Source organism: Deltaproteobacteria bacterium (genome assembly GCA_019912665.1).
Taxonomy (GTDB): domain Bacteria; phylum Desulfobacterota; class GWC2-55-46; order GWC2-55-46; family GWC2-55-46; genus UBA5799.
The window spans coordinates 1-225,843 of sequence record JAIOIE010000008.1; the positions used below are offsets into that span (position 1 = coordinate 1).

Annotated in this window: 218 protein-coding genes, 10 tRNA genes, 3 rRNA genes and 1 other RNA gene (1 of these 232 only partly in view); 49 read left to right on the forward strand and 183 right to left on the reverse strand. The window is 57.7% G+C overall.

Annotation, left to right across the window (positions count from 1 at the left end; translation table 11 throughout):
• The 63 genes from tuf to K8I01_02940 form a co-directional block, all read right to left on the reverse strand.
• Window positions 1–131 (reverse strand): elongation factor Tu (gene tuf / locus K8I01_02630; protein MBZ0219321.1); only part of this gene is annotated, 131 nt, incomplete at its 3' end.
• Window positions 132–166: 35 nt separating this feature from the next.
• Window positions 167–242, reverse strand: a tRNA-Thr gene (locus tag K8I01_02635).
• A gap of 54 nt (window positions 243–296) precedes the next feature.
• Window positions 297–370 (reverse strand) — tRNA-Gly (locus K8I01_02640).
• A gap of 17 nt (window positions 371–387) precedes the next feature.
• A tRNA-Tyr gene (locus K8I01_02645) sits at window positions 388–472 on the reverse strand.
• A 253-nt stretch (window positions 473–725) separates the two neighbouring features.
• Window positions 726–800, reverse strand: a tRNA-Thr gene (locus tag K8I01_02650).
• A 301-nt stretch (window positions 801–1,101) separates the two neighbouring features.
• A protein-coding gene (gene prfB, locus K8I01_02655) for a peptide chain release factor 2 (GenBank protein MBZ0219322.1) occupies window positions 1,102–2,215 on the reverse strand; the annotation gives its coding sequence in 2 pieces (ribosomal slippage) (window positions 1,102–2,145 and window positions 2,147–2,215; 1,113 coding nt in all).
• A gap of 3 nt (window positions 2,216–2,218) precedes the next feature.
• Window positions 2,219–3,745 (reverse strand): apolipoprotein N-acyltransferase, encoded by a 1,527-nt coding sequence (gene lnt, locus K8I01_02660; protein MBZ0219323.1) that lies wholly within the window; start codon window positions 3,743–3,745, stop codon window positions 2,219–2,221.
• On the reverse strand, window positions 3,742–4,470 hold the full coding sequence (locus tag K8I01_02665; protein ID MBZ0219324.1) for a diacylglycerol kinase: 729 nt from the start codon (window positions 4,468–4,470) through the stop codon (window positions 3,742–3,744). Before K8I01_02665 ends, lnt begins: the two co-directional genes overlap by 4 nt.
• 9 nt (window positions 4,471–4,479) lie before the next feature.
• The gene (locus K8I01_02670; protein ID MBZ0219325.1) at window positions 4,480–4,995 is read right to left on the reverse strand and encodes a YIP1 family protein; all 516 of its coding nucleotides are present in this window, start codon (window positions 4,993–4,995) and stop codon (window positions 4,480–4,482) included.
• Between the two features lie 5 nt (window positions 4,996–5,000).
• Window positions 5,001–5,366, reverse strand: a complete 366-nt coding sequence (gene ybeY / locus K8I01_02675; GenBank protein MBZ0219326.1) for an rRNA maturation RNase YbeY — start codon at window positions 5,364–5,366, stop codon at window positions 5,001–5,003.
• Complete coding sequence (locus K8I01_02680; protein ID MBZ0219327.1) at window positions 5,332–7,044, reverse strand: HDIG domain-containing protein; 1,713 nt, start codon at window positions 7,042–7,044, stop codon at window positions 5,332–5,334. The genes ybeY and K8I01_02680 overlap by 35 nt, the downstream gene beginning before the upstream one ends.
• On the reverse strand, window positions 7,044–8,039 hold the full coding sequence (locus tag K8I01_02685; protein MBZ0219328.1) for a PhoH family protein: 996 nt from the start codon (window positions 8,037–8,039) through the stop codon (window positions 7,044–7,046). The genes K8I01_02680 and K8I01_02685 overlap by 1 nt, the downstream gene beginning before the upstream one ends.
• 195 nt (window positions 8,040–8,234) lie before the next feature.
• Window positions 8,235–9,188: a UDP-3-O-acyl-N-acetylglucosamine deacetylase gene (gene lpxC / locus K8I01_02690; protein MBZ0219329.1), complete on the reverse strand. Its 954-nt coding sequence runs from the start codon at window positions 9,186–9,188 to the stop codon at window positions 8,235–8,237.
• Between the two features lie 100 nt (window positions 9,189–9,288).
• Complete coding sequence (locus K8I01_02695; protein MBZ0219330.1) at window positions 9,289–9,504, reverse strand: DUF2905 domain-containing protein; 216 nt, start codon at window positions 9,502–9,504, stop codon at window positions 9,289–9,291.
• Between the two features lie 157 nt (window positions 9,505–9,661).
• On the reverse strand, window positions 9,662–10,015 hold the full coding sequence (locus K8I01_02700) for a M15 family metallopeptidase (GenBank protein MBZ0219331.1): 354 nt from the start codon (window positions 10,013–10,015) through the stop codon (window positions 9,662–9,664).
• A 13-nt stretch (window positions 10,016–10,028) separates the two neighbouring features.
• Window positions 10,029–10,229 (reverse strand): hypothetical protein, encoded by a 201-nt coding sequence (locus tag K8I01_02705; GenBank protein ID MBZ0219332.1) that lies wholly within the window; start codon window positions 10,227–10,229, stop codon window positions 10,029–10,031.
• 38 nt (window positions 10,230–10,267) lie between these two features.
• Window positions 10,268–10,594 carry a hypothetical protein gene (locus K8I01_02710; GenBank protein ID MBZ0219333.1) on the reverse strand — a complete coding sequence of 109 codons (327 nt, stop codon included), beginning with the start codon at window positions 10,592–10,594 and terminating at the stop codon, window positions 10,268–10,270.
• 9 nt (window positions 10,595–10,603) lie between these two features.
• Window positions 10,604–11,053, reverse strand: a complete 450-nt coding sequence (locus K8I01_02715) for a hypothetical protein (GenBank protein MBZ0219334.1) — start codon at window positions 11,051–11,053, stop codon at window positions 10,604–10,606.
• A gap of 8 nt (window positions 11,054–11,061) precedes the next feature.
• The gene (locus K8I01_02720; GenBank protein ID MBZ0219335.1) at window positions 11,062–12,780 is read right to left on the reverse strand and encodes a hypothetical protein; all 1,719 of its coding nucleotides are present in this window, start codon (window positions 12,778–12,780) and stop codon (window positions 11,062–11,064) included.
• Window positions 12,781–12,852: 72 nt separating this feature from the next.
• Window positions 12,853–14,667, reverse strand: a complete 1,815-nt coding sequence (locus tag K8I01_02725) for a glycoside hydrolase family 55 protein (protein ID MBZ0219336.1) — start codon at window positions 14,665–14,667, stop codon at window positions 12,853–12,855.
• 8 nt (window positions 14,668–14,675) lie between these two features.
• The gene (locus K8I01_02730) at window positions 14,676–15,449 is read right to left on the reverse strand and encodes a discoidin domain-containing protein (protein MBZ0219337.1); all 774 of its coding nucleotides are present in this window, start codon (window positions 15,447–15,449) and stop codon (window positions 14,676–14,678) included.
• Between the two features lie 13 nt (window positions 15,450–15,462).
• The gene (locus tag K8I01_02735; GenBank protein ID MBZ0219338.1) at window positions 15,463–16,377 is read right to left on the reverse strand and encodes a hypothetical protein; all 915 of its coding nucleotides are present in this window, start codon (window positions 16,375–16,377) and stop codon (window positions 15,463–15,465) included.
• Window positions 16,370–16,639 (reverse strand): hypothetical protein, encoded by a 270-nt coding sequence (locus tag K8I01_02740; GenBank protein MBZ0219339.1) that lies wholly within the window; start codon window positions 16,637–16,639, stop codon window positions 16,370–16,372. The genes K8I01_02735 and K8I01_02740 overlap by 8 nt, the downstream gene beginning before the upstream one ends.
• A 128-nt stretch (window positions 16,640–16,767) precedes the next feature.
• Entirely contained in the window at window positions 16,768–17,142 is a 375-nt protein-coding gene (locus tag K8I01_02745; GenBank protein ID MBZ0219340.1) for a hypothetical protein, read from the reverse strand.
• A 49-nt stretch (window positions 17,143–17,191) separates the two neighbouring features.
• On the reverse strand, window positions 17,192–18,283 hold the full coding sequence (locus K8I01_02750) for a hypothetical protein (GenBank protein MBZ0219341.1): 1,092 nt from the start codon (window positions 18,281–18,283) through the stop codon (window positions 17,192–17,194).
• A 94-nt stretch (window positions 18,284–18,377) separates the two neighbouring features.
• The gene (locus K8I01_02755) at window positions 18,378–18,809 is read right to left on the reverse strand and encodes a hypothetical protein (GenBank protein MBZ0219342.1); all 432 of its coding nucleotides are present in this window, start codon (window positions 18,807–18,809) and stop codon (window positions 18,378–18,380) included.
• Window positions 18,806–19,690, reverse strand: coding sequence for a hypothetical protein (locus tag K8I01_02760; GenBank protein ID MBZ0219343.1), 885 nt, complete (start codon window positions 19,688–19,690; stop codon window positions 18,806–18,808). The genes K8I01_02755 and K8I01_02760 overlap by 4 nt, the downstream gene beginning before the upstream one ends.
• A 165-nt stretch (window positions 19,691–19,855) precedes the next feature.
• Complete coding sequence (locus tag K8I01_02765; protein MBZ0219344.1) at window positions 19,856–20,011, reverse strand: hypothetical protein; 156 nt, start codon at window positions 20,009–20,011, stop codon at window positions 19,856–19,858.
• A gap of 7 nt (window positions 20,012–20,018) precedes the next feature.
• Window positions 20,019–20,399: a hypothetical protein gene (locus tag K8I01_02770; GenBank protein ID MBZ0219345.1), complete on the reverse strand. Its 381-nt coding sequence runs from the start codon at window positions 20,397–20,399 to the stop codon at window positions 20,019–20,021.
• 47 nt (window positions 20,400–20,446) lie between these two features.
• Entirely contained in the window at window positions 20,447–21,310 is an 864-nt protein-coding gene (locus K8I01_02775) for a phage major capsid protein (protein ID MBZ0219346.1), read from the reverse strand.
• A gap of 30 nt (window positions 21,311–21,340) precedes the next feature.
• Window positions 21,341–22,003: a hypothetical protein gene (locus tag K8I01_02780; protein ID MBZ0219347.1), complete on the reverse strand. Its 663-nt coding sequence runs from the start codon at window positions 22,001–22,003 to the stop codon at window positions 21,341–21,343.
• A gap of 76 nt (window positions 22,004–22,079) precedes the next feature.
• Window positions 22,080–23,441, reverse strand: coding sequence for a DUF4055 domain-containing protein (locus tag K8I01_02785; protein ID MBZ0219348.1), 1,362 nt, complete (start codon window positions 23,439–23,441; stop codon window positions 22,080–22,082).
• A 40-nt stretch (window positions 23,442–23,481) separates the two neighbouring features.
• Window positions 23,482–24,741, reverse strand: coding sequence for a hypothetical protein (locus K8I01_02790; protein MBZ0219349.1), 1,260 nt, complete (start codon window positions 24,739–24,741; stop codon window positions 23,482–23,484).
• A complete protein-coding gene (locus K8I01_02795) occupies window positions 24,671–25,111 on the reverse strand; it encodes a hypothetical protein (protein MBZ0219350.1) in 441 nt (146 codons plus the stop codon). Before K8I01_02795 ends, K8I01_02790 begins: the two co-directional genes overlap by 71 nt.
• Before the next feature lie 23 nt (window positions 25,112–25,134).
• On the reverse strand, window positions 25,135–25,305 hold the full coding sequence (locus K8I01_02800; protein ID MBZ0219351.1) for a hypothetical protein: 171 nt from the start codon (window positions 25,303–25,305) through the stop codon (window positions 25,135–25,137).
• 175 nt (window positions 25,306–25,480) lie between these two features.
• Window positions 25,481–25,717: a hypothetical protein gene (locus K8I01_02805; protein ID MBZ0219352.1), complete on the reverse strand. Its 237-nt coding sequence runs from the start codon at window positions 25,715–25,717 to the stop codon at window positions 25,481–25,483.
• On the reverse strand, window positions 25,695–25,961 hold the full coding sequence (locus K8I01_02810; GenBank protein MBZ0219353.1) for a hypothetical protein: 267 nt from the start codon (window positions 25,959–25,961) through the stop codon (window positions 25,695–25,697). Before K8I01_02810 ends, K8I01_02805 begins: the two co-directional genes overlap by 23 nt.
• A gap of 216 nt (window positions 25,962–26,177) precedes the next feature.
• Entirely contained in the window at window positions 26,178–27,269 is a 1,092-nt protein-coding gene (ychF, locus tag K8I01_02815) for a redox-regulated ATPase YchF (protein ID MBZ0219354.1), read from the reverse strand.
• Between the two features lie 79 nt (window positions 27,270–27,348).
• Entirely contained in the window at window positions 27,349–29,367 is a 2,019-nt protein-coding gene (locus tag K8I01_02820; GenBank protein ID MBZ0219355.1) for a sodium-translocating pyrophosphatase, read from the reverse strand.
• Between the two features lie 64 nt (window positions 29,368–29,431).
• On the reverse strand, window positions 29,432–29,986 hold the full coding sequence (pth, locus tag K8I01_02825) for an aminoacyl-tRNA hydrolase (protein MBZ0219356.1): 555 nt from the start codon (window positions 29,984–29,986) through the stop codon (window positions 29,432–29,434).
• A 158-nt stretch (window positions 29,987–30,144) separates the two neighbouring features.
• Window positions 30,145–30,789: a 50S ribosomal protein L25 gene (locus K8I01_02830; protein MBZ0219357.1), complete on the reverse strand. Its 645-nt coding sequence runs from the start codon at window positions 30,787–30,789 to the stop codon at window positions 30,145–30,147.
• A gap of 44 nt (window positions 30,790–30,833) precedes the next feature.
• Entirely contained in the window at window positions 30,834–31,769 is a 936-nt protein-coding gene (locus K8I01_02835; protein MBZ0219358.1) for a ribose-phosphate pyrophosphokinase, read from the reverse strand.
• 36 nt (window positions 31,770–31,805) lie between these two features.
• A tRNA-Gln gene (locus tag K8I01_02840) sits at window positions 31,806–31,880 on the reverse strand.
• Between the two features lie 34 nt (window positions 31,881–31,914).
• A complete protein-coding gene (gene ispE, locus K8I01_02845) occupies window positions 31,915–32,766 on the reverse strand; it encodes a 4-(cytidine 5'-diphospho)-2-C-methyl-D-erythritol kinase (protein MBZ0219359.1) in 852 nt (283 codons plus the stop codon).
• Window positions 32,767–32,771: 5 nt separating this feature from the next.
• Window positions 32,772–34,523 carry a Na(+)/H(+) antiporter subunit D gene (locus K8I01_02850; protein MBZ0219360.1) on the reverse strand — a complete coding sequence of 584 codons (1,752 nt, stop codon included), beginning with the start codon at window positions 34,521–34,523 and terminating at the stop codon, window positions 32,772–32,774.
• 20 nt (window positions 34,524–34,543) lie between these two features.
• Window positions 34,544–34,792, reverse strand: coding sequence for a hypothetical protein (locus tag K8I01_02855; GenBank protein ID MBZ0219361.1), 249 nt, complete (start codon window positions 34,790–34,792; stop codon window positions 34,544–34,546).
• Window positions 34,789–36,255 (reverse strand): monovalent cation/H+ antiporter subunit D family protein, encoded by a 1,467-nt coding sequence (locus tag K8I01_02860; GenBank protein ID MBZ0219362.1) that lies wholly within the window; start codon window positions 36,253–36,255, stop codon window positions 34,789–34,791. The genes K8I01_02855 and K8I01_02860 overlap by 4 nt, the downstream gene beginning before the upstream one ends.
• 18 nt (window positions 36,256–36,273) lie before the next feature.
• Window positions 36,274–37,734, reverse strand: coding sequence for an NADH-quinone oxidoreductase subunit N (locus tag K8I01_02865; GenBank protein MBZ0219363.1), 1,461 nt, complete (start codon window positions 37,732–37,734; stop codon window positions 36,274–36,276).
• Window positions 37,731–39,248 carry an NADH-quinone oxidoreductase subunit M gene (locus tag K8I01_02870; protein ID MBZ0219364.1) on the reverse strand — a complete coding sequence of 506 codons (1,518 nt, stop codon included), beginning with the start codon at window positions 39,246–39,248 and terminating at the stop codon, window positions 37,731–37,733. The genes K8I01_02865 and K8I01_02870 overlap by 4 nt, the downstream gene beginning before the upstream one ends.
• Window positions 39,249–39,250: 2 nt before the next feature.
• Window positions 39,251–39,553: an NADH-quinone oxidoreductase subunit NuoK gene (gene nuoK / locus K8I01_02875; GenBank protein ID MBZ0219365.1), complete on the reverse strand. Its 303-nt coding sequence runs from the start codon at window positions 39,551–39,553 to the stop codon at window positions 39,251–39,253.
• A gap of 2 nt (window positions 39,554–39,555) precedes the next feature.
• Complete coding sequence (locus tag K8I01_02880) at window positions 39,556–40,044, reverse strand: NADH-quinone oxidoreductase subunit J (GenBank protein ID MBZ0219366.1); 489 nt, start codon at window positions 40,042–40,044, stop codon at window positions 39,556–39,558.
• 63 nt (window positions 40,045–40,107) lie between these two features.
• Complete coding sequence (locus tag K8I01_02885; GenBank protein ID MBZ0219367.1) at window positions 40,108–40,680, reverse strand: NADH-quinone oxidoreductase subunit I; 573 nt, start codon at window positions 40,678–40,680, stop codon at window positions 40,108–40,110.
• Window positions 40,677–41,711, reverse strand: coding sequence for an NADH-quinone oxidoreductase subunit NuoH (nuoH, locus tag K8I01_02890; protein ID MBZ0219368.1), 1,035 nt, complete (start codon window positions 41,709–41,711; stop codon window positions 40,677–40,679). Before nuoH ends, K8I01_02885 begins: the two co-directional genes overlap by 4 nt.
• Before the next feature lie 25 nt (window positions 41,712–41,736).
• Window positions 41,737–42,210 (reverse strand): cyclic nucleotide-binding domain-containing protein, encoded by a 474-nt coding sequence (locus tag K8I01_02895; GenBank protein ID MBZ0219369.1) that lies wholly within the window; start codon window positions 42,208–42,210, stop codon window positions 41,737–41,739.
• Between the two features lie 48 nt (window positions 42,211–42,258).
• Window positions 42,259–44,730, reverse strand: coding sequence for an NADH-quinone oxidoreductase subunit NuoG (gene nuoG / locus K8I01_02900; GenBank protein MBZ0219370.1), 2,472 nt, complete (start codon window positions 44,728–44,730; stop codon window positions 42,259–42,261).
• Window positions 44,731–44,746: 16 nt separating this feature from the next.
• Window positions 44,747–46,009, reverse strand: a complete 1,263-nt coding sequence (gene nuoF, locus K8I01_02905; protein ID MBZ0219371.1) for an NADH-quinone oxidoreductase subunit NuoF — start codon at window positions 46,007–46,009, stop codon at window positions 44,747–44,749.
• A gap of 97 nt (window positions 46,010–46,106) precedes the next feature.
• The gene (gene nuoE / locus K8I01_02910; GenBank protein MBZ0219372.1) at window positions 46,107–46,577 is read right to left on the reverse strand and encodes an NADH-quinone oxidoreductase subunit NuoE; all 471 of its coding nucleotides are present in this window, start codon (window positions 46,575–46,577) and stop codon (window positions 46,107–46,109) included.
• A gap of 12 nt (window positions 46,578–46,589) precedes the next feature.
• Window positions 46,590–47,789 carry an NADH dehydrogenase (quinone) subunit D gene (gene nuoD / locus K8I01_02915; GenBank protein MBZ0219373.1) on the reverse strand — a complete coding sequence of 400 codons (1,200 nt, stop codon included), beginning with the start codon at window positions 47,787–47,789 and terminating at the stop codon, window positions 46,590–46,592.
• A gap of 88 nt (window positions 47,790–47,877) precedes the next feature.
• Window positions 47,878–48,381, reverse strand: coding sequence for an NADH-quinone oxidoreductase subunit C (locus K8I01_02920; protein ID MBZ0219374.1), 504 nt, complete (start codon window positions 48,379–48,381; stop codon window positions 47,878–47,880).
• A gap of 7 nt (window positions 48,382–48,388) precedes the next feature.
• Entirely contained in the window at window positions 48,389–48,982 is a 594-nt protein-coding gene (locus K8I01_02925) for an NADH-quinone oxidoreductase subunit B (GenBank protein MBZ0219375.1), read from the reverse strand.
• A gap of 29 nt (window positions 48,983–49,011) precedes the next feature.
• Window positions 49,012–49,377 (reverse strand): NADH-quinone oxidoreductase subunit A, encoded by a 366-nt coding sequence (locus tag K8I01_02930; GenBank protein ID MBZ0219376.1) that lies wholly within the window; start codon window positions 49,375–49,377, stop codon window positions 49,012–49,014.
• Window positions 49,378–49,654: 277 nt separating this feature from the next.
• Window positions 49,655–50,446: an acyltransferase gene (locus K8I01_02935; GenBank protein MBZ0219377.1), complete on the reverse strand. Its 792-nt coding sequence runs from the start codon at window positions 50,444–50,446 to the stop codon at window positions 49,655–49,657.
• A gap of 167 nt (window positions 50,447–50,613) precedes the next feature.
• The gene (locus tag K8I01_02940; GenBank protein ID MBZ0219378.1) at window positions 50,614–50,886 is read right to left on the reverse strand and encodes a hypothetical protein; all 273 of its coding nucleotides are present in this window, start codon (window positions 50,884–50,886) and stop codon (window positions 50,614–50,616) included.
• A gap of 23 nt (window positions 50,887–50,909) precedes the next feature.
• Between K8I01_02940 and gatC the strand changes: the two genes are divergently transcribed.
• The 3 genes from gatC to gatB all read left to right on the forward strand — a co-directional run bounded on the left by gatC (window position 50,910) and on the right by gatB (window position 54,265).
• Window positions 50,910–51,197, forward strand: coding sequence for an Asp-tRNA(Asn)/Glu-tRNA(Gln) amidotransferase subunit GatC (gatC, locus tag K8I01_02945; GenBank protein ID MBZ0219379.1), 288 nt, complete (start codon window positions 50,910–50,912; stop codon window positions 51,195–51,197).
• A gap of 27 nt (window positions 51,198–51,224) precedes the next feature.
• A complete protein-coding gene (gene gatA / locus K8I01_02950; GenBank protein ID MBZ0219380.1) occupies window positions 51,225–52,685 on the forward strand; it encodes an Asp-tRNA(Asn)/Glu-tRNA(Gln) amidotransferase subunit GatA in 1,461 nt (486 codons plus the stop codon).
• Between the two features lie 140 nt (window positions 52,686–52,825).
• Window positions 52,826–54,265, forward strand: a complete 1,440-nt coding sequence (gatB, locus tag K8I01_02955) for an Asp-tRNA(Asn)/Glu-tRNA(Gln) amidotransferase subunit GatB (protein ID MBZ0219381.1) — start codon at window positions 52,826–52,828, stop codon at window positions 54,263–54,265.
• Between the two features lie 76 nt (window positions 54,266–54,341).
• Here gatB and K8I01_02960 read toward each other — a convergent pair whose 3' ends face one another.
• Both K8I01_02960 and K8I01_02965 read right to left on the reverse strand, forming a co-directional pair.
• The gene (locus K8I01_02960; GenBank protein MBZ0219382.1) at window positions 54,342–54,815 is read right to left on the reverse strand and encodes a hypothetical protein; all 474 of its coding nucleotides are present in this window, start codon (window positions 54,813–54,815) and stop codon (window positions 54,342–54,344) included.
• A gap of 192 nt (window positions 54,816–55,007) precedes the next feature.
• A complete protein-coding gene (locus K8I01_02965) occupies window positions 55,008–55,364 on the reverse strand; it encodes a hypothetical protein (protein MBZ0219383.1) in 357 nt (118 codons plus the stop codon).
• Between the two features lie 267 nt (window positions 55,365–55,631).
• Between K8I01_02965 and K8I01_02970 the strand changes: the two genes are divergently transcribed.
• Window positions 55,632–56,270, forward strand: a complete 639-nt coding sequence (locus K8I01_02970; GenBank protein ID MBZ0219384.1) for an outer membrane beta-barrel protein — start codon at window positions 55,632–55,634, stop codon at window positions 56,268–56,270.
• 63 nt (window positions 56,271–56,333) lie between these two features.
• Here the strand turns inward: K8I01_02970 and K8I01_02975 are convergent, their stop codons facing one another.
• The 3 genes from K8I01_02975 to K8I01_02985 all read right to left on the reverse strand — a co-directional run bounded on the left by K8I01_02975 (window position 56,334) and on the right by K8I01_02985 (window position 58,399).
• Window positions 56,334–56,756 carry an NUDIX hydrolase gene (locus tag K8I01_02975; protein MBZ0219385.1) on the reverse strand — a complete coding sequence of 141 codons (423 nt, stop codon included), beginning with the start codon at window positions 56,754–56,756 and terminating at the stop codon, window positions 56,334–56,336.
• Window positions 56,757–56,780: 24 nt separating this feature from the next.
• Window positions 56,781–57,776 (reverse strand): galactose-1-phosphate uridylyltransferase, encoded by a 996-nt coding sequence (gene galT / locus K8I01_02980; protein ID MBZ0219386.1) that lies wholly within the window; start codon window positions 57,774–57,776, stop codon window positions 56,781–56,783.
• 131 nt (window positions 57,777–57,907) lie between these two features.
• On the reverse strand, window positions 57,908–58,399 hold the full coding sequence (locus K8I01_02985) for a ferritin family protein (GenBank protein ID MBZ0219387.1): 492 nt from the start codon (window positions 58,397–58,399) through the stop codon (window positions 57,908–57,910).
• A 169-nt stretch (window positions 58,400–58,568) separates the two neighbouring features.
• On the opposite strand from K8I01_02985, the gene K8I01_02990 reads away from it, so the two are divergent.
• The 7 genes from K8I01_02990 (at window position 58,569) to K8I01_03020 (ending at window position 64,707) form a co-directional block, all read left to right on the forward strand.
• Complete coding sequence (locus K8I01_02990) at window positions 58,569–59,339, forward strand: enoyl-ACP reductase (GenBank protein MBZ0219388.1); 771 nt, start codon at window positions 58,569–58,571, stop codon at window positions 59,337–59,339.
• A gap of 198 nt (window positions 59,340–59,537) precedes the next feature.
• Entirely contained in the window at window positions 59,538–60,794 is a 1,257-nt protein-coding gene (locus tag K8I01_02995) for an endonuclease Q family protein (protein MBZ0219389.1), read from the forward strand.
• 74 nt (window positions 60,795–60,868) lie between these two features.
• Window positions 60,869–61,552: a carbonic anhydrase gene (locus tag K8I01_03000; protein MBZ0219390.1), complete on the forward strand. Its 684-nt coding sequence runs from the start codon at window positions 60,869–60,871 to the stop codon at window positions 61,550–61,552.
• A gap of 251 nt (window positions 61,553–61,803) precedes the next feature.
• Window positions 61,804–62,046, forward strand: a complete 243-nt coding sequence (locus K8I01_03005; protein MBZ0219391.1) for a hypothetical protein — start codon at window positions 61,804–61,806, stop codon at window positions 62,044–62,046.
• A gap of 80 nt (window positions 62,047–62,126) precedes the next feature.
• A complete protein-coding gene (locus tag K8I01_03010; protein MBZ0219392.1) occupies window positions 62,127–63,302 on the forward strand; it encodes a universal stress protein in 1,176 nt (391 codons plus the stop codon).
• Window positions 63,299–64,510, forward strand: coding sequence for a radical SAM protein (locus K8I01_03015; GenBank protein MBZ0219393.1), 1,212 nt, complete (start codon window positions 63,299–63,301; stop codon window positions 64,508–64,510). Before K8I01_03010 ends, K8I01_03015 begins: the two co-directional genes overlap by 4 nt.
• The gene (locus tag K8I01_03020) at window positions 64,507–64,707 is read left to right on the forward strand and encodes a hypothetical protein (protein MBZ0219394.1); all 201 of its coding nucleotides are present in this window, start codon (window positions 64,507–64,509) and stop codon (window positions 64,705–64,707) included. The genes K8I01_03015 and K8I01_03020 overlap by 4 nt, the downstream gene beginning before the upstream one ends.
• A gap of 190 nt (window positions 64,708–64,897) precedes the next feature.
• Here K8I01_03020 and K8I01_03025 read toward each other — a convergent pair whose 3' ends face one another.
• The 4 genes from K8I01_03025 to K8I01_03040 are packed head-to-tail and all read right to left on the reverse strand — an operon-like array spanning window position 64,898 to window position 69,503.
• Window positions 64,898–66,460, reverse strand: a complete 1,563-nt coding sequence (locus K8I01_03025) for a c-type cytochrome (protein ID MBZ0219395.1) — start codon at window positions 66,458–66,460, stop codon at window positions 64,898–64,900.
• Window position 66,461: 1 nt separating this feature from the next.
• The gene (locus K8I01_03030) at window positions 66,462–67,211 is read right to left on the reverse strand and encodes a cytochrome c (GenBank protein ID MBZ0219396.1); all 750 of its coding nucleotides are present in this window, start codon (window positions 67,209–67,211) and stop codon (window positions 66,462–66,464) included.
• Window positions 67,208–67,729, reverse strand: coding sequence for a hypothetical protein (locus K8I01_03035; protein MBZ0219397.1), 522 nt, complete (start codon window positions 67,727–67,729; stop codon window positions 67,208–67,210). The genes K8I01_03030 and K8I01_03035 overlap by 4 nt, the downstream gene beginning before the upstream one ends.
• Window positions 67,722–69,503, reverse strand: coding sequence for a cytochrome ubiquinol oxidase subunit I (locus K8I01_03040; GenBank protein MBZ0219398.1), 1,782 nt, complete (start codon window positions 69,501–69,503; stop codon window positions 67,722–67,724). The genes K8I01_03035 and K8I01_03040 overlap by 8 nt, the downstream gene beginning before the upstream one ends.
• Before the next feature lie 403 nt (window positions 69,504–69,906).
• Between K8I01_03040 and K8I01_03045 the strand changes: the two genes are divergently transcribed.
• The 7 genes from K8I01_03045 (at window position 69,907) to hypE (ending at window position 76,313) form a co-directional block, all read left to right on the forward strand.
• Window positions 69,907–70,404, forward strand: coding sequence for a HyaD/HybD family hydrogenase maturation endopeptidase (locus tag K8I01_03045; GenBank protein ID MBZ0219399.1), 498 nt, complete (start codon window positions 69,907–69,909; stop codon window positions 70,402–70,404).
• A gap of 12 nt (window positions 70,405–70,416) precedes the next feature.
• A complete protein-coding gene (locus K8I01_03050) occupies window positions 70,417–70,749 on the forward strand; it encodes a hydrogenase maturation nickel metallochaperone HypA (GenBank protein ID MBZ0219400.1) in 333 nt (110 codons plus the stop codon).
• Between the two features lie 136 nt (window positions 70,750–70,885).
• Window positions 70,886–71,548, forward strand: a complete 663-nt coding sequence (hypB, locus tag K8I01_03055) for a hydrogenase nickel incorporation protein HypB (protein MBZ0219401.1) — start codon at window positions 70,886–70,888, stop codon at window positions 71,546–71,548.
• Between the two features lies 1 nt (window position 71,549).
• Window positions 71,550–73,820, forward strand: coding sequence for a carbamoyltransferase HypF (gene hypF / locus K8I01_03060; protein ID MBZ0219402.1), 2,271 nt, complete (start codon window positions 71,550–71,552; stop codon window positions 73,818–73,820).
• 7 nt (window positions 73,821–73,827) lie between these two features.
• A complete protein-coding gene (locus K8I01_03065) occupies window positions 73,828–74,043 on the forward strand; it encodes a HypC/HybG/HupF family hydrogenase formation chaperone (GenBank protein MBZ0219403.1) in 216 nt (71 codons plus the stop codon).
• 162 nt (window positions 74,044–74,205) lie between these two features.
• Window positions 74,206–75,297, forward strand: coding sequence for a hydrogenase formation protein HypD (hypD, locus tag K8I01_03070; GenBank protein ID MBZ0219404.1), 1,092 nt, complete (start codon window positions 74,206–74,208; stop codon window positions 75,295–75,297).
• Window positions 75,294–76,313, forward strand: coding sequence for a hydrogenase expression/formation protein HypE (gene hypE / locus K8I01_03075; protein ID MBZ0219405.1), 1,020 nt, complete (start codon window positions 75,294–75,296; stop codon window positions 76,311–76,313). Before hypD ends, hypE begins: the two co-directional genes overlap by 4 nt.
• An 80-nt stretch (window positions 76,314–76,393) precedes the next feature.
• Here the strand turns inward: hypE and K8I01_03080 are convergent, their stop codons facing one another.
• The 4 genes from K8I01_03080 to K8I01_03095 form a co-directional block, all read right to left on the reverse strand.
• Complete coding sequence (locus K8I01_03080) at window positions 76,394–77,389, reverse strand: conjugal transfer protein TraF (GenBank protein ID MBZ0219406.1); 996 nt, start codon at window positions 77,387–77,389, stop codon at window positions 76,394–76,396.
• Window positions 77,367–77,906 (reverse strand): hypothetical protein, encoded by a 540-nt coding sequence (locus K8I01_03085; protein ID MBZ0219407.1) that lies wholly within the window; start codon window positions 77,904–77,906, stop codon window positions 77,367–77,369. Before K8I01_03085 ends, K8I01_03080 begins: the two co-directional genes overlap by 23 nt.
• 32 nt (window positions 77,907–77,938) lie before the next feature.
• Window positions 77,939–78,520, reverse strand: coding sequence for a hypothetical protein (locus tag K8I01_03090; protein ID MBZ0219408.1), 582 nt, complete (start codon window positions 78,518–78,520; stop codon window positions 77,939–77,941).
• Between the two features lie 500 nt (window positions 78,521–79,020).
• Window positions 79,021–79,998, reverse strand: coding sequence for an alcohol dehydrogenase catalytic domain-containing protein (locus K8I01_03095; GenBank protein MBZ0219409.1), 978 nt, complete (start codon window positions 79,996–79,998; stop codon window positions 79,021–79,023).
• Window positions 79,999–80,172: 174 nt separating this feature from the next.
• On the opposite strand from K8I01_03095, the gene K8I01_03100 reads away from it, so the two are divergent.
• Window positions 80,173–81,942, forward strand: a complete 1,770-nt coding sequence (locus K8I01_03100; protein MBZ0219410.1) for an ABC transporter ATP-binding protein/permease — start codon at window positions 80,173–80,175, stop codon at window positions 81,940–81,942.
• Window positions 81,943–81,955: 13 nt separating this feature from the next.
• Here the strand turns inward: K8I01_03100 and nth are convergent, their stop codons facing one another.
• The 3 genes from nth to K8I01_03115 all read right to left on the reverse strand — a co-directional run bounded on the left by nth (window position 81,956) and on the right by K8I01_03115 (window position 84,652).
• Window positions 81,956–82,624, reverse strand: a complete 669-nt coding sequence (nth, locus tag K8I01_03105; GenBank protein MBZ0219411.1) for an endonuclease III — start codon at window positions 82,622–82,624, stop codon at window positions 81,956–81,958.
• 4 nt (window positions 82,625–82,628) lie between these two features.
• A complete protein-coding gene (locus tag K8I01_03110; GenBank protein ID MBZ0219412.1) occupies window positions 82,629–83,603 on the reverse strand; it encodes a polyprenyl synthetase family protein in 975 nt (324 codons plus the stop codon).
• Between the two features lie 188 nt (window positions 83,604–83,791).
• Window positions 83,792–84,652, reverse strand: a complete 861-nt coding sequence (locus K8I01_03115; GenBank protein MBZ0219413.1) for a TIGR02757 family protein — start codon at window positions 84,650–84,652, stop codon at window positions 83,792–83,794.
• Between the two features lie 139 nt (window positions 84,653–84,791).
• Here K8I01_03115 and K8I01_03120 point away from each other — a divergent pair, with 139 nt between their 5' ends.
• A complete protein-coding gene (locus K8I01_03120; protein ID MBZ0219414.1) occupies window positions 84,792–85,430 on the forward strand; it encodes a hypothetical protein in 639 nt (212 codons plus the stop codon).
• 56 nt (window positions 85,431–85,486) lie between these two features.
• Here K8I01_03120 and K8I01_03125 read toward each other — a convergent pair whose 3' ends face one another.
• The 5 genes from K8I01_03125 to K8I01_03145 all read right to left on the reverse strand — a co-directional run bounded on the left by K8I01_03125 (window position 85,487) and on the right by K8I01_03145 (window position 92,847).
• The gene (locus K8I01_03125) at window positions 85,487–87,706 is read right to left on the reverse strand and encodes an MtrB/PioB family decaheme-associated outer membrane protein (protein ID MBZ0219415.1); all 2,220 of its coding nucleotides are present in this window, start codon (window positions 87,704–87,706) and stop codon (window positions 85,487–85,489) included.
• 70 nt (window positions 87,707–87,776) lie between these two features.
• Window positions 87,777–88,715: a DmsE family decaheme c-type cytochrome gene (locus K8I01_03130; protein ID MBZ0219416.1), complete on the reverse strand. Its 939-nt coding sequence runs from the start codon at window positions 88,713–88,715 to the stop codon at window positions 87,777–87,779.
• 245 nt (window positions 88,716–88,960) lie between these two features.
• Window positions 88,961–89,314 carry a pyrimidine dimer DNA glycosylase/endonuclease V gene (locus K8I01_03135; protein MBZ0219417.1) on the reverse strand — a complete coding sequence of 118 codons (354 nt, stop codon included), beginning with the start codon at window positions 89,312–89,314 and terminating at the stop codon, window positions 88,961–88,963.
• Window positions 89,315–89,392: 78 nt separating this feature from the next.
• Window positions 89,393–91,051, reverse strand: a complete 1,659-nt coding sequence (locus tag K8I01_03140) for a glycosyltransferase family 39 protein (GenBank protein MBZ0219418.1) — start codon at window positions 91,049–91,051, stop codon at window positions 89,393–89,395.
• Window positions 91,052–91,146: 95 nt separating this feature from the next.
• On the reverse strand, window positions 91,147–92,847 hold the full coding sequence (locus K8I01_03145; protein ID MBZ0219419.1) for a glycosyltransferase family 39 protein: 1,701 nt from the start codon (window positions 92,845–92,847) through the stop codon (window positions 91,147–91,149).
• A 242-nt stretch (window positions 92,848–93,089) separates the two neighbouring features.
• On the opposite strand from K8I01_03145, the gene K8I01_03150 reads away from it, so the two are divergent.
• Both K8I01_03150 and K8I01_03155 read left to right on the forward strand, forming a co-directional pair.
• Window positions 93,090–93,344: a hypothetical protein gene (locus K8I01_03150; protein MBZ0219420.1), complete on the forward strand. Its 255-nt coding sequence runs from the start codon at window positions 93,090–93,092 to the stop codon at window positions 93,342–93,344.
• Between the two features lie 60 nt (window positions 93,345–93,404).
• A complete protein-coding gene (locus tag K8I01_03155) occupies window positions 93,405–93,725 on the forward strand; it encodes a hypothetical protein (GenBank protein ID MBZ0219421.1) in 321 nt (106 codons plus the stop codon).
• A 72-nt stretch (window positions 93,726–93,797) separates the two neighbouring features.
• Here the strand turns inward: K8I01_03155 and rrf are convergent.
• The 19 genes from rrf to K8I01_03250 all read right to left on the reverse strand — a co-directional run bounded on the left by rrf (window position 93,798) and on the right by K8I01_03250 (window position 112,561).
• Window positions 93,798–93,914 (reverse strand): 5S ribosomal RNA (gene rrf, locus K8I01_03160).
• 82 nt (window positions 93,915–93,996) lie between these two features.
• Window positions 93,997–96,971, reverse strand: a 23S ribosomal RNA gene (locus K8I01_03165).
• A 125-nt stretch (window positions 96,972–97,096) separates the two neighbouring features.
• Window positions 97,097–97,172: transfer RNA gene (locus K8I01_03170), tRNA-Ala, on the reverse strand.
• Between the two features lie 48 nt (window positions 97,173–97,220).
• Window positions 97,221–97,297, reverse strand: a tRNA-Ile gene (locus K8I01_03175).
• A gap of 186 nt (window positions 97,298–97,483) precedes the next feature.
• Window positions 97,484–99,041: ribosomal RNA gene (locus K8I01_03180) — 16S ribosomal RNA — on the reverse strand.
• Together the 16S, 23S and 5S rRNA genes with 2 tRNA genes alongside form the textbook arrangement of a ribosomal RNA operon.
• Window positions 99,042–99,506: 465 nt before the next feature.
• A complete protein-coding gene (gene tyrS / locus K8I01_03185) occupies window positions 99,507–100,703 on the reverse strand; it encodes a tyrosine--tRNA ligase (protein MBZ0219422.1) in 1,197 nt (398 codons plus the stop codon).
• Between the two features lie 6 nt (window positions 100,704–100,709).
• On the reverse strand, window positions 100,710–101,510 hold the full coding sequence (locus K8I01_03190; GenBank protein ID MBZ0219423.1) for a TIGR00282 family metallophosphoesterase: 801 nt from the start codon (window positions 101,508–101,510) through the stop codon (window positions 100,710–100,712).
• A 342-nt stretch (window positions 101,511–101,852) separates the two neighbouring features.
• Window positions 101,853–103,421, reverse strand: coding sequence for a ribonuclease Y (gene rny / locus K8I01_03195; protein MBZ0219424.1), 1,569 nt, complete (start codon window positions 103,419–103,421; stop codon window positions 101,853–101,855).
• A gap of 50 nt (window positions 103,422–103,471) precedes the next feature.
• Complete coding sequence (locus K8I01_03200; protein MBZ0219425.1) at window positions 103,472–104,113, reverse strand: 5-formyltetrahydrofolate cyclo-ligase; 642 nt, start codon at window positions 104,111–104,113, stop codon at window positions 103,472–103,474.
• A gap of 226 nt (window positions 104,114–104,339) precedes the next feature.
• Window positions 104,340–104,517, reverse strand: a non-coding RNA gene (ssrS, locus tag K8I01_03205) — 6S RNA.
• A gap of 4 nt (window positions 104,518–104,521) precedes the next feature.
• Window positions 104,522–104,794, reverse strand: a complete 273-nt coding sequence (locus tag K8I01_03210) for a cell division protein ZapA (protein ID MBZ0219426.1) — start codon at window positions 104,792–104,794, stop codon at window positions 104,522–104,524.
• A 7-nt stretch (window positions 104,795–104,801) separates the two neighbouring features.
• Window positions 104,802–105,032 carry a hypothetical protein gene (locus tag K8I01_03215; protein MBZ0219427.1) on the reverse strand — a complete coding sequence of 77 codons (231 nt, stop codon included), beginning with the start codon at window positions 105,030–105,032 and terminating at the stop codon, window positions 104,802–104,804.
• Between the two features lie 389 nt (window positions 105,033–105,421).
• A complete protein-coding gene (locus K8I01_03220) occupies window positions 105,422–106,153 on the reverse strand; it encodes a hypothetical protein (protein MBZ0219428.1) in 732 nt (243 codons plus the stop codon).
• 189 nt (window positions 106,154–106,342) lie between these two features.
• The gene (locus tag K8I01_03225; protein ID MBZ0219429.1) at window positions 106,343–107,851 is read right to left on the reverse strand and encodes an alpha-hydroxy-acid oxidizing protein; all 1,509 of its coding nucleotides are present in this window, start codon (window positions 107,849–107,851) and stop codon (window positions 106,343–106,345) included.
• A 55-nt stretch (window positions 107,852–107,906) separates the two neighbouring features.
• Entirely contained in the window at window positions 107,907–108,875 is a 969-nt protein-coding gene (locus K8I01_03230) for a glutamine amidotransferase family protein (protein MBZ0219430.1), read from the reverse strand.
• Window positions 108,876–109,026: 151 nt separating this feature from the next.
• Window positions 109,027–109,506 (reverse strand): 4Fe-4S dicluster domain-containing protein, encoded by a 480-nt coding sequence (locus tag K8I01_03235; protein ID MBZ0219431.1) that lies wholly within the window; start codon window positions 109,504–109,506, stop codon window positions 109,027–109,029.
• 14 nt (window positions 109,507–109,520) lie between these two features.
• Window positions 109,521–110,468: a CoB--CoM heterodisulfide reductase iron-sulfur subunit B family protein gene (locus K8I01_03240; GenBank protein MBZ0219432.1), complete on the reverse strand. Its 948-nt coding sequence runs from the start codon at window positions 110,466–110,468 to the stop codon at window positions 109,521–109,523.
• 237 nt (window positions 110,469–110,705) lie between these two features.
• Window positions 110,706–110,891, reverse strand: a complete 186-nt coding sequence (locus tag K8I01_03245; GenBank protein MBZ0219433.1) for a 4Fe-4S binding protein — start codon at window positions 110,889–110,891, stop codon at window positions 110,706–110,708.
• Between the two features lie 251 nt (window positions 110,892–111,142).
• Window positions 111,143–112,561 (reverse strand): aldehyde dehydrogenase family protein, encoded by a 1,419-nt coding sequence (locus K8I01_03250; GenBank protein MBZ0219434.1) that lies wholly within the window; start codon window positions 112,559–112,561, stop codon window positions 111,143–111,145.
• A gap of 589 nt (window positions 112,562–113,150) precedes the next feature.
• On the opposite strand from K8I01_03250, the gene hflX reads away from it, so the two are divergent.
• The gene (gene hflX / locus K8I01_03255; GenBank protein MBZ0219435.1) at window positions 113,151–114,770 is read left to right on the forward strand and encodes a GTPase HflX; all 1,620 of its coding nucleotides are present in this window, start codon (window positions 113,151–113,153) and stop codon (window positions 114,768–114,770) included.
• Window positions 114,771–114,855: 85 nt separating this feature from the next.
• Here hflX and K8I01_03260 read toward each other — a convergent pair whose 3' ends face one another.
• The 4 genes from K8I01_03260 to K8I01_03275 all read right to left on the reverse strand — a co-directional run bounded on the left by K8I01_03260 (window position 114,856) and on the right by K8I01_03275 (window position 117,943).
• The gene (locus K8I01_03260; GenBank protein MBZ0219436.1) at window positions 114,856–115,476 is read right to left on the reverse strand and encodes a porin family protein; all 621 of its coding nucleotides are present in this window, start codon (window positions 115,474–115,476) and stop codon (window positions 114,856–114,858) included.
• A gap of 125 nt (window positions 115,477–115,601) precedes the next feature.
• A complete protein-coding gene (locus K8I01_03265) occupies window positions 115,602–116,645 on the reverse strand; it encodes a DNA polymerase IV (GenBank protein MBZ0219437.1) in 1,044 nt (347 codons plus the stop codon).
• Between the two features lie 228 nt (window positions 116,646–116,873).
• Complete coding sequence (locus K8I01_03270; GenBank protein MBZ0219438.1) at window positions 116,874–117,341, reverse strand: response regulator; 468 nt, start codon at window positions 117,339–117,341, stop codon at window positions 116,874–116,876.
• Window positions 117,342–117,484: 143 nt separating this feature from the next.
• A complete protein-coding gene (locus K8I01_03275) occupies window positions 117,485–117,943 on the reverse strand; it encodes a YqhA family protein (GenBank protein ID MBZ0219439.1) in 459 nt (152 codons plus the stop codon).
• A gap of 239 nt (window positions 117,944–118,182) precedes the next feature.
• Here K8I01_03275 and K8I01_03280 point away from each other — a divergent pair, with 239 nt between their 5' ends.
• A complete protein-coding gene (locus K8I01_03280; protein MBZ0219440.1) occupies window positions 118,183–118,890 on the forward strand; it encodes a thioredoxin fold domain-containing protein in 708 nt (235 codons plus the stop codon).
• A 189-nt stretch (window positions 118,891–119,079) separates the two neighbouring features.
• Here the strand turns inward: K8I01_03280 and K8I01_03285 are convergent, their stop codons facing one another.
• From K8I01_03285 to K8I01_03345, 13 genes are all read right to left on the reverse strand, one after another.
• Window positions 119,080–120,768 carry a GspE/PulE family protein gene (locus K8I01_03285; GenBank protein MBZ0219441.1) on the reverse strand — a complete coding sequence of 563 codons (1,689 nt, stop codon included), beginning with the start codon at window positions 120,766–120,768 and terminating at the stop codon, window positions 119,080–119,082.
• 125 nt (window positions 120,769–120,893) lie between these two features.
• A tRNA-Ala gene (locus K8I01_03290) sits at window positions 120,894–120,969 on the reverse strand.
• A 145-nt stretch (window positions 120,970–121,114) separates the two neighbouring features.
• Window positions 121,115–122,002 (reverse strand): complex I NDUFA9 subunit family protein, encoded by an 888-nt coding sequence (locus tag K8I01_03295; protein ID MBZ0219442.1) that lies wholly within the window; start codon window positions 122,000–122,002, stop codon window positions 121,115–121,117.
• Window positions 121,999–122,361, reverse strand: coding sequence for a response regulator (locus tag K8I01_03300; protein ID MBZ0219443.1), 363 nt, complete (start codon window positions 122,359–122,361; stop codon window positions 121,999–122,001). The genes K8I01_03295 and K8I01_03300 overlap by 4 nt, the downstream gene beginning before the upstream one ends.
• A gap of 32 nt (window positions 122,362–122,393) precedes the next feature.
• The gene (locus tag K8I01_03305) at window positions 122,394–123,638 is read right to left on the reverse strand and encodes a hypothetical protein (GenBank protein MBZ0219444.1); all 1,245 of its coding nucleotides are present in this window, start codon (window positions 123,636–123,638) and stop codon (window positions 122,394–122,396) included.
• A 38-nt stretch (window positions 123,639–123,676) separates the two neighbouring features.
• Window positions 123,677–124,675, reverse strand: a complete 999-nt coding sequence (gene galT / locus K8I01_03310; protein MBZ0219445.1) for a galactose-1-phosphate uridylyltransferase — start codon at window positions 124,673–124,675, stop codon at window positions 123,677–123,679.
• A gap of 85 nt (window positions 124,676–124,760) precedes the next feature.
• A complete protein-coding gene (dksA, locus tag K8I01_03315) occupies window positions 124,761–125,123 on the reverse strand; it encodes an RNA polymerase-binding protein DksA (protein ID MBZ0219446.1) in 363 nt (120 codons plus the stop codon).
• Between the two features lie 115 nt (window positions 125,124–125,238).
• Complete coding sequence (moaC, locus tag K8I01_03320; protein MBZ0219447.1) at window positions 125,239–125,721, reverse strand: cyclic pyranopterin monophosphate synthase MoaC; 483 nt, start codon at window positions 125,719–125,721, stop codon at window positions 125,239–125,241.
• Between the two features lie 52 nt (window positions 125,722–125,773).
• On the reverse strand, window positions 125,774–127,348 hold the full coding sequence (locus K8I01_03325; protein ID MBZ0219448.1) for a penicillin-binding protein activator: 1,575 nt from the start codon (window positions 127,346–127,348) through the stop codon (window positions 125,774–125,776).
• Window positions 127,345–128,454 carry a molecular chaperone DnaJ gene (dnaJ, locus tag K8I01_03330; protein ID MBZ0219449.1) on the reverse strand — a complete coding sequence of 370 codons (1,110 nt, stop codon included), beginning with the start codon at window positions 128,452–128,454 and terminating at the stop codon, window positions 127,345–127,347. Before dnaJ ends, K8I01_03325 begins: the two co-directional genes overlap by 4 nt.
• Before the next feature lie 6 nt (window positions 128,455–128,460).
• Window positions 128,461–129,030 (reverse strand): nucleotide exchange factor GrpE, encoded by a 570-nt coding sequence (gene grpE, locus K8I01_03335; GenBank protein MBZ0219450.1) that lies wholly within the window; start codon window positions 129,028–129,030, stop codon window positions 128,461–128,463.
• Window positions 129,031–129,203: 173 nt separating this feature from the next.
• Window positions 129,204–130,229 (reverse strand): heat-inducible transcriptional repressor HrcA, encoded by a 1,026-nt coding sequence (hrcA, locus tag K8I01_03340; GenBank protein ID MBZ0219451.1) that lies wholly within the window; start codon window positions 130,227–130,229, stop codon window positions 129,204–129,206.
• A 385-nt stretch (window positions 130,230–130,614) separates the two neighbouring features.
• A complete protein-coding gene (locus K8I01_03345) occupies window positions 130,615–131,052 on the reverse strand; it encodes a hypothetical protein (protein ID MBZ0219452.1) in 438 nt (145 codons plus the stop codon).
• A gap of 338 nt (window positions 131,053–131,390) precedes the next feature.
• Between K8I01_03345 and K8I01_03350 the strand changes: the two genes are divergently transcribed.
• The 4 genes from K8I01_03350 to hemW all read left to right on the forward strand — a co-directional run bounded on the left by K8I01_03350 (window position 131,391) and on the right by hemW (window position 135,245).
• Window positions 131,391–132,197, forward strand: a complete 807-nt coding sequence (locus K8I01_03350) for a DUF2156 domain-containing protein (protein MBZ0219453.1) — start codon at window positions 131,391–131,393, stop codon at window positions 132,195–132,197.
• Between the two features lie 123 nt (window positions 132,198–132,320).
• Window positions 132,321–133,601, forward strand: a complete 1,281-nt coding sequence (locus tag K8I01_03355) for an ArsB/NhaD family transporter (GenBank protein MBZ0219454.1) — start codon at window positions 132,321–132,323, stop codon at window positions 133,599–133,601.
• Window positions 133,602–133,623: 22 nt separating this feature from the next.
• Window positions 133,624–134,097 (forward strand): CBS domain-containing protein, encoded by a 474-nt coding sequence (locus tag K8I01_03360; GenBank protein MBZ0219455.1) that lies wholly within the window; start codon window positions 133,624–133,626, stop codon window positions 134,095–134,097.
• Window positions 134,064–135,245 carry a radical SAM family heme chaperone HemW gene (gene hemW, locus K8I01_03365; GenBank protein ID MBZ0219456.1) on the forward strand — a complete coding sequence of 394 codons (1,182 nt, stop codon included), beginning with the start codon at window positions 134,064–134,066 and terminating at the stop codon, window positions 135,243–135,245. Before K8I01_03360 ends, hemW begins: the two co-directional genes overlap by 34 nt.
• Before the next feature lie 65 nt (window positions 135,246–135,310).
• Here hemW and K8I01_03370 read toward each other — a convergent pair whose 3' ends face one another.
• The 7 genes from K8I01_03370 to K8I01_03400 form a co-directional block, all read right to left on the reverse strand.
• Window positions 135,311–135,742: a hypothetical protein gene (locus K8I01_03370; protein MBZ0219457.1), complete on the reverse strand. Its 432-nt coding sequence runs from the start codon at window positions 135,740–135,742 to the stop codon at window positions 135,311–135,313.
• A gap of 186 nt (window positions 135,743–135,928) precedes the next feature.
• Window positions 135,929–138,586 (reverse strand): Hsp70 family protein, encoded by a 2,658-nt coding sequence (locus K8I01_03375; protein ID MBZ0219458.1) that lies wholly within the window; start codon window positions 138,584–138,586, stop codon window positions 135,929–135,931.
• The gene (locus K8I01_03380) at window positions 138,583–139,152 is read right to left on the reverse strand and encodes a radical SAM protein (GenBank protein ID MBZ0219459.1); all 570 of its coding nucleotides are present in this window, start codon (window positions 139,150–139,152) and stop codon (window positions 138,583–138,585) included. The genes K8I01_03375 and K8I01_03380 overlap by 4 nt, the downstream gene beginning before the upstream one ends.
• A gap of 30 nt (window positions 139,153–139,182) precedes the next feature.
• Window positions 139,183–139,368: a hypothetical protein gene (locus K8I01_03385; GenBank protein MBZ0219460.1), complete on the reverse strand. Its 186-nt coding sequence runs from the start codon at window positions 139,366–139,368 to the stop codon at window positions 139,183–139,185.
• 161 nt (window positions 139,369–139,529) lie between these two features.
• Window positions 139,530–139,868, reverse strand: coding sequence for a hypothetical protein (locus K8I01_03390; protein ID MBZ0219461.1), 339 nt, complete (start codon window positions 139,866–139,868; stop codon window positions 139,530–139,532).
• 10 nt (window positions 139,869–139,878) lie between these two features.
• A complete protein-coding gene (locus tag K8I01_03395) occupies window positions 139,879–142,014 on the reverse strand; it encodes an AAA family ATPase (protein ID MBZ0219462.1) in 2,136 nt (711 codons plus the stop codon).
• Window positions 142,015–142,353: 339 nt separating this feature from the next.
• Complete coding sequence (locus K8I01_03400) at window positions 142,354–142,521, reverse strand: DUF1328 domain-containing protein (protein ID MBZ0219463.1); 168 nt, start codon at window positions 142,519–142,521, stop codon at window positions 142,354–142,356.
• 221 nt (window positions 142,522–142,742) lie between these two features.
• Between K8I01_03400 and K8I01_03405 the strand changes: the two genes are divergently transcribed.
• Window positions 142,743–143,384 (forward strand): DedA family protein, encoded by a 642-nt coding sequence (locus tag K8I01_03405; protein MBZ0219464.1) that lies wholly within the window; start codon window positions 142,743–142,745, stop codon window positions 143,382–143,384.
• A gap of 542 nt (window positions 143,385–143,926) precedes the next feature.
• Here the strand turns inward: K8I01_03405 and K8I01_03410 are convergent.
• A complete protein-coding gene (locus K8I01_03410; GenBank protein ID MBZ0219465.1) occupies window positions 143,927–145,957 on the reverse strand; it encodes a sodium-translocating pyrophosphatase in 2,031 nt (676 codons plus the stop codon).
• A 525-nt stretch (window positions 145,958–146,482) separates the two neighbouring features.
• Here K8I01_03410 and K8I01_03415 point away from each other — a divergent pair.
• The 4 genes from K8I01_03415 to treY all read left to right on the forward strand — a co-directional run bounded on the left by K8I01_03415 (window position 146,483) and on the right by treY (window position 156,066).
• Window positions 146,483–148,891: a phosphoketolase family protein gene (locus K8I01_03415; protein ID MBZ0219466.1), complete on the forward strand. Its 2,409-nt coding sequence runs from the start codon at window positions 146,483–146,485 to the stop codon at window positions 148,889–148,891.
• A 126-nt stretch (window positions 148,892–149,017) separates the two neighbouring features.
• The gene (gene treZ, locus K8I01_03420) at window positions 149,018–150,850 is read left to right on the forward strand and encodes a malto-oligosyltrehalose trehalohydrolase (protein MBZ0219467.1); all 1,833 of its coding nucleotides are present in this window, start codon (window positions 149,018–149,020) and stop codon (window positions 150,848–150,850) included.
• Window positions 150,851–153,277 carry a DUF3536 domain-containing protein gene (locus K8I01_03425; protein ID MBZ0219468.1) on the forward strand — a complete coding sequence of 809 codons (2,427 nt, stop codon included), beginning with the start codon at window positions 150,851–150,853 and terminating at the stop codon, window positions 153,275–153,277.
• Between the two features lie 2 nt (window positions 153,278–153,279).
• A complete protein-coding gene (treY, locus tag K8I01_03430) occupies window positions 153,280–156,066 on the forward strand; it encodes a malto-oligosyltrehalose synthase (GenBank protein ID MBZ0219469.1) in 2,787 nt (928 codons plus the stop codon).
• Here treY and K8I01_03435 read toward each other — a convergent pair.
• From K8I01_03435 to K8I01_03460, 6 genes are all read right to left on the reverse strand, one after another.
• A complete protein-coding gene (locus tag K8I01_03435) occupies window positions 156,053–157,474 on the reverse strand; it encodes an oligosaccharide flippase family protein (protein MBZ0219470.1) in 1,422 nt (473 codons plus the stop codon). The genes treY and K8I01_03435 overlap by 14 nt on opposite strands.
• Before the next feature lie 15 nt (window positions 157,475–157,489).
• Entirely contained in the window at window positions 157,490–158,527 is a 1,038-nt protein-coding gene (locus K8I01_03440) for a glycosyltransferase family 2 protein (GenBank protein ID MBZ0219471.1), read from the reverse strand.
• Between the two features lie 210 nt (window positions 158,528–158,737).
• Window positions 158,738–160,246: a radical SAM protein gene (locus K8I01_03445; protein ID MBZ0219472.1), complete on the reverse strand. Its 1,509-nt coding sequence runs from the start codon at window positions 160,244–160,246 to the stop codon at window positions 158,738–158,740.
• Window positions 160,243–161,211: a glycosyltransferase gene (locus tag K8I01_03450; GenBank protein MBZ0219473.1), complete on the reverse strand. Its 969-nt coding sequence runs from the start codon at window positions 161,209–161,211 to the stop codon at window positions 160,243–160,245. The genes K8I01_03445 and K8I01_03450 overlap by 4 nt, the downstream gene beginning before the upstream one ends.
• Window positions 161,208–162,461 (reverse strand): hypothetical protein, encoded by a 1,254-nt coding sequence (locus tag K8I01_03455; GenBank protein ID MBZ0219474.1) that lies wholly within the window; start codon window positions 162,459–162,461, stop codon window positions 161,208–161,210. The genes K8I01_03450 and K8I01_03455 overlap by 4 nt, the downstream gene beginning before the upstream one ends.
• Window positions 162,461–163,243: a glycosyltransferase family 2 protein gene (locus K8I01_03460; protein MBZ0219475.1), complete on the reverse strand. Its 783-nt coding sequence runs from the start codon at window positions 163,241–163,243 to the stop codon at window positions 162,461–162,463. Before K8I01_03460 ends, K8I01_03455 begins: the two co-directional genes overlap by 1 nt.
• A 511-nt stretch (window positions 163,244–163,754) precedes the next feature.
• On the opposite strand from K8I01_03460, the gene K8I01_03465 reads away from it, so the two are divergent.
• Window positions 163,755–164,534, forward strand: a complete 780-nt coding sequence (locus K8I01_03465) for an ion transporter (protein MBZ0219476.1) — start codon at window positions 163,755–163,757, stop codon at window positions 164,532–164,534.
• Window positions 164,535–164,573: 39 nt separating this feature from the next.
• Here the strand turns inward: K8I01_03465 and K8I01_03470 are convergent, their stop codons facing one another.
• The 6 genes from K8I01_03470 to K8I01_03495 form a co-directional block, all read right to left on the reverse strand.
• Window positions 164,574–165,467 (reverse strand): PIG-L family deacetylase, encoded by an 894-nt coding sequence (locus tag K8I01_03470; GenBank protein ID MBZ0219477.1) that lies wholly within the window; start codon window positions 165,465–165,467, stop codon window positions 164,574–164,576.
• An 80-nt stretch (window positions 165,468–165,547) separates the two neighbouring features.
• On the reverse strand, window positions 165,548–166,762 hold the full coding sequence (locus K8I01_03475) for a hypothetical protein (GenBank protein MBZ0219478.1): 1,215 nt from the start codon (window positions 166,760–166,762) through the stop codon (window positions 165,548–165,550).
• 187 nt (window positions 166,763–166,949) lie between these two features.
• Complete coding sequence (locus tag K8I01_03480; protein MBZ0219479.1) at window positions 166,950–167,495, reverse strand: HAD family hydrolase; 546 nt, start codon at window positions 167,493–167,495, stop codon at window positions 166,950–166,952.
• A 33-nt stretch (window positions 167,496–167,528) separates the two neighbouring features.
• On the reverse strand, window positions 167,529–170,042 hold the full coding sequence (locus K8I01_03485) for a hypothetical protein (GenBank protein MBZ0219480.1): 2,514 nt from the start codon (window positions 170,040–170,042) through the stop codon (window positions 167,529–167,531).
• Between the two features lie 69 nt (window positions 170,043–170,111).
• On the reverse strand, window positions 170,112–170,786 hold the full coding sequence (locus K8I01_03490; protein ID MBZ0219481.1) for a hypothetical protein: 675 nt from the start codon (window positions 170,784–170,786) through the stop codon (window positions 170,112–170,114).
• Window positions 170,787–170,812: 26 nt separating this feature from the next.
• Window positions 170,813–172,072: an oligosaccharide flippase family protein gene (locus K8I01_03495; GenBank protein ID MBZ0219482.1), complete on the reverse strand. Its 1,260-nt coding sequence runs from the start codon at window positions 172,070–172,072 to the stop codon at window positions 170,813–170,815.
• A gap of 142 nt (window positions 172,073–172,214) precedes the next feature.
• Between K8I01_03495 and K8I01_03500 the strand changes: the two genes are divergently transcribed.
• Entirely contained in the window at window positions 172,215–172,829 is a 615-nt protein-coding gene (locus K8I01_03500; protein MBZ0219483.1) for a hypothetical protein, read from the forward strand.
• 12 nt (window positions 172,830–172,841) lie between these two features.
• Here the strand turns inward: K8I01_03500 and K8I01_03505 are convergent, their stop codons facing one another.
• Entirely contained in the window at window positions 172,842–173,090 is a 249-nt protein-coding gene (locus K8I01_03505) for a hypothetical protein (GenBank protein ID MBZ0219484.1), read from the reverse strand.
• Window positions 173,091–173,456: 366 nt separating this feature from the next.
• On the opposite strand from K8I01_03505, the gene K8I01_03510 reads away from it, so the two are divergent.
• Entirely contained in the window at window positions 173,457–174,041 is a 585-nt protein-coding gene (locus K8I01_03510; protein ID MBZ0219485.1) for a hypothetical protein, read from the forward strand.
• 274 nt (window positions 174,042–174,315) lie between these two features.
• Window positions 174,316–174,392, forward strand: a tRNA-Pro gene (locus K8I01_03515).
• Between the two features lie 83 nt (window positions 174,393–174,475).
• Here the strand turns inward: K8I01_03515 and K8I01_03520 are convergent.
• The 7 genes from K8I01_03520 to K8I01_03550 form a co-directional block, all read right to left on the reverse strand.
• Entirely contained in the window at window positions 174,476–174,718 is a 243-nt protein-coding gene (locus tag K8I01_03520) for a hypothetical protein (protein MBZ0219486.1), read from the reverse strand.
• A 102-nt stretch (window positions 174,719–174,820) separates the two neighbouring features.
• On the reverse strand, window positions 174,821–175,513 hold the full coding sequence (locus K8I01_03525) for a hypothetical protein (protein ID MBZ0219487.1): 693 nt from the start codon (window positions 175,511–175,513) through the stop codon (window positions 174,821–174,823).
• Complete coding sequence (locus K8I01_03530) at window positions 175,503–176,285, reverse strand: hypothetical protein (GenBank protein MBZ0219488.1); 783 nt, start codon at window positions 176,283–176,285, stop codon at window positions 175,503–175,505. The genes K8I01_03525 and K8I01_03530 overlap by 11 nt, the downstream gene beginning before the upstream one ends.
• 299 nt (window positions 176,286–176,584) lie before the next feature.
• The gene (locus tag K8I01_03535; protein MBZ0219489.1) at window positions 176,585–177,490 is read right to left on the reverse strand and encodes an RNA polymerase sigma factor RpoD/SigA; all 906 of its coding nucleotides are present in this window, start codon (window positions 177,488–177,490) and stop codon (window positions 176,585–176,587) included.
• A 138-nt stretch (window positions 177,491–177,628) separates the two neighbouring features.
• Window positions 177,629–178,228, reverse strand: a complete 600-nt coding sequence (locus tag K8I01_03540; GenBank protein MBZ0219490.1) for a peroxiredoxin — start codon at window positions 178,226–178,228, stop codon at window positions 177,629–177,631.
• Between the two features lie 20 nt (window positions 178,229–178,248).
• On the reverse strand, window positions 178,249–178,671 hold the full coding sequence (locus tag K8I01_03545; GenBank protein ID MBZ0219491.1) for a transcriptional repressor: 423 nt from the start codon (window positions 178,669–178,671) through the stop codon (window positions 178,249–178,251).
• 114 nt (window positions 178,672–178,785) lie between these two features.
• Window positions 178,786–179,283, reverse strand: a complete 498-nt coding sequence (locus K8I01_03550) for a hypothetical protein (protein ID MBZ0219492.1) — start codon at window positions 179,281–179,283, stop codon at window positions 178,786–178,788.
• A gap of 135 nt (window positions 179,284–179,418) precedes the next feature.
• Here K8I01_03550 and K8I01_03555 point away from each other — a divergent pair, with 135 nt between their 5' ends.
• Entirely contained in the window at window positions 179,419–179,892 is a 474-nt protein-coding gene (locus K8I01_03555; GenBank protein ID MBZ0219493.1) for a hypothetical protein, read from the forward strand.
• Between the two features lie 12 nt (window positions 179,893–179,904).
• Here the strand turns inward: K8I01_03555 and K8I01_03560 are convergent, their stop codons facing one another.
• Window positions 179,905–180,399, reverse strand: coding sequence for a methylated-DNA--[protein]-cysteine S-methyltransferase (locus K8I01_03560; protein ID MBZ0219494.1), 495 nt, complete (start codon window positions 180,397–180,399; stop codon window positions 179,905–179,907).
• Between the two features lie 182 nt (window positions 180,400–180,581).
• Here K8I01_03560 and K8I01_03565 point away from each other — a divergent pair, with 182 nt between their 5' ends.
• Entirely contained in the window at window positions 180,582–180,977 is a 396-nt protein-coding gene (locus K8I01_03565) for a hypothetical protein (protein ID MBZ0219495.1), read from the forward strand.
• Between the two features lie 159 nt (window positions 180,978–181,136).
• Window positions 181,137–182,300 (forward strand): acetate/propionate family kinase, encoded by a 1,164-nt coding sequence (locus tag K8I01_03570; protein MBZ0219496.1) that lies wholly within the window; start codon window positions 181,137–181,139, stop codon window positions 182,298–182,300.
• A gap of 157 nt (window positions 182,301–182,457) precedes the next feature.
• On the opposite strand, the gene K8I01_03575 is transcribed toward K8I01_03570, so the two are convergent.
• The gene (locus K8I01_03575; protein ID MBZ0219497.1) at window positions 182,458–183,747 is read right to left on the reverse strand and encodes a peptidoglycan DD-metalloendopeptidase family protein; all 1,290 of its coding nucleotides are present in this window, start codon (window positions 183,745–183,747) and stop codon (window positions 182,458–182,460) included.
• A 289-nt stretch (window positions 183,748–184,036) separates the two neighbouring features.
• On the opposite strand from K8I01_03575, the gene K8I01_03580 reads away from it, so the two are divergent.
• A complete protein-coding gene (locus K8I01_03580) occupies window positions 184,037–185,152 on the forward strand; it encodes a response regulator (protein ID MBZ0219498.1) in 1,116 nt (371 codons plus the stop codon).
• Here K8I01_03580 and K8I01_03585 read toward each other — a convergent pair.
• The 6 genes from K8I01_03585 to K8I01_03610 all read right to left on the reverse strand — a co-directional run bounded on the left by K8I01_03585 (window position 185,128) and on the right by K8I01_03610 (window position 189,806).
• Window positions 185,128–185,988, reverse strand: a complete 861-nt coding sequence (locus K8I01_03585; protein ID MBZ0219499.1) for a ChaN family lipoprotein — start codon at window positions 185,986–185,988, stop codon at window positions 185,128–185,130. The genes K8I01_03580 and K8I01_03585 overlap by 25 nt on opposite strands.
• Complete coding sequence (locus K8I01_03590; GenBank protein MBZ0219500.1) at window positions 185,988–187,121, reverse strand: citrate synthase; 1,134 nt, start codon at window positions 187,119–187,121, stop codon at window positions 185,988–185,990. The genes K8I01_03585 and K8I01_03590 overlap by 1 nt, the downstream gene beginning before the upstream one ends.
• Window positions 187,122–187,295: 174 nt before the next feature.
• On the reverse strand, window positions 187,296–187,505 hold the full coding sequence (locus K8I01_03595; protein MBZ0219501.1) for a cold-shock protein: 210 nt from the start codon (window positions 187,503–187,505) through the stop codon (window positions 187,296–187,298).
• A 177-nt stretch (window positions 187,506–187,682) separates the two neighbouring features.
• Window positions 187,683–188,282, reverse strand: a complete 600-nt coding sequence (locus K8I01_03600) for an XTP/dITP diphosphatase (protein MBZ0219502.1) — start codon at window positions 188,280–188,282, stop codon at window positions 187,683–187,685.
• On the reverse strand, window positions 188,279–189,022 hold the full coding sequence (gene rph / locus K8I01_03605; protein MBZ0219503.1) for a ribonuclease PH: 744 nt from the start codon (window positions 189,020–189,022) through the stop codon (window positions 188,279–188,281). The genes K8I01_03600 and rph overlap by 4 nt, the downstream gene beginning before the upstream one ends.
• A complete protein-coding gene (locus tag K8I01_03610; GenBank protein MBZ0219504.1) occupies window positions 189,000–189,806 on the reverse strand; it encodes an N-acetylmuramoyl-L-alanine amidase in 807 nt (268 codons plus the stop codon). The genes rph and K8I01_03610 overlap by 23 nt, the downstream gene beginning before the upstream one ends.
• A 162-nt stretch (window positions 189,807–189,968) precedes the next feature.
• Between K8I01_03610 and K8I01_03615 the strand changes: the two genes are divergently transcribed.
• The 4 genes from K8I01_03615 (at window position 189,969) to K8I01_03630 (ending at window position 194,310) form a co-directional block, all read left to right on the forward strand.
• Entirely contained in the window at window positions 189,969–190,790 is an 822-nt protein-coding gene (locus K8I01_03615; protein ID MBZ0219505.1) for an HAD-IIB family hydrolase, read from the forward strand.
• Between the two features lie 2 nt (window positions 190,791–190,792).
• Window positions 190,793–192,067, forward strand: a complete 1,275-nt coding sequence (locus tag K8I01_03620; GenBank protein MBZ0219506.1) for a glycosyl transferase family 2 — start codon at window positions 190,793–190,795, stop codon at window positions 192,065–192,067.
• Window positions 192,064–192,756 carry a hypothetical protein gene (locus K8I01_03625; GenBank protein MBZ0219507.1) on the forward strand — a complete coding sequence of 231 codons (693 nt, stop codon included), beginning with the start codon at window positions 192,064–192,066 and terminating at the stop codon, window positions 192,754–192,756. The genes K8I01_03620 and K8I01_03625 overlap by 4 nt, the downstream gene beginning before the upstream one ends.
• Window positions 192,757–193,050: 294 nt before the next feature.
• Window positions 193,051–194,310, forward strand: coding sequence for a glycosyl transferase (locus tag K8I01_03630; GenBank protein ID MBZ0219508.1), 1,260 nt, complete (start codon window positions 193,051–193,053; stop codon window positions 194,308–194,310).
• On the opposite strand, the gene K8I01_03635 is transcribed toward K8I01_03630, so the two are convergent.
• Window positions 194,264–196,060, reverse strand: coding sequence for a thioredoxin domain-containing protein (locus tag K8I01_03635; GenBank protein ID MBZ0219509.1), 1,797 nt, complete (start codon window positions 196,058–196,060; stop codon window positions 194,264–194,266). The two genes, K8I01_03630 and K8I01_03635, sit on opposite strands and share 47 nt — an antisense overlap.
• Window positions 196,061–196,212: 152 nt before the next feature.
• On the opposite strand from K8I01_03635, the gene K8I01_03640 reads away from it, so the two are divergent.
• Window positions 196,213–196,764 (forward strand): DJ-1/PfpI family protein, encoded by a 552-nt coding sequence (locus K8I01_03640; GenBank protein MBZ0219510.1) that lies wholly within the window; start codon window positions 196,213–196,215, stop codon window positions 196,762–196,764.
• Between the two features lie 28 nt (window positions 196,765–196,792).
• Here the strand turns inward: K8I01_03640 and K8I01_03645 are convergent, their stop codons facing one another.
• The 4 genes from K8I01_03645 to K8I01_03660 form a co-directional block, all read right to left on the reverse strand.
• Window positions 196,793–198,427 (reverse strand): ATP-dependent helicase, encoded by a 1,635-nt coding sequence (locus K8I01_03645; protein ID MBZ0219511.1) that lies wholly within the window; start codon window positions 198,425–198,427, stop codon window positions 196,793–196,795.
• 152 nt (window positions 198,428–198,579) lie between these two features.
• Window positions 198,580–199,431: a cation diffusion facilitator family transporter gene (locus K8I01_03650; protein MBZ0219512.1), complete on the reverse strand. Its 852-nt coding sequence runs from the start codon at window positions 199,429–199,431 to the stop codon at window positions 198,580–198,582.
• Window positions 199,432–199,473: 42 nt separating this feature from the next.
• Window positions 199,474–200,736 (reverse strand): hypothetical protein, encoded by a 1,263-nt coding sequence (locus K8I01_03655; GenBank protein ID MBZ0219513.1) that lies wholly within the window; start codon window positions 200,734–200,736, stop codon window positions 199,474–199,476.
• A gap of 83 nt (window positions 200,737–200,819) precedes the next feature.
• On the reverse strand, window positions 200,820–201,749 hold the full coding sequence (locus K8I01_03660; GenBank protein ID MBZ0219514.1) for a diacylglycerol kinase family lipid kinase: 930 nt from the start codon (window positions 201,747–201,749) through the stop codon (window positions 200,820–200,822).
• A gap of 308 nt (window positions 201,750–202,057) precedes the next feature.
• On the opposite strand from K8I01_03660, the gene K8I01_03665 reads away from it, so the two are divergent.
• Window positions 202,058–202,582: a YbhB/YbcL family Raf kinase inhibitor-like protein gene (locus K8I01_03665; GenBank protein MBZ0219515.1), complete on the forward strand. Its 525-nt coding sequence runs from the start codon at window positions 202,058–202,060 to the stop codon at window positions 202,580–202,582.
• A gap of 294 nt (window positions 202,583–202,876) precedes the next feature.
• Here K8I01_03665 and K8I01_03670 read toward each other — a convergent pair whose 3' ends face one another.
• From K8I01_03670 to mdh, 22 genes are all read right to left on the reverse strand, one after another.
• Window positions 202,877–203,752, reverse strand: coding sequence for a CoB--CoM heterodisulfide reductase iron-sulfur subunit B family protein (locus K8I01_03670; protein MBZ0219516.1), 876 nt, complete (start codon window positions 203,750–203,752; stop codon window positions 202,877–202,879).
• Between the two features lie 2 nt (window positions 203,753–203,754).
• The gene (locus tag K8I01_03675) at window positions 203,755–204,723 is read right to left on the reverse strand and encodes a succinate dehydrogenase/fumarate reductase iron-sulfur subunit (GenBank protein MBZ0219517.1); all 969 of its coding nucleotides are present in this window, start codon (window positions 204,721–204,723) and stop codon (window positions 203,755–203,757) included.
• A gap of 17 nt (window positions 204,724–204,740) precedes the next feature.
• Window positions 204,741–206,411 (reverse strand): FAD-dependent oxidoreductase, encoded by a 1,671-nt coding sequence (locus K8I01_03680; GenBank protein MBZ0219518.1) that lies wholly within the window; start codon window positions 206,409–206,411, stop codon window positions 204,741–204,743.
• Between the two features lie 246 nt (window positions 206,412–206,657).
• Window positions 206,658–207,203: a 2-oxoacid:acceptor oxidoreductase family protein gene (locus K8I01_03685; protein ID MBZ0219519.1), complete on the reverse strand. Its 546-nt coding sequence runs from the start codon at window positions 207,201–207,203 to the stop codon at window positions 206,658–206,660.
• Window positions 207,204–207,230: 27 nt separating this feature from the next.
• Window positions 207,231–208,091 carry a 2-oxoacid:ferredoxin oxidoreductase subunit beta gene (locus K8I01_03690; GenBank protein ID MBZ0219520.1) on the reverse strand — a complete coding sequence of 287 codons (861 nt, stop codon included), beginning with the start codon at window positions 208,089–208,091 and terminating at the stop codon, window positions 207,231–207,233.
• A 49-nt stretch (window positions 208,092–208,140) separates the two neighbouring features.
• Window positions 208,141–209,274: a 2-oxoacid:acceptor oxidoreductase subunit alpha gene (locus tag K8I01_03695; protein MBZ0219521.1), complete on the reverse strand. Its 1,134-nt coding sequence runs from the start codon at window positions 209,272–209,274 to the stop codon at window positions 208,141–208,143.
• Window positions 209,275–209,331: 57 nt separating this feature from the next.
• Window positions 209,332–209,535: a 4Fe-4S binding protein gene (locus K8I01_03700; protein MBZ0219522.1), complete on the reverse strand. Its 204-nt coding sequence runs from the start codon at window positions 209,533–209,535 to the stop codon at window positions 209,332–209,334.
• A 116-nt stretch (window positions 209,536–209,651) separates the two neighbouring features.
• Window positions 209,652–210,527, reverse strand: a complete 876-nt coding sequence (gene sucD / locus K8I01_03705) for a succinate--CoA ligase subunit alpha (GenBank protein MBZ0219523.1) — start codon at window positions 210,525–210,527, stop codon at window positions 209,652–209,654.
• Window positions 210,528–210,548: 21 nt separating this feature from the next.
• Window positions 210,549–211,721 carry an ADP-forming succinate--CoA ligase subunit beta gene (sucC, locus tag K8I01_03710; protein ID MBZ0219524.1) on the reverse strand — a complete coding sequence of 391 codons (1,173 nt, stop codon included), beginning with the start codon at window positions 211,719–211,721 and terminating at the stop codon, window positions 210,549–210,551.
• A 427-nt stretch (window positions 211,722–212,148) separates the two neighbouring features.
• Window positions 212,149–213,798: an FAD-binding protein gene (locus K8I01_03715; protein ID MBZ0219525.1), complete on the reverse strand. Its 1,650-nt coding sequence runs from the start codon at window positions 213,796–213,798 to the stop codon at window positions 212,149–212,151.
• A gap of 89 nt (window positions 213,799–213,887) precedes the next feature.
• A complete protein-coding gene (locus K8I01_03720; protein MBZ0219526.1) occupies window positions 213,888–214,676 on the reverse strand; it encodes a 4Fe-4S dicluster domain-containing protein in 789 nt (262 codons plus the stop codon).
• 37 nt (window positions 214,677–214,713) lie between these two features.
• Entirely contained in the window at window positions 214,714–215,547 is an 834-nt protein-coding gene (locus K8I01_03725) for an FAD/NAD(P)-binding protein (protein MBZ0219527.1), read from the reverse strand.
• A 171-nt stretch (window positions 215,548–215,718) separates the two neighbouring features.
• Entirely contained in the window at window positions 215,719–216,729 is a 1,011-nt protein-coding gene (locus tag K8I01_03730; protein MBZ0219528.1) for a 4Fe-4S dicluster domain-containing protein, read from the reverse strand.
• A gap of 36 nt (window positions 216,730–216,765) precedes the next feature.
• Window positions 216,766–217,659 carry a 4Fe-4S dicluster domain-containing protein gene (locus tag K8I01_03735; protein ID MBZ0219529.1) on the reverse strand — a complete coding sequence of 298 codons (894 nt, stop codon included), beginning with the start codon at window positions 217,657–217,659 and terminating at the stop codon, window positions 216,766–216,768.
• Window positions 217,660–217,731: 72 nt separating this feature from the next.
• Complete coding sequence (locus tag K8I01_03740) at window positions 217,732–217,947, reverse strand: hypothetical protein (GenBank protein ID MBZ0219530.1); 216 nt, start codon at window positions 217,945–217,947, stop codon at window positions 217,732–217,734.
• A gap of 13 nt (window positions 217,948–217,960) precedes the next feature.
• Window positions 217,961–218,434, reverse strand: a complete 474-nt coding sequence (locus K8I01_03745) for a hydrogenase iron-sulfur subunit (protein ID MBZ0219531.1) — start codon at window positions 218,432–218,434, stop codon at window positions 217,961–217,963.
• An 84-nt stretch (window positions 218,435–218,518) separates the two neighbouring features.
• Complete coding sequence (locus K8I01_03750; protein ID MBZ0219532.1) at window positions 218,519–220,492, reverse strand: CoB--CoM heterodisulfide reductase iron-sulfur subunit A family protein; 1,974 nt, start codon at window positions 220,490–220,492, stop codon at window positions 218,519–218,521.
• A gap of 122 nt (window positions 220,493–220,614) precedes the next feature.
• The gene (locus tag K8I01_03755; protein ID MBZ0219533.1) at window positions 220,615–221,469 is read right to left on the reverse strand and encodes a CoB--CoM heterodisulfide reductase iron-sulfur subunit B family protein; all 855 of its coding nucleotides are present in this window, start codon (window positions 221,467–221,469) and stop codon (window positions 220,615–220,617) included.
• A 161-nt stretch (window positions 221,470–221,630) separates the two neighbouring features.
• Entirely contained in the window at window positions 221,631–222,038 is a 408-nt protein-coding gene (locus K8I01_03760; GenBank protein ID MBZ0219534.1) for a 4Fe-4S dicluster domain-containing protein, read from the reverse strand.
• On the reverse strand, window positions 222,035–222,595 hold the full coding sequence (locus K8I01_03765; protein MBZ0219535.1) for a Fe-S-containing hydro-lyase: 561 nt from the start codon (window positions 222,593–222,595) through the stop codon (window positions 222,035–222,037). Before K8I01_03765 ends, K8I01_03760 begins: the two co-directional genes overlap by 4 nt.
• Complete coding sequence (locus tag K8I01_03770; GenBank protein MBZ0219536.1) at window positions 222,595–223,431, reverse strand: fumarate hydratase; 837 nt, start codon at window positions 223,429–223,431, stop codon at window positions 222,595–222,597. Before K8I01_03770 ends, K8I01_03765 begins: the two co-directional genes overlap by 1 nt.
• Window positions 223,432–223,486: 55 nt before the next feature.
• A complete protein-coding gene (gene mdh / locus K8I01_03775; GenBank protein ID MBZ0219537.1) occupies window positions 223,487–224,422 on the reverse strand; it encodes a malate dehydrogenase in 936 nt (311 codons plus the stop codon).
• A gap of 859 nt (window positions 224,423–225,281) precedes the next feature.
• Between mdh and K8I01_03780 the strand changes: the two genes are divergently transcribed.
• Together K8I01_03780 and K8I01_03785 are read left to right on the forward strand one after the other, a co-directional pair.
• Window positions 225,282–225,611, forward strand: coding sequence for a cytochrome c (locus K8I01_03780; protein ID MBZ0219538.1), 330 nt, complete (start codon window positions 225,282–225,284; stop codon window positions 225,609–225,611).
• Between the two features lie 188 nt (window positions 225,612–225,799).
• Window positions 225,800–225,843, forward strand: a tRNA-Pro gene (locus K8I01_03785); it runs 33 nt beyond the window's last position.

Consider the following 225,843-nt stretch of genomic DNA (forward strand, 5'->3'; position numbering starts at 1 on the left):
AACTCCGCGTACCCCTTCGAGCTAAGGACCTTGGTTATCGCCGCGGTAAGCGAGGTCTTCCCGTGGTCAACGTGGCCTATCGTGCCTACGTTAAGGTGCGCCTTGCCTCTCTCGAATTTAGCCTTGCTCATTTTTTCCTCCAGGCAGAATATATTTTGATGTCATTTGGAGCCCATGAGCGGGATTGAACCGCTGACCTCTTCCTTACCAAGGAAGTGCTCTACCAACTGAGCTACATGGGCGTATTGTTTTCCGGTTCCGGTTGCGCTCCGGCGTAAGCGCCGTTATATTTAATATGGAGCGGGTGATGGGAATCGAACCCACGCATCCAGCTTGGAAGGCTGGAGTTCTACCATTGAACTACACCCGCGCGAAATCCTGATATAATGGTGGAGAGGGGAGGATTCGAACCTCCGAAGGCTGAGCCAGCAGATTTACAGTCTGCCCCCTTTGGCCGCTCGGGAACCTCTCCATGCCAAGCTGTATGAAACTTCCTATACCGGCTCCGCTACATCCAGGAAGACGGGTTTCAAGCTCCGCCGCAGCTCAGCGCGCGTCGGCATCCAATCCTATCGCTTGACACCGGCAGGGCCGCGCCCCAATAAACCGGGTTCGCTTCAGTTCAATGGTCGGTTGCAATTCCGGGATAATGGGACCAGGCGAGAAGGTCAGCCACTTGAATCCTCCGGACATTGTGAAGCCGGCAAAGACCGCCGAATCTCAACTGGAGCTGGCGATGGGATTCGAACCCGCAACCTGCTGATTACAAATCAGCTGCTCTACCGTTGAGCTACGCCAGCGTAAAAACTGGAGAAAGCACAAAACCGGAAAAAAGGCGTACCACGCCTCTCCTGACGGCGAAAACAGAATTTTAATATATAAAACACAACCTCTGCCTTGTCAAGGGCTTTTTTCTGGCGGGCAAAGAGAAAAAACACAGGCCTATCAGAAACGCTACTGTCTCGGCGTGAGGGGGTCACGCAATATTACAGTATATCACGAACCGGCCGCAAATGCGCCACTATTTTCCATTGCCATAAAGGCCGGGCCGCCGCAAGGATACCGGGCATGGCAGCCGATCCCTGCAACAGCTCGAAAACACTACTTTTTTAAACCCTTGCCGGCAAAGGCCTGAAGGTACGCCTCTATGAACGGGTCAAGCGCGCCGTCTATTACCGGGTCTATGTTCCCTGTCTCAAAGCCGGTCCTGTGGTCCTTTATGAGCCTGTAAGGCTGCATTACATACGACCTTATCTGGCTTCCCCAGGCGATCTCGCGCTTTTCCTTCGTAAATTCCTGCATCTTCTCCTCCTGCTCCTTCTGCTTAAGCTCATAGAGCCTGGAGCGGAGTAGCTTCATGGCGACGGCCCTGTTCTTATGCTGGCTCCTCTCGTTCTGGCACTGGACGACTATCCCGGTCGGGATGTGGGTTATCCTCACGGCGGAGTCGGTCTTATTCACGTGCTGTCCGCCCGCGCCGCTTGCGCGGAAGGTGTCGACCTTCAAGTCCGCCTCGTTCACCTCGACCTCGACGTCCTCCTCGATCTCCGGGTACACGAAAACCGAGGCGAAAGACGTGTGCCTCCTCTTGTTTGCGTCGAACGGGGATATCCTCACGAGCCTGTGCACGCCGCCCTCTGCCTTCGCGTACCCGTAAGCGTACTCGCCGGAGACGGTGAATGTGACGCTCTTTATCCCTGCCTCATCGCCGGGCTGGTAATCGAGCACCTCGGTAGCGTAGCCCCTGAACTCGGCCCACCGGAGGTACATACGGAAGAGGATGGCCGCCCAATCCTGCGCCTCTGTGCCACCCGCGCCGGGATGTATGGAGATGATGGCATTCGAGCGGTCGTGCTCGCCGGCGAGCATCCTCCGGACCTCGGCCTTCCTTATGGCCTCGCTCGCTTCCTTCAGCTTCTCCCCGGATTCCCTGGCCACGGACTCATCATGCGCCTCGTCCGCAAGCTCGAGAAGGACCTCGGCCTCTTCCACCAAAGTGCCTATCTTCCCTATGGCGTCAAGCCCTGAGGTGAGCTGGGCCTTTCTCTTTGTGAGCTTCTGCGCCTCTTCGGGGTCGGCCCACACGGCAGGGTCCGAAAGCCTGGCCTCAAGTTCCTTCAGTTCATCAGCCCTGGAAGCCTGGTCAAAGATAACTCCTTAGCTCGTTATACCTCTCCCGCACTCCATGCAGGTCTTCCTTAAGCTCTTCGAACATTCTTCACTTCCTCCTTCTTATTCTTGTCCCGGTAAAGACACCGGCAATTATCGTGCAGCCCCACGCGAAAAGGTCGCCATAAGCGGTATAGAAGGTCGGTTCACCCGAGCGCATCCGCACTTCGTCAACAAGGACGGTCCTCTCGAAAAGGCCCGTTGCCTCCCTCACCCTGCCGTTAGGGTCTATAAACCCGCTTATTCCGGTGTTGGCCGAGCGGACGAGGAACGACCTGTTCTCCACGGCCCTCAAGACCGACATCTGGAAGTGTTGGTACGGGGCCGACGTATGCCCGAACCACGCGTCATTGGTCAGGTTGGCCAGCACGGTCGCCCCGGCCTTTACCTGTCCCCTGGCTATTTCGGGGAATATGGACTCGAAGCAGACGAGCACGCCTATGCCGCCCCCCTCGAAGGGTATCGGAACAGGGCCCGGCCCCTCGGTAAAATCACCGACTCCTGCCGTGAGTTTTTTTAGCGGGAGTATGCCCCTGAGCGGAACATATTCGCCGAATGGCACCAGATGCGACTTGTCGTATCTCCCGACGGTTTCGCCCGTTGAGTTAAGCAGAAAGGCGCTGTTAAAGTACCTTACCGAATTCGAGACCGGATTATAAGTGTAAGAGGGGCTTCCGGTCAATATGTACGACCCTGTATTCCTCGCAAGCTCCCCAACGGGCCCGCTCCTTATCTGGTCCGGCTCATAGTAAAAGGGGATGGCGGTCTCCGGCCATATCACAAGGCGCGCCAATTGGTCCGAGGCGAGCGAGGTAAGTCCCCTGTAAATGTCTATCGTGCTCTCCTGGTACCTGCCGTCCCATTTGACTGACTGGTCTATAGCGCCCTGCGCAATCCCGACCTTGATGCCGCTCCACCTACGCACTTCCTCGTCGACCGCCTTCATGCGGATAAAGCCATAAGAGGCAATAGAAAGGACGAGCGCTGCCGCAATGGCAGCCGGAAGCATAGGCGGCATACCCTCCTCTTTACGGAGGAGATGCCCGGCAACGGAAGCCAGGGCCGCGTTCACCGCGACCACCGCGAACGAGACCCCCCAGACCCCGGTAGTATCAGCCACCTGTATGAATGGCAGATACCCGGCCTGCGTATATCCCACAAGCACCCAGGGGAAACCGGTAAAGAGGTGCCCCCTCAGGAATTCGAGCGCTACCCAGGCGGAAGGGAGGATGAGGAGCTTTGCGATATTATCGAGCCTGGACGCGAGCGAGAAGACCCAGCCGAAGGCGCCCCAGAAAAGGCTCAGGTATATTACTAAAAGGAGCATGACCCCGATGCTTGCCGATATCGGCACGCCTCCGAAGTTGTTCATCGAGTGGACGACCCAGTACACGGAGCCGAGGTGGAATACGAAACCGGATGCGAACCCGAGCGAAAAGCCCCTTAGCCGCCCCTCTCCTTCGAGCGCTAACAAGAGCGGGATGAGCGCGAACCACGCAAGGCCCCACAGCCCGAAGGGCGGAAACGCGAGCACAAGTGTTATGCCCGAAACCGCTGCAAGGATTAGCTTTTTCATTGGAGCGTCATGAAGAATATCCTGAAGACGAGGAGCGTCAGGCCAAACCCCAGAAGGCCTCCCAGGAATATCTCGAGCTTGGAGTGTATGCCGCCAAGGAGCCTCGAATGGCTCACCATCAAGGCGAGCGCAAAGGCTAGTATCGCCACCGTAGGGTCGAGCGTAAGCACGGTTATGCTGGTGAAAATAGAGAACGCGACCGCCGCGTGCCCGCTCGGCATCCCGCCGTGGAGCGGCCTCCCCCTCCTCGTGAGCGCCTTCAGGCACACTACGGATATGAGGACAAGGAGGAGCGATATTACTGCTATGTGCACGGAGAAGGCCCGCGCCTCACGGATAGCCACGCCGATTGGCTCGTGAAGATACTTTGAGAAGATAGTGTAGACCATGACCGCTACCCCGACCGAGGCTATAAGCACCGCCCCGGCCGCAACGTCCTTGGCGTTCTTGGCCGTCATGTGGTGCTTCTCCTCGACCAGGTTCACTATCTCCTCCAGGGCGGTGTTGACCATCTCCGCGAAAAGGAGGAAGAGGACCGCCATGGTGAAGAGCACGAACTCGGTCATGGGGAGCTCGAGGAAAAGGCTTATAAAGAGCGCGGCGGCGGCGATGAGGTAATGGTACCTTATGTGCCTCTGGGTCTTGAAGGCGTAGATAACGCCCTCGATGGCGTAGTTCAGGCTCTCGAACCAGTTCTTCGGCCTTGTCACCTCTTTTTTGTCCATTGGATTATTTTAGCCCAAGAGGCCGGCAAAATAAAGGAGTCCCATGGCGGCCGCCATCATGAGGGAGACGACCGCGGCGGCCTCGAGGCGCCTCAGACCGTGCACGCCCTCCAGCACGATTACGTTCACAGGTATGCCCCATATGCCGATGAAGGAGCCGACGACCGGTATGGCCTGAGACCAGCTTACGATCGAAGCCAGGGCGGCGGCCCTGTAGTAGGACTGGAAATTTGCTTTGCCTCCGAAAAGCCTCGCAATGGCGTGGAAGACGGAGATGAAGAGCGAGAATACGAGTACATTGAGCACCGGCGCTAGGATGAGGAAAAACACCCCCTCGACCAGCGAGCTTGCGCCCCCCTGCGCTAGAGCCCCTATAGCGACCGCCAGGCCCCCTATGGCCAGGACCATTATCCCTGGGATTAGAGCCGCCTCGTCCGAACCGGCCTCCCTGGCCGCTTCCTTCCTCAGCTTTACTATATCTATAGCTTTTGGCAGGTACTTCCTGAAATCCCCCCAGACTTTCATTCCCCTCAATAAAGCCCCTTTTCCCTGAGGAGCCGCATGAGCATCTCCTCGTTCTCCTTCATCTTTCTCGCCTGCCTGCCGCCTTTTACATGGTCGTGGCCTGCAAGGTGCAATATACCATGGACAAGGAGCCTTGCAAGCTCCTCGTCCTCGCTTACCCCGAATTCGGCGGCCTGCGCCCAGGCCCGCTCCATTGATATCGCGATATCGCCAAGAAGCGAGGGGTCTTCCATCGGGAAGCTCAGGACGTCGGTGGGCTTGTCCTTCCCTCTGAACCTCAGGTTAAGCTCCCGTATCCCTGCGTCATCCGTCAAAAGGACCGAAAGCTCTCGGTCCTTATACCCCAAGCCTTCTAAGGCGGTCTCTGCCATCTTTTTTGCCGTCGTCCGCCCCTTTTTTCCCTGAACCAGGACCTTCAATCCCTTTCTCCTTAAGTATGTCAACCGGCTCCGGGTACTCGATCCTCTGGTGGTACATCCCGGCAAAGACCCTGTTGAAGCTCTTCGTTATGGCGTTCAGGTCCTTGAGCGTGAGCTCGCATTCATCAAGCTGCCCGTCGGAGAATATCCTGTTGACGATCTTCTGGGTAAGCCACTGTATCCTGTCCGGGCTCGGGTCGGGCAGGGTCTTGCTCGCAGCCTCTATAGCGTCGGCCAGCATTATGATGCCCGCCTCCTTGGTCTGCGGCTTGGGCCCCGGATAGCGGAAGTCGCCCTCCTTGACCTCCGAGTCCCCTTCCATGGACTTTGCCTTCTGGTAGAAATACGTTATCACGGCGCTACCGTGGTGCTGGCTTATGATGTCGGTTATCTCGGCGCCGAGCCTGTATTTACCGGCAAGGTCCGCCCCTTCCTTCACATGGCTTGAAAGTATAAGGGCGCTCATGGAGGGGCTGAGCTTGTCGTGCCTGCTCTCGCCCGAGGTGTTCTCTATAAAGTACTGCGGCATCCTGAGCTTCCCGATATCGTGGTAATAGGCGGCGACGCGGGCAAGGAGCGGGTTGGCGTTTATGGATTCTGCGGCGGCCTCGGCCAGGGTGCCGATCATAAGTGAGTGGTGATACGTGCCAGGGGCCTTCATGGCGAGTTCCTTAAGGAGCGGGTGCTCCATCCTGGAGAGCTCAAGGAGCCTTATGTTCGTCGTGTACTGGAAGACCGCTTCAAGGAGCGGTGCAATGCCGATGGCCAGAACAGAGGCCAGGAGGCCGTTAAGGAGCCCGGTGAATATGAGCTGCACCGGCCCGCCGAACGCTCCGCCCTTCAAGGCCGAGATGCAGAGGAGGACGGCGGCATTCACTATGCCCAGCACGAAACCGGCCTTAATGACTATAGACCTGTGCGTGCAGTGCCTTACGCCAGCGGCCCCGGCCACTCCGCCTGCAAAGGCGAAGGCTGCCATTTCAACCCCTCCCATAAAGAACCCGACGATTATCGAGCTTACGGCAGCGAAGACGTAGGCGGTCTCAGAATTGAGGAGAAGCCTCACGAGCATCGGGCCTATTGCGACCGGGACCACGTACCTGTAGGCCGAAGCTGAACCGGGGAGGAGGTCGGTCATGACCAGGGCGGCGGTATCGGAGAGGTTTATGATAACGAGAACGCCGGAAAGGACCGTCGCCTGGAGGAGGATGTCTTTCGCCGAGGAGGAGAACTTCCTTATGTTCCTCTTTGAGAAGTAGTAGCTTACGCCGAATAGGACCGCCGTCAATACGAAAAACCCGATGGCCGGAAGCCCGGACCTTTCCTTCCGAACGGATTTCTCGATAATGAGGAGCTTAATGAGATCGTCTTCGGTCAGGACCTGCCCTTCCCGGACGACCGTCTCTCCTTTCCTCACCACCAATCCATCGGCTTGAGCCTCGACCGGCGATTTAATATCCGTACGGGCGACTTCGCCAGCGGCATATTCATAGCCCCTGAAGGTGAGGTTCGGGAAAAAGAGCACCGTAGCCAGGAGGCTCAGGACCAGCATAAGCCCTATTACCTTGGCCGCGTCTCCAAACTGGCGTGGGTTCTTTTTCGAAGAGACCGGTTCCTGCCTGGACTGCATCAGGCGCCCTCCGCTGCCGCTGCTTTTCTCTTCTGCTCCATCCTCTCGAACGCCTTTACGATCTTCTGCACAATGGGGTGCCTTACAACGTCGGTCTCTGAGAAGGTTATGAACTCTATCCTCTCCACGCCCTCGAGTATCTTCTGCACCTCCACGAGCCCCGAGGGCTTTGCAAGGGGCAGGTCTATCTGGGTGATGTCGCCGGTTATCACGGCCTTGGAGCCGAAGCCAAGCCTCGTAAGGAACATCTTCATCTGCTCAATGGTGGTATTCTGGGCCTCGTCGAGTATTATGAAGGAGTCGTTCAGAGTCCTGCCCCTCATGAAGGCGAGCGGCGCGACCTCTATCGTGCCCCTTTCAAGGAGCTTCTGCGCCCTCTCGTAATCCATCATGTCATGGAGCGCGTCATAGAGCGGCCTTAGGTACGGGTCGACCTTGGCCGCGAGGTCGCCGGGCAGGAACCCGAGCTTCTCGCCCGCTTCCACTGCCGGCCTCGTAAGTATTATCCTGTCCACTTCCTTGCTCGTAAGGGCCGCGACAGCCATGGCCATCGCGAGATAGGTCTTACCTGTGCCGGCAGGCCCTATGCCGAATACGATGTCGTTCTCCCTGATCGCGTCTATGTACCTTTTCTGGGCAACGCTTTTGGGAGCTATCGACTTCTTCCGGTACGAGACGTAGACGGTATCCATGAAGACGTCGGCCAGCTTCACGTCCCTGTCGCCAAGGACCATCCTCAAGGCGTAGTCCAGGTCGTGCTGGTAAAGCGGATAGCCCTTTGCCAGAAGGTCATAGAGCTCTTTAAGGAGCCTTTCCGCGAGCTCCGCCTTCTCGGGGGTCCCGCTTATGGTGACGAGCGAGCCCCTGCTGTTGATCTCGACCCCTAGCTTCTTCTCGAATCGCCTGAGGCTCTCCCCACCCTCGCCGAAAAGACGCACGGCAAGGCTATTATCCTCAAATGCGAACTGTTTTTTTACGGTGCCGTTCTTTTCCAATTCAGTCTCGTTTGTACTTAATTCAAAACCCCTCCGTAGAGGGGTCGATACGGGATTACTCCCATCTTCTCATTAATCTTAAAAATATTAACATAATTCATGCATTTTTGCAATCAAAGCCTTTTATTACGGCCCCGGTCCATGAAGGCAAAAAAAAAGCCCCGCAAGGGGCTTTTCTGTATCTATTCTGGAGCGCTAAACGCTCGCCATCTTCTCCATGAGCACGGGAGCAGGGGCGTGTATGCCGTCGTCCCATGAATGAGAGTCCATGAACTCCCATTTCCCGGGCTTCCTCCATATCTCCTGGGCGAGCTTATGGTTCAGCGCGTGGCCCGACCTGTAGGCTACTATGTTGCCTATGAGGGGAGCTCCAACAAGTGCTATATCGCCCATGAGGTCGAGGACCTTGTGCCTTACGAACTCGTCGGGGTACCTTAGGCCGCCTTCGTTCAGTATCTCGGTATCGCTTATGACTATGGCGTTGTCCAGCGAGCCGCCCTTTGCAAGGCCGTTGGCCCTCATCGTCTCCACATCCTTGAGGAAGCCGAAGGTGCGCGCGCTTCCGAGCTCTTTCCTGAAGACGTCCTTAGAGAAAGGCCTTGAAAACGACTGCTTTGCAAGGAACGGGTGCGCGAAATCTATCGAGTAATTTATCGAGAGCCCGGACCCGTCGGAAGGGAGGAGGAAGATATATTTATCGTCCTCTACCACTTTTATTGGCTTCTTGACGACCATGTACCGCCTCGGGGACGAAAGCGTGACAAGCCCGGCGGACTCTATCATTCCAACGAAACCGGTAGCGCTTCCGTCGAGAATAGGCACCTCCGGACCGTCGAGCTCGACTATCGCGTTATCAACGCCCATGCCATAAAAAGCCGCCATAAGGTGCTCTATGGTGGAGACGGTCGCGCCCCGCGACCCTAGCGTGGTCGCGTATGACGTGGAGATTACGTTTGAGGAGACTGCCCTTATGGCAGGTGCGCCAGGTAGGTCGCGCCTGAAAAAGGTTATGCCGGAATCTCCGCAGGAAGGGATGATCCTGGCATTCACTTCCCAGCCTGTATGGAGCCCGACTCCCCTGAACTCTATTATGTTTTTCAAAGTCTGCTGCATCATCATTATCGCTGTATGTAGCAATAAGTATGCCATAAAAGAAACCTTTTGTTTTCGGGTATTTTTATAGTGAACCGATGGCGACAGTGTAGTTTTAATACCAAAAAATGGATTACTTTTCTCTTTTTTACAACAACTATCGCCTGAAGAAGAGATAGAGCAAGAGGGTCAGGACAATGCTCACTATAATGGACGTGGCAAGCGGAAAGTAAAAGACAAAATTATCCCTTTTTACATAGATGTCTCCAGGCAGCTTCCCAAGATACGGTATCCTCGGGCCCAGAGAAACGAAAAGCCCGATGACCACTATAATTATACCTATTATGATTAAGGTCTTACCGACTCCTGGCATAAACGGCCTTAACTGAATGGGCGGATCCCCTTGAACTATGGTAATTCCAGCCGGTAGATTCTGCCCCGTATTCCATGCCCTTTAGCCCTGGGCCCATAACCTAAGTATAGGTTCGCGCCTATTGCCTGTCAACAGAAAGGAAAATAAACTGCGGGCTTTAATACTCGAAATGGTTTGCATCCCAGCCGACCTTTGTCCCGTAATCCTCTGGCCTCACACCGAACCTGCCGCCCCATCTCCCCCCGAGCGACTCCCATTTTTCGCCGAGCGGCCTGTAGGCCTCCCCGTCCGCGACGTATTTGCCCCCGATAAATAGGTTAAGGTCCACCGCGAGCCTTTCCCTGTGGGGCGAAGCCATGGTCCTGCTCTTTCCGGACTTAAGATAGAGCTTCTGCTGCTCTTCTGTCCTGTATGCCTCTCCAAAGGTGAGCTCAAACCCGTTCGAGTAAGCGGACCTTATAAGCTCTGCCACACTGGCCGTAAACCGCCTCTGCTTCTCTGAAAGCTCCATCGGGTATTGTCTCCTACTTTAGCGTGAGATGCCCCGCGAGGTAAACGTATACGTCCTTGATTATCCAGAGCATGACCGCCCCGCATATCCAGAGGAAGGCACTTACCGCGTTCTTCTTGGTCCTGAGAAGGTCCTTTACCGCTTCCTGCTCCGAAGGCGTGAAGGCGCAGGCCCCGAAATTCGACGAGAGCTTCTCTGCTATCAATTCCGCCATCTCCTCCGCCGCCTTCCTTCCTTGAGCATCCATCATGTCTACTCTTTCCTCTTTATGCCCCGGAGGACCAGGCCTTCATGGGCGAGTTCCGTTTCGAGGTCCACGACGAAGTTCTCCATTATGTACCTGGTCCTGTCCACGGTAACAAGCACGGGGTTGCCGCTCCCGTCAAGTTCGGCCCTTGTCCCGCACCCGGCCTCTATCTCCATTGCCGTAAGCGTGTCTATATTGAGCCTCGCGTGGGTAAGCCCGTCGGGTATCCCCGAAAACCTGAACATAGGGGCGTTTGCCTCGACAGGCAGGGTGTCTGCGCAGTAGCATGCCTTGATATTGCCTGAATCGTCGTGGAGCACCTCTGAATACATATCGCCTCCTTAGCTTGCGTGATAGTCCCAGAATACGAAAAAGGTCTCGCCGTTACCGTACGGCGCACGGACGAGCACCTCGTTGATATCCGAAACAGTGGAATGAATATCCGTCTGGAGAAAGAGCTGCACATTGTACACCGAGCCGAGCTTGGTAAGGCTCGGGACATGGGAATACCTGCTGATAGTTACATAGAAATCACCGCCGCTCGCGGCTGAAAAGCTGCCTCGCATGAGATTGAGCTTGGCAACAGTCACGACCGAATCGGCGAGCAGAACGCTCTTGCTGTTTATTCCGTCATGGTCGTGGTCCCTTGCCGGGGTGAAGCTTTCACCCAGCCACTCCTTGAGATGCACAAGATTCCGCCTTATCCCCTCCATAAGGGCCGTGTCAATGGGACTGTCAGCGTCGGTCTGCGCCTCGGTTATCTCGTTCCAATTGTACGTCGGGTCTGCCATAAGACCTCCTACCAGATATAATATCCGTCCTCGCCGCCCGTTAAGTTGCCTGCCCCGCTCACAAAACCGTATGCCTTTTCTTTTTCCGAGGCTTCCCCGTAATCGGCCTGGCCGGACGCGGCTATGAAGGCGTATCTCCTGTGCATCTTAGTCTCTACGGCCTCGATAGAGACCTTGTGCGTCGAAAAATCGGGCCTTACGCTCGTAAGCATGAGCCGGTTCCTAACCCAGCCGTCCATGCCCATACCGCAGGCTTCGTTAGTGGTGCAGTCCTTCAAATCGGAGGGCTTTATGAACCGGTCCATGAACGCGATGCTGTTCATGTCTATCTCAAAGCTTGCAGCGGCAACCGGATCGCGGAACCTGTTGAGGAGCTTCTGGGCGAGTGCCGCCGCATGAGCATCCCCTTTTCCGCCGCTTATAAAGACCGGGCCGCTCGCGTAGGAATACGGGAGTTCCGAGATGACTACAATTACCCTTATGTACCTGTTCCTGTCAGTATCGAAGATCTGGTACTTGCCATCCTGCGATAGCCTGACCGGCTCACCTGGAAGCCCTCCCGGCGCCCTCCAGGCCAGGGTCATTGCCGTGCTGTCGTAAACAAGGGTCCCCTCTCCTGACCCGTTGCCCTTCGATACATGGTAGACCCTTACCCCGCTTATCCCTTCTGGCTGCATGAAGGCGAGCGAGCGCATCCACCTGCTCTTTATCACCCTGGTGCTTGCCTCATTCCACTCGGACCGATCCTGCGATGCCGCGTCCACCGCGATTATCGCAGACTCGAAGTTCTCCTCCCTGTCCCCGCCTGACTCGTCGTAGTCGAAATAAACCACGATTCGGTTATAGAAGCCGTCGCGCGAGCCGCTCTTCAGGGTGAAAGAGCTTTCGAGTATCGTCTTTTCCGTCCACTCCTCGACCTCCTCCCATGGCGCGGGCGGGGCGAAGACCTTGAATGAGACCTTCTCGCCGTCATGGACGATGAATGAGTTGGTCTCGGACTGCAGCTCGTTCAGGTACTGGTTAGCATCTTTGGTTTCCGTGAGCACCCTTTCGAAACGCCATCCGGCAAGCCACATATCCCGTTCCCGCACGAAGCCGTCGAGGTCTATGAAGGAAGGGTCTATCTTAATCCGGTTTATCAGGATATCGGTCATTATGTCGACCGGGTTCATCCCCGTGTAATCGATTACTTCGGTCCTCGACTCGCTCTCGACGGGTATCTTCGTTGACGCGTCTTTCAGGTCGTCGGCGATGACTATAGTAAGCTCGTCGCCCTTTCTGGACCAGTCTATAATCTTTCCCGAAAACGTCGCGGCGTAGTCGGGATAACTGAACCCGGGGGCCAGGAACCCGTCTTTCCGGACCGCGCGCCTGTTCTTGAGATACTTACCCGAAACGATGGGCGTGAAGTTCTCCCTTCCGGATATGACGGCGGTGAGCTGACCTCTTGTCGAGTACCCGGCCTTGGGGTCGAGCCTGTTCTGAAGTGACGAGACAGACTTGAGCGCCGGGACGACACCCGGGAGCTCGTCGCTTCCGGCCGCGAACGCGCTCCCGTCGGCAGCGTGTTCCCCTTCAGCCATGAACCGGACTATCGGGAGCCCGTTCCTCCCATGGTACCCGAAGCGCACTGTGCCGCCGTCAAGTTCGAGCTCCACGACTACATTGGGCGAATTGACTCCCCTCTCGAGCTCGCGCATGAATCTCTTGGTCAGGCTGATCGCCATCCGGTCTCCTCTGCCGGATATTTCAGCATCCGGCCCTGAGCTGCGTTCTTCAGCAATTGCAACTTCAGAAATTTATAGATCGATAGCTCCCCAGGTCTTCCATGTCCCTGGTGTACCTGCGCTAATGCATATCCTCCCGACCTTTCCGCCCCCTGATGGCGCGGCGGCGTAGATGATATCCGAGGTTTTCCAAGTCCCGGTAATCGGGTTAGAGGCAAGCCCTCTCATTTCAAGCAGCGGCCCGGCCCACTTCATCGAGACCGGGTCCGCAAACAGAGCATCAACTCCGCCTGCCGTGCGAGGCTGCCAGGGATAGCCGTTGACATAAAAACCGTCATCATAAAGCCGCTCTATGGCCAGGAGCGGGATATCAGCGTATTTATCGTAACTTCCCGCAGAGGTCCCCCTGTAGACCCTCAAGACGGCGTTCCGTTTCCGGCCTCCGAAAGTAACCACCATCAACGCGCCGCTCCCGTCCGTGGTAAGCGCAAGGTTCAATTCGCCGCTTGAATCGTTCATGCCTACCATCCGGACCGGGTCATATAGGAGCTGAAGCCGGTAGTAATATGTCCCGGTCGCCTCACCCCATGTAATTGTGGAGTTGGCCTGAAGCGTGCTTATTGCGTAAATACTGCCGCTCCCGCAATCGAGAGCGTGGTCAAGCTCAGGGGTCTCTCGATACCCAATGACCCCTCTCTTACTAAGAAGGTGGGAGTAACTGTTCCACGCCGATATGGCGGAGCCGGCACTGTCCTTGACGAGCATACCTCCTACGTCCGCAAGAGCTATCTGTCCTTTCTTGGTCGCCAGCTTCCCGCAGTTCTCGACCGTAACCAGATAATTCGGGTGAGTCTGCAAGTCGTACTGGTCATAAGACCCCGGCATGTCATCATGGTTGACGACGAAGTTCACGCCCCGCATGGAAATCATATGCTGGTGGTCTGAGGTAGCAAGGAGCTTAATCCTCGGCGCGCTCCCTGCCCAGAGGTACATTCCATCGAGGACGACGGAACTATTCTCAATGACCAGCTGCTCCATATCCTCTGCCTCGTCGTGCCAGCCAGAGCAGACGATACCCACGCTGTCCTGAATCTTGTGATATCCACCGATGATGTTCCGTATCTGCCCGCCGTTGCACCCGGTCACGTATATCCCGTATGCTTCCGGCTGCGTTCCCGATGAATCGATGAAAACGACTTGCGATATGTCGAGCCCGTCCCCCAGGTTCGCAATCTGAATCTGATAATCAGTCCCCCTTGCGTAAGCGCAAAAGATGCGCCTGATGGTCAGGAGATCGAGATATTGAGAGGTTGTCTTTATGGATTGATGGAGGTTATCGGTGCGAATATCGAATATCTCCGCGCTTGAAGCGACGAATATGCCCCTGCCAGTCACGGTGGCATGGTTATCGTTCTTTATCTTGAAATTACCGAGGCGGTTTGACGGCACATTGGGGTAGCTTGTAGTCCACCCCGAGGCATCGGTGCTGTTTACGAGGAAAACGAACCCGCCATTAAGAGAAGCCCCGGCGAGTATGGAAATGGTTGTGCCTCTGCCGTGCCCTACTACGTCCACTCCCACAGGAATGACTACAGAGCTTAAGACCCCGTGATTCCTTCCCAGGCGCACGAGTCCGCCGCCCAGGCTCTCCATATGATCAACTGCATCCTGAATGGCTTCGCTGTCGTCCGTCCCGTCGTCGGCGGCCCCGAAGGCCCGCACGTCAACCCAGGGACCTTTGGCCATGAGGTCGGCATAGACGTTCGTGCCCTTATGCGTCCCGTCCTCGCTGTGCTCGATGAGAACCAGCCTGTTGAGTGTATCGGCCTTTGCGGGGTGCTCCGCCCCCACCATCTCCTCGTTATACATTATGCGATGGTCTGCCATTCCGCTCCTTATTCCTTTCTCCCGGTAAGGTTCAGGCTTATGTCCCTGCTCTTCCCGCCATGCTTCAGAGGGTTTGAGAACCTCGGCTCAGGCCTCATAAGGAATACCTCCTCAGGATGACCGGAAGGCTCCCACATGACAAAAAAATTCTTCAGCCCGTTCAAAGACCGCCACTCGGCTATTTTTTCGTACAGTGCCGGGTCTGCGTCATCGAACCTCAGTGATATCGACCTTTCGATGTAATGCGCGTGCGTCCCGGCGAGGTATCCCCCCTGACTGAGATTAACGCTCGCCTTCGTCTCCTCCTCATGTGGGTCATACGAGGCAGTCGCGTAGTCAAGCTCGGTCCCCGTTCCCCAGGCTGCAATTGCAATGCAGGGGGCCGCGGTCGCGTCCTCGATTACGAGCCTCCAGTACCTGTATGCCCCTGGGTTTGTGAATTCCCTTACGAACGATCTGTCCGATGGAGGGGTGAAAGGGGCGAGGGCATCATCATAGACCTCGCCGTCGATCGAGTACTGAAGCGAAATGCGCGCCCCGGTTGTCGAGAGGTTATGCCCGGATACTGCCAGGTAATCGGCCTCTTCCGAATTTCCGGCGCCTGCGTCGAATGTTATGTAATGCGGCCCCGCGGCATCGGCTGCTATCCACATATTCGTCTCCATCATGTTCGATATGTATGCCACATCGAAACCGGAAAACGTGGAGCTCGCGCTCAATGTCGATCCCTCGCTGCCCAGCATGTTTTTCCAGAAGAACTTTATTTTCGCCCAGCCCGCCATTATGTTTTTGCTCCTACATGGTACTCATGCTGAGGGATATGTTCCTGTCGCCAGCATCCCGCATGGCAGGGATTATGTTGTCCTCGATTATCTTCTGCCAGTTCTGCTCCGATAGCGGGTTATATATCTGGATCGTTATGAACTGGGTCGGCCTTTCGTCCTCGAGCCTCGCTGGCACCGGGTAAGCGCCTGGGGAGCCACCTGAATACTGCGGGTTGGCCCTGCCCCCCGTGCTTATGGAAGAGGTCGCGCCCTTGGGGGTGGTGCTTCTTATCTGCTCGACCCTGGCCAGCCCTGCCGCGATCGCCGCAGCTGCGGCAGCCGCGCCGAGTGCCGGACCTACCACGGGGATAGGGGCCAGCGCGGCATACGCGCCCTGTGCCGCCCTGTAGGTCTGTATTACGGTCTCCGCTATGGCAAAGGCCTTCATAGCCTCGAACATGGCCCTGTTCTTGCTCCCGGTCGCTATGAAAAGGTTCTGGAGCGTATTCGAGAGCATGGAGGCCGCGGTCTGGGCGTACATGAGCCTTGTAGCCCACGACGCCCTTTCCATCTCCTCGGTCTCCCTGAGGTGCCCTCCCGTAAGAGCGGCCTCTTCGGATAAGAGCCTCTCCCTCTCTTCCATTTGAAACCGGCTCATGTCCTTGAGCCTTTTCATCCGTTCTTCCTCTCCGGCCAGGAAACCATCGCTTAGCGGCTCTATCCGGGGGAGGTCTGTAATACTCTTTTTAAGCCCGGAGAACGCCCTCTCGACCGCGAGCAGGTCTTTTTCCGCAGATGACGAGAACCTTCTAAAGCCTTTCGCGTTCAGCTTTTCAAGCTCCGAGGCAATCTCCTCGACCGCGGTCCTGGTCCTTTTCCTTAAACCGTCAAGGCCTGAAGGGCCTTCCCCGGATTTTGCCGATATTTCCATTTCGCTCTCAGCCATTCCCTTTCCCCTCGCGCGCGGACCTTTCTTTTTCGAATATCTCGATCGCTTCGATAAGCCAACAGGGCTGCTCTGAAAGCCCACCATCCAGGTAATGCTGCCCTGTCGCTTCGAGACGGAAGACAAGGCCTATCAGCTTCTGCGTCTCTTCGTCGAAGTAGCTCAAGGGGCATTCGTACAGCCGTTTGTCCCCGAGGCTCATTACTTTTTGGCAGCGCTTTTGCTTGAGCTCTCGCGTAATCCCGGGCGTATACTCGTCCACTGCCCGGGCCTCTTCGGAAAGGCCCTTGAAGTTACAGCAGTTCCTGGCCTCCCTGTCCCTCTCGGTGCAGTTTTCGCATTGAAAGGGGCTCCCGCCCGCGGTCTTGAAAGCCCAGCGGAAGCCCGCAGTCAGTTTTTTCTCTGTCCCTCGGAGAGCCTTGAAGTCGACTCCATGGCCCTTATTATCTCGAGCACAAGGTCTGTGTCTGCGGTGTCATAGAACTCGCCCGGGTCCGAGACCCTGGTTTCGCCGACATAGTACCCCTGTATGCATTCAACGTTCTCAACGAATTGCTTTCTCTGAACCGAGTGCGTAAGCTCCGCTATCCTTACCTGGTCGGCAAGGCCCCGCGTCCTTGCCGCGAGGAGGCGCGAGTATTCCTGCACCCTCGAATAGGGGACGAACTTCAGGCTCACTATGCACGGGTCCAGGCTCTCCCTGTTCCCTCCGTATTCGGGTATGTAGTCAATGATGCTCTCCCTGTCGAAACTCACTATGGCCATCTCTCCCCTCCTCGGTCGGCTTTAGAACGTTTTTTGCGGATGGCTCCTGTCAGACGGACGGCGCCGTGTTCATGAGCATGAGCCCCATCATGTACTTCGCTTCAGCGCCGTCGAAAAGGCCTTCGTATTTGAGGGTGACCGTGGGGTCCTTTTCATAAGAGTATTCAGGCTCCCCGCCGGTCCTGTGAAGCTTCGGGAGGTCTATAACGAGTCCGTGCGTCCCGCCCGAGCCTGCGTCCGTGCCGGTATCCCAGTGGAAAAGGAGGTTGGTCGTGCCTGCCCCGGAGACCCAGTCCCTGAACTCGGCTATTGAAGAAAAACCGTTCGCCGGGTCCTCCCAGTCTATTGCGAGCTCGATCGAAACCTTGAACTCCCCCATGCGGGTCCTGTCAGGGTAGGCGACTCCAGAAAGCCTGAGCGCGTCCTCCATCCCGTTCTCCATCTTTATGGAGACCTTGTCGGGCTTGATAGCAGTAGCGCCGGCAACCGAAAAACCGGTAAAGTCCGGCGCGGTACCGGTCCTGGCGACGACACCCGTGCTGATCCTGAGGTTATTGTAGTCGCACCTCAGGTTTTCAGCGGCGAATACGGGATTCCCGAGCTCCGCCGTGTCCGCGTCCCTTCTCTGGCCGAAGAGCTCCGCCGTGAGCTTAAGCGCCTGCCCGGCTTCCTGCTCGAAAGAGAGGGCCTTTACCCTGCCGCCTACAAATGGCCAGTTCCGCACATTTGCCCCTTCGTTTATATTGAAGTTGAGGGTGAGGGCTTTCTGGCCGAGCGAACCCTCCGAGAACGGGTCGGCAGCCGGATACATCATATGGTAATACTGCCCTGTCGAGCCGTTCTGCCCGGAGGCGCACTTTCCGAAAAAGTGCTTAAGAAGGGTGCCGACGAGGCCCTTGGCGGGGCTTGTCTCCGTAAAGAACGGCATCTCAAGAGACGCTCTCCACCTCTCGGAGAACCTCTCAACCGCGTGCGGGCCGAGGATAGCCTCCTCGCCCCTCCACTCTTTTCTTTTCCTGTCGTCGAACTCGGACTTGGGCACGCCGGGGGTTAAGAGTGGCAGGAATCCGACTGTCCCGGACTCCTTCACACCCCTTTCAGCCTCTTCGCCAAGCGCCGCGTATATCAAGTTCCTCGCCATCTCGCCTCCTGCCCCTTGTGAACGTTCAATTGAATGCGAATCTATTTCAAAATAACTCGGCATCGCTCATAGGCAGAGCGCCTCGTCCCGAAAACTATGGCACCCTGTACCTTACGGATGCTCTCACCCTCACTTCCGGCCTGCTGCTCCTGCCAGTGACCTCGGCCCTCTCTATCCTGACCCCGCTAACGCTCTTTGCCTCCGAAAGCGCCCTGGTGTTCAACGCATCCACCGTCAAGCCGTCCCTTATGGCGTGTATGATCTTCTGCTCCTCCCTGATAACTACCGAGGGCTCTCCCGGAGACATGATTACTTTGAGAAGGAAGCCCGCCTCGGCATACCCCGGCCCCTGCCCCAGACTCTGCTCGAACGACTCTCCCGCGTAGAAAATTTCTCCAAGGGGCAAAAGGCCCGCGGGTATGCCCTCCTGGAGCTCGAAGGACTTCCTGTTGAAATTGATTCCCAGCGCCCTCAGTGTTGCCTCGATATTGTCGGTGAGGGCCGCTACGATCTCGTAACCCGTCATCTCCTGCCCGCCTTGAGGGTGTTGAACTTATAGCTCCCCTCCGCCCCTGATATCAGGCCATCCCCGGTGCGGTCATATTTTAAAGTGACCTCCGAGATGGCCTCGTCAGCCTTCCTTTCATATTCTTTCCAGAAGTCCCACCAGAGCCCCTTGCTCTCAGCCGCAAGCCCCTTGCAGGCCTCGGCAACGGAGAGGAATATGTGCGCCTCCCTGAGGTCATACGAGTCGAGCACGAGATGGGGCCTTTTCCCGAGCCTCGTAAGCCTCTCCTCCAGCTTCTCAAATGCCCTCTGTATCTCCCTTCCGAAAGACCTCGACAATATATAGCTCTCTCCTGATAAGACCGGCGACGGGAAAGGCTCGACTGAAACGGTCCCGCTTGCGGCCGTAAAGCCAGTGACCTCCCTCCTCTCCCCCTTGGCAGGGAGATACGCGGTCCCGCCGGTGAAATAGTCGTCTCCGTATCTTTTCAGCCCGGTGTCGATGATCGCGGTCTCCGACCCGGACTCCGCTAGCCCCCTTACGCTCCAGTTGCTCTCCCTGAGCTGGGGAAGCTCCGCCGTAAGGTCGTCGTCCGTGACCACCTTGCCAAGCCTGGATTTCACTACGTCATAAAGAAGGGTCGCGTAATGGGTCTTGGACGCATGCGCGTATTCTATGACGGCCTTGTAATTAAGCGCCGCAACTGAATTTTCCGCTTGGCCCAGGTCGTATAAGAGGAGCCCGTCCCCCGCAATCGACATCTGTGCCCTCTCGACCAGAAGACGGCCTTCGGGCGTGTAAACGGTGATGAACGCGGCCTCCGGGACTAGCCTCCTGTTGCTCTCATATATGTATGTCTGGAACCTGTCCGGCGTATTCAGAAGAAATTGCTGCCTCATTTCGTCTCCGCCTTTAGTCAACATCTAAAAATTGCTATCTTCCCTGGACTTTGCGTCAGGGCGTGAATAAGATGCTCACATATCCCACATATATGCTCCGCTTTTTATTCCCGCCCTTCCTTAATTACAGGAAAATTTCAAATTTCCAGAGGTTGCTTTTAATGATTACTTCCTCGCCTTGTTGTCGGTCAGACTCGCTATTTTCGCCGCCTTCTTCTCCATCTCGCGCACCTCTTTCGATTCCGGCAGCTTTCCGGTGCGTTCGAGCCTGTCCTTATAAAGCCTTTCAACAAGCCTTTCGACCGCTCGCCTTTCGTTCATAATGCCTTCACGCCTCCTCTTCCGGAGCGTCTTTCCGGTCAAAATCCGGGATCTCGCTCGGCTCCGGAAGAAATCGTCCTTCCGGGAAGCTCACACCGGCGGCCTTGAGCCCCTTGTGTTGCCTCAGCGCGCCCTCCATCCTCAGAAGCAGCCCACTATCCAACTTGAGAGGGACCCACCCGTCCTTCCAGTACTTGAGCGCGGCCTCCTTCAGCTCCCTCACCCTGACCGTCTGAAGAGACCTCTTCCCGCCTGACCCGTTAACATACTGCCCGGTCCACATCCAGAGGTCCTTTATGTGTTCGCCCTGCCATGCGATGGAGGCATGGTTGCTGAACGCTATGGTAATATATCCTTTCTCTTTCAATGCGCCGGGATGAAGTGCCATATTCCCCCGAGAAGTGCGCGGAGGGGCGCTTGGCCCCTCCGCTCTTTTTATTCGTGCTTGCTTATTATCTTCACGCCGCCGCCTGATGCGGTATTTACGCACCCATGGCCGTAGAGCGCGGTCACGACTATTTCCGTTGCGCGAAGCGAAGCGTCCCTCTGGAACTCGGTCTTGGCCCCGGTCTTAAGCACATAGGCCAGGCCCGACTGGTTCCCCATGGGCATCATCACCCCGAGCCTGTCCGCGTCCAGGTTTATCGACGCGCAGTTCGTGGACTGCACTATATCCACCCCGTAGAGGGTGCCGAGCGAGCCGACCTCCTGAGCAGGCACCGAGGGGCCTCCCCAGACCGCGCCTGTCGAGGCCGCTATCGCAGTCCTGAGATTACTGACCTGGTAGGGGTGGAGCACCGCGACGAACGGGCCCTTCGCGTTCCCCAGCTCGAGCTTATAGACGGCCGAGAGGAAATGCGACTCGTCCATGTCAGCGCCCGAGGTCCCGACCGAGCTCGTGAAGCTGGCCGCGCTCGAAAGGAGATCCGCGTCTATCTTGTTCGCGAGCGCCTTTCCGAGCTCTTCAGCGAAGGGCTCGAGGCCGCCGAGACCGGCCCCGTTAAGGAGCATGTCGGAAACCGTAATGAGGATGCCGGCCTCGTCGGCGGTGATGAGCGTCGAGGTGGTGTTTACCGCCGTATTGCTCATATCCGTCGCTTCGGTCAAGTCGGCGGCCATGAGGAGCGGCCACTTCGGGAACTCGACCGAGAGCGTTGATTCCCCGCTTATGTCCGCGACCCTTACGAGCGGCGGCATCACCGCCTCGGCGTAAGCGGCGTCTATCACGAGTCTCGATACTATCTCTGCGGCCACCAGCTCGCCTGCTGACCCTGCGGCCGTTGTCACTTCATTTGCCATTCAGTTCTTCCTCCTTTGATGCCGCGGCCGTCAGACGGCCGCGGAGTTAAATTTCCTCCTCCGGGCCTCAATGAAGGGGTTTTTTACATCCCTGAACCTGTAGGTCTGCCCGGCTGAGCCTTGAACGCTCAATCCTTCCCTGAGGAGCCTGTCGAGTTCCTCCCTGGGCATCGCGCGCCAGGAAGCAGGGTCCGAGAGGTTATGTCGAATTGACCCGGCGCCGAACCTCGCTCCCTGCGAGCCTGCGCCGGAGCCGCCAAAAGGCCTCAGGTGATGAGGCCTCTCGCCGAGCCAGTCCGAGACGAACTCGTCGAGTGTCATAGGCTGGCCGGCCGTGTTTATCCTCACTGCCCCCGAGTCGCCGAGCACCTTTACGCTCCCGTCCTCTTCCATTCTAACCCGGTGCTTGACGAGCTCGACGACCTCCTCGGCGTCGACCACGTTGTGCCTGGATATGGCCCTCAAAAGCGCAGCCGACTTCCTCTCGTCCTGAAGCCTCTCGACCTCGCCCTTGAGCCTCTCCACCTCTTCGCTCCCGCCCTTTCCCTTCTGGGCCTTGGAGTAGGCCTTCCTGTACGCCTCGTCTATGAGCTCCTGCACCTTTGCCTGCTGCTCCGGGAGGAACATCACTTTTCTGGCTTCCTCACTTCCGTCGCGGCCGTCGCCTCCAACCGTTTTAAGTTCGTCAACCATGCCTGCCTCCTTTGAGCCCCCTTCTTAAAACCGCCCCCCGGGGTGCCGGGGCGGCCTGGCAGCCACGCCCGGCCTGTTAAGCTGTTGCAGGCGCGCCGCCTTTTTCGATCTCGTCGTATATCTTCGATAGCACCTCTTCGCCTGTCTTGGGGAGGACCGAATGCGCGATCCTCTTCTGCAGCTCCTTCCTGAAGGTCTCCGAGCCGACAAGGGCTGTCTGAGCCTTCAGGGCGTTCTGAAGCTCCCTGTCAAGGTCCCTAACCGAGAAATCATCCGGATAGTCTATGTGTCCATCGAACTTCCTTCCTTCCCACTTGGCCCATAGCTCCAGGACCCTCGTCTCGGCCTGCTCGATATTATCGGCCTTTTCGCTCAAGGTTGAATACAGCTGCTGGTATTCGAGCTCAAGGGCCACCCCAGAGCGCACGCTCCCGTAGTCCTCTGCGGATTTAACGCCCCCCAGCTTCGCGATCCTGTATATCTCGTCAATGTCGTGCCTGACCCATTCCCTTATCTCGGAAAGAGACGAATGCGGGGCCTCGAGCCAGTACGGCCTGGAGTTCGGCTCTGCAGGGTCGAACTGGAGTATGTTCCTGGGACCGAGCTCCCTCTCACCCGCTTCCCCGCGCGAATACGGGACGGCCAGCATGGGGAAGGCCGTGTTCTCGATAATCTCCCTCGCGTCGCTGCAGAGGTAATAGATGTTCCTGTTTATGTCGGCTATGTCCTGGATATCGGATATGCCCGCCATCCGCGTGCCGGACTGCTTGTTATAGAGGCTCACTAGCGGCACCTCACCGAGCCCGTGCCAGCCCGCATCCAGGAGCGCAGCCTCGCCTTCCCGTGCCTGCCAGAGCTCCCAGCCCTCCCTGTTCCAGACCCTGAAAGTATCCGCGGCCTCCCTTATCTTCACGCTGTCGAGGACCGGCCTCCCTGAGTACGGGAGCCTTATGTATGACCAGTCAAGGAGGTTTTCCGGCGTAACGAGCGCGAGATAGGGCCTTATGCCGAAGTCCTCGGCCTCGGCCCGGGTCACGGCCAGGGTCTGCGACTTGTCGACAATTATAGAAACCCTGCCGTACACGCTCGCGAACCTCTGCGCCTCTCTCATGAACGACTTGAAATTATTTCCTTCGAGGTCGGCGTCGGCCAGGAACATATGGAAAAGCCTGTCTCCGGCAAGCGAACCGAAATCCCTTACGGCGTCCTTCCTGAAGAGGTGGGAGACGAAGATATCGATTATCGGGCCGCAATAGTTGTAATAGTAGCTCGTCTCCTTCCGCCGGGCGTAATTTGCCGCGCTCTCGAAAGGATGCTGCAGGAGGTAGTCGCCCGTCTTGTACATCCTCCCCCCGAAGTAGGAACGGATATAGAAGAGCCACTCGTCTATGTGCCCGGCATAAAGCGGATGTGTCCTTTCAAGCTCCTCGTGGGTCATTCGCTCCCCTCCCTTGAATTACAGAATCGTATTCTTCACATTACTTATAAAACCTTCTCGCAGGGTCATGCCTGCTGAGCCTCAGCGGGAACTCGTATTCGACGAGATACCCGAGCGCGTCGGAGGCGTGGGTCCGTTCCGGATTCGACTTGTCTATCTCCATGCCCCCCGAGCGCCACTCTACGGTCTCGAAGTCCTTCCTCAAATGAGCGCACCTCGGGTGCAGTAAGAGCCTGACCTCGCCGCTCGAGCTCTCGAGCATCGCGTTCACGGCGTTCACCCTGTCGCGGACCGGCGGGTTCGACCTCTTTACCCTTTGCGTTTTCAGCCCCAGCCCGTCGAGTATGGCGTAATCGCTCATGCCCGCCGTCGATCTGCTCATTCCCGCCGCGTCCCCGTATACGACGAGCCCTGACTTGTGTCCTCCGTATCTTGCAAGGATAGCCCTCCCCATCTCAGCCGTGTTCGTGTTCCTCATGGCTATCTCGTCCAGCACCCGGACCGTCCTGCCGTCGGTCTGCGCCACTTCCCACACGCAAAGGTCCACGTTGAAATCGCAGCACACCGCGAGCTTCAGGTCCGTGTTTATCGACAGCCCCGGGTCCTCGTGCCTGGCCCGGTCGTAAGCGTAATAGGCCCGGCCTGAAGAACCCTCGAAGCTCGCTTCGTACTCCTGCCTGAAGGTCCTGGCGTCCAGGACCCTCCTTGCCGCCTCTACCTCTTCCGGCGGCAGGATTTCTGAGGACGGCCATGTATAAAGGCCCCAGTCCCGGTCGTTCCCGCTCGCGGCATACTCGGCTACTTCCTTGAAATGGTTCAGGCCCTCAGGCACGCCTATGAACCAGCACCACCCTCGCCTGTCCGAAAGGGCCGGCCTTATGTGCTCGGTCCAGGCCGTATCCCTCATGTTGGCGAACTCGTCCAGCACCCCGCCGTCCCACGGCACTCCCTCTACCCTTTCAGGCTTGTCGAGCCCCACTACCCATAGCTCGCTCCCGAAAACCGTCTTTATGCAGAGGTCGCTCTCGTATACCCTTTTGGTCCACTCGCGGGGCGTGAGCTCCTTCAGGTCCTTCCAGAATATCCGCTTCGCCTGCTCCCTCGTGGGGGCCGCAGCAAAATATTTCGGGTCGTGCCAATTCTTTCTCTCATTGAGGCTTATGACCAGCTTCCGCTTGGCGAGCTCTGTCTTTCCGCTCCTTCTTCCCGCCGGAACCACCGCAAACCTTTTATTCTCGTTCCAGAGCCTCTTCTGCTCCGGATGGGGCCGTAGCCTCTGCCATCTCGGAGGCAAGCGCATGGCCGTCCTCCATTTCCTTTTTCAATGTTCTACCGAGCCCCAGCGCCAGCTCCTCCTCTTTACGGTAGTCCGAAAGGACCTCCAGGGCGGTCTTCGCGACCTTTAGCTCCTCTAACCCCAGCTTGAGATCCGCGTTCTCAAGCCCCTTTACGAGCCTTCTCCTTACCCCGTTCAGGAGCGTCCTGTGGTCGGCTGCCGTGCTGTCCGGCGCGCCGGAGCCTGCATCAGGGAGTCCTCCTTTTTTCTGCCACTTTTCCTTCCGCGCCTTCCTACGCACTGTCTCGGCGCTGCACCCGTGCCTTTCCGCGAGGGCAAGCGCTCCGGTCCCGCTCTGGTAGCCACTCTTTACAGCCTTCCAGTCTATTTTCACCAATAAACCCCGTGCCGCTTTTTTCAGATCTCATCAAGTCCTTCGTGCTCCCCGCAGTTCCTTAAAGGATAGAGGCTGACAAAGACCCTGTTGCATTCCATGCAGACCTCCGGCTCCCTCAAGAGTACCCTTGAGGCGGACCTCCTGTAATAACCTGGCGAAGCCTTCCTCTGAGCATTGACCTCGGAACCCATACGGCACCTCCGCGCTCCGTTTATGCCATATGGTGTAACTCTTCTACCCGGCCATTGCTAACCGCAGGTAACGGCGCAGGAAATGCGGATAATTTATTCTGTACCGGGGGCTTGAAATGCAAAAAGGCCAGGCTGATTGCCTGGCCTTTTAACTATTCACGCCTCTACGCGCGCCTTATTTCCGGTTTTTCATGATTATATCGTTAACAGTCCAGTCCTGAAAACTCTCCTCATAAGGGTTCCATGATCTGTTCAGCAGCTCTTCTACACCTCCGCGATAACCGTATATGCGCATGCTGTCGAGGATATCCCCGAGCGGCTGGTACTGCTTCATTATCTTGAAGTCCACAAGGCTCACCGGCGGCTCTTCGTTGGGCTTCTCCGTCGGCTCAACCGGCTTTCTCCTTCTCATCCTGTGTCCTTGAAGCCGCGATTTTCTCCTCTGCCCTGTAGAGTATCTCATACGCCCTCCCGAGTGAAATTCTGTGGCTCTCAGCGATGACCTTCATGTGCGTCTTCCAGTAATGGTACTCGGTAAAGACCGCCCTTTCCCTTGCGCTCAGGCCGGACAGCGGCCAGAGCAGGTCCCGTATCTCCACCCCCGAATGCCTGAGCCCCTCGTAAAAAACCTCCGGATCGCAACTTTTTCTCGTCAATTCGCCCCTCCCTCTTTTGCAATTTTAGTGCACAATACGAACATGCATGGCCTAAAAAAAGGCTTCTCTCTCGCTTAGGCGCTTACCTTGAGGCCTGAAGCGGAGAGAAGCTATGCGCACGGTCGAATGCAGGGTAAAAAATTATACTTTTCGAGCCGGATACTGTCAAGCCATTACAGGCCGGACAGCATGTCAACTGTACTTGTGTGCAGATGCTCAGACGTTGAACCTGAAATGCATGAGGTCTCCGTCCTTGACGACGTATTCCTTCCCCTCTATCCTCAGCACGCCCTTCTCCCTGCACGACGCCTCTGAGCCGTATTTTATGAAGTCCTCGTAGGAGATCACCTCTGCCTTTATGAAGCCCCGCTCGAAATCGCTGTGTATCACGCCTGCGGCGGCTGGGGCCTTCGAGCCTTCCTCGACCGTCCACGCCCTAACCTCTTTTTTGCCGGCGGTAAAGAAGGTTATAAGGCCCAGGAGCCTGTATGCGGCAGCCGCAAGCCTGTCAAGGCCGGATTCCGAGAGGCCCAGGCCGGAGAGAAACCCGGCCCTCTCCTCTTCCGAAAGCTCGGCTATCTCGGATTCTATCTTTCCGCATATGATTACAAAGCCGGCGCCCTCCGCCTCCGCGACTTCCCTTACCTTCGTAGCTACCTGAGAAATGCCGGAAAGGTCGTCCTCCCCGACGTTTGCCACATAAATGACGGGCTTAGCCGTCAGGAGGTTCAAATCCTTCACAAGCAGGGCGGTCTCCCTGGTAAGGACGCTCCTTGCTGGCCTGCCCGCGTCGAAGGCCTTCTTAAGCTCCTGGTAGATCGGCAGCGCCTCGGCCACGGCCTTGTCGCCGCTCTTGGCGAGTTTCGAGGCCCTGTCGAGCCTCCTTTCGACCGAATCCATGTCGGCGAGTATGAGCTCGGTATTTATCGTCTCGATATCGCCACGGGGATCCACCTTCCCGTCCACGTGGACCACCTGCTCATCCTCGAAGCACCTCACGACATGAGCGACCATATCAACGCTCCTGATGTTCCCGAGGAACTGGTTTCCGAGCCCCTCACCCTTGCTCGCGCCCTTCACTATCCCGGCTATGTCCACGAACTCCACCGCGGTCGGGAGCGTCCTTTCAGGCTTCACAAGCGATGCTATCCTGTATATCCGCTCGTCACGGAGCGGCACCATCCCTATGTTGGGGTTTATCGTGCAGAACGGATAATTCGACGCCTCAGCGCCCGCGGCCGTCATCGCGTTGAATATGGTTGATTTCCCCACGTTCGGAAGCCCTACTATCCCGCAGTTGAAGCCCATTTGAACCTGCTCTCCTTTTTTCTTTAAAAAATAAAAACAGGGCACGAGTGCCCTGCCGACCCTCAAAGATGCGTAATGCTCAGACGATAAGAGGTGCTATCGTGAGCGATACTATGCTCATGAGCTTTATAAGTATGTTCATTGCAGGGCCCGAGGTGTCCTTGAACGGGTCTCCGACGGTGTCGCCGACCACGGCCGCCTTGTGCGCTGCAGAGCCCTTGCCGCCGAGCCTGCCCTTCTCAATATATTTTTTTGCATTATCCCATGCCCCGCCGGCATTTGCCATGAAAATCGCGAGCAATATGCCGGTGACGGTAGCCCCGGCAAGCATGCCGCCGAGCGCCTTAGCGCCGAAGAGGAAACCCACTGCGACCGGCGCCGAGGCGGCGAGGAGCCCCGGCAGTATCATTTCCCTCAAGGCGGCCCTGGTGCTTATATCCACGCACCTCTCGACGTCAGGTTTTACCCCTTCCCTTCCTTCGAGTAGCCCCGGGATCTCCCTGAACTGCCTTCTTATCTCCTCCACCATCTTCATCGCTGATTTTCCCACGCTCGTCATTGTAAGCGAGCCTATGAAGAACGGGATCGTCCCCCCGACAAGGAGTCCGATTACGACGAGCGGGTCCGAAAGGGATATCTCGAAAGGCGCCTTCGTGGCCGATGAAACCGCCTGCCCGAATGCCGTGAAGAGCGCTATCGCCGTAAGGGCGGCCGAACCGATAGCAAAGCCCTTCCCTATGGCGGCCGTGGTATTCCCGAGCGAATCGAGGGTGTCGGTTATCGCCCTCACGTCGTCCCCGAGCGCGCTCATCTCCGTTATCCCTCCGGCGTTGTCGGCTATGGGGCCGTATGCGTCGACGCTCATCGTAATGCCGGTTGTCGCGAGCATTCCGACCGCGGCTATGCCTATGCCGTATATGCCTGCGCCGTAGTTCGCGATGAATATCACGGCGCCGATCGCCACTACCGGCAGGACACAGCTCTCAAGCCCGACGGCTATGCCGGTTATTACGTTCGTGCCCGCCCCCGTAGTGGAAGATTTTGCAATCTTTTCGACCGGCCTTCCTCCCGTGTAGAATTCGCTTAAAAGGCCGATGAGGCTTCCTCCGAGCGACCCGGCGGCAACCGCCAGAAAACATCCGGCTCCGCACCCGGTCAATTCGGTCACCAGATAGGCGAGGACGAGGAATGCGCCTGCGGAGATTATTGTAGAGTACCTTAATGCCGATGCGGGCCCGAGCCTGCCGAGAGCTCGTATCGAAAAAAGCCCCAGAAAAGACGATACTAACCCGGCCATGATAAGTACCAGGGGATAGGACATGAGCGTCTCTCTTGCCCCAAGTCTTTCAAGCTCGGAAACGGGTATGGTCGCGGCCAGTGCGAACGAAGCAATGACCGCCCCCACGTAGGATTCGAAGATGTCCGCCCCCAGCCCTGCGACATCGCCCACGTTGTCGCCCACATTGTCGGCCACGACACCGGGGTTCCTGGGGTCGTCTTCGGGTATGCCCGCCTCAACCTTGCCGACGAGGTCGGCTCCGACGTCGGCCGTCTTGGTGAAAATGCCTCCGCCAACCCTGGCGAATAGCGCTATTGAGGATGCGCCCATGGCAAACCCGTTTATAACCTTCGCCTCTTCCGGCCTGCCGAACGCGAGGAAGAATATGCCGACCCCCACAAGCCCCAGGCTCGCCACGGAAAATCCCATTACCGAGCCGCCGTAAAATGCGGCCGCCAGGGCTTGCGAGATGCCGGGCTTATATATATGCGCCGCCTCGGCAGTCCTTACGTTCGCCTTTGTGGCCCCTTTCATGCCGATAAAGCCGGCGAGCATGGAAAGGGCACCTCCTGAAATATAGGCTATCGCCGTCGGGACGCCGAGGGAAAATGCCAGGGCAACCGAGACGCCCGCGAGGAAGATGATTATTATCGCATACTGACGTTTAAGATACGTCATCGACCCGGCGTGGATGAGGTCCGATATCTCCCTCATCCTCGCGTTCCCTGCTGGCAGGCTTTTGATGTGGCGGTATATCAAAAGGGCTGCGGCAAGTCCGATGATGCCGAAAATGGGCGCGTAATTTGCCAGAGTGGACATTGCTGATACCCTCTTTAAGTTAGAATCATTTGGCGGGGGATGCGGATTCTATGATGGGTGGCCTTCAGTTGTTGTGCCTGTTCATGGCCTGCCCTATTCCGCAGGCTATTATCGATTCAACCGCGTCCCGTGCCCTGCCGAGCATCTCGTCAAGGGCCGGCTGCTCATCAGGGTGAAACGGGCTCAGGACGAAATCGACTACGTCTCCATCGTGAGGTCTTCCTATACCGAGCCGAATACGAGGCATGTCTTTAGTGCCGAGAGTTTCCATGACGGATGCCAGGCCCTTGTGGCCGCCGCTTCCGCCGCCGCCCCTTATCCGGATCTTCCCGAGAGGCAGGTCGCAATCATCAAAAGCTACGATGATCTTCTCCGGTCCGACAGGATGGACCTGAAGAAATTCCGAAACAGCCTGCCCGCTCCGGTTCATGTAGGTAAGCGGCTTAAGGAGCGCCACCTCCTCACCGGCTATCCGACCCATGCCCCGGAGCCCCTTCCCCTTTACGGAAAGCACTATCCCGTACTCGGCTGAAAGCCTGTCCACGAGCATAAACCCGGCATTATGCCTGGTTTCCGCGTACTCGCTACCCGGGTTCCCCAGTCCTATTATCAGCATCATTTGGCGGCATCATAAAAGAGCCCCTTTGGCAGCGGCCAAAGGGGCTCTGATTTCCCAGGCTTATAAACCCTTAAGCCGCAAAAGACTCGTGTCCACGAAAAAAATCCGAAAAGACCGGGAGCGGCATCAAAAAGCTCAACATGGTGTTCCGGACGATGCTATTCCTTCTTCGCCCCTTCCTTCTCCTCGAAGCTCTTTGCCAGCTCGGCCTCGACCTCTTCGGCAGTCCTGGGCGCGGCCTCGGCGGTCGGGGCAACGATCGAGACAACAGTCAGCTCAGGTTCGTCAACGGCCTCGAGCCCTTCGCTCAGGGCTATGTCCCGGACATGAACCGAGTCGCCAACTGCGAGCGGGGTGATATCCACGTCTATGCTGTCCGGGATGTTGCCCGGAAAGCACTCTATCCTGATCTTCCTCGTCTCGTGCTGGACTATGCCGCCGAAGGCGAGTCCCGCCGCCTTGCCGGTAAGGTGCACCGGCACTTCGACCACGACCTTGTGGTCCATCTGCACCTCGAGGAGGTCCACATGCTGCACGGTCCCCTTGAGCGGGTGGCGGAGCACTTCCTTGAACATCACGGTGCGGACCTTGTCTCCGGCTATGGCCAGGTTCACAAGGACGTTGCCGCGGGCTCCGGTTCCGAGCGTCTTATCCAGCTCCTTTTTCTCGAGTGTCACGGAGAGCGCCTTGTCAAGGCCGGGCCCGTACAGCACGCCGGGCACCTTGCCGTTAGCACGGAGCCGCCGCGCCGGTCCGTTTCCCGTCTCGTTCCTCTGCTCTGCTGAAAGATTTATCTGTTCCATCTGTTTCCTCCGGTATTATTCCTTTAAGGGTTCGGGGCGCTCGATCAAACGAAAAGAGAGCTCACCGACTCGCCTAAATGTATCCTCTTTATGGCCTCGCCCAGGAGAGGGCCAATTGAAAGCCTCTTTATCTTGGGCGAATCCGCGCCCTGCGATTTGGGAATGGTGTTGGTGACGACGAGCTCCTTTATCGGCGACTCGTTTATCCTCTTTATCGCCGGCCCCGAAAGCACGGCATGTGTAGCGCAGGCATAGACCTGCTTCGCGCCCTTCTCATGCAGGGCCGCAGCGGCCTGCGTTATGGTCCCTGCGGTGTCTATCATGTCATCGAGTAGCACGGCGGTCTTGCCCTCGACCTCGCCTATTATGTTCATCACTTCCGAGACGTTGGGACTCGGACGCCTCTTGTCCACAATGGCCAGGGTCGCGCCGAGCCTCTTCGCGAAGGCCCTCGCCCTCTCGACGCCGCCGGCATCGGGCGATACCACCACCACGTCGTTCTGGAAGTTCTCCCTTATGTAATTGAGGAGAACGGGCGTTGCGTAGAGGTGGTCGACCGGTATGTTGAAAAAGCCCTGTATTTGCCCGGCATGAAGGTCTACGCAGACGGCCCTTTTTGCCCCGGCCACGGTTATGAGGTCGGCTACAAGCTTCGCGGATATCGGCGTCCTCGGCGCAACCTTCCTGTCCTGCCGGGCATAGCCGTAATAGGGTATCACGGCCGTTACCGAAGACGCCGATGCCCTCTTGAACGCATCGAGCATTATAAGGAGCTCCATCAGGTTGTCGTTCGTGGGAGTGCAGGTGGACTGGAGTACGTATACCTCGACACCCCTCACGCTCTCCTGTATGTCGACGTAGACCTCGCCGTCGCTGAAGCTCCTTACGTCCGACTTCCCGAGCTCTATCCCCAGGTGGTCGCAGATCTCAACCGCCAACGGCTTGTTCGAATTACCGGCAAATACCTTTATCCTCTCGATCATCCCTTGTCTCGACCTCTGGTTATTCTTTTTAACTGGATGGGGCGGGAGGATTCGAACCTCCGAATGCGGGGATCAAAACCCCGTGCCTTACCGCTTGGCGACGCCCCAGCCGGAGCATGCACCCGAAGTCCTTTTCAGCCGGTCAGAGGCCTTCCGCGAAAAAAATACGCGCCGGCAGGGCCAGCCTCGGCTCAAGCGTCCTGTAGGCCCGCATGGCATCCTCACGGGAATGGAAAACGCCGAAGACGGTAGGTCCGCTCCCGGACATGAGGGCCCCGGAAGCGCCGGCCTCGGCCAGCATCTCCTTCAAGGCGGATATCTCAGGATACCTTCCGATGGTCACCGCCTCCAGGTCGTTCGTAAGCGCTTTTTTAAGCCCTTCCCTGTCGGCGAAAACCTCGCAAGAATACAAAAGAATATTATTTTCACTCTTTTTTGTCAAGCGTAAACTCGAATAAACCCATGCGGTCGGGACATGGAAACCGGGGTTTATAAGGACGTAATACAGTGGCGGGAGGTTGGCCCTCTCAAGGACCTCGCCCCGACCCTTGGCCAGGGCAGGCCCTTTGAGGAAGAAAAAGGGCACATCCGAGCCGAGCCTTGCGCCGAGTTTCATAAGTTCCTGCAGAGAAAACCCGGTCCCGAAAAGCCCGTCAAGGGCCATGATGACGCTTGCGGCATCCGAGCTCCCGCCGCCGAGGCCGGCCCCTACCGGGATTCTCTTTTTTATGCTGATGGAAACCCTTTTCAGGACCCCGGCCGCCACCAGGAATAGCCCGGCCGCCTTGTAGGCGAGGTTCTCGCTCCCGCCAGGGGCCTCGGGCGAGTCGGTCGCCACATCTATGCCTTCGCCCTCGGAGACCGAAATCTCGATCTCGTCATAGAGCGAGACCGGCTGCATGAGCGAAAAAAGCTCGTGATACCCGTCCGGCCGCTTCCCAAGGACCTTGAGGAAAAGGTTCACCTTGGCCGGGGCAAGCACCCTGGCATACATGGCCGCTAAGAGAAGAAAAGAAGGAGGTTAATGAAAAAGAGGAGTCCGAGGAGTATCGTGACAGCATAGTGCTGAAGCTTCCCGGTCTGTATGCGGCGGAGGTCTCCGGAAACATACACTACGAGCCCGGCCACACCGTTCACCATCCCGTCTATCCACTTGAAATCAAAGCCCCAGCACCAGTTCGCCGCCTTCTTTACCCCCGAAAGTATCGGCTTGTAAAGGTTGCTTACGATATCGTCGACCGCTGCGAAGAGGCCGTAGGTGAGCTTCATGAACATTACGGAGCCCTTGCGGTAGAACCAGTCGGTATCGAGGCTCATCGTCTTTTCGCCGCCGAGCTTCTTTATGTAGAGCCAGAAACCGAGCGCGGTGAAAAGGAGTATCTGAGAGGTCCACACCACGTGCTCAGCCGTATACGGATGGTACTCCATCGCGTACGGCAGGAGGTTATAGAGGAACTGCGGGTATATGCCGACGAATACGCACATGAACGCGGCAAGGCCCATGCCGACGAGCATGTTAAGCGGCGGGTCCTTTGCCTGCACCCCGGAGTCCTTGCCGAGGAACGTGAAATACGGAAGCTTAAGCCCGGTATGCAGGAACGTACCAGCCGAAGCGAGCGTAAGGAGGAGCCATATTATGGCCATGTGCGACTCGCCCGCTGCCGTGAGGATTATGGACTTGCTCACGAAGCCGCTGAACAAAGGAACCGAAGATATGGCAAAGCCGCCTATCATGTACAGTATAAAGGTCCAGGGCATGGTCTTGTACACGCCGCCGAGCTCCGTTAGCTTGGACCTGCCGGTCATGTAAAGTACGGAGCCGGCGCCCATGAAGAGAAGGCCCTTGTAGAGTATGTGCGCGAAGGCGTGCGCGGCCGCGCCGTTTATCGCGAGCTCGGTGCCTATGCCGCAGGCGGCCACCATGTACCCGACCTGGCTTATGATGTGGTAGGCCAGAAGCCTCCGGATGTCGTTTTCAAGAACGGCGTAGACGACGCCGTATATGGCCATGACGGTCCCGAGGATTATGAGTATCTCGGTCCCGGCAAAACCCCTCGCGAGGGTGTAGATGGCGCTCTTGGTCGTAAAGGACGACATGAATACCGCGCCCGTAACCGTGGCCATGGGGTACGCGTCAGGAAGCCATGAGCCGAAGGGCGGGACAGCCGCGTTAGTGATGAAGCCTATAAGAAGGAGGGCGGAGGCCAGGCCGCCCGCCGTCACGAGGTCGAACGCGAAGCTACCGGTATGCGAATACTGGAGGAGCGCTCCCCCGAGCATGCATATGCCGCTGAAGATATGGACGAGTATGTAGCGGTATGCCGCCTTGGTCGACTCTGGCGTCCTCCTGAAGAGGATGAGGCACATTGAGGCGAAGGCCATGAACTCCGCGAAGACGAAAAGCGTCAGGTAGTCGCCGGCAAAGGCCAGGCCGACGGCGCCGCCCGCGTAGACGTAGGCCGCAATGTGCTGGCCGCTCTCCTTCACGTGCAGGCTGTAGACCCCGCTTATGAAGGCCATGAGCGTGAAGATGAAGGCGAATACGTAGCTGAGCTTATCGACCCTTCCGAAGACCAGCTCCTGGCCGAGGAGCGGCACCACGCCGTAGGTCCCGTAAGACATGGTGGCGACCGTTATGAACGCGAGCGCGGGCAGAAGGAGGATATAGGCCTGCCTTACCCTCCCCTGGAATACCGGGATAAGGACGGAGCCGAGTATGAGTATGAAGGCCGGGTGTATCCAGTTAAATATTCCCATTTGTTCCCCCGGGGCTATTTTTCATAATAGTCCTCTTTCCTCTGGAGCCATAGCTTCCCGAGGGCCTTGGAGACGATGATGATGAGGACGCAGGAGATGAAGCCGAATACGGCGCTAAAGCCCGGTATCTCGTCCCAGTAGAAGTGCAGGTGATGCCTGGGTATCACGAAATCCAGCCCGACAAAGATGATAACTGCCGCGTAAAAGGCCCACTTGAGGAGCCTCATGGTGTCCTTGTTCTCGTATATCCTGTCGAGCCTCATTGCAGCACCCTCTCAGCGAGCGACAGGAGGAAGTCGGGGTAGACGCCTATCGCAACGGTTATGACGGCGGTCACAAGGAGCGGGACCAGCACGAATTTCGGGGCCTCCTTCACGCCTTCCAGATGGACGTTCCCCTCAGGGCTCTCGAAATAGGCCTTGAAGACGATCGGCAGGAAGTATGCCGCGTTAAGCACCGTGCTCGCGAGAAGTACGATGAGCGGGACGGTGTCCATGGCTTCCATTGCGCCTATGCCCATGTACCATTTGCTCGTGAACCCGGCCATGGCCGGGACGCCTATCATGCTCAGGGCCCCTATCGTGAAGGCCGCCATGGTAAGCGGCATCTTGTACCCTATGCCGCTCAGGTTGCTTATCTTTTTTATGTGCGAAGCAACGAAAATCGATCCCGCGCAGAAGAAGAGCGTTATTTTCGAGAAGGCATGGTTCCCGATATGGAGTATCCCGCCCGATATGCCGTGTGGCGTAAGGAGCGCAACGCCGAGTATGACGTATGAGAGCTGGCTTACAGTCGAATAGGCGAGCCTGGCCTTCAGGTCGTCCTTGGTGAGCGCTATTACCGATGCCGCAAGTATTGTTATCGAGACGAAATAGACCGTGGGCATCCCCAGGTTGAAGGCGGACATCACGTCTATGCCGAAGGTGTGGAGCATGACCCTCACGACAGAGAAGACCCCGACCTTGACGACCGCGACCGCGTGCAGGAGTCCGCTCACCGGCGTCGGGGCGACCATCGCGGACGGCAGCCAGTTATGGAGCGGCATTATGCCAGCCTTCGCAAACCCGAGGAGGAAGCAGACATACGTGATGGTAACGAGCGTCTGCGACATCCCGGTATTGAATATGCCGCCCTGCTGGAAATCCAGCGTGCCGGTAATCATGTACGTGAGTATGAGCGCGCCGAGGAGGAAGGTCTTCGAGGCGCCCATGAGGTACACAATGTACTTCTTGCTTCCCTCCCAGGCCTCGTCGTCCTCGTGGTGCGCGACCAGCGGATAGGTCATTATGCTCAGCACCTCGTAGAAGAGGTAGAGCGTAAAGAGGTTCGCCGAGAAGGCCACTCCGAGCGCGGAGGAGAGAGCTATGGCGAAGCAGGCGTAATAGCGGGTCTGCGCGTGCTCGTTAAGGGAGCGCATGTAGCCGATGGAGTAGGTAGTCGCGATAATCCAGAGAAATGACGCGGTAGTGGCGAAAAACAGCCCGAGCGCGTCAACCCTGAACTTGAGCTCTATTCCGGGCAGCACCGTAAACAACGTGTACTCGATTATCTTCCCGGAGAATATGTCCGGGAACATCGAGACAACGAGCGCGAACTTGACGAGCGCCGCGAGGTAGGTCCACGATTCCCTCAGGTTTGGCCTGTTCCTCGACATGATTATCAGGGCCACGACCACTGCCGAGGCCAGAATCGCTATGAAGGGCCTTATGGATACTATCGTTTCCATCTCATTCCTTTCCCTGGCCTACAGCGGGAACGCCGCGTAGCGGGCGAGGTTTATGAAGTAAGCCGGATATACTCCCAGTGCGACGACCGCCGCCAGGGCGATTATAAGCACGCACAGGAGGCCCCGCGAGCTTGCAAGCGCGAATTCCTTTTCAGGCTCCCTCATGTACATGAGCATGACTATCCGTATGTAGTAGTACGCCGCGACCGCGCTCATGAGGGCGGCTATTACCGCAAGGCCTACCATGCCCTTGTGGATAAGGGCCATGAAGACGTAGAACTTGGCCACGAACCCCGCGGTCGGCGGTATTCCCGCGAGCGAGAAGAGGAATACCAGCATCGCAAGGGCCGTGAGCCTGTTAGACTTTGCAAGCCCGGCGTAGTGCGATATCTGGTCGCCGGACTGGCTGTCCTTCCTCATCAGTATGATTATCCCGAATATCCCGAGGTTCATGAACGCGTATACGAGGAGATAGAACATGACGCTCGCCATCCCCTCCTCGCTTCCGGCCACGATGCCCAGAAGCGCGTACCCCGCGTGGCCGACGCTCGAGAAGGCGAGCATCCGCTTTATGCTGGTCTGCATTATGGCGGTTATGTTGCCGACGACCATGCTTCCCACGGCTATCGCCGCTATGGCCATCTGCCAATTGTCGTATGCCGGGAAGAGGCCTTCGAGGAAGACCCTCATTATGACCGCGAACGCCGCGGCCTTTGGCCCTGCGGCCATGAATGCTGTTATGGGCGTGGGCGCGCCCTCGTAGGCGTCCGGCGCCCACATGTGGAACGGGAAGCCCGCCACCTTGAAGGCGAAGCCCGCAACGAGCATTATCACCGCCAGCGTGAAGAGCGGCCCGGTTACGGCTCCGGCCTCAAGCGCCGCCGATATGGCCGCGAGCTGTGTGGTCCCCGTAAGGCCGTATATGAGCGATATGCCGTAAAGGAGTATGGCCGACGAGAATGCGCCGAGGATGACGTACTTCATCGCGGCTTCGTTCGATTTCCTGCTCGTTTGCAGGAAACCGACGAGGGCGTAGACCGGAAGCGAGGCGAGCTCGAGCCCGAGATAGATGGTCAGGAGGTCGGAACCCGAGGCCATTATCATCATGCCCGAGAGGGAGAAGAGCATGAGGACGTAATACTCTCCGAGGTCTATCTCCTCGGTCTTTATGTAGCGTAACGATACAAGGACCGCGAAGACCGCGACTATGTAGAATATGAGCTTGAAAAAGGCCGAATAGCCGTCCAGCACGAACATTCCAGAGAAGGCTGAAATACCCGAGCCCGCGAGGTTCCAGGAGAACCAGGCAGCTACGGCCACCGACAGGACCGCAAGCGCAGGCACGACCCACCTCTTCGAGCGCGGGACAACAAGGTCCACCATGAGGATAATGCAGGCCATACCGGCTATGACCATCTCCGGCAGTATGGCCAGGAAATCCCCGGGTGAAAAGAACGCGGCTACATCAGGACCGTTCATAATCCAAAACCCTCAAATTTGCTGGCATTGGCCTGGTTTATCAGGTTGCCTACCGATTCGTGCATGTATCCGAGGAAATCCTCGGGATGGAAGCCCACCCAGAAAACGAAGACGACGAGGGCGAGAAGGGCTATTGCCTCCCTGAAATCCACATCCCATACCTTGTGCCCGTGCGAGTCGCCGTGGCCGTGTCCGTGGCCGCCGTGCCCGTGGCTGTCAGCGCCGAAGGCCATGCTCTTATACATGTAGAGCATGTAGGCTGCGCCGCCCACGATGCCTATAAGTAGCAGGATGAGATACGGCTTGTAGACCTCGTAGGCGCCGAAGGCGATAAGTATCTCGCCTATGAAGCCGTTCGTCCCCGGGAAGCCGAGCGAAGCGAGCGTGAATATGAAGAGGAACGTAGCGTAGACGGGCACGCGGGAAGCCGCCCAGCCGTAGTCGCCTATTTGCCTCGTGTGCGTCCTTTCGTAGATAAGACCTATGCAGAGGAATAGCGCGCTCGTGGTTATGCCGTGGTTGAACATCTGGAGTATCGCGCCCTCTATGCCGTTCTTGTTGAAAAGGAATATGCCCATGGTGATGAAGCCCATGTGGCTTATGCTCGAGTACGCGATGAGCTTCTTAAGGTCTTTCTGCGCAAGGGCCAGGAACGCCCCGTAGATTATGGCGACAATCGAGATTATGACTATAGGGGTAGCGAAGAACCTCGACGCGTCCGGAAACATCGTGAGGCAGAATCTAAGGAATCCGTAGGTGCCCATCTTGAGAAGCACTCCGGCTAGGATGATACTGCCTGCCGTCGGAGCCTCGACGTGCGCGTCCGGGAGCCATGTATGGAACGGGAACATCGGCACCTTCACCGCAAAGGCCACGAAGAACGCCATGAAGACCCATATCTGGAACGCGAAGCTGTACTTGTGCTCCATGAGGACCAGCATGTCGAAGGTCTTCCCGGCCGCGAAGTAGAGAGCTATCATGCCCACGAGCATGAGGATGCTCCCGGCTAGCGTGTAGAGGAAGAACTTTATAGCCGAGTAGACGCGGTTCGGCCCGCCCCAGACCCCTATTATGAGGTACATGGGTATGAGCATAGCCTCCCAGAAGAGGTAGAAGAGGAACATGTCGAGGGCCGAAAAGACCCCCAGCATGGCCGCCTGCATTATAAGGAGCGCTATCATGAACTCCTTGACCTTCTTCTCGATCGCCTTCCAGGACGCGAGCACGCATATTATGCCGAGGAACGCCGTTAGGAATACGAAAAGGACGCTTATGCCGTCAACGCCCAGGTAGTATGATATGTTCCAGGCCGGTATCCACTCGTGCCTTTCAACGAATTGCATGCTGTGGGTGGAGACGTCGAATGCGTTCATGAGCGGGATGGCCAGGGCGAAATCCGCGGCCAGCGTTACGAGCGCCACCCACCGTATCGCGCGCGCATCCTTAATGAACAGGATTACGAGCGCCCCGAGGACCGGCAGGAATACGATTGAGCTCAAGAGGTGTCCGGACATCATTACCCTTTCAGAGCGTCGATCTCGTCGACGTTGAACGTTTTGTTGCTCCTTACGAGCGCTATGAGTATGCCGAGCGCCACCGCCACCTCGGCCGCGGCCACGGTGATGGTGAAGATGGTGAATATCTGCCCGGTCATGTCGCCGAGCAGGTACGAGAACGCCATGAAGTTGATGTTCACGGAATTGAGCATGAGCTCAATGGACATGAGGATCACGATGACGTTCCGCCTCGTGAGGACCCCGGCCGCCCCTATCATGAAAAGGACGGCTGAAAGCGCTATGTACCAGGTAACCGGGACCATTGTCACCGACGCTCCTTTGCTATGACTATCGCCGCAACCAGCGCGGCCAGGAGGATCACCGAAACGACTTCAAACGGGAAGAGGTACTTAGTAAATAGCATCCTTCCGATCGACTCGACCGTCGGCTCCCACGCCACGGCCGGGCTGATCCCCATCGGGGTAAGGAAGACGAAGGCCAGCATCTGCGCCGCGAGCACCAGAATGACCCCTACGACGAACCTCTTCTTCACGGGCGGGAAGGCCTGAAGGACCGCCTTCCTCATGTCGAGTATGAGGACGACGAAGAGGAAAAGCACCATGACCGCGCCCACGTATATGAATATCTGCACCGCCGCCAGGAAGGGCGACCTCAAGAGCACGAAGAGCGCCGCGACCTGTATAAGGCACATTATGAGCGCAAGGGCGCTGTGCACCGGGTTTCTGACTGTCACCACCGCCAGGCCCGAAGCAACCGCGACCGCCGCGAACATCAAAAAAAATAGCTTTTCCATCAACCTTCCCTGTTGTTTTCCATCGGCGGCTGGCCGGCTCGACCCTGCCGCGTTATTCGCCCTTTAGAGGTTTCTCTTCTTCTGCATCCGGAGGTCCGGCACGACCCTTATGCCCTCCGGCGTCCTCTCGAACTTCGACCTTACGATAAAGCCGCCCTGGATGCTCTCGGGTATGGACTGGGGCTTCAAGAGCTCGTCCTTTTCCCTGGTCGTGCACGAGAGGTCCAGGCAGGCGAGCTCGTAGTCACGCCCGAGCCTTACCGCCCTCGTGGGACAGGCGTCCTCGCAGTAGCCGCAGAACATGCACCTGGCGAGCTCCACTTTCCAGACCTTTGCCACCCTGTCCGCAATGCCCCTGCCCGTATTGTCCTCCATAGGGATGACGGTTATGCATTTGGTCGGGCAGACCTTTGCGCAAAGCTCGCATGCTACGCAGAGCTCGCGGCCGTTCTCGTCCTTATTAAGGGTGTGCTGGCCGCGGAACCTCCTGTCCGGGACCCACTTCTCCTCATCCGGGTACTTGAGCGTAATGCTCCTCGAAACGTTGTACTTGAGCGTTATCGAGAGCCCCTTCACGAAATCGACGAAGAGGGCTTTTTTTATGAATTCTGCTATCCTGCTCGGCCCTTTGCTCATATCTTCATAAGTCCTGTCACAAGGATGTTTACGAGGGACAGCGGTATCAGCACCTTCCAGCCTATGGTCATGAGCTGGTCATACCTGTAGCGCGGGAGCGTGAACCTGAGCCACATGAAAAAGTATATGAAGAGGATGACTTTGCCCAGGAACCAGAATATCGACGGCACAAGGTGGAATATCGAGATGTCCAGGGGCGGGTTCCAGCCCCCGAAGAACATGATGACCGTCAGCACCGATACCGTGACCATGGCGATGTACTCGGCGAGCATGAAAAACGAAAACCTCATGCCGCTGTACTCGGTATGGAACCCTGAGGCCAGCGTGCCCTCGTCCTCCGGGAGGTCGAAGGGTATGCGGTTTATTTCGGCCAGGGCCGCGATTATGAATATCACGAACCACACCGGCCCGACCGGCAGGTAGAATATGTTCCAGTCGAGGAAGCTCCCGGATTGGCTCCTGACCATGTCGAGGAGGTTAAGCGAATTCGTGAGCATCACAACGCCTATGGCCGCGAAGCTCATGGATATCTCGTAGCTTATCATCTGGGCGGACGAACGAAGGCCTCCGAGGAGCGAGTATTTCGAGTTCGAGGCCCAGCCGCCGAGTATCATGCCGTATATGCCGAGGCCGCCTATCGCGAGAATGTAAAGTATCCCGACGTTCATGTCGGAGAGGTAGAGCGTTATCTCCTTCCCTACGAACGGGATGGCGAACTTCTCGCCGAACGGTATGGCGACGAAGACGAGGAACGCCGGTATCATGGACAGTATCGGAGCGAGCTTGAAAAGGAACTTATCGGCCCTGTCCGGGACTATGTCCTCCTTTATGAGGAGCTTCACCATATCGGCGAACGGCTGGAGCACTCCGTGCGGGCCCACCCTCCAGGGACCGAGCCGCACCTGTATGTGCCCAGCGACCTTCCTCTCGATCCAGGTAAGGGGCAACGGGAGGCTGAAAAGGATCCCGCTTATTACCGAGACCTTCACAACGATTATAAGAATTTCAAGCAATGTCGCTAAATCCGGCATTTTTCCGTCCAGGGCCCTTTAGGGGCTAACCCCTTTTCCTGCCCCACATGTAATTTATCATCTCGATGTACCTCGAGTTCATGCCGCGCACTATCGAGTGTATGGTGAAAACGATGTTCCTCAAAAGCTTGTATATTACCCTCGGGTTCCCGTCGACGAGGGTCTCGAAGTCGTTCTTGTCGATGTAATACGTCTCGAGGTCCGAGACAGCGACGATGGTAGCCGACCTGGGCCTGCCGTCCAGGAAGCTCATCTCTCCAAAGATGTCCCCGTCCTTCATGATGGTCAGGGTGAAAAGCTCGCCGTCCGGGGCCGTCTTGCAGGCCTTGACCTCGCCTTTTCTTATGATGTAGAGCGACTGGCCGTCCTCTGACTCCCTGAAGATGGTCTCCCCTGTCTTAAAGCTCTTCTTCTTTACTATCGGGGATATCGCTGCCACCTCCGGGTCCGTAAGGTCGGCGAAAAACTGCACCTCTCTCAGCAACTTCGGGTCGATCATCTCCTACCTCCTTCCGAGAGGCTCTTTCCTGGCCGTGGCCTCATGGCGTCACGACCTCTCAATCATGACCCTCTGGATACCTTCGCCCCTCTTGGAAAACATGTTGGCAGGGGCGCCCTCGAAATTCTCCGGTATGAAGGCCACGCCTTTTTTCGTGCCCTTTCTTACGCGGAGAAGCATCGTAGCCTCGTGGTTTTTCCCTCTCACGCGCACCCGCTCTCCGCCTGAGAGGCCGAGTTTTTTCGCGTCCTCCTCGCCTATCTCGACCAGGGGCTCCCTGGCAAGCCCGATAAGGGTCTCGGACCTCATCGATACCGTCCCTGAATGAAAGAAGTGGTTCCCTGTCACGAGCACAAAGGGATAGCTATCAGGCCCGGCCGGGGCTACGGATTTGAGGTCAGACTTGGCCTCAAGCCGTTCCGAGGCGGCCCTTACAAGGGCCTCCTTGTTGTCGAGGCCGTTCCCCTTGTTCTTTTTATTATTGAACGCCAGGTCAACCGCCTCGTAAATCCCGGCTTCCCGCCGTATCTCGTCAAATACCGATGCGCTTTTTATCTTCGAGGGAAAGCCCGGGTCTATCGCGTTCCCGAGCATGGTCATTATATCGAGATCGGCCATTGACTTGCCGGGGGGCCTGGTAAGCCTTTTTACGGCCTGCACCCTGCCTTCCTGGTTTGTGACGGTCCCGTCCTTTTCGCCGAGCGCCGCGCCGGGCAGCACCACATGGGCGAGCCTTGCCGTCTCGGTGAGGAACATATCCTGAACTACAAGGAGCTTGAGTTTCGTGAGGGCGTCCCTGGTTATCCCACGGTCCCCATTCAAGGCCAGGAGGTCGGTCCCGGCGAGATATAGCATTTTAAGCGACCCGGCCCTTGCGGCATCGAGCATGCTGTCGGTTCCGGCCCCGGCCGCCTCGCGCCGCGCGTATCCGGGCCCGAGCGCGGGGTGTACGCCCATCTCCCACGCGCCCCTCTGGTTGCACCTGTCGAGGAGCGGTAGCCTCAGCACCTTTTTCCCGAGCCCTTCAAGGGCCGCCGATATCTTTGCAAGAGAGCCTATACCGGCCGGATATCTCAGGAAATCGGTCCCGGCCAGTATGCTAATCGATTCCGAGCCCTTGAATTTCGCGGCTATCTTCTTGGCCTCGTCAGCCGAGATCCCGGCCTGGCCAAGAGCCTTCGGGTCAGGCTCCTGCCCGCTCATGGCGGCAGAGACCGCCTCGAGGAGCGCGCTCTCGCCCGCAGGCATGTGCCTAACGACGAGGTTTGCTGAGCTATCGAGCTTCATGCCCCTCGGCGAGGCAATTATGACGTTCATATTCCGGGAAGCCGAATAACGCCTTATGAGGTAATCGGTTACCGGGTTTTCCTCGGATACATTCGCGCCTATGACGAATACGGTATCGGTCTTCACGCAGTCGAGGACCGAGACGCCGCCCCTGTCCATCGCCATCGCGGAGATGAAGCCTTCTACCGCCTCATGGTCCCATCTCGCGCTCGAATCGATATTCGGGCTTCCGAGCGCCTCTCTCATGAGCTTCTGGAAGGTATAGAGCTCTTCATTCGTAAGCCTCGGGGAGGCTATGCCGCCTATAGAATCCGGCGGAATGGAAGTAACAGCGTCCTTTATGTATTCGAAGGCCTCTTCCCAGCTTGCCGGGACGAGCCCGCCGGATTTCCTTACAAGAGGGGTTGTGAGCCTGTCGGGGCTCGTCATATAATCGAACCCGAAGCGGCCCCTCGCGCAGAGCGTCTCTCCGTTTATTCCCACTCCGAGCTGGGCCTTGGACCTTACGGCGGCCCCGTCCCGCTCCTCGAGCACTATCCTGCACCCTGTCCCGCAATACGAGCATACTGAATCCGCGCCCTTAAGGTCCCAGGGCCGGGCCTTATACCTGTACGGGAGCCTCATGAAGCACCCGACCGGACAGACCTCTATGCAGTTCCCGCAGTGGTCGCAGTCGAGGAGGCCCCTTGCGAAGCTCGTGGCCTCCTGGTGGTCGCCCCTGCCGAGCGCGCCCAATACGTTAGCCCCGACGACCTCGCGGCAGACCCGGACGCACTTCATGCAGTTTACGCACCTGTTCGAGTTCTTAACGATTACGGGGCTTAAGATGTAGTCCTTCTCGTGGAACTTGAACTTGGGCTCGGCGTGCCTGCCCTTGTGGGGCCCGTGCCTGTAGACCATGTCCTGTAGCTCGCACTCCCCGGCCTTGTCGCAGACAGGGCAGTCGAGGGCATGGTTCGCGAGGAAGAACTCGAGGACCCCGGCCCTCGCGTCCTGCACGGCCTGGGTCTCGGTACTGATTGACATGCCGTGCAATACAGGCGTTACGCACGAGGGCTGGAGCTTCTTCTGCCCTTCGATCTCGACGATGCACATCCTGCAGGAGCCCACGCCCATGAGATCGGCCTGGTAGCAGAAGGTCGGGATGTCGATGCCCGCCTGCCTCGCCGCGTCCAGTATGAGGGTGTTGTCCTCAACCGTGACTTCTATGCCGTTTATCTTTACGGTTACCATCTGGCTTTTCCGCCCTTTATAACGCCGGGCACATCTTGTGGTCTATGTGGTACTGGAATTCCTGCCTGAAGTGCTTAAGCGCGCCCCTCAAGGCCATGACCGCGCCGTCCCCGAGCGGGCAGAAGGTGCGGCCGAATATGTTCGTACAGAGGCTTTCAAGGAGCTCTACGTCCCCTGGCCTGCCTTCGCCGTGCTCGAGCCTCCGGAGCACCTTGGTAAGCCAGGGCGTGCCGTCGCGGCACGGAGTGCATTTGCCGCAGGACTCGTGGCTGAAAAACCTGTTGATGATGTATGCCATTTTCACCATGCAGGTCGAGGTGTCCATCACTATGACCGCGCCGGAGCCGAGCATCGAGCCTTTGGCCGCGAGCGAGTCGAAATCGAGCGGGGTGTCGATATCCTGCGGGGTCAGCATGGGCGCGCTCACGCCTCCTGGGATGAAGGCCTTGAGGGGCCTCGTATCATGAAGCATCCCTCCGCAGTGCTCGTATATGAGCTCCCTTGCCGTGGTCCCCATCGGGAGCTCGTAAAGGCCGGGCTTCTTGACGTGACCGCTTACGCAATATATCTTGGGTCCGGGGCTCTTCTCCGGGCCGAGCTTCTTGAACCACTCCGCCCCCTTCTCGATTATCGCGGGGATGCATGAGAGGGTCTCGACGTTGTTGATGACGGTCGGCTTCCCGTAGAGGCCGGCGAGCGCCGGAAAAGGCGGCTTCTTCCTCGGCTGTGCCCTGTAGCCCTCTATCGATTCGAGGAGCGCCGTTTCCTCGCCGCATATATAGGCGCCGTAGCCCCGGTGCACGTACATCTCGTGCTCGAAACCGCTCCCGAGGATGTTCTTCCCGAGATACCCCTTTGCGTGCGCTTCCTTTATAGCCTCTTCAAGCCTCTTTGCCCCGAAGTCGAACTCGCCCCTTATGTAGATATAGGACCTGGTGGCGCCTATGGCGTAGCTCGTAATTATCATCCCCTCGACGAGGAGATGGGGGTCGTGGTCTATTATGCCCCTGTCCTTGAAGGTGCCCGGCTCTCCCTCGTCCGCGTTGCAGCAGAGGTACTTCTGGAGGGTCGGATCCTTGGGGATAAAGCTCCACTTGAGGCCCGTTGAGAAGCCCGCGCCGCCGCGCCCCCGGAGGCCCGAGTCCTTCACCATCTGGATGATGTTGTCGGACTTCATCCTGAGGGCGGCCTCGAGGGCCTTGTACCCGCCGGATGCCAGGTAGCCCGATATCCTGTGCGAGTCGGGCTTGCCGTGGTTTTTAAGCAGTACTCTTTCCATTTTCTCGCTAATTATCCTTCAAGGCTCTTTTGCAGTGCCTCGGCCCCATCGCTTCAACTTTGAGAGTTAACTTTCAGCTCCAGTCCAGCTTCCGCGTTCACTTCAGCGTCTTCAACAGCTCGTCTATCCGCGTTTCGGTCAGGTTCTCGTAGTAGTCGTCGTTTATCTGCATCATGGGGGCCGTTCCGCAAGAGCCGAGGCACTCAACGGTGGAAAGGGTGAAGCGCTTGTCGGGGGTCGTACCGCCTGTCTTTATCCCGAGCGTCCTTTCCATGTGCTTTATCAAGTGCTCAGCGCCCAGGAGCGAGCAGGAGATATTCCTGCACACCTGGATGTGGTACTTGCCTACGGGCTTTTCTATGTTATACATGGTGTAGAACGCGGCGGCGGCGTTCACCTCGACCGGCCGCATCTCGAGTATCGACGCGATCTCGTCCATGTCTTCTGTTGTAAGGTGCCCGCCGTTCCCCTTCTGCGCTATGCGGAGGGCGTCCATGACAGCGGACCTCTTGTTCGGGTACTTCCCGAGGGCCGCTTCCAGTTCCTTTTTAGACTCTTCTGAGAGCATAATCTTCCCTGTTTACTTGTCGCACTCACCGAAGACCGGGTCGAGGCTTGAAAGGACCGCTATGACGTCGGCGAGGTACAGGCCGTTGACGACGCGGCCGAGCGTCTGAAGGTTCATGAACGACGGGGCCCTTATCTTAAGCCTGTAGGGGCGCTCCGAGCCGTCGCTTACTATGAAGACGCCGAGCTCGCCCTTGGGGGCCTCTATCGAGGCGTAGGCCTCGCCCTCAGGCACCTTGAAGCCCTGGGAGACGTACTTGAAATGGTGTATGAGGTTCTCCATGTTCTTGTATACGTCCTGCTTGGGCGGCGGCACTATCTCGGGGATGTCGATGTTTATCGGCCCGTCCGGCATCTCCACGAGGCACTGCTCGATTATGCGGAGCGACTGCCGTATCTCGACCATCCTCACCATGTAGCGGTCGAAGCAGTCCCCGTTCTCTCCGAGAGCGACGTCGAAGGCAAGTCTGTCGTATACGAGATATGGCTCGTCCTTCCTTATGTCCCAATTGACCCCGCTTGCGCGGAGCGCAGGGCCGGATAGGCCCATGGATATCGCGAGCTCGGGGGGTATAAAGCCCACGCCCTTGTTCCTGTCGAGCCAGATCCTGTTCCCGGTAAGTATGGTCTCGTACTCGTCCACCCTGGCGGGCAGCACCCTCACGAGTTCCTCGCAGGCCTCCCTGCATACCTTGTTGAAGTCGTATCTTACGCCGCCGACCCTCATATACGAGTGCGTCATGCGGGCGCCGCAGAGCTTCTCGAATATGTCGAGCACCATCTCCCTCTCCCTTATGGCGTAGAGGAGGATGGACATGGCCCCGAGGTCTACCGCCCAGGCGCCTATGCCTATGAGGTGCCCGGCTATCCTCGAAAGCTCGGCCGCAATCACCCTTATGTACTTGGCCCTTTCCGGGACCTCGATGTCCAGAAGCTTCTCGACCGCGAGGACGTACGCCAGGTTGTTGCTCGACGAGCACATGTAGTCGAGCCTGTCCGTATAGGGGACGAACTGATGGTAAAGGAGGTTCTCGGCTATCTTCTCGGTGCCCCTGTGGAGATAGCCGATATCGGGCCTGCAGCTCGTGACCATCTCGCCCTGCAGCCCGATAACGAGATGCAGGACGCCGTGGCTGGACGGGTGCTGCGGCCCGAGGTGAAGGGTCAGCTCCTTAGTGGATAAAAGGTCGTTCTCGTTGTTGTCTTTTATCATGACCGCGTAATGGCGTTTTTATTTGAGGCCTGGGGCGTTTAGCCCGTTTGCGGACCTTGTAGCGAGCCGCCGGTCCGCCGCGCCCCTGTTATTCTTTTTCCTCGCCGTAGGGGTTGTATCTGTCCTTATAGCCCCTTAGCGGATAGTCCTTCCTGAGCGGAAAGCCCTCCCAGTCGTCCGGGAGGTAGATGCGGGAGAGGTCCGGGTGCCCTTCGAAGACGATCCCGAACATGTCGTACGCCTCCCTCTCCGGCCAGTCGGCCCCGGGCCAAATGCCGGTCACCGAGGGCGCGCTTTCGCCTTCGGCCACCATGGTCTTCACGCGTATCCTGTGCTTTTTGGGAATTGAATACAGGTTATAGATGACGTCGAACCTGGGCGAGCGCGGCATGTGGTCGACTGCCAGGACGTCAACGAGGTAGTTCATCCTGAACGAGGTGTCGTCCTTCAGGTAAATACAGACGTTCAGGACGGCCTTTTTCTCGACGAGGACAGTGACATCCCCCTTGAAAGCGGTAATATCGAGGATGTCCCGGCTGAACGAATCCTTCAGTTTCCTTAAGATATCCTGCTGTTTTTCGATACGGCTCATCGCGACCTTAGGCGAACTTATTTGGACTGATGTTCCTCTTTTCGAGGATGAACGGGCTCTCTTTGTTGATCTTTTCCATGAGGAGGAGGAACCCATACAAGAGGGCCTCGGGCCTTGGCGGGCAACCCGGTATGTACACGTCAACGGGAATGACCAGGTCCGTGCCCTGCACGACCGAATAGGTGTTGTAGGGTCCGCCCGCCGAGGCGCACCCGCCCTGGGCTATGACCCATCTCGGCTCGGCCATCTGGTCGTAGAGCCTCTTTACGAGCGGGGCCATCTTCTTGGTCATGGTCCCGGCGACTATCATGACGTCCGACTGGCGTGGCGAGGGCCTGAAGACTATGCCCAGCCTGTCGGTATCGTAGCGCGAGCAGGCGGTCGCTATCATCTCTATGGCGCAGCACGCGAGGCCGAATGTCATGGGCCATAGCGAGGACGCGCGCCCCCAGTTCGCAACGGTTTTTGCGACGTAGTTCTCCCTCACCTTGTCGAGCACCGGGTTATTCCGGAGGACCTCGGCCACGTTCTCCAGGGTGGTAAAGAGGAACGACTCCTGCAACTGGTTCTCGACCGGCGTCAAGGAGCCTTTGATATTCATATCCTTCTGCATCTTATCCATTCAGGCCCCTAAACCCAATCCAGGGCGCCTTTTGCCCACGCGTAGACAAGGCCTATGCCCAAGACCACTATGAAGACAATCATCTCGATGAATATGGGTGTAGCCAGGGCCTTGTCGGTCAGGTTAACGGCCCAGGGGAAAAGAAAAAGGGTTTCGACGTCGAATATCACGAAAAGGATGGCTATGAGAAAGAAGTGTATCCTGAAGTGACCGGTGCTCGCATCACCTATGGGCTCGAGGCCGCATTCCCAGGGAGAGAGCTTCTCCCTGTACGGGTTTTTCGGACGCAAAAGGAAACTGAAGAAAAGGGCCCCGACGGCCATGGCCGTTACGACCGCTATCATTATAAGAACTGGCAGATAGGAAAGAAGCATTCAAACCCCATTCTCTCACCGGAAAACGGACGGTTTGCCGGTGTTCCAATTTTTACAATAAACTCGCCAGGGTAGTCCGCAAGATAAAACAACTCGAAATTTTTGTCAAGCGCAAAATGTATACTGTATACAATTAAAGGCCTCGGAAACCCGCGGGAAGCGCCTCTGCGTGGCCGCCCCTGCCGACAGACTATTATTCCAAAGGCAATCTCTAAAAATTGGAGATTTTTCCCGCAATCAAGGAAGACCGGGGAAAAGATCAATTTTTAGAGATTGACTAGAGCCTGAAGAGGTCTTTCCTCCTATCGCCGAAGATGTCGTTTACCGGGGTTATCCGCTTCCGCCGGGCTTCAAAGGGATTTATTTCCACGACACCAGCCTCCTCTTTCCGGCCTCCCGCCCTTGCGAGCACCTCGCCAAAAGGGGATGTAACCTGGCTCGACCCTATGAAGCGGAGGCTTTTCCCCTTGACCCGCTCCTCGACTCCGACCCTGTTGGCGGTTACGGTAAAGACCCTGTTCTCTATTGAACGGGTTATCATGGCCTCAGGGCAGTACGGCAGCACCAGGTTCGAAGGGTGGCAGATTATGTCCGCCCCCATGAGGGCGAGCGTCCTAGCGGCCTCGGGAAAGACCCAGTCGAAGCAGACCATCATCCCGATCCTGGCCTTTCCGGCTTTATAAACCGTGAAAGGGGTATCGCCCTTCGTGAATATCTTCTTTTCGTCCCAGAAGAGGTGCGCTTTCCGGTATGTCCCGATATGTCCCCTGGGCCCCACTAGCACCGCCGAGTTGTACGCCTTTCTGCCTTCCCTCTCGGCAAGGCCGGCGACTATGTAGGCCCCTTTGGATTTAGCGGCATCGGCAAGCCTTCTTACGGCGTACCCTCCCGGCACCTCTTCCGCGAGGTCCAGGAGCTCCTTTTTGGACCTGAACTGGTATCCGGTCGAGAAGAGCTCCGGGAGTACGATAAGCTCCGCGTCGAGGCGTTCAATCCTCTTTACCGCCTTTTCGACGTTCGAGGCGATATCGCCGAAAAACGGGGACGTCTGCATGAAAGCTACTCTCATCTTTCCTCCATATGGAGTCAGAGCTATGGGACGGACCTCAAGGGGACGGTATGATAATCAACGGGGGCTTGTTTGTCAATCGGAAGAGAAACGGGAAGAGGAACGGGGCGTATCGGGCTTTGAGGCAGGAAGGGGAGAGGCGGTCCGCCTCCCCCCTTCCGTTCAGTTCATGCTCTTAGCGGCAGCAGCCAGATTTCTTTGCTGCGGTCTTCTTTGCCGGTTTCTTTGCAGCGGTCTTCTTCTTCGGGGCGGCTTTTTTTGCGGTAGCCATCAACTTCCTCCTTTTGGGTTTGGTGTTGAGAAGAAAGAACCTCACTCCTTTTAACATTACTATATTTCGCTGTCAACACGATTTTCTTTAAGTTTTTTTCAAAACGGCGCGGGGCTCCCGTCCGTCGGGCTTGCAACATCTCCGCTTGTGTGTTAAGTAACCATTTCAAGGAAACCTGAGGAGAATGCCTGCATGTCCATAACCGAAAAAGACGTGCTGCACGTGGCCGAGCTTGCGCGGCTCGCGCTCACCGAGAAAGAGAAGGAGCTTTACACAGTGCAGCTCAAGCGCATCCTGGGCTACGTAGAGAAGCTCTCCGAGCTCGATACCAAAGGCGTCGAGCCCACCACCCACACCGTGCCCCCCAGGACCGTATTCAGGGAGGACCGGGTGCTCCCGTCGCTTCCGAGAGAAGAGGCGTTGAGGAACGCGCCCTCATCCGAAAGGGGCTGCTTCAAGGTCCCTCAAATTATCGAATGACAATCAAACAGTAACGGAGAGAAGGAATTGGATATAACCTCATTGGATATACGCGCACTTTCGGAGAAACTCGGCAAAAAGGAGCTTTCCTCTACTGAAGCGACCCGGGCGTATCTCGAAAGGATTGAAAAAGTCGAGGGGCGGGTCTCCGCATTCGTTACCGTTACGCCTGAAGAGGCGCTCAAGGCCGCATCCGAGGCCGACTCGCGCATCTCCAAGGGCGAGGACGTCACCCCGCTAACCGGCGTCCCCATAGCCGTAAAGGACATATTCTGCACCAGGGGCGTCAGGACGACCTGCTCATCGAGGATACTCGAAAACTTCGCACCGCCCTATGACGCGGCCGTAGTAAAAAGGCTCAAGGGCGCGGGCGCCGTGATACTCGGGAAGAACAACATGGACGAGTTCGCCATGGGCTCCTCGACCGAGAACTCGGCCTTCAAGAAGACCCTCAACCCCTGGGCCCTGGACCGCGTGCCCGGCGGAAGCTCGGGCGGCTCCGCAGCGGCGGTCGCCGCCTCCGAGTGCGCGGCCTCGATCGGCACCGATACCGGCGGCTCGATAAGGCAGCCCGCGTCGTGCTGCGGCGTCGTGGGCTTGAAGCCCACTTACGGGAGGGTATCGAGGTTCGGCATGATAGCCTTCGCCTCGTCCCTCGACCAGGCCGGGCCGCTTACGAGGAGCGTTGAGGACGCGGCCATCATGCTCAATGCGATAGCGGGCCACGACCAGCTCGATTCTACGTCGATAGACGCGCCGGTGCCCGATTATACCGCGAGCCTCAAATCCGGCATAAAGGGGCTCAGGGTGGGCATACCGAGGGAATATTTCATCGAGGGCATGGACCCTGATGTCGAGGATTCGGTCAGGAAGGCGCTCGAAACAATCAAGGCGCTCGGGGCCGAGCTCGTGGAGATAAGCCTCCCTCACACTGAGTACGCGGTGGCGGTCTATTATCTCGTCGCTACCGCAGAGGCGTCAAGCAACCTCGCTCGCTATGACGGCGTGAAGTACGGCCTTCGGGTGGACGAGCCCGGCAGCCTCCTTGACATGTACAAGAGGACCAGGGACGAGGGCTTCGGCCCTGAGGTCAAGAGGAGGATAATGCTCGGCACCTACTCCCTTTCGGCCGGGTATTATGACGCTTATTACAAAAAGGCCTCTCAGGTGAGGACGCTCATAAAGGACGATTTCGAAAAGGCCTTCTCATCCTGCGACATCATCGCCACCCCGACTGCGCCCACCGCGGCCTTCAGGATAGGCGAGAAGCTCGAAGACCCTCTTACAATGTACCTTTCCGACATATTCACCATCTCGTGCAACCTCGCCGGAATCCCGGGCATATCCCTCCCGTGCGGGTTCACGAAAGAGGGACTTCCTGTTGGGCTTCAGCTCCTCGGAAGATACCTTGACGAGGAGACCGTCCTCAGGGCGGCATGGTCGTATGAGAACGCGACGGAGTGGAAGAAGAGAAGGCCTGAACTGTAAGCTGGGTGCGGCAAGCCTCGTGTTTTTAACCTCCCATCACTTGATGGGAGGGGTCGTGGGGAGGGTGAAAAAAACTTCACATCTTCCCGAGGGGACAACGCGCTACCCACGCATTTAAAAAAGCAAAAAGGACTATCCGGATGAAATACGAAACTGTAATAGGGCTTGAAGTCCACGCCCAGCTACTGACAGATTCCAAGCTCTTTTGCGGCTGCTCGACTAAGTTCGGAGCTGAGCCGAATACGCAGGTCGACCCCATATGCCTGGGGCTTCCCGGCGTGCTGCCGGTCCTCAACAGGAAGGCCGTCGAGTACGCGGTGAAGATGGCCCTTGCGACCAACTGCAAGGTGAATAACCGGAGCGTCTTCGCCCGGAAGAACTACTTTTACCCCGACCTCCCGAAGGGCTACCAGATATCGCAGTACACGGAGCCTCTTGCCGAGCACGGCTGGCTCGATATCGACCTCGACGGCGGAAGGAAGCGGATAGGCATAACCCGCATCCACATGGAGGAGGACGCCGGGAAGCTCCTGCACGGCGAGGGGCCGGAGGACGAGGCATATAGCTTCGTGGACCTTAACCGCACGGGCGTGCCGCTTATAGAGATAGTGAGCGAGCCGGACATGCGCGCCTCGGATGAAGCGCAGGCCTATCTCAAGGCCCTCCGTGACATACTCGTCTATCTCGAGATATGCAGCGGCAACATGGAGGAAGGGAGCTTCCGCTGCGACGCGAACGTCTCCATCCGCCCCGCGGGCTCATCCAAGCTCGGCACAAAGGCTGAGCTTAAGAACATGAACTCCTTCAAGTTCGTGAAGGAGGCGATAGACTACGAGATCGCGCGCCAGATAGACCTGGTGGAGTCCGGCGGCAAGGTCGTCCAGGAGACGCGCCTTTTCGATTCGGCAAAGGGCGTGACCGTCTCCATGCGCTCGAAGGAAGAGGCTCACGACTACAGGTATTTCCCCGAACCAGATCTCCTCCCCCTCATAGTCCAGGATGCCATGGTCGAGGAGATGCGTTCCATATTGCCGGAGCTGCCGCAGGCCAAGAGGGAGCGTTTCGTCTCCGAATACGGCATTCCGGCCTATGACGCGGGCGTCCTCACTTCCTCAAAAGACCTCGCCGCCTATTACGAAGAAGCAGTGAAGGAGACGAACGAGCCCAAGGCCTCCTCGAACTGGATAATGGGAGAGCTACTCCGGCTCTTGAAAGAAGACAACCGCGACGTAAGGGATCGCCCGGTAAGCCCAAAGGGCCTCGCGAGGGTCATGGGCATGGTCAAGGCCGGCGAGATAAGCGGGAAGATAGCAAAAGAGGTCTTCGAGGAGATGTACAGGTCCGGGAAGACCCCGGAGGAGATAGTCAAGTCAAAGGGACTTACGCAGATATCCGGCGAAGATGAGCTCGCCAGGATAGTCGACGGGATAATCGCGGCAAACCCGGAGAACGTCGAGCGCTACAGGTCCGGAAAGACCGCCCTCTTCGGCTTTTTCGTAGGCGAGGCCATGAAGGCCACCCGCGGCAAAGCCAACCCGCAGGTCATAAACAAGCTCCTTAAAGAGAAGCTCGGCATCTGAACTAATTCACAAGTAGCAGGATAGTTCAAAAAAGAGTGGCAGCATAATTTGCTGCCACTCTTTTTTTCTTTTAAATTTACCTCTCAGCCACCGGAACCATTTTACCGTAAAGTTCTTTCGGCACTTCGCCCTTCATTACAATAACCAAGCCATCACCTGTTTTTATTAAAGAAGACTTCGTGCCAAGATCAGCGTTGATGAACTCCGGGCTTAAAGTCCACATTGCTCCGGTAAGCGGATCAACGATGAGCCAACCGATAAGGCCACCGAATATAAGGTTCCCTCCTATATACCAGCCATTTGGGGATCCTTGGATAATAAATTGCCTGGTCTGGTACCCATCTTTCTCGAGAACGACATCGTATCTGGCGGATTTGAAATATCCAGCTCCTCTGTTAAGCGTTGCCGTATACGGAGTCTTGCCAACGTAAATTGTTGAACCGGTTCTGCTGTCCTCTATTCTCAAATTGACGTCAGATGGATTTGAATTGATTGTTATGACCTGCGGGGAGCCTTTACCTATAATTGAAGCGCACCCATAAGAAAGCATGATCACGAAGAACACAGTTGATAATTGTAGCGACAACTTCAGCATTGCCTTCATAAACATCTCCTGTTTGAAATTTAAAATAACACTCACATTAATGCCGGAAAATGAACCGCAAAGCGTATACAACCTACCATAAAACCGGAATTTAATTCAATACGAAAGTTAATAATCAAAATAATTGCTTTCATTAAATTACGACCTCCTCCCGTACACCAGGTCTCCCCTCAGTTCCGCCACCATATCCTGGGTATTCGCCGGGTCGCCGCCCGGGTGGGAGTAGACTTCTATATACCTCCAGCGCGACAACCGGTCGTCATAGGTCGTTGTGACGAACCTGCCCTTCCCGGCGGCATCGGTTTTGAAATGGCTCCTGTCCACCCCCGCAGGCGCCCTCTCCCCGCGCTCGTTCACGAGCCATACCGAGTAGACCGTATCGGGCTTCAACCTGAAAAAGTCGATCCCGATGCTCCTCAGCCCGGGCATGAACTTCATCCTTTCCGCCTCCAGCCTGCCGTAGCCTTCCCCGCCGCTTATGTTTTTCAACTCCATGAAAAACTTCGGTTGATACGTAAAAGTGTATGCGGCCAGAAAAAACTGAAGTACCGCTATGATGGCCAGGCTCTTTTTCATCGCCCGAATCCTTTCCCGCGGCTCACCCGGATTTTGCTCCGGCCGCGCCCTTGGTTTTCCACCCATATCAAATCATACAGCCTGTTCCCCGGCAGGTCAAAACCGCGCTCCAGACTGATTTGACAATGGAGGCTTCTCCTGTAAACTAACAACATACATAAAAGCTTATAAAGAAAGGAGACTGCGGTGAAAAGGATACTATCTTCTCTTATTCTGGCCGCGGCAGTATTGGGGATTTCGGCTGATTCCAGGGCTGAGAACTACATCCAGGCCTACCTGGGAGCCGCGATCCCGCACAAGGCTGACGTTGAGGGCGGCGGGCAGGCGGGCAGGATGGAATTCGAGGCAGGCCCGTCGGTCGGGATAAAAGGCGGGTGGTTCCGCGACCCGAGCTCCATCTTCGGGCTCCAAGTCGACCTTAATGCCCACTTCCCGGATACAGACGAGCTGGGCGCCGGCGGCGTCCGGGCGGCAATGGATGCGGACGTAAGGGTCCTTTCCGCCTCGGTTAACGTGATAGCGCGCTACACCGAGCCGGCCCTCCGTCCCTATGCAGGGTTCGGCGTCGGCTGGTATTTCGGGAGGATCTCGAACGGGACCCTTGCGACCCCCGTCTTCGGCGTCTCAAATACCTTTTCAGGGGATTCCGACCACACCTTCGGATGGCATCTCCTGGCGGGCGTTGATTTCCCGGTCATCACCAATTTTTCGATATTCGGGGAATACAAGTACGCCAGGGCCGACTTCTCATTCGGAGGCGACCTCAATTTCGACCTCGATTACGAGGCGAGCCAGATTTACGGCGGCGTCTCTTACAGCTTCTGATTTTCCGGGGAATGGAAGGGCGATTTAAAAAAAACGGGACGTTTGCATTGAGGGTGGAAGGCCTTAATACTCGAAGACCTTCCACCCCTCTTTTTTCCACCTGAAGTAGTCCGCGATTATCCTTGCGTGGTCGAATGCAAGCGGGCCGGGGAAACTTTTCTCGGTAAATACGCCCGCTCCCTTTGCGTCGTCGCGGGCTTCCAGCGTCCCCGTGCCTTCGGCCACGAAAACCACCGAGAGCGTATGCTTCCGAGGGTCCCTGGCCGGGTCAGAGTATGCGTGGAGCTGGCATTTCAAAGTAATTTCGAGCGAGGTCTCCTCCCTGGCTTCCCTAATTGCCGCGTCCTCGAGAGATTCCCCATAGTCCACGAATCCTCCGGGAAGGGCCCACCCCTCCGGAGGGTTTTTCCTCTCGATAAGCACGATGCCGCCCCCGGTCTCGATTATTACGTCGACCGTCGGGAGCGGGTTCCTGTACTCCGGCATAAGGCCCTCCTTTTCGGCTGGATTCTATTCGGGCCTGATCGACCTAAGGTACTCGGCGTTTCTTTCCGGCAGGCTCGTGTTGATGAACATGCCGCTTCCCATCTCGAAACCGGCTGCGGTATAGAGCCTCGGCACCAGGCTCAGGTACCAGTGGCAATACTCGTTTCCCGTGTCCTTGGGCCGCGACGACCTTATAACATAATTATAGTCCGGGTCCGAAAGCCCGTAATGGAACCTGGATAGGATGTTCTTAAGGTGCGCGGCAAGGTCACTCGCCTCCTCACCGGTAAGCGAGCTGAACGAGGCCGAATGCCTTTTGGGGAATATCCATGTGTGGAAGGGCGAGAGGGCCGCATAAGGTATGAACGTCAGGAAATGCGGGGTGTCGTAAATGGTCCTTGTCCCGTCCTGCAGGTCCTTTTTAAGGACAGAGCAGATAAGGCACTCGCCTGTGTCGTCGAAAAAATGGAGCGCCGCCTGGACCCTGTCCCTGAACTGGACCGGGACGACCGGGGTGGCTATGAGCTGCGAATGGGGATGGTCGAGGGACGTGCCTGCCCCCTCTCCGTGATTCTTGAATATGATGGCGTGCTCTACCCTGGGGTCCCTGTTCGCCTCCACGAAGCGGGCCATGTATACCCTTATGAGCTCCTCTATATTGCCGACGTCCTGCAGGCCCGTATGGAGGTTATGCACGGGAGTTTCGATTATGACCTCGTGGACTCCGACTCCGGTGACCGCGGTCCGGAGGCCGTTCCCGAGCCGCTTTTTCTCGCCTTCAGGATTAAGGGCCGGGAACTTGTTCGCGACCACGCGTATTTTCCAGCCGTCCCCTTCAGGGACCCTGAACCGCTCGGCTGGCGTCTTGTGCTCGTTTCCGGGGCAGAAAGGGCAGGTCGGCAGGCGCTCAGGCCTTAAGCGGGTCTCCTTATTGTTGCTGAAGTCCTTGGGGCGCTTGGCGCGCTCGGTGGCGATGATCACCCATTCCCTGGTGACGACATTGAATCTCAGCTCCGGCATGGACGCATTATATCAGAAAACGGGTTTTTTAGAACCGGTAGCTTACTTATTGGGATAACACGGAAAGGCCAAAACAGTTAAAAAAACTGCGCTATTCAGCCCGACATTGAAGAGAGATGCTTTCGGATTTTTTAATGTCCGGACCCGTCGGCGAGCATGGCCTCTATCTGGCTCACATGGGACCTCTCCTCGTCCGCGAGCTCGTTGTACATGCGCTTTCCCTCCTCGGTCTCTGAGAAGGCCGAGAGGCTCTCGAAATAGCGGACCGAGTGCTTTTCGGTTTCAAGGGCCAGGAGGAGCGCTTTCCTGGGGTCGTCTAGCGAGCGCACCAGCTCGTCGACGTTTATGCGCCTGGTGAACATGTCGGCCCTGCCCTCCTTCTCGATGTAATCCTCTATCTCTATCTCCTCTTCCGTTATCTGGTCCCTGAACCCGGCCTCCGGGAAGAACTTCGTCTCTATGATCTTCAGGTGCCTCTTTTCGTCATCGGCGAGCTTTTTTAATATCGCCTTCGCCTCCCTGTTCGCGGTCTTCTCGGCGAGGAGCTTGTAGAACATGTAGCCGTTTACCTCTATCAGGGCCGCCGTCTTTACCGCTTCCTTTTCCTCGATATGCTCGAACATTATGAGATACCTCCTTCGGGCGCTCTGTTATGAGTTTATCGTAATTGCCCCTTCCGGGCAAACGAAAACCTGTTGAAAGGACGGGCGGTTTAATGGTAAGAAGTAATGCTGCTTTTACAAGCCGCTTAACCCCGGCTTACGGCAGTCTACTTTCCAGGGGGTGGTTCATATGGGTTTGCTCGACGGCAGGAAAGGTGTAATCTTCGGGGTCGCGAACGACAGGAGCATAGCCTGGGCTATAGCCGAGGCCCTCAAAAGGGAGGGGATGGACCTGGCTTTTACGTATGCCGGGGAGGCGCTCGAGTCGAGGGTCAGGCCGCTCGCCGAATCGCTCGGCTCGAAGCTAATTCTCCCTTGCGACGTAACCGACGACGGGCAGATAGAGTCCGTATTCCAGACCATCCGTAACGAATGGGGCGGGCTTGACGCCCTGGTCCATTCGGTCGCATTCGCGAAAAAAGAGGAGCTCAAGGGCGAATTTCTCACCACGTCGAGGGACGGCTTCAGGCTCGCGCTCGACGTAAGCGCCTTCTCCCTCGTCGCGCTCGCCAGGGCCTCGGCCCCCCTCATGGAAGGCAGGCCCGGCTCCATCGTGAGCCTTAGCTACTACGGTAGCGAGAAAGTAGTCGCGAACTACAATGTCATGGGTGTGGCCAAAGCGGCGCTCGAGGCGAGCTCCCGCTACCTTGCCGCCGACCTCGGGCCGCGCGGCATAAGGGTGAACACCATATCCGCGGGCCCGATAAAGACCCTGGCCGCCGCAGGGATCTCGGGCTTCAAGCAGATACTCGACGTCGTCGAGGCCAAGGCCCCGATGAAGAGGAACGTAACGCAGGCGGACGTCGCCGGCACGGCCCTGTACCTTATCTCTGACCTGTCGAGCGGAGTGACCGGAGAGATAATCCACGTGGACTCGGGCTACAGCATAATGGGCATTTAGCAGCTTGCTGAAAAACTCAAAACCATGTACAGGCTGCTTAAAAAGTCCGAGATGCGAGGAGTCGAGAAATGAGGAATGAGGCGTACTTTTTTGTACGCCGGAGTGTCCAATTTTGAAGACGACAAAGCAGATTGGGCTTTTTAAGCAACTTGCTAGGGGCTTTGGGCCCGGAGACCGCACCCGACCGGACAAGAAGCCATGCGCATCATAGCCGACCTGCACATACACAGCAAATATTCGAGGGCCACGAGCAGGGATATGGCCCTCGAATCCGTCGCGTCCTGGGCGAAGCTCAAGGGCATCGGCCTTTTGGGCACCGGCGACTTCACCCACCCGGCCCATTTCGCCTCGATAGAGGAGAAGCTCGAACCGGCCGGGAGCGGTCTTTTCGCGCTCAAGGGAAAGCCGGGCGAGGACCAGGTCCATTTCATGCTTACGGCGGAAGTATCCAATATCTTCTCGCAGGGCGGCCGGACCAGGAAGGTCCACAGCCTTATATTCTCGCCGAGCATTGAGGCGGCCAGGAAGATGAACGCCGCATTCAAGTCCCTGGGTAACATAAGCTCAGACGGCAGGCCGATTTTCGGCTTTTCGGCAAAGGACCTGGCGAAGCTCGTTTTCGACGCCTCGCCCGAGGCGATGCTCGTACCCGCGCACGCGTGGACGCCCTGGTTCTCCATCTTCGGCTCGAAATCAGGCTTCGGCTCCATCGAGGAATGCTTCGGAGAGTATTCAAGGCACATACACGCCATAGAGACAGGGCTATCCTCCGACCCGGAGATGAACTGGAGGGTCTCGGCCCTCGATCGTATAGCCCTCATATCCAACTCGGACGCCCACTCCCCCTCCAAGCTCGGCAGGGAGGCGAACGTCTTCGACTGCCCTATGGACTATTTTGAAATAAGAGATATCCTTTTAAAAAAGGACAAATCGAGGTTCCTCTTCACCGTGGAGTTCTTCCCGGAGGAAGGCAAGTACCATTCGGATGGCCATCGGGCCTGCGGCGTGAGGCTTAAGCCCGCCGAAACAAAGGCCCTTTCAGGCATCTGCCCGTCCTGCGGGAAGCCCCTCACGGTAGGGGTGCTATCCAGGGTCGAGGAGCTTGCCGATAGGCCGGAGGGAGTGCGGCCGGAGAACGCTATCCCGGCAAGGCGCCTCGTGCCCCTGGAGGAGATCCTTTCAGAGGCCATGGGAGTAGGGGTCGGGAGCCAGAAAGTACAGCGCGAATACAGGAGGCTTACGGCGCTGGCGCCCGAGTTCAGCTACCTTTTGGACATGGAAGAGAGCGAGATAAGGGAGGCCGCCGGAGACAGGGTCGCCTCCGCCATAATGAAAGTAAGGGAGGGCGATATTTCCATAACCCCCGGCTTCGATGGGGAGTTCGGGCGCATCAGCATCTTCGGCCACGAGGCCACGGAAGAGAAGGACGCGGAGCACCATCCGTCCCTCTTCTGATCCCTTAGCGCGTCGAAAGAGGGCCGTTAACTAGAGCCCTGCGCTCAAACCAAATTCCAGGCAGGGAGGTTCACATGGACAGGCTCTACAAAGGCATACGCAAGTTTCAGCAGACCTTCTACAAGCAGGAACAGGACCTCTTCAAGAAAATAGGGAAGGGGCAGTCCCCTGACATCCTCTTCATCGCATGCTCGGACGCGCGCGTGGACCCGAACCTCCTCACGCAAAGCAAGCCCGGCGACCTCTTCGTCATCAAGAACGTGGGGAACATGGTCCCCACGAATGACGGCGCCGCTAAAAAGACCTGCACCGCGGCCGCAATAGAGTTCGCACTCATAAAACTGCAGATAACCGATATAGTCGTATGCGGCCACTCGGACTGCGGCGCCTTGAACGCCCTCTGGTGCGACGAGAAAGAACTTGCCTCCATGGACAACCTGCAGGAATGGATAAAGACCGCATCCGGCGTGAAGGACTACGTCCTGAAGCACAATAACGACCCTTCGTACGCCTCGAAGATGGAGATGACGGCCAAGAAGCACATTATCCAGCAGCTCGAAAATCTCAAGACCTATCCGCTCGTTGCCCGGGCCATGCAGGAAGGTAAATTAAGGCTCCACGGCTGGTACTATGGGATAGGCTCCGGGATCGTCCACGCCTATAACGAAGAGACCGGGGCCTACGAGAAGATCGAATGCAAGTGCGAGGAATACGGCGCGCCGTGCTCCGGCGAGGAGGAATGCAAGGATATGCCCTGACACCCGCCTCACTTTTGCATGATTTTTCAGGCCCCCTTTGCCGCCACGCCCTCCTTTCGGCTATACTCATCTAACAGATTGCTAAGAAACTCGAAATCTCATGCAGGCTGCTCAAAAAGCTCAAGATGCAAGGAGTCGAAAAATGAGGAATGAGGCGTACTTTACTTGTACGCCGGAGTGTCCAATTTTGAAGACGACGCAGCAGATTGGGCTTTTTGAGCAGCCTACTAAAAAGGCAAAGAGGCAGCTAGGTGAAAATATTAAGGCCGCTCCTTACAGCCGTAATAGCAGCCTGCATGGTCCTAATCGGGGCGGTTTCCTACCTCTCCCTTAAAGAGATAGATTATTTCAAGTCCTCCTACCCCGTTACCTTCACGGTCGAGGAAGCCTTCTACGCCTCCCTAGTGGAGTTCATAAAGATCCACATCATAAGCCTCCCCCTTATAGCGGCGATCCTGCTCTGCCTTTACGCCCTCTGGGTGATACGGGAATAGGGGCGCCAGGCCCTATCCCTGGCAGAGAGCTGGAATTAAAACCTTTTCACCGGAACGCGGTTGGGATAAAATATGGGCGTATGTACCGTAATATACTCGTCTGCCTTGATAATTCCGACCACTCCAATGCCGGGGCCGACCTCGCTATCGCGCTTGCGCGCTCATGGGATGCCCGCCTTACCGGATGCCACGTTTACGCGGCAAGGCTCCACAACTCCCGCTTTATCGAGATGGAAGACGGGCTGCCTGAGGCCTACCGGAAGGAGGACGACCTCAAGAAGACCCGCGAGGTCCATGATACCCTCATAACCAGGGGCCTCGAGATAATATCCGATTCGTACATGGCAGTCTTCCAGGCCAGGGCAAGATGCTCCGGGATTGATGCCGGAGGCGTAAGCAGGGAAGGAAAAAACTTCGAGGAAATTGTCAGGGAAGCCGACGAAACCGGCTACGACCTCGTGGTCATGGGACTTATGGGCCTCGGGAGGACCGGCACGAGCAGGATCGGGAGCGTTGCCGAGAGGGTCGTCCGGAGGGTCCGGAAAGACGTCCTCGTCTCGCAGGAACGCTTCGAGACGGGCCGGGGCATAATAGCAGCCGTAGACGGAAGTCCGGCCTCTTTCGGCGGTCTCCTTACCGCCCTCGAACTCTCCGATGTATTCGGCTTCGAGGTGGAGGCAGTAAGCGCTTTCGACCCCATGTTCCACCAGGCGGCGTTCCGTTCAATAGCAGGCGTCCTTACCGAAGAGGCCGGGCGGCTCTTCAGGTTCAGGGAGCAGGAAAGGCTCCATGACGAGATAATAGACAAGGGCCTGGCCCGTATCTACAGGGGCCACCTCGAGACCGCCGAAAGGCTGGCCGCCTCAAAAGGAAAAAAAATAAAAACGACACTCCTTTCCGGGAAGGCCTCGGACGAAATAATCAAATACGCGCGGAACGCAAGCCCATTCCTCCTCGTACTGGGGAGGACCGGCGCGCACGCAGTCGAAGGGCTGGACATAGGCTCGACTGCCGAGAACTGCCTGAGGGAAGTCCCCTGCCACGTGCTCGTCTCGGCGAGAGAGTTCGCGCCCGCGCCCGCAGCCCCGAAAACCGCCCCGGCCTGGACTGAAGACGCCCTCGAAATACTTTCCCGCATACCCAAATTCGCAAGCGGCATCGTGAAGGGCATGGTCGAGGACGCTGCGCGGAAAGAGGGTGTGGCGGAGATAACTCCTGAATTCATGCGCAGGGTGAGAAAGAATATCGAAGGATGAGCGCACCGGCACCTCCTTTCCTCATCTCCTGGAACGTAACCAAAAGATGCAACCTCCTTTGCGGCCACTGCTACCTTGATGCCTGCGAGCTCTCCGGGGCCGACGCCGTCCCTACAGATGAGGCCCTCTCCTATATCGGCCAGATAGGAAGCCTCTCGCCTGGCTGCATGCTCGTCCTCACGGGCGGCGAGCCGCTCTTGAGGGATGATATATTCCAGCTTGCAGGCCGCGCATCATCTTTGGGGCTCTCCCCGGTTGTCGGCACGAACGGGACCCTCCTCTCGGACGAAATTATAAAAAGGCTCCTCGGCTCGGGCGTGCAGGGCATTGGGGTAAGCCTCGACTCGCTTACGCCCGCTCTCCACGACCGCATCCGCGGGGTCGAAGGCGCATGGACAAAGACCGTCACGGGCATAGAGGCATTGACCAGGTCTACCCTTTCTTTCCAGCTCCAGTTCACGCTCACAAAAGAAAACATGAGTGAGATTCCGGCCTTTGTCGAGTTCGCCGAAGGCGCGGGAGCAAAGGCGGTCAATTTCTTTTTCCTCGTGTGCACCGGGCGCGGCCAGAAGGCAACCGACCTGTCCCCCGCGGAGTACGAATCCGCGCTCAGCTCCATTGCCGCCAAAGAGGAGGAATACAGGGGGAGGGTAATGGTCAGGGCGCGGTGCGCCCCGCACCTTGTACGGGTGGCCGGGGAGTCCGACCCGGATAGCGCGCTTTTTAAAGGCGGCACAAGCGGCTGCATAGCCGGAAGGGGGTATATCAGGATATCACCCGAGGGCTTCGTCACCCCCTGCCCCTATATACCCGTCCGCGAAGGCTCGCCCAGCCTCAGGGAAAAAACGCTCTCGGAGATCTGGGAAAACGATCCGGCATTCAAGATGCTGCGGAACCCCGCCTACAAGGGCAGGTGCGCGGAATGCGAATATTCGGACTCCTGCGGCGGCTGCAGGGCAAGGGCCCTCGCCGCTACCGGAGACCTCATGGCCGAAGACCCCTGGTGCATGCACGAGCCGAAGGGCATTAAAAAAGAGGCAACCGCCCCGCCCGCATGGAGCCCGGATGCCGAGGAAAGGCTTGAAAATATCCCGGCATTCATCAGGCCCATGATAAAAAAAGGGCTCGAGCGTTATGCCTCTAATAAAGGCATAAAGGTAATCACCCCTGAGCTGATGAAGGATCTCCGGGAAAAGGCAGGAAGATGACCGGGGATACAGAAAACCGCAGATATAAAAAGGGGGCAGCGCCCCGGTTCCTCGGAGCTGCCCTCGTCTCCCTGGGCCTCGTGAACATCCTCCTCAACGCAAGGGCCGCCTCGCCACTCGACCCCTTCTACATCCTAATGGCCGCCGCAGGCGCCGCCCTCATTGCCTTCGGCTCCCGAAAAGGACAAAAAGGCTGAAGGACTGCCGTATACTACTTGAGAGAACCTTTTTTGTAAAAAAGGTTCTCTCTGACTCTCTCCAAAAAACTTTCAGTTCTTCCTGGGAGAACCCCCGATTTGGGGCTTCTCCCAGGAACTAAAAGTCTTTGGAGGGGGTCTGGGGGAAACTTTCTACAGAAAGGTTCCCCCCCAGTCTTCCGCAGTCCCTTCAATCCTTTCTACCCCTTCCGAGGAAAAGCCAGAACATCTCGGCTGCGAGGACGAAGCCTCCGGCAGCAAGAGGCCACATGTATGACGGGCCGCTGGTTTCCTTTTCAAGCCTCACCCATTCCCAACCGGTCATTACGTGCTTTCCTTTGCTGTCGCCGTTGGAGCCGTCCCACAGGGCGAACGCTACCGGAGTGAACAAGCCTTCTTCGAAAAGGGGGCCGTTTTCATGATTGAGCAGGCCTTTCATGACGACCCGCCACCTGCCGTTGTCGTATGTGCCGCTGGCCACGAAGCCGTCGGCTTCGGATAACGTCTTCCGCTCAATGCGCTCAAAGCCCTTTGCCTCCATGACCTCGAAAGCCTCTTCTCCCGATTCACTTTCAGGGCTCCTCCAGTGCCATATCACGACGGGCTTCCTTCCGTCGCCCATGCCGAAGTACGGCCTTCCGCCCTTGACCTCGCCAGCGGGGAACTGGATAGCCGCGCCGTCCGGGAATAACGGACCGTCTGCGATCTCAATGGACTTGGTGTCCCACGGCCTCGAGTTGGTCGGGTCGTTCCATTCGAGGAGGAAGGCCGCTTCTTTCCCGTTATGGAGGGCCTTTACCGAAATCGAATTGAGCGAAGGCGTAAATGCCTTCTCCCCGGCTATTATCTGCGGAAATAGGAAGTAGTTGGCCTCGGGCGCGGAATCCCAGAGCTTGTGCGAGTGCGCAAGGGGCAGGCTCCCCTCCACCTTTACGGCCCTTATTATCATTTCAGGCACTGTCCTTCGCGAAGGCTCGTCAAGCGAGGCGGCATAGTTAGCCACATCCCACCTCTCCTCTTCGGTCATTGCCTTTTTTGAGGACGGGTCCGCGAAGCTCGGCATCTGGGTGCCCGGTATGCCGACCGTCACCCGCGTGTAGATGTCCTCGGGCCTCGTCCCTGCCCTGAAGGTCCAACCCTTTGTGAGGTCCCTAGGCCAGGTCCTTGCGCCCCAATCGTCCCGCAATTTCTTCGTCCCGTCGCCCCGCCCATTAAGGCCGTGGCACTCGGCACACCTGTCCTTGAAGAGCCCGCGGCCCCGCTCGATGCTCTCCGGGCCGGGCTGTATCCTTCCGGCAAGGCTTATCGCGGGCATTTCATTCCTCTCAAGCCCTGAAAGCGACCTCATGTAGGCTGCCATATCCCTTATACCTTCCGGGCCCATGACATCGCCCCACCCCGGCATCGAGGTCCCGCTCATGCCGTCCCAGCCTGGCAGGCCGCCGTGCTGGCGGCCCCCGGCCATCATCCTTTCAAAGTCCTCGTCCGAGGGGGAGTATTCGTCAAAGGGCGTGGACTTCCACTTGTACAGGCCGAACGTAAGGTCCCTGGGAAGCGGGTTCACGAATTCGGCTGCCGGTCCATCTCCAGCGCCCTCGATGCCGTGGCACCACCAGCACCGTCTCTCATAGAGCGCCTTTCCCTTTTCCGGGTCGCCGTCTGAGGCAAACGCGGACTGAAGAGAAACTGCTAAAATAAGGAGGACGGTAAGGCCCCTTAAACACAATTTTATGTCACGGATCGGGAATGCCATCTCAGTCCTTCCAGCTCCTGGGCCTGTTCCCGGTGTAATCGTAGAGGAAGATAATCACCTTCCAGACCTCGTCTTCCGTAAGCTCATCCTCCCACGCGGGCATTGCCGAGATGTTCGGGCCGCCCTCCCTGGGGAGGCCCGTCCCGCCTTTCACGATCCTCCAGAAAAGGTAGGACTCCTTGAGCTGCGCAATGGTGTCGCTCCCGGTGAAGGGCATGGGGAGCGGGTCCATCGCGTGGGCGTAGTGCCCCCTGCCGTCGAGCTTGGCCCCGTGGCAGAAGAAGCAGTTTTTGAAATAGACCTCCCCGCCCTCGCGCACCATCTCTTTAAATGCCGCGGGATCTTCCTTCTCGAGCGCCCGGAGCGGGTTCTCAAGCCCGTCCATCTCGTATACTTTCCCGTACGCCCGCACCGCTCCAGGCGGGGCCGGATGCGCGCTCCTGAGCTCAAACGGAGGGCCGGGCTCGGTTCCGGCATAATATACCGAGAGCGCGGCGGCTACGGGGAGGAGACCGAAAAAGATATTCCTGGCGAGCGCCTTGGAGGGGTCTTCCAGAAGCGACCTTATTGGCGCGAAGAGCTCGTTTGCCCCCTCGTCCGTGATGGTCATAACGAGAATAACAGTCACCACGATAAAGAACATGTACATCGTGATGACGCTCGACGGGATGGGCTTCCCGGCAAGGAGGCCTGGCATCTTCAGGAGCGCATAGAAGAAGAGGTTTATGGCGATGAACTTAAGTAGCCTCATTCCTCTCTCCCCTCTCCCGGAAGCGCGACCGTTATCTCCACCCCGGAGATGCTCTGGAGAAAGGCTATCACCGCCCGTATTTCAGTTTCGTTCAGCCCTATCGAGCTTTCTCTCACGTCAGGCATCGGGCTTACGCGGTCTTCGGTGCCGCTTACGCCGTAGCCAGGAACGACATAGGCCGAAGGGTGCACGAGCGACTCGTACAGGTAGCTCTCTATGTCAGAGGCTTTCCCGGAATAGCCCGGCGATGAAAACCGCGCTTTTGCGACCAGGGCCGAGTCGTCGAGGGCCGGAGCCCTTCCCCCGGCTTTTGTGTGGCAGAGCGAGCACGCCCCTTTTCCGTTATAGACCTCCTCGCCGAGGGCCAGAAGCTCATCGATCGTCGCAGGCCCGCCGGAGGCGGCGCTTTCGGAAGGAGGCTCACCGGGGTTGATGGGCGGTATCACGAAAACCGAGTAGAAGGTATATAGGCCGATTATAATGAGGCTGAAAGCCGTGATTTTTATAAACCTACCCATCTTTTCCGGCCTCCTTTCTCTTTCCCATGCCGCCGAGCCAGAATATGAACACGATTATGGCCAGGAACACCACCGTCCCCGCTGAGACCACCTTGGCCGCGTAGGCTATGGAGGGCGTAAAGGCGTCGGCTGACGCGTCCTTCATTACCGAATATACGTGCCAGTGCTGCCTTATGGCCGAGCGGACGAACCCCATCAACCCCATGAGCCAGGTAAACGAGACGGCTATGAGTATGAGCGCGTACTGGCTCCTCTCGGGCATGCGCCCCCACTTGAAATCCTCAGACTTGCCGCCTCTCGCCATAAGCCATTCGATTACAAGGCAGGCGACGATGACGAAGAGGGTCGTCGCCACCTGCGGGACCGACGACGCGACCTTGTAGACGGTATTGGTGAAATAGCCGTAGTAGATTCCGAGGAATGCTATGTTAGCGACCGCTGCCGTAAAGAGGCCTGCCTGCAGAGCGTTTCCGTAACGGACCCACTGAACTGCCGGCCTCCTGTGGGCCCGCCTGTAGAGGAGGAACGACAGGAAGGTGAAAAGGAGCATTATGTTCACGGCCGTGTTCTTGGCGGGCATCAGCCCCAGCGGCCCGAGGTACGGATGGTATTGCCCGCCGAGAGCGCGCGCCTCCGACGGCGTGAGTATCAGCGTGTGCGGGGTAAACCAGACGAGAAAGGAGGCGGCAACGACCAGGGCAATGTACTTTACATATTTAAAATAGGCCGCCCCGTAGCCGCCCCTCCCGAATCCGCACCAGAGATAGTAGTTGGCGGCAAGGAAGAGCGCGCCTATGATTACGGCCTGAATGATGAAGAGCCACGCGAAGACCCCACCCATGAGGGTTATCCCCATCTGCTGGCTGAAGGCGTATATCTCTGCGGTGAGCCAGTATCCCGCGAAGGGGAGCGGAAGGAGCGCGCCGATGGCGATGAGGCTTGCGGTGTAGCCCATCCAATCGTAGTGCGCCCTCTCCTCCTCGCCTGAGGCGCCGAGGAACCTGTACGCGGCGTACGCGCCGACTATGGAGCCGCCGTAGGCTATGTTCGCTATGAACCTGTGTAGGTTCATGGGGCTCCAGAGGTGGTTGTTCACGGCCTCCCAGAGATTGCCGCTGAATACGCCCGCCGCATCCACGCCGGAAGGCGTCATCATGAAGGTCACCCATGCATTTGCCACGAACATGAGCCCTGTGCCGGAGAGGTTCAGCCCGAGGCCAACGGCGAGGTGGAGGAGCTTCAACCGGCCTTCCGCCATGCGCTTCCAGCCGTAAAAATAGGTATAAAGGGCGGCGGTCTCGAGAAAGAAAAAGATCGCGTAAAAGATCGCCGTGGGGCCGAAGATCGAGGCGAGGTACTTCATGAGGTCCGGATAGAACACGATGAGCGCGGCAATAAGTATGCCGCCCGTTATGGCTGTGAGCGAAAAGGCCGTGATGCTCACCCTGAGGAACTCGTAGGCGACCCTGTCGTAGCGCCTGTCTTTCTTTACGACCCCGATGCATTCGAGTATCACGACGAAGATGGGGACCGCGAGGACGAAAGCCGCGAACCAGACGTGCATCTGCGCGGCGAGCCAGACGGCGAGCCTGGGATTCACGGCCTTGACAGCCGGGTAGTCGCCCGGGCCGAGGACCGGGGCGGGAGCATACGACGACCCTGCAGCCAGGGCGTCCGGGGCGAGCGCGGCTGAAGCCAGGAGGATGAAAACGGGGATGAGCCCGCGGAGTAAACTGAAATTCCGGAGCTGGCGCTTATTCATCGGAAGCGGCATCAATCCCTCAGCCATTAAAAAAGAAACTCAGGCCCTGAGCATTGAATAGGAGGAGGTCAAGGACAAGAAAGAGCGCGCCGAAACCCAAAACCGACGCTATGAATGCCAGTACTGTTTTCATATTTCGCGGTTTGACAAAAAAATGCTCATGGATTAATCTAGGGGGATGCTTGGACGAGTCCTTAAAAAGACCGGGCCTGCGGATATCCTGATATTCCTCGGCGCGGCCGTGAACCTCATCATAATAGCCGGGCTCGTCCTTTTGTTCCTTCTTTCCTGAATTCCCGGGCAGGGTCATTATAATCCTGATTTCCTTGTATTTACAAGAGTTTAATGATTGGCCTGGCCGCCCTTTTTTTGATAAAATATTAATTAAGGCCTCTTTGATACCTCCCAATTGCGAATGGCTGACGCGAAGCGGAAAAAGGCCCTTGTCCTCGGGATAGGGAACGTGCTCCTGAAAGACGAGGGACTCGGGGTAAGGGCGATAGAGTATTTCTCTGAACGCTACGGCTTCGGCCCGGACGTTGACTGCCTTGACGGCGGCACCTCGGGCCTGGGCCTTCTCTCTTACATAAAAGACTACTCTCACATCATCGTGGTCGACGCGGTCGCCGCAAGCGGCCCTCCCGGTAAGCTCCTCCGGATACCAGGGGAGGAGGTCGTCAAATGGCCCGCGCTCAAGTCGACCAGCGCCCATCAGATCGGCCTTAGAGACTTAATCGAAATAGCGAAATTTCAGGGCCTCCGCCCCGAGCTCGTCATAATCGGGATAATCCCCAGGGACATAACACCGGGCATTGAGCTTACCCCTGAGGCTGCCCGGTCCGTCCCGCTCGCTGCCGAAGCCATAAGAGATGAGCTTACAAGGTTCGGGTTCAGTGTGGAGAAGAAGGGCTGAAGAATGCACGAGATGTCCATCACAAAAAACATCCTTGAGACCGTCAGGGCGGAGATGGAGAAGGCCGCGCTCAAGGAGCTAAGGAGCGTCAGGATACGCGTGGGCGAGCTTACGGCCGTTGAGCCGGAGGCCCTCAGGTTCTGCTTCGAGGCATCGATAAAGGGCACCTCCTTCGAGGGCGCGGCCCTCGATATAGAGGAAGCGCCGCTTACAGGCAAATGCGAAGGGTGCGGACTTGTCTTCAGGATATCGCTGTTCGAAAGGACATGCCCCGGATGCGGCGGAAGCTCGGTCGAAATAGCCGGCGGTAACGAGCTCGACATAGTCTCAATGGAAGGCGTTTGACTAGGCTAAAGTCCAGGGTATCCGGAGAGCGAAGTTAAAAGGGCGATATTCCTTCACTCGCCGAAAATCCCGAAGGTGAAAGGCGGTCCTTCAACCCTGAGCTTGATAACCCAGGGTTCCGACCGGAATTATAAAAATGCACGAGATACTGATAGAGGAAAAGATACTTGCGAGAAACGACGAGATAGCGGCCCAGAACAGGAAGGCCCTCTCGGAAAAGGGCATCTACGCGATAAATATCGTAAGCGCGCCCGGAGCCGGAAAAACCTCGCTCATAGAACGGATGGCGGCGGAGCTTAAGGCCCTAGGGGCGGGCTTCGCGGTGGTAGAGGGCGACCTCGAAGGCGATTTCGATTCAAAGAGGATAGAGAAGCACGGCATACCCGCGCTCCAGATAACTACCGGCAGGGCCTGTCACCTCGACGCCCACCAGGTAAGCCATGCGCTCCCCTGGGTGTTCGCACAGACCGGCATAGAGCTACTTGTAATAGAAAATGTCGGGAACATGGTCTGCCCGGCCGAGTACGACCTGGGCGAAGACATGACCGTAATGGTCATGTCGGCCGCAGAAGGGGACGATAAGCCCCTCAAATACCCGGCAATATTCAGCGCCTCGGAGGCGCTGATAATAAACAAGACAGACCTCGCCCCCCATACCGATTTCGATATCAGGAGGGCCAGGGAGAACTCTCTCAAGGTAAACCCGTACCTGAAGATATTCGAGACCTCCTGCAGGACAGGCGCGGGGGTCGGGGAATGGGCGAGATATCTCGTGGGGAGCGTTCGAAACAAGAGATAGAATGGAAAGCGCAAGAATACAGATAACCGGCATAGTGCAGGGCGTTGGTTTCCGCCCCTATGTCTACGGGCTCGCATCTAGGCACAGCCTAAAAGGATTCTGCCTGAACGACTCGGAAGGCGTAGTCATAGAGGTGCAGGGCGCATCCATTGACTCGTTCCTGGACGAGCTCAGGAAATCCCCGCCGCCCCTTGCCCGGATAGACTCGATAAGGGTAGAGCGCCTTGAGAACGGCGCGGAATACGATGATTTCATCATACGCGAGAGCAGGATTGTTCCCGGCAAATCCGTCCTCGTCTCTCCGGACATGGCGGTCTGCCCTGACTGCCTGAGCGAGATGCTCGACCCCTCGGACAGGCGCCATCTATACCCGTTCATCAACTGCACTAACTGCGGGCCGAGGTACTCTATCGTACTCGACATACCTTATGACAGGCCCAATACGACCATGGCCGGATTTACGATGTGCCCGGAATGCGAGCATGAGTATCACGACCCGGCCGACAGGAGGTTCCACGCCCAGCCAACCGCGTGCCCGGCCTGCGGCCCCTCGACATGGCTGCACGGGAACGGGGCCGTAAAGAATTACGCGGCAATCGTTGAGGCAGGCAGGCTCCTCAAGGAAGGCACCGTTGTGGCCGTTAAAGGCCTGGGCGGCTTTCATCTGGCCTGCGACGCTATGAACTCCGCTGCTGTTTCGATGCTCAGGGAAAGGAAAAGGCGCTCAAACAAGCCCTTCGCGCTCATGGTCCCCGATATCCGGGCGGCAAGGCTCATATGTGAAATTTCACCTAAAGAGGAGGAGGCGCTCCTTGACCGGACAAGGCCGATAGTGCTCCTTAAAAAAAGGGCCCTTTCCGGGATAGACGAGGCGGTAGCGCCCGGGAACAGCCGCCTCGGCGTGATGCTCCCGTATACGCCGCTCCATCACCTCCTTTTCCGCGCATCCACCTTCAAGGCCCTTGTCATGACTAGCGGAAACCTCTCAGAGGAGCCCATAGTCATCTCGAACAGTGAAGCCCTTGAGAAGCTCTCGCGTCTGGCCGATAGCTTCCTCCTACACGACAGGGACATCTACATGAGGGTGGATGATTCGATCGCCCGTGTGCAGTCCGGCAGAAAGGCCTTGCTCAGGCGGGCGCGCGGCCATGCGCCCGAGCCCATAGACCTTGGCCTCGAATCCGAAGAGGTCTTCGCGGCAGGAGCGCTCCTCAAGAACACCTTCTGCCTCACAAAGGGCAGGAACGCGATATTGAGCCAGCACATGGGCGACCTCGAGAACTTCGATGCGCTCGAGTTCTACCGTGAAACGCTGAGGAACCTCAAGAACACCTTCAGGGCCGAGCCTACTGTCGTCGCCCACGACCTCCACCCTGATTACCTGAGCACCAGGTTCGCGCTTGAATACGCGAAAGAGCACGGCATCCCTGATGACAGGATCGTATCGGTCCAGCACCACCACGCGCACGTAGCGAGCGCCATGGCAGAGCACGGCCTTTCGGGCCCTGTAATAGGAGTCTCTTTCGACGGCACCGGGCTTGGCACTGACGGCAACATCTGGGGCGGCGAGTTTTTAATCGCAACCAGAAAAGATTGCACCAGGGAAGCTCATCTACGCTACATGAAACTGCCCGGTGGCGATACGGCGGCAAGGGAGCCCTGGCGGATGGCGCTATCGTGCCTCCTCGATTCGTTCGGCTCTCCGGACGCCCTCAGGGGCTTCGCGGAGCGTATAGGGGCCAAGTCCGTCATTGTAGCCGAGATGATCAGGAAGGGCATAAACGCCCCCCTTACATCGAGCATGGGACGGCTCTTTGACGCCGCGGCCTCCATCGCCGGGGTAAGGGACGAGATAACCTTCGAGGCAGAGGCGGCCATAGAGTTCGAAACCATCGCATCGGAAGGGGAAGAGCCCTATCCGTTCGAGCTGGAAGGGGACGGACCTCTTGTGATAGACACCCGGCCGCTGATAATGGAACTGGTGAAGGACGCTAATTCAGGGACACCCAAGAGCAGGATGGCAGGCAGGTTCCACTCGGCGATAGCAGGGATGGCACTGAGGGTTTCTGAAATTCTCCGAGACGAGACAGGCATTAACGATATAGTCCTGAGCGGCGGGGTCTTCCAGAACAGGCTCCTTTCGGAGCTTACGGAAGGGAAGCTCAAGCGGGCGGGGTTCGAAACATATAGACAGGAGCGTGTCCCGGCCAACGACGGGGGCATATCGCTCGGCCAGGCCGCTGTCGCAATCGAAAGAACAATAAGGAGATAAAAAGAATATGTGTCTCGGAATACCGGGAAGGATAATAGACATAAACGGCTTCGTTGCGAGGGTAGACGTGGCTGGCGCGACCAAGGAGGCTGACCTCCGCCTCATGCAAGAGGCCCGGCCTGGAGACTTCGTCATAATCCACGCAGGCTTCGCGATAGAGAAAGTCGACGAGGCCAAGGCAAGGGAAACGCTTGATCTAATAAGAGCTGTTTCTAAAAAATAGGTTGAACCGGGCTGAAAAAAAGAATCACATTCAGGCTGCTCAAATCAAGATGCAAGGAAATGAGGAATGAGGCGTACTTTTATTGTACGCCGTAATGACGTATTTTGAAGACGACGCAGCAGATTGGACTTTTTCCAGCCTGCTAAAGGAGATTGCCGGCAAATGAAATATGTTGACGAATTCAGGAAAAGGGAAGAGGCGCAGGGGCTTCTAAGGAGGATCCGCGAGATATCCCGTAATGAAGTGAGCATAATGGAGATATGCGGCACGCACACGCACTCCATCTCGAGATACGGGGTAAGGGAGGCGCTCCCGCCGAACATACGGCTCATATCCGGACCCGGCTGCCCTGTCTGCGTGACATCTGCGGCGGACGTAAACCGTCTCTTGGATTTCAGCAGGTCGCGCCGGGACGTCGTCATAGCGACCTTCGGGGACATGATGAAGGTGCCGGGCTCGGCGTCCTCTCTCCAGGAGGAAAAGGCCAGGGGAGGTGACATAAGGGTAGTGTACTCGCCTCTTGACGCGCTCGATATCGCAAGGGAGGACCCCTCGCGAGAGGTGGTACTCTTTGCCGTCGGCTTTGAGACTACGGTCCCGACGGTAGCCGCGACCATGCTCGCGGCAAGGGATGGGGGCCTTAAGAACCTTTCGGTCCTGTCGCTCCATAAGCTCACCCCTCCGGCCATGCGTGCTCTAATGGACACTGGCGAGATCGAGATAGACGGTTTCATCTGTCCGGGCCATGTGACCGCGATAATCGGTGCGGGCGCTTACGGCTTCCTTGCGGCCGAATACGGTTCGCCCTGCGTGGTGGCCGGCTTCGAGCCCATCGACGCCATAATGGGCATATATATGCTCGTTAAGCAGCTCGAAGAGGGACGTAAGGAGATCGAGATAGAGTACGACCGCGTGGTCACCTGGGGCGGGAACCTCAAGGCCCAGGAGGTAATGCGGAGGGTCTTCGAGCCCGCGGACAGCCTCTGGAGGGGCATCGGCAACATACCCGGAAGCGGCTTGAGGATACGGGACGAGTTCTCGGACATGGACGCGGAGAAGAGGTTCTCGATACCTCCGGGTGAGGATGCGGAGCCCAAGGGCTGCAAATGCGGTTCGGTATTGAAGGGGCTTATAGCGCCCGATGCATGCCCGCTCTTCGCAAAAGCCTGCACGCCGGAATTCCCAGTCGGCCCGTGCATGGTATCGTCCGAAGGCACCTGCGCCGCCTTCTTCAAGTACAGGAGGGCCGCATGACGAAGGACATAAAGACCATACTCCTTGCCCACGGTAGCGGTGGAAGCCACTCAAGGAGGCTAGTCGAGGACCTCTTCGCAAAGGCCTTCACCAACCCCTTCCTTGCGCCCCTTAACGACCAGGCCGTTTTCGCGCCCCCTGCCGGAAGGCTCGCCTTTACGACAGACTCATATGTCGTCAAACCCATATTCTTCCCTGGCGGGGATATCGGGAAGCTCGCCGTATGCGGCACCATAAACGACCTCGCCGTGGGCGGCGCGGAGCCGCTATACCTAAGCGCCTCGTTCATAATAGAGGAAGGGCTTCCCATGGACGAGCTCGAAAGGGTCGTTGACTCGATGGCGAAGACCGCCCTGGATGCCGGAGTCATGATAGTCACCGGCGACACCAAGGTGGTCGAGCGCGGGAAAGGAGACAAGCTCTTCATTAATACCGCTGGCATAGGAAGGATCGACGGCTCCCTTGACCTCGCGCCCACGAACATAAGGGCCGGGGACGCGGTTATAGTATCGGGCACAATGGGCGACCACGGCATCGCGATACTCACCCATAGGGAAGGCATACGGATGGAGACGCCCGTAGAGAGCGACTGCGCCGCGCTCCACACCCTCGCGAAAGCCGTTCTCGACGCCGAGCCTTCGGGCGTAAGGGCCATGCGCGACCCCACGAGAGGGGGGCTCGCGACCGTGCTTAACGAGTTCGCGTCGTCATCCGGGCTCTCGATATCGGTGAGGGAAGACGACATCCCCATAAAGGAAGCGGTACGCGGGGCCTGCGAGATACTGGGCTTTGACCCGCTCTATCTTGCCAATGAAGGCAAGCTCGTGGCTGTGGTCTCCAGGGAATCCGCTGACTCGGTTCTCAAGGCCATGCGCTCCCATCCGAACGGCAGGGACGCCGCCATTATTGGCACAGTCGAGGAAGAGCCGAAAGCCAGGGTTCTTATCGAGACCTCGATAGGGAATAAACGGATACTCGATATGCTCTCAGGCGAGCAGCTGCCGCGCATCTGCTGACATTTCTCGATATACATATAAAAAAGGGGCTCCGGCCAATTTGCCGCAGCCCCTTTTTAAATTCAAGCCACTATCTCCGGTCAGAAGAGGGCCGAGATGGCAAGCTCTGCCCTCGCCTCCTTCGGTATCTCGTCCCCGTCCACAGTCGTTGTCCCTGACGACACTGCGCCGCCGAGGTCGATGTTGAAGAGCCAAAGATTGAGACCCAGTCCGGCCGTGTATACAGGGCCGATGTCGTCCATGGACAGGTTTTTGTAGATGCCTGCCCGGAGCTTGAGGAAATTGAATATACTCGCCTCAACACCTCCTCCCAGGTTCCTCGATTTGAGGCCGTTCGCGGCAGCCGTCTCGTTCTCCGTGACGTCTATGTCGGCCGCGAGGGTAAGAAAGTCGAAAGGCTTATAGGCGACACCGGCCCTGACCTGCGCCTTCTCCTTTATGCTGTCGGCAGGGTCTCCGGAAATCGGCTTCATATCGAATTTGGGCGAGTTCACGTTCCTTGCCACGACCCCGAACCTCAACTTGTCACCGAAGCGGTAGAGAGCGCCGAGATCGACCCCGAATGCGTTGCTCTCGGTGTAATCCTCTTTAGCCTCGTCGAGCACGTCAGAAACGTCCTTGTCGAACACCTCTACCCTCGCGTTATACACACGAGCCTTCATGAACTTGACATTGCCGCCGACCGAGAAGTCGTCATTTATCTTCCTGCCGTATGTAAGCGGGACCTCCGCGACGCCTATGCCCCTCACCAGGAGCGCAGACTCGTTCTCGTCTATGGTATTCCCTCCGCTTCCGGCGGCCGTATCTGCGACAGAGGCAAGCGTCTTTATCTGCTCGACGATATCGTCGGGCACTTCACCGGGAGGGGCCAGGCTCAGGCCCTGGTCGGCTATTTCTATGAAATTGCTCCTTTGGGTTGCGTCCCAGCCCAGGCCCTGCAGAAATGTGTCTAACTCAGCTTCCTGCGCGGGCGTAAGCACAAGGTTATCGACAGTGCCATCGCAACCTCCGCAGCTGTAGTTGCCGGGGTTCGTGAAATCATTGAGGTCGAAGTTATCGACCGGCCCGATGTTCAAGAGGTCGAGGTCCCCCCCTGAGAGACGCCTCAGAGAAGACATATCCGTTAAGCCCGTAGCGCCCGGCCTGGGCCCTCAGTCCACCGTTGGCGGTGATGACAAGCGCGCGGCCGGGGTCTTCGTCGAAGGCCTTAAGCCTGTCCACAATCTGGATAAAATCGTTTATCTCGTTTGTGGATATGGTCCCGCCGGAGAAGAGCGCATCGAAGTCTATCTGCGATATCGCGTCCACCTGCTCTCCAAGGTCCTTGCGGACCTGAACCCCTGCCCCGGCGTCCACTACCGCGCTCCACTTCCTTTTTCCGTACTCGCCGCCAGCGGCGTCCTTGAAGAACCCGAAGGCGGCCGGGTTCCAGTAGCTCGCCGTCGCGTCATTGGCAACCGCTACGCCAGCGCCCCCCATCCCGAGCGCCCTCGGTCCCACTATGCTCCATTCCCTTGATTCGGCATCTGTCGATGATACGGCCAGCAGCAGCGCGGCTGCGGCGCCAAGCACAAGTCTTTTTCCAATCTTCACGGCTATCCCGACCCTCCGGTTTATTTTTTATTTCAGCGCGGCATCTCTTTTATGAGCATACGCATGAGCTTGTCGGCCATTTTTGCCTGGTCCGGCCTGATTATGGTGTATTCCTCTATCAGCTCGTGGCTGGCCTTCCAGACTATGCGGCCGGTTGAGGAATCGACGAGCTTCAACCCGAGCCCCACTCTTGCGACCTTGTTGCCGTCCGCCCTGCCGTAGCCCCATGAGCTGACATAAGTGAGGAGTATCGCCTCGGCCTCTATCGACTCCCTGAGCTTCGCCACCGACTGGGGGTCGGATACGCCGAGCGTATTAATCTTCTGGATATAAAAGGCGAGCTCGTTAGCGAGCTCGGTGGAGTTGGATATCTGCGTCTTTATAGTGGTGCTGTCGACGATGTTATCGTATCTCTTGCTCTTCAGGAGGCTCGCAGACACCACCCCGTCTATGATGTCCCTGCTGGACTCGTGCTCCCCGACAGTGGCCGGCATTACGGCTATCGTCTTGGGGTGGAAGTCCTTGGCATCAGGGCTGAGCTGGCTGAAATTGATCCCGGCGCACCCGGCCAGGAAAAGGAAAGTAAAAAAAGCGAGTAAGGCAGTTTTTTTCACCGGACCTCCTCATAAAAATGGATTTTATTTGTGGTAATCTTCAACCTATGACATCGGCTGAAATACTCTTCTTCTTAAACGTATTTTTTCCTGACATGCCGTTTTCGGTGAGGCAGCAAAACCGCTATTTTTAAATGTGCGCCGCTCAGGCCCTCCGAATAAAAAGCGCCGGGTCCGACGTCCTTGTTCTCTTATAGAATAATTCACGTACTCCTCGGGCATCTTGTTCTCAGATTGCCGGCCACAGCGTCTCATTATATAAAGAGAGGACTTACAGATTGATTACAGATTGCGGTTTTTTTGATTTACAGACATGAGAAAAACAGACGAAGGACATAAATCGAAAATAATTCAAATACTTACACGACCGCGCCTGGTCAGGCGAGACTTGAGCGCACCAGTTAATTTGCCAAGAATTTTTCAGGCTGATCCGTAATTGCTGGAGGGCCGCCAGGCCTGACGGAAATGAGAAGTATCAAATTCAAGGGAATGTAATCAACTCAGGTTATAGCTGGCGTGGCCTGCCCCATCTTCAAGAGCACCTTAAGGACTCCCTTTTCCGACGCATATCCCATCGCCTCAATCCCTTCTTCAACAGGGAACACCTTCGAGACGAGCGGCTTCACATCAACCCTCTTTTCCTCGAGCGCCTGTATTGCGGGCTGGAACGGGCCGCACCTTGAGCCAATGAGGGCTATCTCATCAACCACGATACGGCTCAAGTCTATCTCGCACTTTCCGGCTACCGTCGTCTTCAAGACTACCGTGCCTGCGGGCCGCACCAGGTCGATGGCCGTTCTTATGCCATCCGCGCTTCCGGTGCAATCTATCACGAGGTCAAGCTCCTTCGTAAGCCCTTCGGTACTTGTCCTCGTGGGTATACCCCTCGCCTTGAGTATCGAGAGCTTCTCCTCGTGCCTGCCAATTGCCAAAAGAGCGCAGCCTGTTTGAGACATGACCTGCGCAACGAGCAAGCCCAGCCTGCCGTCGCCCAGAACGCAGACCCTCGTGTCCTCGTCCACCCTCACCTGCTCGAGTATCTCGTAAGCCGAAGCGAGCGGCTCGATAAAGACCGCCTCCTCATCCGAGATGGAATCAGGCAGCGGATGAAGGTTCCTGAACGGGAGCGTAAGATATCCGGCGAACGCGCCGTCCTTTCGGAGTATGCCCAGCACCTTCCTCTCCGGGCAGTGGTTTCCCATCCTCCGCCTGCAGTACGCGCACCTCCCGCAGGGGATGTTTATCTCCCCGGTTACGCGCTTCCCCTTTAGCCTCTCGTCCGCGCATTCCTCTATGACGCCGACGAACTCGTGGCCGAGGACGCCGCTAAAGCCCATGTAGCCTTTGGCTATCTCAAGGTCCGTCCGGCATATGCCGGCGAGCGTAACCCTTATGAGCGCCTCTCCGGGCCCGGGCTCGGGCGCCGGGTGCGCCACCTCGAAACGGAGCTTTCCGCTATCAAAAACGATTGCGTTCATGTCCTGGAGTATATCAAAAATCGCGTATTCAAAGCACCCGGAAAAAAACCGGGCGTGACTTTTATCACATTAAGGTACTTGCAATGAACCTATCATGAATGCATCGATTTTCGGGCGCGCTCTTTACGCGCCTCTGTAATGCTGTAGAGAGCTTGTAAGGATGTAGACTCCCCCATGCATATCCCCCATGAAGTGAACGCCAACTGGATTCCGCAGGCACGCCGCGCCCTCGGCTTCATCTTCCCGCACAGGTGGGCGCTCGCCTTCATCATGTCCCTTACGCTCGTGATGGCGGCCTTCGGGGCGCTCGAACCCCTTGTCATGAAATACATCTTCGACAAGCTCGGGACAGGGGCGCTCTCGCCTCTCCTTTACGGCGTTGCAATGCTAATAGGCCTGAACCTCGCGCGCGAGGGCGTGGGCGGGCTCTCAAACTGGCTCGCCTGGAAGGTGCGCCTCAGGGTCAACCACGGCATACTCGACGCGACGGTAGCGCGCCTGCACGCGCTCCCCGTGGCCTACCACAGGGAGGAGACTGTCGGGGGCATCATGACCAAGCTCGACAGGGGCGTAAACGGCTTCGTGGGCGCGGTCTCCGATATCGCCTTCAACGTCCTCCCCGGTATCGTCTACCTCCTGATCTCGCTCGCGGTGATGTTCAGGCTCGACCACAAGCTCTCGTTCATCGTCCTCTTCTTCGCGCCGCTCCCGGCAATCATAGGAATGTGGGCGGCGAACGAGCAGACGCAGAGGGAGCGGATGCTGATGGAGCGGTGGACGAGGATATTCTCGCGCTTTAACGAGGTCCTCACTGGCATATTCACTGTCAAAAGCTTCGCCATGGAAGACGCAGAGAAGCGCCGTTTCATGACCGGGGTCGAAAAGGCCAACAGGATGGTGCTCCGGGGAGTCGGCATCGACACCGGGGTCGGCGCGGCCAAGAACATAATCGGCGTGCTCGCCAGGGTCTCGGCCCTCCTGGCCGGAGGCTATCTCGTCATAAAGGGCGAGATAACCGCAGGAACACTCGTCGCCTTCCTCGGCTACGCAACCGGCCTCTTCACGCCGGTCCAGGGGCTTACGGGCGCGTACCAGACCATGCGGAAGGCCACGGTCTCGCTCGGGATAATATTCTCCATTCTCGACGCCCACGACCACATGTCGGATGCGCCCCATGCGGTGCCTGTAAGGACTTTACGCGGGGACGTCCTCTTCGACGGCATCTCCTTCGGCTACGACGGCAATAGGCCGATACTGACCGATATAAGCATGCATCTCAGGCCCGGCGAGTGCGTGGCCCTGGTCGGCCCGAGCGGCGCGGGCAAATCCACGATCGCCGCGCTCCTGCAGAGGCTTTACGACCCGAGCTCAGGGGCCATATTCATAGACGGGGCTGACTTGAGGGATTTGAAGCAGCGCTCGCTCAGGTCCAAGATAGGGGTAGTCTCCCAGGACGCCCTCCTCTTTAACGACACTGTGATGAACAACATCGCCTACGGAAAGCCCGGCGCATCGGTCGAGGAGGTCATCGAGGCCGCCAAGTCGGCCAACGCTCACGATTTCGTCATGCGCCTTCCAAAGGGCTATGATACGCCCATCGGGGAGCGCGGGGGCCTCCTCTCGGCAGGCGAGCGGCAGAGGATAAGCATCGCCAGGGCGATCATAAAAGACCCGCCGGTCCTTATACTCGACGAGGCCACCTCGGCCCTGGACGCCGAATCCGAGATGGCGGTCCAGCAGGCGCTCGATATCCTCATGCGGGGACGGACGACCCTCGTTATAGCGCACAGGCTTTCGACGGTAGTCGGCGCCGACAGGATTATGGTCTTGAAGGACGGGAACATCATCGAGACCGGAAGCCACCATGAGCTATTAAAGATAGGCGGCTATTACGCGAGCCTCGTCGAATGCCAGTCCAGGGGCCTCGCCGTTAGCGCGGCCTGACGGTCCGGGCGGATTACTTTCCTCCGCTCTTACCCTTCTTCCCTTTCGAGAATACTTCCCTGAAATAGACGCTGTAGGCCTGTATGGGGCAGTTGGGGCAATCCGGGTTCGCGGCCTTGCAGGTTTTTCTGCCGTGGAGGATAAAGAGGTGGGTGGTTTTCGTCCATCTTTCAGGAGGGATTATGGAGGTAAGGTCCGCCTCAATCCTATCCGGGTCGTCCGATGAAGTGAGGCCGAGCCTACCGGCTACCCTCTTCACATGCGTATCGACCGCCAGGGCGTTTTTGCCGTAGGCATTTCCCAGGACTATATTGGCGGTCTTCCTTCCGACGCCCGGTAGAGCCACGAGGGACTCGAGAGTATCCGGCACCTTGCCGCCGAACTCCCCTTCGAGCTTCGCGCAGCAGGCCTTTATGTTTTTGGCCTTGTTCCGGTAGAAGTTTATCGAGCTTATGTCCTTTTCAAGCTCTTCAAGGCTTGCCTCCGCGTAGTCGGAGGCGGTCCTGTACTTTTTAAAGAGCGGGCCGGACACCTTGTTTACGAGCTTGTCGGTCGCCTGCGCGGAGAGGATCGTCGCTATCAGGAGTTCCAGCGGGTTCTTGAATTCGAGGGCGGTGCGGGCGTCCGGAAACTCCTTTTCGAGTATGTCCAGGACCTTCCGGGCCTTATCTTTGGGGTCCACGGCCTCAGTGCGTCCGGTCGAGAACGAAATCGGCCACTGCCAGGAGGGCTGCCTTCTCAAGGCCCGGCTCGAATATGTCTAGCTCCCTCTTGGCCTCTTCCACATAGGCCCTGGCGCGGTCGACGGTGTACTCGATGCCCTTGTGCTTATTTATTATCGAAATAACTTTTTTAAGCCTGGCCTGGTCAAGGTCGTCGCCTTCGACGGCATCCCTTATGACCGCCCTCTCGTCCTCCGAGGCGAGGAGGGCGGCGCGGATAAGAGGCATCGTTACCTTGCCTTCCTTCAAATCGTTCCCCACGGATTTGCCGAGGCTCTCGTCAGTCGAGACATAGTCGAGACAGTCGTCCATGAGCTGGTAGGCTATGCCGAGGCCCATGCCGTAACTGGCGAGGGCCGCCTCTTTTTCCTGCCCGGACCCGGCGAGTATCCCGGCTATGCGGGCGGCAGCCGATATGAGGACCGCGGTCTTGTTCGTCACGACGTCGAGGTATTCCTTTTCCGTCGTATCCGCGTCGCTGTGCTTGAGGAGCTGCAAGACCTCGCCTTCGGCCATGCGCGTGGTCGTGTCCGATAGGACCTGCAGCACCCTCATGTCGCCGTACTTGACCGTAAGGAAAAAAGCCTTGGAGAAGAGGTAGTCCCCGACAAGAATGCTCGCCCCGTCTCCCCAGACCGTGTTGGCGGAGGCGCTCCCCCTCCGGAGGTTCGCGTTGTCAACCACGTCGTCGTGAAGGAGTGTAGCCGTGTGGATGAACTCTATAACGCCCGCCAGAGGTATATGCTTTTCGCCGCTGTAGCCGCAAAGCCTCGAGGCAAGAAGCATCACCATGGGCCTGAACCTTTTCCCGCCGCTCTTAAGGATATATTCCCCTACCTTGCTTACGAGGAAGACGTTCGAGTTCAGGCTGGCCTTGAAGCCCCGCTCCATTTCAGCTATGTCGGCCTTTATGAGGTCGAAGACCTCCTGGATATGCATGCGGTTCGGGCCGATGTGGTTCTCTTCCTTGAGTCCAGTCGTCTGTGCCAAAATAAGCTCCGATACCTGTCCGCTCGGGCCGCATTGGGCCCGTTCGGGAACAATAAGGGATATTATCCGATGATGTTACCCCAAGTACAGGTTTCTGTCAAAGTTATTTTACAAGGGAAAATCAAGGTATTCGGTGCTTAAAGGACGCATATTGGGCTTATTAGGCACTCGGAGCACTTGGCGGGGTCGGCCTTTCGCGGGCACCTCTCAAGTATGCCGAGCCTGCAGAGCGCGAAGTCGTATTTTACCGGGTCGGCTGGGTCGAGCTCCTTAAGGGCGTCCGTGACCTCCTCGGCCATCCTCCAGTCCGGGTGGGTCCTTCCGGAGAGGCCCAGGTTCCTCGATATTCTCGCGACATGGGTATCGAGCGGCATGACGAGCCTGCACGGCTCTACGCCTGTCCACTGTCCGAAATCCAGCCCGTCGCCCTTCCTTACCATCCACCTGAGATAGAGGTTGAGCCTCTTGCATGGGCTATTGTCGACAGGATTCGGAAAAAAGAACCTTACGCCCGCCTTTTGCGAGAGCCTCTTCTTTCCGTATATGGCAGACGAATCAAGGGCCAGCGCGCGTTCCGAGAAGGACGAGAGCGCCTCCTTTATGTTCTTCCTGGACGGCTCATATCCCTTCATGAAAAAGCCTCCTATGGAGCTCGCCTCCTCTATCATCTGCCTTGCGAACCAGAAAAGGCAGGCGATGTCCTCGCCCCTGTTGAACCTGTGGACGAAGCCGCTAAAGAGCGTAAGACCCTTCTCGGGCTCGAACCTCCTCGTAAACCTGTATGGGAATGGCCCTGCCGCCTCCAGCACCCTTGATACGCTCTTTTTTATCGTCTCGACCCTGCCGTAGGCGAGGGATGACGCCACGAGCCCGACTATCTCCCGGTCCTCCGGCCGGTCATACCTGTGCACGAACTCAAGGGGGTCTGTGGCAAGAAAGGAGCGGTCAAAAGTGCGGTAGAGGCGGTCCAGATGCTTTTTGAGCTTTTTAACGTCCATCCGTTTTTCCGTATCCTGGCCTTTTTTCGGACCGGCATAGCGAGCTGGCTTATTGCCGCTATAATTATACAATTATTCCAGCGCCAGCCATACAGGAATTTGACAGCACCCGGCGCATATTCGAAAAGGAGGTCACATTATGGGAAGAGCCGTTCCTGCAATGGCCGCTCTCGCGGCCCTGGCCGTACTCATCTCACCCGCAGTCCATTCGGGGGAGATAGCGGACAAGTTCTCGGAAGCGCTTAAGACCAGGGACAAGGCCGCTTTGGCCTCCCTCGTGGACGCGAACAGGGACTCCATCCCGGCGGAGGTCAGGTCCGTACTGGATTCGGCTGAAAAGGCCGCCCCGGAAGAAAAAGAAGGCCTCTTCTATCTGGCGGATGAGATGGCGATGGCTTACAAGGAGGCTACCGGAGATACCACGCTTCTCCTGGAGGTCAAGAAAAAATCCTTTGATTCAAGGCTTTCTGAGCCGGTACGCTCTACCCCCGAAAAAGGCGTCCATGTCGTTCACATACCCATGGCCGGCACGGACTCAAAGGACATCTTCAGGCCGGACAACATAATCATCAAAAAAGGCGCGACGGTCAGGTGGGTCAATAACGACGGCATAGACCACGTCTTCTCGTCCATGCCGCTCATAGGAAAGGGAGGCATCTCCGCGCCCGGCATAAAGCCGGGCGGGAGCTGGGATTTCGTCTTTAAGGAGCCTGGCGAATATTATTACATATGCTATATACATAAGGGCATGATCGGGAAGGTCACGGTCGAGGAGTGACGCATAAGCCCCGTTCGCGCCCTGGGGCGCGAACGGGGCTTGCATTGAACGCTCCACTACAGCGAATAGGTAAGGAAGACCATCCCTGTATGGGCCTCGTAGTCTGCCACAGGGCCCACGAGCGTAAGCACGTTCGATACGGCGGTCGATGACGGCTCGTAGTTGTCCACTGCCCAGTCGTCGGACTTATAGTCCTCATACCTGTACCCGGCTCCCACGCTCAGGTTCGCGCGGAGCCTGTACTTGCCCGTCACGCTCAGGGTCTTAAGCCTCGTCCTAAGCTCCGGGAGAGCGGTCGGGATGACCGCCGAAGATATGTCGCTTCCTGCCGTGTGGCGGATGCTCCCGCTGCTCCTCGAAAAAGAATAGTCGACGTCAAAGTCTGCCTTCTTTTCTAGAGCGGTCAGCTTCGCGCCCAGACCCCAGGTCTCGATATCGTCGTCATGGAAGGCCGTCCATTTCCTGTCCGCGTCGGCTGTATGGGTGAGCTTCGAAGCCCCTCCGTTATAGGCCCAACCCTCCTGCCTGGATTTCAGGTCCTCCCAGGTGTAAAAGGCGTATATCGACGCGTTCTTGACAGGCGTTATCGCGCCGTCGAGGCTCACTGAGCTGGTTTTGCTCTGCTGAAGGCCCAGGGCCGAGTCCCTGTAATCGTCTTTTCCGTAGTTCACGAAAAGAGAGAGGGATGAATTATATGTCGGCGTAAGCGTCGCGTTCGCGCCGTAGCGGAGCCTGTCCCTGTTCGCAACGTCGAACTTTCTCATGAGCGGGTGGTTGTCGAACTGCGCCGCCGCCCCGAGGGTTGCGACCACGTCGTCCATGTATTCCTGCGTGTGGTACTGGTCGTAAAGGAGCGACTCGTCATAGTCGGTACCCCTTCTTTCCGCCTGCAGGTAATCAAGCCCCACGGACACGTTCGGCATGTATGTCGACGTGACCGCCGCCCTATACGAGTTCTCGGAGGTCCTCTCCACCTCCCTCAGGTCCCGGTCGATTATGTCTCGGGTATAACCGAGTCTCACCGTAGTCGCCGGGAAGACCGCATAGGAGCCGTCGAGCTTCACCTGGTTCTGGGAGTAGTCGTAGGGAAGGCTATAGAGCGCGTGCGCCTCGGTCAGCGCGGCCTGCGGCTGGGCCGTGTCGTTCTTTACGTAGCGGAAAAGCGTGCGGGAGAGCTTGTTCTCGGTCTTGTAGAGCCTGTACCCGGCCTTGAGGCCGAGACCGGAAAGAGGCCTTGACGAGAGGTTGAGCGCAAGGTGCGTAACGTCTATCTCCGCGTCGGCCCTGCCCCTCGGGACGGCTGCCGTAACGGTACTACCGGAATTATGGGAATAAGGCAGCAGGTCGTCATCCTGCTTCATTATCCCGTACTCGAATGTCGCGGAGAGGCGCGAATGGTACGGGAGGCTTAAGCCGCCGGAGAGGCTCAGTCTGTGGTGGCGGTTATCCGGCGGGAGCGAGATCCTGCACTCGTCGCAGTAGTCGTAAAGCACCGCGCCGCCCGCGTCGACGTTAAACGGGTTTGCGAAGGTTATGGATTTCCTGCCGTTCGAGAAATCCGAAAGCGCGTACTGGAACTCGGCCTGGAAGGCCTCTTTCGTGTGGGCGGCCTTGAGCCGTAGGACGTCAGTCGTATAGTCCACCGGCTCGGGCAGGCCCACGGAGCGGGTCTGCCCGCCGGAGTACCCGGATGTGCCGCCTATGTATTTTATTCCTTCCTTCCGCTCCCGCTCGACCGAAAGCTCCATCTCGGTATCGCCGGAAGCCCTGTAGAATCCAGCCTTCCCTGACTTCCTCTCGAGCCTTAGCCTTACGCTTCTCCTGTGGTCCGCGAGGTCGGGCATCTGGGCGAGGCTCGTGTTGGTGCCCCGAGTGAACGCGCCGGGAAGGGTAAGGTTTGTCGAGCCGGCGCCCTCCAGCACGGTTACGCTGTTGTTAGATATTAGCTTCGGGGTCTCCGCGTACTCTACGAAGAGCCTGTATGACCCGAGCCTCCCTGCCTCGGCATACGCCCGCCTGTTCTCTAATCCGAGGTCATAAGCCCGGAAATCGAGGTAATACGCCCCGTCTCCGTAGCTCAAGTCAGCCCCGGCAAGGAGAAACGCCTTGTCTTTTGATAACCCGGTATATTCGCCGAGCTTGAACGATTCGGCCTTTGCGTCGATAAAGCCCCCGCCTAAGGTCACGCTTCCGCCGAGGCCGTCCTCTGCAAAAGAGAGCGCAGGATACCCGAGTGCCGCAAGCCCCAGGGCCAGCATCCCAATTTTCCTCTTCATATCTCCTCCTTGCTTGTAAGGCATGTTGAATCCGATTTGCGCAGATGGAGGTCATGATGGGGATTACGGGCTATCTCTGGAACCTCGGCCCCGAAGGGTGATTGGAGCCGTGCACCTGGGTATGGCAGTTCAGGCAGGCCTTCCCGACGAGCTGCTGGGCAACACTTCCGCTTCCTCCGACTATCTTGCTGCCATCATAGATGTTACTCGGATGGAACTGGACCGAGTGGCAGGACTGGCAGAGGAACGGCGCCCTCGTCTTAAGGAGCGCTTCGTGGTTGGAGCCGTGCGGGTCGTGGCAGTTCGCGCAGTTCTCCCTTACGGGCGGGTGCTCCCAGAGGAGCGGGCCGCGCTTCTCTGCATGGCACTGGTAGCATGTCTCGTTTACCGATGCGGTCTTAAGCAGGCTCGGTCCAGGGCCGCCGTGCGGGTTATGGCAGGCCGCGCAGTCCATGAGGCCCTCACGCAAAGGCATGTGAGAAGACCTCTGGAGCTGGGCCCTCCTTTCCTTGTGGCACTGGAAACAGGCCTTTTTCGAGTCCTCGTTCACGAAAAGGCTCTTGGGGCTCCTTTTCTCCATAACGTAATGGCACGAGTTGCAGGTAAGGTTCGCGTTGTCGTGCGAGCTCCCCTTCCAGTGCATCCTTATGCCTTTCTCATGGCAGCTCAGGCATACCCCGTTCTTCTTCTCAGGCCTTATGGAGCGGTCCTTGAACGAGAAGATGTGCTCCCTTGAAGGCACTTCTACATGCTTGCCCGCGGGGCCGTGGCAGGACTCGCAGTCATTGCCGCCCCTGTGCGGGAAGACCCTGCCGTGCCTGGTCTCCGAGTAGCTTTCCACGTATTGCGGATGGCAGTTGGCGCAAACGGACCTGTCGCCTACGAATGCCGCGTCCTTCTGCGCTGGATTTAGCAGCCCCCAGTCCGGCCCGGAGGCGGCCAAGGCAGCCTGGGCCAGGAAAAGGAATACCGCCAGGCCGAGAGGCAGGAACAGGAAACCTCTTATCATCTCTCCCCCTTTTCTTCTGCGTATGGCTTAACAGCATGAAGGCGCCAGGCCCCATGCGCTGCAGACTACGCCGATGCAAATAGCGAGAGAGCCCTGTCGGGGTGCCTTGATCTGGAATTGGACGGGATGTTTCCGCGGAATGGTCGTGGTGGGGAACTGAACGGTCCCGGCTCTGAACGAGCAGATTGACTATGACATATCAGATACCGGCAGATTTGTCAAACCGGAGGGAAGCGCCCCGGGCCTCAGCGCTCCTTCCTTCTCCGTATCCTTTCGGCGCAGTCGGGATCCCGTTCCGAAAGGAGCCTTTCCTGCACCTCTATCGGGTCCTTGAGCTCGTCCTGGACCGCCTTGCCGGTAGCGAGGGTCTCATCGAGCGGGCTTTGGTGCCTGAAGCCCCTCCGCTCCATTTCCCTTGCGTCCGCCTCGTGCCTGAGATAGAGGGCCCTTAGCTTGCCTCTCCACCGGGCGGTCTCAGGATGGCTGGAGAAGCCCTTGAGCCCGTTTATTATGATGCTCCAGAGCGCGTGCGCCTCGTTGTGCTCGCCTAAAAGATGCCGGTCGCATAGAAGCTCCGGGTCTATGTCCCATATCCTCATGGTCCTAACCGAAACACCTGACGGAAAGCCGGAACACCGCCTTCAAAGGAAATGCCTACCCTCGGATGGTTTTCGAATTCAATGAGACGATAAAAAGCTTTCTGGTACGGACCAGTCCTCGTTTAGGTAAAAAATCTTGAAGCTATCCCCTTTCGGAGGGAAAAGCATGAATGGCACCGGACCCCAGACACTTGAATAAAAACCAGCGCCCCCGTCAAAAGGCATCGTGGCCACATACGGGATGGGGAAATCGTAGCCATCGAGGTATGATATATCCAAGCTATCAGGAACTATCGTCGTGATACCGGTGTTATTAAGAGGGATTGCCACAAGGCTGCCGGTTGCAATCATGCTGCTTCTGTTGTTTATCGGAATAGCTCCTTTTTTTTCCATGTAATACTGGAAGCCCCAGTGCCCTTGGAACCAGATCTTCGTTCCCATGCCCGAGTATTTCTCCGAGATGGCCCTGGCAGCGGCCCTGGCGTTATCGGCAAAACCGTAATCGGCCCACGCTACGAAAAAGGAGACGGCTAGCGCCGGGATAAGCGGAAGATACACCCTCAATAAACTTTTCCCCTCGGCCGCCCTCATTACGAGGATTGCGGCGGCAGGGACCATCGGCAGTATCGACCTTGCGTTTATGGTCCAATTGACGAATGTCGCAAAAACGAAGGTGCCTGCCACCCAGAGAAGGAGGAGGACCGAGGCCGCGTCCCTTCTCTTTACGAAGTCAGTGGCCGCAAGCAGGAGTATGCCGGCCCCGGCAGCCCAGCAGGCCGCCATTTGCGCAATGTAGCCCCAGCCGAAACCCGGCTCGAAGAGGACAATGCCTCCCATGGTGCCTTTTCCGTAGACATACGCGGCCCCGGCTGCGGCGAGCGCGGCTCCAATCAGAGCGGCCCTGAGGCCCAGGACTGAAGGGAGGAGGAATAAGGCCATTATTACGGAGCCGCCCGCAAAGACGACCCCAATAAAGGCCTTCTCTGCGGTAATCCCCCTGCTCCCGCCCGTAACGCCTGTTGCGTAGCCTGCGGCATCGAGCAGGAGCCCCCTCCCGTACATGTGCTGCGTATAGAGCTGATATCCGACAAGCGCCGCGACCGGGATAACGAGGTATGCGAGCGCCTTGATGCCCCTTTTCCCGTGGAATAAGGAATAGACCAGAAGGAGAGGTATCAGGCTCACTCCGAAGTATTTCGTGAGCGCGGCGAGCGCTATAAGGACCCCTCCGATTGCAAGGTCCAAGCCCCTATCCCTGTCGAGCCCCCGTATCCAGAAGACCATGGCCCAGTTCCAGAAGGCAAGGAGCATCACGTCGCACATTAGGCTGGTCGAGGAAACGAGAAAGGCGGGGGTGGCTACAGCCGCAAGCGCGGCCGCCAAAGGCATCTTCGTAAAACGGAGAGCCAGCGCATAGGCGCCGAGCGCGGCAAAGAGCGCCGGGACAAGGAAAGCGATATGGAGCGCCCTCTCGGAAAAGCCCGTGAAAAGGGCTATGAGCGCCATGTAATAGCTCGTAAGCGGCGGGTTCTTTATGAAATCATGCGCCGCGCTCTCGTAGCTCCACCAATTGCCGTTAAAGCCGTAGAAATCCCAGGGACTCTCGAGTATCTGCCGCGCGGTCCAGACAAAGAGCGTGTCGTCTATATGGAAAGCCTTGTCAATGAATGGGAGTAGCGGCAGGACGGCCGCAAGAGATATTATTATCAGATGGCTTTTTGGAATGCCTGTCTTCATATGCCTCCGGAACCGTGCCGATTAAATTCTGGTATGTTGTTCCGATTCAAAAACTTGGCGAAGGACTCCCTGCGCTCTGCAAACGCGAATCATGCTCAGGGGGTGCCGCGCGGCCTCACCGGGAACCCGGCCATTCGCGGCACGTCCTCGGCCAGGAGGTCCCTCGGCAGGACCCAGTCCTCGTTCATCCGGAATACGACATAGGTCTCCCCCTTGGGCGGGAAGAGCATGAACGGCATGGGGCCCCACTGGTGCGCGTAGAACCCTGCGCCGCCGCCCTGGGGCATGGTCTCAACGTACTGGGCCGGGAAGCTGTCGACCATGCCCGTCTTATCGAGCCGGTCCGGGAAGCGCTTGAGGCCGTAGTTGTTATACGGGATGGCCACCATGCTCCCTTTTTTTATTTCGCTCCCCTTTGCGTCTATCGGGAGAGCGCCAGCGCTCTCCATGTAATACTGAAAGCCCCAGTGTCCCTGGAACCAGAGCTTTCCTCCACCGGAATATCCTTCCGAGATTATCCGGGCGGCTGTCCTTGCGCTGTTCGCGAAATTATAATCGGCCTGGGTAACGAAAAAAGAGACCGCGAACGCCGGGATAATGGGGAAATAGGCCCTCAGCGCGCCCTTGCCCTCGGCCGCCCTCATTAAAAGCATGGATACCGCGGGGACCATCGGCAGTATAGACCTGGCGTTTATGGACCAATTGACGAAGACGGCGAAGACAAAGGTCCCGGCCACCCATAAAAGGAGAAGTACAGAACCTGCGTCCTTCCTTTTCATAAAATCGGATACGGCAAGGAAGAGCACCCCGGCCCCGGCAGCCCAGTAGACCGCCAACTGCGCTATGAAGCCCCAGCCGAAGCCGGGCTTGAAGAGGACGACATCCTCTTCCTCGAATGAGCCCTTAAGGTACGCATACGCTGCACCGGCTGCGGCAAGCGCAACACCAGCCGCGACCGCCCTGAGGCCGAATAGCGAGGGGATGAGGAAAAGGGCCGTTATTATGGAGCCGCCGACGAAAACCACGCCTGTAAAGACCCTTTCATGCTGCGGCATGGCGCTAAAGACCTTTATGCCGGTGGCATAGTCCGCGGCGTCGAAAAGTAGCCCCCTCCCGTACATGTATTGCGTGTAGAACTGATACCCCGCGAGCGCGGCAACCGGTATCAGGAAATACGCGAGCGCCTTGAAGCCCTTCTTCCCCCGGAATACGGAATAGGCAGCAAGGAGAGGTATGAGGCTCACCCCGAAGTATTTCGTGAGCGCGGCAAGGACAATAAGCACGCCGCCTATTGCGAGGTCAAGGCCCCTGTCCTTATCGAGCCCCCGTATCCAGAAGAACATGGCCCAGTTCCAGAAGGCAAGCAGCATCACGTCGCACATGACATTTGTCGAGGAGACGAGAAAGGCTGGGGTCGCAACCGCCGCAAGCGCCGCCGCCAGTGGCATTTTCGTGAAACGGAGCGCCATCGCGTAGGCGCCGAGCGCGGCAAAAAGCGCGGGGACCAGGAAAGCTATATGGAGCGCTTTCTCGGAGAAGCCCGTAAAGAGGGCTATGAAAGCTATGTAATAGCTCGTAAGCGGAGGGTTCTTTATGAATGTATGCGCAGCATTTTCATAGCTGAACCAGTTCCCGGTAAAGCCGTAGAAGTCCCAGGGGCGTTCGAGTATCTGCCTCGCGGTCCAGACAAAGAGCGTATCGTCTACATGGAAGGCCTTGTCAATGAAGGGGAGGAGCGGCAGGACGGCCGCAAGAGATAAGACCAATATATGGCTTGCCTTGGGCCCTGACTTCATCTACAAGATACCCTAAAAAACCCGGTCATCATCGATTTTCCAAAAGTTTTATCCTTCACAGGAACTCTAACACAGCAGAAGTATCCGTTTCAATTCAAAACCTTGCGGCCGGAACGGAGAAAACCAGGCAGCCTGCCCCGGATACTCCTCCGAGCACGTGCGCATCGGAACAGCGGCCGCGCAAGTTGACTTTTGGCGATTCCGCACAAACAATTAAATATGTCCTTATAAGGAGGTTGGCCATGAAATATCTTGTAGAATCACCACACACGAAGGAAGAATGCGCAAGGGAGATGGACGGAATACTGGCGAAGGGCGAGAAGACCCTCGATAACTTCTACTGGGGATGCAGCAAGGGCGACCACACTGCCTACGCCATAGTAGACGCGAAGAACGAATCAGAGGTCAAGCAGATGATCCCTGATTTCGCGAGGGACAGGGCAAAGGTAGTCGAGGTGGACAAGTTCTCCCCTGACAAGATAAGGTCTTTCCATTAACCAGGATGGGGCGGCCTGAAATCAGGAACACGGGCAAGGCCGCCCCTTTCCATGAATTCAATGGCTAAGGACAAAAAAAAGGAGCTCCTCAACTTCCTGGACAGGAGGGCGTTTGACCCCATATTGAGGGCGCGCGAAAGCGACTTCCCTGATTCGAAAAAGATGGCCTTGAAGGACGTCCAGAACGCGACCAGGAAGGAGAAGGAGCGCTTTCATAAATACGGGAGCGCTGAGGAGGTCGTCGTGAACTTCAAGCGCGACCTGCACTCGGGCGCGGCGAGGAAGGTGAATAGCGAGCTTGAGACGCTGGGTCTTCCAAGGCTTGCGGACGTGAAGGACGAATTCGAGGACCTCGGAAGGAAATTGGGCGTTGCGGCGTAAGCAAAAGATCGGCTTTCAGCTTTTCCGTGCATAAAAAAACCCGCCAGATTTCTCTGGCGGGTTTTGATTTAAATCCCGCGGCGTCCTACTCTCCCACATAGTTGCCCATGCAGTACCATCGGCCCTGAGGAGCTTAACTGCCGTGTTCGGGATGGGAACGGGTGTGACCTCCTCGGTATGGCCACGGGAAAGCGTAATTCTAGCTTTCCAATCGAACAGGGTAACTTTCTTCAAAACGCCGGGAATCAATAACCAAGCATCACAAGTATAATTGGTCAAGCCTCACGGTCGATTAGTACCGGTTAGCTTAACCCCTTACAGGGCTTACACACCCGGCCTATCAAACTCGTAGTCTCCAAGTGACCTTTAGGAGCCTTACGGCCCGGGAGATCTTATCTTGGGAGGGGCTTCCCACTTAGATGCTTTCAGCGGTTATCCCTTCGGGACACAGCTAACCAGCGTTGCCCTTGGCAGGACAACTGGAATACTGGAGGTCCCGCCATCCCGGTCCTCTCGTACTAAGGACAGCTTCCCTCAAATCTCCTGCGCCCACATCAGATAGGGACCGAACTGTCTCACGACGTTCTGAACCCAGCTCACGTACCGCTATTGATCGGCGAACAGCCGAACCCTTGGGACCTGCTCCAGCCCCAGGATGCGATGAGCCGACATCGAGGTGCCAAACCGGGCCGTCGATGTGAACTCTTGGGCCCGATCAGCCTGTTATCCCCGGCGTACCTTTTATCCGTTGAGCGATGGCCCTTCCACGCGGGACCACCGGATCACTAAGACCTGCTTTCGCATCTGCTTGACTTGTAGGTCTTGCAGTTAAGCTCCCTTATGCCTTTACACTCGACGGCTGGTTTCCAATCAGCCTGAGGGAACCTTCGCGCGCCTCCGTTACGATTTGGGAGGCGACCGCCCCAGTCAAACTACCCGCCTGGCACTGTCCCTGGCCCGGATGACGGGCCGAGGTTAGAACATCAGAATAATCAGGGTGGTATTTCAACGACGGCTCCCCGAAAGCTAGCGCCTCCGGTTCAAAGCCTCCCACCTATCCTACACAGACTATCCCAATGTCCAATACCAGGGTATAGTAAAGGTGCACGGGGTCTTTCCGTCTTGATGCGGGTAGCCAGCATCTTCACTGGCAGTTCAATTTCGCTGAGTCCCTGGTCGAGACAGCGGGGATGATCGTTACTCCATTCGTGCAGGTCGGAACTTACCCGACAAGGAATTTCGCTACCTTAGGACCGTTATAGTTACGGCCGCCGTTTACCGGGGCTTCGGTTCCGAGCTTCTCCACCCGAAGGTGAATAACCCGTCCCCTTAACCTTCCGGCACCGGGCAGGAGTCAGACCCTATACATCCTCTTACGAGTTAGCAGAGTCCTGTGTTTTTGTTAAACAGTCGCAACCCCCATTTCACTGCGACCTCTGTCAGCCTCCCGGAGCAAGTCCGGGCAACCGGCAAAGGCACCCCTTCTCCCGAAGTTACGGGGCTAGATTGCCGAGTTCCTTAACCAGGGTTCTCTCAAGCGCCTTAGTATTCTCTACTCGCCTACCAGAGTCGGTTTGCAGTACGAGCACCCGACAAGCTCACTACGAGGTTTTTCTTGGGAGTATGGGATCAGCCAGTTCGGTCCGCCTTGCGGCTTTCCTCCTCATCACTTCTCGGCGTTAACGGGAGGACGGATTTGCCTATCCTCCCCGCCTACGGGCTTGAACCGGGACATCCGTCACCCGGATGACCTACCCTGCTCCGTCACCCCTTCGCTCAAACGCTTGTCAGGTGGTACAGGAATATTAACCTGTTTCCCATCACCTACGCCTTTCGGCCTCGGCTTAGGCCCCGACTAACCCTGGGCGGATTAACCTTCCCCAGGAAACCTTAGGCTTTCGGCGTGCGGGTTTTACACCCACATTTACGCTACTTATCTCAGCATAAGCACTTCCAGGTCCTCCAGCAGTCCTCACGATCTGCCTTCACAGGTTACTGGAAAGCTTCCCTACCGCTGGCAGATTGCTCTGCCAACCCGCAGCTTCGGTAGCAAGCTTGAGCCCCGGTACATTTTCGGCGCAGAACCACTAGACCAGTGAGCTATTACGCTTTCTTTAAAGGATGGCTGCTTCTAAGCCAACCTCCTGGGTGTCTAAGTAGTTCCACATCCTTTCCCACTTAGCTTGCTTTAGGGACCTTAGCTGGCGGTCTGGGTTGTTTCCCTCTCGACAACGGAGCTTATCCCCCGCTGACTGACTCCCGCAATAGAAGTCGCCGGTATTCGGAGTTTGGTTAGGTTTGGTACCCCGTGAGGGGCCCTAGCCCATCCAGTGCTCTACCCCCGGCGCTTAATTTGCGAGGCTATACCTAAATATATTTCGGGAAGAACCAGCTATCACGTGTTTTGATTAGCCTTTCACTCCTACCCACAGCTCATCCGAGATTTTTGCAACAATCACCAGTTCGGGCCTCCAGGCCGTGTTACCGACCCTTCACCCTGGCCATGGGTAGATCAACACGCTTCGGGTCTACTATACGCGACTATTCGCCCTATTCAGACTCGCTTTCGCTACGGCTCCGCCTAACGGCTTAACCTTGCCACGTACAGTAACTCGCTGAGTCATTATGCAAAAGGCACGCTCTCAGGCATTCCCTTGCGGGCATAGCCCTCGAACTGTTTGTAAGCATACGGTTTCAGGTTCTATTTCACTCCCCTCTCGGGGTTCTTTTCGCCTTTCCCTCACGGTACTGGTGCACTATCGGTCGTCAGTGAGTATTTAGCCTTGGAAGATGGTCCTCCCGGATTCCCACAGGATTTCTCGTGTCCCGTGGTACTTGGGATACCCCTAGGGCCCTTCAGGATTTCGTGTACGGGGCTATCACCCGCTATGGCAGGCCTTTCCAGGCCTTTCCACTATCCATCGGGGTCCCACGACGGGGTCCCGCAACCCCGGATGAACTTGCGTCCACCCGGTTTAGGCTATTCCCGTTTCGCTCGCCACTACTCAGGGAATCTCGTTTGATTTCTCTTCCTGGGGGTACTGAGATGTTTCACTTCCCCCCGTTCGCTTCCCAGGCCTATGTATTCAGCCTGGGATGACCGGAGTTTATCCGGCCAGGTTGCCCCATTCGGAGATCCCCGGATCAAAGCCTGTTTGCGGCTCCCCGGGGCTTATCGCAGCTTACCACGTCCTTCATCGCCTTCTGACGCCAAGGCATCCACCGTATGCCCTTAGTAGCTTGACCAAGAGATACTTGTGCGCTTGGTTATTGATTCTTCAGCGTCTTGAAGATTTATTACCCTATTCGATTGTCAAAGAGCGTGAAACTATGTTTTGAATCCTTAAAAGCCTGTATAGATGCCCGTAATTTGGTGGAGGTAAGCGGGATCGAACCGCTGACCTTCTGGTTGCAAACCAGACGCTCTCCCAGCTGAGCTATACCCCCGGAACCGGCCCGTCCTCAGAGTGAGGCGGCGGTTACGATCACGGTTTATGGTGGGCCTGGAAAGATTCGAACTTTCGACCCCACGCTTATCAAGCGTGTGCTCTAACCGGCTGAGCTACAGGCCCTTATTGCGTGCGGGGCCGGATTCGATTCCCGGGCCTTAAAGGCCCTGGCCCTTCTTGCGAAAGAACGCTCTGCTCTTTGCAAACTAAATAGCAAGCGACAGTCTGACCCGAACCCCTTCAAAGGTCTTTCGTGTGGATTATAGCCCGTGCCCCGCCGAAGCGAGGGCACGGACCGGTTCTCCATAGAAAGGAGGTGATCCAGCCGCAGGTTCCCCTACGGCTACCTTGTTACGACTTCACCCCAATCACCAGCCATACCTTAGGCGGCTGCCTCCCTTGCGGGTTAGCTTACCGACTTCTGGTATAACCGACTTTCGTGGTGTGACGGGCGGTGTGTACAAGGCCCGGGAACGTATTCACCGCGGCGTTCTGATCCGCGATTACTAGCGATTCCAAGTTCATGCAGTCGAGTTGCAGACTGCAATCCCAACTGGGGCTGGCTTTATAGGGATTAGCTCCACCTCGCGGCTTTGCAGCCCTCTGTACCAGCCATTGTAGCACGTGTGTAGCCCTGGGCATAAAGGCCATGATGACTTGACGTCATCCCCACCTTCCTCCGGCTTAACGCCGGCAGTTCACTTAGAGTGCCCGGCATGACCCGATGGCAACTAAGTGTAAGGGTTGCGCTCGTTGCGGGACTTAACCCAACACCTCACGGCACGAGCTGACGACAGCCATGCAGCACCTGTCTCGGAGCTCCCTTGCGGGCACTCCCCTGTTTCCAGGAGATTCTCCGGATGTCAAGCCCAGGTAAGGTTCTTCGCGTTGCGTCGAATTAAACCACATGCTCCACCGCTTGTGCGGGCCCCCGTCAATTCCTTTGAGTTTCAACCTTGCGGCCGTACTCCCCAGGTGGGGCACTTAATGCGTTAGCTTCGGCACGAAGACCATAAAAGGTCCTCACACCTAGTGCCCATCGTTTAGGGCGTGGACTACCAGGGTATCTAATCCTGTTTGCTACCCACGCTTTCGCGCCTCAGCGTCAGTATCGGTCCAGGAAGCCGCCTTCGCCGCCGGTGTTCCTCCTGATATCTACGCATTTCACCGCTACACCAGGAATTCCACTTCCCTCTCCCGTACTCAAGCTTGGTAGTATCACAGGCAATTCCCCGGTTAAGCCGGGGGCTTTCACCCGTGACTGGCCAAGCCGCCTACGCGCCCTTTACACCCAATAATTCCGAGCAACGCTTGCATCCTACGTATTACCGCGGCTGCTGGCACGTAGTTAGCCGATGCTTCCTCAGAGGGTACCGTCAATTCCGGGCGGTATTAGCGCCCGGAGGTTTCTTCCCCTCCGACAGAGGTTTACGATCCGAAGACCTTCTTCCCTCACGCGGCGTCGCTGCGTCAGGCTTTCGCCCATTGCGCAAGATTCCCCACTGCTGCCTCCCGTAGGAGTCTGGCCCGTGTTTCAGTGCCAGTGTGGCTGATCGTCCTCTAAGACCAGCTACCCGTCTTAGCCTTGGTAAGCCGTTACCTTACCAACTAGCTGATGGGACGCGGGCTCATCCCCAAGTAACAGGCCGTTGCCGACCCGCCTTTGACCGCAGAACTTGTGTCCCGTGGTCTTATCCGGTATTAGCCCACCTTTCGGCGGGTTATTCCAGTCTCGGGGGTAGATTACCCACGTGTTACTCACCCGTGCGCCACTTTACTCAAGGGTTGCCCCTCTTTCTCGTGCGACTTGCATGTGTTAAGCGCGCCGCTAGCGTTCGCTCTGAGCCAGGATCAAACTCTCCAATTAAGTTCTGATTCTGGAATTTAAAGGGGGTGATTTAGGGTTTTTGACTGTGCTTGCTATTTAGTTTTCAAAGAGCAGAAGGCTTAAAAAAGTCTTAATGCTATATTTTTAAAATATCATTTTGCAGTGTTCCATGCAAGGAATTAATCAAGTCTTGGAACCGCAGCGAATCTAACCATTTTACATTTTCAGATATGCCCTGTCAAGCTCTTTTTCGGCATCCTTGCATTTTTTTTCACCGGGCCAAGCTGCCTGTCCCGGACGGGGCAGCTTCTTTAGAAGCCCCCCTCTTCATCAGCAGGGTCTATATATATAACCCATACCCAGAACCCTGTCAACACAAAAAACCAACATATTGATACTTTTTTTTGAGTCAACGGGCGGCTTGAAATAGCCCTGTTTTATGCGGCAAACCGGGCTGTCCAGCCCCTTCCAGCAAGCAAAATCAGGGCAGGACAAAACCGCATCCTATGCGAACGAGACCTTCCTGAAGAACCTCTTGCCCACCTGTATGAGCACCTCTTTGCCCGCCGGAAGCTCCATCTTCCAGTCCGTGACCTTGCTGCCGTCCACCCTTACACCGCCCTGCTCCACAAGCCTACGGGCCTCGGATGTGGTCTCCGCAAGGCCCGCGCACTTCATGGCCGTAAGAATGCCCCTGTTCGGGTAATTCACTATCTCCACGGCCTCTATATCTTCAGGAGTCTCCTTTCTTGAAAAAAGAGCCCTGAAATCGGCTGCGGCCTTATCTGCCTCGGCCTCTCCCCAGTACCTTGCCGTAAGCTCTTTCGCAAGGGACTCCTTGGCGTCCCTGGGATGCACCTTCCCGGCCCGTATCTCCCCGGTTCTCTCTGCCGGGGCGCTCGAAAGGAGCTCATAGTACTTCATCATCAGCTCATCCGAGATGCTCATTACCTTGCCGAAGATCTCTCCGGGCGGCTCGGTTATGCCGATATAGTTCCCGAGCGACTTGCTCATCTTCTGTACGCCGTCCGTGCCCTCGAGGAGCGGGGTGGTTATGACCACCTGCGGCTCCTGTCCCATCTCCCTCTGAAGCTCCCTCCCGACAAGCAGGTTGAAGAGCTGGTCAGTGCCGCCGAGCTCGATATCCGCCTTCAAGACCACGGAGTCGTAGCCCTGGATAAGAGGATAGATGAACTCATGTATGGCTATGGGCCTCCCTTCCGAGTACCTCTTCTGGAAGTCGTCCCTTTCGAGCATCCGGGCAACCGTATACCTCGATGCCAGGTTAATCATGTCAACGGAACCCAGGCGGCCCATCCATTCGCTATTGAAGACCACCTCGGTCTTTTTCTCGTCGAGTATCTTGAAGGCCTGCGAGGTATAGGTGCTGGCGTTTTTCCTGACCTCCTCGGCGGTAAGGGGCTTCCTCGTCTCGTTCTTGCCGGTCGGGTCGCCTATCATGCCGGTGAAGTCGCCTATGAGGAGAAGCACCTGGTGTCCGAGGTCCTGGAAGTCCTTCAATTTCCGTATGAGGACCGTGTGCCCCAGATGGAGGTCAGGCGCGGTGGGGTCGAACCCGGCCTTGACCCTCAAGGGCTTTCCGGTTTTCGCCGAGCCTTCGAGCTTCTTAAAGAGCTCCTCCTCGGAGATTATCCCGGCCACACCCCTTTTAATTACCTCGATCTGCTTTCTGGGTTCCATCCCTCTTCAGCCTTCCCTTTCAAGCGGCTCTTTTATACGCTCTATCGACCTTGCCCTCCCGTCGGAGGCGCCTATGGTGACGGCCACGCCCTGAAGCTCTATTCCCTTAGTAGCCACGTCAAACTTTACAGGCATCTGCCGTAGGAACCTTTCGAGTACCGTCTCCTTCTTCATCCCTATGACTGAATCCGTCGGGCCGGTCATGCCCGCGTCGGTTATGAACGCCGTACCGCCGGAGAGCACCCTTTCATCGGACGTCTGCACGTGCGTGTGCGTGCCGATAACCGCGCTTGCGAGCCCGTCAAGGTGCCATGCCAGGGCCGTCTTCTCCGAGGTCGTCTCGGCGTGCATGTCGATAATGACTATCGGCGTCTCGGCCTTGAGCCTCTTTACTATATCCATTCCTGCCCTGAACGGGCACTCAAGGCACTCCATGAAGACCCTGCCCATGAGGTTTACAACGCCCACCTTTAAGCCGGAGGGTGTTTCGTAAACGCCCCACCCGTTCCCCGGCGCGCCGGCAGGGTAGTTGGCGGGGCGTATAAGCCTCGGCTCCGAGCGTATGTAGTCGTATATCTCCTTCTTGTCCCAGATGTGGTTCCCGGTGGTGATGACGTTTATCTGGAGCTTTTTAAGCTCCTCCGCTATCTCGGGCGTTATGCCGAAGCCGCCAGCCGAGTTCTCCCCGTTCGCCACGACAAGGTCGGGCGAATGCCTCCCAACGAGCTTCGGCAAAAGCTCCCTTACCGCAAGCCTTCCGGGCCGCCCCACGATATCCCCGATGAATAATACCTTTACCTCTTCCATTCCCCGGCCCTTGACGCAACCCGCTTGAAAGTCTTGAGAGGACCTTTTTATAAAAAGGTTTCTTAGAGCCGCTGGATGCTTAAAGGGCTCAAGGGGCTTATAGCCTCATGCAGCACATTCGCATCCATCGGACCTGACACTCTCTCCAAAATTTTTAATTCCCAGAGAGCCCCCTTGTAAGGGGGCTCTCTGGGAAAGAACTAAAAGTCTTTGAAGGGGGCAACTGAGATTGCACGCCTAAGTGGTTATTCAAGCCAAATCGATTAAAAAGGCACATTGGTTCGCAATCCCAGTTAAAACTTTCTACAGAAAGGTTCCCCCAGGATTTTCAGCAGCCTGTTTTTACTTCGCGAACTCTACTGCCCTGGATTCCCGTATGACGGTCACTTTTATCTGTCCGGGGTAGGTGAGCTCTTTTTCTATCTTCTTTGCTATGTCCTTTGAGAGGACGACTGCGCCGTCGTCGTTAACCGCCTGGGTCTCGACTATGACCCTGACTTCTCTTCCGGCCTGAAGGGCATACGCCTTCTCCACTCCGCCGAAGCCTTTCGCTATCTTTTCAAGGTCGTCGAGGCGCTTTATGTAGCTCTCGAGCATCTCCCTTCTTGCGCCGGGCCTCGCGGCCGAGAGCGTATCGGCGGCCTGAACCAGTATGCCGAATATGTTCTCGGGCGTGTCGTCATGGTGCTGGCCTATGGCGGCGACTATCTTCCCTGACTCGCCGTATTTCTTGGCAAGCTCGGCGCCGATTGCGGCGTGCGGTCCCTCGACCTCGTGGTCAACGGCCTTGCCGATGTCATGGAGGAGCCCGACCCTCCTCGCGGTCTTTGCCGGGAGCCCGAGCTCGGAAGCCATTACCCCGCAGATGAAGGCCACTTCCATGGAGTGCGAGTAGACGTTCTGCGCGTAGCTCGTCCTGAACTTGAGCCTTCCTATGAGCTTCTGTATTTCCTTGTGGATACCGTGGAGGCCGGTATCGAATATCGCCCTCTCCCCGGCCTCCATTATGGCCTGGTTGACCTCTGATTCGACCTTCGAGACTATCTCCTCGATCCTCGAAGGGTGTATACGGCCGTCGGTGATGAGGCGCTCAAGCGACTGCTTCGCGATTTCCCTCCTCACGGGGTTGTGGCCGGAGAGTATGACGGCCTCGGGCGTGTCGTCTATTATGACGTCTATGCCGGTCGCGGCCTCGATGGCGCGGATGTTACGGCCCTCCCTGCCTATGATGCGGCCCTTCATCTCGTCGTTCGGCAGGTTCACGACCGAGACGGTCCTTTCGGCCACGTACTCGCCGGAGTACCTCTGGATGGCGAGCGCGATTATGTCCTTGGCCTTCTTGTCGGCCTCGGCCTTGGTCTCTTCCTCTATCCTCTTTATGAGTTTTCCGGCCTCGTGCTTGGCCTCGTTCTCCATCTGCTCGACGAGCATCCTCTTGGCCTCCTCGGCGGAGATGCCCGCCAGGGCCTCGAGCCTGGTCTTCTGCTCGGCGATGAGGCCCTCTATCTCGGCCTCCATGTCCTTGATCTTTTTTTCCTGGGCGGCAAGGGTCTTTTCCCTCTTCTGGAACTCGGCCTCCCTCCGGTCTATTGCCTCGAATTTCTTGTCGAGGTTCTCCTCTTTCTGCTGTACTCTTTTTTCAAGGGACTGGAGCTCCTTTCTCCTCTCCCTCGTCTCTTTTTCAAATTCGGCCTTGCCCTCGAATAATATGTCCTTGGCCTCGAGCTCGGCCGACTTTCTTACGTTCTCGGCCTCCTTCTTGGCGTCGGCCACGATAGCCTCAGCGGTCTTCCTGCCGGCATCGAGGCTCGCGTTCTCCATCTTCCTTTTTAAGGCGAAACCGATCCCGACCCCTATGATAATCGCAAAGACAGCTATAACCGCAACGATGACGATGGTCGATATTTCCATACAGGACTTCCCCCTTCTGCCGTGTATTTAATAGGGTACGGGGCCGCCGCTTAAACGCGCCGCGCTCCGCCCTTTTGCGCCCCCCCGGAAGCCTTCGTCACGATAATCCGCTTCTCGGTCACTATCGCCGAGACCGGCACGTCGTGGGGCTCGAGGGGGATATTCACTTTTACTACCTGGAACTCGTAAGCCAAGGCGATTTTCGGGCAACCGGCCGATGCGAGCGCCGCGTCATAGTAGCCTTTGCCGAAACCGAGCCTTCCGCCCTGCTCGTCGAACGCTACCCCCGGGACGACTATGAGGTCCAGGCCGCTCGCGTCGGATGCCTGGTTACCGGCATGAGGCTCGCGTAGCTCATACGACCCGGCGGAAAGCTCGTCGAGGCTCCATACCCTGAAGAACCTTAACAGGCGTGTATTCTCGAAGCCGCATTCCACGCCCCCCGGTCGGACTATCCTTGGATAGAAGACCTCCTTGCCGTCCCTCATGGCCGCGGCGAAGATCTCGTCGGTCAGGACCTCGTTACCGAAGCTCGAATAGAGGGCGATTCGGCGCGATTCCCGGTAAAAGCCCGTGGATAGGAACCGCTTCTCCGCCATAGAGCTCAGTTTCCGGACCTCTTCGAACGGGAGCCTTCTTCTCTCTTCGAGAAGCTCGCCTCTAAGGAGCGCTTTTTCGGCAGACCTCGCCATTGACCTTGTGAAAGGACGGGTTGGAAAACTGGAAGGGCTTTGCTTGAACGGAAAGAATAGACTGATACGCGCCCGGCTGGCGCGGGGCTTCGTATCCTAAGGGCGTTCTATTTCCTCACTGCTTTACGTGCTTCAAATTTGAGCATGTTTTGTCATTGCGGCCCTTTAGGGCCTTCAAAACGATGTATCTGTAACGACTTTACTGCTTAAGTCGGTTTGCCTTTTAATCCCCCCCGCACGGGCCGTGTCGACTGTAATTTGAACCTGTCAGAGACAGGTGGGCGCCCTGTGGCATGTTTCCGGCTTTCCCGCAGGGGACGTGCCGTCCGCGAGCCAGTGAAGGCTCCCTCATTTAGAGTGTTGGTTCTAAATATACCGACCGATCACTAACCCGGCAGGGGGGAAGGCTTAACTAACCAGCCTTCCGTTTATCTTTTGAGCAAGCTCTTCGGATTTCCTTCCCAGCCTTTCGAGCATCTCCTTTGTCTTGATGACCTCGCCCGTTATGTTCAGGGCGGCTAAAAGCGCCAGGTCCAAGGTAGATACCGCTTTTGTGTTCTCCTTTACCTCCTCTATCTTAGTGTTCAGGTAATCCTCGACAGCGCGGATATATTCTTCGCCTTCTTCGCTTTTGACAAGGAGCTTGTGGCCGAATATCCTGAGCTCAGCGACCTTCTTCAAGGCAACCTCACGCTCCCTGTATGAGGGTTTCGAGCCTTGCGAGGAGCCCGTCCACCTTCTCCCGGACCTGGTCCCGCTCGCCTTCGAGTCTCTTCAGGTTCTTTTTTAATTCAGCTATTTCGAGGTCTTTGGAACTGATTTCGGCCTTAAGGTCTTCTTTTTCAGCGGAAGCTGCCTCGTGAGCGGCCAGAAGGCGGAGCAACCCCTCTTCCAGCCTTTCAAATTGTTCAATCGCCATTCAAAATACCCTCCGGTCCATTTATATGGTACTTTTTTCAACCTGACAAGTCAAGGATAATAGGTTTTGCTCCCGCCCGTCTCGGAAAAACCGCTGCACGCCAGGTTTTCCTCTCCGCAGGGCGCAAAAAAACCCTCGGAATAGAGGGTTTAAGTGGCAGTGTTCATGGCTGAGCAGCTAAACTTCTTTGCCGGGAAGAAGAGCCCGGACTCTCTTAAAATGTGTCTAAAAGAATAGCGGCTTTGATAAAATGACCTCTAAAAATTAGAGATTTTCCCCGCATCGAGGAAGGCCGGGAATAAAAAGCGGAGCATATATAATAATATGTGAGCATTTTTATTCATGGCCTGACAAAGAGTCCGGGGAAAAGATCAATTTTTAGAGGTTGACTAATAGGCGTATAGGTTGCCGTAGGGCCTCGCCGAAACCGGGACCAGCTTCTTAAACCCCTTTGCCATCACTTCCTCGAGCTTAAGACCCAGATCCGCGCAATAGTCCGTAAGGGCGTCCTTCAATACCTTCAGGTCGTCCTCGTCGGGTTCCATGACCCCGACCTCTGCCCCGCACATGTCCTTGTCAACCTCGCCGCGGACAAAGATCATCCCCCCGTGCATGCCGGTGCCGAGGTAGTCGCCTACAATGGGCCCGTCGTTGTCAAGGCCGAGGAGTATGAGGAGCCCGCCTGCCATGTACTCTCCGAAAAAGTCTCCGGCCGTGCCGCCGACGATTATGGTGGGCCCCTGCTTCTTGTCGCCCTTCATGTGGATGCCGACCCTGTAGCCCACATTTCCCCTTATGTGGAGCTTCCCGCCCCTCATGCCGTAACCGAGGACGTCACCGGCGTGCCCTTCTATGATGACCTTGCCGCTGTTCATGGTGTTGCTTATGTTGTCCTGCGCGTTGGACCTTATTCTTATCGTCGGGCCGTCCATGAAGGCCGCGAGGTCGTTCCCCGGCACGCCCTCTATGGTTATCGAGACCTTGGCCCTGAGCCCGTCACCTATGTAGTACTGGCCGTTCACGTTCTCCAGGACTATCTCCTTCTCGCCCTTTTCGACCGCTTCGCGGACCTTTTTATTAAGGTCGCGGTAATATGTCCCTTTTGCGTCTATCTTAACCATCTTCCGTTCTTCCCTTCGGGTTCTAACAGGCTGCTGAAAAAGCCAATCTGCTGCGTCGTCTTCAAAGTTCGTCACTGCGGCGTACCATAAAAGTACGCCTCATTCCTCACTTTCGACTCCTTGCATCTTGAGCTTTTTGAACAGCCTGAATGCGATTTTGATTTTCAGCCACCTGCTAAATATCAATGGCTACCTGCCCGCCGGCTTTACGCCCAGGATGTCGAGAGTAAAGGAGTCGAGCCCAACTCCGCGGAGCCTCTCGCGGTTGCCCCTCAGGCTCTCTATGGAGTTTATGCCGAGGGCGCCGAGTATCTCCTTCAGCTCGTGCGTCCACGCGTGTATGAGGTTTATTAGCCTCTCGGCGTAGACCTCGGGGTCGAGCCTGGCCGTGAGCTCGGGCCTCTGGGTGGTTATGCCCCAGGAGCAGTTCCCGGTGTAGCACTTGCCGCATGTGGTGCAGCCCATCGTGATGAGTGCGGCCGTCCCTATTCCGACCGCGTCCGCGCCGAGGGCGATGGCCTTGGCGACATCAGCGCTCGACCTTATGCCTCCGGCGGCTATGATGGAGGCCTCGTTCCTTATGCCCTCCTGCCTGAGCCTGTCGTCGACCGCCGCGAGCGCGTGCTCTATGGGTATGCCGAGGTGGTCCCTTATGATGGAAGGCGCTGCGCCCGTGCCGCCCCTGAAGCCGTCCAGGTACACGATATCCGCGCCTGCCCGGACGATGCCCGAGGCGATGGCCGCAACGTTATGAACCGCTGCTATCTTGACCGAGACGGGCTTGTAGTTAGTGGCTTCCTTTATGGCGTATATGAGCTGCCTTAAGTCCTCTATCGAGTAGATGTCGTGCTGGGGCGCGGGAGAGAGCGCGTCCGTGCCCACTGGTATCATCCTGGTCTTCGCTACCTCGAGGGGGATCTTCTCTCCGGGGAGATGGCCGCCTATGCCGGGTTTTGCGCCCTGGCCTATCTTTATCTCCACGGCCACGCCCGCGTTCAGGTAATCCGGGTTCACGCCGAACCTGCCGGATGCGACCTGCACGATGATGTTCTTCCTGTACGGCACGAGGTCCTCGTGCAATCCGCCCTCGCCCGTGTTCATTACTATGCCGCACTCCCTGGCTGCGGTCGCGAGCACTTTCTGGGCATTGAGGCTTATGGAGCCGTAGGACATGGGGGAGAAGATTATCGGGACCTCGAGCTTTATCTGGGGCGGAGCAGGTTCCGCGAGCTTGAGCTTTCCGTCCTTCCCCTTCTCTATCTTCACGCTCGACGGCTTCTTGCCGAGATAGGTCCGTAGCTCCATCGGCTCACGAAGGGGGTCGATGGAGGGGTTGGTGACCTGGCAGGCGTCGATGAGGAGGTTATCGAAAAGTATCGTGTAAGGGAGGTCGCTCCCCATGCCCGTAAGGGGTATGCCGCCCGTCTCCGCCTGTTTCTTGATGTTCCTGATATTGTGGTATCCCCAGTAGGCGTTCTGCTTGAACTTCGTGGGGTTGTCCTTTATCTCTATGGCCTCCTCGGGGCAGTAGTGATAGCACCTGAGGCACTTCACGCATTTGAAGGTGTCTATGAGGACCTTATCACCGCCCCAGGAGTATACCCCCCAGCCGCAGTTCTGGATGCACCTCTTGCACCTTATGCATTTTACCCTGTCTATCGTCGCCAGATACTCAGGCGGGGCAAGGCTTCTGAACATTACCGTATTCCTCCTGCGTTGCTCAATGGGCCGCACCTGAAAGCGGCCCGCGAATTCAGTCCTCGAGGTCCACTATGACCGGGTCTCCGGCCCTGGGAGCCCATACCTTCTCGGGCGCGGGGCATATGGCCCTAATTGCCGACTCCTCGGAGGCCATGTATGTTATATCGTCCTTTATCGCGGCCACGAGCGGCCTGAGCTTTATCCTGTCGTTTATGCCCACGAGCCCCTTACTGTGCCCGAAGAGTATGGAGAACGGCCCGTTAAGGAGCGCGCTACCGTAGGTGAGCCTCAATGCGGTAAGCGCTTCCCTCTCACCCTCGTCCATGCGGTCTATGTTCTTCCAGAAGGGCGAGGCGAGCGCCGAGCAGGCCACCGGTATCGAAAGCCCGTGCCTCCTTATGAGGAGGTCGAGGAGATAGGCCGCGACCTCGGTGTCCGTAAGGAGCGTAAGCTTGTAGCCGTACATCTCGAGGTATCTCTTGTTTATCCCGTACGACGATATCTCGCCGTTATGCACTATGGACCAGTCGAGGAGCGTAAACGGGTGAGCGCCGCCCCACCAGCCAGGCGTGTTGGTCGGGAACCTCGTGTGCGCGGTCCAGATATAGCCTTCGTACTCATCCATCCTGAAGAACTCGGCAATATCGCAGGGATTTCCCACGCCCTTGAAGGCGCCCATGTTCTTACCGGAGCTGAATATGTAGGCGCCCTCTATCTCGGAGTTGACCCTCATGACCGTGGAGACCACGAAGTCGGACTCCAGCACATCGCCCACGAGCTTTTCCTTCAAAGGCTCGACAAAGTACCTGACGAGCAGCGGGCTTATGGGTATGGTCTTTACAGGGCTCGTGGGTATCTCCTCGATCTTCTCGATATGGTAGCTGGCCTTAAGGACCTCCTCGACGGTGCGCCTGACCGAAGGCTCGTCGTACATTATGTGGAAGGCGTAGAAGTCCTTGAACTCGGGATATATGCCGTACGCGGCGTACCCGGCGCCGAGGCCGTTACCCCTGTCGGTCATGAGGCAGAGCGATTTGACGATATGGCTCCCGCTCACCCTCCTCCTTTTCCTGCTTATTAGGCCGGTAAGGCCGCAGCCCGATATGTCCTTCTGGTAATTATGGTTCACGGCTTTTCACCCTTCTCCTGGCAACCTCAAAAAATCGATCTTTCTAGTTTTTAGAGGTCGCCTCCTGTGATTTCGTTTCCCCGGCCCCGGAGCGCTTCTCTTTCAAGAGCGCGTAGAGCTTCCTGAACTCGTCACCGCCCGAGGCCTTCGGCTCCGGGAGCCCGAGCTTCTTCCGGGCCGGCAGGGCCGGCTCGCCGAGCTTGCCGGTCTTGACGAACATCTCCCAGCCCCTCTTGACCTGCGGCGGGTGCATGCCCTTTTTAGTTGCCACCATGCGAAGCGCGGTCATGGCGTTCTCGAAGCCGTAGTGCTGGTAGCATATCTCGACGCAATAGTGGCATTCCAGACACTCCCAGATGTGGCGGGAGGAGAGCCATCTCTCGTGGTTCCCGGAGAGTATGTCCCTTATGACCTCCCTCGGGTCGTAGCCGGGGATGTTCATGCAGGACGGGCATATCGAATAGCACGCGCCGCATTTGGAGCACATCTCGAGGAGCTTGAAATTGAGCGTGGTTTCGAGCATCGAGAAAAACCTCCTTAGCCCAGCGCGCTAGGGCCGGTAAGCCCGGCCTCCATGCTGGCCGAGGGCGAGGGCCTATTTGAGAGGGCCTCCCATTTCGAGATGAAAGGCGAACAATCTATCCTGTGGCTTGTCATCCCGAGCTCGGCGGCATTGTAGCCCAGGGCCAGGCCGAGGAGTTCGGTGAAGTAGATTATCGGCACCCCGAGCTTCTCCCCTTCCTTCTCCATTAGGAACTGGTTGTTGTCGAACTGGAGGAAGCACGATGGGCAGCATAGGACGAGCGCGTCCGCGCCTATGGCCTTTAGCTCCTTCAATTTCACGCGCGCGAAGTCCAGGGCCCTGTCGTGGGCGTCCACCCTGTCGAGCCCCTGTCCGCAGCACATGAGCTTTGTGAGGAACTGGAGGCTCTCGGCCCCGAGGCCCCGTATTATGTTGTCGAACTTGACGGGATTGAGCGGGTCGTCATTTTTAAGGGCATGGGAGGGCCTTATCATGTGACAGCCGTAGTGGAGCGCTATCCTCATGCCTGTAAAATCCCTTTTTATCTTCTGTTTTATCTTGTGTATTCCCACGGTATCGTGGAAGAAAGGGACGAGGTGCTGGAGCTTCGAGGTCCCCTTGAACTCGCGACCCACCTCGCGAAGGAGTCCGTTCACCTCGGCCTTCTCGCGAGGGCTGGAATTCAGCTCGCCCTTGACCGTCGAAAGGTTGGATACGCAGCCCGTGCACGGGCTTACAAGGTCGAGCCCGAGCTCGTCGACGAGCGCGACGTTCCTTGCGGCCGTGAGCACGAACGCCCCCCGGTCGATGTTATTGACCAGAGACTTCTCCGGGCAGCAGGTAAACCCGTCTATGTCCCTGTAAGGGAGCCCGAAGCTCTCGAGGACAAGGCGGGTGGACTTTTCAATGAAAGGGAAGCGGGCCTGTATGGTGCAGCCCCAGAAAACTGCGAATTCTCTCATTTCACGGCCTTCCGTTGCAAAGACAGCGCAACTCGAAAAAAAAGAACGAGGAACTTACACGAAAGAAAAAAGAACCCCGCAACCGGGGTTATAAAGTCGTACAGAGTATACTATGCCCGGCCCTGCCGTACGGCAGGGCCGGGATTCGGTACTTCTTCAGAATGCTCAGACAGAAAGCATCGGTTTTGCCGCTCTTTTGTTCTCAGGGTTTTATCGAGCAGGTACGAAGCCCAACCCTTAGGCAGGCACGCAGCAATCGACCGGGCAAACCTCAGCGCACTTCGGGGTGTCGAAATGGCCCTTGCACTCGATGCAGAGATTGGGGTCGATTACGTATATATCCCCTTCTGAAATGGCATTAACAGGGCACTCCGGCAGACAGACCCCGCAGGCAACGCAATCTTCTGTGATCTTAAGAGACAAAATCTATCACCACCCTTCCGGATTTTTTGTTTTTTAGACAAGCCTCGGGATGAGACTCATTGTATACAGTATACTAACCCACCAAAAATCGAATTACAAGATTTTTTTTGGAAGGCTTTCCTGTTTTTATACCATTTCCCTGCCGCTTTTGCATGAGAAATCTCATCTTTCGACGGACCTCGGGTGAAAAAACCGAAAGCGCTAGGAAATGACGCATTCATCTGCGCGAGGGGGAGAATGGCTGTTTACAATCAATAACTTACCACCAAAAGCCTCGGCTCGGTCATCTCCTCTATCGCATATCTTACCCCTTCCCTGCCAAAGCCGCTCATTTTTACCCCGCCATAGGGCATGTTGTCCACCCTGTAGGTCGGAAGGTCGTTCGCAACCACCCCGCCGACATCGAGGCGCTCGAATGCCTCGAATATCCTGCCCATATCCCTGGTGAATACGCCGGCCTGGAGCCCGTAGCGCCCCCTGTTCACCTGTCCTATCGCCTCCTCGAACGCGGCATAAGGCTCAAGGGAAACGACCGGCGCGAATACCTCCTCTGAGCAGACCCTCATCGAGGGACTCGTATCCGTAAGCACGGTGGGCTCCATCATGTTCCCTTGCCGCCTGCCGCCGGTGATTATCCTCGCTCCGCCGGCAACGGCCTCGAGCACCCATTCCTCTGCCCTTTTTGCCGCGGCCTCGTCTATCATGGGCCCGACATCGGTCGTCTCGTCGAGCGGGTCGCCGGTCTTCAATGCCTTGCAGTTCGCGAGGAACCTGCCCCTGAACTCCTGAAATACGCCCTTTTCGACATATATCCTCTGGACCGATATGCATACCTGACCGGCGTTGGAGAAGGCCCCGAGCGCGCACCTCCTTGCCGCGAACTCAATGTCCGCGTCCCCGTGGACGATCACCCCGGCATTGCCGCCGAGCTCGAGGGTGACCTTTCTCTCTCCCGCCAGGGCCTTCAAGGCCCAGCCCACCTTCGCGCTCCCGGTAAAGGTGAGCTTCCGAATCCTCTCGTCCTTCCATATCCTCCCGGCCTGCTCGTTCGTGCAGTTTATGATATTGAGCCCGCCGGCGGGCCAGCCGGCCCCTGCCACTATCTCCCCGAGGATGAGGGCCGTAATCGGGGTCTTTGGCGAGGGCTTAAGGAGTATAGGGTTCCCGGAGGCCATCGCAGGCGCGACCTTATGGGCCACAAGGTTTAAGGGGAAGTTGAAGGGGGATATCCCCAGGACCGGGCCGACCGGGAACCTCCTTACGATCCCGAACCTCCCCTCGGAGCCGGGGCTGATATCCAGCGGTATTATTTCGCCCCCGAGCCTCTTCGCCTCCTCGGATGCGAGCTGGAATGTCGTAACCGCCCTTCTTACCTCTGCCCTGGCGTCCCTTACGGGCTTACCGGATTCGAGGGTGATGAGGCGGGCAAGCTCCTCTCCGCGATCCTCTATGCCTCGGGCGACCGCGGCTATTATCTCCGAGCGCCTGTACGCGGGCATCTTTTTAAGTTTCTGGAAAGATGTCTCGGAAGAGGCGAGCGCCACCTCTATCTGGGCGTCGTCCGCAAGGAACGTCTTCCCCACGAGGCTCCCGTCATACGGGCTCCTCACCTCCAGTACGTCGCCGGAGTTCATCCGCTCTCCCCCGATAAACAGGCTCAAGACCATCATCGCACCTCCCCCCTGGCTTGACATAACCCATCCCGCCCCTGATTGAAAGCAAAGACGAAAAACCGCGGACGCGGAATACCGCCACCGCGCCCTCCGCAGTATCCAAAGGGAAACAGGCTCACTTGAGCCTATGGATTATGATCCAGAATACCGCAACAACTACTATCGTCGCTATCAGGAAATACTGCTCCATTCCGTTCTCCAGGAATCCTAAAGGACTCCGAAAAATGCATTGCAGATGCCCCGTTCGATTGCACTCAAAATACAACGTTTCAAGTAAATATTCAACCCCTCCGCCATGTCCGGCCCACGGCTGCAAGACGGGGTTTAATGGGGATTTGTTTTGGGCCGCCCGTGTGTTATAATTTTAGCAGTTTGAGGAAAAACGCAAAGTTCGCCTTGGCTGCTCAAAAAAACTCCGGATGCGAGGCCCCATTAGGAACAGGGGAGCGAGGAATGAGGCGTATGTTTTGTATACGCCGGAATGTCCAGCGACGATGACAACGAAGCAGATGGACTTTGTTCAGCAGCCTGTTAGAAAATAAACGGAGGTGCATACATAGCACAGCTATTCGGAAACCTCTCGGGCTTGAAGGCCAGCCAGCTCAAGGCCGCGGAGAGGATATATCAGCGGAGGGTCCCGCCTTCCAGGGTCATAACCCCTGAGCTCGGCCGGTACATGGCAGGGCTTTCGAGGGAAATCAAGAGACAGATAGGCGTAATCGTAAATCGGAAAGGGGCGATAGTCGCCGTAATAATAGGCGACGAAAAGGAGATCGTGATACCGGTCCTCCCGGACTACCCCCTCGGAAGAAGGCTCCTACGTGGCCTGCGGTGCGTGCATACGCATCTAAAGAACGAGCCCCTTACGCAGGACGACCTTACGGACCTCGCGCTCCTCAGGCTCGACCTCATGACCGCCATAGGCGTAAAAGAGGACGGACTACCGGCTGACGCCTACACCGCGCACCTCCTCCCCTATTACCCGGACGGCCCCACATACGAGGTAGAGCCCCCGGTGCCGTTCCACTCCCTCGATACCGACGCAGAGAGCTTCATCGTCTCCCTTGAGGAGGAGATGGGGCGCGCGGTCACAAGGGACGTAAGCGACAGAAGGGAGCGGGCCATACTGGTGAGCGTGGCCACCCGGCCCAGGGACGAGCAGATGGAGTCCCTCGAGGAGCTTAAGGAGCTCGCAAGGACCGACCAGGTGGACGTACTCGATATGGTGTGCCAGAGGCCTGAGCGCCTGAACCCCAAGTACCTGATGGGCACGGGGAAGATAAAGGAGCTCATAATAAAGGCCCTCCAGAAGAACGCGACTCTCATCATCTTCGACCAGGAGCTTACGCCCACGCAGACAAGGGAGCTCGGGGAGATTACGGAGCTCAAGGTCATAGACCGTACCCAGCTCATACTCGACATATTCGCCAGACGCGCCCATTCCAGGGACGGCAAGGTGCAGGTCGAGCTTGCGCAGCTCAAGTACCTCCTCCCGAAGCTTACAGGAAAGGGCACGTCGCTATCGCGGCTCATGGGCGGCATCGGCGGAAGGGGCCCGGGCGAGACGAAATTGGAGGTGGACAGGAGACGGGTGCAGGACAGGATCGCCCATCTCGAAAAAGAGCTCAAGTCCTTGAGCCGCGGCCGATACGAGAGGCGAAGGAGGAGGGCCGGTAGCGGCATCCCCATAATATCGATAGCGGGCTACACGAACGCGGGGAAATCGACGCTCCTTAACGCCCTCACGAAGAGCTCGACCCTTGCCGAGGACAAGCTTTTCGCAACACTCGATACCGCCTCCCGTAGGCTCCGTTTCCCGAGGGAGCGCGACGCGGTCATAACCGATACGGTCGGCTTCATAAGGGACCTCCCGGCCGACCTCTTCAGGGCATTCAAGGCTACGCTTGAAGAGATGGAGGACGCGGACCTCATAATGCACGTGGTTGACGCCAGCAGCCCGGCTTTTGAGCCCAGGATGGAAACGGTCGAGAAGGTACTGGAGGAGATAGGATTAAGCGACATACCGCGACTTCTGGTATTCAATAAAATCGACCTGATGGACCCGGTGGTCGCCAATAACCTTGCCCGGAGGTTCGGCGCGGTCGCCATATCCGCCATAGACCCCAGGACGATGGGGCCGCTCCTTAAGGAGCTCGAAAAGCGGCTCTGGCCCGGAGAGGCCCCCGAGTCGTCAGCCGCAAACTGAAAGGCCGCCCTTTCGGGCGGCCTTTTTTTGCTCCAGTCTTGAAACCCATTTTTTTTCAAGCGACCTCTAAAAAGTGGAGATGCCTTCAAAAATGGTATGATACTCCGCCATAGGCCTGGCTTACCTCGTAATCGATATCGACTTCGATCTCGCCCCCGAAGCTGAAATCGACACGGCTGTATTTGTACTCCGCGAAGAGCGAGATGCTCGGCGTGACAAGGAAATCGATGCCCGCCAGCGCCTGCCAGCCCCATTCCTCGTCATCATCTCCGGCGAACGTTTCATCCTGAACGCCGACGTTATTGATCTTCCCGCGGAAATATCCCCCGCCAGCCCCGATATAGGGCCTTATTGTCTCTCCGGGGTAACGGAAAATCAGGTTTGCCGTAGCGGAGTAGACCTTCATCTCCGCATCGACCCCGACTCCGAAGCTGTCCGCGGTTATCTCGTCGAGGTCGCTCTCGTGCCAGTTAAAATCCAGCTCGAGCCCGGCCACTCTCGCCATCCAACCTATCTTCGCGCCTGCCGCAATGCCCGTATCAAAGGTGAACTCGCCTGTAAAACCCAGGCCTGTGTTGTCACTCACGTCCGAATCATGCGGCATTGCCGCGCCAAAATAGGCCGAGACATAAGGCTCTGCGTGAGCCGGGACCGAAAATGCAAAAATACAGCCAACCACCGCCAGCGCAAGGATAATTCTTCGCATGCTCCCCTCCGGTTGAAAGTATTTGCATCCAGCAGAGCGCTCCCGGCCTGCCATTGCCTTACGGATTCAAGTCAAGCCGTGTTCGGCCGCGCTTGTGAAAGAGTATAATTGAGTTTTCCTGTTTATCAACCCTCCAGCCTCGAAATCTTCACGCCCACCAGGCGGACCGGCCTCTCGATATCCACGGAATCGATGAGCCTCAAGGCCGCGGCCCGGATGTCGTTTTGCGAATCCGAGGCCGTCTCCAGGGTCTCGGACCTGGTGATGGTCCTGAAATTATTGAACCGCACCTTTATGCCCACGGAGCGCGCCTTGTGCCTCCCGTCCTTGAGCCTCCTCACCAGGTCCTGGGTCAGCTCGTAAAGGGTCTCCTTTATGATATGGAGGTCCGAGGCGTCTTCCTCGAACGTGACCTCGCGGCTCAAGGACGAGGGCTCGTGGAAGGGGACAACCGGGCTTTCGTCCAGCCCCCTTGCGTGCTCATTGAGGGTCTTCCCCCGCTCCGGCCCGAAGTTCCTCTCAAGGTGCCGGACCGGTGCCCTCGCGAGCTCGCCGACGGTTTCGATGCCGAGGTCCTTGAGCCTTTTTTCGGTAGCGGGGCCGACCCCGAAGAGCCTTCTTACCGGCAGGTCCCTCAGGAACTTCCCGATACCCGCCTCCTCGATGACGAAAAAACCGTCGGGCTTTCCTGCCTCGGAGGCCATCTTCGCCATGAGCTTATTCGGCGCAACGCCCACCGATACCGTAAGCCCCAGCTCCCTCCTTATGCGCCCCTTCATCTCCCTCGCAAGCCGTATTGCCAGAGGGAAGGGGTCCTCTCCCGGCGCGGGCGCAAGCTCTATAAAGGCCTCGTCGAGGCCGAAGGACTCCACGAGCGGGCTATAGTCCCGGAGTATCGCCATGAACCTTTCGGATTCGCGCTCATACGCCTCGAAGTCTACGGGCAGAAAAACCGCCGAAGGAGAGCGCCTTAGCGCTTGCCTGAGCGGCATCCCGGCCTTCACCCCGTCTTTCCTGGCCTCGTAGGAGGCCGCAGAGACGACCCCCCTTTTAGACGGGTCGCCGTCGGCCCCGACCACCACGGGCCTGCCGCGTAGCTCCGGGTTCCTTTTGATCTCGACCGACGCGAAGAACGCGTCGAGGTCCAGGTGTATTATTGCTCTCCCCATCTCTCACCCCGTTTTTCCCGGATCGGTTCCATTGTAGCCGGGATTTCTCAAGTTGCCGGAATCGGACCCGATGCGGCTGGCATGCCGCTTCAGTCCAAAAAAATTAAAGGCCGAGGGAGACTCCCTTGGCCTTTGTTCAGGCGTGCGGCAGTATAGCACGGGAAATGCATTTCTCAAAACGATTAGATGCGGGGGGCTTTCGGGGAGGGCTGCCGAGGGGACGGACGCTCAGGCGTACTTGTTTGCCGAGCGCACTATCTCGTCCGCGAAATACGGCTTTCTTATGAACTCGTCTATCATGCCTTCCTTCACGCCCTGGAGTATCGCATCCTCGGCGTCCCTGAAGTAGCCGGTAAAAAGGACGACTTTCGCGGCCGGCCTTATCTTTCTTATCTCCCTGAAGGTCTCAAGGCCGTTCATCCCCGGCATTATCATGTCCATGAATATGAGCGAGTAATGGCTGTCCTTCACCGCTTCTACCGCCTCTATCCCGTTCACGGCGTATGCGGCTTCGAAGCCCTCGTCCCTCAAGATCTCGCTCATTCCGAGACCCACGGTCTCCTCGTCGTCGACGACCAGTATCTTCCTTTGCTTCGTTTCCGGCACCGGGCCTCCTGCCATGTTCCGGGAATACCCCGCATGGGCTTGCTCCAGCGCGGATTCTTCCGCCCTGCTCGATATGCTCGAAACCTGCATGGAGGAACATGGGCTCTGGATGAGGGCTCTTCTGATGGGGTCTGAGATTTATTTATTGAGGCGGTTTTCGTTTAAAGTATAGCCGGCCGGCAGGATATGTCAAGGGGGGCCCGGCGCTCCAACCCCACGGCGGGCCTGAAGCTTCAGTCCTTTCCCATGTAATAATTGAATGCTATGAGGACGGCCGAGACAACGGCTATGCCTGTAGCGAAAAGGAGCGTTTCCCAGGCGTTCTTCCAGTGTATGAGGTTTTCGAGGAAGGCAACCGCCATGACGAGTATTATTACGCTCCCGAGCTTGGCCTTCAGGTCGTGCAGGTCGTGTATGATCAGCCACGCCGGGAGCTGGACCTTGCCTATGAAGAGCTCATACATCCCGACCGCGAAGATGAGGAGGCCGGTCGCTATGAGGAAGGTGTCCATTATCGGGATGAGTTCGATAATGGCGTGCCCCTCCTCTGAAGTGCCTGCAGTCGAGACAAGGTGCATAAGGACGACCACTGTCCTGTACCCGCCCCAGAGGAAAGCCGCGGCCGAGGCAAATAGCATGACCACGACCGGGATGATGACGAGATAACGGCTTGCTGAAAGTATCCTGTCCATTCGAACGGATAATTTACAGAAACCCAAGACCGCTGTCAAGCCATACCGGCCGTAGCAGGCGGGGAAAACCCCGCCGGTTACGGTTATTACGGTTCTTGACAGCTTTCAGCCCGGCGATATAATGAAAATGAATTTCAATATCGGCACAAGCGCGGGTTTTTAAAGGCGATCTCTACAAATTAGGGTTTTTCCAGCAATGGGAAGGCCGGGAATAAAAAGTGGAGCATATATTTCAATATGTGAGCTTTTTTATTCGCGTAACCGCGCAGAGTCCGGGGAAAAGATCGAGTTTTAGGGGTTGCCTAAACGGAGGTGGGAGAAGCCTGGAATGGAAAAAAAGCCTTTCAGAGGCTATCGAAGCTGTACGGGGAGGCACTAGGCTCCCTCTCCTGGTCTTTACGTCAAAGGGGTGCGAGGGTTCCGGGAAGACCATGGACGAGGTATTGACTAACGAATCCGTCATCGCCGCCATCGAGCGCGAGTGCGTGCCGGTGCGGATAGACGCGGAGGAGAACCGCGAGATGGCCGAGCGCTTCAGGGTGGGCTGGACTCCGGCTTTCGTGGTCTGCGACGACGAAGGGAACGCCCTTGAGCGCTGGGAGGGATATATCCCGGCCGAGGACTTCATCCCGCAGCTCATTATCGCCAAAGGCCTCTCGGCCTTTCATCTCGGCAGGCACGAGGAGGCGGTCCGCGAGTTCCAGATGCTGGTGGAGGACTATCCCGGCTCGGAGCTCGTCCCCGAGGCCGAGTATTACCTTGGCGCCGCAACCTTTAAGCTAACCGGCGAGACCAATAAGCTCTCGGAGGTCTGCCGCGACCTCATAATGACGCACCCGGAGAGCACCTGGACGAAAAGATGCTCCCTTTGGGGCCGCGACTCGAATTACCTCCGGCCTTTCGTCGGGTACAACGGCGGCGGGTCCGCGGGGAGCGGCGCCTACTGAGGGACGAGTCGCCAGATAAAAAAAAGGGGCGCGGGATGGGCCCGCGCCCCTGAATGAGTTGTTAGAAAACAGATATTCCGAGGGCCGAGGCAGGGTGGAAGTAAAAAGAGGCGCATCTATGACAATATATGGGGTTTTTATCCGCCCTAACCAGGTGACTCGGGGATAATAGAAATTTTTAATGCCCCGCTATTCCCTGTCCTCGTTCAGATATACGACTCTTCCGAGCTCATCGAGCGTGGTGACGCCCTCAAGCACCTTCCGGAGCCCGTCCTTCTGGAGTGTGACCATGCCCTCCTCCAGGGCGGCGGCGTATATCTCCTCCTCGGGCGCGTCGGTCGATATGAGCTTCCTTATATTCCGGTCCACTACGAGTATCTCGAAAACGCCGACCCTGCCGTAGAAACCGCTCCCCCCGCACTTTCCGCACCCTTTGCCCCGGTATAGCTTCGTCTTCGGGGGGAAATACCCGGCCTCGTCAGGTCCGGGCGCGTACGGGGCCTTGCAGTGGTCGCATATCCTCCTTACGAGCCTCTGCGCCACTATGCCGTTCAGGGCCGAGGCCACCATGTAACCCGGTATCCCCATGTTCTTTAGCCTCGTGACCGAGGAGACGGCGTCGTTTGTGTGAAGCGTCGAGAAGACGAGGTGCCCGGTCATCGAGGCCTGGTGGGCTATGAGCGCGGTCTCCGCGTCCCTCATTTCGCCGACCAGAATCACGTCCGGGTCCTGCCGGAGGACCGACCTCAGTGTGTGGGCGAATGTCAGCCCGGCTTTTTCGTTCACGGCCACCTGGCTAACGTCCCGGAGCTCGTACTCTAGCGGGTCCTCTATGGTGATGATATTGATCTTGTCGTTCTTTATGTGGGAGACCATAGCGTAGAGCGACGATGTCTTCCCGCTCCCAGTGGGCCCGGTTACTATTACGACGCCCTGCGGCCTCTTTATTATGCCGAGGAGGCGCTTTGAGTCGACATTGGAGAAGCCCAGCCTGTCGAGCCCGAGCGCCGCGGCCTTGGGGTCGAGGACCCTCATGACGACCGTCTCGCCGTACTGAGTGGGAAGGGTGGATACCCGAAGGTCCAGGGACTTCTTCCCGAGCCTCACCTTTATTCTCCCGTCCTGGGAGGTCCTCCTCTCGGCGATGTCCATCTTGGCCATCACCTTTATCCTGGAGACCGCCGGGCCGTTGACCCATTTCGGGAGCTGCATTACCTCCCTCATGATGCCGTCTATCCTGAACCTGAGTTTTACGAAGTTCTCCTGGGGCTCGATATGTATGTCGCTCGCACGGAGGTCTATTGCCTGAATGATTATCGAGTCCACCATCTTTATGATGGGGGGAGTGGTGCTCTTCTGTATGAAGTTCGAGAGGTCGTCGAACTCCGGCTCGTGGACCACCTCGACGTACTGGTCCTTCCTCAGGTCCTGGACAAGGTTTTCTATGGGCTCGTTCAGGCGGTAATACCTGTTTATGGCGGTAGTCACGTCAGCGATGGTCGCGACATAGGGCTTCACTTCCAGGCTGGTCGAGAAGCGCAGGTCGTCTATCGCGTTGAGGTTAAGGGGGTCCGACATGGCGACGTTCAGGACCTTCCCTTCCCTCGATAGCGGAATGAGGAGGTACTTCTTGCTTATGGATTCAGGGACCAGCTTGAGCGCATCGGGGTCTATGGCGGAATCGATTTCTATGAATGGCAGGTTGAGCTGGAATGAAAGCGTCTGGGCGATGTCCATCTCGGTCGCATACCCCTTGCTCACGAGTATGCTGCCGAGCCGCTTCCCCTTGCGTTTACTCTCTTTAAGCGCCTCTTCGACCTGGTCCCTGCTGAGGAGTCCGGACTCGACGAGGATTTCGCCTATTTTTTTGACTGCCATCAGGTTAATTCACTGTTCTTTCGGGTTACGGCACCAGGCGCTTCGGATTCCGTTTCTTGGAATAAGCCGTTGAAAAAATATATGAGCGCGTCCGGAAAGGCACCTTTCAGGAGCGGGGCAAGTTCTGGTGGAGGGTACCGGGATCGAACCGGTGGCCTGCTGATTGCGAACCAGCCGCTCTCCCATCTGAGCTAACCCCCCGGGCAATGACACAATAGCTATTCTTATCAAAAAAAAGGAAACCCCGCAAGTGTTTATTGGGCCGTTTCAGGCAAAAAAAACACAATTTTACGGGCGAGGGGGCTAACAGGCAAAAATATTACCATTCGGGGAGACCCGCTTCCGGTCAGCTAAGGTATGCCTTCATCCCGGTTTCAAGGCTTTCCGGGGCGATTCCGAACACCTCTACAAGGGCGTTCAAGGAGGTGGTATTGTCTTCCAGGAGCATCTTTAAAGCCTCCCTCGAGACGGGGGGCCTGGGGAGGAGTTTTTCCAAAACAAGGGCGTTCAAGGTCATTAGCCGCATGGGCACGTGCACCTTTCGCGGCCTCCTGCCGATCACTGCGCCTATCCTGTCTATGACATCGTCAAGCGTGAGCGCCTCTGGCCCCGCCAGGTCGAGCGACTTTCCTCCCGCTTCCTTCTTCGCAAGCGACATTGCGAACGCGCGGGAGACGTCCCTTACCGATACCGGCTGCATCCTGCCTCTGCCGTCACCGGGCACGAAAACTGCCGGGAGAAGCCTCATGGCACGGGCGAAGATGGTCGTAAAATGGTCCCCCCTGCCGAAAATGACAGAGGGCCTGAATATCGTATAGTCGAGTCCGGATGAGCGGACAAGCTCCTCGGCCTCCCACTTGGTCCTGTGGTATTCGCTTCCGGATGAGGCCCGGGCGCCGAGCGCGCTCATGTGTATGAGCCTGGCAATACCCATGCCCCTGCACGCGTCGATAACGTTACGCGTCCCGTCCACGTGGACGGCCCTGTATGTAGAGCCCCTCTCCTCGTTCAGTATGCCCACGAGGTGGATGACTGCCTCCACGTCCGGCGTGACGGCTTTCAAGAGCGTCGTGATGCTCGTAACATCGCCCCTTGCGAGTTCACACCCTGCCTCCTTGAGCGCAATCGCGCGCTCCGGGCGCCTTGAGAGGCAGCGCACGCTTCTTCCCTCGAGGAGGAGCTCCATTGCCAGGCTGCTACCGACGAAACCTGTTCCGCCGGTAAGGAGGATCATTGTTTCTTTCCGAGGATTTCCCTGATGGTCTGCTTGAGTTCCGTGAGGTCCGACGACTTCGTGATGTAGGCGTCTGACGCCCACGTGCCGAAGTCGTGCTTGTAGTGCGGGTACGCCGTGCATAGTATGACCGGCAGGTCCTTCCACTTCTCCTTCACGCGGCGGAGCACCTCCACCCCGTCCATGCCGGGCATCTTGATATCAAGGAGCACCAGGTCTATCGAGTCCTTTTCGAGCTTCTCGAGTGACTCTTCGCCCGAGGCGGCCAGGTCGACATCCCAGCCCTCGTCTTCGAGCTCCTCCTTGTAAAGGAGCCGGAGCCCCTCTTCGTCATCGACAACAAGGATCCTTTTCTTCATAAAAACTCCATGTCACTGGAAATCCGCGCCGGTCAGACCGCCCGGCCCGCCTCGACTGGCGGCATATCAGAAGACACCAGCGCCGCGCCCGAATAAGGCAGCGTAACGGTGAAAGAAGCCCCGCGGCCCTCGTTACGGACCTCGATCCCCCCTCTGTGCCTCGTTATGATGGAGTTGGCTATCGGCAGGCCCAGGCCGGTGCCGTGCTTTTTCGTGGTGAAGAAGGGGTTGAAGATGTACCCGATGTGCTTCGGGTCGATGCCGCCGCCCGTGTCGGAGACCTCCGCGACAGCGAAATCGCCGGAGCGGGAGGTTACGATCTTGAGCATGCCTCCCTTCTCCATCGACTGTATCGCATTGGCTATTATGTTGTCAAAAGCTATCTTCATCTGCTCCCTGTCGGCCAGCACCGGAAGCGGCGCATGGATCGAGCGCCTCTCGACGGTTATGCCGTGCGCCGAAAACTCGTCGGCAAAGATATTGAGCGCCTCGTCCACTATGCTGTTAAGGTCATCCGGCTTAAGCTCCACGAGGTTGTCCTTGAGGAACCGGATGATGCCGTTCATTATCTTTTCTATGCGGCCTATCTCATGCGACATCTTCTCGATGTAGACAAGGCCGGGAGAGCCGGACGGGAGCTGCCTTTTGAGCCTGGCCGCATACCCGCCGAGGCTCAATAGCGGATTCCGTATCTCGTGCGCCATGGTGGCCGCCATGTCGCCGAGCGCGAGGAGCTTCTCCGAGCTTGCGAGCTTTGCCTGGATTTCCATGAGCTCGGAATGAGCCCTTCTATGGTCCTCCAGGAGCCCAGCGTTCCTTACCATGAGCGCCGCCTGGATTGCAGCGACCTTGAGAAGCTGCTTATTTGTGAGCGTGAGCCTCGTCCTCTCCCTCGACTTGAGATACACGACGCCGAAAAACGAACCCTTGCCGCCGAGGGGATATACGAGCGCGGTGCTCACGCCTTCGAGGCCGCGGTCCGGAATGCCCTCCCAGAGAGCTCCCTCGGGACCCTTCTGCGCCTCAACCAGGGTCCCTTTTTCCATCGCGACCGCGGGGAGCCCCTCGCCCTTTCCGTAGGAGAGGACCCCGGTCGTGCAAAGCCCGCTCGACGAGGCGGCGAGCTTAAGCCCCCCGCCCTCGCCCGCCAGGAAAAAAATGCACTGGTCGAAATGGAACTTCCGGGCAAAGAGCCTGGCTGCCCTTTCAAGCCTCTCTTCGAGCGTTCCGCCGGAGGCGGCGAGCTCGTTTACTTTCTCTATTATATCATATTCCATTGAAACCACGGCCTACAGCGGTTCGGAAACAGGGGCGGTCAGACCTTCGCCTCTCTAAGGAACTTGGCTGCCTCTTCCGGCGGGGTCGGGTTGATGTAAAAGCCCGAGCCCCACTCGAACCCCGCCAGCTTCGTGAGCTTCGGTATAAGCTCGAAATGCCAATGGTAGAACTGGGACGAGCCGTCCTTCACAGGCGCGGCGTGCAGGATGAAGTTGTACGGCGGGAAATTAAGGACCTTGTCTATTCTCTTCAAGACGTCCGAAAAGATGAGCGCGAGGTTCTCGTACTGGTGCTTCTGGGAATTCTCGAAGCTCGACTCGTGGACCTTGGGCATTATCCATATCTCGAAGGGAGCCTTCGGCGCGTAGGGGGTTATGGCCAGGAAGTCCCTGTTCTCCGAGACCACGCGCACGCCCTGCATCGTCTCCTGCCTTATTATGTCGCAAAAGACGCACCGCTCCTTGAAGTTGAAGTATTCGAGCGCGCCGTCGAGCTCCTCGGCGACCCTCTTCGGGATGATGGGGAGGGCTATAAGCTGCGAGTGGCTGTGCTCCAGGGTCGCGCCGGCGGCCTCGCCGTGGTTCTTGAATATGAGTATATACCGGAGGCGCTGGTCTTTTTTAAGGTCTATTATCCTGTCCCTGTACGCCCAGAGCACTTCCTCGAACTGCTGCGGGGAGATGCGGGCCAGGGTGTCAGTGTGCTGCGGAGACTCTATGATTACCTCGTGGGCGCCCACGCCGCTCATCTTGTCGTAGACGCCGTCGCCCTCCCTGTTGAGCTCGCCCTCGACCTTCAAGGCAGGGTACTTGTTCGGGACCACGCGCACGTGCCAGCCGGAGGAGTTGGGCGTCCCCCCGTTCTTCCTGTACGCGAGCACCTCGGACGGGGTCTTCGGTTCATTGCCAGGGCAGAAAGGGCAGAAGCCGGCCTTAAGCGTGGGCTGAGTGAACTCGAACTCCGACGGGCGCTTTCCGCGCTCGGTCGAGATGATGACCCATCTTCCGACAATCGGGTCTTTTCTTAGTTCTGGCATTATTTTTCCCCGCAGAAAAAGAGGCGATTGGAGGAGGTGAGCGGGAACTGGAGCTAAAGGGATCGAGGAGAGCCGGTTTTCCTAGCTAAGCATTTCTCGCCTTTTCGAATTCTTCTTCTTCCTTCTTGCATTCTATGCAGCAGGTGGTGACCGGTCTTGCCTCGAGCCTCTTCTCCGATATGTCCTCGCCGCAGAGTTCGCAGACGCCGTAAGTGCCGTCGTCTATCCTCTTGAGAGCCTCCTTGATTTTGGTTATGAGCTTTCTTTCCCTGTCCTTGACGCGAAGCAGGAAGTTCCTGTCCGTCTCAAGGGAGGCGCGGTCCGTGGGGTCGGGGAAGTTCTCTTCCTTCCCGCTCATCCCTGAAACGGTCTTTTCCGCCTCGCTCAAGAGCTCTTCGAGTTTTTCATTGAGGAGGATCTTGAAGTACTCGAGCCTGTCCCTTTCCATAATCAAAGAGTATATCCGAAAAGGCCTCCTGATGTAAATAGTAATCTATGTTCTTTATTTTCGCCGCGTTTCACGCGGACCTGACCTTATGAACATGGGAAAGAGACGAGGCGCGCTAAGGCTCTCCCTCGCGCATGTAGTCGCCGCTCTTGCCGCCGGTCTTCCTTACAAGCCTTATATCGGTAAGCTCCATGCCCTTATCGGCGGCCTTGCACATGTCGTATATGGTAAGGGCCGCGACCGAAACGGCCGTAAGGGCCTCCATCTCGACGCCGGTCCTCGATGCCACCCTGGCGGTCGCCGTTATGTCGATTCCGGGCGGGTCCATGACGGGCTCGAACTCCACCTCCACGCTCGTCACGTTCAGCGGATGGCAGAGCGGTATGAGCTCGCCCGTCCTCTTGGCGGCCATTATACCGGCGACCCTTGCGACGCCGAGGACGTCCCCTTTTTTCATCTCGTTCGCGAGGACGAGGTCCAGGGTCTCCCTTTTCATAAGGACCCTCCCCTTTGCCATCGCGACCCTTTCGGTCACGTCCTTGGCCGTCACGTCTACCATGCGCGCCTTGCCGCGCCCGTCTATATGGGTAAGAGCCATCTAAAGCCCTCCTTTACGCAATAAAGCCTCAGGCTGCCGGGAACCGGCGCCCTCAGTTGCCCGCCTCCACGATGCGGCCGTTCTCCACTGTGAGGATGAAGAGCCTCTTTTCGGCCTCCCTCCTCGGATTAAAGGAAATGGCGCCTGTCGCGCCCCTGAACTCCCTGAGTCCCTTGAGCCTGTCCCTCACGTCCTCCCTGCCGTAGCCCGGGCCGGAGCCCGTGACGGCATGAAGGAGCATCCGGGCGGAGTCGAAGGCATGGGCCGAGAGTATGCCGGGGCTCTTCCCGAAGGTCGCGCCGTACTCGCGCGCGAACTCCTCGGTCCCGCTCCTCCTGCTCATGGCATAGAACCCGTCCACGAAGACCGCGCCCTCGACGTTTTTACCGGCAAGTTCCACAAGCCTCGGCGAGTTCCAGCCGTTCGAGCCGAGGAGCTTAACGTCCTTGATGCTGAAATATTCGAGGTAAGGCGCGATTAGCGCGGCCTGCTCATGCGAATCGGGTATGAAGAGCGCGTCCACCCGGATAGTCGGCTCGAACTCCCTGATAACGCGCCTCCCCTCCTTACGCTCCTTCGACTGCACGCCGAATATCCTTTTGACGGTGTCGGTGAAATCCGCGGTGCCGTGCGGGTAAGCGGCCTTCCTTACGACCGTGCCGCCGTTCTCCTTTACCGCCATCTCGAAATGCCTGGCAAGCTCGGTGCCATAGGAGTTCTGTGGATGAAGCACGGCGAAACGCCTGGCGCCCAGCTCCTTTGACGCGTACGAAGCGAGCGCGCGCGCCTGGTCCTCGGGGGTAAGGAAGTTCCTGAAGACGTAGTCGCCGGCGTCGGTGACCCCCTCCCTCTGGGAAAGTGTGATGACCGGGAGCTTGTGCATCTGGGCTTGCCTTGCGACATCGAGCGCGTTCGAACTCAGGAGCGGCCCTATGATGCCAAGCACCCTTCCGTTGGAAGCGAGCTCCTGGACGGCCCCGGATATCGAGGCAGGGTCCGAGACGTCCTTTACTATAACCTCAACCTGCCGGGCCCTCGGGCCGAATATGCCGGTTGCAAGGAGGATGCCCGAGAGCGCGTCCTCGCCGAATGAGGCATAGTCGCCGCTTAAGGGGAGGAGCACCCCTATTGCCGGGAGGTTCGAAGGGACGGTTATGCCGAAGGAGGCCTTCTCTATCTCGGAGAGGAACCTTGCGGCCTTGGCGCGCTGCGCGATGGAAGCGTCCCTGTCCCCCTTGACCGCCTCGAAGGCCTCCCTGGCCTGGTCGAGCCTGCCGGTCCTGTACTCGAGGAGGCCGAGCTCTATCCAGGCCTCGTGCCTGAATTTGCTGGCCGGGAAATTGAAAAGGAGAAGGCGATACGTCTCCGCCGCCTTGGGGAGCTCTTTCCTGTCCCTGTAAATGCGGCCGAGCCTGAGGAGCGCCTCGTCCATGTAGTCCGACCGGGGGTTCGAGTCCACATAGCCCTCGAGTTTCCTGACCGTCTCGGCGTCCGCTCCCTTCAAATCGAGCTCCTCGAATATGACCAGGAGGTCGTCGCTCTTTGCCTTGTCGCTGAACCAGAAGGCGTCGGCCGCGGGGGCCGAAAGGAGGAGGATCGCCAGTAGGGCTATGACTGCTTTTCTCATTCGAAGATTTCCTTGACCTTTGAGAAGAAGTTCTTCCTTAGCGGCGTCGTATCCTCGCCGCTTATCTCTGCGAACTCCTGAAGGAGCTCCTTCTGCCTCTTGTTGAGCTTGGTGGGGGTTTCAAGTTTTATAATGACCTGCTCGTCGCCGCGCCTGCCCGTATGCACCGAGGCGATGCCCTTGCCGGGGAGCCTGAATACCTTCCCGGACTGGGTGCCCGCAGGGACCTTGAGCTTGGCAGGGCCCTCTATCGTCGGCACCTCTATCTCGGCGCCGAGCGCGGCCTGGCTGAAGCTTATCGGCACCTCGCAGATTACGTCGTCCTTCTCGCGCCTGAATATCGGGTGCGGCCGGACCGTGATGAAGATATAGAGGTCCCCGGACGGGCCGTTCCTGTCTCCGTACTCGCCCTCGCCAGCGAGCCTTAGCCTCGATCCGCTATCGACCCCGCCCGGTATTTTTACAGTGAGCGGCGTAACCGATCTCGTCTTGCCGCTCCCCCTGCACTCGGTGCAGGGGTCCTTTATGACGCTCCCCTGCCCCTGGCATGCCGGACAGGTCCGGGCTATGCTGAAAAAGCCCTGCTGGAACCTGACCTGCCCCGCCCCTCCGCAAGTCGAGCAGGTCACCGGATGAGTGCCTGGCTTTGCGCCGCTCCCTGAGCAGACCGAACAGGCGACCGTCCGCTCTACCTTTACGGCCTTTTCGGTCCCGAAGGCCGCCTCGTCAAAGCTTATCTCGAGGTCGAATCGAAGGTCGGCGCCCCGCTCGGGGCCCGGCCTCCTCCTTCCGCCGCCGCCGAAGAAGTCCGAGAAGACCTCGCCGAATATGTCCTGGAAGTCCGCTCCGAAGCCGCCGGGCGCGCCTCCCCCGAAGCCCGCGCCCGAGCCCGCGTATCCGAACCTGTCGTAATTGGCCCTTTTCTGCGGGTCCTTGAGCGTCTCGTAGGCCTCGTTTATGAGCTTGAACTTGTCCTCTTTTTCCTTGTCCCCGGCGTGCTTGTCAGGGTGGTACTGGTGCGCGAGCTTCCGGTACGCCTTCTTTATCTCGTCAACGGTCGCGTCCCTGGAAACGCCGAGTATCTTGTAAAAATCCTTTTCGTCCATCGTCTTTTATGAGCCGGCCGGGCGCCTGGAAACGGCCACCATGGCCGGCCTCAAGAGCCTCCCTTTCAGAAGATAGCCCTTCTGGAACTCCTTCACCACTGTCCCGGGCTCCGCCTTCTCGGTCTCCTCCTCGGATATCGCGTGATGTACCGCAGGGTCGAACTTCTCCCCTGCCGCCTTTATCTCATCGAGCCCGAATTTCTTAAGTGCTCCGTAGACCTGGTCGACGGTGAGCTTAACTCCCTGCCTAAGCGATTCAACGCTCCCGTCGCCGTTCGCGTGGGCAAGGGCCCTCTCGAAATTATCGATTATCGGCAGTATCTCCTCTATGAGGCTCCCGTTTGCGAAGCTTATTGCCTCGGACTTCTCCTTCTCTGCCCTTTTCTTGTAGTTCTCGAGCTCTGCCAGGGCCCTCAGGTACTTGTCATGGTTCCCCGAGGCCTCCAGGGACTTGGCCGAGAGCTGCTCGCTTAAGCGCCGTATCTCCTCTTCCGGTGTCTCGGCAATCGGCGCGCCTTCCTCCGCCGCCCCGCCCTCATTCCGGGCCTCTTTTTCCAACCCTTCGTCCCTGTCCATCACAATCCCTTTTCTTATTTTTTTTCGTCTAAGGGGGCGGCAAAAAACATCCCGCCCGGAATCAGAATAAAATTTAGGGCCGCGCGCCCGGGAAATCAACCCCGGAGGCGCGACCCTGAGACAAAAGCATCATTGGCAACTTTAAAGATCAGAGTTTTTCCAGGAGCCCCGGGCTAAAGGACCTTCGTAAGGAGCCCGGAGGCGTAGTCCACCAGGGGTATTATCCTGGAGTAGTCCATGCGGACCGGGCCGACCACGCCGAGCGTGCCGAGCGCTTCCCTTCTGCCGTAGGGGGCTGTAACGAAGCCCAGGCCCTCGAACTCCTCGACCGCGCTCTCGGAGCCGAGGTATATGCGGATGCCGCTCTCGTCAAGGCTCTTGTCCAGAAGCTTTATAAGGAGGCTCTTCTCCTCGAATGCCGAAAATATCTTCTTCATCCTTTCGATGTCGTCCCTGAATTCCGGCTGCTCGATGATATTGATCTTGCCTTCGACTACTATGTCGTCCTCCCCGGCCCTGCCGCTGTCTTCGAGCGCCTCGGCCCCGAGCCGCAGGGCCTTCAGGAGGAGCTCGTCATAGAGGTTCTTGTCCCTCTGCATCTCTTCGATTATCCGGGCCCGGAGGCCCTTGAGGGTAAGCCCGCCGGCAAAGGAGTTCAGGTAATTGGATATCCTCTCAAGCTCGAGCTTCGCTATCCCTTCCATGCGGACAATCTTGCTCTCGACCTGCCCGTGCCTTGAGACCAGGAGCACTATCACCCCTGATGCGTCTATGGGTAGGAGGCTTATGTGCTTTATTACGAAGCTCTCCCTCCTCGGTATGAACATGAGCCCCGCGCAGCTGGTTATGGACGAGAGGGCCTTGGCGGTATCCGAGAGCATCTCGTCGAGGCTCGCCGCCCGCTCGCAACTCTTCTTCAGGAGGTCCTTGTCCTCCTTCTCCGGTTCCCGGAGCTCCCGCATGCCGTCGATATAGAACCTGAAGCTCTTTTCCGTGGGTATCCTGCCCGCTGAAGTGTGCGGCTGCCTCAAATACCCGTGGACCTCGAGCTCGGCCATGATGTTCCTTATGGTGGCCGGGCTTATGCCGAGGGAATAGTTCGTGGATATGGCCTTGGAGCTTACCGGCTCCGCGGTCCGTATGAAATCCTGTATTATCGCCCTCAGGACGTTGCTGGTGCGCTCTGAAAATCCCTGCATGACGGCCCCTCTTGGAACCTTTAAAGCCTTGCCGGACACCGCAATTTGCCCGCGCTATTTCAATTATATACGATTCCCCCGAATAGCCCAACAAAAATAACAGCCGCTAAAATGCTTGTCAAGTGAGAAGGGCGTGGTGCGCGGCCATTGTGCAGACCCGTCGAACGTACCGGAACTGAAAGGCCGAAAAAGCCTTTCACGAGCGTGCATGAATTCCAACGCATTGGCGTTCTTTCCTGCCGAAAAAAAAGGGGGGGGGCAGGCCCCGCGCCCTTTTTGGTTCAGGGGGGTGTGGGCGCGGGGCCTGTGAGGGTGTTCTGAAGATCTGGAGCCGTCGTCAGCTCAGGCAATGGGGTTTTGGAGGACGGTTCAAATAAGCTGGGCCCTACCTTACCCACCTGGTGATGGGCGGGGGAACAGGCTTTTCTCCGAGTACTGTTATCTCAAGCTCGCAAGCGTTGCAGGCATTCACCCTGACTTCCATGTTGTTTTCGGGAAGGAGCACAACGTCGTAATCAAGGGTCTCGACGGTGTTGTTGAAGTCGCTCCTGTCGGCCACGCCTCCGCCGTTGAGATCAATTGCCGCGCTGCTGACCCTGGACTTCCTGCCGGAATCGCCGCCGTTCCTGACGATAACTTTTCCGTTTCCTGGGACCGGTGCGGTAAATACGAAATTGGCCTCTTTAGTGCCGCTCTTCGCGTCTTTATTTGTCTTCGCCACATAGACGGGACCATAGATCGTGACAAGCTCCGCGCTGGCGACCACGGGAGCTCCGAACAGGAACAGGGTTGAGAGGGCTAAAAACCGGCTAAATCTTTTCATGGCCCATCTATCCTCCTTTGCTTTTTATGACACGTCCTTGTTATATCACCGAATTCCGCAACCGGCAGTGACATGGGTCACAAAAAAAGTAATAAACTCAAGAGGCGATTAAGAGCCTTTTCGTGCCAACTACTTGAAATTCAACGTTTTTCATAGAACAAAAACCATCCGCATTAAAACCGGCGTAGACTCCCTGTTTTTGCATGCGATAGAATAAGAAGTGGCAAGGGGCGTATCGCCCTTCACCAAGACCGCGCCTGGAAAGGACAAAACCATTGCCGTTTACTCCGCCCAAATACCCGGAATTCCGCGAATTGACCCCGGACTCCAGGGACTTCCTGCACCAGGCCCTCAGGGGCCTTGAGCCGGAAATCTCGGAATTCACCTTCGCGAACCTCTATCTTTTCAGGAAGGCCCACGGGTACATGCTCTCAATACTTCCGGACGGTAGCCCCGCCATCTCAGGGGAAGACGACGGGGCCGCCTTCTTCATCCTCCCTGCCGGCCTCCCCCCGATTGAGCTCCTTACGGATCTTTTCCAGAGGTTCGTCTCCATGAAGTGCGTAACCGAAGAACGTGCGAAAGAGCTCTCGGCGCTGGGCTTCAGTGTCGCCGAGGACAGGGACAATTTCGACTACCTCTACTCGCGAGAAGAGCTTTCAAAGCTTGCGGGCCGGAGATACCACAGGAAAAAGAACCTGGTGAACTATTTTACGGGGAGATACAGGTACGAGGCCAGGCCTCTTCTTCCCGAGCACAGGAAAGACGCGCTTCGGGTATTGGATGAGTGGCGTGCTGGCGAGGCCGGGCCGGGCGATTACGAAGCGGCAAAGGAAGGGCTCGAACTCTCGGAGGAGCTCGGGCTATGCGGCGGGATATACTTCGTCGAGGCCAGGCCCGCAGCGTACACTCTCGGAGAGGAGCTCAACAGCAATACATTCGTCATCCATTTCGAGAAAGGCGTCCCCGGCTTCAAGGGGCTTCTCCAGTTCGTAAACAGGAGCTTCGCATCGATACTCCCGGATAAGTACAGGCTCATAAACAGGGAACAGGACCTGGGGCTCAATGGGCTACGGAAAGCAAAGACGAGCTACAGGCCAGTAGGGTTCGTTAAAAAATACAGGGCGTTCACCAAGCGGCCTTGATAACTACAACCTCTTGATTTCAGTGGTTTTTTTGTGTTAAAAGTAAGCTATTGACTTTAATCAGGGAAAATATTATCTATACAATCCTCTTCTCAAAAATTCCCCTATATCGGAGTCTTATTTATGGAGTTTGATTTTTTTCTCGCAATCGCGATATTCGCACTGGTGTATGCTCTTCTCATCTGGGACAAGATAAACAGGGCCGTTGTAGCGCTCCTCGGCGCGTCGGCCCTCATAGTGCTTGGCGTCATAAACCAGGAGGCCGCGGTCGAGGGGATCGACTTCAACACCATCGGCCTCCTCATCGGCATGATGATAATAGTCTTCATCTCGCAGAAGACGGGGATGTTCCAGTACATAGCCATAAAAGGGGCCAAGATCTCAAAGGGCGACCCATGGAGGATACTGATATCCCTTTCAATCGTGACCGCGGTCCTTTCGGCCCTGCTCGATAACGTCACGACGGTGCTCCTTACGGTCCCGATAACGCTACTCATAACCGAGGAGCTGGAGGTAAGCCCTTATCCCTTCCTGGTCTCCCAGATACTCATGTCCAATATCGGCGGCACGGCGACCCTTATCGGCGACCCGCCGAACATCATGATAGGGAGCGCCGTGGGGCTCACATTCATGGACTTCGTCTTCGGAGTGGGGCCGGTAATACCGATCATCGCCATCGCCACTCTGATACCGTTGAAGGTAATATACGGGAAGTCCTTCAGGGTCTCGGATGAAAGGAAGAAGAGGATAATGGAGTTCAGGGAGGCGGAGGCCCTGACCGACAGGTCTCTAATGATAAAGTGCCTCGCAGTCCTCGGGCTTGTCATAGGCGGCTTCATACTCCAGCGCCATCTCCACCTCGAGCCGGCCACAATAGCCCTCTTCGGAGCCGCGATACTGCTCCTCATATCAAAGGAGGACCTGCACGGCGTCATGGAGAAGGTCGAGTGGACTTCCATATTCTTCTTCATCGGACTGTTCATAGTCGTCCACGGGCTCATAGAGGTGGGCTTCATAAGGCTCATGGCCGACATGATGCTTGAGGCGACAGGAGGGCATCTGGTCACAACCGGGTTCGTGATACTATGGGGGTCCGCTATCGCTTCCTCGATAGTCGACAACATCCCGTTCGTCGCGACCATGATACCGCTCATAAAGGGCATGGCCCCGTCCTTCGGGGGGGACTCCGCAGTGCTGCCGCTCTGGTGGTCGCTCTCGCTGGGCGCGTGCCTCGGAGGGAACGGCACGATTATCGGCGCTTCGGCGAACGTCGTGGTCGCCGGCATAGCGCACAGGAACGGGCACGCGATAGGGTTCTTCAAGTTCATGCTGCTAGCTTACCCGCTCATGCTTTTTTCGATAGCAATCGCGACGGTCTACATGTATATAAGGTACCTGGGATAGAGCCCGGAAGGAGGATTCCGATATGACAGCCGCAAGCATAATGACCAAAGAGGTGCTTACGATCCGGGATTCCGGGACCATGCTCGACGCATTCAGGCTTTTAAAGGAGAAAAAGGTCAGGCAGATACCGGTCCTTGACGGGCAAAACAGGGTCATAGGGGTCATAACCCCTCGCGCACTCATGAAGGCGATACTGCCGAGGTACGTGAGCGACGGCCTTGTCGCGGACGTGAAGTTCGCTCCGGAGCTACCGGACTTCGTGAAGAACATCGATTCGCTCGCCCGTAAGAAGGTCTCCGACCTCATGGAGCGGGACTTCGTAACGGTTGGGCCGGAGACCTCGACCATGGAAGTAGCGGCCCTTCTCGTAAACCCCGAGAAGCACGCGGACTCGGTGGTCGTGGTGGACGACATGAATCGGCTGCTCGGAATTATCTCGCCCTGGGACGTTTTCAGGAGGCTGTGGGACTACTCGGAAAAAAAGAAGAAGGAATAGGCGTTTACGCCCACATACCTTTTTGCCTCAGCAAATGCCCTTACTGCGCCTTCAACTCGGTCGCTGCCAAGGATGCCGCGGCTTACGAAGAGCGGTATGTGGAATGCCTTGTAAAGGAGCTTGGGGCGAGGGCCGGTAAAGAGAACATTCCTGGCCCGCTCCGTACCTTCTATATCGGCGGCGGCACTCCGACCCTCTTCTCCCCTGAAGCCATAGGGAAGCTTTTAACATCCGCGATCGGTATCTTCGGGATCGGCAACTCACACGGAATCGAGTCCACGATTGAGGCCAACCCGGATACCCTCACCCCGTCCAAGCTCGCCGGATACAGGCGGCATGGCGTAAACAGGCTATCCATCGGGTTCCAGTCGCTCGATGACGCCAGGCTCGCCGCGCTCGGCAGGACCCATACCGCGTCAAGGGCGGCCCAGGCTTTCAAATGGGGCAGGGATGCCGGTTTCGAGAATATCGGCATAGACCTCATCTTCGGAACGCCAGGCCAGGACCCGGCCGGGTGGCAAGAGGAGCTTTCAAGCGCCGCTCTCCTGAAACCCGAGCACATCTCGCTTTACGGGATGACCATTGAGGAAGGCACCCCCTTTTACCGCAGATACGGCCCAGGAAAGACCGGACTTCCGGGCGAGGATGCCGAATCAGAGATGTTCTCCGCGGCCGTAAAGACCCTCAAGTCAGCCGGCTACAGGCATTACGAGGTCTCGAACTTCGCGCTCCCCGGCCGCGAGAGCGTCCATAACAGCCTCTACTGGAAAGGGGCCCCTTATATCGGCGTGGGGGCCGGCGCCCATTCATACCTTCCCTGGCCAGGCTGGGGCAGGAGATGGTGGAACGAGACCCGCCATGAAGAGTACATGGGAAAGGTCGAGGCGGACCTCGATCCTTCAGCCGGAGGCGAGGAGCTCGGAAGGGATGAGGCCATGATCGAGGCCGTAATGCTCGGGCTAAGGATGGTGGACGGGGGCGTAAACGGGGAAAGGTTCAAGGAAAAGTTCGGGTGTTATCCGGGCGCGGCCCTTCCCGGCCTTGAAGGGCTTATAAAGGAAGGACTGGTCCGGAAAAGGGGAGAGGACGTACTGGTTACCGAGTCCGGGCTCCTCCTCCTTAACGAGGTCGCGGCCAGGATGCTTTAAGGCCGTGCAATAGAAAAGCCCCGCTCCTTTAAGGGCAGCGGGGCTTTTTTTTGTGGCGCGCTTTTTCAGCGCGTAATCCTGAAGGCGAGCCTGCCCAGGAGTTTGTTGACCGGGTTCTGCCTGGGGAGGAACGTAAGGACGGGTTTCCTCCTTACACCTAGCCTCTTAAGCTCGCTAAGGAGGGCGAAGTTGTCGTTATCGAGCTTGAGGCCTTTCCTGAAAGCCCTCACGGCAACGGACTTCTGTCCGTTAAGGAGGAATATTCTCCCGAGGTTCAGGTATATCTCCGGGTTATAGAACTCCTTCTCCGCCGCCATGAGGCAGAGGGAGATTGCCTTGTCGTAGTTGCCCTCGGAATTGGCGAGGCTCACGGCGTAATACGACATCGCGGTCGGGTGCTGAGTGAAGCAGAGGTCCTGATCGAACACCTTGACCGCATCATCGAAGAGTCCCTCTCGCGCAAGCCCTATCCCCTTTTCGATAACCTCAGTGCTCATAATTCATCCTCCTCTGGAATTATCCATATAACCGACACCGCTCATAAAAGGGGAGACCGAAAACCTAAGGTGAATCCCTGTATTTCTTATAAACCAGCATCGGATTTATTTAAGTGACCGTAGTCACAAGAGGGGGGTGCGGCGGGAGTGATTAAACGGGATACAACCCGTTGAAATCGTTGATTTCTACTGGAGTTTAAGGCCGGTCTCCACTATTTTTCCATGCGGTCCGTACTTCAGGGCCACCTCTCCCGACCCGTTCACGCAAAATGCCACGTGTACCTCGTCAGGAACGGGTTCCTCGAAAGCGATGGTAAAGGGCTTGAGCCCGGGGAGGGCCTCGCCTGCCATCTCCTTAAGCTCCTGCTTCAGGTACTCTATGCCGTCCTCGACTACCCATCTCCTCGCAAGGAGCCTCTCGGGTATCTCGTATAGCTCTATGGTTATCTCCTTCTGAAGGCCAAGCTTCCTGGCGGGCCTCACCCTGAAGGTCTTCTCGAGCGGAAGCTGATCGCCTTTCTCAAGGACGATGCACCAGGAATGCGTGACGTCCTTCTCGTGGGGCGCGTACCGGAGGGCGTATGCCATGGCAAGGTGCCTGTCCGTTATGTCCCTTGTGCCGTAGAAGGCCGCCCCCATACCGACCGCCGTGAGCGGGCTGTGGTCGTAGATTAGGTTACCGGCCCGGAGCCCAGGGAAGATGTCCCCTATCTTCTCCTTGAAGGAGGGTATCTGCGATGACCCGCCCGTCAAGAGTATGGCCTCTATCGCCTCTTTCCTCACGCCGACCTTTTCGGCCCTCTTTATCACGTTTATGATGGCGCGGTCGATTGTCCCGTAAAAGTCCCTCTTTTCGAGGACCTCCTCGAACTCGTCCCTCGTGACCTTGCCGGCCTCCCTGCCGTCCCAGGCGAACGGGACCTCTCTCCGCTCGGAAAGCCTTATCTTCACCTCCTCCGCCGCGAGACGGAGGCTTTCGCGGGAAGCGCCCGTTATGCCGGCCTTTGCCGAAAGGTGCTCGGCGAGCCAGTGGTCGATATCATGGCCTCCCAGCATGAGCGCCCTCTCGGGCTTTGCCACGATGTGCACCTCGTCCATGTTGAGCCTGACGACCATCGTATTGAGCGTGCTTCCGCCGAAGTCGATGACCATGATGAGCCTGTCCCTGTCGTCGGCCACCTGATAGCCCACGGCCGCCGCTAGCGGCTCCTCGATGAGCTCCACCCTTGCGCCCTTCATGACCTTCGAGGCGATCTCGCGGACAGTGGCGCTGTATTCCTGGTAGCCGACCGGCACGGTTATGTAGACGACCTCGGCGGCGTTCTTCGGAAGGATGGAGAACCAGCCGGTGTTGACGGTCGCCTTCTTCATGTGCTGGTGGAGTATCCTTATGAACCTCTCCATGTGTTCCCTGCCCCTGGGGTTCCCCTCGAGAAGCAGCTGCTTCATGTTGGAGACGGCGTTTCCCCCTGCAGCCTCCGCGCCTATGTTGTTGGTCTCGGCGCTCAGAAGCGTGGGCACGATATGGATGGAATCGTACTGCCTGCATATGGAGCCCAGGTGCATGAAATCCGGGGCCTCGTCCTTTTTCTTCCTCATGACTACGGTGTTGGTCGCTCCGAGGTCTATTGAGATGCACTCCTTCGGCGAAAGGTCCTTCTGCCTTACGACCGCCGCGCCGGTTTCAGGATAAAGCTCGGAGACGAATACCGGCCTTTCGACCTCGGCCCCGTGATACGTGGACTTGAGCGATTCGAGGCGGGCCACCACCTTTTTGATGGAATCGCGCAGCGCCTGTGGACGTATCCAGACGTGCGTATAAGGCCTGAGCGTCTCTATGAAGCGCGTGTCGTTCAGGGATCCGCCGAATTTAAGAAGCTCCTTGGATATGGCCTTCGAGTACTTCTCGCGCGAAAACCTGTTCTTCTTGGAATCCGATATGTCGTGGTCGTCGGCCGAGAGTATGTAGTCGACCACGTCGAAGACTTCTACGTCCTCCATCCATTTCCGGACGGTGAAGAAGGAGAGCGCGTCCTCTATTATCTTCTGTATCAGCGGGAAAAAGTCGCGTGTCTTCGGGGTGGCCTGGAAGAGCTCTATAAGGCAGTATTCACGGCCGAACGGGTCGGCGATGGCAAGGGTGGCCCTGTACGCGCCCTCAAAGGCCTTCAAGCGAAGCGTCTCAAACTCACCGTCTTTTGGGAGCTCGTCGCCGATGGACAAACAGGCGTACCTCCGGTAGTACGGCTCGGCTACCGCGTCGGCGGCCCGTATAGCGAGCTCTATCGCCTCCTTGTAAACCGGGAGGAACGGCCCGTCCTTTGGCATCAACCTGGCAACGCCGAGTATGGCGTATCCGGCGAAAAAGGATATGTCGCTCGCCTTGGGGAGCTCGCTCGCTATCCTCTCGAGATTGGGCTCCGCAAACCGGGGCCTGTCCGGCAGGCCGAGCGCGAGCCTCCATGCGAGGAGGCGGAGGTCCGTGAACTCCTGGGACTTCGGCAGCTCGTTAGCGAGCCTCAGAAGCTCCGTGATCCTCCTCTGCTTCTCATCCAGCGCGTCGGCAGCGATAACGGCCGCCTCGGCTGCCTTGAGATAGAGCCTGCCGAAAGCCGGGGTGCACGGTATTTCCTTGACGAAATCGAGAAGGGCGAACCTCCTGTCAACGGGGTCCTCTATCCTGTCGAGGAGTTCGAATGCGGATGCGAATAATTCAAGGGCCTCAGGCGTCTTCGGGAGCTCCCTCCCTGCGCGCACGATAAGGCTCCGTATGGCTGACTTGTCGTCCGTCTTACTCGCAGTACTGAGGTACTGCCTCGGTGCTTCGAGGCCGCTCATCTTCATAAAACCGTCCGGGTCAGGCTGCCGAACCCGGTCTCCCTGACCGTCCCGTCGCCGGAGATGAATAGCTCCGCCCTGCCGGGCATCAATAAGTCGTCCAAGGAATATCGGGGGGTCAGGAAATGGAACCTCTGGTTCGTGGAGCCCCGCGGGAGGAGCGTTTCCTCCGGCATCTCCCTCTCATAAGGCCCGTCCACCAAGACGTCTATGAGAGAGAGGCATCCTCTCATGAGAGGGTCGGCCTCCAGATCTTCGAGGATAAAGCCCGTGTATACGAGTGTCGAGAGGCCCCGGGCCCTCCCGGCCAGAAGTAGCTCCTTAAGGCCATGTGGCTGGAGGAACGGCTCGCCGCCGCTTACGGTTATGCCTTCTATCTCGGGGGAATGATGCCTTTCCATTATGCACGCGGCGGAAAGGAGGTCCCTTTGCCCAAGGGCATGGGTGTCCGGGTTGAAACACCCCCGGCAGCCCCTCTTGCAGCCCTGGAAAAAGACCACGAGCCGCAAACCAGGGCCGTTCACCCTGGAGCGAGGCAGAATAGCGTGTATGTTAAGAAGGGTGCTGTCCATCGGAGTGTAACGCGCAACGGCTGAGGACCGTCAATCCCCGGATTCAAGCTTTATCTGGACCTCGCCGCCGAAGACCTCGTCCTTCTCGACGAACTTCTCCATCGTGCCGAGGTGCTTCGTGAGCTGCTTGGCCACTTCCCTGCAGTCGCTGTAGACGCTCGAATCTATCTCCACCTTGCCGTCGGGCGTTATCTTTATCCGTATCTGCCTGTCCATGGAATACCCCCTTAACAGGCTGCTTAAAAAGCCCAATCTGCTGCGTCGTCAAAATTCGTCACTGCGGCGTACAAGTAAAGTACGCCTCATTCCTCATTTTTCGACTCCTTGCATCTTGAACTTTTTGAGCAGCCTGAGCTCGAATTGAATTTCGGGACCCTTCAGCCCTTAAGGACTATCTGTATCTCGCCCGCGGTCTCGGTCTCGCTCGAGATCTCGAAGTCGAGCGGGAGGTTGTCCTTTATGGACTCGTACGCGTACATCTGCTTGAGCCTGTTGGAAAAAGAGTTCACGACGCGGTTGTCGCCGCCGAGCTGATAGTTGCCGGTCTTCTCTTTCGCGATGTTTATGATGTCGCCGTCCCTGTCCACCTCGACGGTGTCCTTGCGCTCGTTGGCTACATAGCTCGTTATCTCGCCGCGTTTCTTGAGCTCCTCGAGGGCGCATATGAGGTACTTCCTGACCGAAAGCTCGGTCTTTATGACGGTATAGAAGGACATACGCGCCTCCTTATTGAAGGGGGTTTTCCCTGAAAAACCGGTTGAGGCCCTCTCCGTTTATGAGGACTTCCTTCATGAGCTTCTCGACAAGCGCAAGGATGACCTCCTTGTTTTCGGAGATGACCTTGGCCGTGGACTCCTTGGCGGAGTCGAGTATCTTCTGTATGTCCTCGAGCACGTCCCCGCCCGATGTGAGGGCATAGTCCTGGAGGACCATGAGGGACTTATTCCTCATTATCTCGCCGAAGCCGTACTCTATGACCATCTTCCGGGCTATGCCGGTCGCCTGTATGAGGTCGTGCGAGGCGCCGACGGTCTTCGAGTCGTTCCCAATGAGCTCGTCCTCGGCCACCATGCCGCCGAGTATGACCCCTATCTCCTTTTCGAGGTCGCTCTTGGTGTAGGTCGTCCTTATGGCCTCGTCCACCGGGATGAAGGCCGAGTAGGGCTTGTAGTTATCGATGCTCACGAACGCAGGGGTGCGGTTAAAATACCTTTTCATGAGAACGGCGTGCCCGGCCTCGTGCAGGGCGATGTTCCTCTTTTCGGTTTCTGAGAGCGACTCCGCCCTCTGGAGGAAGAGGGACTTGGACGCGGGCCTGGCCCTCTGGTGGCTCCATGCCCTGAGCTCCTCTATTTCTTCCTTCTTCAAGACCGAGAGCGGGGTTATGTGCCTTATGGACTTAAGGAGCCCTTCCTGTGTCACGTCGAGCGCGAGGAGCCCGTCAACGACCTCCTCCATGTTCCTGCCCGAGTGCTCCTCCTGGAGCCGGTTAAAAGTCGAGACTACGGCGTCCTTGACGGCCTGCTCTATCTCCGCGCCGGTGAAGCCCTGGCTGTTCTGGGAGAGCTCCTTTACGTTCACCTTCGAGAGGTTCTGTATCCTCCTCTCGAGGTGTATCCTGTATATCTCCTCCCTCTCCTCCTGGCTCGGGAGGTCGACGAAAAAGACCTCGTCGTAGCGCCCCTTCCTCCATAGCTCGGGTGGAAGGTTCTTGGGCTCGTTGGCGGTGGAGATGACGAAGACAGGATGCTCCTTCTCCTGCAGCCAGGTGATGAAGGTGCCGAAGACCCTCATCTGCGTGCCCGAGTCGCCCTGGTAGCCGCCTATGCCGCCGAAGGCCTTGTCTATCTCGTCTATCCAGAGTATACACGGGCTTACGGCCTCGGCAAGCTGTATGCACCGCCTGATGTTCTTTTCCGACTCGCCCACTGTCGAGCCGAAGAGACGCCCGACGTCAAGCCGAAGGAGCGGCAGGTTCCATATTCCGGCAAGCGCCTTGCAGCAGAGGCTTTTACCCGAGCCGGGGACGCCAATCAAAAGGAGGCCCTTCGGGACGTCAAGGCCAAGTGTCGTTATCTTGTCCCTCGAGAGCCTGAAGACGTTTTCCCTCTCGACGAACCACTTCTTTATCTCGCTCAAGCCCCCGATGTTCTCTATGTTCTCCCTGTGGGGGTAGTAATCGAGTATCTTCTGCTTTTTTATAATCTGCTGTTTCTCATCCTGTATGTACGAGATGCAGTCCTCGTTCAAAAAGCCGTTATTGAGGCCTATGGCCTTCCTTATGACCCGCCTTATGTTGTCGAGAGAGAGGCCCTGCAAGGACTTATAGAGAATGGACCTGGTCGAGGCATGCCAGCTCGACGGGATGAGGTGCCCGTAGGTCCGGGAGACTAGGTCGGCTATCTCGTCGTAGTCCGGGAGCGAAAGCTCCAGGACCACTATGTCCTCCTCAAGCTCGGGCGGTATCTCGCCCAGTGTGGGCGAAAGAATGCAGACGGTATTTACGGTATGGCGCTCGTCTATTATGGCCGGCAGGTCGCGGAACCGGCGGAGGAACTCGTGGGAGTTGAAATAAGAGGCGATGTCCTTAAGGAGGAACAGGTTACTGACGTTCTCGCCCTTTGTTATCTTCTCCTCGATGACCGAGAGTATCTTTTCCCGGCCCATGGGCTCCCGTTTCTTCTTCTCGCCGCCGTAGAGCCCCCTGGATACGGACCAGGACCAGTAATTGAGCTTCATGGAATCGCATAGCGACTCCATTATCTTCTCGACCCTCCTCTCCTCAAAGGAGACGAGCCATAGTATCGGGTACCTGGCCTCGATGTGGATCCGTATCTCGTTTTCGAAGTCCCTGGCGTTCATATAGAGCGCACCTTCCAGACGGTCCGATTAAGGTGAGAGGCCTACAACCAAGAAGATACTGTTTCGAAGGGGGCCTGCCGGCCCGCCCTCGACTGCGGGATACATCATACCACAAGACGCCACTCTTTAAAACCTGAAAACCTTCGTTTGAAAAGGGCTTTTGTCCTGGTCCTACCTGTCCCGGTCGGGACAATATAACACAAATCTCGATACCGCTTCAAACAAAAGAGGTTACGGGGCGACCGTAACCTCTTTTGCTCAGCCTTGACCAGGAATACCGGAAATCCAAATTTATTTCCGGGAATCGCATCATGCTTTTCTAGGACCCTCTCTAAGGGTTCATGCCGCGGGCCTGCCCCGGCCGGCAATGAGGGAGACGACGAAAAGCACGAGGAAAACTACAAAGAGCACCTTGGCTATCCATGCCGCGGTCCCCGCGACCCCTGCAAACCCCAGGACCGCCGCGATTATGGCTATTATGAGGAAGGTTATCGCCCATGAAAGCATTCGAGCCACCTTCTTTCCCCCGGCGCGCGTTTCCGATAGCCGGGCCTTGGAGGGCAAAGCCCCCCTGTCCGTACAAACGCTTTTTTCTTGCCTTATTTGATTATATATTGGGGGCAGACCATGTCAAATCAGCCGCGTGTACGCATAACCGAGCTTATCTGTTGCCTTTTCAGTCGGCCTGATATAATGTATAACCTTAGCTTTCAGGGGAAAAGCGAGCGATGGAGCTTCTAAAAGAGTTCATAGACATGTTCATGCACATAGACAAGCACCTGGGGACTGTCATACAGGCCTACGGGGGCTGGACCTATCTCATCCTCTTCCTCATCATCTTTTGTGAGACAGGGCTCGTTGTAACGCCGCTACTGCCTGGCGACTCGCTCCTTTTCGCGATAGGGACCTTCGCGGCAATGGGTTATCTCGAAGTGGAGTACGTGATAGCAGGGCTTACCGTCGCGGCGATAGCGGGCGACTCTGTGAACTACGCCATCGGCCATTATCTCGGCCCCAGGGTCTTTTCAAAAAAGGACAGCCTGGTATTCAGGAAGGAATACCTCGACAAGACGCAAAGGTTCTACCAGAAGTACGGGGCCAGGACCATAGTCATCGCAAGGTTCGTCCCAATTGTCCGCACTTTCGCGCCGTTCGTGGCGGGAGTCGGCGCGATGTCCTACGGCCGGTTCCTCTTCTATAACGTCACGGGGGCCGTAGCCTGGATATTCCTCTTTATCCTCGGGGGATACTATTTCGGGAGCATCCCGCTCGTTAAAGAGAACTTCTCTCTTGTGATACTCGCCATAATAGTCCTTTCAATAATGCCAGGCCTTATAGAGTTCGTGAGGGCACGGCGCCAGCCCGCCTGAGGGTCCTTGTAAAAACATTTCTAATCCATCCCACTTTTTAATTCTGTTCTGATTTCCATACCGAGAATACGCTGTGCGCGCCAAGTCTCATTGCAAAAAACCTTTTAACGCGCTACCGCGCTTTTTTGGGCATAAGGCTCCGCTCGCTTTCCGCCCCCATCCTCCTCGCCCGGCCCTTATGTAGCTCGGCCCCTTGGGGCCGGGCTCCTGCTTCCCCGCCTCGCTCACCCTTCCCCCAGCCTTATGCTCGCAACGCCTTATGCCCCTGGGTGGTTTTAAATGCAAAAACAAAGGTGATGTGAGATTCTTTTGTCTTGAACAAACCCGGAGGGTAAGGCGAGCGCAGCATAAGGGAGGAAGAGCGTGAACGGGCCGGGGGAATCAGGAGCGAAGCGATTAGGGGCCCGTTCACAGGGTGGGAGGGCGCTAGCAAGCGAGCCTTACCCTCGAAACAGCACGGCAGTGCGGAAAAGGCCTTTGCAAGATAACTACAACAAAAAAAGGCGCCGGGTGTTTTCCCGGCGCCTTTTGCAAAGCCGGTCCTACGAGTACAGGAGTATCCCGAAAAGGACCGCGACCAGGTTTATGACCTTGATCATCGGGTTTATGCCCGGCCCTGCCGTGTCCTTGTAGGGGTCGCCCACGGTGTCGCCCGTGACCGCGGCCTGGTGCGCGGGCTTGTGCTTGCCGCCGTGGTTGCCTTCCTCGATGAACTTCTTGGCGTTGTCCCAGGCGGCTCCGCCCGAGGTCATCTTTATCGCGACGAAAAGGCCCGTGACGATGCTTCCGACGAGCACGCCTCCGAGGGCCTTCTGCCCCAGGATAACGCCCACGAGCACCGGCGCGATCACGGGTATGAGCGACGGCACTATCATCTTCTGCAGCGCGGCCGAGGTGACTATGTCCACGCATTTGCCGTACTCCGGCCTCGCGCTCCCGTCCATTATGCCCTTTATCTCCCTGAACTGCCTTCTTACCTCGTCCACGATCGAGCCGGCGGCCTTGCCCACGGCCTTCATGAGGAGGGCGGCGAAGTAGAACGGCAGCATGCCTCCTATGAAGAGGCCCACGAGGACCATGGGGTCGGAGAGGTCGAAGATGACTTGCGCCCCTCCGGCCGAAATGGTCCTGGTGTATTCGGCGAAGAGGACTATTGCCGCGAGCCCCGCCGAGCCTATCGCGTATCCCTTTGTAACGGCCTTGGTCGTATTGCCTACCGCATCGAGCGGGTCGGTCACGCCGCGCACACCTGCGCCCATGTCGGCCATCTCGGCTATGCCGCCCGCGTTGTCGGTTATCGGGCCGAACGAGTCTATGGCCACGACAATGCCTGCCATGGTGAGCATGGCCTCGGCGGAGACCGCGACCCCGAAGAGGCCCGCGAGCTCGTAGCTTGCCAGTATGGCCCCGGCGATGACGAGGACCGGCAGGGCCGTCGCTTCCTTGCCGATGGCGAGCCCCGCGATTATGTTCGTCGCGTGCCCGGAGACGGACGCATTGGCTATGTGCTGGACCGGGCTGTAATGCTTGGCCGTGTAATAGTCGGTTATGACGACGAGCGATATCGTGACGGCCAGCCCTATTAGGGCGCAGAGATAATAACTGCTCCAGCCCACACCCCCTACCCCGTTCATCAGATAGTACGCGACCGGGAAGAAGGCAATGGCTGAAAGGACGGCCGTCGCCACGAACCCCTTATAGAGCGCGGTCATTATGTTGTTTGAGGAGCCTAGCTTCACGAACCAGCTCCCGATGATCGTCATTATGATCGCAACGCCGCCGAGCACAAGCGGGAAGAGCATGGCGTTCTCCGAGCCGGGGAAAAGGATGTGCGCGAGCGCCATCGTCGCGACGGTCGTCACCGCGTATGTCTCGAAGAGGTCCGCGGCCATCCCGGCGCAGTCGCCGACATTGTCGCCCACGTTGTCGGCTATCACAGCCGGGTTCCTCGGGTCGTCCTCGGGTATTCCGGCCTCGACCTTCCCCACGAGGTCCGCGCCCACGTCGGCCGCCTTGGTGTATATGCCGCCCCCGACCCTGGCGAAAAGGGATATGAGGCTTCCGCCGAGGCCGAGGGAAAGAAGGGACGCTATCGCGTGCGTCTCGTCGGTTACCCGCATGGCGACGGCGTAAAACCCTGTGACCGCAAGGAGCCCGAGGCCAATGAGGAGGAGCCCTGTCACGGCCCCGCCCCTGAAGGCCACCACGAGCGCGGCGTTAAGCCCGCTGTGGGCCGCCTGCGCGGTCTTCGCGTTGGCCCTAACGGCCACCATCATGCCTACATAGCCTGAAATGCCGGAAGCCGCGCCGCCCACCAGGAAGCCGCACGCGGTCAAGAGCCCGAAATGCTCGGACCATGAGCCCGCCAGCCAGAGAAGGACGAAAAGAATGGCCGCAACGACCCCTACCGTCTTGAACTGCCTTGCCATGTAGGCGCTTGCGCCTTCATGGATAGCCGCCTGTATCCTCCTCATCTCAGGCGTGCCGCTTTCGAGCCCCCTTACCCAGAACGCGAGCCAGGCCGCGTATACAATGCCCAGCACCGCTGCTCCCAGCGCAAAGAGGATAGTCATTGTAGAGCTTTCCATCTACCGGTTCTCCTTTGCTGAAGGATGGTTGGAACACCGCTTCTGGTACGTTTGAGACACTGCCCTGCAAAAAAACGGAACAACTGGAACCGCGATGCCGCATCAATCAGTTGATCCGGATTCTCTCCTGTGACCAGTGGCTGAATTTTGTTTATTCTGAATTACGTTAAAGGGACTGCGTTACTAAGCTGACAATACCAATTGGAGCTTAAACGCTTTCTCTGGGCGGCAAGTAGCTGTAACGGAAGGGAGACGGAGACACCGCCCCGGAACTTTGCTGAAACTCTGAACGATTGTACCTTTTTAACATTTTCCGGTTCCGTTATCAATCCATTTCTGGACGCGTATCATGCCGTTCCATTTTTGCCGGAAACAGTATAGCAGGGAAATTCCGGGGCCGCTTTCGTTGAATAACTTGACCCGGCGAAATGTGATAGAGTTAACTTTATATATATGAAAGACGGTTGACCTTGATACCCGCTAAACTGAACGCCTATGAAGGAGGACTGGATGAAAGGGAGAGCTGGAGGAGGAGCGGCAGGGAGGAAAGGCGCTGAGGCAAAGACATCGGCGGCGGAGCGGTATTTCAGGGCGGTAAATTACATCGCGGCTGCCCAGATATACCTGAAGGACAACCCCCTCATGGAGGAGCCCTTGAAGCTTGAGCACATCAAGGAACGGCTCCTGGGGCATTGGGGCACGGCGCCCGGCATAAACCTCACCTGCCTGCACCTCAATAGGCTGATACTCAAGACCAACGCGAGCGTGCTCTTCGTGACCGGCCCAGGGCACGGCGCGGCCGCAAACCTCGCCAACATGTACCTCGAGGGGGCGTTAACGCTCTTCTATCCCGAGCTTACCCTCGACAGGGAAGGTCTCGGGAGGCTCATAAAATGGTTCTCCTGGCCCGACAAGTTCCCGAGCCATCTGAACCCGGCGCTCCCGGGGGTCATCCACGAGGGCGGGGAGCTCGGGTACGCCCTCTCCACGTCTTACGGGACCGTCCTCGACAACCCCGGCCTCATAACCGCGTGCCTGGTGGGCGACGGAGAGGCCGAGACAGGCCCCACTGCCGGGGCCTGGCACATGAACAAGTTCATAAACCCGGCCACCGACGGCGCGGTGCTCCCCATACTCCACCTGAACGGCTTCAAGATTTCCTCGCCTACCATATTCGGCACCATGACCGACAAGGAGCTTACGGACCTCTTCACCGGCTACGGCCATTCGGTGGAGATAGTCTCCGCAGGGCCCCGGGTGCACGAGGAGTACGACGCCGTCCTCGAACGCGCGTACGCAGCTATACGGAAACTCCAGGAAGATTCAAGGAGCGGCAGGAGGCCGGAGCGGCCTTCGTGGCCCATGATAATTATGAAGACCCCCAAGGGCTGGACAGGGCCAAAGAAGATGGACGGCAAGATGATAGAAGGCTCGTTCAGGTCGCACCAGGTGCCGGGAAAGGACCTTAAGGCAAACCCGGCCCATCTGAAAGCCGTGGAGGAGTGGCTCCGCTCCTACAGGCCCTGGGAGCTATTCGAAAAGGACGGCAGGCCCGCGGAGGACATCCTTTCCCAGTGCCCGAAAGGCGACCTCCGGATGTCCATGAACCCGCATAGCTTCGGCGGCGAAAGGAGAATCCCCCTCAATATGCCCCGTCTCGACGAGCACTGGGTAAAAGTTGAGGCGAAGGGCGTGAAGGAGGCGAGCGCCATGGAGGTGCTCGGCAGGTATTTCAAAGAGCTCATGGTCGAAAACCGGAAAGAGCGTAATTTCCGCATAGTCTGCCCTGACGAGCTCGAATCGAACAGGCTCGAGGCCGTGCTGGACGTGACCAGCAGGCAGTACGCCTGGCCCGTACCTCCCGGCTCCGAGAAGATCGGGCCCGAGGGCATGGTGCTGGAGGTGCTTAGCGAGCACAACTGCCAGGGCTGGCTGCAGGGCTATCTCCTTACAGGCAGGCACGGGGTCTTCCCGTGCTACGAGGCCTTCCTCCAGATAGTCGACGGCATGGCGAACCAGTATTCGAAATTCCTTAAATCCGCGCTCGAAGTGCCCTGGAGGAAGCCCATATCGTCACTTAACTTCATACTCACATCCGAGGCCTGGAGGCAGGAGCACAACGGCTATTCCCACCAGGGCCCCGGCTTCATAAATAACCTCCTCACGAAAAAGGGCTACATCTACCGCATATATCTTCCGCCCGACGCGAACACGCTCCTTTGCACCATGTATAACTGCCTCAAATCCACCGACCAGATAAACCTCGTGATAGCGAGCAAGCAGCCGATGGTACAGTGGCTCACAATGACCGAAGCCGCCGAGAACTGCAGGGCGGGTATAGGCGTCTGGGACTGGGCCTCCACCAACGGCGGCGAGGACCCGGAGCTTGTGCTTGCGGCAAGCGGAAACAATCTCACCCTCGAGGCCATGGCCGCCGCTGAGATACTCCGCGAGGAGGCCCCGGACTGGCGGATACGGGTCGTGAACGTCATAGACATACTCGTCCTCGGCATACCCCAGAAATACCCCGGCGGCCTCGACGAGGCAAGGTTCCAGAGGATATTTCCGCTCGGCTGCCCCGTGCTCTTTAACTTCCACGGGTATACGGCGGCCATAAAGCAGCTCGTATGGGAAAGGCCGGGAAACGACAGGTTCGACATAAACGGCTACAGGGAGGAGGGCACCACGACGACCCCCTTCGACATGCACGTCCGTAACAGGACGAGCCGCTACCACCTGGTCCTCCAGGCCGCTGAAAAGATAGCCCTGGTGAGCCCCGGCAGGGCCGGCCTTGCCGAGAAGCTCGTAATGAAATACTCGAAAAAACTGATAGACCACAGCTCATACATAGACCGCTACGGAGTTGACCCGCCCGAAATACTCGAATGGAAATGGGAGGACCGCAGGGGCGGGAGATGATATCCCGCCCCGCCTCGCATCCGTTTGACTAATCCCGATAAGGATATAAACTATACGTAAACAACACGGGTTAGTAACCTTTTCGCGGCTTTTTTTGTTATTTGCGGCGAAATCTACCTTCCGGCGATGGAGATAGGGGCGAATATCGAGGGAGCTGGATGCCGGTTTACGGTCTGGGCGCCTGAAGCCTCGGTCCTGTGCCTCGTTATACAGGCTGCGGGAGAGGACTCCTGGCGCGCGGTCCAGATGGAGAGAGACGGGTCCGGCTATTGGAGCGCTCTGGTCCCGGGCGCCGGGGCCGGGTCGAGGTATCGCTTCTCCCCCGACGGGAGGGAGCGGGCAGACCCCGCTTCCCATTACCAGCCGCTCGGAGTGAAAGGCCCCTCGGAGGTGGTCGACCACGCGTCCTTCCAGTGGGACGATGGCGCATGGAAAGCGCCAAGCCCAGCCGACATGGTCATCTACGAGGTCCATCCCGGCACGTTCACGCGCGAAGGAGACCTGCTATCCATTATCCCGAGGCTTGCATCACTCAGGGACCTCGGCGTGAACGCGCTTGAGCTCATGCCTGTCGCCCAGTTCCCCGGAGAGAGGAACTGGGGCTATGACGGCGTATTCCCTTTTTCGGTGCAGAATACCTATGGCGGCCCCGACGCGCTCAAGCGCCTCGTAAACGAATGCCACAGTCAGGGCATGGCCGTCATACTGGACGTGGTCTATAACCACTTCGGCCCCGAGGGGAACTACATAGGCGAATTCGGCCCCTACTTCACTGACAGGTACAGGACACCCTGGGGGGATGCCGTGAACTTCGACGGCAGGGGGAGCGACCACGTGCGGGAGTTCTTTATAAAAAACGCCCTCCACTGGTTTGAGCGCTACCACATCGACGCGCTCCGGCTCGACGCAATACACGCCATAATAGACATGAGCGCGAACCCGTTCCTCCGTGCGCTAAGAGACAGGGTCGCGGAATACTCATCCGGCAAGGGCCGGGCCTTTCTCCTTTTCGCCGAAAGCGACCTGAACGACACCAGGGCAGTCTCAAAAGGGGAATACGGCCTGGGCCTTGACGCGCTCTGGTCCGACGACTTCCACCACTCTGTCCACGCGCTCATAACAGGCGAGCGGGGCGGCTATTATGCCGATTTCGGCGAGGTCCGCCACCTTGCCAAGGCCATGAACGACGGATTTACCTACTCGGGACAGTATTCCGCATACAGGGGCCGGAGCTTCGGGAGCCCCTCGGCAGGCGTACCAAAGGACCGCTTCATAGTCTCGGTCCAGAACCATGACCAGGTCGGGAACCGGATGCTCGGCGACAGGCTCTCAAGGCTCGCCTCCTTCGAGGGGCTTAAGCTCGCGGCCGGGCTCCTCCTCCTTTCACCCTATGTCCCGCTCCTTTTCATGGGGGAGGAATACGGCGAGGAGGCGCCGTTCCTCTACTTCATCGACCACAGGGGCAAGGAGCTCGTTCGCGCCGTAAGGGAAGGAAGAAAAAAGGAATTCGAGGCCTTCAAATGGGACGCGGACCCGCCTGACCCGGCAAGCATCGAGACGTTCCTTGAATCCAAAATAGACTGGGAAAAGAGGGGCGCAGGGCGGCAGAAGACCCTCCTCGAACTATACAGGACTCTTATAATGCTCCGCCGGGAATTCCCCGCCCTGGCGGCCGGGGGGACCGTAAGAGCGACCGCGCTTGAGGACGAGAAGACGATGCTCCTTTCAAGGGAGGCAAAAGGAGAGCGCGTATTCGCCGTCTTCAATTTCAGCCGGGACGAGGCAAGGATAAGGCGGCCGCTCACGGAAGGCAGGTGGGCAAGGGTCCTGGACTCCTCCTGCAAGGAATGGGACGGGCCTGGCTCGCTCCTCCCTGCGTCCATGGAAGCCGGCGTTACGGACGGTGACTTCGTTCTTCATCCGGAGAGCTTCGTCCTTTACGCGAAAGAGGGGCGCTGAGTGGAAAAGTACATCTGCATACACGGCCACTTTTACCAGCCCCCGAGGGAAAACCCCTGGCTCGAAAGGATAGAGCTCCAGGACTCGGCGCACCCCTATCACGACTGGAACCAGAGGATAACCGAGGAGTGCTACGAGCCGAATTCGGCCGCCCGCATCCTGGGGCCGGACCTTAAGATAATCGAGATAACGAACAACTACTCGAAGATAAGCTTCAATTTCGGCCCTACGCTCCTTTATAACATGCAGACCGACAGCCCCGAGGTATACAGGAACGTAATCGAGGCCGACCGGATGAGCATGGATGGCAATGGCGGCCGCGGCTCTGCGATAGCCCAGGTCTATAACCACATGATCATGCCGCTCGCCACGAGAACGGACAAGCGGACCCAGGCGGTCTGGGGCATAAGGGATTTCAAGGCAAGGTTCGGGAGGGACCCGGAAGGCATGTGGCTCCCCGAGACTGCAGTGGACATCGAAACTCTCGAGGTCCTTTCCGAGCTCGGAATGAAATTCACGATACTCGCCCCGAGGCAGGCGCGGCGGGTAAGGAAGACCGCGAAGGGCGCAAGGTGGAAGGAACTCTCAGGCGAGGACGTCGACACAACAATTCCGTACCTCTGCTTACTGCCTTCGGGCAGGTCGATAGCACTCTTCTTCTACAACGGGCAGATATCGAGGGACGTGGGTTTCGGGAACCTCCTCGACAACGGCGAGAACTTCGCGATGAGGCTTGAGGACGCCTTCCCGCCGGACGATGGCAGGGAGGCGGCCCTCGTGCACATAGCGACCGACGGAGAGTCGTACGGCCACCACCACAGGCACGGCGACATGGCGCTTTCCTACTGCCTCTACCACATAGAGACCAAGGGGCTTGCGAAGCTCACAAACTACGGCGAGTACCTTGAGAAGTTCCCGCCTGAAAACCTGGTCGAGATTCACGAGAACTCGTCCTGGAGCTGCGTGCATGGAGTGGAGCGCTGGAGGGCCGACTGCGGCTGCAATACCGGAGGATACCCCCTCTGGAACCAGTCATGGAGGGGGCCGCTAAGGGAAGCATTCGACTGGCTGAGGGACACCCTCGCCCCGGTCTATGAAAGGGAGGCCTCGGCCCTGCTAAAGGACCCCTGGGCGGCCAGGGACGCGTATATAGATGTCATAAACGACAGGTCCAGGGAGAGAGTGGAGGCCTTTTTCGCAAAGCACGCGGCGGGGCAGCTCGGGAATGGCGAAAAGGTGCGGGCCCTCAAGCTCCTTGAGATGCAGAGGAACTCGCAGCTCATGTACACGAGCTGCGGGTGGTTCTTCGACGAGGTCTCCGGCATAGAAGGCGTGCAGGTCATGATGTACGCCTCGATGGCAATGCAGCTCGCGGAGGAGGCCGCCGGGGTCTCTCTCGAATCCGGGTTCGAGGGAAGGCTCGAACGCACGCCTAGCAACGTCTTCGGGAACGCCCGGAACGCATACGACAGGTTCGTAAGGGCCTCCAGTGTCGATCTCCTCCGGGTCGGGGCGCACCACGCGATATCCTCGCTCTTCGAGGAATACTCGAAGAAGACCTCCATATACGCCTTCGAGGCCGAAAACGAGTTCTACGAGAAAATAGAGTCAGGCAAGCACAAGCTCGCGCTGGGAAAGACGGTCATAAGGTCGAAGGTTTCCTGGGAAGAGGCACAGCTCTCGTCGGCGGTCCTCCATCTCGGCGAGATGAGCGTGAACTGCGGAATAAGGTTCTTCCGGAGCGAGGAGGAATTCATGCTCGCCGAGCAGGAGCTTAAAAGCGCCTTTGACCGGGGCGATATCCCCGAAGTAATAAGGCTGATGGACAGGCATTTCGGCGCGGCAAACTATTCGCTATGGCACCTCTTCAGGGACGAGCAGAGAAAGATCGTAAACGAGATACTTCACCTCACGAGCCGCGACATAGAAGGCTTCCACAGGCATATATTCGAGAGCAACTTCGGGACCATGGATTTCCTCCGGAAACTCGGGGTGCCGCTCCCCAGGCCGCTCGGGGTCTCGGCCGAGTTCATTTTGAACCATGATCTCGAGGCGGTGCTGAAGGAGAAGGAGCTTAATCTCGAGAAGTTCCGGGGCATCATAAAAAAATCGAGGCACCTTGCCGTCCAGATAGACCAGGAGAACATCGGCTATTTCGCGAGCGCCTGGATAACCGGGCGCATGGAGGAGGTGCGCGGGGACTCGATGAAGCTGGAGGAGATAGAGAAGCTCAGGGAAGCGCTGAAGCTCCTTCGGACAACACCCGTAAAGCTAAAGCTCTGGAAGGCGCAGAACCTCTACTTCGCCCTCGGCAGGAAGGTCCTGGCCGTCGCCCGCGAAAAGGCGGCGGAAGGCGACGAGGCCTCACGGAGATGGGTCGAGGCATTCGAGGACCTCGGAAACTACTTCCACGTAAGCGTCTCCTGAATATGCGGGTCCCCTCCTCCACATACAGGCTGCAGATCAATTCATTTTTCCGCTTTAAAGACGCATCCGATATTGTCGATTACCTCCATGCACTCGGCATCTCTGACATATACGCCTCGCCGGTCTTCAGGGCGCGGAAGGGGAGCCCCCACGGCTACGACATAGTGGACCACGGGAGTATCAACCCCGAGGTCGGTACAATCGAGGAGCTTGAATCGCTTTTCGGAAGGCTCAGGGGTTTGGGGATGGGATGGCTCCAGGACTTCGTGCCCAACCACATGGCCTATGACGGGGAGAACGGGCTCCTGATGGACGTGCTCGAAAAGGGGCGGGCTTCGAGGTACGCGGGCTTTTTCGATATCGAATGGGACCACCCGTACGAAGGTATAAAGGAGAAGGTGCTGGCCCCTTTTCTCGGCCGCATCTACGGGGAGGCGCTCGAAGGGGGCGAGATACGGCTCGACTACTCGGACGACGGCCTTAAGGTGAGATACTATGAGACGAGCTTTCCCCTCAGGATAGATTCCTACCAGGTCTTCCTTTCGCACCTCTCAAGGAAGCTCGTAATGAAGCTAGGGAAGGAGCACCCTGATTACGTCAAGCTCCTCGGGATACGGTACGTCTTGAAGACCCTTGCCGCGGGCGGCGAGGCCGAGCTCGGGGACCAGGCCGTTTTCGTAAAGAGGATGCTCTGGGAGCTCTATACCGGAAACCGGGATTTCAGGTTTCAGCTCGACGAGAGCCTTGCCGCCTTCAACGGCTCCCCGGGCGATCCGGAGAGCTACAATCTTCTTGATAAGCTCCTCTCCGAGCAGTCCTTCAAGCTCGCGTTCTGGAAGGTGGCGGCAGAGGAGACGAACTACAGGAGGTTCTTCAACATCAACGGCCTCATTACGCTCCGTACTGAGGACGAAGAGGTCTTCGAGAAGACCCACGCACTCATTTTGAGGCTCCTCCGTAACGGGGCAACGGGCGTGAGACTAGACCACATAGACGGGCTCTTGAACCCCCTTGAGTACCTACGGAAGCTCAGAGACCGGGCGGGAGACGCCTACATTGTAGTCGAGAAGATACTCGGGAGCGGCGAGGCCCTGCCTCAAGCCTGGCCGGTCGAGGGCACGACAGGCTACGATTTCATGTCGGCCCTTAACGGCATCTTCTGCGACACTACCCACGAGTCCAGGTTCACGCGCATATACTCGAGCTTCACGGGCATAAAATCGAGGTACGCCTACCTTTTCCACGAGAAGAAAAAGCTCATCACCGAGATGGACATGATGAGCGACGTATCGAACCTCGCACAGCTACTGAAGCTTACCCTTAGCCGCGACAGGCACGGTAGCGACATCACGCTTCCCGGCCTAAAGAGGGCCATAGTCGAAGTCATGGCGGCATTCCCGGTCTACAGGACCTACATATGCGCCGAGTCCGTGACAGAGACGGATTTGAGGTACATAAGGGAAGCGGTCGAGAGCGCCATTGCCCGGAACCCGGCCCTCTATAACGAGCTTGCATTTATCGGCAAGGTCCTGGCCCTGGACTTCAGGGAATACCAGGGCGAGGAGGAAAAGGGCGAATGGCTTAAATTCGTGATGCGCTTCCAGCAGTTCACGGGGCCGCTTATGGCCAAGGGCATCGAGGACACGCTCTTTTACGTCTACAACAGGCTCATCTCCCTCAACGAGGTTGGCTCATCTCCGGGACAGTTCGGCTCTACGGTCGAGGCCTTCCATTCAAGGAACAGGATAGCCGCGAAATCCCGCCCGCATTCCATGAGCGCCACCTCCACCCACGACACGAAAAGGGGCGAGGACGCGAGGGCCCGGATAAACGTGCTTTCCGAGATGCCGGGGGAATGGGAAGCGGCCCTCCGGAGGTGGAGCGCCGTGAACAGGAAAAGGAAGCGGAGGGCCGGGGGCCTTGGCGTGCCGGACAGGAATGACGAGTACTTCCTCTACCAGACTTTGTTGGGCTCTTTCCCCTTCGGAGACGGTGGCCTTTCGGAGTACCGCGAGCGCATAAAGGCGTACATGAAAAAAGCCGTCCGCGAGGCCAAGATACATACCGCGTGGCTACGGCCTGACATGGAGTATGAGGAAGGTTTCATGCAGTTCATAGACGCCATTCTGAGCTCGCCTGAGAACGGGTTTCTTAAGGAGTTCCTTCCCCTCCAGAAAAAGACCGCCTGGTACGGGATGATCAACTCGCTATCGCAGCTCGTCCTCAAGGCCGCCTCGCCCGGCGTGCCGGACTTCTATCAGGGGACCGAGCTCTGGGACCTAAGCCTCGTAGACCCTGACAACCGCCGCCCGGTCGATTTCGGAAAGAGAAAGGCCCTGCTTGACGAGATTATAAATCGGACCGCCGAGGACCGCAGTGCGTTCATAAGAGAGCTCCTTGCCGCGCCCGAGGACGGGAGGATCAAGCTCTTCGTAACCCACGCGGCCCTGAATGAAAGGAGGTCGCATCACGAGCTTTTCAGGGGCGGCGCTTACGAGCCCATTGAGACGGAAGGCAGGCTCAGGCGGCACCTCGTCGCCTTTGCAAGGGTGCTCGGCGAAAAAGCAGCTATGGTGCTTGCCCCGCGTTTCATGACTCAGGTCGTGCTTGAAAGGCAATGGCCCCTCGGCCCGGAGGTCTGGGAGGGAACTTTCCTCCGACTTCCCGAGGGGCTTAAGTACGCCTCGTGGCAAGACGCGTTCACCGGACGGGAATTGAAATTGAACGGGGTACAGGAGGCCGGGGCAGTGCTCGGCTCCTTCCCTGCCGCGCTCCTTATAAAAATGTAACCCTTTGAGAGAGCGCCCTCGCAATCCGGACCGGCCCGGTACCGGTCATGAGAGCGGAGGCCGCCAGATAGGCCGCGAGGCCGGAAGAGAGCTTGAGGAGCGGCCCGTCCAGGAGCGTCATGCATCCGGACATGCAGGCCGAGGCCAGGAGGCACTTACTTATAAACCCGAGCGGGAACGCAAAGCCCATCCTTCCGAGAACGGCCGAATAGGCAGCGAGACCTGCCCCTTCCGCGAGGACGAGCGACCAGGCCGCGCCCGAAAGCCCCCATTCGGGTATGAGGGCAAAAGAAAGCGCGGCTGAAGCGGCTGCCATGGCCGACGAGACCGCGAGGTTTCTGGCCCCGTGAGACCCCGCGTTCAGCGCGGACCTCGCGCACGTATTAAAGAATGAAATCGCGGTCGCCCATATGAGGACGCCCAAGGCCTTCGAGGCCGGGCTGAACGTGCCCCCCCCGAAAAGGACCGCAATCTCATCCGATAGCTCGACAGCCCCGACGGCCAGCGGCATGGCCATGAACGCCATTATGCCGGCGCTCTTCCTGAAATAGGCGCTCAATATCCCCTGGCCCGCCTGGCCTGATTGAGAGGCCATGAGCGGAAAAAAGGAATGCATAAGGGCCTCTGGGACTATCCTCAGGGAGGTGGTGAGCCTGAAGGCGAGCGCGTAATAACCCATCGCGTCGATACTGCCGTAGAGGAAGAGGACGACTGAGCCGAGCATGACATAAAACGTATTGAGCGAGTTGGAAAGCCCTATGGGCAGGGCCTCTCTAAGCATCCCCGAGTAAGATACCTTTTCCCAGGTAGAGCCAGGAGCTGCCCTGTATGAGAGTACGGCGAGGATGATGAATCCGGGGAGGTTCGAGAGGACGTAGACTGCCGTTATGGCCTCTACTCCCGCGCCCGTGTAGACGGCCCCCAGTACCGCCAAAAGGCCGATGCCCTCAGATGCTATTCCCAGCGCGGCGCTTACGCGCATACTGAGCGACGCCCTGAAAGGGGTCTCAAGGAACCACCTGAAGGTCACGTCCCTGAAAGAGAAGACGAGCCCCAGAGAGGCCAGGGCCGTAATAAAGAGCGCGTCCCTCTCAAAGCCGAGGGCCGCCCCGCCCCCTATTGCCGCTGAGATAGATGCAAGCGTCGAGATGACGCCAAGCCTAAGCCCCTTGCGGTAGACGTCCCCCGCCTTTTGGGGCTCCGCCCTCATGCGCCGTATCATGACGGTAGTAAGCCCCGCCTCGGTAACGGCGCTGAAAAATACGATATAGAAAAAAGCGAAGGAGAACAGGCCGAAACCTGCTACGCCGAGGTGGCGGGCGAGGACGATCACGAGCGCGATGCTCGAGGCCTTGTTGAAGGCGCTCGGAAGGAGCAGCCAGAAGGTGTTTTTAAAGACCCTGTCCATCAAACGGTTTTAAAGCTACTGGCCCCAGCCCTCCCTCTTGAACTCCCCTGTTAAAAAGGAGAGGCTCCCAAGGCCGTATACGATAAGGGTTAGCCAGCAGGCTACCGGATGAAATAGCCATGCTATGTCGGGCTTGCGGCTGTACCCCCGCACGGCCTGTGAGATTAAAGGCAGCACAGTAAGGCATGAGAAGACGAAGCTTGCGACAGCATGCCTCCCGACCCCGTTCCAGGGGTATTCCCTCATGCCGAGCCTCTCGTAATGGCGGAAGTCCCGTATCCTCCTCATCTGCTTCCTTATAAACGTTCTCGTATCGCCTGAAAAGATGTGGACGATTCCGGTCCTGACCTTGGCCAGGCGTGCCCCCGGATGCCTCCTGAGGAGCCAGCGTATCATGTCTATGTCGAAGAGATACCCCCCTGCCCCGGCGCCTTCGAGGGCGGATTTCCGGACCATAAACCCGTTCGCGCCCATAGTAGGGTAGCGGGCCGGATCGAGCTCGAGCTTGAACCAGCTCCCCTTGTCCTCCGCCCTGTAGGGCATCTCGGTCCACCTTCCGGTCACGGCCGAGTACCTGTCGTAGTTGCCAGCGAATAGGCAGAAAGGGTCGTTCATGCCGAGGTGCGAGCAATACCGCGTTATGAAGCCGTCGCCCGCCCTGCACGCGTATTCGAGCGGTTCTGCGCCGATTACGCCGGAATCGGCGAACGGCTCGGCCATCCTCTTAAGCCATCCGATATCCGGGAGGACGTTATCCGAGTCTATGAAGGCGATTAGCTCCCCCCTGGCCTCCTTAAGGCCCGCGGCTTTGCCCGCCTCGCCGGTCTTTAGCGGGTTCCGGACCACCCTGACTTCGAAGGGGCCCCTGGCTTCGGCGAGCCTGACCATATCGAGGGTGTAGTCAGTGGAGCCGCCGTCGGCTATGATTATCTCGAGCTTGTCTGCCGGCCAGTCCTGCCCGGAGATACTCTTCAGGCACTCATCCAGGGTCTTCCCGGAATTGAGGGTCGGAATCACAACCGAGACTAACGGGAACACTGCATTACGGTTCATGCGGCCTCCTCAAAAACCTTCCGGGATCTTCCAGGATAGATTCCCGGCAGCCCTTTAAATAAATTGGGAATACTTAAAATCACGTCAGGCTGCTCAAAAAACTCAAGATTCAAGGAGTCGAAAAATGAGGAATGGCGTACTTTCCTCGTACGCCGGAGTATCTAAATTTGAAAACGACGCAGCAGATTGGGCTTTTTCAGCAGCCTCAACCTAAGTGGCCGCGTCTTTCCCGAGCCCTTTTGGCCTCGCCTTGAAGTCCGAGAGGTGACCGAGGAGCTTAAACCCCGCGTTCACCAGGAACTTGAGGTCGTCGATGCTCCTTATGCCCATGACCTTCCTCGCCAGGAACGCCGGGCTGAGCGCCGCCTTGTAGAGCCCCCGAGTAAGCGTCCTCGCGTCTTCGTCAGAAAGAGGGGAGCGCCAGACCGAGCCGCTCATGTCATATCGGTCCCAGTCCTCGGTCGTGAGCCATCCGTTCTTCCTCGCTTCCTCGAAAAGCGGGGTGCCGGGATACGGGACAACGATCGTCGCCTGGAGAGAGTCTATGTACCCCTTCCTGAACATTTCCCTTGCGAAGGCTATTGTCTCTTCCGCGTCCTCCTTCGTCTCCCAGGGATAGCCGACCATGGCCGTTACATGCGGTTCGAGCCCGGCTTCCTTTGCCATCCTGAAGCCCCTCGCTATCTGCTCGGGCCGGAGTCCCTTATCGAGCCTCGAAAGGGTAGCGCGGTTCATGGACTCAAGCCCGAAGAGCACGAACCTGAAGCCCGCCTTTGCCATCAGCTTGTACTCGGATCTCCCGAGCGCGTTTATCCTCATGTTGCAGCCGAACGAGACGTCCCTCCCGTATCCGCGCTCTATCATGCCCTTGCAGAAGGATTCGAGCCATTCGCATGCTGGAAAGGTCCCGCTGTCGTCGAATATCTCCCTTACGCCGTATTTACCGATGAGCATCCCAACCTCGTCGAGGAGCCTTTCCGGGGAAACGCTTCTAAAGTCCCTCCCCGGGTACATGGTCGTCCACGAGCAGAAGCTGCATCTGCCCCACCAGCAATCCCTTCCCGCCATGGTGTAGGTGCCGGGCTTTTTCTTGAAATTCCCGTTTTTTGAGCTGTAAAGTTCCCATCTCGTAAGCTCCCTGTCTATGAACGGGAGCGAGTCCAGGTCGCGTCTTTTTACGGCGTTTCCCGAGTTAATGAACCTGCCGTTCTCCCTGAACCATACGCCGGCTTCAAGCCCGGCAAGCTCCCTGGAAGAGGCAGCGAGCGCTTTAGCAAGGCTTAAGAGCTGGAAATCATAGTCCCCGCCGGCTATCACGAAGTCTACGAGAGAGTTCCGGAGAGACTCCTCGGGAAGCGCCGTAACGTGGTCGCCCATCAGCACGGTCTTCAGGTCCCATGAAGACCTCGATGCCTCTGCCTTCAAGAGGTTTATGATGGCCCAGTGCCTCTTTACGACAGGCGTCTTGGTCTCGAAGGCGATGACGTCGGGCCTTTTCTTCCGTATCCTGGCGAGCCATTCATCAAAAGAGAGGCCCTCCGCTATGGCATCATCCCAGAATACGCCGAAGCCCTCTTTCCTCAAGAGGGTTGCCGCATAGGCCGGGACCATGGGATAGATGTACGTGGGGTTCCTGAACCACTGAAATTGCCTGTTCTGCGAAAGGAGCGGCACGCGGGAGCCGTCGCCGAGGGGCGGGTAGGAGATCGCGACCTTCATCTACCCCTCCGTGATGCGAATCCTTGCATGAACCTGAGCCCGTAGACAATGTGCGTGAGTATTATGCCGGGGACCGAGAGCGCGCCCACCCGGAAGTCTCCTTCCTTGAGTCCTATTCTCACTGACTCCGACGAGACGAGCAGGAAATAGAGGGAGAGGAGCGAGATGTAGAGCGCGCCCATGGAGTTTGAGAAAAAGGAAAGGGGGCCGCCCGCCGCGAGCCACAGGACAAAGAGGCTCGGCACGAAATACTGAAGCCTGAATGAGGTGTCCGGGAGAGCCTTCGCGAAGAGCCCCCGGTGGAACGCGTACCTGCCGACCTGCCTCAAGTGGCCGGAAAAAAGAGGCCGCCTGTGGTGGAAGACCATCGCCTCGGGGTCGTATACAATCCTCTCGCCGAGTCTTCTGGTAAGGTCGTGGCAGAGCTTCGTGTCTTCTCCCGGCCAGTATGCGGTATCGAAGCCGCCGGCGCGCTCGAAGGAGCTTCTTCGTATAATCAGGTTAACGGTCGGGAAATCGTCCACCTCGCGAACCCCGCCCTCGGGCAGGTACCTGTACCCGTACCTGCCGCTTGCGAGCCATGACGAGAAGACGCTCCCCGAGGCCTTCTGCCATACCGAATCGTGCCGGGGGGTGACGGCCGGCCCGCCGACAGCAGCAACGTTCGGTTTTCTGAAATGCCGCACCGCATTCCTCAGCCAGTCCCGGGCCGGGTACGCGTCGTCGTCGAGGAACGCGAACACCTCGCCCCTGGCGTATTTAAGGGCCAGATCCCTTTTCTCGGCCGGGCCGGCCGGACCCGTCGGGATTATCCTCGTCCTGGGGAAGTCGTCCTCCGAAGCCGAATCCGGGAATATGACGACCTCGAAATCATCGTAGTCCAGGGCGAGTATGTGCGGCATCGACTCCCTTATATAATCGTTTATCTCCTTTACGGGTATTATTATGGATACGGTCGGGTTCATCTGCCGGCTATGCCCTCCAGTTTCGCCTGTACGCCGCTTACCGAACGCCTCTCCCTTATTGCCCCCGCAAGGCCCGCGAGCGAGAGGGCGAACGCAGCCGTTCCGGCCGCCAGGGCGACGGCGGTCAAGGATTGCGGCAGCACGGTTATCGCAAGGGGCAGGAGCGCGGAGGCCGTAACGAGCTTAAAGAGAAAGCCCGCGTTCCGGCGCGAGGCGCTGTAGGCCGTAAAAAGCCCGGCCATGGACATAAATCCAGCGGCGACCGCATAATACCTGAGCACCGGGGCGGCCTCGTAAAAGGCCGGGCCAAAGAGAAGGCCCAGTAAATGCCCGGGAAACAATACGAGCACCGGAGCGGCAATGATGAATACCGCGAATGTGCGGAAAAGGCCCCTGTCCAGGAGCTTCAACGCGTGCCTCCCTCTGTGAAATGCGCCACCGAAAAAAGACTCCGATGAGAACGAGGACGCATAGAGGATGGCCTTTCCCAGCACGGAGGCGGCGGCATAGAGCCCTGCCTCCCTCGCCGGGAAATAGAGCTTTACCATTATCAGGTCGATGTTGGTCATGAACGCGAAGGCGGCCGCGTAGACGAGATCATGGAAGCCGGACCAGGGGGCTCTGGCGGCTGGTTTCCTGGCGTCGTTACCCGAAGAAAGGAGCCTGAGAAGCGGCATTGTAGTGAGTACAAAAACCGCCAGGATAGCGCAGGAAAGTCCCGCGACAGCCCCTGCTATGCCAAAACCGGCGGCCGCGAGGGCCCCGCCGAAAAGGAGCTTAAGCGGGCTTAAGAGACCGATTCCGGCCCCAAAGTAGCGGTATCTCCTTAGTCCCTGCAATACCCCGAGATTGGCGGCCAGAATAAAGGCAAACAGGAGCCCGGCTCCCGCGATGACCGGGACCCATTCGCTCCCGAGCCCGAATGCCCTTGTGATGGGCCTTTTCAGGAGCGCTGATACGCACAGGACTACGCCGCCGTAAACTGCCATCCTGATGAACGAAACCCTGTAAAGGCGCCCTGCCTCCGCGCGCCGCCCGCCTGCGTTCAAAGACGAGATCTTTTTTGAGAGCGCCGTCACCATCGCAGCAGCCGGGATGCCTGTTATGAGGATTACCGAAAAAAGCGCGTTCATCGAGCCGAAGTCCTCTACAGAGAGCGTCCTTCCCATGAAGACCTGGAAAAAAAAATTGAAGACCCCCCCGGAGAGGGTTGCGAAAAATAGCACGGTGCCGCTCTTCAAGGCATCCATCACACGACGCCCTTGAGGGCGAAAGTGCCCGATTCAAAAGCGGTCCCATAGTTCCGTATGATATGGAGCCGCAGGAATATCGCGAGCGTGTCAAACCCCATCCTTACGACGTCCGTCGTCCTTATCCTCCCCCACGCGGCCGCTCTTCTGAACGTCATAATGACAGGGGCCTCGGTGACCCTGAAGCCCGCCTCGTGCGCGTGAGCAAGGAGCTCCACATCGAACGCGAATCTCCCGCAGACCACCTTGGGAAACGCCTCCTCAAGCGCTCTGCGGGTGAAGACCTTAAGCCCTGTCTGCGTGTCCATGAGGGGCATCCCGAAAAGCGCCTTGAGGGCCAGGGCGTATGCCCGGCTCAGGACCTTCCTTGACGAAGGATAGCTTATCCTGGAGCCGGCGTGGTGCTTGGAGCCGATGACCACGTCGGACCCCGTGTCCCTCATGGCCCTGAAAAGGCTTATTACCTGTCCAGGATGGAGGTCCAGGTCCGCGTCGAGGAAAATCACCAGGTCCCCCTCGGAGCGCTTGAAGCCCTCGCGAAGGGCGTTGCCCTTTCCGCCGTTCTCACTTAATTTTACGGGGACGATGCTCCCCAGCTCCAGTGCGGCCCTTTGGGTCTGGGCGTACGTGGAATCCGAGCTCCCGTCATCGACGAGTATTATCTCGAACCTCCGGCCTGACTTTTTGAAGACCGAATGGGTCTCCTTGAGGTTCTCGTAAATGTGATGCCCCTCGTTGTAAGCAGGCATTATGACGGATATCTTCCCCTTGAATACCCGCATGTTCCCCCGCGCGAGATCCAAAAAAATGTACCAAGCCCTGAACCGCGCCCCCCAAGGCAGACCGCTGCCGCGAGGCGCGAGTGCCCCTGAAAAACCGATAGCCGCCTTTTACAGATTCGCCTGCGACCCGGAGGGGGCGGCAGGGCTAGGAAAGAAGAAAAGCGTCGGAAACGGGCCTTTTTCCCTGAAGCGATAGTGATAACTCTAATCCAACTTTCCCCATTGTCAACCTTGCGGCAGTATCTTTTTTGAGACGACTGCTCGGGCTTGCAGGCGAGAACGCGAGCCGCACCTGATTCTTCCCTTTCCTAGCAGGTTGAGGAAAACGCAAACTTCGCTCAGGCTGCGCTCCAGATGCGAGGCCCCCATTCGAATAGGGAAGCGAGGAATGAGCGTATTTTCGTACATGCCGTAGCAAGCGACGACAACGAAGCAGATGGATTTTTCAGCAGCCTGTCAGCTTGCAAAGCGCGCCGGAGATGGCATGCTTTAAAACCGGGAGGTCATCCGCATGGCTCCGCAAGACAGGCGTGAGGATGAAGAGAAGTGGACCGTGCTCAGGAGATACCAGGAGCTCATCGAGACCCCCTTAATGGTGCTGGGGTTCATCTGGCTCGTCCTCATCGTTATCGAGTTCACGCGCGGGCCCGGCGGGGCGGTCGTCGCGGCGAGCACTGCCATTTGGATCATATTCATAGCGGACTTTATCCTGCAGTTCGCCCTTGCCCCGGATAAGAAGGTCTACATAAGGGGCAATCTCCTTACGCTCGTGTCCCTTACAGTCCCGGCCCTCCGGATATTGAGGGCCTTCAAGGCCCTCCAGGCACTCCGGGGGCTCCGGGCGGCGCGCGTCGTAAGGGGCGCAAGGCTCGTCCAGGTCATAGGCTCCGTGAACAGGAGCATGGGCATACTCGGTGAGGTGCTGGGGAGAAGGAAGTTCGGCTATGTCCTCGCACTCACGGCCATTGTCGTCGTCACGGGAGCGGCGGGCATATACGTGCTCGAACGGGAAAACGATGGGTTCGGGACCTTCGGGGCGGCCCTCTGGTGGTCTGCGATGATGATAACCACGATGGGCTCGCAATACTGGCCGCAGACCCCTGAAGGGAGGGTGCTCTGCTTTCTCCTTGCCGTTTACGCGTTCACCGTCTTTGGGTATGTGACCGCCGTCCTCGCAAGCCTCTTCATAGGCTTGGACAGGTTCAGGGAAAGAGGCGTCGAAGAAGCCGAGATCAGGAAGCTACGCGAGGAGGTAAGGGCCGCCCTGGACAAAAGCAAGGGCGAGAAGTGAAACTAACAGGGGTCCAGAAGGATTTTTTCAACATACTGCTTAGGCGGAGAGCCTTGAGATAAGACGCCCCAGGAGCCCCCGGCCTGCCGGGACTTTCCGGCCCGATAACCCGAGTCCGTCCATCGCCCTTGCAGCAAGGCGGCACCATTTCGCTCCCTTGAGGCCCCAGTCGAAGTTCTGGTAAAAAAGCCTCCCCGGATGAGGCGGCTTCGTGAAGTCGTAATCCAGCGCGGGCCTGAACCTCTCAATCCCTATCGGGAAATGTTTAAGCGCGCCCCTCTGGGTCTCGTAGCAGGCGTACATACATGCCTTGAATTCCTTCTCTTCCTCCGTAAGCGCGATGCCGAGGCCCTGCGGGGTGCCCGGCAGGAAGCGCGAGGCCGCAAGCTTTTTCCCGTCAGCGTGATACGAGGTGAATTCCAGAAGGCGCGGCGGCGCCATGCCGGCGGACTCTATGAGAGAGAGGGCCGCGCGCGCTGAAAAAGCCGCGGAGTCGTGGTCCGGGTGGCCGCCCTCATACGGGTGCGTGAGGACGAGCGCCGGTTCCAGGCGCTTTATTATCCCGGCAAGCGCAACGGACGACGTTACGAGGTTGTAGGGAGCCTCCAGGTCGGGCGTGCCTAGGTCTATGAGATCAAGCGGCGCGGTCCTCATGCGGGAGAGCGCTTTTTGAAGCTCGTTTTTCCGGGCTTCGGCGTAATCCCTTCTCGTCCGGAAACCCCTTGCCCGGGCCGCGCGCATGTCCCTTGCCGCGCCGTCGGTTATGTGGACGAAAGCGGCGCTCGTAAGGTATTTCAAGAGCCCGCCCATGCCTATGATTTCGTCGTCAGGGTGCGCGGCTATGACAAGCACCTTTGTGGACGGGCCGTTGCCAAGGACCGCCCGTATGCCAGCTTCATCATAGCCGTCGTGCAATGGCCCGTACCCGGTCATAGCCCGCCCCCCGCTCAAGTATTGATTGCCCGGTAAAGCCAGGACGCCCAGAAGAGTATGAGACGTCCTGTCCTGATTCTCTATTTCAAGCTTAAGCGGAAATCGTCCTGTGTCAAACCCGGCGCCTGTCCCTGCAAGGGATCAGCCGGCCCACGCGCCTCGGAACGGGTTTTGGTCGTTCCGTTTTTTTCAGGGGCATGCATCGTTATACGGAATGAAGGGAACTCGGCGAACTCAACCGCAAGGAGGAGCGCCGCACACAAAAGGGCCGTCTTTTTGCGCCTTGAACGGCCGAACAAGGCCGAAAAGCCCATCGCGGCCAGGACTATAAAGCCCAGCATGGCCGCTCCGCCCGCGCTCGAATATCCCCTTATGAAAGGGAATACCTTGAAGAGAAGGTACTGGGGAAGGAATATCCTGCTTTCGGATGAGACCATCCTCTCCTCGATATCCATTGTAAAGCCGCCGAACGGCATGAAAGGCGGAGATGAAATGAGCACCATCAGGAGCGCGGCCGCGAGGAAAAGAAGCGCCGTCCGCTTCGCCTCAGGCCTTCCGGCCCGTAACGCCCTGAAAATAGCGCAAGCTGAAAGGAATAGGACCGTGTAGCCGAGAAATAACGTATGTTCCGCGTAACTGTGCCCCTTAAGCGGGCCGATTCCAGGTTCAGGCACTAACCTCCCGATAAATGGGTTATGGACGGACGGGAGTAGGTAATCGAAAGGCTTGGCAGAAGAGATGAAAAGGTCGGACAGCCTTCTCGGGTCAAGCCCCTCCCCCACTGAATCTGGAAGGAGCAGGCCAATCAAAAGGGGCCATGCCATCGTGACTACGATTACGGAGAATACAGACCCGGAGATTGCGAAGGCCTTGATGACATACGGCAACCCGGCCTTATCCGGGAGGTGGAAGAGTACGAAGAGAGGGACGAGCAAAATGAAAAAAAGGCCGAGACTGGGGTTTTCGACCGTAAGGAAGCCTGAGACGAGCCCGAGGATAACAGGGTTCGCGTACCCGCCCTCTCTCATTGTCCTCAGAAGGAAAAGGAGAGCGAGAGGGAACCAGTATATGTTTATTGAATGAGCTATCAGATGGCTGTCATGGTAGGGCGAAAAAGCCGCGGCGAGCCCGAACAAGGCGCTCGTTCCCCTGTCCCTTGTAATATAGAAGAGGAGCGAACATGTGGTGAGGGCCAGGAACGGGAAGTTAAGAAGCTTCGTGATATTGAAGGAAGCGACATCTCCGAGCGCTTTGCAAAGCGCATACTGAACAATGGCTGACGGATAGGGGAGCATTGCTCCGGAGAGGCCACGGATTTCCTGCAGAGGACCGCCCGGGAATCCAAAAAATGCACCTGAAATACCTACCGCGAGAGGCCAGGTGTATATGAGAGCGAGAAGGGCGGCCAGGAAAAAGTACGCGAGCGCGAACCGCACCCCTCCGACTTCGGAATGTAAATAAGGCCGTCCGTTTCCAGCCACCTCAAGCCCTTTGGGTAGTACCGGCTATGAGCCTTGCCGCTTCGAGCAGGTTACCGGCATGCCGGTCGGCCAGATGATGGGCATCGCCTATTTTCACGGTCTTGAGGCCTGCCCGGTGACCTGCTATCACGTCCTTTTCCTCGTCGCCTACAAAAAAGCTCCTCTCAAGGTCTATTGAGACACCCCTTGATTGAAAGTCCCTTACGGCCTTGAAGATCATGCCGGGCCTGGGCTTTCTGCACGCGCACCCTTCGTCAATCCCGTGAGGGCAGAAATAGAAAGCGTCTATGCTCCCTCCCCCACGGATGATCTCGCCGGCCATCCTGGCGTGTATCTCCGCGAGCTTGTCGAGTGTCCCGGCCCCTTTCGATATGCACCTTTGGTTCGTAAGGACGACGACAAGGAACCCTGACTCCTTAAGGAGCCGGACCCCTTTCCTGGCCCCTCGTATGAACTTGAACTCTCGCCAGTCCTTGACGAAGTCGTTCCTGAGCTTTTTGTTTATGACGCCGTCCCTGTCCAGGAAAACTGCCCTTGTGTTCTTCAATCCGCACCTCCGAGTAGCTTTTAGTCTCGAATCTTATGCGCCGCCGGTCTCCGGACCTCTCGCGAGCTCGACCTCCCTGAACCGCGCGGTCCCCGAAAGGTCGAGGAGCCCGATGGCGGCTCCTTTCAATCCGTCCTTTTCGAGCACGAACTCCCCGTCGACAAAGAACTGGTAATGCCCGCCTCTGCCGCCGAAGACCTCCATGTCGTGCCAGGAGCCCTTTCCCTTGCTCTTTTCCCGGAGCTCGGCTTTCGAAAGCTCTCTGATGATTTCCGCGCCTTTGAGCTCGGAAAGCCTTGCCGTCCCGCTTGCGGGATCTATGTAGAATGCGGCATAACCGCCGCCCGTTTCTCCCACCACCAGGCCTGCCGGCCCGTCTGCCCATACGAGCGCGCTGAACACAAACGAGCCCCAGGACGGCGCGTCAAGGGGCTTCCTTTTCAGCCCTGAAGGCTTCTCCACCAGCCAGCCGCCGTCCGGAGCGAGCCTTACCGGCTCGGCAGGAGGGGCGCATACGATACAGCTATCGCCGTCAATTGCGCCTTCTCTCGAGAGGACGGAAATTACTCCGTGGCGCTCGCTCACGTGATAGCCGGAATCGAGGAGTTCCCTTTTAAGCCTCCTCAAGAGCCCTTGAGAAGAGAGCCCATCCGCGAGCCTTTCATCGAAGACCACTCTCGAAAACCTTTTTATCTCGCCCAAGTACCCGGCGAGCACGGCATTGTCATCCATGTTTCTCATTACAGGGAACCTGTGCGGCGGAGGGCAGCCGTTCTGGACCGCGATCGCCCCGTCCATGTCCGAAATGACCGGCACGCCCTTTTCACAGGCCCTTGCCAGAAAAAAGTTCGGGGGATAATAGCTGAACCCCGCCGGCCCGTATGCCCCGAGGCCTAACCCCGTCTCCCGAGCGGCCTTCATATGGAACGAAAGCCCGGACCCCTTCTCAGGGCCGCAGTAGCCGCCGCGCTTCATCTCGTCCGCGCATGAGGCCTGCCATCGGGCGCGCTCGTCCTCGTATTTGACGAGATACCGGTTGATGTCCTCCCCGATGGGGCGGGCCAGGTCTATGCTAAGTAGCGGCGAGGCAGTGATCACAGCCGCAGCGTAGAGCCTCGGCCTGCCTGTGCCAATTGCCGCGTGCCTGTAAGCGGTGTGGAATATGAGCGCAAGGGCCGGGGCGAGGAGCCATGCTATGGGGCTTAACTCCAGGGGCACAGGACTCCCGAGCCTGTATGCAAGCCAGGGCGGGAGCATCAGGGCCGTCCCGAAGAGAAAGAGATGCCTTCGTGAAAAACTCCTGCCCGACGATACCTGCCTGTACGCGGTCATGAACAGCCCGGCGAAAAAGATAAGGATAAAGACTTCCCAGAAAAAGAAAGTCCGCGGGGCAGCGCCCTGCCCCTGAGTGAACACCTGCTGAGTCGAGAGAAAGATGCCCATCGCAGTCCCGGAAAAGATATTCACCTCCGGAGGCCTGAAGGCCGCCAGGGTAGAGACAGGGAGGAGGACCCCGGCGATGAGCGCGGCTACGTGGTAAAACAGCCTCTGGTCCCTCCTTGAGACGGCCCTGTAGACCGTCACCGAAAGAAAGGACAGCGCCATGAAAAAACCGAAGGCCGGCTCCCATAAAGAGAGCGCCCCGAAGAGAAAGGCATGGAGATACCCCCTGGCGGAGGCGCCTGCCTCGAGCGCGGCCCATAAGAGATAGAGCCCGGCAATGATCTGGAACTGGCTCTGAAGGGCCCCTAGCCCCGGCGCCCTGACCGCCGCTTCCATGTAATGGAAATTTGTCACAAGGACCAGGGCCGCGATGAGCGCCGCGCCGCGCGAGTTCGTAAGCCTCTTTACAAGCAGGAACGCCACTACCCCGGAGAGCGCGGCCAAAGCGGAGACGAATGATGCGAGTCCGATTGGGGTGGGCCCGAATGCCTTGAGCCAGAGCGTAAGCGCGCCTGCGTTCAGGAATCCATGCTGTACCGAGTAGTGGTGGAAGTAAGGCCATCTGCCTTCGGTAACGGCCGATGCCGATGCCAGGAGAGCGCCCCACTCTCTTATGTCGAGCTCATATGGCGGAAGCTTCACCACGGCAAAGTAAAGCACGAACGCGAATATTGCCGTGGCAGGGCTTGGCCTTTTAAGGCCGAGATGCGCGCCGGATGCCCTGATAAATTCGAGGACAGTTGCCGAATAGAGGACGAAAAAGAGCGCGAACTCCCCTGCCATGAGCCTCATTTCATTTCCGCCAATTGCGGTACTTCCGGGAAGAGCCTGCGGCGCATTGAGGCCCATGGCCTCCCTCACTGTAACCGCCGCCACGGCCAGGAGCGCCGAGTAGATTATGAGCGCAAGCGTCGTGCCTGGCCCGGGCCGCTCCCCTGCCCTGCATGCATAGCGCAAAAGCGCCACGGTCCCGGTAGCGGCAACGGCGAAGGCGGCGAGCCCGGGCCGGAAAGAGAGCCAGCCCAGCACGAGCGCGGCCGGGAGGAGCGCAACGGAGGCCGCCGTATCCTTCCTGAGCCTTAATGTAACCGCTTCAGCGTCCAATGCATTCACCTGATGTGAAAGAATAACCGTATCGGTAAGTTGTTACGGCTTCCCCGCTGATACCGCCGTTTACGCGAAGCCGCTCTTTGGAAGCCCTTCGGCGGCCCTGTATGCCTCAGGCATCCTGATATCGAAAAATTTTCCGTTCACAACGTACCCATAGCCCCCGCACCTGATATATTCCGGGAGAAGCCCTTCCTCGAGGGACGCTTCCCTTAACGGCTCGTCGATAAGGAGCTCCCTTTCGAAGACATAGGCCCCTGCATCTATAAACCCGGCACTGCGCTTGCTCCGCCTCCGTCCAAACGAGACGATCCTGCATTCCTCATTGACCTCGGCCCGCCCGTACCCTCTGGTATCTTCCACTTCCTTCAGGACCATCGTGAAGGGTGCGCCGCTCTCTCTGTGGAAGTTTACGAGGTCGTCTATGTCCGACTCGATGAAAGACTCCCCTCTAAAGACCAGTATCTCCTCTGTCCCTGCAAGCCTGCTTGCCTTGATGAGCGCCCCTCCTGTTCCGAGCGGCTCTTCCTCCCTTGAAAAAACCGTCTCAAAGGGGAGGTCCATCTTTCCGAACCTCTCGAATACCGGTTCAGGACAGGCCGCGAAAATCACTTTTCCAACCACGGCCGAGCCCTCCATCTGCCTGAGGATGAGATCGAGGAAACGCGCTCCGTCCGCCGATTCGCGGGCTTTTCTCATGGATTTCCTCTGCCCGCCCGCGAGAATGACCGCGTCCGCCATGCAGCCCTCCTTTTATGCCTTGAAACTCATGAAATAACGCCCTCGGCAGTTTGCCTTAAGCCGGATTCGACCCGCCGCTCCCTTAGGACCATTATCAGATTGTACGCGGCCACAAGCATATTCACGGCTGCAAGGATTATTACGGTCACGACGAGGCTCCCTTTAAAGACGTTCAAAAGGAGGGCGTGCGCAGCGCCGCCCGCTAGAAGTGAATAGATGAAAGAACTTTTCCCTCTCGCGAGGTTGTAGCTTACTAGGACGCTCACCATGGCGAGCGACATCATGGCTATCCCGTAATATTTAAGGAGCGGGGCGGCCCCCGCGAATTTGGCTCCGAATAGAAGGGTTATCGAAAACTCCGGAATGACGGCGAGCACGAGCACCCCGGCCATCGAAACGGCGAAGGTCACGAGCAGCCCCCTGTCGAGCACGCTCCGCATGTCCCTCTTCCGGGCATGCGAGTCCGTAAGCATGGGGAAAAGCGCCATCACGAACGCTGCCGGGAGATATAGTATGGTCTTCCCGAGCACCGCGGCCGCCGAGTAGAGCCCCGCGTCCTCGGGGCTTGCCCAGTGCTTGACCGTAAGAAGGTCGATATTGAGCATTGCAGTGAAGGCCAGCGATGATATGAGCACCGGGACGCTGTAGGAGGCGATATCTAGCGTCACCCTCTCGCCCCCTGGCCTCTGGCGGAGCACGGAGGCGAGCGGAAGGAAAGTCATGGCTATGACGAAGAGGCCGGGGAAGGCCGCGGCAGCTACCGCGCCGTTAAGGCCGAAACCGAGGAAGACGAAGGCGACTCCCATCGCGAGCTTGGATGCCGCGCCGGCCCAGATGCCAGCCCCGAAATGCCAGAACTTCTGAAGCCCCTGGAGCATTCCCATGTTGACGGTCATGGTGAAGGAGACGACGAGCCCGAACCCGGCTATGATTATCGGAATCCCGTTCTGAAGCTGGAGATAGGCCGCGAGCGGCCCGGATGCGGCTGAGAGCAGAAGGAAAACGACGATGCCGGCCCCGAGCGTAAAGAGAAGCGAGTTCCTGTAGAGGCGCGATACGCGCGCCCCCTCGCCCATGGCGTTGAAGGTGGAGGCGTACCTGGCGACCACGACCATGACGGTCCCTGCCGGTATCCCCAGTATGGAGGTGATGGATAGCGCGGCATTGAGCGCGCCGTAGTCAGTCAGCTCAAGGTTCCTGCTCATGAAGAACTGGAAGAGGTAGTTGCAGAAGTTCCCGGCCATGGAGGTTAAGAAAAGGACGCTCCCGTTTTTTAATAAGCTCATCCATAGACCCCTGGCCGTTTCTCGGGCGTACATCGCGGTATTAATCCCGGCAGATGCCGTTAAGGAGTAACTATACTGGGGTTTTCCGGGCTGTCAACCCGGCCTGCGGGCACGCCATCAGAAGGGGCTTTAAGGGCCTTTGATGAAGGACCGGGCCGCGGCTGCTATAATTAGATTCATGGACAAGAACGTCGTTTCCTACAGGATAGACGCATCGGACAGGATAGTGGAGGCGAGCGACTCCTGGGACGTTTTCGCGGTGGAAAACAAGGCGTCGCAGCTCACGAAAAAAGAGGTGCTCGGCAGGTTTCTATGGGACTTCATCGAGGGGAGCGACACCCGGCACCTCTTCCGGCTCATGCTATCTAAGGCACGGGACACCCTTTCCGCCATGAGGATACCCTTCCGGTGCGACTCGCCCGAGACTAAGCGATTCATGGAGATGGAGATACGCCCGCACCCGGACGACTCGATAGATTTCGTATGCACGACGTTGAAGACCGAAACCCGCACGCCGGTCGCCTTCATCGACCCGGACGTGGACCGCTCCAACGAATGGCGGACCATTTGCAGCTGGTGTAAAAGGATAAAGATGCCCAACGGCGAGTGGGTGGAACTTGATGATGGCATAAGGAAGCTCGACCTGTTCGGCACTAAAAAGCCCCCCAGGATGAGCCACGGCATATGCCCTGAAGACCAGGAAAGGGCCTTCAGGGAGATTGAAAACGCTGGAAAGGCGAAAAGAAAGGCGGCGTAAGCCCGCCGCCTTTCAGTGGAGTCTTTCCTGATGCTCCTTCAGCAAGTCAAGGAGCTCCTCGCTTTCAGGGTACGCCAGGTCGAAATCCCTTACGAAATCGGCTACTACCTCAAGCTCGTCAGGGTCTATCGTCTCGTCATGCGTTATCGCGTTCAGTATGTTCTCAAGCACGGTCTCTACCTCGTCCGGATGGTCGATATCGTCAAGGCGGTCCCTGTACTCCGTAAGCGCGTCGAAGAGCTCCACATTTTCTTCGTTCATTTACCCCACCCCTGGATTGTTTTTTTTACGCCTGAACCGGGCGCTCCCCCCGGACATCCTCTCAATCACGGCGGTACGCTTGAAATCCCCGCCAAATTAAATGGTCCTGCGCGTCCGGACGTCTGGCGTCAGCTGACAGTTTGCCACAAATTTCATTCAGGCTGCTCAAAAAGCTCAAGATGCAAGGAGTCGAAAAATGAGGAATGAGGCGTACTTTTATGGTACGCCGGAGCGTCCAATTTTGAAGACGACGCAGCAGATTGGGCTTTTTCAGCAGCCTGCTAATAAGGAATATAGCACAAGGCCGGGCGGCGTGCAGGCGTCTCCCTATATTTACAGGCGGCCATTACCGGGTAGAATATATGCATGGGAGGCGACTCCAAAGGTCTTTTTGTATACAGGCTCGACGCCCTGGACAGGATAGTCCATGTGAACCGGGCATGGCTTTCCTTTGCCGCCGCGAACGAATCCGAGGCCCTGTCCCCTGAGGCGGTCCTTGATAGGCCGCTCTGGGATTTTATAGCCGACGCGGAGACCCGCCAGGTCTACCGGATGATATTATCGAGGGTAAGATCATCCGGGAAAGAGATCTATATCCCTTTCAGGTGCGACTCCCCCGCCATAAGGAGGTTCATGGAAATGGAGATAGCCCCGCTCGCCGAGGGGACCGTGGAGTTCAGGTGCAAGCTCTTAAGGGCCGAGAAGAGGCTGCCTGTCGCCCTCCTCGACCCGGCCGTTGACCGATCCAACGAGTTTCTGCAGATATGCGGCTGGTGCAAACGGATAAACCTTGACGGGGGCTGGGTCGAGACCGAAGAGGCCGTAAAGAGGCTCGACCTTTTCGGGGCTGAGAGGCTCCCCCGCCTGACTCACGGGATATGCCCTGACTGCCACGCCATTGCCATGAGGGAGCTCGAAAGGACGAAAGGCGAAGGGGATGGCCCTGGCTGACGAATAGAAGCCGGGACCTTAAAAAAAATGCTGGATTCAGCTTGAGAGAAGTGTTATTTTCTTTATGTTGAAGTTCAGGAGGGCTTTGCGTAAGCGAAGCTCGTTTTTGTTTCTGCAGGAAAAGAGGGGTTTCCTCTAAAAATCAGGTATTTTTTTCGAGGTCGAGGCAGGGCGAAAACAAAAAGCGGAGCATATGTTGCAATATGTGAGCATTTTTGTTTTTGCCCTACGAAGAGATCGGGGAAAAGAACGATTTTTAGAGGAACCCTAAAATCGGGGCGTGGCTCAGCCTGGTAGAGCACCGCGTTCGGGACGCGGGGGCCGGAGGTTCGAATCCTCTCGCCCCGACCATTTAAAAAGGGACCAGCCGGAAACGGCTGGTCCCTTTTTTATTTTACACTCACGATGGATGGCGGGGCACAACCCCCTACTCTTCAAACCCACCCCGAAAGAAAGCTTACCACCGAGTCCAGGCTTGCGGCCAGCGCATCTTTTGGCCGAAGGCCCTTCCGCAGATGATATATGAAGACCGGCACGCCGATTATCACAAAGAAGGCCGCTTCCAGCACGAGTAAGACTATGGCCTGGGCCGCCCACTCCCGGAGCCAGGGATTGAAGGCCAGGAATAAAGTCAGCGCGTTAAGAAGCAATACGACCCAAAAGACCCCTTTTATCATCCGGCCCACCGCCTAACTTCAAACAAGCTGTCATTCACTTTAATGCCCCAAAATATAAAAAGGGACCAGCCGTTTTGTCTGGTCCCTTTTTTGATGCGGGCCTCACCTCGGCCCCGCCCTTCCGGTCTTTCTGTATATCTCCTCTATCCGAGCCGTTGCCACCGGGTGCCCCGGCACTATCCTGTCCACCGCCCGCCAGTGTTCGAGCGCCTCGTCGTATTTCTCCCAGCGCTCAAGCTCAAGGGCCTTGTCCATCTCCCAGCCGTGGTAAACCTTCCAGTCGCCCTCCTCTCGGACGAGGAAGAGGATAACGGGGTTCGTCCCTCTGGGTATGCTCCCTTTCAAGTAGCGGTTCTTCAAGGCCCTGTCGAACTCGCCGTATTCCATGCCGCTAGCGGCCGCGCCGAAGGCGAAGCCGAGCATGTCGCCCATGACTATGTCGAGCCTCGGCATTACTACCGAGGCTGCCACAACGGCCCTCATGCCTTCCGTCTCGGTGCTCAGTATGGAAACCTTCGCTTGCTTTGCAAGCTTGGCCGCGATGGTGTCCGATTCGACCTCATGGATCATGTCGTATGACTTCCGCTCCTTGACCGCCCTGTCGCGCTCCGAGGCGCAGTTCCAGGTGGCATCAAGGTCGTTCTCAAAAAAGGCGTTCAGGTAATTTTCCGCGGCCTTCTCGGGAGTAGACCCGCAGGAGCGAGTGCACCCCGAGGACGCGATGAGGACAAAGGCGGCGAGGGATGCAAGAAGCACATGCCGGAATCGGCCATTTCCGCCTGTCTTAAAACCCATGGGATTCCCTCTCGGACCTGTACTGCTTAAGCCCAGGCACCTCAAGCTCTACGAGCTTCCAGCCGGAGCCCTTCGCGTAGTCCATGGTGCACCTGTGGTTGAAAGACACGTTGTTGACGGAGAACGAGCCTTCGGCCTGGTACCTGCCGCCCTCGATATTCTTTACCGAGGCGGGACTCCACTGGAATGATTCCACATGGCCGTCGTCCTCGAGCTCGGCCCGCACGAACCCCTCGCACTCCTGCCTCGCCGTGAATCTTATGGCCTGGGGGCTTCCGGGCTCCACCACGCGCGTGAAGGTCATGGAGACCTCGGCTTCGTCAACTGGGTCGTAGAGCTCGTAATGCCGCTCGTCCGGCTCGAACTCCGCCGCTGCCGCAACGACGAATCCAAAGGTGCAGGCGTAGTCTGAGGCGAAGAGCACGGTTCCTTCGGCCTCGGCGCTGCCCGCGCTATCGAGCTCAACGTACATGGGAAGGCTCTTTATAATGTCGCAGCCGTCTACCAGCGGCGGATGGACTGTAGTAATGCGCGCGGCGCCGTCCGGAGGGCCGTTTATTTTTAGCTTTATCGGGAACTGCATCCCCTCCGGTTGCTTTATGTCGCCTTCGAGCCGGGCAGGGCCGGTCAGGTATATTGAGAGTCCGTCGCTTCCGTAGCCGTTCGAAGTCTGGCTGCCGACCGCTTTCGGGGTCTTGTCGCACCCTGTGATAATGAGGAGAAGGAGAAAGATGAGCGCGCCGGCAGCGGGCCTGTAAAACCTTCCTGACATCGAAAGCCTCCTTTAAGGTCAGTATTCCTTAACTAATCGGAAGTTTCCGGCAATTCCTTAAGCAAAATCAAGCAGTAAGGGCCAGGGGATGGCGATTCGGGCAGACCGGAAATGAACCGCCGGCACGCGGGTGATGCGGATATTATATCCAATTTGTCAAAAAAAACTTTAGGGGCGGCGACTCGAGGTCGCCGCCCCTAAAGGGCACTGCGGGCATTGGGCGGGGGGCAAAGCGGCTATGTGCTGCGGTCCTATCGTCAGGAGGGAATCAGCTCTACTCTCTCGCAATCGCGTAATTTCTATGCAACGTCCCTATATTCCGTATGGGTCTCTTCCGCCATCCGCTTAAGCTTCCCGATGGCCTTGGCCTCTATCTGCCTTACCCTCTCTCTCGTGAGCCCGAACTCCCTGCCCACTGTCTCGAGAGTCTTTGGCTCCTCTCCGTCAAGGCCGAAGCGCTCCCTTATGACCACCTTCTCGTTCTCGTCAAGGCATTCGAGCCACTTCCTCACCTTTTCAGCCCTGTCCGCCATGTCAACGGCCTCCATGGGCGGCGGGAAGGTCTCGTCGACTATCCTTTCCATGAGCGACTGGTCGGCGTCCTCCGCGACCGGGCTCTCAAGGGAGTAGCTCTTACGAGTTATCCCGTTGAGCTTCTTTACATACCTTCCTGAAAGGCCCGTCCTCTCGGAAAGCTCCCTTATGTCCGGCTCACGTCCCAGTTCGCTCGTTAAGTCCCTCTCGGCCCTGGCCATCCTGGCGAGGTCGGTCGAGACGTGTATCGGAAGCCTCACCGTATCGGCCTGGTTTGCTACGGCCCTGTCTATCGACTGCTTTATCCAGTAGGTCGCGTAAGTCGAAAACTTGCATCCCTTTGAGGCGCTGAAGCGCTCCGCCGATTTTATGAGGCCTATGTTCCCTTCCTCTATGAGGTCCTGGAGCGGAAGGCCCCTGTTGAGGTGCCTTTTGGCGATATTCACGACTAGCCTCAGGTTCGCCTCTATGAGCGTCTTCCGGGCCTCGCCGTCGCCCTTCGCTATCCTCCTTGCAAGCGCCTTTTCCTCGGCTGCCGTAAGGAGCCTTATCTTCCTTATTTCTCTGAAGTACGCTGTTACCGAGTCGGAGCCGGCCTTTTTCTCTCCGGACTCTCCGGTTGACGGCGGCCTGCCCCTTCGGACCGGCCGCGCTGTATCGTCCTTTTCCATGGCCTCCCCCTGTATCAGGCGAGGCCTGCCGTTACGGCGGATTGCCAACTTATCAGGAAGAGCGGGATAATCCCGTAGTCAGTGGTTATTTCATCAGGTAAACGAGAACCGGGAGCCTTGACTCCCGGTCCTCCAGCATCAGAAGTTCGCCTCGGCGTATTTCTCCAACCCCGCCTGATCGGGCTTCATCCCCTTCTCTCCCTGTTTCCAGTTGGCCGGGCAGACCTCGCCGTATTTTTCGTTGAACTGGATCGCGTCCAGCACCCTCAAGACCTCGTCCACGTTCCTTCCTAGCGGGAGGTCGTTTATGGTTATGTGGCGTATCTTGCCGAGCTTGTCTATGATAAACAGGCCTCTCAGGGCTATGCCCGGCTTCTCCACAAGCACGCCGTAGCTCCTGCTTATGGATTTGTCGAGGTCGGAGACGAGCGGGTATTCTATTTCCCCTATGCCGCCTTTTTTCCTGGGGGTGTTCCTCCAGGCGATGTGCGAGAACTGGCTGTCGACCGAGACCCCCATCACCTGCGCGTTCCTGGCGTGGAACTCGTCTATCCTGTCGCTCATCGATATTATTTCGGTCGGGCATACGAACGTGAAGTCGAGCGGGTAGAAAAAGAGCACCACGTACTTGCCCCTGTAATCCGAGAGCTTGATCTCCTTTACCGAGCCGTCCTCCATGACCGAAGTCGCCTTGAAGTCCGGGGCCTCGTTCTGAACTACTGCCATTGTCTCCGCCATTTCCTTTTTCTCCTTCTTTTTTAGTTTGTTTGCTTTAGACGGCACCTGTTGCAAAGGCCGTAAAAGTCTATATGGTTGCCTGTGGTGGTGAACTCCCTTGTCACCTCATCCGGCAGCTTAAGCGACACTGAATAATCCACGAAGACGTCGCCTATCCTTCCGCACCCGGTGCACATGATATGGTGGTGCGGGGCCGGATTGGGGTCGAAATGCTTCCTCTCCGGGTCTATCGTCACCTCCATTATCTCGCCCCTCTCCTTGAGGGCCTGGATGGTGTTGTAGACCGTGGCAAAGGAGACCGTCGGATACCTCTTTTTTATCTCGGTATAGATGTCCTCCGCAGTGGGGTGGCTGGTGTTCCCCTCCAGGAACTTGAGGATCGCGAGCCTCTGCGGCGTGAGCTTGAAACCCATCCCCCGGTACTTTCTTACTATCCTCTCCATCTCGGCTCCTTCTTGAACTAACAATTACTACTTAAGAATAATTCTATTATAGAATAAAAAAAATATATGTCAAGGCCTTCCGCGAAAAATATATAACTGCCGGTTTTTATTAAATTAATTTTGCCGGAAAGGCCCGCTTCCCCCCGCCTTTTCAAGGGCCTCTTCGAGGAAATCTATTGAAGGGATGCTCCAGATTATGAGCGATAACGAAATAGCGGCCAGCAAGAAAAAGTCCACGTACATGGCGCTCAGGAAAAAGAGGAAAAACCCGAATATGAGGACCGCCTCGGCAAATAACATCGATATCACGGGCGTCAACACAAGGTGCCTCATGAGTGAGTCCGCCTCGTTGACCCTGGCCTTTAACGCCTCCTTCGAATAGCGCCTCCTGGATATCGAGGCCGAAGCCCCGATCGCAACGGCGCTCAACCCGTAGAAGATGCCCCTCAAGAGGTGCTCGCTCATGCCGGGGCTGAACCCCCTGAAGTAGATATACAGATATTTAAGGAGCACCACGACCCCGGCGTACATGAATACGAACGAGGCCGCGAAGACCGCGACCATCACGCTCGAACGCCTCAAGCCTGAAAGGAATTCCCTGTCGACCGCCATATTTATGATTTCCGTCATGTCCGGCCCAGGCCGGACCGTGTTATCGAAATGAAAACTGGCTGCAAGCCTTTTTTTGAGTTAAGATTCCATAACTAAGCTAAAACAAATAAGGCCCCGAATCAAGGAGGTTTTTATATGCTCTTCCTTACCATGCACATGGTCCACGTCCTTACGGTCATACTGTGGATAGGCGGGCTCGCCTTCGTTACGGGCATAGTCCTCCCCATGGCAATAAAGACGCCCGACCCGCTCCAGAAGGTGCTTACCTTTCAGCGAATAGAGCACAGGTTCGCGCCGCTTGCGAAGGTTTATAACATAATCGTCGGCATATCCGGCTTTGTAATGGTCTGGCAGACGGGCTGGTACGAGCTTTACTTCCAGCCAGGCGGCTGGGCGCTCACCTTCATGACCGCCGTCTGGGTCTTCTGGTTCGTGATGCTCGTAGGGCTCGAGCCCATTGTGATTAAAAAGATGCTGGACAGGATGGCCCGGGAAGGCGCGACAATGGACATTGACGGGATATTCAGGAAGGTAAAGACGCTCCATTGGGTGATGGTTGCCATATCACTGGCCGCCTCGGCAGCCGGCGTGCTCGTGGCGCACGGCTAAAGCGGATAGTTCCTATCCGGCTATCTTAAGGCCTTCCAATTTGAGGAGGGCCTTTTTGATTTCTATTCCGCCAGAGAACCCTCCCAGCCTTGAATCCGCTGCCACCACCCTGTGGCAGGGGACAATGATTGGAACGGGGTTCCTGCCGCACGCGCCGCCTACGGCCCTGGAAGCGCCAGGCTTTCCAATACGTTTTGCAACCTCGCCGTAGGTCTTAACGCTCCCCCACGGAATACGCTTAAGCTCCTCCCATACGGCCCTGTCGAATTCAGTGCCCGAAAGGCTCAATGGAACCCTGAACTCGACGGCTATACCCCGGAAGTATTCATCGAGCATCCTGAAAAGGGCGGCAAAGGACGAGGCCCTCTCAACGGGCTCGGCCCCGTCCGCACGCAAGCAAGAGAGGAACTCTCTTATTTCCCTGCGTATGCTCAAATGAGTGAGCCCCCGCTGGTCAGACGCAGCGAGTATCAATCCGAGCGGTGATTCGTAAGCCGCCCAGTCCATTCTCTTAATCTTTTCCATTTCAAAATGATAAAACAGGTGCCGCAAAGAAGGCAACCGGATTCATGCTTTTGACTTAACGCCCCTCTTCTGCTATTTTAAGACCCATGCGCCTGGTATGCGCAATCCGAAGAGAAAGGAAGTCCCGCGGGCCTGGCAGGGCCGTAACAGTCCGGGCATAACAGATGAGCTTTAAGGTCGCATTCGCGTTCTGGTTCGTAATGGTTCTGATAGCAATAGGTAACGGCTTTTTCGCTGAAAAGATTCTCGTCCGCCACATAGGGGATTACGGCTCCCATCTTTACAAGACCTTTCTCATAGTCGCGGTCATCTTCATAGGCTCGTACATCTACATGGCCGGGTTCGCGGAGCCCCCGCTTGTCTCGACGGCTTTAAAGACCGGCTTTTTCTGGCTCTCTTGCAGCATCGTCTTCGAGTTCATCTTCGGCCATTACGCCTTCGGCTTCCCCTGGGAACGGCTCCTGGCGGATTACAGGATATGGGAGGGGAGGCTCTGGTCTCTCGTGCTAGCCTCGGAAATAGCCGGGCCGCTCCTTGCCGCATGGCTTGTAAGGGGCTGAAGCCTAAAAAGATTGCTGAAAATCTCATTCAGGCTGCTCAAAAAGCTCAAGATGCAAGGAGTCCGAAAAATGAGGAATGAGGCGTACTTTTTTATACGCTGCAATGACGAATTTTGAAGACTACACAGCAGATTGGGCTTTTTTTACGCGGGGGCGCACGTGGGCAATGTCCTGACCATCAATAGCGGCTCATCGAGCATCAAATTCTCCGTGTACGCGCCCGGGAATTCCCGCCTCCTCTCAGGAAGGCTCGAGAGGATAGGCCTGCCTGAGGGGGCATTCCTGGCCTTTGACGGCAGGGGGACCGCGCTCATCGAGGAGAGGATGAGATTCCAGGACCATGTCCCCGCATTAAAGGCCCTCTTCGACTGGCTTAAGAAAAGGCCCGAGGGGGAGGGCATAAGGGCGGTCGGGCACAGGGTCGTGCACGGCGGCAGGATTACCTCGCCCCGGGCCATCGACCCGGAGCTCATGGACACCCTGAGGGCGCTCGTGCCATTTGCGACCGAGCACCTCCCACATGAGATAAAGGCGATAGAGGCAGTCGGGAAATTTTTACCGGGCCTTCCCCAGGCAGCCTGCTTCGATACCTCCTTCCACACATCCATGCCCCTCGCATCCCGGACCCTCTCCATACCGCGGGATATCCGGGATGAAGGAGTAGAGCGGTACGGCTTTCACGGACTTTCCTACGAATACATTATGGAGGAGCTCAAGAGGCTCGACCCGGAGGGGGCTTCAGGCCGGGTCGTGATAGCGCACCTCGGGAACGGCGCCTCCATGAGCGCGGTAAAGGACGGGAGATGCATCGACACCACTATGGGCTTCACGCCGCTCGGTGGGCTCGTAATGAGCACGCGCACCGGCGACCTCGACCCGGGAGTGATAGTCTACATATTGAAGAAGAAAGGCCTCGGGCCTGACGAGCTTAACGAAATGCTCAATCGGAAGTCCGGCCTTCTCGGCATCTCGGGAGTGAGCCCGGATATGGCCGACCTCCTTCAGAAAGAGGACTCCTCAAAGGAGGCCGCCCTCGCTGTAGAGGTCTTCTGCAGGCAGGCGAAAAAATTCCTGGGCGCCTTCGCCGCCGTGCTCGGCGGCCTCGACACGCTCGTCTTTACCGCCGGCATGGGCGAGAACTCTCCTGCCATAAGGGAACGGATACTCGGCGGCCTCGGTTTTCTTGGGATTGAAATCGACCCGGAGGAGAACAAGGTCAATGGCCCCGTTATCTCAAGAGGGCCGGTAAGTGTGCGGGTCATGAAGACTAACGAGGAGCTTATGATAGCCAGGCACACGGCCAGGGTAGTGGGCCTGGCCTGAACTGCAAAAACGCGAGAGGGAGTAAAACCCTGTTCGTTAACCTTAGGCAATCTCTAAAAATTAGAGATTTTTCGCGCAATCACAGAGTCCGGGAAAAAGATCGATTTTTATATGTTGCCTTGATGGAGAGAGGGGCCGGACAGGGATGGATGGACGGCTATTGCTGACTTTCCGCGCTCATGGCAATGGCCGTTCCGTCGGAAAGTAGCTTCGCGCTTACTTCGTCCCTTACGGCGGCAAAGGCCTGCCATTCCTTCTTTGGTATGGATTTATCCGGCACTGGTTTTATGCTCAGAGGGTTTATGAGCCTTCCGTTTGCGCGCACCTCGTAATGGAGGTGCGGCCCGGAGCATAGCCCTGTGCAGCCTACATAGCCTATCATGTCCCCTTGGCTCACCTTCACTCCGGTCCTTATGCCCTTCCTTATCTTCGAGAGGTGGCCGTAGAGGGTGGAGTACCCGTTGTTGTGCCGTATCTCCACGTAGTTGCCGTATCCCCTGTTCCTGCCGGCGAACTTGACTATGCCGCTCCCGGCGGCCTCGACGGGCGTGCCTACGGGCGCCGCGTAGTCGACCCCGTGGTGCGGCCTGTACTTCTTGAGTATGGGATGATAGCGCCTTGTCGTGAAGTGGCTCGATATCCTCCTGTACCTGAGGGGTGTCTTTAGGAGCGACCTCCTCAAGGACCTCCCTTCGCTGTCGTAGTAGCCTGTCCCGCCGTTCCCCTCGTAATATACGGCCGTGTACTTCTTCCCGCCGTTTACCATCTCCGCGCCGATTATCTTCCCGCTCCTTACGGGCACGCCCTCGACATAGAGGACCTCCTTCAAAATCCTGAAGGAATCGCCCTTCCTTATGTCGGAGGTGAAGTCTATGTCCCAGGCGAATATGTCGGTAAGGGCCATAACGGCCTGCGCGTCGGCACCGGCCTTAAGCGCGTCCTCGTAAAGAGAGTTATCGATCGTCCCCGATACCACTACCTCCCTTATCTCATTCGGCAGCTCTGCCTTGCTCGCGAATATTCCACCCTCGGGCGTCTTCTCTATGAGGAGGTACTCGTAGTCGCTGAACTTGTACTCTATTCTCCGGACTGCGTCCTCGAGAGTATAGACGGTAAGGACAGAGTCCTTCCGGAGCTGCCTCATGCTGAAGATCGGGCGGGCCTTTTCGGCTATCTCGAGTATCTCGGGGCCGGGGACGTTCAGGCCGGACATTATCTGGTAGAAGGTGTTGTTGCCGGCGAGCTTGAAATCGTGCCTGACAAGCTCCGGGCCTTTAGGGGCGTCCTCGGCCCCGGATTCCTGCTCGGGGACGGCTTGCCATTTCAGAGAGGCTTCCGGGCTTACTATGAAGAGAAATGAAAGCAGGAACGAAAGTCCTACGAGCGAAATTACAAGAGCGGTCCTCAGGTGGAACTTCTTCTCATTCCTGTTTGAGAATTCCGACAATATCCCATCCTCTCCCATCACTCGGGAACGCTGTTCGAGACGTCCATGCTCTACGCCAAGATGCATTACCGAGCGGGTTTCGGACATAATAATGAAGAGGAGGAACGATGTCAAGGCTTTGTTGAACCTTTTCCAACAAGTTGTGGGAAATAAAAAGTTTTTTCGTGCGTAAAAAAAAATTGAGAAATGCGGAATGAGAGGCGGAACGGAAAATGCGGGCCATCCATGCGGGAGGAGCGGCTCAATGTCCGCTTGAAAACAAGGCGCGTAAAGATGTAATATACGCCCCATGAAAAGGGATCTGGACATGGCAGGGGGCCGGCCCGGCAAGGCCCGCATACTCGTGGCCGACGACGACCGCTTCTACATCAAGGTATACTCGGACCTCATAGCCGAGCTCGGATACGAGTGCATCCCCGCCCAGAACGGGCTTGAAGCCCTTGAGAAGGCGCGCACCCATATGCCGGACATCCTGATAATAGACGTGGTAATGCCGGGGATGGACGGGTTCGAGGTGACCCGAAGGCTCAAGGAAGACCCACTCACCACTCACCTCCCGGTCGTAATAATGACGTCCCTTTCCGATAGGGACTCGCGGGTGAAGGGGCTTCTCGGCGGCGCGGACGAATTCCTCTCAAAGCCCGTGGACGAGTCAGAGTTCAAGGCGCGCCTGAGGAACCTCCTTAAGGTCAAGCGATACGAGGACTACCTGATCGAGCACGGCAGGAGGCTCGAATACGAGGTGGAGGACAAGTCGGTCCAGCTCGAAAAAGCCTTCGCCAAGATACGGACCGGCTACATAGAGACGGTATACCGGTTGACGCTCGCGGCTGAGCTCCGCGACAAGGAGACCGGCTGGCACATAAGGAGGATAAGCCTCTATTCGCAGCTCCTCGCCAGGTATCTGCGCCTTCCGGAGGAGACGGTCGAAGCCATCTTTTTCGGAAGCCCCATGCACGACGTGGGCAAGATCGGCATCCCGGACTCCATACTTTTGAAGCCCGGCCCGCTTACGGACGAGGAGTTTAACGTAATGAAGACGCATTCGGCCATAGGGGCCGAGCTCCTCAAGGACTCTGATTCGGAGATACTGGCGACGGCCAGGGAGATTGCCCTTACGCACCACGAGAGGTGGAACGGCGAAGGCTACCCGAAGGGATTGAAGGGCGAGGAGATACCGATTTCAGGGAGGATAGTCAATATCGTCGACATATACGACGCGCTCCGGAGCGTGCGCCCCTACAAGGAGGCCTTCGAGCACGAGACTTCCTGCGGCATAATTTACCGCCATCCTGAGCGCTTCGACCCGGCGGTACTCTCGGGTTTCAGGGACTGCTCGGAGGAGTTCCGGAGGCTCTACGACGAGAACAAGGACGACGTTCAGAGCCGTCCGGTTATGATATAATCGGCGTCTTCAGGACCGACGTGGTCCACTGCGAGGGTCTCCGAGTCGGGAAGCAACACGACGCTTGTGTATGCGGAAAGCCTGCTTACCTGGGCGGGTATGCCCCTCTTCCATGAATGCCCTCCCCCCGCCATTACCACCATCTTCACCCCGGGATGCCTCTCCATGTACTCTATCGCGTTATGGGCCATGGCGTTGTCCCAGACAAGCTGGGCCTCGCAGAAGTTCTTGAAATCCACCCCGTGCTTCGCGAAAGAATCAAGGGCCTCGCGCATGAAGTTCTCGTAGGTCTCGTCCACCTTGCACTCGATGCCCGGCGGGAGCTTCTCAAGGTCCTCCGGCGTAAGCGACTCGAAGCCCTCCTTGAGCACCTGGTTCACTATCTTCTTCGGGATGTTGAGGGCCACGAGCGGGATCCCCTCTTCCCTTGCGTAAATGAAGATGTCCTTGTAGAGATACCAGGGCAGGTTCCAGTTCTTTCTATACACGGCCCTGAAATCCTCTTCGGCCATTTCGCCGCCGACCCATCTGTCGAGCGCGTCCTGGCTCTCGGTCTTGAACATCTCCATGCCTATGGAGACGTCCGCGCCCTGGTCCTTGAGTGCCTTTATGACCTCGAGCTGCGCCTTGTGGTGGAGCCTTATGCTGTGCGCCTCGCCGATAAAGACGAAGTCCGCTTCCGAGGCCTCCTTCACGAGGTCAGCCGGTTTTACGGCCTGCTGGTCGGCGACCCTTATTATCTTCGGCTCGCGGCATCCTGCCGCAAGAACCAGGACGGACGCAAGGAAACAGGCCGCCTTGAGCCATCCCGGAACGGCGCTCCTGGTCTTTTCCATTATTCTCTCTCTTCGATTGGGATGTAGGGCTGAGAGCGGAGGCCCGTGTACTTCTGCTCGGGTCGGTATATGCGGTTGTAGTTGAGCTGCTCCATCCAGTGGGCGAGCCATCCGGCGACCCTGCCCATGGCGAAGATGGGTGTAAAGAGCTCGGTGGGTATCCCCATGCTCCGGAAGAGGATGCCGGAGTAGAAGTCTATGTTCGGATAGAGGCCTTTGTCCGCGAGCCTCTCCATGACCACCGCCTCTATTTCGCGGGAAGACTCTATCGTGTTTTTGTCTATCTCGTCGAGCTCCGCGAGCCGGGCGATGTAGCCCTTCAAGACCTCGCCCCGCGGGTCGGTCGTCTTGTAAATCCTGTGCCCGACCCCCATGACCTTCTCCTTCCGCGTGAGCTTGCCTTCTATGTACGCTCTCGCGTTGCCGCTCGGCCCTATCTCGTCGAGCATCCGGACGACGGCCTCATTAGCCCCGCCGTGGAGCGGGCCCGAGAGCGTGCCGATGGCGGAGGATACGACCGTATATGGGTCGGCCAATGTCGAGCCGACGACCCTGGCGCTGAAGGTCGACGCGTTCATGGTGTGGTCCGCGTGGAGCACGAGCATGGAGTCGAGTATCTTCTCGATTAGCGGCGAAGGCTCCTTCTCGAAGAGCATGTAATAGAAGCTCGCCGCGAGCGAGAGGTCGTTCCTCGGCTGTATCGGGGCGTCCCCGTGCCTGAGCCTGTGTACCGCCGCGACGATGGTGGGGAGCTTGGCTATGAGCCTTACGCATGACCAGTAGCGCGTCTCGGGGTTCAAGGTGTCCCTTGCGGGATAATACATGCCCATGGCGGAGGTCACGGCCTGGAGGTAGTGCATGGGGTGGCCGTTCTCCGGAAGGTACTCCATCATCCTGAGTATCTTGAGCTTGAGGCGGGTGTGGAAGGTGATGTCGCCCCTGAACTTCTCCAGTTCAGCCCTCTTCGGCAGGCGGCCGAAAAGGAGGAGGTAAGCGACTTCGACGAAATTGCTTTTCTCGGCGAGCGCCTCGACCGGTATGCCCCGGTACTCGAGTATGCCCTTTTCCCCGTCTATGAAGCTTATTGCCGACTCGGCGGCGGGAATGCCTTCGAGCCCGGGGACCACATCCATTGTAAGTCTCTCGTCCATTCCAATGACCCGGTTTTGGCGGAGAAGCCCGGACAGGGCTTTTGAGGAGAATCCCTCGTTCCTTTTCAAGGCAGATTCTATAACACTGACACCGGGTTGTACATAAAAAAAGCCCCCATCCTGCCGGATGAGGGCTACTGTAATCCCTTTGGGTTACTATAGCATGGGATTGGGGTTGACGTTTTCAGCCTTGAGCCCCTTGGGGCCCTTGGTGATCTCGAAATCAACCCTCTGCCCCTCCTTCAGGGTCCTGAACCCGGAACCCTGTATCGAAGTATAATGGACAAAGACGTCCTCGCCAGTGTCCTGTTCAATAAACCCGAAACCCTTGGATTCGTTGAACCACTTCACCTTTCCTGAAGGCATAAGGAAAAACCCTCCTTTCTCATTGGAATTCATAAGTAATAGGGGTTTTTCGCACTTCAGGTCCTTTTGCAATTACCTCGCGCTTCCAAACCCTGCTACTAGCTTACTTACTGAGTAAGTCTAATTGAGGGTCTGCGGCTTGTCAAGGAAGGGGCCCCGGATTTTTTTTGTTCCGCTTTATCCTCCTCCATGCTTCCAGGCCAAAAAGTCCCTGAACGCCCTGAGCGCCTTCGCCCTGTGGCTTATCCTGTCCTTTTCCCCGGGCGGGAGCTCAGCCACAGTGAGCCCCCTTCCCGGCACGACGAAAACGGGGTCGTAGCCGAAACCGCCGCTCCCCCTGGGTTCAGTTGATATCTCACCCTCGAACTCGCCCTCGAAGACCTCCTCGCCTTTGCCTGGCTCGACGAATGCGGCAGCGCACCTGAAGCGCGCGGTCCTTTTCCCTTCGGGCACGCCTTCGAGCGCAGCCAAGAGCTTCACGTAATTGTCTGCATCGGTTGCGCCCTCGCCAGCGTATCTGGCGGAAAAAACACCGGGCGCGCCGGAGAGCGCGTCCACCTCAAGCCCTGAATCATCGGAAAGCGCGGGAAGGCCTGTAGCCTCCGCAACGAAGCGGGCCTTTATGAGCGCGTTCTCCCTGAAGCTATCGCCCGTCTCGGGCGGAAGGACAAGCGAAGGGTACTCGTTGAGGGTGACGACCTCGACACCGGTTCCTTCAAGCAGGCCGGCTATCTCCGCCGCCTTGCCCCTGTTCCTGGTGGCGATGACCAGCTTCAATTCCCGTTCCCGATTGTTTTCTTCTGGAAGGCTGTGAGTTCTTTTATGCCCTTTGAGGCGAGCGAGATGAGCTCCGTCATCTCATCGGATGAGAAAGGGGAAAGCTCCGCCGTGCCCTGCACCTCGATGAACCTGCCGTCGCCGGTCATTATGACGTTCATGTCGACTTCGGCTTTCGAGTCCTCCTCGTAGTTGAGGTCGAGGACCGGCACGCCGCCCACGATGCCGACGCTAACGGCCGCGACAGAGTCCCTGAGCGGTATGGAATCGAGGAGGCCCTGCTCTACAAGCTCGCGGAGGGTATCATGGACGGCGATGTAAGCGCCCGTGACGGACGCGGTCCTCGTGCCGCCGTCCGCCTGTATCACGTCGCAGTCTATGTAGACGGTCCGCTCTCCTAAGGCCTGCATGTCGGCGACCGCCCGGAGCGACCTCCCTATCAGCCTCTGTATCTCGTGCGTCCTGCCGCCGACCTTCCCTGAGACGGCCTCCCTCTGTATCCGTTTCTTCGAAGACCTCGGGAGCATCGCGTACTCGGCTGTGAGCCAGCCCCTCCCCGTGCCTACGAGAAATGGCGGGACCCTCTCCTCGACGGTCGCCGCGCAGATTACTTTCGTATCGCCCATCTCGAAGAGGACCGAGCCCTCCGCGAACTTGAGATACCGGCGCTCCGCGGCCACTCTCCTCAACTCGTCAGGCTTCCGCCCGTCCGCCCTGTCAGTCCCTGCCGCTGACTTCAATGTACCCCCTTTTCCTTGCGAGCGCGTCCTTGAAGCTCAATATCCCTTCGGCTATCGATTCGGCCAGCCTTGCCTGGCCGTCCGCCTTCGAAAGCCACTTCTCCTCGGACGGGTTTGAGATGAAGCCGACCTCTATCAGTACCGCGGGCATGGTCGCGCCCACGAGCACAGTGAACGGGGCCTGCTTGACTCCGCGGTTCTCCCTGCCGGTGCCGCCGACCATCGTCGTGTGGACCATTTCGGCAAAAGCCGAACTCTCGTGGTGAGACATGGTGTTCGCGAGGTCGAGGAGTATGCTCTTTATGTCGTCCTCCGCGCCCGCCGCGGCAAGCTCTGCCCCGTGCGCCCCGGCGCTGTTCTCAAAGGCGGCAAGCCTCCTTGCGTCCTCGTCCGTAGCCTCGAAGCTAAGAAAGAAGGTCTCTATGCCGATGGCGTCCTTGTTCGAGGCGGCGTTGGCGTGTATGCTTATGAAAAGGTCCGCTCCGTTCCTGTTGGCAAAGGCAGTCCTCTCCTCGAGGGGGATGAAGACGTCGGCGGTCCTGGTAAGGAGCACCCTCAAGTCGTCCCTTTTCTTCAGGGTCTCCGCAAGGCCCAGGGCGAGCCTCAGGGTCACGTCCTTTTCCTCAAGCCCGGACGGCCCCTTTGCGCCGGTGTCCTCTCCGCCGTGTCCGGGGTCGATAACGACCACCATGGGGCCGGACACCCGCGATTCCGCGCCGTTTGCGGCGGCGGAAAACGAAAGAGCTATGAGAAGAACAGAGGCGGCCAGAAGGTACTTTCCCATTTGTGCCTATTGTAAATTCAAAGGCGGCCCAAGTCAATGGGGCGGGCGATTCGCTGACATATCCCCCGGCGAATTTGCCATGTTAGCCGGATAAATTTGACGGACCGCCGGTATTTGATATGATTTATGGGTCTATATCCATCCACCTTCCAACGGAGCCATATGAAACCGGTAATCTTCACCGACCTAGACGGCACGCTCCTTGATTCAAGCTACTCCTTTGAGCCCGCTACCGCGGCCCTTAAGAGGATTTCGGAAGACGCCATACCGCTTGCCCTCGTTACTAGCAAGACCCGGAAGGAAGTCGAGAGGATACGGGAAAGGCTGGGTAACCTCCACCCGTTCATAACCGAAAACGGCGGCGGGGTCTACGTACCGCGCTCGTATTTCCCGTTTCCCGTGAAGGGGGAGGAAAGGGACGGGTTCGTGCAAATGAAGCTCGGCCCGGACTACGGAGAGCTCCGCCGCGCCCTCGATTCCATAAGGGCCGGGTCCGGAAAGGCCATTAAGGGTTTCGGCGACATGACGGTCGAGGAGGTCGGGAAGCTCACAGGCCTCGGCCCGGAGGAAGCCGCTTTATCCAAGGAAAGGGAATTTGACGAGCCCTTCGTTATGGCGGGGTCCTCGCCTGATGAGGCAAGAAAGCTCGTGGAGGCGGCCGGGTATTCGTTCACCATGGGACGGCTCTTCCACATCACCGGGGCAAATGACAAGGGAAAAGCCGTCGACATGCTTATTGCCATGTACAGGGCCCTCTACGGCAAGATAGTTACAATCGGGCTGGGGGATGGGCCGAACGATTCGCCATTCCTGAGAAAGGTCGACTACCCGGTGCTGGTCATGAACGAGGACGGGGGGTATAACGATGTCGGGGAGATACCCGGGCTGGTGAGGGCTGATGGCATAGGCCCGTCAGGCTGGGCCAGGGCCGTCATCGGCATACTCGATTCCATCAGGTCCTCCTCCGAGGGGTATACCTGCTGACCATGCAAACGCGCGCCGAGACAGCCGAAGGGGAGATCCGGCCGAGCAACCTCCCCGACCGCGCCGACATAGTCGTGGGGATAGCGAGCTACAACAACTCGCGCACCATCGGCCACGTGGTCCGGGCCGTTGACGCCGGGCTCGCGAAATACTTCCCCTCCGAAAGGGCGGTCATAATAAACTCGGACGGCGGGTCGAGCGACAAGACACCCGAGATCGTAATAAATGCGAGCGTGGACCACAAGGCCGTATTCCTCTCGCACAGGATTCACCCGGTAAACCGGATCACGACCCCGTACCACGGCATACCGGGCAAAGGGAGCGCATTCAGGACCATATTCAAGATGGCCTCGGTCCTCGGCGCAAAGGCCTGCTGCGTCGTGGACGCGGACCTCCGCTCGATAACGCCCGAGTGGATAGAGCTCCTCCTCTCCCCGGTCTACAAGGAGGGCTTCGACTTCGTAGCCCCCCTCTACGCAAGGCACAAGTACGACGGCACAATCACCAACTCGATAATATACCCGCTCACGCGGTCGCTCTACTGCAGGAAGATACGCCAGCCCATCGGCGGGGAGTTCGGCTTCTCCGGCGAGATGGCAAAATTCTACGTCGGCCAGGACGTCTGGAACACGGACGTGGCCAGGTTCGGCATAGACATATGGATGACGACCGAGGCCCTGGCCGGCCGCTTCAAGGTCTGCCAGGCGTACCTGGGCGCGAAGATACACGACCCGAAGGACCCCGGCGCTGACCTCCGGGACATGTTCGTGCAGGTGGTCGGCTCGCTCATGTCGCTTACTGAGAAGCACAGCTCCCAATGGCGCTCGGCTACGGACTCGGTCGAGGTCCCGACCTTCGGGTTCAAATACCAGGTCGGCGTGGTCCCGATAAAGGCGAGCGTGGAGGGTATGCTCCGGCATTTCAGGCTCGGGGCCGAGAACCTCCGGGATATATGGGCCGGGTTCATAGACAAGGAGACGGTGGACGCGCTTGCCCGGATGGCAAGGGCCGACGCGGCCTCGTTCCGCTTCACCAGGGAGATGTGGGTCAAGATGGTATACGACTACATACTGGCCTACCATCACAGGAAGCTCCAGCCCGAGCAGCTTTTAAAGACGCTCATACCTCTCTACTACGGCCGGACCGCGTCCTTTTTCCTCGAAACCGTCGACATGAATGACGAGGAGGCCGAAGCAGTGGTCGAAGAGGTCTGCGCCGAGTACGAACGGCAGAAAGAGTACCTGGTCAGTAACTGGCGAGAGGGGGTTAAAAAATGAGGACGATAATAGAGCGGATTTCGGAACACCTAGAACATTTCGGGGAGCAGCTCCTCCGGTTCATCCCCGATCTCCTCGTCATAATCATCATAGTGCTGGCCGGCTTCATGGCAGCGGCCCTCGTGAGCCGCCTCCTCCAGAAGGGCTTCCGGGCAGTGAGGTTTGACGCCTGGAGCGACCAGATAGGCCTTACTACCGCTTTCAGGAAGGCCGGGATACTCAGGCCGCCTTCCCGCTTTATCGGCTCCTTCATATACTGGTTCATAGTGGTACTCTTTTTCGTCGCCGGGTTCGCCACCCTCGGGTTCCGCGTAACGGACGCGCTGGTCTCGGTCTTTTTCCTCTACCTCCCGAGGTTCTTCTCGGCGGTCATTATCGTGCTACTCGGGTACTTCATCGCTAACTTCCTCGCAAGGGCCGTGCTAATCGCCGGCGTCAACTCCGGGATCGAATACTCGAAGGCCTTAAGCGAGCTCGTCCGCATACTCCTTCTCGTACTGGCCTTTGCCATGGCTCTCGAGCAGCTCGCGATAGCCCCGAGGATAGTGCTTGCCGCCTTCGTCATTTTCTTCGGCTCCATAGGGCTCGCGGTGGCCGTGGCCTTCGGCATGGCCGGCAAGGCGTACGCGAAGAAGGCGCTGGATTTTCTCCTCTCCAGACGCGAGGGGAACAACCTGGACCAGCTTTAAACACCGGGATAGCCGGTACCGCATTGCATGACGGCTCCCATGATGCTACAATAGCCGTGGCTATTCACCAGGGTCTTTCAAAGCGGCTGCACCGTTTTCCTCGATAATCGTCCAGGACCCGGCTTGCGCGTTATGGCCGGGCTCCGACACAAGAAAGCCGAACCAGCGATTTCCGATACGGCCCTTCCATCCGGGACGGCATGCGCGCCCTTTTTGACGGGAAAGGCTTCGGGATCACGGGCCACTCAACAAATGACAATCTCTAAAAATTAGAGGTTGCCATAAGGAGGCATAATGGCTGACTTCTACCACGCCGGGACCATCACGACCCTTCACAGGCTGGGGAAACCCAAGACCGAGCGCCTTCTGGCGGAACTCGAGCTTTACAGTCTCGTGCGCCCGATAGCGCTGGTCCTCCCCGCGCTTTATTCGGATGTCATGAGCGAGGCCATGAAGGGCATCAGGGAGGAGCTCAAGGGGGCCCGCTTCATAAGGGAGATCGTCCTTGTGCTCGGCCCGGCAACCGATGACGAGTACAGGGCTGTCAAGGAGTTCATGTCAGTCCTCCCGCACGAGGTCACGATAATCCACACGAGCGGGAATAGGATGAGGGAGCTCTACTCCACCCTCGAGCAAAAGGGGGTGAGCCCAGGGAAGGACGGCAAGGGCAGGTCCGCCTGGACGGCCTATGGCTACGTCATAGCTAGCGGCAAATCGAGCATAATAGCGTTGCATGACTGCGACATACAGAACTACAGCCTAGACCTACTGGGCAGGCTATGCTACCCGGTCGTGAGCCCGACCCTCGACTACGTCTTCTGCAAGGGCTACTACGCGCGCATAACCGACAGGATGCACGGCAGGGTCACGAGGCTCTTCCTCACCCCGCTCGTGAGGGCGCTCCAGAAGATGGTCGTGAACCAGCCTTTCATAGATTTCCTCGACGGCTTCAGGTACCCGCTCGCCGGGGAGTTCTCGATGACCGTGGACGTGGCCAGGATAAACAGGATACCCTGGGACTGGGGCCTTGAGGTGGGGATGCTCGCCGAGGTCTACAGGAACTACACGACCAAACGCGTATGCCAGGTCGACATAGCCGAGAACTATGAGCACAAGCACCAGATACTCTCGGCCGAGGACCCCTCTACAGGGCTCATGAAGATGAGCATCGATATAGCGAAGTCCATATTCAGGACCGTCGCGTCAGAGGGGGTCGTCTTCTCGGACGGGTTTTTCAAGTCGCTCATGGCCGCTTACCTCAAGATGGCCGAGGACAGCATAGTGAAATACGAGAGCGACGCGGCGATTAACGGTCTCTTCTACGACAGGCACGAGGAGGCGGCGATGGTCGACGCCTTCACCAGGTCGATAATGGAGGCGGCAAAGACGATAAGCGAAAGCCCGCTCGGGGCCCCCATGATACCCAACTGGAACAGGGTCATCTCGGCGACCCCCGGAATTCTGGAGCGCCTCAAGGCAGTCATAGAGGAGGACAACAAGCTCGCCTTCAGTGCGGCCTCTCGTCCCCAGCAAGGAAACTCTCAAGCACAGTGAGGAAGTTTCCGTAGGAGATAGGTTCCTCAGTGAGCCTGTCCATGGATTGGAGTATCCTTTCGGAGAGATCCATATACCTTTTCTTCCCGGTTCCGCGGTAAAGACGGAGGAGCAGCGAGGCCGCAGCCGAATTGCCGGACGGGATGTCGTTGTCGTAGAGGTCGCGCTCGCGGACGAAGAGCCGCTCCTGGTCGATACCCGTATCGAAGAAGAGCTCGCTCGATTCGTCGTAGAATATCTCCATCATCCTCTCGGCAAGCCTCTCCCCCTCTGAGAGCCATTCCTCCTCGCCGGTCTCGTCGTAGATGGAGAGGAGACCCTCTGCAAGGAGGGCGTAGTCCTCGAGCATCCCTTTCACATCCCCGCTCCCGTCAAGAAAGTACCGGAGCATCCGTCCGTCCCGGTCGCGGAGCGACGATAGGAGGAACCTGGCGGTGCGCTTCGCCTCGTCCTCGAAATCTCGCCTCCTGAACGCGCCCGATGCCCTGGAAAGCGCCGAGATTGCGAGCCCGTTCCATGCCGTTATTATTTTTCTGTCGAATTGGGGCGGTCTCCTCCGCATCCTGACTTCGAGCATGCGCGCCTTCATCTTCCGGATGTCCTCCGGGACCGGCTCGTCCGCCTCCCTCTCCCGCCTGTTTACCCGGAGCGTGTTCCTCCCCTCGTAATTCCCCTCCTCCGTGACGGAGAAGAATTCAATGAACCTCTCGGCCTCGTCCCCGAGGACCTCCCGTATCTCTTCAGGCCTCCAGACGTAGTAGGCCCCTTCCACGCCCTCCACGTCCGCATCCACCGAGGAATAAAAGCCGCCCATCTCGCCCCTCATCTCACGGACGAGATAGGAGAGCGTTTCAAGCGCGACTTCCCGGTAGAGCCCGAGGCCGGTCTCCTTGTAGGCGGCGGTGTAAAGGGATGAGAGCAGGGCGTTATCGTATAGCATCTTCTCGAAATGAGGTATGTCCCAGTTCTCGGCTACCGAGTACCTGTGAAAGCCGCCGCCCAGGTGGTCGTAGATCCCGCCTCTGGCCATGGAGGACAGGGTCCTCTTCACCATGGAGAGCGCCTCCTCCTTTCCTGTCCTCTTATGGTATCGAAGGAGGAAATCAAGGAACATCGCATGGGGGAACTTCGTTCCCCTGCCAAAGCCGCCGTTGACGGGATCGAAGTATAGGCGCGCGGCGTCATACGCGATGTCAGCGACCTCGCTCCTGAGCTCTATGGGCGCTATCTCGGCCCTGCCCCCGAGGGTCCTTTCGACGTCGGCTGTAACGGTCTCAATTTTATCGCGGTTCTTCCTGTACGCGAGGCTCACGGCCATGAGCACTTTCCTGAACGAAGGCATGCCCCTCATGTCCTCGGGCGGGAAATACGAGCCCCCGTAGAAAGGCACGCCGTCCGGTGTGGCGAAGACCGTGAGCGGCCAGCCCGCGTGCCCGGTCATGGCCTGCACCGCCTTGATATAGAGGCTGTCGAGGTCCGGCCTTTCCTCCCTGTCCACTTTTATATTAACGAAGTTCTCGTTCATTATGCGGGCCGTCTCCTCGTCCTCGAAGGACTCGCGCTCCATCACATGGCACCAGTGGCACGAGGCGTAGCCGATGCTTATTATAAGGGGCTTATCCTCCCTTTTCGCCTTTTGAAGGGCCTCGCTCCCCCAAGGGTACCAGTCCACGGGATTCAGCTCGTGCTGCTTCAGATACGGGCTCCTCTGGTCTTTCAAGTGGTTGGCCTGGCGGTGTGCATTTGCCATTACGCGCTCCTTTTTTAAGACAAATCTTAATCAAATCTTATCCCAATTAGGTTAAACCGCAAGCCGCCGGGCTTTGACACGGGGCTGAACGGCTGTATAATCCCTGAAGCTTCCGTTTTACCTGGAACCCGACCTGTTCAAAGGAGGAAAACATGGCAAGGGTGCTCGTTCCCATAGCTCCCGGTTTCGAGGAGATAGAGGCGGTGACCATAGTCGATATACTGAGGAGGGCCGGTGCCCATGTGGTAATGGCCGGGACCGTTCCAGGCCCCGTCGAGGGGAGGAGCGGGATCAGGGTCCTTACCGACGCCTTGATGGACGATGTCGGCGCGGACTACGAAATGATAGTCCTTCCGGGCGGCGCCTTAGGCGCTGAAAACCTCAAAAAAGACGCGCGCGTGAGTAAACTGATCACCGTGCTGATGGATAGGGGCCGGAAGGTCGCGGCCATATGCGCCGCGCCGACCGTGCTTTCCGCCCACGGCGCTACATCAGGTAAAAGGATAACGAGCCACCCTTCGGTGCGCGAAGAGCTCCTCTCAAGGAATGAATTAGTTTCTGATGAGCGGGTCGTAGCCGACGGGAACATCATAACCAGCCAGGGCCCTGGCACGGCAATGGAGTTCGCGTTCAGGCTCGTAGAGACCCTCTTCGGGAAGACGAAGGCCGAAGAGGTCAACAAGGGGGTGCTGGCCAGGCTCTAAACAGGAAAAAAACCGGCGACAAGGGGCATTATTCAAAAAGACCCTTCTGCACAGGTTTCTTTTTCGGCGGGATTTTTGCGGCCATCCTCCTTATCTCGACAAGGGCCGCAGGAAGCTCCTCAAGGAAAGGCGACCTCCTGCATTCTTTCGACTCGCCCCAGGTCCGCCTTTTTCTGGCGCGAAGGAGAAAAAGCCTGTCCATCGCCCTTGTCATCCCCACGTAAAAGAGCCTCCTCTCCTCCTCGAGATCGCATTCGCCTTTCATCCTCATGGGGACAAGGCCGTCTTCGGCCCCGGCCAGGAAAACGCACCGCCATTCGAGCCCCTTGGCCGCGTGGAGCGTCATTATGTTCACCCGGTCCGCGCTTATGTCGAGGTTGTCGGAAGGCGTATCGAGCATGAGCTCGTCAATAAGGCAGGCAAGCCCCTCTCTCCCTTCAAAACCAGCCGCGCCCTTGAGGGCGAATTCCACAAGGCCGAGCGCGTGGCTATCAAGGCAGGCCATTTGGGCCTCCCTCATAACGAATTCCTGTAGAGGCATATCCTCCGGTGCTTCGAGGCCGCGGAGGATCTTGATAAACACTGCCAGACCCGGCCCGGACGGCTTTACGATGTGGAAGGGGATTGGAGAGCGGGCGAACTCCTCGGCCATGAGCTCCGCCTGCCGGTTCGTCCGGACAAGCACCGCGAAATCCGAGAACCTGAGGCCGATATCGTCTGAAACGGAAAGGCTCGTGAGCCCGCCCATAAGCCTTTCGATCTCCCCTATGATATGGCGGGCCTCTTCCCTTTCGTCGCCGCACTCGACCTCTTCTAGGCTCCCGCCCTCTCTTGCGGGCGCGGCCTCGTTCGGAAGCCTTTCGGTATTTTTTGAGATGAGAGCCTTCGAAGCCTCGGCTATGGCCCTTCCGGAACGGTAATTCGTTCCTAGACGGATGATTTCAGTATCGCCGAATTCCTTCTCGAAATCGAGGAAGCACCTGAGGCTCGACCCCCTGAAGGAATAGATGGCCTGGTCAGGGTCCCCTATCGCGAGCAGGCTTTCAGCACCTTCCGCGAGTGCCTTCACAAAGGCGGCCTGTACGGGGTTGATATCCTGGTACTCGTCTATCATGATGTGGTCAAAGGGTCTGCCGGATTTCGAGTGGATGAGCCTGAGCGAGGCGGGCACGATGTCATCGAAGTCGATTGCTTGTAGAGATTCAAGCCTCTCCGAATATGCGGAGAGGAGCCCGCTATCGGCGACGTCCGGCGCCATGCCGTTTTTAAAAGCCGAGATTCGCTCAAGTGCCTTATCCGGTTCTTCCGCGTCAAGCTCCTTTAAAAGCGCCCTGCACTCGTCCCTTGCAAGGAGCCTCAAGGAAGGCATCTCTTCCCGGAGGAGCCGAAGACCGAGCGAATGGAAGGTAGAGATGTTTTCAGGTCTCGCTCCGGGGAGCGTGGATAAGACCCTCGCCCTCATCTCACGTGCGGCCCTGTTAGTGAAGGTGACGGCCAGAACCCTTTCGGGCCCCGCCCCGTTTTGGACGAGTCGCGAAAACCTTGCGGCCAATATGCGGGTCTTTCCGCTCCCCGGCCCGGCGACAACGAGTATCCGCCTTGCCGCTGACAAGACCGCCTTCTCCTGCGAGCTGTCGAGCTTCATCGGTGCGAGTTCTCCCATGGTCAGGCAACCTCTGAAATTGGAGATTTTTCTCGAAATCAAGGAAGGCCGGGAATAAAAAGCGGAGCATATATATGACGATATGTGAGCATTTTTATTCACGGCCTGACAAAGAGTCAGGGGAAAAGATCAATTTTGAGAGGTTGCCTTTCTCAGACCGGGTCGATGTGGACGAACGACTTCTCAATAGTGCTTATGCTCTCGACCCTGTTCGAAACCTCCTCGCCTATTGCGTGCGACTCTTCCGTCGGAAGGCTCTTGTCCACCCTTATCTGTATCTCGACATGGATGAAAGGGCCGACATAGTGGGCCTTTACGCTCCCGAGCCCCTGCACTCCCGGCACGTGGAGAGCCGCTTCCCTGATCTCGTTAAGGAGCCAGGGGTCGGGTGCGCGCCCCATGAGGTAGTCTATGTTGTCCATCCCTATCCTGTAGCCTGTGTACATTATCCATACGCTTATGAGGAGGCCTGCCGCCGGGTCGAGCCATGCGTGCCCGAAAAATGTCCCGGCGAGGCCTATGAGGGCGGCAAGCGCCACGGCGACGTCCATGAGCGAATCGAAGGCGGTGGCGTTTATGGCCGGGCTGTTGAACATGCGCCCCACCATCCTGAAATACAAGAACATGCCGCCCTTTGCGGCCATCGTAATGACCGGGACAAGGAGGACATAGGGTCCGACCTCCGGGCTCGTGCCCTCGATTATGCGCGAGACCGCCTCCCTTATGACCTCGAACCCCAGTATCCCTGCGAGCACCGCTATTATGAGGCCCGCTATGGGCTCGGCCCTGCTGTGGCCGAACGGGTGGCCCTCGTCAGCCTGCTTATCCGAGATATAGACGCAGATGAAAGTCGCTATGGACGCGGCGACGTCGTTGAAGGAGTTTATGGCGTCGGAGATGAGGGCGATGCTTCCGGTCAATATGCCGGCCGCGAGCTTCAATGCCAGGAGGCCCGCGTTGCCGAGGATGTTCAGCATGGTAGCCCTGAAGGCTATGGGGTTCATCTCGAACATCGGGAAAATGAGGGCAAGGTGGAAAAGGCCCTTTTAGCGAAGGTTAAGCTTCTCGTGCAGCCTGTTAAGGTTCTGGCGCGCCACCACGTAGAAGCTCTGAGCCCATGCGAGCGGCACGTTGTAGTTTGGCCTGCCAGCGGTATAAAGCTCCGGTACCTGGCCCTCGGGGGTCATGACCGATTCGAGCCTCCGGAGGTAATGCTCGGATTTCTCGATATACTCTACCGGCGGGGAGAATATCTCGCCGAGCCTGAGCGCCTTTATCGCGAGCTGGGAATAGGCTATGGAAAGCCACGCGAACCCGAGCGGCCACTCGGCCTCGTTCCCGGTGGGGTTAGTCCTGTCGGCATTGTAGTATAGGTCCCCCGGATACCTTATCACCCCGTGCCTCCTCACGAGCCTTTTCTCCACGTTGGAGATTATCTGGATGGCCTGGTTGTCGTTGATTATATAATAAGGCCACACAAGGCTCAGCTGGGCAAGGTCGACCGGCCTCGAAGCGGATTCCGAAGGAAGGAGCCTCTCAAGGGCGCTCCTCCCCCGCTCTATGAATTCCTGGGGAACGGGCATGTACTGGTGTATGGGGATGCGGGCCTTGTACTTGTAATGGTAATAGCCGTCATCGTGCCACATGGTGAGCCCGGCAAGGACCGCGCCTATGCTCGATGCATGCAGCTCCGGCCCCTCTTCCCAGACCCCGAAGTCCGGGTCCGAATGCCACCTGACGGTGGTAAGGTAGAGGACGATGTCCCGAAGGAGTATCTGCGTTTCTGCCTGGTCGGTCGATATTACGTTGTGCCCTTTTTTAATGAGGTCGCCGGTTTTGTAAAGGAAGAGGCCGAAGATGTCGAGCTGGTGATGGCCCCACTCGTTAGTTATCTCCTCGAGGGTCACCGGATGCACCCTGGCGTGTATGACCTCGTCCGCGCAGCTCCCGAGATATGTACGCTTTCTCGCGCCGTTCGTTATCTTCTGCCTGTACTTCTGGAATATCCTGATTATGAGCCTGTAGCTCTCTATGAGCCTGTCGTACGCGCCCACATACTCGTTCGCGTACGTCGCGTACATTATGTCCCTGAGCCAGAAGACGTTATACCTGTCGCCGCCCTTGTCCCCGCAGTAATCCGAGGCGATGTACCCGCCGTTAAGCTGCCGGAGCTCCTCCAGGTGCTTGTAGGCGAGCATGAGCTTTTCGTCGTCCTTGAGCTCGGGGAAGCTCCGGCCTTTGAGCGCTTCCTTTATGTTTACGGAGAGATGCCGCCCGGCGCGGGCCCTGTCCATGGGTATCATGGGCATATGATACTCCAAAGAGGAACCTACTTCAACAACTTTGCTTTGTAAAAACAAAGGCAATTCAGAGGGTTACGGAAAGACGGAGGTCAAGGAGGCGGTCCGGGAGAGGCAGTCCTTTCGGATCTGCCGCTTTCAGGCACGAGCACGTTGAGCTTACGGTATAGGACGGAGATATCAACGTCCCCGGGCCATTGGAAAGGTTCCCCGTCAACGTGCGCGTCCCTGAAGTCCCGGCCCATGATCACGGCCTTCCTGCCGCGGGCGGTCTCGTATCTGCCGTGCTTATCTATTTTGCCGGAGAGGAGTCTCCGGGCGAGGTCCAGGGCCGAAAAGATTCCGGTCCTGTGGACGAAACAGAAGTCCAGTAGGCCGTCATCGTTCTCCGCGCCCGGGGCAATCACAGCGCCCCCGCCCAGGTGGCTCGTATTTGCGGCCGTGAGGAGGAGCGGCTTGCCGTCGATGTCCTTGCCGTCGATGCTCAGGCGGACCGGCCCTGGCCTGAAGCGGAGGAACTCCCAGGGCGCGAGCATAAAATACGGCGAAAGCCCCCTCAACCTCCTGCTCAACCGGCCCTTGTTATAGCGCCTGCTAAGGCGGGCCTCGAAGGCGAATCCCGCGGTAGAGAAGAAATAACGGCCGCACGCGACTCCTACGTCCATCTTCGCTATTCTGCCGGTCTTGAGTAGCCTTACCCCTTCCTCCACGTCCTCGGGTATCCCGAGGGCCCTCGCAAGCGCGTTGCCGGAGCCGGCAGGCAGTATGCCGAGTGCCGTCCCTTTGCCAACGAGCTCGGATGCCACGTCGTTTATGGTCCCGTCCCCGCCGCAGGCGAAGACCACCTCGTATCCCTTGGCGACCGCATCGGCCGCGAGGTCCCTCATGCCGGACCTGTCGGCTGCGGACCTTATCTCGAATATGCCCTCTTCCGCCGCCAGCACTTTTTTAACCGCCCCGGAGAGGGCTTTAAGCCTTCCAGAGCGCCCGGCAGTGGGGTTGAGGATGAAACGGACCTTCAAGCTTGAGTCCTCCGTAAAAGTAAAGGCAACCTCTAAAAATCAGAGCTTTTTCCTGCAAACAAGGAAGCCGGGAATATTTTATTCCCGTAACTACCCAGAGTCCGGGAAAAGATCAATTTTTACAGGTTGCCTGAAAAGTATAATTTGGAAATAGGCCGGGTTGCAAGGATTAAAGAGGGCGTGGCAGAGCCTGTAAAAAGGTACAGTTGCGGATTTTATATCTTGCGTATAAGATATGTAATATTAAAAGCGATAAAAAGGGCTTTCATTGGCCTCAACGCCATGCGGCCGGAAAACCGGGACCTGGCATGATTGCGAACTCGTTCACGAGAGCATCCAAAGAGCTCCTTAAAACGGAGGTCAATGTGTTCCGAATCGAGAGTCCTGATTTCAAGGAAGGCGGGCATATCCCGAGGAAGTATACCTGCGAGGGAGAGAACCTCTCGCCGCCCCTCATCTGGAGTGAGCCCCCTCCGGGAACAAAAAGCTATGTCCTCGTACTGGAGGACCCTGACGCTCCCATGGGGACTTTCGTCCACTGGGTCGTATTCGACGTTCCGACCGATATGACCGGGCTCTACAGGGGCGCGGGCAACAACGGGACAGGGCTCGAAAACGGCATGAAGCACGGCATGACGGACTTCGGCCAAATAGGCTATGGCGGCCCGTGCCCGCCGAAGGGGCACGGCATGCACAGGTACAGCTTCATACTCAAAGCGACCGACCTGCCTTCGCTCGGCCTCGACGAGGGCTCGAAAAAAAGCGAGCTGGAACGGGCCTTGAAAGGGCACGTGCTCGCAGAAACGCGGATAACAGCGGTATACCAGCGTTAGGACTTGACCCCAGGTAAATCCTTTCGACGTAAAACCCTTCTGCCGCATACGCGGCTCGAGACTGAAGCTCGACCGGCTTACCCCTTCTACCCCATCAGACACGCAAAGCGACGAGACTGGCCTTTTCCCCGGCCCGTTCACGCCTTCTCCCTTATATGCGTTTATTGTACTGTTTTGTTTTTTTAAAGAGCCCGTGAGTGTAGGCGGGTCGTGAGGAGCCTTTGCAAAAAAGCGCGCAGCGCGTCAAAAGGACTTTTTCGCTTTGGAAGCAAAACAGTTAAAGTAGCACTTAAGCTACTTGAGCACCCTCTCCGGCGAGACCAGGTGCCTTGAGAGCCCCATCTCCTTGGGGCTCAAGCCCATCGCGAGCCCCACGAGCTGGGAGAGATGGAAGACAGGCATGTCGATCCGTTCATTGACAGCTTTTTCGGCAAGGCCCTGGTAATTGTCCAGGTTTATGTGGCAGAAGGGGCACGGCGTTACGAAGCAGTCGGCCCCGTTCCTTTTTCCGTCGAGGAGGCGGACGCCCGTCATCTTTGTTGCGGTCTTCTCGGCTACAAGGTCCACCTGGAAGCCGCAGCACTTGGTCTTCCCACTGTACTCTACGGGCTCCGCGCCGAGCGCCATTATAGTGGCTTCAAGCGACCAGGGTTTTTCAGGGTCGTCGAACCCGAGGGCGTCCGAGGGCCTAAGGCTGTGACAGCCATAGAAAGGCGCGACCTTGAGCCATGATAAGGGGCTTGTGACCTGCTCCTTGAGCCTCTCAAGCCCGTAATCTCCTGCCAGCACCCACAGGAGCTGTTTTACCTCGATTTTCCCGCTGTAATGGAGCCCGGCAGCCGCGAGCACCTTGTTCGTCTCCTCAAGGAGGCGCGGGTCCCTTTTGAGGTCCCTGTTCGCCGTGCTCATGACCATTAGGCAGGTTGAGCATATGGTCATTATGTCCATCTCCATGGCCTCGGCCTCGGCGAATATGCGGGCGTTGAGGGCCAAATAGAGCCGGTAATCGTAGTCTGTAAGGAGCCCTGCGCCGCAGCAGTTGGCTTTGGGCATGTCGTAAAGCCCTATGCCGAGCTTCCGGGCGACGAGCCTTGTCGCGTCGTTCGTCTCCCTGGTCATGTGCTGGGATACACAACCGGGATAGTAGGCGTATTTCAGTTCCTCGGCCAATCCTACTCCTCCTTCTTCGGCTTAAGGCCTTCCTTCTTCTCCATCTCGTCGTAGATCGCCCTGACCTCGTCTATCTCCATTATCTGAGGGAAAAGGTACGGGCGGGGCATCTTGCCGTGCCTCTCCATCCTGAGCCCAAGCGGTATCATCCCGAGAGAGCGGAGGAAACCCAGTGTCTTGAAGGTCATTGCGGCCTCGTCGAGCCGTCCGAACCTCTCGACCGAATCGGCCATCGCCTCTACGTGTTTGGCGCCCGGGTTTTCGAGGACGCCTTTCTTCATCGCGGCCGAGCGGAGGCTCTCTATCTGCTTAAGCGGCTTTACGTCCTTGGGGCAATACTGCGTGCAATGTATGCAGCGGACGCAGTCCCATATGCCGTGCTCCTCCGAAAGCCTCTCAAGCCTCTTCCCCTGGTGCCCTTCCCGGACGTCTCCTACGAACCTCCACGCCTTTGCGGAGGCAGCCGGGGCGATGAAGCGCTCGTCTATCTCAAGAGAGTTGCACTCGGCGTTGCAGCAGCCGCACATTATGCACCTCTGGCTCTCGTCTATCCCGGCCTGGTCCTCTATGGTGACCGGGTTCCCTTCGCTTCCGCCAGCGGGCATAAGGAAAGGCGAGACCTTCTCCATCTTCTCCCAGAAAGGGGCCATGTCCACCACGAGGTCCTTTATGGTCCTGTGGTTCGCGAGTGGCTCTATCCTCATGGTACCCATCTTCTCGTACTCTGGTATTACCTGCAGGTTGCAAGTGAGCCTTGCAAACCCGTTCACTGTCATGGCGCAGGAGCCGCATATGGCCGAGCGGCACGACCTCCTGAAGGCGAGCGTGGGGTCCTGCTCCTCGGAAATATTAAGGAGCGCCTCGAGCACGGTCATGCCCTCTGTGGCCTCGACGACATAATCCCGGTAGTACGGCCCCGGGTTCTCCCGGTCCATCGGGTCATGCCGCCTTATGCTGAATTTTATTTCCATGAAGCGGATTCTCCTGTCTAATACTTTCTTTCTTCCGGTTCGAACCTGGTAATCTTCACGTCCTTGTATCCTATGATAAAATCATTGCCGCGCTTTACTACTAGCGTGTGCTTGAGCCACTCCGCGTCGTTTCTTTTCGGGAAGTCCGTCCTGAAATGCGAGCCCCTGGATTCTTCCCTGTTTAACGCGCTCACCAGTATGGCTTCCGAGGCGTCGAGCATGCTCCCGAGCTCTATCATATGAAGGAGCTCGGCGTTGAAGCGGTCTCCCCTGTCGATGAGGGCCGCCTTCCCGTACCTCTCCTTTATATCCCTTATTTTGTCGAGCCCTTTCCCGAGCCTTTCCCTGCTTCTAAAAATGCCGCAGTGCTCCTCCATGACCCCGGCCATCTCGTCCCTTAGCGCGTAGACCCGCTCTCCCTTTTCCCTCTTGAGTATTCCGGCGACCTCGTTTGCCGCATCGCGGAGGGCCGAATCGGGGAAGGGCGTAAGCTCGGCGGATTCAGCATACTCGGAGGCCTTTTTCCCGGCGCGCCTGCCGAAGACCACGGCCTCAAGGAGCGAGTTCCCTCCGAGCCTGTTCGCTCCGTGTACGCTTACGCAGGCGCACTCGCCCGCGGCAAAGAGGCCCGCAATGCCGGTCTGGCCGTCCATGTCGGCCCGGATGCCGCCCATCGAATAATGCGCGCCGGGCTTTACGGGCACGGGCGCCTCTATCGGGTCCACCCCGGCGAAATCCATCGCGAGTTCCCTTATCTGCGATAGCTTCGATTTTATGGTGTCCGCGCCCAGGTGCCTCAGGTCCAGGAAAACGCAGCCGTCAACGCCCCTTCCCTCCTCTATCTCGGTCTGCTCGGCGCGGCTTACCACGTCCCGGCTCGCAAGCTCCTTTACCTTGGGCGCGTACCTCTCCATGAACCTTTCGCCGAGCGAGTTCAGGAGAAAACCGCCCTCGCCCCTCGCGCCCTCGGTCATGAGGATGCCCGTCCTTTTAAGGACCGTCGGGTGGAACTGGACGAACTCCATGTCCATAAGCGGGAGCCCGGCATCGAGCGCGAGCCCCAGGCCGTCGCCTGTCGATGAGAGCGCGTTCGTTGTGGTCCTGTAGACCCTGCCGTAGCCGCCTGTGGCCATTATGACCGACTTCGAGCGGAGCCTATGGAGCTTACCGGTATCAAGCTCCATCGCGATCACGCCGGAGACCCTGCCATCCTCGACGACGAGCCTTGTTACGTGCCACTCGTCGTAGATGAAGACACCGTGCTTCAAGACCTGCTCGTACATTACATGAAGGAGGGCGTGCCCGGTCCTGTCCGCGAGGTAGCAGGTCCTCGGATAGCCTGCCCCGCCGAAAGGCCTCTGGGCGATATGGCCTTTAATATCGCGGCTGAAAATGGCGCCCATGCCTTCGAGCTCGAGGATGTCTCCGGGCCCCTCCTTGCACATGGCCTCTATCGCGTCCTGGTCGCCAAGCCAGTCGCTACCCTTGACGGTGTCGAAGGCGTGCGCCTCCCAGGAATCGGTCTCCTTGAGGGCCGAGTTTATGCCTCCCTGGGCCGCTACCGAATGGCTCCTCACCGGGTATATCTTGGTCACGAGGGCGGTGTCGAGCCCGCTTCTGGCCGCCTCTATGGCGGCCCTCATGCCCGCGAGCCCCGCGCCTATTATGACACAGTCATGCGTTACCAGGGCCTTGTCCTCCGATTCAAATTTTTCATGATACCACGGGCCTTTCCGGACCGGGGCTTTTCATTACACTCTATAAGGAATCCAGAGTACATAAAAGGTTTTTTTCAAGGAAGCCGGGATATGCTGGAAAAGGCCAGGACCGGCTTATGAAAGCTTATCAGCAATACCGGCCTTGGTCAACGGAGGAAAACGCAAAAAAAAGGGCGGCCCGAATGGCCGCCCTTTTTTCTACCGATTGGAACTGGCTTATTTCAAATCTTTTGTCAGCTCGTACCCGCGCTGCAGGGCCTTCTTGTTGAGGTCCACGAAAGCGGCCGGCACCCTTGCGAGGACCGCCTGCTCAACGGACTCGTACTTGACGACTTTTGTGAGGCCGGTCATCGCGCCGAGAGAGACGATATTGGCGACTATGATCTTCCCGAGCTCGTCCCTGGCTATCGAGGTAATTGGGAAGCCGTGCACCTTGAAGCCGCCGCTCGGGAGGGTTTTTACGTTGTCCGAGTCCACGATAAGGATGCCGCCGTCCTTTATATCATGGTGATACTTGGTGCATGCCTCCTGGGTCATGGCGAGCATGCAGTCTATTGCAGTAGCCTTCGGGTAGTCTATGGGCCCTGCGGAGATGATGACCTCGGCCTTGGAGGCGCCGCCCCTGGACTCGGGGCCGTAGGACTGTGACTGGACCGCGTTCTTATCGCCGTATATGGCGGCGGCCTCGGCCATTATTATGCCTGCCAGTATCATGCCCTGGCCGCCGGAGCCGCTCAACCTTATCTCGTACCTTTCGCTCATCTTTCAAGCCTCCAAAGGATTGCGGGACTATTTTTTCGACGTAGCCTTCTGCATTATGAGGTTCTCGTACTGCTCGCAGTACTCGGGCCGCTCGACCTTGTGGAGCACCCCGCGTAGCACCTTGCCCTTAAGCTGCTCAGGCGTGAGCTTCTCCGCCTGCTTCACGTTAACGGTCCCGTCCTTTTCGATCTCCTCCATCATATGGGTCGCGCTCTTGTACTTGTTGGCCCTGCCGAAGTAGGTCGGGCAGGCGTCTATGATGTCTATTACCGAGGTGCCCTTGTGGACCAGCGCGTCGTGTATCGTTTTTTCGAGCTCTATCGTGTGGTAGGCCGTGCCCCTCGCGACGAACGTCGCGCCCGACACCTTTGCCATCTCGCACGCGTCGAACGGGGGCTCGATGTTGCCATAGCGGCTGGTCGTGGCGATTGCATCGAGGGGTGTAGTCGGGGAATACTGCCCGCCGGTCATGCCGTAAGTCGAGTTGGTCATGACCAGCACGGTCATGTCTATGTTGCGCCTGCATGCGTGTATGAAATGGTTCCCGCCTATGGCCAGCGCGTCTCCGTCGCCGGTTATGACTATAACCTTCATCTCCGGCTTCGCGAGCTTTACGCCCGTTGCGAAGGCCATCGCCCTCCCGTGGAGCGTGTGGAGGGTGTTGAAGTCCACGTATCCCGGGGTCCTCGACGAGCAGCCGATCCCTGAGACCATGCAGATGTTGTCTTTTTCGAGCCCGGCCTTGTCTATGGCCCTGAGCAGCGCCTTAAGCACTATCCCGTGGCCGCAGCCAGGACACCAGATGTGCGGGAGCTTATTGGGCCTGAGATACTTATTATAATCGAAGGGGACGCTTACCTTTTCCTTCTTTTCCGCTATCGTTGACATTCGATTGCCTCCAAGCTCGTTGTGGGCCGCCGGCCCTGCCTTTTCGGGGTTAAAGGAATCTCCTCACTGCGTGCATTATCTGCGCCGGGGTAATGGGCTCTCCATCCACCCTGGTTATGCCCTCCACCTCGCAGTTCCCCTTGGCGCACCTCTCTACCTCGCGCACCATCTGGCCGAGGTTCAGCTCCGGAACGACTATGGCGTTTACCCTTTTTGAAAGCTCGGCCACGGCCGCGTCCGGGAAGGGCCATATGGTGAGCGGACGCAGCAACCCGACCTTGAGCCCCGATTTCCTGAGCTCGTTCACGGCGAACCTCGCCGAGCGGGCGGTCGAGCCGATGGTGAAGATGGCCACGTCCGCGTCGTCGAGCGCCGCCTCCTCGTTCTTCCAGATGCGCTCCTTGTTCGTCTCTATCTTCTCGATGATGCGCCTGTTGTTCCGGTCTATCACCTTGGAGTCGTTCGTGGGGAAGCCGTCCTGCTTGTGATTCAAGCCGGTCACATGGAACCTGTACCCTGACCCGAACGGCGCAAGCGGCGCAACAAGGAATCGGTCGTCGTACGGGAAGTATTCCTCGGGCTTGCACGCGACCTTTTCCCTGTCCACGACCTCGAGCTCGCCCGGCTCGGGTATGTTGAGGGGCTCCCTCATGTGTCCGACTATCTCGTCATAAAGGACCATGACTGGCGTCCTGTACTGCTCGGCGAGATTGAAGGCTCGGACCGTCTCGGATAATATCTCGGGCACCGACGACGGGGTCACCGCTATTACCGGGTGGTCGCCGTGGGTGCCCCATTTGGCTGCCATGATGTCGGACTGAGAGGGGCCGGTGGGATAGCCCGTAGCCGGGCCGCCCCTCATTACGTCAACTATCACGAGCGGCACCTCGGCGATGCAGGCATACCCGATGCACTCCTGCTTGAGCGAAAAGCCGGGGCCGGAGGTCGCGGTCATGGACTTAAGGCCCGCAAGCGAGCCTCCTATGGCCGCGGCGATGCCGCCTATCTCGTCTTCCATCTGTATGAACTTGCCCCCGATCTTAGGGAGCCTCACGGACATGCCCTCGGCTATCTCGGTCGAGGGGGTAATGGGATACCCGGCGTAGAACTTGCAGCCGGCATACAGCGCGCCCTCGACGCACGCCTCGTTGCCCTGAAGGAGCCTCTTTTTTTTCTGAGCCATTTCTTCAAACCCCCTGAAAGGCCGCCGCCGGCTTTTACCGGAGGCGAGCACGGTTCGTTAATCGAAGACCTGTATGGCGAAATCCGGACACCTCAAGTCGCAGAGCTGGCACCTGGTGCAGGCCTCGAGGTTCTTTACGGCCACTACCGCCCCTTTCAGCTCCAGCACGTCCGTAGGACAGAAGTCCACGCAAATGCTGCATCCCTTGCAGAACTTCTCGTTTATTTCGATCCTTGGCAGTTTCTTGGCCGCCTGAGTCATGGCACCTCCGCTTCTGTTCGACCCTGCTTGGGTAGGGGATTAAACCGGAATCCCTGAAAGGAAGCCCCTTGTATCACAAGCCCCCTCCCAAGTCAACCATAATACAATTGATATTATCACACTTTCTGCAGCACTTCCAACATCGACCTGCCTATCTCCGCGGTGCTCCGGGTTATCCTTATCCCGGCGCGCTCCATTGCCTCGAACTTCTCCTCCGCGGTGCCCTTGCCGCCGGAGATTATGGCCCCGGCGTGCCCCATCCTCTTCCCCTTGGGAGCGGTCGCGCCCGCTATGTATCCGACGACCGGCTTCTTCACGTTCTTCCGTATGAACTCGGCTGCCTCCTCCTCGGCTGTCCCGCCTATCTCGCCTATCATGACGATGGCGTTCGTGCCGGGGTCCTTCTCGAAGAGCTCGAGGACGTCGATGAAGTTCGTGCCGTTCACCGGGTCGCCGCCGATGCCTACGCAGGTCGACTGCCCCAGGCCGAGCCTCGTGAGCTGGTCCACGGCCTCATAGGTGAGCGTTCCGCTCCTTGATACCACCCCCACGCTCCCGGCCTTGTGTATGTGACCGGGCATGATGCCTATCTTGCACTCGCCCGGGGTTATGACGCCGGGGCAGTTGGGGCCCACGAGCCTCGAGGGTTTCCCCTGCATGAACCTTCTCACCTTCACCATGTCGAGGACCGGGATGCCCTCGGTTATGCAGACGACGAGGCCTATTCTCGCGTCCACCGCCTCCATTACCGCGTCAGCCGCGAAGGCCGCGGGCACGTATATGACCGAGGCGTTGGCCCCGGTCTTTCTTACCGCCTCGTCCACGGTATCGAATACCGGGATGCCGTCTACTTGAGTGCCGCCCTTCCCTGGCGTCACCCCTCCTACCATCTTCGTGCCATAGGCGACCATCTGCCGGGTATGGAAGGTGCCCTGCTCGCCGGTTATGCCCTGGCAGATTACCTTTGTGTCCTTATTAACGAGTATGCTCATGGAACGCTCCTTGGGTTATCTTCAAGACGCCTTGGCTGCCGCCACGGCCTTTTCCGCTGCCTCGTCCATGTTCTCGGCTGTTATTATATTGAGGCCCGAGCCGGCCAGGAGCTTCCTCCCCTGCTCGACGTTCGTGCCCTGGAGCCTCACCACGAGCGGCACCTTCAGGCCCACTTCCTTTGCGGCGGCCATAATGCCCTCGGCGATTATGTCGCACCTCATGATGCCGCCGAATATGTTTACCAGCACGCCCTTTACGTTCGGGTCCGAGGTTATGAGCTTGAAGGCCGCGGTGACCTGGTCCTTGTTGGCGCCGCCGCCCACGTCCAGGAAGTTAGCGGGACTGCCGCCCGAGAGCTTTATCATGTCCATCGTGGCCATGGCTAAACCAGCGCCGTTCACCATGCAGCCTATATTGCCGTCAAGGGTGACGTAATTGAGGTTGAACCTCGACGCCGCGACCTCCTTGGGGTCTTCCTCGTCCAGGTCCCTCATGCCCTCTATGTCCTTGTGCCTGAATAGCGCGTTGTCGTCAAAGGACATCTTGGCGTCGAGCGCTATTATGTCGCCGTCCTTTGTTATTACGAGCGGGTTTATTTCAGCCATGGAGCAGTCCGAGGCGACAAAGGCGTTGTAGAGGCCGGTCATGAACTTCACGGCCTTCCCGGCAAGCGCCTTGTCTATGCCGAGTCCGAATGCGAGCTTCCGTCCCTGGAAGGGTATGAGCCCCACGGCAGGGTCAACGAGCTCCTTCAATATCTTCTCCGGCGTCTTCTCCGCGACCTCTTCTATCTCCACCCCGCCCTCGGTTGACGCCATGATGACGACCTTCTGGGTGGACCTGTCCACGACGAGGCCCAGGTAGAGCTCCCTCGCTATCTGGCACCCTTCCTCAACGTATACCTTTTTCACTTCCTTGCCCGCCGGGCCGGTCTGGTGGGTGACCAGCACCTTCCCCAGGAGCTCTTCGGCGATCTTGGCCGCTTCCTCTTTAGACTTTGCGAGCTTGACGCCGCCGGCCTTGCCCCTGCCCCCGGCGTGTATCTGGGCCTTCACGACACATACGCCCTTCTCGGCGATGAACTCGCGGGCGGCTTCCTCGGCCTCGGCCGGAGTGAAAGCTATCTTCCCCTTCGGCACGGCGACCCCATATTTGGCGAGTATCTGCTTTGCCTGGTACTCGTGAATGTTCATCTAAGCCGACCTCCAGAGATTTCTGTCCGGCTGCTGAAAAGCCCATCTGCTTCGTTATCTTCGTCGCTTGGCACTCCGGCGTACACGAAAAGTACGCCTCATTCCTCGCTCCCCTGTTCCAACAGGGCCTCGCATCTGGATCTTTTTGAGCAGCCTTCAGTTTTTCAGCAAGCTGATTCGTTTTCCTGTTTTGCTCATCACACCGTCCGCCCTTCCATTTTAGAAGCGGCGGTGTCCGTCGCGGAAAAGTGTTTATACCAAAAAAAACTCAAGCGGGCAAGCATTGCCCGCTTGATACGGGCCGGTTTTTACCGGCCTCAGCATACCTGCAAATCACCGAAAGCGACTTCTAAAAATCAGAGATTTTCCCCGCTTTTCCCGTAACCACCCAGAGTCCGGGGAAAAGGTCAGTTTTTAGAGGGTTGCCTTACCCTATCTGCCTGGCCCTTACATGGTCGGGCGCGTAGTTCGGGAGTATGAGCGGGCTCTGTATGCCGTTGTCTATGCCCGCCTTTTCGATCTCCTTATTGAACTTCTCGACGTGACCGAGCGAGAGCTTGCCCGCAGCTTTTGAGGACTTGACATGTTCTATGGCCCTCAAGCCCGCCCTTCTGCCGAATACCAGCACGTCGAGGAGCGAGTTCCCCATGAGGCGGTTCCTGCCGTGGACCCCTCCCGCGGTCTCGCCCGCGCTGAAGAGGCCCTTTACGCTCGTCTCCGCCCACTCGTTTATCTTTATCCCGCCGTTCTGGTAATGGAGCGTCGGATATATGAGCATCGGCACCTTGCTTATGTCTATGTCGTACCTCTTGAACTGTATGAACTTGGCCGGGAGCTCTTTCCTTACCGTCCCCTCGCCGTGGAGCATATCGATCATGGGGGAGTCCAGCCATACGCCGTGCCTGCCGGTCGGCGTGATTATGCCCTTCCCGATCTCCATGCACTCCCTTATGACGCAGGCGCTCTCGACGTCCCTCGGCTCGAGCGGGAAGCAAAACTGCTCGCCCTCGATGTTAAGGAGCTGGGCTCCCAGGCCCCTGACCTTCTCCGTAATGAGGAGCCCCACGTTCTGCTCCGGGAATATGGCGCCGGTCGGGTGGTACTGGGTCGAGTCCAGGTCCTGGAGGGCGACCCCGGCCCTGTAGGCCATGACGACCCCGTCGGCGGTCGCGCCGTAGTGGTTGGTGGTGGGGAAGCCCTGTATGTGTAGCCTGCCGAAGCCGCCGGTCGCTACGACCACGGCCTTGGCCCTGGCTACATAATATTCCTTTGTCTCGAGATTGTAGAGGACCGCCCCGGCCGCATTGCCCTTGTCGTCGAGGATAAGCTCGACTGCCGGCGTGAACTCGAGTATCTTTATCTTCCCGGTCCTGTTCCGGGCCTCGTCGCGCAAGACCCTCATTATCTCGGCGCCGGTCATGTCGCCGGCCGAGTGCATCCTCTTCCTGCAGGTGCCGCCGCCGTGCCTTACCTTCATCCTGCCGTCCGGGTGCTTGTCGAACATCATGCCCAGGCTCTCTAACCAGTGGATGATGAGCGGCGCGTCGTTCGTGAGGGCCGCGACCAGCTCAGGCTGGTTCGAGAAATGCCCGCCGCCGATTACGTCGAGGTAATGGAAATACGGGGAGTCGCCCTCCTGGTCGGCCCCCTGGATGCCGCCCTCGGCCATTACGGTGTTGGAGTCGCCGTGGCGGAGCTTGGTCGAAACGAGGACATTAAGCCCGGCCTCCTCGGCGGCGAGAGCGGCGGCCGTTCCCGCGCCGCCGGCGCCTATGACAAGGAGGTCGGTATCGAAGTCGACCCTTTTAAGGTCCACTGCCTTCGTATCGAGCCTGCTTTTGGATTCGAGGAGCGTGGAGACCTCTTCCGGGTATACGGTGCCCTTGTTGGGCCCGACCTCGACCGGCCGCCTTCCGTCGTTTTTATAGTCCGGGTGGTACTTCCTCAGCCACTCCTGCCGCTGCTCCATGGTGAGGGCCGGGAAGTGATCTCCCTTCCTGGCCTTCTCGACCCTGGCGGGCCTGGTGGCCTCCACCTTCTTTATGAGTTCGTTGAGAGCTGTGGTATATCCGCTCATCTTTCCTCCGTAGGGTCCGCCTCGGGCGGCCCGTTTGCCTTTCCAGAAAATATCGTTAAGCGCGCATCCCGCTCACGGGAAGTCGCCGTCTAAAGCTTGCTCGTATCCTTGGGCATCCACTTGCCGGATTCCGCGAGGTCCGGCTCCCTCTCGCGCTCGACGTAGAGCTTCTTCACGTCGTCCTGCTTCATGGCGGTCAGCTCCTTCAGCGAGCCCTCGTATTTGCCGCCCTTGACCTCCTCGACCCTCTTCGCGAGGTGCCCTGCCGCCGGGAGCATATATTTGCCGAAGACCCTCCTTACGAACATGGCCGCGTTGAACTGCGATATCTGGGCCGGGCAGCGCGAGGCGCAGAGGCCGCACATGACGCAATCGAAGCTCTTGTGCGCCGCTCCTTTAAGGTCGCCCCTCTTCATGAGCGCGATGTAGTCCATGACGTCTATGTCCATGGGGCAGGTCCTTGTGCATGTGCCGCATCCCACGCACTTGAAGACCTCGGGGTAGAGCGCCCTCAGTTCCTCGTGCGGGTTGCCGCTCACCTTGTCTATCTCGTAGCCCGGCCTGTTCGCCGGGAAGAACGGGAGCTGCATTATGACCATGTTCGGCTCGGCCACGGTCTGGCAGGCTAGCCCGGAGCGGAGCCTGTAGTCGCCCAGGAACCTGTAAAAAGTGCCGCACGCGCCGCATATGCCGCCCCTGCACCCGCACCCCCTTACATATGAGTACCCGGCGTACTCTATGGCTTTCATTATGGTCAGGGTCTCGGGGACCTGGTACTCCCTGCCCATTATGTATATGGGGATCATCTTCGCGTCCTTCGGCGGTATGGTCCTGTCGCCGGTAGCTAAGGTCGCGGTCCTTTTGTTATCGTCTGCCATGGCTTATTCTCCGGGCTCCTGCATTAAATTAACTGGATTAGAAATCGTTGTACATCCTCTTTATCTCGGCGGCCGTGTAAACCGGGCCTTCCTTGCAGACGTAGACGTCGCCAACGTTGCACCTGCCGCACTTGCCGACGCCGCACTTCATCTTGTTCTCTAATGTAGTATAAACGCTTCCCTCGTCGAAGCCGAGCTTGAGAAGCGAATTGAGGACGAACTTTATCATTATCGGAGGACCGCAGGTGACCGCCACGGCGTTCTTCGCCGAAGGCGCGGCCTCTTCGAGGACCGTCGGCACGAACCCGACCTTGCCCTTCCATTCCGGGGTCTCCCCGCCCGGGTCCACGGTCTGCACGAGCGTTACGTCGTCCCTCTCGTCCCAGCCCTTCAATTCGTCCTTGTAGACGAGGTCCGCTACCGTCCGGGCCCCGTACACTATAGTGATATTGCCGAAGTCCTGCCTGCGGTCAAGTACGTTCCATATGACAGAGCGGACCGGCGGAAGCCCTATGCCTCCGGCTATGAATACGATGTCCTTCCCCTTCCAGTCGTCAACCGGGAACCAGTTGCCGTAGGGGCCCCTGAAACCCATCGTGTCGCCTACCGAGAGCTGGGCAAGGCCGCCGGTCACGCGCCCGGTGCGCCTGAAGGTGCACTGTATGAAGCCCTTCCTCGTAGGCGAAGAAGCTATGCAGAAGGTCGATTCGCCGAGGCCGAAGGCCGAGTAGAGGCCGAACTGGCCGGTCTTGAACTCGAACGAGTCGCGGACAGCGGGGTCCTCGAAAACGAGCTTGAAGCTCCGCACATCCGGGGCTTCGTCCCTTATTTCCTCTATTTTCGCAAGCTGCGGAAGATAAATGTTATTCATAAGGCAGTGATTCTCGTCCGTTTTTTTTATATTTTCTTGCGTTCCTGTTTGCTCATAAAGCGCCTGGATACCAGGAAGGACAAGGGATTGAACCGCAGCATACTATTTTGGTATGTGAGGATTCAAGCCCGCCGTCCTGACACGCAGACAGGTGCTTTATGGGCAAACGAGCTATTTAGAGAACTCCTGCATGACCTCGGTTATATCCAGCCTCACCGGGCACACCCTAATGCAGCGGCCGCAGCCCACGCACCCCTTTGACGAAAACTTCTCGGGGTAGAAGTTGAACTTGCACATGAAGCGGTTCCTCCACCTCTGGGGCTGGTGCTCCCTGGGGTTGTGGCCGCTAGCGTGCAGAGTGAAGGAGTCGTACTGGCAGGAGTCCCAGTTCTTTCTCCTCTCGCCCTCGAAGGCCGTGCCCTCGTCGGTTATGTCGAAACACCTGCAGGTGGGGCAAACGAAAGTACAGGCCCCGCAGCCGATGCACTTCATGGTGAGCTTCGTCCAGACAGGGTCGTCGTAATGGGCCGTGTCCTTGAGCCTCTCGGAGACCTTCCTTAAATCCACGTCAGGGACCTTCTCCGGCTTGAAAAGGGGCTTCTCTTTTGCCGCGCCGGAGGTGAAAACGTCGGCATGGGTATCAAGGAACTTCTTCCCCTTATCAGTCAAACCGGTTACGGTATACCCGTTGTCCTCGGTCTCCCTGAGATATACGTCAGCGCCTTCCGTCGAGTCCGGAGAGAGCTCGACGGTCGTGCAGAAGCAGGCCTCGTCGCCGCTAGTGCAGCCGACGGTTATGACTACCGTCCTGTCTTCCCTCTTCGTGTAGAACTCGTCCACGAAGTCCCATGTGAAAAGGGTCCTCAAGCCCTTAAGGCTCGCGGCCTCGCACGGCCTCGCTCCGAATACGACGGTGTCCGGCGCGTTGACCTCGACGCCTTTGAGATTAACCGTGTTTTTGTTCATCGAGAACTCGGCTATGACCTCGGTCTGCGGGAAGAGGAACTCCTTGAAGGAGTTCCTTGCGAGGATGTAGTCGGTCGCGACCTCCTCGGCGGATTTGACGCTCCTGAATACGACCTGGCGCGTAACGAGAGCTGGCGCGACGAACCTTCCGCCCTTAGCCCTTACAGAGTCGATCAGCTTTCCGAGGTCTTCCTTTTTAAGAGTCTTGTCAGCCATAGATACCGTTTTCATCCGCCCGCGTAGCGGGCAGGGTCATTTGATGAAGTTTTCCTTGTCGTCAGGGCTAAAGACTATCATCGGCGGATGCGCCTTTTCGTCGTAGCCGGATTTGAAGTCAAACGCGTCCTTGACGACCATTATCATCTTCTGGTTCATCAGGTTCAAGGGAATGTTCACCGGGCACGCCCTCTCGCACTCCCCGCAGAAGGTGCACCTGCCCGTAAGGTGCATGGCCCTTATGAGGTTCCACGAGAGGTTCCCCCTTGGATGGGCCGAGGTCTCTATCCACTGGGGCATGTTCTTCTCGGTTATGCACCTCTCGCAATAGCAGAGCGAGCAGACCTGCCTGCAGGCGTAGCATTTTATGCACCTCGAGAACTCGTTTATCCAGAAGGTCCACCTTTCGGAGGAGGATTTGGAGTCGAGGTCCTTTATCTTGTCAAATACCATGCCCGTGGGCTCTTCGGGCGGCGCGAAATCGACTTTATCCCCCACGACGAAGTCCGAAAGGTGCGGATTCCTAACGTCGCAGTTGTGGCACTTGGTCGGCATTATGTTGGGTTTCAATTCCCCCTGCCAGAGGTCCTGCTTGTAGACGACCCCCTGGCACGTCATGCCGACTATATAGACGTCCTCGCGCTTGATCTGCGCCTCTGATATGAGGACGGCAATGTTCCTTATATCGCAGCCCTTGGCCACTATCGCTGGTTTTCCGAGGGCCTGGATGTCCTTGAACTTCCGCGTAAGATAGACCGAGAGGTTATTTACGCAAAGGGGGTTCCAGACGAGCTGGTCCGCGTCAACCGGGTCGGTTATGAATACCGGGGTGGTCCTCGTTTTGGTCCTGTTCCAACCGTAGCCGATTACGACCTTTACCTCGCCCGAGGTAAGTAGCTCTTTAGCCTTCTGCCTTAATATGTTTTCCATCAAGTGCGCCTTCTGTCCAATTTCTTATGAGGCATCTCCACCGCCTCTGCCATTCCGGTTAAGCCAAGGCCCCTAATCGAGGGAGACCTTGAACTTGAAGCATTTTACCTGCTTTAGCCCCTCTGCCCCGGCCTTTCTCACGTGAATCTGGACGGCGGCCTTGAGGTTCTCGAAGGCCTCCTCGGAGCTTTCTCCCTCGGATTCGACGTCGAGCTCCGGGCAGTTGGCCCTGTAAGTGCCGTCCTCGCGCTCGATGAGCACCGCGCTTACCGATATCTCGGTTCCCATTCCGCCGCCTGTCTTATTCGAGTTCGTTTTCCTTCAGCCCCTTGTACTCCATGAAGGGGCCGAGGGCCTTTACCTCGTCTGTAACCTTATTTATGAGGTCCACCCATTTGATGGCCTCGGAGGCCGAGACCCACGAGAAATGGAGCCTCCTCATGTCTATTCCAGCGAACTCCATAAGGCTCTTGAAGCCTATCCAGCGCCTCCGGGCGTGGTAGTTGCCGGTCGTGTAATGGCAGTCGCCCGGATGGCAGCCGGAGACGAGCACGCCGTCGGCCCCGTTCTCGAAAGCCTTGAGGATGAAAAGCGGGTCTATCCTCCCGGTGCAGGGGAGCTTTATTATCCTCACGTTCGGCCTGTACTCCATCCTGCTAGTGCCCGCAAGGTCGGCGCCCGCGTAGGTGCACCAGTTGCAGACAAAGGCCATTATCTTCGGCTCAAAGGAGCCTGAAGCGGCCTGGGTATCTTCTTTATCGAGATGTGCGCTCATTTACTGACTTCCTTTTATCTGTCTGTCCGGTGCCGCTCATAAATGCCCTGACAACGCAGACGGGCGTTTAGGGGCGGCACCCCCTTAAAACGCGTTTATGGCCGCAAACACCTGCTCGTCCGTATAGCCCTTCAAGTCTATGGATTTCGACCTGCAGGCCGCCACGCAAACTCCGCAGCCCTGGCAGACGCCGTCGTTCACCTTCGCGACCCACTTCACTATGTTGCCCTTCCGGTCCTTTATGGCATCCCTCTCGATTGCCGTGTAGGGGCAGGCTGTCAGGCAGTCCCAGCAGGCATTGCAGGTCGTCTTGTTTACAACCGAGGTTATGGGCTCCCTTGCCATCTCGTCGGCTGAGAAGAGCGCCAAGACCTTGCTTGCGGCAGCGCTACCCTGCGCGACAGAATCGGGTATGTCCATTGGGCCCATGCATGAGCCGGCAAGGTATATGCCGGCGGTGACCGTCTCCACGGGCTTCAACTTCGGGTGGTACTCGTTATAGAACTTGTGCTTGTCATAGCCTATGCCGAGCCTCTGGGCAAGCCCGTCCGCGCCCTCCCTCGATACGATGGCGGTAGCGAGGACGACCATGTCGGCCTCTATCTCCACCTGCGAGCCGCTAAGTGTGTCCGCGCCCTGGACTATGACCTTTCCGTCTCTCTCGTATACCCTGGAGACCCTGCCCCGGAGGTACATGGCGCCGTCGTGCTCTATCGCGCCCCTTACGAACTCCTCGTACCGCTTGCCTCCGGAACGTATGTCCATGTAGAAGACGTAAGCCTGGCCGCCGTGCACCTTGTGCGAATAAAGCTTGGTGTGCTTGGCCGTGTACATGCAGCATATCTTCGAGCAGTAGGAAACGCCCTTTTTCTCGTCCCTCGACCCAACGCACTGGATGAAGACGACGCTTTCCGGGACCTTGCCGTCCGAGGGCCTCCGTATCTCGCCCCCGGTCGGGCCGGAAGACGACGCGAGCCTTTCGAACTGTAGCCCGCTTATGACGTCCCTTATCCTGCCGTATCCGTATTCCCCGAAGCGCCCGTTCGGCATGAGCTGGTAGCCCGTGGCCACCACTATGGCCCCGACCTCTTCGGTCACGAGCTTGTCTTCCATCTTGAAGTCAATGCACTTGGGGCCGCAGACTATGGCGCATGCGCCGCACTTGTCCTTCTGTATCTTTGGGCAGTTCGGCGCGTCGATGACGGGGATGTTGGGCACGGACTGCGGGAAGGGCGTGTAGATGACCTTCCTTTTATTCAAGCCCAGCTCGAATGCGCTTTCCACCTTGAACGGGCACTTCTCCGTGCACTCGCCGCAGCCGGTGCAGCGCTCCTCGTCGACGTACTTGGACTTCCTTCTTATGGTCACGGTGAAGTTGCCGATGTAGCCGTCGACCTTCTCGACCTCGGAATAGGTGTAGAGGGTTATGTTCTCGTTAAGCTCGGCCTCGACCATCTTGGGCGTAAGGATGCACTGCGAGCAGTCCATCGTGGGGAAGGTCTCGGAAAGCCTCGCCATGTTGCCGCCGATGGACGGCTCCTTTTCGACGAGTATGACTTCCCTTCCGCCCTCCGCTATGTCCAGGGCCGCCTGGATGCCCGCGATGCCGCCGCCTATGACGAGCGCCTTTTTCTTTACGGGTATCTTTATCTTTTTCAGAGGCTGGTTCTTCTTGAGCCTCTGTATGGTCATCCTGGTAAGGTCGATGGACTTTACAGTGCCGGTCGCCTTGGTCTTGTCGTGGTGGACCCAAGAGCACTGCTCGCGGATATTGGTTATCTCGCACTGGTAGGGATTGAGGCCAGCTGCCTCGGAGGCCTTTCTGAAGGTCTTCTCGTGCATGTGCGGAGAGCAGGCCGAGACGATAATGCCGTCGAGGTTATTTTCCTTGATGGCCTGCTTGAGGGTCTCCTGCCCGGGGGAGGAGCACATGAACTTGTAGTCGCAGGTGTAGACGACACCGGGGATCTTGGCCATCTCCTCGGCGACCTTTTTGGTGTCGACGGTAGCGGCTATGTTATTCCCGCACTGGCAGACGAAGACTCCGATTCTCGGCATAAGAGGACCCTCAGGTAACTATAACTAAAGACACTTCAGTTGAAAACCACTCTACAGCTTCTGTCTTTGCTTCATTCATGAGATTGCTTCGGCTGGCTTCGCCAGCCTCGCAATGACCGGACCTAAACTATCCCCTTCTTCTTGAGAAGCGGCATTACGTCAGTTGCGTTCTTCTCTAACCCGAGGGTTTCGATCTCCTGGCCGAGGGCAAGGCCCAGCGCCTGGGTGAAGTATATTACGGGCACTCCATTGCTTGCGGCCGCGCCGCGGCTCTTCTCGAGGTTGTACTGGCAGAGGGGGCAGCTCGTTACTATAAGCTCCGCGCCCATGCCCGCAGCCGAATCGATTACCGCCCCGGAAAGGCGAGTGACTACCTCTTCGTCGTTCATGGCGAGGTGCGCGCCGCAGCATTCTATCCTGTTAGGGAATTCGACAGGTTCGGCCCCGAGGGCCTTAAGCAAGTCCTCGAATATGGTCGGCCTCTCGGCGTTGTCTATGCCCATGTCCTCAAAGGGACGAAGGAGCATGCAGCCGTAATAGGCCCCGGCCTTTATGCCCTTCAAGGGCCTCTTTACCGCCTCTTTCACCTTGTCAAAGCCCACACGGTCGCGGAGCACTTCGAGGTAATGGAGGACGTTGAGGCTCCCGTCGTATTCCTCTTCTATGAAGCCGTTTACGACTCCCCTCTTCTCCCTGCTGTCCTTCAGGACCTTGTTCGTCCGCTTAAGGACGTTATAGCAGACCGAGCAGAGGGTCGTGAGCGTGTCGCCTTCCTTCCGCGCCCCGGAGAGGACCTTTGCCGGGGCGGTGAGGCCCATGAGGTTATCAGGGGCGAGCGGGAATGTCGCGCCGCAGCAGTTCCACTGCTTGAGCTCGGCCATTTCGAAGCCTACCGCAAGGGCGGAGTCCCGTGCGGAGGAGTCGAACTGCTTGGCGACCGTGTTTAATGTACAACCGGGATAATAAGGTATCTTCATAAGGACCATCTGAAAACTTAATTGTTTTACTTGCCTTCGCGCTTGAAACGTCCGGATGCGAGGAAGGGCAAGGGATTGAACCGCAGCATACTTTCCTGTATGTGAGGATTCAAGCCCGCAGCCCTGACATAGCAGACGGATAGTTTCCTTGCATGACGCACTCAGCTCACGAACTTCCTGAATCCGCAGACAATAGCCTGCTGCGGCGCCTTCTTGAGTAGCGGCATCGGGAGGTCCTTTACCTCCACCCTGTCACCGCCTTCCCTTAAGGCGTCCTGCCTCATGGCCTCCAATACCGCCGCCACGCTGCAGCCCTTCGGGCACCTCGAATAGCACTGGAGGCACCCTACGCAGAGCCACATCGAGTTGGCCGCCTTCACCTCGTCAAGCTTTCCGAGCTGGAGCATCCTCATCACCCTGGTCGGGGGTATCTCCATCTTATAGGAGACCGGGCACCCGGCAGAGCAGTTCCCGCACTGGTAGCACTTTTTGAGGTCCTCGCCGCTAAGGCGCTCGACCCTCGCAACACCCTTGCTCTGGACGTCGGCATTGGAAAGAGATATCTTCAAGAGACTCTCCTGTACTTTTGAACGCCCTGGAGGAAGAGGTCTCCTCCCTCGGCGTCGTTCACCACTATCGCGGGGAAATCGACCACCTCGAGCCTTCTTATGGCCTCGGGCCCGAGGTCCTCGTAAGCGACTATCTCAGCTTTCTTTATGGAGCGCCTTATGAGGGCGGCCGCGCCGCCGACGGCAGCCATATAGACTGCCTTGTGCTTCCTAATGGAATCGAGCACCTCTTTGCTCCTGGCGCCCTTCCCTACCATGCCCTTCAGGCCCAGCTCGATGAGCCTCGGGGTGTAGGCGTCCATCCTGCCGCTGGTCGTGGGCCCCGCAGAGCCGATGACCTGCCCCGGCCTCTCGGGCGTGGGGCCGACATAATAGATTATCTGGCCCTTTATGTCGAAGGGCAGTTCCTTCCCGGCGTCAAGAAGCTCTATAAGCCTCTTGTGCGCGGCATCCCTGGCAGTGTAGAGGACCCCGGATATGAGGACCTTGTCGCCTGCCCTGAGCTTCCCGACTATCTCGTCGGAGAGAGGTGCGGATATCCTTACAGGCTCTGACATCAGATCACCGCTTCCTTGTGCCTTCCGGCGTGGCACTGAATGTTCACGGCCACAGGTAGGCTCGCTATGTGGCAGGGATGCGCCTCTATATGCACGGCGAGGGCCGTGGTCCTGCCGCCGAAGCCCATTGGGCCAATGCCGAGGTCGTTTATCATCTTAAGGAGGTCCGCCTCAAGCTGAACGAGGTCCGGGTCCGGGTTCTGCGTGCCGACCGGCCTCAAAAGTGCCTTCTTGGCGAGTATCGCGCATTTCTCGAAGCTCCCGCCTATGCCTACGCCTAGGACGATCGGCGGGCAGGGGTTTCCGCCAGCTTCCCTAACGGTCTCGACCACGAATGCCTTTATGCCTTCGACCCCTTCGGCGGGCTTGAGCATCTTAAGCCTGCTCATATTTTCGCTGCCCGCGCCCTTGGGGGCTATCTTTATCTTGACCTTGTCCCCTTCCACTATCGAGGTGTGGACGATTGCCGGAGTGTTGTCTCCGGTATTTATCCTCTTAAGGGGGTGGCAAACCGACTTCCGCAAAAAGCCGTCTTTATAGCCCCTGCGCACGCCTTCGTTTACGGCATCGTAAAGCGGCCCGTCAAGTGCGACATCCCTTCCCAGCTCTACGAAGAAGACCGATATGCCCGTATCCTGGCACATTGGGAGGCCTTCGGCCCCGGCTATCTCGAAGTTCTCGATTATCTGGCCGAGCACCTCTTTGCCGAGGGGCGACTCCTCTTTCTCGCGGGCGGCCCGGAGGGCCGATGCCATATCGGGCTCGAGGTCGCAGGCCGCGCTTATGCAGAGATCCCTGACCTTGTCCGTGATGTCCTTTGTTGAAACCTGTCTCAAATCCGAAACCCTTTCCTACCAGCCTGCATGAAATTTCGAGTTTTTCAGCTACCTGCTACTTCCCTATCTGCAGGTCCTTTATAAGCCCCTGGACAGCGGAAACCGAATCATCAAAGGCCTTCTTCTCGTTGCCGTCGAGCTCTATCTCAATTATCCGCTCCGCGCCGCCCGAGCCCACTACCACCGGCACGCCGATGAATATGCCGTCGACCCCGTACTGCCCGGAAAGGTACGCGGCGCAGGGCATTACGCGCTTCTTGTCCTTTATTATGGCCTCGCACATTTCGGCGACTGCGGCCGACGGGGCGTAGTAGGCGCTACCCGTCTTGAGGAGCCCGACTATCTCTCCGCCCGCCTTCTTGGTCCTCTCCATTATGGAGGAGAGCCTGTCCGCCGAAATGAGCTGGGTGACTGGTATGCCGGAGACGGTCGCGTATCTCTTAAGCGGCACCATCTCGTCGGCATGGCCGCCTATGACCATCGCGTGAACGTCCTGCATGGATACGCCGAGCTCCATCGCGATAAACGACCTCATGCGCGAGCCGTCGAGCGCTCCGGAGAGGCCCATTATCCTCTCAGGCGGAAAGCCTGATAGCTTCCATGCCGCGTATACCATTACATCGAGGGGGTTTGTTACAATGAGGAGATGCGCGTTCGGCGAGTATTTGACCGCGTTTTCTATGACGCTTTTCAAGATGCCGACATTTGTGTTGATGAGGTCGGACCTGCTCATGCCGGGCTTCCTGGGGATGCCTGCGGTGATTATAATGACGTCCGAGCCGGCGGTGTCCTTGTAGTCGTTCGTGCCCGTGACGTTCGAGTCGAAGCACTCGATGGGAGCGGCTTCCATGAGGTCGAGGGACTTGCCCTGCGGCGTGCCCTCGACAATGTCGAGGAGCACCACGTCCCCGAGCTCCTTTGTGGCGACCCACAGGGCCGTTGTGGCGCCCACGTGTCCAGCGCCTATAACCGTAATCTTTTTCCGGGCCATCCGACCTCCTTATTCGAAAACTCCCCGCGAAAGGGCCTTGGGACTCTGGGGGACCTTCGGCACAAAAGGAAGCTTTATAGGTTCGATTGCATCCCGAATACCTCGGGTATGCTCAATTTCAGCCGGACAAGGCCCAGGCCCCCTCAATCAAGATCAGGGGGCCGTGGCGAAAAACGCTTGTATTCAGGTCGAAAAAGCCCCCGGTTTTTCAAGCTAAAATGATTTTTCGGGCGGGTTGGGCCTTGGAAGGCCAAGAAACCGGAAACAACAGTGCCAATGCCGAATGGGAATAATATTACTCAGGTTTAAAATCCGGCTTTCTATTAAGGAGCCCCGCCATGCCCTCCGGCCAGACGGCCGGACAATTTTCATTGTATACAGTATACAAATACGCCTGCCCTGTCAAGAGGAATTCTGGAACGGGCCTGAGCGCATAAAAAGAGGACCGGGACTCAACCCGCCCTCTGCTATCGCCAAAAACCGTGGATAATCCCATGCCTGGGAGAAAAACCTTCAAAAAACAGGGGTTTCAATCGGGATAGGGGTCCGGTCATTCAGACCGCCTGAAATAAATACCGGTGCCGGATAGCGCCCCGGAAAAATTGCAGTATACTTAAATTCTAACAAGTCGCCGAAAAACTCAAAATCACATTCAGGCTGCTCAAAAAGCTCCAGATGCAAGGAGTCGAAAAGTGAGGAATGAGGCGTACTTTTATAGTACGTCGCAGTGACGAGCTTTGAAGACGACACAGCAGATGGGGCTTTTTCAGCAGCCTGCAAAAAATCCTGTTGCCTGCCATCGTACGCAGCCTTAGGCCCCGAAGGGCGGGCGCCAGAGAACCCAAAAGGAGGAAGCATAATGAAAAGACTATTCGGATTAGGTCTCGCCGCCGCAGTAGCGATAACCGCAGGCTCCGTTTCCTTTGCCGCTGACGGGGGCTCGGTATTCAAGTCGAAGTGTTCCACCTGCCACGGCGCTGAGGGGCAGGGCACCGCGATGGCCCCCGCCTTCAAGGGGAACGCGTTCGTAAAGAACAGCGCGGAGGAAGAGATTGCAAAGGTCATCAAGGAGGGGCGTAACGGCGCTGATAAAAAATATAAGGAGTTCGCGATAGGGATGCCGAAGCAGACCCTTAGCGACGATGAGATTAAGGCCGTAATAAGCCAGATAAAGGGCATGGCGGGTTAGCAATCTTTTTAATATGGTTTGGGAGAGGCCGGGGCAGGCGACCCGGCCTTTTTTCGTTTGGAGGCGGCCACGGGCAGCCGAACGGGAGCGGGGGACGGTTAAAGGCCTTGCAAATCAAGACTTATCCGTGGTAAAAATTAAAGTTTGCCGGGGAAATCAGGCCGAAAGGCCTTTAAAAACGGCTTATTCGGGGCGTAGCGCAGCCTGGTAGCGCATCTGCTTTGGGAGCAGA

Excerpts from the sequence above, each read along its gene's own strand:
- nuoK (MBZ0219365.1), bottom strand. The coding sequence starts at position 39,553 with ATGGTCCCGGTTACCTGGTACATAGCGCTTTCAGCCGTCCTTTTCATG.
- K8I01_03380 (MBZ0219459.1), bottom strand. The coding sequence starts at position 139,152 with ATGGACAGCACCCTTCTTAACATACACGCTATTCTGCCTCGCTCCAGG.
- K8I01_03265 (MBZ0219437.1), bottom strand. The coding sequence starts at position 116,645 with ATGGGGAGAGCAATAATACACCTGGACCTCGACGCGTTCTTCGCGTCG.
- K8I01_03435 (MBZ0219470.1), bottom strand. The coding sequence starts at position 157,474 with ATGGACAGGGTCTTTAAAAACACCTTCTGGCTGCTCCTTCCGAGCGCC.
- K8I01_03250 (MBZ0219434.1), bottom strand. The coding sequence starts at position 112,561 with ATGATGGTCTTGAGCCTGTTTATCGGGGGAGAGCGGATGAACTCCGGC.
- K8I01_03615 (MBZ0219505.1), top strand. The coding sequence starts at position 189,969 with ATGAAACCGGTAATCTTCACCGACCTAGACGGCACGCTCCTTGATTCA.
- K8I01_03000 (MBZ0219390.1), top strand. The coding sequence starts at position 60,869 with ATGGACAGGCTCTACAAAGGCATACGCAAGTTTCAGCAGACCTTCTAC.
- K8I01_02930 (MBZ0219376.1), bottom strand. The coding sequence starts at position 49,377 with ATGCTTCTTTCCTATCTGCCAGTTCTTATAATGATAGCGGTCGTAACG.
- K8I01_02745 (MBZ0219340.1), bottom strand. The coding sequence starts at position 17,142 with ATGGCCATAGTGAGTTTCGACAGGGAGAGCATCATTGACTACATACCC.
- hypF (MBZ0219402.1), top strand. The coding sequence starts at position 71,550 with ATGGAAAGCGCAAGAATACAGATAACCGGCATAGTGCAGGGCGTTGGT.
- K8I01_03455 (MBZ0219474.1), bottom strand. The coding sequence starts at position 162,461 with ATGGATGCCTTGAAGAGCGGCACCGTGCTATTTTTCGCAACCCTCTCC.
- K8I01_02965 (MBZ0219383.1), bottom strand. The coding sequence starts at position 55,364 with ATGGAGTTGAAAAACATAAGCGGCGGGGAAGGCTACGGCAGGCTGGAG.
- K8I01_02985 (MBZ0219387.1), bottom strand. The coding sequence starts at position 58,399 with ATGTTCGAGCATATCGAGGAAAAGGAAGCGGTAAAGACGGCGGCCCTG.
- K8I01_03695 (MBZ0219521.1), bottom strand. The coding sequence starts at position 209,274 with ATGGCTCAGAAAAAAAAGAGGCTCCTTCAGGGCAACGAGGCGTGCGTC.
- K8I01_03145 (MBZ0219419.1), bottom strand. The coding sequence starts at position 92,847 with ATGAAGTCAGGGCCCAAGGCAAGCCATATATTGGTCTTATCTCTTGCG.
- K8I01_03685 (MBZ0219519.1), bottom strand. The coding sequence starts at position 207,203 with ATGAGCGAAAGGTACGAGATAAGGTTGAGCGGCTCCGGCGGCCAGGGC.
- gatB (MBZ0219381.1), top strand. The coding sequence starts at position 52,826 with ATGAAATACGAAACTGTAATAGGGCTTGAAGTCCACGCCCAGCTACTG.
- lnt (MBZ0219323.1), bottom strand. The coding sequence starts at position 3,745 with ATGAAAAAGCTAATCCTTGCAGCGGTTTCGGGCATAACACTTGTGCTC.
- K8I01_03125 (MBZ0219415.1), bottom strand. The coding sequence starts at position 87,706 with ATGAAGAGGAAAATTGGGATGCTGGCCCTGGGGCTTGCGGCACTCGGG.
- treZ (MBZ0219467.1), top strand. The coding sequence starts at position 149,018 with ATGGAGATAGGGGCGAATATCGAGGGAGCTGGATGCCGGTTTACGGTC.
- K8I01_03535 (MBZ0219489.1), bottom strand. The coding sequence starts at position 177,490 with ATGGAAAAGGACGATACAGCGCGGCCGGTCCGAAGGGGCAGGCCGCCG.
- K8I01_03305 (MBZ0219444.1), bottom strand. The coding sequence starts at position 123,638 with ATGGAATATGATATAATAGAGAAAGTAAACGAGCTCGCCGCCTCCGGC.
- K8I01_03525 (MBZ0219487.1), bottom strand. The coding sequence starts at position 175,513 with ATGGGTTTTAAGACAGGCGGAAATGGCCGATTCCGGCATGTGCTTCTT.
- K8I01_03665 (MBZ0219515.1), top strand. The coding sequence starts at position 202,058 with ATGATTGCGAACTCGTTCACGAGAGCATCCAAAGAGCTCCTTAAAACG.
- K8I01_03225 (MBZ0219429.1), bottom strand. The coding sequence starts at position 107,851 with ATGTTCAGAAGCCTTGCCCCGCCTGAGTATCTGGCGACGATAGACAGG.
- K8I01_02715 (MBZ0219334.1), bottom strand. The coding sequence starts at position 11,053 with ATGGCAGACCCGACGTACAATTGGAACGAGATAACCGAGGCGCAGACC.
- K8I01_03295 (MBZ0219442.1), bottom strand. The coding sequence starts at position 122,002 with ATGATCCTCCTTACCGGCGGAACAGGTTTCGTCGGTAGCAGCCTGGCA.
- K8I01_03750 (MBZ0219532.1), bottom strand. The coding sequence starts at position 220,492 with ATGCCGAGAATCGGAGTCTTCGTCTGCCAGTGCGGGAATAACATAGCC.
- K8I01_02775 (MBZ0219346.1), bottom strand. The coding sequence starts at position 21,310 with ATGGCAAATGAAGTGACAACGGCCGCAGGGTCAGCAGGCGAGCTGGTG.
- K8I01_02700 (MBZ0219331.1), bottom strand. The coding sequence starts at position 10,015 with ATGGAGCTTTCAGAGAAGCAGAGGCGGTTTACGGCCAGTGTGGCAGAG.
- K8I01_03385 (MBZ0219460.1), bottom strand. The coding sequence starts at position 139,368 with ATGGACAGGCAGATACGGATAAAGATAACGCCCGACGGCAAGGTGGAG.
- K8I01_02705 (MBZ0219332.1), bottom strand. The coding sequence starts at position 10,229 with ATGGCGGAATTGATAGCAGAGAAGCTCTCGTCGAATTTCGGGGCCTGC.
- K8I01_02730 (MBZ0219337.1), bottom strand. The coding sequence starts at position 15,449 with ATGGCGGGCTGGGCGAAAATAAAGTTCTTCTGGAAAAACATGCTGGGC.
- K8I01_02800 (MBZ0219351.1), bottom strand. The coding sequence starts at position 25,305 with ATGGGTTCCGAGGTCAATGCTCAGAGGAAGGCTTCGCCAGGTTATTAC.
- hrcA (MBZ0219451.1), bottom strand. The coding sequence starts at position 130,229 with ATGCAGGGATTTTCAGAGCGCACCAGCAACGTCCTGAGGGCGATAATA.
- K8I01_03415 (MBZ0219466.1), top strand. The coding sequence starts at position 146,483 with ATGAAAGGGAGAGCTGGAGGAGGAGCGGCAGGGAGGAAAGGCGCTGAG.
- K8I01_02785 (MBZ0219348.1), bottom strand. The coding sequence starts at position 23,441 with ATGACCCACGAGGAGCTTGAAAGGACACATCCGCTTTATGCCGGGCAC.
- K8I01_02885 (MBZ0219367.1), bottom strand. The coding sequence starts at position 40,680 with ATGAGCAAAGGGCCGAGCAGGATAGCAGAATTCATAAAAAAAGCCCTC.
- K8I01_03445 (MBZ0219472.1), bottom strand. The coding sequence starts at position 160,246 with ATGAAGGTCGCGATCTCCTACCCGCCCCTCGGCGACGGCTCCCGCGTG.
- treY (MBZ0219469.1), top strand. The coding sequence starts at position 153,280 with ATGCGGGTCCCCTCCTCCACATACAGGCTGCAGATCAATTCATTTTTC.
- K8I01_03620 (MBZ0219506.1), top strand. The coding sequence starts at position 190,793 with ATGCAAACGCGCGCCGAGACAGCCGAAGGGGAGATCCGGCCGAGCAAC.
- K8I01_02725 (MBZ0219336.1), bottom strand. The coding sequence starts at position 14,667 with ATGGCAGACCATCGCATAATGTATAACGAGGAGATGGTGGGGGCGGAG.
- K8I01_03345 (MBZ0219452.1), bottom strand. The coding sequence starts at position 131,052 with ATGAAAAGATTTAGCCGGTTTTTAGCCCTCTCAACCCTGTTCCTGTTC.
- K8I01_02765 (MBZ0219344.1), bottom strand. The coding sequence starts at position 20,011 with ATGAACGAAAGGCGAGCGGTCGAAAGGCTTGTTGAAAGGCTTTATAAG.
- K8I01_03720 (MBZ0219526.1), bottom strand. The coding sequence starts at position 214,676 with ATGGCAGACGATAACAAAAGGACCGCGACCTTAGCTACCGGCGACAGG.
- K8I01_02860 (MBZ0219362.1), bottom strand. The coding sequence starts at position 36,255 with ATGGAAACGATAGTATCCATAAGGCCCTTCATAGCGATTCTGGCCTCG.
- K8I01_03230 (MBZ0219430.1), bottom strand. The coding sequence starts at position 108,875 with ATGACCGACAGGGGTAACGGCCTCGGCGCCGGGTACGCCGCGTACGGC.
- K8I01_03630 (MBZ0219508.1), top strand. The coding sequence starts at position 193,051 with ATGGCTGACTTCTACCACGCCGGGACCATCACGACCCTTCACAGGCTG.
- K8I01_03465 (MBZ0219476.1), top strand. The coding sequence starts at position 163,755 with ATGGCTCCGCAAGACAGGCGTGAGGATGAAGAGAAGTGGACCGTGCTC.
- hypE (MBZ0219405.1), top strand. The coding sequence starts at position 75,294 with ATGACGAAGGACATAAAGACCATACTCCTTGCCCACGGTAGCGGTGGA.
- K8I01_02665 (MBZ0219324.1), bottom strand. The coding sequence starts at position 4,470 with ATGGACAAAAAAGAGGTGACAAGGCCGAAGAACTGGTTCGAGAGCCTG.
- K8I01_03300 (MBZ0219443.1), bottom strand. The coding sequence starts at position 122,361 with ATGAAGAAAAGGATCCTTGTTGTCGATGACGAAGAGGGGCTCCGGCTC.
- K8I01_03040 (MBZ0219398.1), bottom strand. The coding sequence starts at position 69,503 with ATGCCGCTTCCGATGAATAAGCGCCAGCTCCGGAATTTCAGTTTACTC.
- K8I01_03065 (MBZ0219403.1), top strand. The coding sequence starts at position 73,828 with ATGTGTCTCGGAATACCGGGAAGGATAATAGACATAAACGGCTTCGTT.
- K8I01_03025 (MBZ0219395.1), bottom strand. The coding sequence starts at position 66,460 with ATGGCATTCCCGATCCGTGACATAAAATTGTGTTTAAGGGGCCTTACC.
- mdh (MBZ0219537.1), bottom strand. The coding sequence starts at position 224,422 with ATGGCCCGGAAAAAGATTACGGTTATAGGCGCTGGACACGTGGGCGCC.
- K8I01_03325 (MBZ0219448.1), bottom strand. The coding sequence starts at position 127,348 with ATGAGAAAAGCAGTCATAGCCCTACTGGCGATCCTCCTCCTTTCGGCC.
- K8I01_03540 (MBZ0219490.1), bottom strand. The coding sequence starts at position 178,228 with ATGGCGGAGACAATGGCAGTAGTTCAGAACGAGGCCCCGGACTTCAAG.
- K8I01_02935 (MBZ0219377.1), bottom strand. The coding sequence starts at position 50,446 with ATGAGAGTAGCTTTCATGCAGACGTCCCCGTTTTTCGGCGATATCGCC.
- K8I01_03235 (MBZ0219431.1), bottom strand. The coding sequence starts at position 109,506 with ATGCTCGAAACCACGCTCAATTTCAAGCTCCTCGAGATGTGCTCCAAA.
- K8I01_03450 (MBZ0219473.1), bottom strand. The coding sequence starts at position 161,211 with ATGAACCCGACCGTATCCATAATAATACCCGTAAAGGAGATAAACGAT.
- K8I01_03110 (MBZ0219412.1), bottom strand. The coding sequence starts at position 83,603 with ATGCATATCCAGGAGGTCTTCGACCTCATAAAGGCCGACATAGCTGAA.
- K8I01_03645 (MBZ0219511.1), bottom strand. The coding sequence starts at position 198,427 with ATGGGAGAACTCGCACCGATGAAGCTCGACAGCTCGCAGGAGAAGGCG.
- K8I01_02720 (MBZ0219335.1), bottom strand. The coding sequence starts at position 12,780 with ATGGCGATCAGCCTGACCAAGAGATTCATGCGCGAGCTCGAGAGGGGA.
- K8I01_03360 (MBZ0219455.1), top strand. The coding sequence starts at position 133,624 with ATGACAGCCGCAAGCATAATGACCAAAGAGGTGCTTACGATCCGGGAT.
- K8I01_03590 (MBZ0219500.1), bottom strand. The coding sequence starts at position 187,121 with ATGGATGTGGTCCCCGGGCTCGAAGGCATTCCCGCCGCCGAGTCGGCA.
- moaC (MBZ0219447.1), bottom strand. The coding sequence starts at position 125,721 with ATGGCTCTTACCCATATAGACGGGCGCGGCAAGGCGCGCATGGTAGAC.
- K8I01_03595 (MBZ0219501.1), bottom strand. The coding sequence starts at position 187,505 with ATGCCTTCAGGAAAGGTGAAGTGGTTCAACGAATCCAAGGGTTTCGGG.
- K8I01_03475 (MBZ0219478.1), bottom strand. The coding sequence starts at position 166,762 with ATGCTCCCCTATCCGTCAGCCATTGTTCAGTATGCGCTTTGCAAAGCG.
- K8I01_03150 (MBZ0219420.1), top strand. The coding sequence starts at position 93,090 with ATGAAATATCTTGTAGAATCACCACACACGAAGGAAGAATGCGCAAGG.
- sucD (MBZ0219523.1), bottom strand. The coding sequence starts at position 210,527 with ATGAGCATACTCGTTAATAAGGACACAAAGGTAATCTGCCAGGGCATA.
- K8I01_03010 (MBZ0219392.1), top strand. The coding sequence starts at position 62,127 with ATGTACCGTAATATACTCGTCTGCCTTGATAATTCCGACCACTCCAAT.
- K8I01_03510 (MBZ0219485.1), top strand. The coding sequence starts at position 173,457 with ATGGGAGGCGACTCCAAAGGTCTTTTTGTATACAGGCTCGACGCCCTG.
- pth (MBZ0219356.1), bottom strand. The coding sequence starts at position 29,986 with ATGATGCTGATAATAGGACTGGGGAACCCGGGTAGCGAGTACGCGGAA.
- K8I01_03220 (MBZ0219428.1), bottom strand. The coding sequence starts at position 106,153 with ATGGTTAAGATAGACGCAAAAGGGACATATTACCGCGACCTTAATAAA.
- K8I01_03530 (MBZ0219488.1), bottom strand. The coding sequence starts at position 176,285 with ATGTCAGGAAGGTTTTACAGGCCCGCTGCCGGCGCGCTCATCTTTCTC.
- ispE (MBZ0219359.1), bottom strand. The coding sequence starts at position 32,766 with ATGTATGCCAGGGTGCTTGCCCCGGCCAAGGTGAACCTTTTCCTCAAG.
- K8I01_02790 (MBZ0219349.1), bottom strand. The coding sequence starts at position 24,741 with ATGCGCTTGCCTCCGAGATGGCAGAGGCTACGGCCCCATCCGGAGCAG.
- K8I01_03725 (MBZ0219527.1), bottom strand. The coding sequence starts at position 215,547 with ATGAATAACATTTATCTTCCGCAGCTTGCGAAAATAGAGGAAATAAGG.
- K8I01_03520 (MBZ0219486.1), bottom strand. The coding sequence starts at position 174,718 with ATGATAAAAGGGGTCTTTTGGGTCGTATTGCTTCTTAACGCGCTGACT.
- rny (MBZ0219424.1), bottom strand. The coding sequence starts at position 103,421 with ATGGAAATATCGACCATCGTCATCGTTGCGGTTATAGCTGTCTTTGCG.
- K8I01_02780 (MBZ0219347.1), bottom strand. The coding sequence starts at position 22,003 with ATGGTTGACGAACTTAAAACGGTTGGAGGCGACGGCCGCGACGGAAGT.
- K8I01_03715 (MBZ0219525.1), bottom strand. The coding sequence starts at position 213,798 with ATGAGCGGATATACCACAGCTCTCAACGAACTCATAAAGAAGGTGGAG.
- hypD (MBZ0219404.1), top strand. The coding sequence starts at position 74,206 with ATGAAATATGTTGACGAATTCAGGAAAAGGGAAGAGGCGCAGGGGCTT.
- K8I01_03355 (MBZ0219454.1), top strand. The coding sequence starts at position 132,321 with ATGGAGTTTGATTTTTTTCTCGCAATCGCGATATTCGCACTGGTGTAT.
- nuoH (MBZ0219368.1), bottom strand. The coding sequence starts at position 41,711 with ATGCCGGATTTAGCGACATTGCTTGAAATTCTTATAATCGTTGTGAAG.
- K8I01_03655 (MBZ0219513.1), bottom strand. The coding sequence starts at position 200,736 with ATGCCCATGATACCCATGGACAGGGCCCGCGCCGGGCGGCATCTCTCC.
- grpE (MBZ0219450.1), bottom strand. The coding sequence starts at position 129,030 with ATGGACAGGGACGAAGGGTTGGAAAAAGAGGCCCGGAATGAGGGCGGG.
- K8I01_03275 (MBZ0219439.1), bottom strand. The coding sequence starts at position 117,943 with ATGGACAGGATACTTTCAGCAAGCCGTTATCTCGTCATCATCCCGGTC.
- K8I01_03020 (MBZ0219394.1), top strand. The coding sequence starts at position 64,507 with ATGACCGGGGATACAGAAAACCGCAGATATAAAAAGGGGGCAGCGCCC.
- K8I01_02805 (MBZ0219352.1), bottom strand. The coding sequence starts at position 25,717 with ATGAGAAGGAGAAAGCCGGTTGAGCCGACGGAGAAGCCCAACGAAGAG.
- K8I01_02865 (MBZ0219363.1), bottom strand. The coding sequence starts at position 37,734 with ATGAACGGTCCTGATGTAGCCGCGTTCTTTTCACCCGGGGATTTCCTG.
- K8I01_02680 (MBZ0219327.1), bottom strand. The coding sequence starts at position 7,044 with ATGCAGTCCAGGCAGGAACCGGTCTCTTCGAAAAAGAACCCACGCCAG.
- K8I01_03470 (MBZ0219477.1), bottom strand. The coding sequence starts at position 165,467 with ATGACCGGGTACGGGCCATTGCACGACGGCTATGATGAAGCTGGCATA.
- K8I01_03555 (MBZ0219493.1), top strand. The coding sequence starts at position 179,419 with ATGCTCTTCCTTACCATGCACATGGTCCACGTCCTTACGGTCATACTG.
- K8I01_03700 (MBZ0219522.1), bottom strand. The coding sequence starts at position 209,535 with ATGACTCAGGCGGCCAAGAAACTGCCAAGGATCGAAATAAACGAGAAG.
- K8I01_03015 (MBZ0219393.1), top strand. The coding sequence starts at position 63,299 with ATGAGCGCACCGGCACCTCCTTTCCTCATCTCCTGGAACGTAACCAAA.
- K8I01_02710 (MBZ0219333.1), bottom strand. The coding sequence starts at position 10,594 with ATGTATTCAGAGGTGCTCCACGACGATTCAGGCAATATCAAGGCATGC.
- K8I01_03740 (MBZ0219530.1), bottom strand. The coding sequence starts at position 217,947 with ATGGGAACCGAGATATCGGTAAGCGCGGTGCTCATCGAGCGCGAGGAC.
- K8I01_03400 (MBZ0219463.1), bottom strand. The coding sequence starts at position 142,521 with ATGCTTTCATGGGCGATAACCTTCCTCATAATAGCCATAATCGCGGCG.
- K8I01_03370 (MBZ0219457.1), bottom strand. The coding sequence starts at position 135,742 with ATGAGCACTGAGGTTATCGAAAAGGGGATAGGGCTTGCGCGAGAGGGA.
- K8I01_03260 (MBZ0219436.1), bottom strand. The coding sequence starts at position 115,476 with ATGCGAAGAATTATCCTTGCGCTGGCGGTGGTTGGCTGTATTTTTGCA.
- K8I01_02880 (MBZ0219366.1), bottom strand. The coding sequence starts at position 40,044 with ATGGAAAAGCTATTTTTTTTGATGTTCGCGGCGGTCGCGGTTGCTTCG.
- K8I01_02870 (MBZ0219364.1), bottom strand. The coding sequence starts at position 39,248 with ATGTCCGGACACCTCTTGAGCTCAATCGTATTCCTGCCGGTCCTCGGG.
- K8I01_03560 (MBZ0219494.1), bottom strand. The coding sequence starts at position 180,399 with ATGGACTGGGCGGCTTACGAATCACCGCTCGGATTGATACTCGCTGCG.
- K8I01_03495 (MBZ0219482.1), bottom strand. The coding sequence starts at position 172,072 with ATGAGCTTATTAAAAAACGGGAGCGTCCTTTTCTTAACCTCCATGGCC.
- K8I01_03120 (MBZ0219414.1), top strand. The coding sequence starts at position 84,792 with ATGGGAAGAGCCGTTCCTGCAATGGCCGCTCTCGCGGCCCTGGCCGTA.
- K8I01_02750 (MBZ0219341.1), bottom strand. The coding sequence starts at position 18,283 with ATGGCGAGGAACTTGATATACGCGGCGCTTGGCGAAGAGGCTGAAAGG.
- K8I01_03690 (MBZ0219520.1), bottom strand. The coding sequence starts at position 208,091 with ATGTCAACGATAGCGGAAAAGAAGGAAAAGGTAAGCGTCCCCTTCGAT.
- K8I01_02990 (MBZ0219388.1), top strand. The coding sequence starts at position 58,569 with ATGGGTTTGCTCGACGGCAGGAAAGGTGTAATCTTCGGGGTCGCGAAC.
- K8I01_03500 (MBZ0219483.1), top strand. The coding sequence starts at position 172,215 with ATGAAGGACCGGGCCGCGGCTGCTATAATTAGATTCATGGACAAGAAC.
- K8I01_03675 (MBZ0219517.1), bottom strand. The coding sequence starts at position 204,723 with ATGGAAATAAAATTCAGCATAAGGCGGCATGACCCGATGGACCGGGAG.
- K8I01_03270 (MBZ0219438.1), bottom strand. The coding sequence starts at position 117,341 with ATGCAGGTTTCGAGCATATCGAGCAGGGCGGAAGAATCCGCGCTGGAG.
- galT (MBZ0219445.1), bottom strand. The coding sequence starts at position 124,675 with ATGCCAGAACTAAGAAAAGACCCGATTGTCGGAAGATGGGTCATCATC.
- K8I01_03550 (MBZ0219492.1), bottom strand. The coding sequence starts at position 179,283 with ATGGCGGTCGACAGGGAATTCCTTTCAGGCTTGAGGCGTTCGAGCGTG.
- K8I01_03045 (MBZ0219399.1), top strand. The coding sequence starts at position 69,907 with ATGGCTGACGCGAAGCGGAAAAAGGCCCTTGTCCTCGGGATAGGGAAC.
- tyrS (MBZ0219422.1), bottom strand. The coding sequence starts at position 100,703 with ATGGAACCCAGAAAGCAGATCGAGGTAATTAAAAGGGGTGTGGCCGGG.
- K8I01_03580 (MBZ0219498.1), top strand. The coding sequence starts at position 184,037 with ATGAAAAGGGATCTGGACATGGCAGGGGGCCGGCCCGGCAAGGCCCGC.
- K8I01_03095 (MBZ0219409.1), bottom strand. The coding sequence starts at position 79,998 with ATGAACGCAATCGTTTTTGATAGCGGAAAGCTCCGTTTCGAGGTGGCG.
- K8I01_03490 (MBZ0219481.1), bottom strand. The coding sequence starts at position 170,786 with ATGGCGGACGCGGTCATTCTCGCGGGCGGGCAGAGGAAATCCATGAGA.
- K8I01_03755 (MBZ0219533.1), bottom strand. The coding sequence starts at position 221,469 with ATGAAGATACCTTATTATCCCGGTTGTACATTAAACACGGTCGCCAAG.
- K8I01_03565 (MBZ0219495.1), top strand. The coding sequence starts at position 180,582 with ATGAGCTTTAAGGTCGCATTCGCGTTCTGGTTCGTAATGGTTCTGATA.
- ybeY (MBZ0219326.1), bottom strand. The coding sequence starts at position 5,366 with ATGGCAGAGACCGCCTTAGAAGGCTTGGGGTATAAGGACCGAGAGCTT.
- K8I01_03395 (MBZ0219462.1), bottom strand. The coding sequence starts at position 142,014 with ATGAACGCCAGGGACTTCGAAAACGAGATACGGATCCACATCGAGGCC.
- nuoF (MBZ0219371.1), bottom strand. The coding sequence starts at position 46,009 with ATGGAAAGAGTACTGCTTAAAAACCACGGCAAGCCCGACTCGCACAGG.
- K8I01_03765 (MBZ0219535.1), bottom strand. The coding sequence starts at position 222,595 with ATGTCAGAGCCTGTAAGGATATCCGCACCTCTCTCCGACGAGATAGTC.
- gatC (MBZ0219379.1), top strand. The coding sequence starts at position 50,910 with ATGTCCATAACCGAAAAAGACGTGCTGCACGTGGCCGAGCTTGCGCGG.
- K8I01_02760 (MBZ0219343.1), bottom strand. The coding sequence starts at position 19,690 with ATGAGGCAGCAATTTCTTCTGAATACGCCGGACAGGTTCCAGACATAC.
- nuoE (MBZ0219372.1), bottom strand. The coding sequence starts at position 46,577 with ATGCTCTCAGAAGAGTCTAAAAAGGAACTGGAAGCGGCCCTCGGGAAG.
- K8I01_02695 (MBZ0219330.1), bottom strand. The coding sequence starts at position 9,504 with ATGCCAGGAGTCGGTAAGACCTTAATCATAATAGGTATAATTATAGTG.
- K8I01_03545 (MBZ0219491.1), bottom strand. The coding sequence starts at position 178,671 with ATGGAGAGGATAGTAAGAAAGTACCGGGGGATGGGTTTCAAGCTCACG.
- nuoG (MBZ0219370.1), bottom strand. The coding sequence starts at position 44,730 with ATGGTAACCGTAAAGATAAACGGCATAGAAGTCACGGTTGAGGACAAC.
- K8I01_02820 (MBZ0219355.1), bottom strand. The coding sequence starts at position 29,367 with ATGTCCACTCTGGCAAATTACGCGCCCATTTTCGGCATCATCGGACTT.
- K8I01_03635 (MBZ0219509.1), bottom strand. The coding sequence starts at position 196,060 with ATGGCAAATGCACACCGCCAGGCCAACCACTTGAAAGACCAGAGGAGC.
- K8I01_03610 (MBZ0219504.1), bottom strand. The coding sequence starts at position 189,806 with ATGGGAAAGTACCTTCTGGCCGCCTCTGTTCTTCTCATAGCTCTTTCG.
- K8I01_03130 (MBZ0219416.1), bottom strand. The coding sequence starts at position 88,715 with ATGATAAGAGGTTTCCTGTTCCTGCCTCTCGGCCTGGCGGTATTCCTT.
- K8I01_03745 (MBZ0219531.1), bottom strand. The coding sequence starts at position 218,434 with ATGAGCGCACATCTCGATAAAGAAGATACCCAGGCCGCTTCAGGCTCC.
- K8I01_02895 (MBZ0219369.1), bottom strand. The coding sequence starts at position 42,210 with ATGATCGACCCGAAGTTGCTGAGAGAGGTGCAGTTTTTCGCCGACCTT.
- K8I01_03460 (MBZ0219475.1), bottom strand. The coding sequence starts at position 163,243 with ATGCGGGTATTCAAGGGGAAGATATCCGTCATAATGCCTGCTTACAAC.
- lpxC (MBZ0219329.1), bottom strand. The coding sequence starts at position 9,188 with ATGGCATACTTATTGCTACATACAGCGATAATGATGATGCAGCAGACT.
- dksA (MBZ0219446.1), bottom strand. The coding sequence starts at position 125,123 with ATGGAAAGGGACAGGCTCGAGTACTTCAAGATCCTCCTCAATGAAAAA.
- K8I01_03140 (MBZ0219418.1), bottom strand. The coding sequence starts at position 91,051 with ATGAAGACAGGCATTCCAAAAAGCCATCTGATAATAATATCTCTTGCG.
- K8I01_03780 (MBZ0219538.1), top strand. The coding sequence starts at position 225,282 with ATGAAAAGACTATTCGGATTAGGTCTCGCCGCCGCAGTAGCGATAACC.
- K8I01_03155 (MBZ0219421.1), top strand. The coding sequence starts at position 93,405 with ATGGCTAAGGACAAAAAAAAGGAGCTCCTCAACTTCCTGGACAGGAGG.
- K8I01_03285 (MBZ0219441.1), bottom strand. The coding sequence starts at position 120,768 with ATGGCAGTCAAAAAAATAGGCGAAATCCTCGTCGAGTCCGGACTCCTC.
- K8I01_03240 (MBZ0219432.1), bottom strand. The coding sequence starts at position 110,468 with ATGAGAGAATTCGCAGTTTTCTGGGGCTGCACCATACAGGCCCGCTTC.
- ychF (MBZ0219354.1), bottom strand. The coding sequence starts at position 27,269 with ATGGGCTTCAACTGCGGGATAGTAGGGCTTCCGAACGTGGGGAAATCA.
- K8I01_03640 (MBZ0219510.1), top strand. The coding sequence starts at position 196,213 with ATGGCAAGGGTGCTCGTTCCCATAGCTCCCGGTTTCGAGGAGATAGAG.
- K8I01_02975 (MBZ0219385.1), bottom strand. The coding sequence starts at position 56,756 with ATGCCGGAGTACAGGAACCCGCTCCCGACGGTCGACGTAATAATCGAG.
- K8I01_03625 (MBZ0219507.1), top strand. The coding sequence starts at position 192,064 with ATGAGGACGATAATAGAGCGGATTTCGGAACACCTAGAACATTTCGGG.
- K8I01_03390 (MBZ0219461.1), bottom strand. The coding sequence starts at position 139,868 with ATGTCCTTCTATACCGTCATAAAGACCGAGCTTTCGGTCAGGAAGTAC.
- K8I01_02830 (MBZ0219357.1), bottom strand. The coding sequence starts at position 30,789 with ATGGAACAGATAAATCTTTCAGCAGAGCAGAGGAACGAGACGGGAAAC.
- K8I01_03730 (MBZ0219528.1), bottom strand. The coding sequence starts at position 216,729 with ATGGCTGACAAGACTCTTAAAAAGGAAGACCTCGGAAAGCTGATCGAC.
- K8I01_02925 (MBZ0219375.1), bottom strand. The coding sequence starts at position 48,982 with ATGAATATCAAAGGCTCCTTGACGCCGGTCGAGAACCAGTTGCAGGAG.
- K8I01_03030 (MBZ0219396.1), bottom strand. The coding sequence starts at position 67,211 with ATGAGGCTACTTAAGTTCATCGCCATAAACCTCTTCTTCTATGCGCTC.
- K8I01_02755 (MBZ0219342.1), bottom strand. The coding sequence starts at position 18,809 with ATGACGGGTTACGAGATCGTAGCGGCCCTCACCGACAATATCGAGGCA.
- K8I01_02920 (MBZ0219374.1), bottom strand. The coding sequence starts at position 48,381 with ATGAGCCGTATCGAAAAACAGCAGGATATCTTAAGGAAACTGAAGGAT.
- galT (MBZ0219386.1), bottom strand. The coding sequence starts at position 57,776 with ATGCCGGAGCTGAGATTCAATGTCGTCACCAGGGAATGGGTGATCATC.
- hypB (MBZ0219401.1), top strand. The coding sequence starts at position 70,886 with ATGCACGAGATACTGATAGAGGAAAAGATACTTGCGAGAAACGACGAG.
- K8I01_03440 (MBZ0219471.1), bottom strand. The coding sequence starts at position 158,527 with ATGAACCGTAATGCAGTGTTCCCGTTAGTCTCGGTTGTGATTCCGACC.
- K8I01_03035 (MBZ0219397.1), bottom strand. The coding sequence starts at position 67,729 with ATGGGTAGGTTTATAAAAATCACGGCTTTCAGCCTCATTATAATCGGC.
- K8I01_03190 (MBZ0219423.1), bottom strand. The coding sequence starts at position 101,510 with ATGGAAGAGGTAAAGGTATTATTCATCGGGGATATCGTGGGGCGGCCC.
- K8I01_02770 (MBZ0219345.1), bottom strand. The coding sequence starts at position 20,399 with ATGGCACTTCATCCCGGCGCATTGAAAGAGAAAGGATATATTACCATA.
- K8I01_03585 (MBZ0219499.1), bottom strand. The coding sequence starts at position 185,988 with ATGGAAAAGACCAGGAGCGCCGTTCCGGGATGGCTCAAGGCGGCCTGT.
- K8I01_02670 (MBZ0219325.1), bottom strand. The coding sequence starts at position 4,995 with ATGAAAGTCTGGGGGGATTTCAGGAAGTACCTGCCAAAAGCTATAGAT.
- K8I01_03215 (MBZ0219427.1), bottom strand. The coding sequence starts at position 105,032 with ATGGCGATTGAACAATTTGAAAGGCTGGAAGAGGGGTTGCTCCGCCTT.
- K8I01_03410 (MBZ0219465.1), bottom strand. The coding sequence starts at position 145,957 with ATGACTATCCTCTTTGCGCTGGGAGCAGCGGTGCTGGGCATTGTATAC.
- K8I01_02960 (MBZ0219382.1), bottom strand. The coding sequence starts at position 54,815 with ATGCTTTCTTATGGGTGCGCTTCAATTATAGGTAAAGGCTCCCCGCAG.
- dnaJ (MBZ0219449.1), bottom strand. The coding sequence starts at position 128,454 with ATGGACGAAAAGGATTTTTACAAGATACTCGGCGTTTCCAGGGACGCG.
- K8I01_03735 (MBZ0219529.1), bottom strand. The coding sequence starts at position 217,659 with ATGGAAAACATATTAAGGCAGAAGGCTAAAGAGCTACTTACCTCGGGC.
- K8I01_03505 (MBZ0219484.1), bottom strand. The coding sequence starts at position 173,090 with ATGAACGAAGAAAATGTGGAGCTCTTCGACGCGCTTACGGAGTACAGG.
- K8I01_03115 (MBZ0219413.1), bottom strand. The coding sequence starts at position 84,652 with ATGGACGTTAAAAAGCTCAAAAAGCATCTGGACCGCCTCTACCGCACT.
- sucC (MBZ0219524.1), bottom strand. The coding sequence starts at position 211,721 with ATGAACATTCACGAGTACCAGGCAAAGCAGATACTCGCCAAATATGGG.
- K8I01_03405 (MBZ0219464.1), top strand. The coding sequence starts at position 142,743 with ATGGAGCTTCTAAAAGAGTTCATAGACATGTTCATGCACATAGACAAG.
- K8I01_03050 (MBZ0219400.1), top strand. The coding sequence starts at position 70,417 with ATGTCCATCACAAAAAACATCCTTGAGACCGTCAGGGCGGAGATGGAG.
- K8I01_02855 (MBZ0219361.1), bottom strand. The coding sequence starts at position 34,792 with ATGAGGCTCGACAGGATATACGAGAACAAGGACACCATGAGGCTCCTC.
- K8I01_02735 (MBZ0219338.1), bottom strand. The coding sequence starts at position 16,377 with ATGGCTGAGAGCGAAATGGAAATATCGGCAAAATCCGGGGAAGGCCCT.
- K8I01_03375 (MBZ0219458.1), bottom strand. The coding sequence starts at position 138,586 with ATGAAGATGAGCGGCCTCGAAGCACCGAGGCAGTACCTCAGTACTGCG.
- nuoD (MBZ0219373.1), bottom strand. The coding sequence starts at position 47,789 with ATGATAAAAGACAACAACGAGAACGACCTTTTATCCACTAAGGAGCTG.
- K8I01_02995 (MBZ0219389.1), top strand. The coding sequence starts at position 59,538 with ATGCGCATCATAGCCGACCTGCACATACACAGCAAATATTCGAGGGCC.
- K8I01_03200 (MBZ0219425.1), bottom strand. The coding sequence starts at position 104,113 with ATGGCGAGGTCTGCCGAAAAAGCGCTCCTTAGAGGCGAGCTTCTCGAA.
- K8I01_03100 (MBZ0219410.1), top strand. The coding sequence starts at position 80,173 with ATGCATATCCCCCATGAAGTGAACGCCAACTGGATTCCGCAGGCACGC.
- K8I01_03135 (MBZ0219417.1), bottom strand. The coding sequence starts at position 89,314 with ATGAGGATATGGGACATAGACCCGGAGCTTCTATGCGACCGGCATCTT.
- K8I01_03650 (MBZ0219512.1), bottom strand. The coding sequence starts at position 199,431 with ATGAACCCCATAGCCTTCAGGGCTACCATGCTGAACATCCTCGGCAAC.